Genomic DNA, 222502 nt, shown 5'->3' with positions numbered 1-222502 from the left:
GGCAACAGGCCGCGCAACTGGCTGCGGTATTGCCCAGCCCGATCAAGTGGAGCGCCAGCCGGCCCAGCGCCTATGTGGCCAGTCGGGCCGGGTGGATTCGGCGGCAGATGAGCCAGTTGGGTGGGCCTAGCTACCTGATGCAGCTGGATGCTTCGCGCAGGCTTTGAATCATCGACGGGCTTTACGGGCCCTTTCGCAGCACAAGGCTGCGCCTACAGGTCCGGCGCTATACCTGTAGGAGCAGCCTTGTGCTGCGAAAGGGCCCGTAAAGCCAACACAAACAAAAAAGCCGCCAACCCTCTTCAGGCCAGCGGCTTTTTGATACAGCCAAGCGTGAATCACACCGTGATCAACGCCTTGACCTTGTTCATCGCATTCTTTTCCAGCTGACGAATACGCTCAGCCGACACGCTGTACTTGTCCGCCAACTCATGCAACGTCGCCTTCTCTTCCGCCAACCAGCGTTGGTAGAGAATGTCACGGCTGCGCTCGTCCAGGCCTTGCAGTGCCTCATGCAGGTTGCTGGTGGAGTTGTCGCTCCAGTCGGCATCCTCAAGCTGTACGGCCGGGTCGTAGCGGTGGTCTTCCAGGTAATGCGCAGGCGACTGGAACGCGCTGTCATCATCGGCTTCCGCCGCTGGGTCAAAGGCCATGTCCTGACCACTCAGGCGGCTTTCCATCTCGCGCACTTCACGCGGTTCGACGCCCAGGCTCTCTGCCACACGATGAACTTCATCGTTGTTCAGCCAGGCCAGACGCTTCTTCTGGCTGCGCAGATTGAAGAACAGTTTGCGCTGGGCCTTGGTGGTCGCCACCTTGACGATGCGCCAGTTGCGCAGGATGAATTCGTGGATTTCGGCCTTGATCCAGTGCACGGCAAAGGACACCAGGCGCACGCCCATCTCTGGGTTGAAGCGTTTGACGGCCTTCATCAGGCCGACGTTGCCTTCCTGGATCAGGTCAGCCTGAGCCAGGCCGTAGCCTGCATAGCTACGGGCGATATGTACGACGAAACGCAGGTGGGCCATCACCATTTGCCGAGCGGCCTCGAGATCCTGCTCGTAATAGAGACGCTCGGCCAGATCACGCTCCTGCTCGACCGTCAGCAGCGGGATGCTGTTGACCGTGTGCACATAGGCTTCCAGGTTTGCACCGGGCACCAGGGCATAGGCAGGTTGCAACGATGTGGTCATTCAAGAACCTCCGACTTACTAGACTCGCGCCTTGTGGGCACTGCCAACATTGACCGGAAACCGGTAAACAAGTTCCCAAAACGGTAATAAAGTCAATGCTGGCACGGGAAAAACTATCGTGGCGCCAGCTCGTTCAAATGGCGAGCGACCGCGATCCATGCACCGATATACCCCAACAGTACTGCTCCGATCAAGAGCGACAGACCATCGGACGCCGGCACCCCACCCAGGGCGAAGTCACTGCCATACAGCCCGGAGAGCCCGACGACCGCCTGGTTCAGCCAGTTCAGGCCGAATGCCAGGATGCCCCAGGCCAACAGCCCCGCGCCCAGGCCATACAAGGCGCCCATGTACAGGAACGGCCGGCGTACATAGCTATCGGTGCCACCGACCAGCTTGATCACTTCGATCTCGGTACGGCGGTTTTCAATATGTAGACGAATTGTGTTACCGATTACTAACAGCAGCGCAGAAATCAGCATGACAGCCAGGCCGAAGACAAAGCGATCGCCCAGCTTCAGGATTGCCGCCAGGCGCTCGACCCAGACCAGGTCCAGCTGTGCCACTTCGACCTTTGGCAGCTCCGACAGCCGCTGACGCAAGGCTTCAAGTGCTGGCTTGTCGACCTCGGTCGGGGTCACCACCACCACGCCAGGCAGCGGGTTCTCGGGGAGCTCGCGCAACGCCTCACCCAGGCCGGACTGCTGCTGGAACTCTTCCAGCGCTTGATCGCGGCTGACATACAGCGCGTCGGCCACCCCAGGCATGTGCTTGATCTCATCGCGCAGCGCTTCACCTTCCTTGCTGCCAGCGTCGAGCTTGAGGTACAGCGAAATCTGCGCGGCGCGCTGCCAGGAGCCGCCGAGCTTTTCGACGTTCTTCAGCAGCAACGACAGGCCCATGGGCATGCTCAACGCCACTGCCATTACCAGGCAGGTGAAGAAGCTGCCGATCGGCTGCTTGCCGAGGCGACGCAAGCTGTCGGCCATGCTCGCGCGATGGCTTTCCAGCCAGGCGTGCAGCAGTGTGCGGAAATCTGGGCCGTCATCGTCGTCGCGCTTTTTCTTCGCCGGTTGCGGGTCGGCGGGTTTCGGCGCAACCCGTTCGGAAACCTTCGGCGTACGTGTAGTGCTCATTGCCCGGCCTCCCCATCGCCGATCAGACGGCCGCGCTGCAGGGTCAGCATGCGATGCCGCATGCGCGCGATCAGTGCCAGGTCATGGCTGGCGATCAATACCGTGGTGCCCAGGCGGTTGATGTCTTCGAACACGCCCATGATCTCTGCGGCCAGGCGCGGGTCAAGGTTGCCGGTGGGTTCGTCGGCCAGCAACAGGGCCGGCTGATGGACGATGGCACGTGCGATACCGACCCGTTGTTGCTGCCCCGTGGACAAATCGGCCGGGAACAGTTCGCCTTTGTCGGCCAGCGAGACACGCTCCAAGGCCGAGTCGACGCGTTTGGTGATCTCGGCCTTGGACAGGCCGAGGATCTGCAGCGGTAAGGCGATGTTGTTGAACACCGTGCGGTCGAACAGCAACTGGTGGTTCTGGAACACCACACCGATCTGCCGGCGCAGGAACGGGATCTGCGCATTGCTGATCTGGCCCAGGTCCTGCCCTGCCAGCAGCAGCTTGCCGCTGGTCGGGCGCTCCATGGCCAGCAGCAGGCGCAGCAAGGTGCTCTTACCGGCACCCGAGTGCCCGGTGACGAACAGGAATTCGCCCCGGCGCGCCCGGAAACTCAGCTCATGCAAGCCTACATGGCCATTGGGATAGCGCTTGGCAACCTGTTCGAATCGGATCATGGATGCTCTCGCTCGGCGAACAGCGCTTTGACGAACGGCTCGGCTTCGAAGGTGCGCAGGTCGTCGATACCTTCACCCACACCGATGAAACGGATCGGAATGCTGAACTGCTTGGCCAGGGCGAAGATAACGCCGCCTTTGGCGGTGCCGTCCAGCTTGGTCAGGGCCAGGCCGGTCAGCTCGACGCTCTGGTTGAAGTACTTGGCCTGGCTGATGGCGTTTTGGCCGGTGCCGGCGTCGAGCACCAGCAGCACCTCGTGCGGCGCCTCGGCGTCGAGCTTGCCGATCACTCGGCGCACCTTCTTCAGCTCTTCCATCAGGTTGTCTTTGGTGTGCAGACGGCCGGCGGTATCAGCGATCAGCACGTCGACGCCACGGGCCTTGGCGGCCTGCACGGCGTCGAAGATCACCGAGGCCGAGTCGGCACCGGTGTGCTGGGCGATTACCGGGATCTGGTTACGCTCACCCCAAACCTGCAACTGCTCGACCGCCGCGGCGCGGAAGGTGTCGCCCGCAGCCAGCATGACCTTCTTGCCTTCCAGCTGCAGCTTCTTGGCCAGCTTGCCAATGGTAGTGGTCTTGCCGGCGCCGTTCACGCCGACCACCAGGATCACGTAGGGCTTGTTTTGCGCCTGGATCTTCAACGGCTGCTCGACCGGGCGCAGCAGCGCGGCCAGTTCTTCCTGCAGCGACTTGTACAGCGCATCGGCATCGGCCAACTGCTTGCGGGCGACCTTCTGGGTCAGGTTCTGGACGATGGCCGAAGTCGCTTCCACGCCAACGTCGGCGGTCAGCAGGCGGGTCTCGATCTCGTCGAGCAGGTCGTCATCGATGACTTTTTTGCCCAGGAACAGGCTGGCCATGCCTTCGCCGATACTGGCGCTGGTCTTGGACAGGCCCTGCTTGAGGCGGGCGAAGAAGCCGGGTTTGGACTGTTCAGTGGCGACCGGCGCGGCAACGGGCTCGGGTTCGACCGGGGTCGGGGCTGGAGCTTCTGCAGCTGGAGCTGGAGCTGGAGCAGGCGCCACGACCGGGGCGGGCTCGGCAACCACCGGCGCTGGCTGGGGTGCGGCTGCCACCGGCGCGGCGGCCTCGACCGCTGGTCGCTCAGGAATTGCAGGCGGGGCCGTGGGCTCAAGGTCCGGCACCAGGGCCACAGGCTCTTCGGCAACTGGCAATACCAGATTGCTGACAGGCGGCTCGACGGCACGAATTACCGGGGCTTCGGGGGCGGTTACCACCGGCGCTTGGGGTTCGACCTGCGGCGCGCTGGCTTGCGCGTTCGCGGGCATGCTCGCCGCCACAGGGGGCTGGGCAGGCTGAGAAGGCTCAGGGTCAGCCGGGGCCGGCACTGGTTGAGGCGGCTCGGGCGCAACAGGGGCTTGTGCGGCCACCGGCTCGGCCGGCGCCACAGCAGGCTGCTCGACGGCAGGCTGCGCTGCTACCGGCTCTTCAGCCTGTGGCTCGGGCGTTTGCGGCTGTTCGGCGACAGGTTGCTGCGGCTTCTTGCGAAACCAGCTGAACAGGCCTTTCTTTTCGCCAGACTCGGCCGGCGCTTTTTTGTCGTCGTTGGAACCAAACATGGAGGACGGCTATCTCAGGGTAGCGATGCGCCAGCAATGACGCATCGGGAATTCTCTATACGCAGAACAGACTATCTTGAAGCCGGCTGGTTCATGCGCAACGTTTTGTCTTAGTGTCCTGTGGGCCAGAACGGCGACAGGCATGGTCGCCAGGCAACCGGATCAGTATCCTAGCACCTCCTGGCCCGCCGACGCTAAACCCTGCGGGCCGCCGAACAGGTTAAACACCGTATGAATGCTCTAGCCCGCCGCGCCGCTGGCCTGTTGCTCGGCACGCTCTGCCTGCCGCTCGCGGCCTTCGCCGCCGATGTGCAACCGACCCACGAATTCATCCTCGACAACGGCCTCAAGGTGGTCGTGCGCGAAGACCACCGCGCGCCGGTGGTGGTCTCGCAGATCTGGTACAAGGTGGGCTCCAGCTACGAGACCCCGGGCCAGACCGGCCTGTCCCACGCCCTTGAACACATGATGTTCAAGGGTAGCGCCAAAGTCGGCCCCGGCGAGGCCTCGCGCATCCTGCGCGACCTGGGTGCGGAAGAGAACGCCTTCACCAGCGACGACTACACGGCCTATTACCAGGTGCTGGCCCGCGACCGCCTGCCGGTGGCCCTTGAGCTGGAGGCCGATCGCCTGGCCAGCCTGCGCCTGCCCGCCGACGAGTTCAGCCGCGAAATAGAAGTGATCAAAGAGGAGCGCCGCCTGCGCACCGACGATCAGCCCAATGCCAAGGCGTTCGAGCTGTTCCGCGCGATGGCCTACCCGGCCAGTGGCTATCACACCCCGACCATTGGCTGGATGGCCGACCTCGACCGCATGAAGGTCGAAGAGCTGCGCCATTGGTACGAATCCTGGTATGCGCCCAACAATGCCACCCTGGTGGTGGTCGGCGATGTCACCGTCGATGAGGTCAAGGGCCTGGCGCAAAAGTACTTCGCCGGCATTCCCAAGCGTGCGGTGCCGCCCGCCAAGCTGCCGCTTGAGCTGGCCGAGCCCGGCCAACGCCAGTTGACCTTGCACGTGCGCACCCAGTTGCCGAGCCTGATCTACGGCTTCAACGTACCTGGCCTGCCGACCGCCAAGGACCCGCGCACGGTGCATGCCCTGCGCCTGATCTCGGCCCTGCTCGATGGCGGCTACAGCGCACGGATGCCAGCCCGCCTGGAGCGCGGCCAGGAACTGGTGGCCGGTGCGTCGTCCAGCTACAACGCCTTCACCCGTGGCGACAGCCTGTTCCTGATCTCGGCCACGCCGAACGTGCAAAAGCAAAAAACCATGGAAGACGTGGAAAAGGGCATCTGGCAGTTGCTGGAAGAACTCAAGACCACCCCACCCAGCGCCGAAGAACTCGAACGCGTGCGCGCCCAGGTGATCGCCGGCCTGGTCTACGACCGCGACTCCATCAGCAGCCAGGCCACCACCATCGGCCAGCTGGAGACCGTGGGCCTGTCCTGGAAGCTGATCGACAGCGAGCTGGACGAGCTCAAGCGCGTGACCCCGCAAGACATCCAGAACGCTGCGCGCACCTATTTCACCCGCGAACGCCTGAGCGTTGCCCATGTATTGCCCGAGGAGTCCGCTCATGAGTGATCGCAGCGCACCACGCCACACCCTGCTGGCCACGGGCATCCGCGCCCTGGCGCTGGCGGCGGTATTGACGGCCCCGGCCCTGGCCGACAACGCGGCCAAGGCTGACAGCACCGCGGCCCGCCCAGCCAATACCCTCCAGTCGCTGGCCGAGCTGGACGGCAAGGCCCCCAGCCGACGTCAGCTGAACATCCAGCACTGGAACACCGCCGAAGGCGCCCGAGTACTGTTCGTCGAAGCCCGCGAACTGCCGATGTTCGACCTGCGCGTCACCTTCGCCGCCGGTAGCAGCCAGGACGGCGGCACGCCAGGCCTGGCCGCCTTGACCAACGCCATGCTCAACGAGGGCGTGGCCGGCAAGGACGTGACCGCTATTGCCGAAGGCTTCGAGGGCCTGGGCGCAGACTTCGGCAACGGCTCGTACCGCGACATGGCCGTGGCATCGCTGCGCAGCCTGAGCACCAAGGACAAGCGCGAACCGGCGCTCAAGCTGTTCGCTGAAGTGGCAGGCAAGCCGACCTTCCCCGAGGACGCCCTCAAGCGCATCAAGAACCAGATGCTGGCCGGCTTCGAATACGACAAGCAGAACCCCGGCAAGCTCGCGGGCAAGGCCCTGTTCGGCAAGCTGTACGGCGACCACCCGTACGCCCACCCGAGCGACGGCAGCGCCGAGAGCATCAACGGCATCACCCTGGCACAGCTGCGCGCCTTCCACGCCAAGGCTTACTCGGCCGGCAACGCGGTCATCGCCCTGGTCGGCGACCTCAGCCGCGCCGAAGCCGAAGCCATTGCCGCCCAGGTATCCGCCGGCCTGCCGAAAGGCCCGGCGCTGGCTGCACCGGCCCAACCGACCGACCCCAAGGCGGGCCTGACCCACATCGACTTCCCGTCCAAGCAGACCCACCTGATGCTGGCCGAGCTGGGTATCGACCGCCAGGACCCGGACTGGCCGGCCCTGTCGCTGGGCAACCAGATCCTCGGCGGTGGCGCGTTCGGCACCCGCCTGATGAGCGAAGTGCGTGAAAAACGCGGGCTCACTTACGGCGTCTACTCGGTGTTCAGCCCGATGCAGGTACGTGGCCCGTTCATGATCAACCTGCAAACCCGCGCCGAACTCAGCGAAGGCACCCTCAAGCTGGTCCAGGACATCCTGGCCGATTACCTCAAGAGCGGCCCGACCCAGCAAGAGCTGGACGATGCCAAGCGCGAGCTGGCCGGCAGCTTCCCGCTGTCCAATGCCAGCAACGCCAGTATCGTTGGCCAACTGGGGGCCATTGGCTTCTACAACCTGCCGCTGACCTGGCTGGAGGACTTCATGCAGCAGTCCCAGGCGCTCACCGTCGAGCAGGTCAAGGCCGCCATGAACAAACACCTGTCAGCCGATAAACTGGTGATCGTCACCGCGGGCCCCAAGGTGCCGCAAAAACCGCTGCCAGCCCCCACTGACAAGCCTTCCGAGCAACCGCTCGGCGTACCGGAGCACTAATGCCAAGATCCACCCCTCCCGCCCGCCCTCAACCGGGCCACAGCAAGGGCCAGGGCCACCTGCGCATCATCGCCGGCGAGTGGCGCAGCCGCCGCCTGGCGGTGCCTGAAGGCGACGGCCTGCGGCCAACGCCTGATCGCGTACGCGAAACCGTGTTCAACTGGCTCGCGCCCTACATCGAAGGCGCCCGCGTGCTGGACGCGTTCACCGGCAGCGGCGCGCTGGTGCTGGAAGCCTTGTCGCGCGGTGCCGAAGACGCCGTGGCACTGGACAGCAACCCCGCCGCCATCAGCAACCTCAAGGACAACCTCGAGCTGCTGCGCTGCCCTCGCGGGCAAATTCTGCAAACCGACGCGCTGCGCTACCTGCAGAACCCGGCCAAGCAGCAGTTCGACGTGGTGTTCCTCGACCCACCGTTCCACCAGGACCTGCTGGCCAACACCTGCAACCTGCTGGAACAGAACCAGTGGCTGCGGGAACAGGCGTGGATCTACACCGAGAGCGAGACCGCACCCTCGGCCTTGCAACTGCCGGGCAACTGGCGCCTGCACCGGGAGAAAAAGACCGGTCAGGTGCATTACGCGCTCTGGCAGCGGGGCTGATCACCTGACATCAGGCCGGCGTACATTGTCCGCGTAAAGCGTTGGCGTATTTAGCTACCGCACAGCAACCGGTCCCCTGGCTGAAGCTGCTCCTTCGTTTCTTGCTGGAGCACTTCAACCATGACCGAACCGCCAAAGCCGACACCGTCGGTACAGTCCTTTGCCCTCGCCAATGGCCTGCGCGTCTACCTGCGCGAAGACCGTCGCGCCCCGCTGGTCAGCGTGCAGCTGTGGTACCACGTAGGCTCCATCGACGAGCCTGACGGCCACAGCGGCCTGTCCCATGCCCTGGAGCATCTGCTGTTCGAGGGCAGCAGCAAGCTGGCCAGCGGGCAATATTCGACGCTGATGACCCGCCTCGGCGGTGACCCGAATGCGTTCACGCTAGAAGACGCCACATATTTTCCACTGACCTTGCCCGTCAGCCGGCTGGAGATTGCACTGGAAGCCATGGCCGACACCATGGCCACTGCCACGCTCAGCGATGCACCCTTTGCCCGCGAACTGGCGGTGGTCATGGCCGAGCGGCGCGTCGATATCGACAACAACCCCTTGGCCCTCGCCATGGAGCAGCACCAGTTGCTAGCCCACGGCAACAGCCGCTACGCAACGCCGGTGATCGGCCACCCCGCCGATCTCCACGCCATGACGCCCGCAGCGGCGCGCACCTGGTACCAGACCTGGTATCACCCAAACAACGCGACCTTGTCAGTCGTCGGCGATATCGGGCTGCAGCCACTGCAGGCACTGGTGGCGCGGCACTTTGCCGTGATCCCCGCCCATCGCCTGCCACCCCGTCAAACGCCCGTCGAGGATGCCGAGCTGACGCGCCGCGCTCAAACAGTGCACCTGCAAGGCCTGAGGCCTGGCGTGATCCTCAGTTTCAACCTGCCCAGCCAACGCACCGCCACGTCCAACGCGCAAGCCCATGCGTTGCGGCTGCTGCCCGATCTCCTCAGCGAAGGCCACGCCGCCACCCTCCGCCGCCTGCTGGTGATAGACGAACAGGTGCTGCAAGGCCTGAAGGCAACTTACGAGCCGTATCGGCGCGGCGACAGCCTGCTGACGCTCTACGCCTTCTGTAGCGCGCACGTCACGCCCGAGGCTGCGGCCGACAGGCTGTTGGCTGAAATCGAACGCTTTCGTCAGCAGCCGCCCAGCATCGAGGCGCTTCAGCGGGCCAAGGCACGCCTCCTCGCCAGGCAACTGTTTGCCCGGGACGCCATCGCTGAGCAAGCACATGCCATCGGCAGGCAGGCGGCCTGCGGGCTGGACCCCATCGCGCTGGATGATGAACGAGCCACCCTCGAAGCCGTGACGGCCGAACAGGTGCACCAGGCCGCCGTCGCCTACCTGACAGCGCCTCGCACAGCGATCACCTACATGCATAACAAGGAGCGCGCCCATGAATGACAGGATATCGCCCCCTCCGGCGGCACATGGCATCTACGGCGGCCTACTCTCCGCCCAAGGGCTGGACCTGCAACAGCGCGAGGCCATCCGCACCGAGGTACACACCTGGAGAACCGACGCCGGAACAGGCGTCACGTTCGTCGAAGCCCGCGGCTTGCCTATCGTCGATGTGGTGCTGCGCTTTAACGCCGGTACTGCTTCGGTTGACCCACCCAGCCTGGCGGCCTTGACGCTGTACATGCTCGACGAGGGCAGCCTGCGCTTCAATGCCGCCGAACATGCGCAGCGTATCGAGCGGCTCGGTGCGGTGGTTGAAAAGCAGATACGCCACGATCACGCCACCCTGAGCCTGCGCACTGTCAGTACCCGGGCACTGCTTGACCCTGCCATCGAGCTGTTCACCAGCCTCGTCGCACAACCGGCCTTTCCCGCCCCAGCCCTGGAGAAGGTCAAACGCCAGCTGGTGCTGCATGACGCTGCCCGCGCCAGGCAACCAGTGCTCAGAGCACGCAGCGAAGCCTATCGCCACCTCTTCAGCGGCCACCCCTACGGCCAGCCACAGGAAAGCACCACGCAAGTGCTCGATACAGTCACGCCCGCTGACCTGAGAGCATTTCACCGACGCGCCTACTCCGCCACCAACCTGGAAATGGTCGTGGTCGGGGATCTGCCCCGCATCGAGGCGCAGGCCATGGCACAGCGTATCAGCCAGGCACTGCCCCAAGGCTGGGCTGCGGTTGAGCTGCCAGCTGCACCGCTGACATCGGGCGCCACAATCAACATTGAGCAAGCCGGGGCAGGCAACGCGGTTCTTCTTGCGCTGCCCGTCGACGTACCGGCCAACGACCCTGAGTACCTTGCCCTGAAGTTGGCCTGCGAGGTGCTGAGTGTGGGGTCCGACTCCCGCTTGATGAAAGCGCTGCGCAAACACCAAGGCTTGACCTACGACATCTACAGCCAGCTGGTGCCCAAGCGCGTTGGAGGGCTCTTCGCGATCGAGTGGGAGATTGCCCCACCCTACGTGAAAAGCTCGCAAGCCCTGGTAGAGGCTTTGCTACGCGACTTGGTGATGCATGGGCCGACCGAGGCCGAGTTGCAACTGGCCTGCCAACAGCTGGCAGGCCAGTTGTTGCGTACGGTTGCGCAGAACAAGCGCCTGGCTGAGCTGCTGACCGAAACCACCCAGCAACGCCAACCTGCCGATCACCTGAACACGTATAACGAGCGCTTGGCCACGCTGACCCCGGAGGCGGTCCGCGAAGTCATGCAACGCAGGTTAGACCTGACGCGCAGGCTGCTGGTCAGTGTCGGCCCGGTTGTCGATCAGCAACCGCTACCGGCCTCCGACCAATAGCGCAGGTACAGCGGCAGCGTTTCATGGCACTCTAGGCAGGCACATCACGAGTTGCCCAGCATGCCCAGTTTCACTGCCACGTTCCGCCCGGCCGTCGGCCTGTCCAACCCCCATCTGCAAACCCTGTGGGGGCCGTTCTGGCGCAAGCTGCCCGAACTGCAACGCGACCGCGAGCGGCTGTGGCTGGCCGATGGCGATTTCATCGACCTCGACTGGCACGGCCCGCACCAACCGGATGCACCGTTGGTGCTGGTGCTGCATGGCCTCACCGGTTCCTCCCACTCGCCCTATGTCAAAGGCTTGCAGCAAGCCCTGCAGGGCCGCGGCTGGGCCAGTGTGGCGGTGAACTGGCGCGGTTGCTCGGGCGAACCGAACCTGCTGCCGCGCAGCTACCACTCCGGCGCCAGCGAAGACCTGGCAGAAATCGTCGCCCACCTGCGCGCCCAGCGCCCATTGGCACCGCTTTACGCGGTGGGTTATTCGTTGGGTGGCAATGTGTTGCTCAAGTACCTGGGCGAAAGCGGACCGGCCAGCCAGCTGGAAGCGGCGGTCGCGGTGTCGGTGCCGTTTCGTCTGGACCAGTGTGCCGACCGCATCGGCCAAGGCTTTTCCAAGGTCTACCAGGCGCACTTCATGCGCGAGATGCTGGCCTATGTGCAACTGAAGCAGCGGCATTTTCATGAGAAGGGCCAGCATGAGCGGCTGGCGGCGCTGCAACGGCTTGGGCCGCTGACCAACCTGCGTACCTTCTGGGACTTCGACGGCAAGGTCACCGCGCCGCTGAACGGGTTCAACGATGCACACGACTACTACCGGCGCTCATCGAGCCGCTTCTTCCTGGGTGAGAATCGCACCCCAACCCTGATCATCCACGCCAGCGACGACCCGTTCGTCTCCAGCCACAGCTTGCCCCTGGCCAACGAACTGGCGCCGCAGACGCACTTTGAACTGCACAACCGCGGCGGCCATGTGGGCTTTGTCGATGGCAGCCTGCGCAACCCGGGGTATTACCTGGAGCGGCGGATTCCGCAGTGGCTGGTAGAAGGCGCTTAGCGGCGGCCCGGGTCAATCCCCGGTAGCCACCCCGTGCGCCGGGTTGTTGATCCATTCGCTCCACGACCCCGCATACAGCCGCCCCAGCGGATAGCCCGCCAGTGCCAAGGCAAACAGGTTGTGGCAAGCGGTCACGCCCGACCCGCAGTAGGCCACCAGGTGCTCCGGCGAGCGCCCGGCCAGTTTTTCTGCGAACCGTTGCTTGAGCGCTTCGGCCGGCAGGAAACGCCCGTCGGCCCCCAGGTTGTCGGTGAACGCCGCGCACTGCGCGCCAGGGATGTGCCCGGCGACCGGGTCAATCGGCTCGACTTCACCCCGGAAGCGCGGCAGCGCGCGGGCGTCGATCAGCGTCAGCTCGGCATCGCCCAGGTGTTTGGCCAAGTGCGCGGCATCGATCAGCAGCTTGCTGTCCGGTTCGCCCTTGAAGGTCCCTTCGCGCTTGAGCGGTGGGTCCAGGCTCAGTGGCAGGTGCGCCGCATGCCATGCCTTGAGCCCGCCATCGAGAATCGACACGCCGCTGCGCTTGCCCAACCAGGCCAGCAACCACCAGGCACGAGCAGCAAACGCACCCGGGCCGTCGTCGTACAGCACCACCTCGCTGTCATTGTCCACGCCCCACTCACGCAGACGCTCGACCAGCCGCGCCGCATCGGGCAACGGGTGGCGCCCCGTACGCCCCTTGCTTATCGGGCCGCTGAGGTCGCGCTCCAGGTCAGCGAAGTGGGCCCCGGCAATATGCCCCTCGGCATAGCTGCGTTGGCCATAATCCACATCCTCGAGGGCAAAGCGGCAGTCGAGGATCACCAAATCGGGCGAGCCCAGACGCTCGGCCAACTTTTCCGGGGTGATCAATTGCGCAAGGGGCATGACAATCTCCTGATCGATAGCACTCGGGCCCTGGTTTACAGTTCCAAGGCCTGGTTGAAGGGTACGTGGAATTCCTGGCACAGCGCGTCCACGGCGCTGCGGGCATCTGCGGTGACAAAGCCGAGCTCCAGTACCAATACCTGATAGACGCCCCGCTTGAAGGCTTCTTCACCCAGGTGCGCGGAATGCTCGCGCGTGGTGCTGAGAAAGCGCACCCACGAGGTCAGGACGATCCAGGCGTTGATGGTCAGCGACTCGATCTGCGCCGGCGCCATGGCCAGGATCCCGGCGTCGACGAAGCCACGGTAAATCGCTTGGCCCTGACGCAGGCAGCGCTCGGAAAACCGCCGGTAACGGGCGGCCAGCTCGGGGTCGCTGTCCAGCAAGTGCTCCAGGTCGCGGTGCAGGAAGCGGTAGCTCCACATCGCCGCGAGCAGGGCCTTGAGGTAGAAACGTTTGTCTTCCACGGTGGCGCAACGCCCTTGAGGCGGGCGCAAAAAGCTGTCCACCAGCTCTTCGTACTGGCTGAACAACAGGGCGATGATCGCCTGCTTGTTGGGGAAGTGGTAATACAGGTTGCCGGGCGAAATTTCCATGTGCGCGGCAATGTGGTTGGTACTGACGCTACGTTCGCCCTGCTGGTTGAACAGCTCTAGGCTGTTCTGCACGATGCGCTCTCGGGTCTTCATGCGCGGGGCCATGCTCAGCTCCCAGTCTGCGGGCCTTGATCAAAGGGCCATCTTAAGGCGTATCCGGTGTGGAATACACCGCTCGACGCCAACGAAAAATTCGCACGATCGTTCGGATTAGAGTATAGGCTCTAGGGATTTCCTGCCCGGATTCGAGCCGATATGACCTCGCCCGTTGACGTGCCTCCTGTGCATTCCGACCTCGACCTGACGGCGAGGTTCGCCGCCCAACGCCTGGCCTTTGCGGGTAACCCCGCACCCCCGGCAGCCCAGCGCCGGCAATGGCTGAGGAGCCTGCGCGAGGCACTGCTGGCCGAGCAAACGCAGCTGATCGAAGCCATCGATCAAGACTTTGACGGGCGCAGCGCCGATGAAACCTTGTTGGCTGAATTGCTGCCCTCGGTCCAGGGCCTGCGCCACGCCGAAAAGCACCTGCGACGCTGGATGCGCGCCAGCAGGCGCCGCGTCGGCCTGGCCTTCCAGCCCGCCAGCGCGCAGGTGCGCTATCAACCGCTGGGCGTGGTCGGCATCATCGTGCCGTGGAACTACCCGCTGTTTCTCGCCATTGGCCCGCTGACCTGTGCCCTGGCCGCAGGCAACCGGGTCATGCTCAAGCTCAGCGAAGCAACGCCCGCCAGCGCCCTGGCCCTCCAGCAGTTGCTGGCGCGCGTGTTCCCCGAAGACCTGGTCAGCGTGGTGTTGGGTGAGGTCGAGGTTGCCCAGGCCTTTGCCCGCCTGCCGTTCGATCACCTGCTGTTCACTGGTGCAACCAGCGTCGGCCGCCAGGTGATGCTGGCCGCGGCGCACAACCTGACCCCGGTCACCCTGGAGCTGGGCGGCAAATCCCCGGCCATCGTTTCGGCCAGCGTGCCCCTGGACAGCGCGGCCGAGCGCATCGCCTTCGGCAAAACCCTGAACGCCGGCCAAACCTGTGTGGCCCCCGATTACGTGCTGGTACCGCGCGAGCGGCTAGGGGCCTTCAGTGACGCTTACCAGTCGGCCGTCCACCGCCTGTTCCCGCGTATCGCCGACAACCCCGACTACACCGCCATCATCAACCCGCGGCAGTTGCAGCGCCTGCAGCACCTGCTGGACGACGCCCGTGACCAAGGCGCCCAGGTGCTCGACCTCTACCCAGGCGAGCCGCGCCAGGGACGACGCCTGCCCCCTCACTTGCTGCTGGACGTGAACGACGAGATGCAGGTGATGCAGGACGAAATCTTCGGCCCGCTGCTGCCGCTGGTGCCCTACGACAGCCTCGACCAGGCATTGGCCTACATCAACCAGCGCCCTCGCCCACTGGCCCTTTACTACTTCGGCTACGACCGCAGCGAGCAGGAACACGTGCTGCGTCACAGCCACTCCGGCGGCGTGTGCCTGAACGACACCCTGCTGCATGTGGCTCAGGACGACCTGCCCTTTGGCGGCATCGGGCCTTCCGGCATGGGCCACTACCACGGCCACGAGGGTTTTCTGACCTTCAGCAAGGCCAAGGCCGTGCTGGCCAAACAGCGCCTGAACGCTGCACGTCTTATTTACCCACCGTATGGCAAGGCCTTGCAGCGCCTGGTCTACAAGCTGTTCATTCGCTGAGCCCAAGCCCATGCAGCGTCGCGACTTGCTCCGTTTCAGCCTGGGCGCCAGCGCCTTCCTCGCCACCACCAGCCTGGTCGGCTGCACAGCACAGTCGGCCGCGCCCGGTTACAACGTGCTGCGTGATGACGACCTGCCCCTGTTGAGCGCGCTGATCCCGGTGGTACTGGCCGGCACCCAGGCCGTCGAGGCGCTGGTGCTGCACAGCCTCGATCACAAACTGTCGGCGCTGTCGCCAGAAATGCTCAAGCTCACCCGGCAACTGTTCGACGTGCTCAGCCTGCCACTGACCCGTGGCCCGCTGACTGGCGTGTGGGGCGCCTGGCAGCAGGCCAGCAGCGAGCAGATCAACGCGTTTCTGCAACGCTGGCAGGACAGTTCGCTGAACCTGCTGCGCATGGGCCACGCCTCGCTGCTGCAATTGTTGCAGATGGCCTGGTATGAACGGCCGGAAGCCTGGGCCGCCTGCGGCTACCCAGGGCCACCGAAGATCTGACGACCACAAGAGCCTTGCCAATGCCTGTAATCGACCCGTTTCGCCAAGGCCTCGAACGCGGCTGGATCACCCACGACGGCTCGCGCCTGGCGCATGACCTGGCCCTGCAGGCCGATATCGCCGTAATCGGCAGCGGCGCTGGCGGCGCCACCAGCGCGCAGTTGCTCAGCGCCGCGGGGTTCAAGGTGCTGCTAATCGAGGAAGGCCCCCTGAAGACCAGCAGCGACTTCCACCTGCTGGAGAGCGAGGCCTACGCCAGCCTCTACCAGGAAGGCCTCGGCCGCATGAGCAAGGACGGCGCCATCACCATTCTGCAGGGCCGCGCCGTGGGCGGCACCACGCTGGTGAATTGGACCTCGAGCTTTCGCACGCCGCCACAGACCCTGGCCCATTGGGCCCGGGAGCATCAGGTCAATGGCTTGGACAACGAGGCGCTAGGCCCCTGGTTCGAGCGCATCGAACAGCAGTTGGGCATCAGCCCTTGGGCCTTGCCACCCAACGCCAACAACGAGGTCCTGCGCTGTGGCTGCGAACAACTCGGCTATCGCTGGGCGGTAATCCCGCGCAACGTGCGGGGTTGCTGGAACCTTGGCTATTGCGGCATGGGCTGCCCGGTCAACGCCAAGCAATCGATGCTGGTGACGACTATTCCAGCCACCCTCGACCAGGGCGGCGAGCTGCTCTATCTTGCGCGTGCCGAGCGCTTCGAGCACAACGGCGAGCGCATTACCCAGTTGCAGTGCACAGCCCTGGATGCCCAAGGGATAAACCCCACCGGCCGGCAGATCAGCGTGCGCGCCCGCCACTACATCCTCGCCGGGGGCGGTATCAACAGCCCTGCCCTGCTGCTGCGCTCCAACGCCCCCGACCCACACGCCCGCCTGGGCAAACGCACCTTCCTGCACCTGGTCAACTTCAGCGCGGCACGGTTCAAGGCGCGCATCGACCCCTATTACGGTGCCCCGCAGTCCATCTACAGCGATCACTTCCAATGGCTGGGCGGCAGCGGCGGCCCGGTCGGCTACAAACTGGAAGTGCCCCCGCTACACCCGGCCCTGGCCAGCACCCTGCTGGGCGGACATGGCAGCGAAAATGCCCAGCGCATGGCCGAGCTGCCGCATACCCACGTGATGCTGGCGTTGCTGCGCGATGGCTTTCACCCAGAAAGCCAGGGTGGCACGGTCGAGCTGCGTGGCGATGGCTCGCCCGTGCTGGATTACCCGGTCAATGACTACCTGCGCGACGGTTTGCGCCGCGCCTACCGCAGCATGGCGCAGATCCAGTTCGCCGCCGGGGCCGAGCAGGTGATGCCGGTGCACAGTGATGCCCGCTACACCAACAACCTTGGCGAAGCCCTGGCGATGATCGACGGCCTGCCACTGGCGCCGTTCCGCACACGCCTGGGCAGCGCCCACGTGATGGGCGGCTGTGCCCTGGGTGAAGACCCTCGACACGCGGTGTGCAACAGCCTGGGCCAGCACCATCAGCTGGAAAACCTGTCGATTCACGACGGCTCACTGTTCCCCACCAGCATCGGCGCCAACCCGCAATTGTCGGTGTACGCCATCAGCGCCAAGCTCACCGAGGCCCTGATCGCCCGCCTGGCACACAACGCATGACAACGAATGCACCCACTGTCTATAGTGCCATCAGCCGGCCGCATGACTTGGCCGGGCGCTATCGCTGCGCTACCATCCGACTCCCCAACGCACTCCAGCCAGGATGACGCGATGAACCGAGTGTTGTACCCGGGTACTTTCGACCCCATTACCAAAGGCCATGGCGACTTGGTCGAGCGCGCCTCGCGGCTCTTCGACCACGTGATTATCGCAGTGGCGGCCAGCCCGAAGAAAAACCCCCTGTTCCCGCTGGAACAACGGGTTGCGCTGGCCCGTGAGGTCACCAAGCACCTGCCCAATGTCGAAGTCATCGGCTTCTCTTCCCTGTTGGCGCATTTTGCCAAGGAACAGGGCGCCAACGTCTTCCTGCGTGGCCTGCGCGCGGTCTCCGACTTCGAGTACGAGTTCCAGCTGGCGAACATGAACCGGCAACTGGCACCCGATGTCGAGAGCCTGTTCCTGACGCCGTCGGAGCGTTATTCGTTCATTTCCTCGACATTGGTCCGGGAAATTGCCGCATTGGGGGGTGATATCAGCAAATTCGTCCACCCCATAGTGGCTGAGGCGCTGACCGAACGGTTCAAGAAGTAAGCCTGCACGCCTGATCATCGCGCCCGCGTGCACTGCGGGCGCGAATGCGGCACAATTGTGCCCACAGCGTTGAACATGCCCGGGCTGAGAGCCCCGGCCGGAGTCCCCATGTCCCTGATCATCACCGACGATTGCATCAACTGCGACGTCTGCGAACCCGAGTGCCCGAACGAGGCCATCTCCCAAGGCGAAGAGATCTACGTGATCGACCCTAACCTGTGCACCCAGTGCGTGGGTCATTACGACGAGCCCCAGTGCCAGCAGGTCTGCCCGGTCGACTGCATCCCCCTGGATGAAGCGCACCCAGAGACCGAAGAGCAGCTGATGGCCAAGTACCGCCTGATTACGGGCAAGGCCTAAGCCCACCTGCACTTACGCGCCCCTCTGTAGGAGCGGCCTTGTGTCGCGAAAGGGCCGCAAAGCGGCCCCGGCAATTTATGCTGCGACGCTGAAAACCTGGGGCCGCTTCGCGCCCCATCGCGACGCAAGGCCGCTCCTACAAGGTACAGCGAAACACTTCAGCGCTGGCAGCGTGGGCAGAACACGCTTGCCCGCTGGCCTAGCTTCACCTCGCGCAAGGTCGTGCCACACAGTTTGCACGGCATCCCGCCCCGCCCGTAGACGAACAGTTCCTGCTGGAAGTAGCCCGGCTGCCCATCCCCGCCGATGAAATCACGCAAGGTCGTGCCGCCCTGCTCGATGGCCGCTGCCAGCACGCGTTTGATCTCGATGGCCAGCTTCAGGTACCGCGCCCGCGAAATACCGCCCGCCTCGCGGCGTGGGTCGATGCCCGCAGCAAACAACGCTTCGGTGGCGTAGATGTTGCCCACCCCCACGACGATGGCGTTATCCATGATGAACGGCTTGACCGCCATCGAGCGCCCACGGGACAGCTGGAACAAACGCTCGCCATCGAACAGGTCGGTCAACGGCTCTGGCCCCAGACGCAGCAGCAGTTCGTGGTTGAGCGGGTCGAGGCTCCAGAGCATGGCGCCGAAACGGCGCGGGTCGGTGTAGCGCAACATCAGCCCCGACTCCAGCTCGATATCCACGTGCTCATGCTTGGCCGCCGGCAGGCCAAGCTCGACCAGGCGCAAATTGCCCGACATGCCCAAATGGCTGATCAAGGTACCGACCTCGGCATTGATCAACAGGTACTTGGCCCGCCGCTCGACGCTGACGATACGCTGCCCCGACAAGCGCACATCCAGGTCTTCGGGGATCGGCCAGCGCAGGCGCCGGTCACGCACCACCACCCGGCTGACCCGCTGGCCTTCCAGATGAGGCGCAATGCCGCGCCGGGTGGTTTCTACTTCGGGTAGTTCCGGCATGTGTCAGTGCCCGCCCAGCTCTCGAATATTCTGTTTGAGGTTCTCGAAGTCGTAGTCCGACAAGCCAATGTAGTCGAGCACCAGTGGCCCGACCACTTCCCATTCGTGGTCGACGCTCTGGCTGCCCAGCACCCGGTAGGACGCGCAGATGTGCTCGGCCATCTTCAGCACCGCCAGCAGGTTCTTCAGCTGGCTCTGGGTATTGCGCGAAGACTCATCGCGGAACACGGCCAAGGCGTTGTGGTGGTTGGCGATGGCCGCCGTGAGGTGCTCGGGCAGGCGCCAGGACTTGGCGGTGAAGTACCCCACCACCGAGTGGTTGGTGTTGAACGCGCGGTTTTCCGTATCGACCACCCGCGTTTCGCCGCTGGCCTTGGCATAGGCCTCTTCCAGCACGTCCATGTAGTTGGGGAAGCGCTTGAGCATCAGCGGCACACCGCAATCATGGAACAGCCCGAGGGTGTAGGCCTCGTCAGCCGTCTGCATGCCGGTGCGCTTGGCCAAGGTCAGGCAGGTCATGGCCACATCCTGCGCGGTGTCCCAGAAGCGGTTCAGGGTGACGATGGTCTCGTCGCTCATTTCGCCTTTGATCGACTGGGCGTTGATCAGGTTGATGATCGAACGGCTGCCCAGCAGGTTCACCGCCCGCTGGATCGAGCCGATCTTGTTGGAGAGGCCGAAATGCGGGGAGTTGACCAACTTGAGCAACGCGCCGGACAAGCCCGGGTCTTGGGAAATCAGCTTGGCGATGGTTTCCAGGTCTGGGTCGGGCATGTACTGCTCGAACTGCAGGTCGACCATGATCTGCGGTTGCGGCGGGATGGTGATGCCTTGCAAGGCTTGCTGGATCTGTTCGGCGCTGAGTTCTTGGGACATGCGTACACACTCGTTGAGGACGGCGAATTCTAACACCGGATCGGCTGGCTTTAGCCCTGGCCAGCACTTTGTCGCGCCTGACCCCGAAGCGAAGGCCAACACGGTATACTCCCGCTCTTTTTTCCCGGAGCGACGTCATGTCCCTGCCCAGCCTACGCCTCAAAGCCAATGCCGACCGCCGCCTGCGCGCCGGCCACCTGTGGGTCTACAGCAATGAAGTCGACGTCGCCGCGACCCCGCTGCAAGGTTTCCAGGCCGGCCAGCAAGCGATCCTCGAGGCTGCCAACGGCAAGCCGCTGGGCATCGTGGCGCTGAGCCCGAACAACCTGATCTGCGCGCGCCTGCTGTCGCGCGACATCAAGCTGCCGCTGGACAAGTCGCTGCTGGTACACCGCCTCAATGTCGCCCTGTCGCTGCGTGAGCGCCTGTTCGACAAGCCGTGCTACCGCCTGGTCTACGGCGACTCCGACCTGCTGCCAGGCCTGGTGGTCGACCGTTTCTTCGACATCCTCGTGGTCCAGCTGGCGTCGGCCACCATGGAACTGCACAAGGACGACGTGATCGCCGCCCTGGTGCAAGTGCTCAAGCCAAGCGGCATCTTGTTCAAGAACGATTCCGCCGCGCGTGATGCCGAAGGCCTGCAGCGCTACGTCGAAACCGTGTACGGCGAAGTGCCGGACTGGGTCCCGCTGGAAGAAAACGGCGTCAAGTTCGAAGCACCGGTACGTGAAGGCCAGAAGACCGGCTGGTTCTACGACCACCGCATGAACCGCGCACGCCTGGCGCCCTACGTCAAAGGCAAGCGCGTGCTCGACCTGTTCAGCTACATCGGTGGCTGGGGTGTGCAAGCCGGCGCGTTTGGCGCCAGCGAAGTGTTCTGTGTCGATGCGTCGGCTTTTGCCCTGGACGGCGTCGAGCGCAATGCCGCGCTCAACGGCATCAGCGAGAAGCTGACCTGCATCGAAGGTGACGTATTTGAAGCGCTGCGCGAGCTGAAGGCCGCCGAAGAACGCTTCGACGTGATCATTGCCGACCCACCCGCCTTCATCAAGCGCAAGAAAGACCTGAAAAACGGCGAAGCGGCCTACCGTCGCCTCAACGAACAGGCCATGCGCATGCTCAACAAGGACGGCATTCTGGTCAGCGCCTCGTGCTCGATGCACCTGCCCGAAGATGACCTGAACAACATCCTGCTGACCAGCGCCCGCCACCTGGACCGCAACATGCAACTGCTCGAGCGCGGCGGCCAAGGCCCGGACCACCCGGTGCACCCGGCCATTGCCGAAACCCGCTACATCAAGAGCATTACCTGCCGGTTGCTGCCTAACAGCTGATTGGGCAATCACTGAAGCGTGCATTACCTCCACCCCCTGTGGGAGCGGGTTTACCCGCGAAAGCGTCGGTGCATTCACCCTCGCATTCGCGGGTAAACCCGCTCCCACAGGGGTCGAGCTTGGACTCTAAGGGATGCGCTCTGTCAGATATCCAGCACGTACGACGCGATCCCAAAGTACACCAGCACCCCCGCCGCATCGGCAATCGAGGTCACCAGCGGGCCACTGGCCGTCGCCGGGTCGAGCTTCAGCTTGGTGAACATGAACGGCAGGCTCATGCCGATCAGGCTGCCCAGCAACACGATCACCAGCATGCTGCTGGCAACGATCAGGGCAATGTCCATCCCACCGCGCAGCGCGCCCAGCGATGCCACCGCCACGGCCATGGTCGCCCCCAGCGCCAGCGCAACCCCGCACTCGCGCCCGAGCATGCGCAGCCAATCACGCATGTACACTTCGCCCGTCGCCAGGCCCCGCACCATCAAGGTCGCCGACTGCGCGCCGGCATTGCCCCCGCTGTCCACCAGCAGCGGCAGGAAGAACACCAGCACGATGTGCGCGGCAATGGTTTCCTCGAACGCCGCAATCCCCGCCCCCGAGAACAGGTTGCCAAAGACCAGCAACACCAGCCACAGCACCCGTTTGCGGTACAGCAGGCTGACGGTGGCGTCGCGCAGGTTGCCCACGTGGTTGGTGATGGAGGCGCCTTTGTGGAAGTCCTCGGTGGCCTCATCGACCACCACATCAAGTGCATCGTCGCAGGTCACCAGGCCCACCAGCCGCCCGGCCTCGTCCAGCACCGGCACAGCCAGCAGGTCGTGCTCGCGGATCAAGCGGGCCACGTCTTCCTGACGGGTCGTGGTACAGACGCAAATGACCTTGTGCACCATGATGTGATCAATCAGCGCTTCAGGCGCCGCGAGGATCAACTCGCGCAGGGACAAGGTCCCGAGCAGGTTGCGCTGCCCGTCGAGCACATAGGACTGGTAGATGGTTTCGGCATCGGCGGCCTCGCGGCGCAGCATGTCGATGGCCTGGCTGGCGCTGAGGCCGGCATCCAGGCACGAGTACTCACTGGTCATCAGGTAACCGGCCGTGCCTTCGGGGTAGCCTTGCGGGTGAAGCAGGTCGTCACGACGGGCCTGGGCGGCCTGGCGCAGGTCGAGGGGTGAAGCGAGCGTATCGGAGGTGTGCTGCATGAGGTTCTCCAGGCGCCGACGCAGGCACCCGCACACCTCAGCCACAGGGGCTCAAGCCTTCGGAAGCCCTGGCGACGACGCGCTCAGTGCCAATTTGCGAGTTCGGTATGAACTGAAACTGGGAAGGTCCATTGAGGGTGTATCTCGTGAAGCCGCACATGCGGCGGGCGGATCATAGTCAGCTTGGGCGGGCAGGTCAGCCCCTGAACCGGCGTTTCAGAAGCGTCCTACAAGCGACCGGTCATGAGGCGAAAGCCACCGCCCAGACACATCGCCATTCCCTCACAGCGCCAGCGGTGTAGAATCGGCCTATTCATCGCCAGTCATCCCCGGCGGGTTTATGAGCTCTGGTCGAGCACGCGGCGATCCCGTGGTGTCTTCGGCCCCATCCGTGCCAGTGGCAACCGGCCTAAGGCGCATAGGACAAGAGAAGCTCACTCCCCTTTTTGTGACCTGATTAAGCCGCCAGGAGTGCTTCATGCCTGATTATCGTTCCAAGACTTCCACCCAAGGCCGCAACATGGCTGGCGCCCGAGCCCTGTGGCGCGCCACCGGGATGAAGGACGAAGATTTCAAGAAACCGATCATCGCCATCGCCAACTCGTTCACCCAGTTCGTCCCGGGCCACGTGCACCTGAAGGACCTGGGCCAGCTGGTTGCCCGTGAGATCGAGCGCGCCGGTGGCGTGGCCAAGGAATTCAACACCATCGCGGTCGACGACGGCATCGCCATGGGCCACGACGGCATGCTGTATTCGCTGCCAAGCCGCGAGATCATCGCCGACGCCGTGGAGTACATGGTCAACGCCCACTGTGCCGATGCCATTGTCTGCATCTCGAACTGCGACAAGATCACCCCCGGCATGCTGATGGCCGCCCTGCGCCTGAACATCCCGGTGATCTTCGTCTCCGGCGGCCCGATGGAAGCCGGCAAGACCAAGCTGGCCAGCCACGGCCTGGACCTGGTCGACGCGATGGTCATCGCGGCTGACTCCACGGCCTCCGACGAGAAGGTTGCCGAATACGAGCGCAGCGCCTGCCCGACCTGCGGTTCGTGCTCTGGCATGTTCACCGCCAACTCGATGAACTGCCTGACCGAAGCCCTGGGCCTGGCCCTGCCGGGCAACGGCTCGACCCTGGCCACCCACTCCGACCGCGAGCAGCTGTTCCTCACTGCCGGCCGCACCATCGTCGAGCTGTGCAAGCGCTACTACGGCGAGAACGACGAGTCGGTCCTGCCGCGCAGCATCGCCAACTTCAAGGCGTTCGAAAACGCCATGATGCTGGACATCGCCATGGGCGGTTCGACCAACACCATCCTGCACCTGCTGGCCGCGGCCCAGGAAGGCGAGGTGGCGTTCGACCTGCGGGACATCGACCGCTTGTCGCGCACAGTGCCGCAGCTGTGCAAGGTGGCGCCGAACATCCAGAAGTACCACATGGAAGACGTGCACCGCGCCGGCGGCATCTTCAGTATCCTCGGCTCGCTCGCCCGTGGCGGCCTGCTGCACACCGACCTGCCGACCGTGCACAGCCGCAGCATGGAAGAAGCCATCGCCAAGTGGGACATCACCCAGACCGACGACGAAGCGGTGCACACCTTCTTCAAAGCCGGCCCGGCGGGCATCCCGACCCAAACCGCGTTCAGCCAGTCGACCCGTTGGGAAACCCTCGACGACGACCGTGAAAACGGCTGCATCCGCAGCTTCGAACACGCCTACTCGCAAGAGGGTGGCCTGGCGGTGCTGTACGGCAACATCGCCCTCGACGGTTGTGTGGTGAAGACCGCCGGTGTCGACGAGTCGATCCATGTGTTCGAAGGCAGCGCGAAGATCTTCGAAAGCCAGGACAGCGCCGTGCGCGGCATCCTCGCCGACGAAGTGAAGGCCGGTGACATCGTCATCATCCGTTACGAAGGCCCGAAGGGCGGCCCGGGCATGCAAGAGATGCTCTACCCGACCTCGTACTTGAAATCCAAAGGCCTGGGCAAGGCCTGCGCCCTGCTCACCGACGGCCGCTTCTCGGGCGGTACCTCGGGCCTGTCGATCGGCCACGCCTCGCCGGAAGCCGCTGCAGGCGGCGCCATTGGCCTGGTGCGCGACGGCGACAAGGTGTTGATCGACATCCCCAACCGTTCGATCAACCTGCTGGTCAGCGACGAAGAGCTGGCCGAGCGCCGTGTCGAGCAGGACAAGAAAGGCTGGAAGCCAGCCGAAGTGCGTCCGCGCAAAGTGACCACCGCGCTCAAGGCCTACGCCCTGCTGGCGACCAGTGCCGACAAAGGTGCGGTGCGTAACAAAGCGATGCTCGACGGGCTGTAAGGCTCTGATGAGTGTATTGGGGCTGCTTTGCAGCCCATCGCCGGCAAGCCGGCTCCCACAGGTTGGATGCATGCCTTGAGGCTTTACTAAACCTGTGGGAGCCGGCTTGCCGGCGATGGGCCGCCGAGCGGCCCCAGCGCTTTCAACTATCTTCCCCACGCGAAGCGCAGTGGCGCAATTGCGCCAGCAGCAGGGCAGCCGAGCGCTTTGGCTTCGCCGTCGAGGTCAGCATGAACTGCGCGTGAGGCAGTGCGGGCAGTGTCGTCACTTCCTGCAGGCCTGCGGCCAGTGCGCATGAGCGGGTGACCGGGGTTACCCCAAGCCCGCCGCTTACGGCAGTCATCAGCCCCCCGGCACTGGGGCTCTGGCAAACGATCCGCCATTGTCGCCCTGCACGCGCCAACGCTTCGATGGCCGCCGCACGGTAGGGGCATTGATCGGAAAACACCGCCAAAGGTACAGGTGAGGTCGCATCATCGGTGGCCAGCGCCAGCGGCCCTCTCGCCCAGACCAACGGCTCGGACCAGAGCACCTCGCCACGCTCATCACCGCCGCAGCGGCTCCCCAGCACGATATCCAGCCCACCCGCGTGCATGAGCGCGAGCAACTCGCCGGTCAAGCCGACCTGCAGGGCAACCTCGGCATCGGGGTGCGCCACGGAAAACCGACGCAGGCAATCGATGATCGGAGCCTTGACCATCTCCTCGCTCAACCCCACGGACACCGTGCCGCAAACCCGCCTGCCGACGCCAAGGCTCGCGCGGGCATCGTCATGCAGTGCCAGGATGGTGCGGGCATAGCCTGCCAGCCGCGTGCCTGCTGGGGTCAGGCTGACCGAGCGCGTGGTGCGTTCCAGCAGCTTGTGCCCGGCTTCAGCCTCGAGCCGCCGAATGTGTGCGCTGATTGCCGATTGCGTGAGGTGCAGGCGCTCTGCCGCACGCGTGAAACCCCCGCTGTCGGCTACGGCCAGCAAGCTACGCAGAAGGACGCTATCGAACACGGATTGATCACCTATCGGACTGAATGAGGCGAGCATACGTGATTTCTATAATGGATCGTCCTCAATCAGACTTTGCGCTCCCCCTGTGCCGTATATCGCCAGGGAAATGCCATCGACGCTGACAGGAGTAGCCCCGTGGTTGAACGTGTTCTTTATGTGTGTGCATCGCCGAGAGGCGAACGCTCGGTTTCCGCTCAAATTGCCGAAGTGTTCCTGGCCGCGTTGGCCGAGCGCAAGAGCGTGGAGGTTGACCGCCTGGACCCTTGGGAATGCGAGCTGCCCGAAGTGGATGGCGACCTGCTGGCGGCCAAGTACGCCGGGCTTGCCGATGCGCCGCTTTCCCCCGCGCAAAATGCCGCCTGGGCACAGATCAAAACCCTCGCCAAACGCTTCCACCGGGCAGATACAGTGGTGTTCAGCGTCCCGCTGTGGAATTTCGGCATCCCCTACAAACTCAAGCACTTGATCGACGCCATTTCGCACAAGGGCGTGTTGTTCACCTTCGATGAACAGGGGTTGAACGGCATGCTGGGTGGGCGCCGGGCGGTGGCCATCTACACCCGCGGGCTGGGTTATGGCCCCGACTCCCAGACGCCTGACCAGGCGTTCGGCCTGGAAAAACCCTTCCTCGATGCGTGGTTCCGCTTCGTCGGGATCAACCAGGTGCACAGCATCGTGGCCGAACAGACGCTTGGCGCCGAGGGCGCCAGCGTGCGCTCAAGCGCCATGGAAGCCGTTGCCATGCTGGCGCAGAACTTCGACCAACAACAAGCCAGAACGCTCATTGTCGGCCGAAGCGGCTGACCTGCACCGGGTTACTGGATCTGCTCAGGCGTGACGATCACCCAGTTCTTGTCCGCCGTCACCGGCAGCCCTTCCTTGGCCTGCGCGGCCGCGTGCTTGGCGATCATGCCGTTGAGCTGGTCCATGTACTTGGCCTTGCGGTTTATCCACAGGTGGATGCCCCCTTTGCCCACGTCCACCCCGTGGAACTGCATGTAGCCATCGCTGGTTGGCGTATCACCGCCCACCAGCACCGGCCGCTTCCACTCGTCGATGTAGGTGAGGATCGCCGCCTGCTTGCCCGCCATCCAAGTCGCCGGGGTCCACAAGTAAGGCGTCAGTTCCAGGCCTTCGTTGGCCTTGGGGTCATAGCTGCCGGCGCTGATCTGCTTGCGCGCCGTGGTCAGCTGGCCGTTGCTGCGGTCCTTCAGTAGCAGGCTGACGCCAATCACGTTCTGCGGTTTGACGTTGTAGCCGTACTTGGGGTCGGACGCGACCATGCGCACCAGTTCTTCGGACGCGGCAGAAATGACATACACCTCGATGCCGTTTTCCATCAGTTTGTTGAACAGCTCGGCCTGGCCGGCAAAGACCTTGGGCGGCTGCACCTCGATGGCCTTGACCTGGTCACCCTCGAAATACGTGCTGGGAACAGGCTTGCCGGAAGCCATCAAGGCGTCGACCTGGGCCTTCAGTTCCTTCAGGGTGAAGCCCGAGAACACCTGCGCCACCCAGGGGTAGCAGACCATGTCGTCGATTTCGCACAGGCGGTAGTAGTAACTGAACAGGCTTTCCTTGTGCTCGGCCGTGTCTTTGAAGGGGATCAGCTTCAACGAAGGGTCGAGCTTGTCGCGGCTCAGCAGCCCCTGGTTCTCCATGAACGGCAGCAGCGCCTCTTCAAGGTCGTAGCGGTAGCTGGTGTTGTCCATGTCGAACACCGCGTAGTTACCTTTGTTGGCATTGGCGGCGATCATGCTGTCGAGCTGTTTGGCGGCCTCGGCAGGCCAATGCTTGAGTTCGGTGGCCCAGGTTTGGGCCCCGAACAGCAGGGACAGAACCAGGGCGAGGGCTTTCGGAGCGAACTTCATGTGCGAATCTCCTGAAATGACCGGGAAACGCTAGTCCAACCTACCGGCCCAGCAAGCCCTGACAACGACGTTGAAGCAGCTTGAAACGCCCTGTTCATTGCTATCTGCGACATTCCGTTATTCCATAAACGACTATGCACATTCCATTTGGGTATAAATTCGTTTGTTTTCAGGCTGTTAGCATTTCCGTTCGCAATCGCTCACAGAGGCGATGCCTCTTCTGTTTTTTGTTGGAGCTTCAATGAACCTGCCGCTGTCTCTCAACCTGCTGGCGTTCCTGGCCTTGCTGCTGGGCCTGGCACAAACCCGCCGCACCGACTGGAGCCTGGCCAAGAAGGTCTTGCTGGGCCTGGTGCTGGGCGTGGTGTTCGGCCTGGTCCTGCACACGATCTATGGCGCTGGCCACCCGGTATTGAAAGCCACCATCGCCTGGCTCGACCTGGTCGGCAACGGCTATGTCGGCTTGCTGCAGATGATCGTCATGCCGCTGATCTTCGCCTCGATCCTCAGCGCCGTGGCACGCTTGCACAATGCTTCCTCGCTTGGCCGCATCAGCGTGCTAAGCATTGGCACCCTGCTGCTGACCACTGCCATCGCCGCATTGATCGGCATCGTCTTGACCAACCTGTTCGGCCTGACCGCCGACGGCCTGGTGGCTGGCGTGCAGGAAAGCGCGCGGCTGCAAGCGATCCACAGCGACTACGCGGGCAAGGTCGCCGACCTCAACATCCCGCAACTGCTGCTGTCGTTCATCCCCAGCAACCCGGTAGGCGACCTGGCGCGGGCCAAGCCAACCTCGATCATCAGCGTGGTGATCTTCGCCGTGTTCGTCGGCCTGGCCGCCCTGCAGCTGATCAAGGACGACGCCGAGAAAGGCGCGCGCGCCCTGTCGGCCATCGACACCCTGCAAGCCTGGGTCATGCGCCTGGTGCGCGTGGTGATGAAGCTCACCCCTTATGGTGTGCTGGCCCTGATGACCAAGGTGGTCGCCAGCTCCAATCTGGACGACATCCTCAAGCTGGGCAGCTTCGTCGTCGTTTCGTACATCGGCCTGGGGCTGATGTTCGTGGTGCATGCCGTCATCCTGGCGGCGACCGGCGTCAGCCCGCTGCGCTTCTTCCGCAAGGTGTGGCCAGTGCTGACCTTCGCCTTCACCAGCCGCTCCAGCGCCGCGAGCATCCCGCTGAACATCGAAGCGCAAACCCGTCGCCTGGGTGTGCCGCAGTCCATCGCCAGCTTCAGCGCCTCGTTCGGCACGACAATTGGTCAGAACGGTTGCGCCGGCCTGTACCCGGCCATGCTGGCCGTGATGGTTGCCCCGGCAGTGGGCATCAACACCTTCGACCCGCTGTGGATCGCGACCCTGGTCGCCATCGTCACCCTGAGCTCGGCTGGGGTAGCCGGGGTGGGCGGTGGTGCGACCTTCGCCGCGTTGATCGTGCTGCCGGCCATGGGCTTGCCGGTTGAACTGGTAGCACTGCTGATTTCGGTTGAGCCGTTAATCGACATGGGCCGCACGGCACTGAACGTGAATGGCTCGATGACGGCCGGGGTGGTGACCAGCCAGCTGTTGAAAGAGACTGACCAGGACGTGTTAGCAGATGACCAGCATGCAACGCTGAGTCATAGCTGATACGGCAAGGCCGCCCCTACAGAGAAGACGTGGTCTTTTTGTAGGGGCGGCCTTGCGTTTCGATAGGGGCGCAAAGCGCCCCAACAATCTTAAACCTTGTCCCAGACATCGAAGTGATACGCCGGCCCAGCCCCTTCAGGCGCTTGCGGCTCACTGCTCACCCGGCGCCACTGCGCCTCGTCGAACGCCGGGAACCACGCATCGCCCTCAGGCGACAGCTCGACCCGGGTCAGGTACATGCGGCTCACCAGCCCCTTCTCCAGCGCCTGCCCATACAGCTGCGCCCCGCCAATCAGCATCAGCTCATTGACGCCCTGCTCACGCGCCCACTGTTCGGCGCGCACCAGCGCAGCTTCCAGCGAGGCGAACACCTCGGCACCGGCCAGCGCCAGCCCAGGCTGGCGGCTGACCACGATATTCAGCCGCCCCGGCAAAGGCCGGCCCAGCGAGTCCCAGGTCTTTGCGCCCCATGATGATCGGCTTGCCCAGGGTCGTGGCCTTGAAGTACTTGAAATCCCCCGGCAGGTGCCAGGGCATGGAATTGTCGATACCGATCACGCGGTTCTCGGCGAGGGCCGCGATCAGGCTGAGGGGGAGTGTGCTAGTCATGCCAGCGAGGATAGCAAACCCGCCGTGGGTTATGCTTCTGCCCTGACCTGTGCAATGGAAGACCTTGTGACTGGACCGACGCCACTGGACAAACGCTGGCTCACCGAAGCAGTACGCCTGCGCGAGGAACATGCCGGCCCCCTGGAAGACCAGGAAGCCAACCGCCACGCCCGCCAGGCCGGCGGCGACCTGGCGACCCGTATCGAAACGCGCGCGCTGTTCCTGGCCGAACGCGACGGCATGACAGCCGCCCTGCGCCACTGGAAGCAGGGCGCGCGCCTGGCACTGCTGGCCCTGTTGATCATGGCCGCCTTCAGCGGCGCGGGCCTGGCCTTCGCGGCGCTGGGCGATGGCCAACGCCCGGTGAATGTGTTCTGGGCACTGGGCAGCCTGCTGGGGTTGAACCTGGTGATGCTGCTGAGCTGGGCGATCGGCTTCAGCCTGAGCGGCGAACACGGCGCTGGGCTGGGCCGGCTTTGGTTGTGGCTGAGCGAACGCTTTGCCCGCGATGCCAAGGCCGCGCACCTTGCGCCCGCGTTGCTGGTGCTGCTGCAGCGCCAGCGCCTGAATCGCTGGCTGCTTGGCGTGCTGGTGCACGGCCTGTGGCTGCTGGCGATGATGACCGCGTTGGCGATGCTCTTGGCGTTGCTGGCCACACGGCGCTATGGCTTTGTCTGGGAAACCACCCTGCTTGCCGCCGAGCCGTTCATCCACATGACCCAGGCGCTCGGCGCCCTGCCTTCGCTGCTGGGCTTTGCCGTGCCGGACGAAGCCATGATCCGCGCCAGCGGCGACACGCTGCCGGCCCTGGACCTGGCCCGCCAGGCCTGGGCCAGCTGGTTGCTCGGTGTGATGCTGGTCTATGGCCTGCTACCACGCCTGCTTTTGGCCGCACTGTGCCTGTGGCGCTGGCGCCAGGGCCAAACACACCTGGGGCTGGACCTCAGCCTGCCAGGCTACGCGGCATTGCGCGAAAGCCTTATGCCGCGCAGCGAGCGCATCGGTGTGCAGGACGCCGCGCCCGACACCTTGCCCCACTTCGCTGCCGGGCAACTGGAAAGCGGCAGCAGCGGTGCCTTGCTGGTTGGCCTGGAGCTGGATGACCAGCGCCCCTGGCCGCCCGCCCTGCCCAAAAGCGTGACCGATGCCGGTGTGCTCGATAGCCGTGAATCACGCAACCGGCTGCTCGAACAACTCAGCCGCTTCCCCCCGGCGCGCCTGGCTATCGCCTGCGACCCACGCCGTTCGCCCGATCGCGGCAGCCTGGCGTTGCTGGCCGAGCTGGCACGCAACGCCGGCGCCACCCGTATCTGGCTGCTGCAGGCGGCCCCAGGCCAGGCCCTGGACGCCGAGCGCCTGGGCGATTGGCACGAAGCGCTTGACCGCCTCGGCCTGCCCCACGCCGACACCTCGCCCTTGACCTGGTTGGAGCATGGCCATGACTGAGCCGCTTAAACTGGCCGTGGTCGGCCACACCAATGTCGGCAAGACTTCGCTGCTGCGCACCTTGACCCGCGACGTGAGCTTTGGCGAGGTGTCCCATCGCCCCAGCACCACCCGCCATGTGGAGGGCGCACGCCTGTCGGTGGACGGCGAGCCCCTGCTGGAGCTGTATGACACCCCAGGCCTGGAAGACGCCATTGCCCTGCTCGACTACCTCGAGCGGCTGGAGCGCCCGGGTGAGCGCCTGGACGGCCCAGCCCGGCTGGCACGCTTCCTCCAGGGCAGTGAGGCACGCCAACGCTTCGAGCAGGAGGCCAAGGTGCTGCGCCAGTTGCAGGCCAGCAATGCCGGCCTGTACGTGATCGACGCCCGTGAGCCGGTGCTGGCCAAGTACCGCGACGAACTGGAGGTGCTGGCCAGTTGCGGCAAGCCGCTGCTACCCGTGCTCAACTTCGTCGCCAGCAGCCAGCACCGCGAGCCCGAATGGCGTGAAGCCCTTGCCCGGCTTGGCCTTCACGCCTTGGTACGGTTCGACAGCGTGGCCCCGCCGGAAGACGGCGAGCGCCGCCTGTACGAAAGCCTGGCCTTGCTGCTGGAAAACGCCCGCCCTGCCCTGCAACGGCTGATCGACGACCAACAGGCGCAACGCCAAGCCCGCCATCAAAGCGGTAAACGCCTGATCGCCGAGCTGCTGCTCGACTGCGCCGCCTGCCGGCGCAGCGTGGTGGCCGAACCGGCCGCCGAAGCCAAGGCCATCGAAGCGTTGCGCCAGGATGTGCGGCAACGCGAACAGCGCTGTGTCGAAGCGCTGCTCAAGCTGTATGCCTTCCGCCGCGAAGACGCCCATGCCAGTGATTTGCCGTTGCTGGACGGTCGTTGGGGCGATGACCTGTTCAACCCCGAGACCTTGAAGCTGCTGGGCGTACGCCTGGGCAGTGGCGTGGCGGCGGGCGCTGCGGCCGGGGCCGGGGTCGATCTGTTGGTCGGAGGCCTGACCCTGGGCGCGGCGGCCTTGGCGGGTGCGATCGCAGGCGGCGCACTGCAGACGGCACGCAATTACGGGTCGCGGTTGATGGGCAAGCTCAAAGGGCAGCGTGAGCTGACGGTGGACGATACGGTGTTGCGGCTGTTGGCGTTGCGCCAGCAGCAGTTGATGGTGGCCCTGGATAACCGCGGGCATGCCGCGCAAGACAGCATTCGCTTGGGCGAGCTGGACGAGAAGACCTGGCGCGAGGGCAAGTTGCCTGAGGCGTTGGTCAAGGCGCGGGCGCATCCGCAGTGGTCGACGCTCAACCCTGGGGCGCGGGTGAATCAGGCGGAACGGCAGGAGCAGTTGGAGGCCTTGGTGTTGCAGATTTGAGTTTGTGTGGGGGCTGGTAGGTGTTCGCCTTTAGGGGGGCGGCGCCTGGGAGACCGAGCGCCGCCCGCGCGGCGCTTCGCAGCACAAGGCTGCTCCTACATTTTTCGGGCCAATTATTCCTGAGGCGGTCGCGCGCCAATATCACAGGCCTCACTGGCCCGAAACAGATGTAGGAGCAGCCTTGTGCTGCGAAGCGCCGCGCGGGCGGCGCTCGATCTCCCAGGCGCCACACCCCTCAAGGCATGCACCTCTCAACCCCAAACCCAACCCCAACCCCGCCCCCCTTCACTGCTGCGCCACCTTCTCCGACTTACCGTCATACCGCTTGCGCCACTCGGCCAGAATCTCGTCACGGTGCTTCGAGGCCCAGGCAAAGTCGTTCTTGATCAACCGCTGCTCATAATCAGCCGGCAACTCGGTCTGCGGCTTGGCGATACCCGGCGCGGCAAGCACCGCGAAGTTCTCCTTGTACAACGCCATCGCCGCAGGGCTGGCCGAAAAGTCTGCCAAGCGCTTGGCCGCATCGGCCTTTGGCGTGCCTTTGATCACCGCCGTCGCCTCGATCTCCCAGCCCAGGCCCTCCTTGGGCAGCACGATGTCCAGCGGCGCGCCTTGGCGCTTGAGCTGCACAGCGGGGTATTCGAACGAGATACCGATCGGGAACTCGCCCGCCGCCGCCAGCTTGCACGGCTTGGAGCCGGAGTGAACGTACTGGCCGATGTTCTGGTGCAAGGCGTCCATGTAGGCCCAGCCCTGAGGCTCGCCAAAGGTCTGCAGCCAGGCGCTGACATCCAGGAAGCCCGTGCCGGACGAGGCCGGGTTGGGCATGACGATCTTGCCCTTGTACTCGGGCTTGGTCAGGTCTTGCCAGCTCACCGGCTTGCTCAGGCCCTGCTTCTCGGCCTCGATGGTGTTGAAGCAAATGGTCGCAGCCCAGACGTCCATGCCCACCCAAGCCGGTGGGTTGGCTGCGTCGCGGTAGTTCGCCGAGATTTTGCCAAGGTCCTTGGGCGCATAGGCTTCGAGCATGCCGTGTTGGTCAAGCACGGCCAGGCTGGAGGCCGCCAACCCCCACACCGCATCGGCTTGCGGGCGGTCTTTTTCAGCCAGCAACTTGGCGGTGATGATGCCCGTGGAATCGCGCACCCACTTGATCTCGATGTCTGGGTTGACCTTTTCGAAGGCCTGCTTGTAGGTCTTGAGCTGCTCGGCCTCCAGCGCGGTATAGACCGTCAGCTGAGTGCCGGCGGCCGAGGCCTGCAGGCTGAACACGGCAGAAACGGCAGCAGCAAGTGCAAGGTGCTTGAACATGGTGGGGTTCCTTACAGGTCAGGCAGCCGCGGCGCGTTGGCGCCAGGCTTGGGAGCGGCGCAACAGGCCGCGTGAGGCTGCAGCCAGCAGCAATGAGGCGCTGGCGCTGGTCAGCAGAATCAAAGTCGACATGGCGGCGGCACCGCCAACGTTGCCCGCGTCGTCCATGTTCAACACGGCAACGGCGGCGAGGATGGTGTCGGGGCTGTAGAGGAAGATCGCCGCCGACACGGTGGTCATCGCCGAGACGAACAGGTAGCGGATGATGTCCAGCAGGGCCGGTAGGCAGATCGGTACGGTTACCCGTAGGAAGTGCCGATACAGCGGCGCCTTGAGCGACAACGCGGCGGCCTCGAACTCGCCGTCGAGCTGGCGCAGTGCGGTGGTGGCGGTCATCTGCGCAGTCGTCAGGTAATGGGCAATGGTGCAGATGACCAACAAGCCCATGCTGCCGTACAGCACATGCAAGGGGTTGCCGTTGAGGTTGAAGAAGAACACGTAGCCCAGGCCCAGCACGAGGCCCGGCACCGCCATGGGGATGAAGCTGAGCAGGCGCAGCGACTGGTTGAGCAGGCGTTGGCCCTGGGTCTTTTCCATCAGGTAGGCACCGCAGAAAATCACCACGCTGCCGATCAGCGCCGTGCCGATCGCCATGGTCACGCTATTGCGGTACGCCAGCCAGCCTCCGCCGGCGGTGTCCTCGAACAGGTAGTGCTTGAGCGACAGCGACAGGTTGTAGGGCCAGAAGGTGACCAGTGACGAATACACGGCCATGCCGATCACCAGCAACAGCACCGCGCAGACCACCAACACGACCGCCAGGAAGCAGGCATCGCGACGGCGCGAGGGCTTGGGCTCGAACACCTGCGCCCGCCCACTCATGGCCTCGCCCTGGCGGCGACGCAACCAAGCATCGACAGCAAAGCTCAGCAGTGCCGGCACCAGCAAAACCATACCGATCAGGGCGCCGCGGCCAAATTGCTGCTGGCCAACGACAGCCTTGTAAGCCTCCAGGGCCAGCACCTGATAATCCCCCCCGACCACAACCGGGACGCCGAAGTCAGTGATGGTCAAGGTAAACACCAGGCAAAAGGCGGCGAATACTGCCTGGCGCGTTGCGGGCCAGGTAATGCTGGAAAACGCCCGCCAAGGCCCAGCGCCCATGCTGGAGGCGGCGTCGAACAGGCGCGCATCGGCCAGCGACAGGGCCGACAGTAGAATCATCAATGCATGCGGGAAGGTGTAAATGGCCTCGCCGAGCACGATCCCCCAAAAGCCGTAGATGTTGTCGCTCAGCAGCCCGCGCAGCAGGCCCTGGTTACCAAACAGGTAGACCAGCGCGATCGCCGGCAGCATCGACGGCGCCAGCAGGGGCAGCAACGAGATGCCCCGCCACAGGCCCTTGGCCGGGATCAGCGTGCGTTGCAACGCATAGGCGAACAGGTAAGCCAGTGGGATGACGATGGCCGCGACGGTGAACGCCACCGACAAGCTATTGCCCAGCAGCCAGTGGAAGTTCTCGCTGGCGAACAGCGCCCGGGCAGCCGCCAGGCCGCCGCCCTGGCCGGCGTCACCGCTGAAACCACGCCAGAAGATCGCCAGCAGCGGCATCAGCACAGCCAGTACCAGCAGCATCAACAGCAACCACTTCCCACCGACGACGAACAGCCGGTCACCCAAGGCAACGCCGTGGCGCGACGTGGCCTTGGCCGGGTTCAGCGGCAGGGACATTGGCGCGGCCATCTTAGGCGAACACCTGCAGGCTCTGCGGTGGCAGCGCCACCCAGATGTCCTGCGAGCCCAGCCGCGGCATGGCCTCGGGGGCCAGTTCGGCCAGCAAGGCATGGCCCGGCAAGGCTTTGAACTCGAAGCTCATGCGGCAGCGGTTGCCGAGGAACGTGATCTCGCGGACCTTGGCCGGAAACAGGTTTTCTTCATGCACCGACGGGTTGACCGTGATCGCCTCGGGGCGGCAGAACAAGCGGCCGCTGCTGGCCCGCGCCGAGCCAGGCGACAAACGCATGCTCATGCCGCCGACCTGGGCCTGGCTGTCACCGCTGCGCTGGAACGGCAGCCAGTTACCCTGGCCAACGAACTCGGCAACGAAGGGCGTGGCTGGCTGGTCGTAGATGGCCTGCGGCGTGGCGTACTGCTCGACCTGGCCGTTGTTCATCACGGCAATGCGGTCGGCCATCAGCATGGCCTCGTCCTGGTTGTGGGTAACCATCAAAGTGGTGATACCCAGCTGGCGTTGCAGCTGGCGCAGTTCGGTGCACAGGTGCTCGCGAACCCGCGCGTCCAGCGCCGACATCGGCTCGTCGAGCAGCAGCAGCGAAGGCGCCGGCGCCAGCGCGCGGGCCAGGGCCACACGCTGCTGCTGGCCGCCGGAAAGCTGCCCGGGGTACTTTTTTTCGCTACCGGACAAGCCGACCAGCTGGAGCATTTCGGCCACCCGCTGGCGGGCCTGTTCGCGGCCGCTACCGGTCAGGCCATAGGCGATGTTGGCTTCGACGGTCAGGTTGGGGAACAGCGCGTAAGACTGGAACAGAATGCCGTAGTCGCGGGCCTGGGGTGGCAGCCCCGAGACGTCGCGCTCGCCGATGTACAGCTCACCGCGGTCCTGGCGTTCGAGGCCGGCGATGCAGCGCAACAGCGTGGTCTTGCCGCACCCGGACGGGCCGAGCAAGCACACCAGCTCGCCCGCGGCGATGTCCAGGGAGACATCGTTGAGCGCTGTAAAGGCGCCGAAGCGTTTGTGGATGTTGCGCACTTTCATCTGTGCACCTGGGGTGGCGCTGTTCATGGCAAGGCCTCATCGAAGAGATGGGGCCATGCTAGGAAGGCTGTGCGACGGTTCTGTGGCTTTCAGGCAAAAGCGCGCGATAGTGGTATAGGCAGATTTTGTAGTACCCCACCTGCCACCACGGTTCTTGGTAGGAGCAGCCTTGTGCTGCGAAGAGGCCCTGATCGGCGATGCACATGTATGGGGTGCACCGGCCTCTTCGCAGCACAAGGCTGCTCCTACAAGCGATGATTCAGAACTGTGAACCGGCCACTTCCTGCGCAACCCCCAGAAACGCCGCTGGCAAACGCGCCTGGCGCCGCTCCTTCAGGCAATACAGGTACTCATGCATCACCGGTGCAGCCTCCAGCGCCAGCACCCGTAATTCGGGGTTGTGCGGCACTTCATGGCGGGCAATCACACTGATGCCAATGTTGCGCAGGACCGCTTCGCGAATCGACTCACGGCTACCAATCTCCAGCAACGTGCCGGCCTTCACACCGGCCTCCTGCAGCATCTGCTCGGTCAGCTTGCGTGTGGTCGACCCCGGCTCGCGCATCAACAGGCAATGCCCGGCCACCACGTCGATGGACACCACCTGACGATGCGCCAAGGGATGGTTGCGGTGCACGGCCACCACCAACGGGTCGGTGCCCAATACCCGGCGCACCAACCGGGCATCCTCCACCAATTGCGACGAAGCGGCGATATCGACCCGGTAGTCCTCGAGCATTTCCAGCACCTGCTGCGAGTTGCCGATCTCCACCGCAACGTCGACCTGGGGCAGGCGCTCGCGGAAGACCTTCACCAGATCGAGGATGTAATAAGGCGCGGTGGCCGCAATCCGCAGGCTGCCCTGGGCCTGGCCACTGTTGCGCAGTTCGAACTCGATGTCGGCCTCCTGCTGCAGCAGCGCCTTGACCCTCGGCAGCAGGCGCACGCCCTCCTCGCTCAACACCAGGCGCCGCCCGCCACGGTAGAACAGCTCTACTGCGTACTGGCTTTCCAGGTTGCGGATCTGCGTGGTCACGGTGGGCTGGCTGAGCCCGAGCTTCTTCGCCGCCAGGGTGATGCTGCCCAGGCGGGCCACCATGTAGAAGGCTTTGAGCTCGGAACTCAGCATGCACGTCCTCTATTTGCGCAAAAGGCGCAAGCCGTTGAACACCACCAGCAGGCTCACGCCCATGTCGGCGAACACCGCCATCCACATGGTCGCCATGCCGGCAAAGGTGATCGCCAGGAATATCGCCTTGATGCCCAGGGCCAGAATGATGTTCTGCCTGAGAATCGCCGCACTTTGGCGCGACAGCCTGACGAAGGCCGGGATTTTGCGCAAGTCGTCGTCCATCAACGCCACGTCGGCCGTCTCGATGGCCGTGTCGGTGCCCGCGGCCGCCATGGCAAAGCCGATCTCGGCACGGGCAAGGGCCGGTGCGTCGTTGATACCGTCGCCAACCATGCCCACCCGATGGCCTTGGGCATACAGGGCCTCGATGGTCTTCAGCTTGTCGGCCGGCAGCAGGTTGCCTTCGGCGCGATCGATGCCGACCTGGGCGGCGATGGCCTCGGCGGTATGGGGATTGTCGCCGGTAAGCATGACCGTCTTGATACCCAGTTCATGCAATTCGGCAATCGCCTGGCGGCTGCTCTGCTTGAGCGTGTCGGCCACGGCGAACAGGGCCAGCGGGCCACTGCGGTCGAGCAGCAGGACCACGGTTTTGCCTTGACGCTCCAGCGCATCCAGTTGCGCCTCCAACTCAGGCGAGCACAGGCCCAGTTCCTCGACCAGGCGGTGATTGCCCAGGTGGTAAAGCTCACCCTCGATCACCCCCCGCACACCGCGACCGGCCAATGCGGCGAAGTCGTCCACTGCGCTCAAGGCCAAACCTTGCGCCTTGCCGAACTGGGCGATGGCACGTGAGACCGGGTGGTCCGAGCGCTCGGCCAAGCTGGCAGCCAACGCCTGGGCCCGGCCTTCGAACAGGGGGTCCAAGGCCTTCGCATCGGTCTGCACTGGCTTGCCGTGGGTCAGGGTGCCGGTCTTGTCGAGGGCCAGGAAGTCCAGCTTGCGCCCGCCTTCCAGGTACACCCCACCCTTGATCAGGATGCCCTTGCGCGCGGCTGCAGCCAGGCCACTGACGATGGTCACCGGGGTTGAAATGACCAAGGCGCACGGGCAGGCCACCACCAACAGCACCAAGGCGCGGTAGACCCAGTCGAACCAGGCGCCTGCCATGAACAGCGGCGGGATGACCGCTACCGCCAAGGCCACGGCGAACACCACGGGTGTGTAGATGCGCGAGAATCGGTCGACAAAACGCTGGGTCGGCGCCCGGGCACCTTGGGCTTCTTCGACGGCCTTGATGATGCGCGCCAGCGTCGATTGCCCGGCGCCGGCAGTGACGCGAAACTCCAGCGCACCGGCCTGGTTGATGGTGCCGGCGAATAGTTTGTCGCCCACGGCTTTTTCCACTGGCAGACTTTCACCGGTGATTGGCGCCTGATCGACGCTGGATTGGCCACTGGTCACTTCGCCATCCAGGCCGATGCGCTCGCCCGGCCGTACCCGCACCAAGGCACTGATGGCCACCTCGCGCACTTCCACTTCGCGCCACTGGCCATCGGCTTGCAGCACTGTCGCCCTATCAGGGGTGAGCTGCATCAGGCCGCTGATGGCATTGCGAGCGCGGTCCAGGGAGCGCGCTTCGATCAGCTCGGCGACCGTGAACAACACCATCACCATGGCCGCTTCCGGCCACTGGCCGATCAGCACAGCGCCAGTCACGGCAATGCTCATCAGCGCGTTGATGTTGAGGTTGCGGTTTTTCAGGGCAATCCAGCCCTTCTTGTAGGTGCCCAAGCCGCAACCCAGGATCGCCGCCAAGGCCAGCGCCGCCACCAGCCATTCAGGTGCAAGCCCGGTGAAATGCACGATTTCGGCAGCGATGGCCGCGATACCGGATAACGCCAGCGGCCACCAGCGGGTCTTGCTGGGCGGGGCAGCGTTCGCGGCGGCGTCGTCCCCTTCGATGAGGGGCTCGGCCTTCATGCCCAGGCTGTCGATGGCCCGCTCGATCTCGGCGGTACCCGCCAGCGTGTGGCGCACGCCAAGCACGCGGTTGATCAGGTTGAACTCCAACTGCTCGATGCCCGCCAGCTTGCCCAGCTTGTCCTGGATCAGCGTTTGCTCGGTGGGGCAGTCCATGGCCTCGATACGGAAGCGGCTGAGCTGTGCGTCGCCGCTGGCTTTTTCGCTCAACTGCACCAACGCCGGAGCGGCCGCGCTGCCGCAGCAGCTGTGGGCGTGGTGGTCATGCTTGTGGTGGGGGCTGGCAGGCTGGTTCATTGGGTCATCCTTAAAGTGAGCCTGTTGCCAAGTGAACACCCTGTAGCCACTATAGGGTCAAGCCATCCGCTGGAGATTTCGCGATGAAGATTGGAGAACTGGCAAAAGCCACCGATTGCGCCGTGGAGACCATCCGCTATTACGAGCGCGAGCAACTGTTGCCGGAGCCGGCGCGCACCGACGGCAACTACCGGCTCTACACCCAGGCCCACGTCGAGCGGCTGACCTTCATCCGCAACTGCCGGACGCTGGACATGACCCTGGACGAAATCCGCAGCCTGCTACGCCTGCGCGACAGCCCCGAAGGGTCGTGCGGCAGCGTCAATGCGTTGATCGACGAGCATATCGTCCATGTACAGGCGCGAATCGATGGCTTGGTGGCGTTGCAGGAGCAGCTGGTGGAGCTGCGACAGAGGTGCAGCGCGCCGGGGAGCGAATGCGCGATCTTGCAGCAACTGGAGGTGAACGGGGCGGTATCTGTACCGGAAGGCGATCATTCGCATGTGGGGCGAAGCCACGGGCATTGAGATTGCTGGGGGGCTGCAAGGCAGCCCCGGCAACCTAGAAAATCACACCGCCATCGGCGCCGTCATCGGCGCATGATGCTCATACCCTTCCAGGCTGAAATCACTCGGCTCGATCTTCTCCAGCCACTCCGGCTCATACTTGCCGGTGTCGGCAAACGCCGGCACGCGATCGCTGATCACCAGCTTCGGCGCCTCGAGCGGTTCGCGCTTGAGCTGCTCGTTGAGCATGTCCAGGTGGTTTTCGTACACATGGGCATCGCCAATGAAATACGTGAACCAGCGCGGGGTGTAGCCGGTCAGGCGGCCGAACAGCGACAGCAAGGCCGCGCCCTCGGTGAGGTTGAACGGCGTGCCCAAGCCCAGGTCGTTGGAGCGAATGTACAGGGTCAGGGAAATTTCCCGAGTCTCGGCATTCGGGTGGAACTGGTACAGCAGGTGGCACGGCGGCAGGGCCATTTCATCCAACTGGGCGCAGTTCCAGCCATGGAACAGGATGCGCCGGCTGCCCGGGTCATTGGCGATGGTGTCCAGGCACTGGCGCACCTGGTCGATGGCCTTGTACAGGATGACAAAGGCCTGGCCGTCTTCCTGGTCCTGGGCAATCTTGCGGAAACCCTGTTTCTCGGCCATCTCAATGGCCGCCGGGTTGCTCAGCGGGATGCGTTTGTAGCCCGGCCATTGGCGCCACTGAACGCCGTAGATCTCGCCCAGGTCGTCATGCCCCTGGCGGAACGGGTTGGCCAGCCATTGGGCGTTTTCGTTGGCGTTCTGGTCCCAGACCTTGCAGCCCAGCTCACGGAATTCACCCGCGTTTTTCACGCCCCGCAGAAAACCGACCATCTCGCCGATGGCCGACTTGAAGGCCAGCTTGCGCGTGGTGATGGCCGGAAAGCCCTTCTGCAGGTCGAAACGCAGCATGGCGCCCGGCAGGCTGATGGTGCGGATGCCGGTACGGTTTTCCTGAAGGGTGCCGTTTTCGATGACGTCACGGACCAGGTCCAGATACTGTTTCATGGCTTACCTGTAGCAAGAACGGCAGAGGGATCACCCCTGCCGTTGGGAGTCAGATGGCGGGTTTCGCCGTAGGTTTGCGATTATAAGCCCACCAGATCAATCCGAGGCCGGCCAGAATCATCGGGATGCAGAGTATCTGACCCATGGTCAGCCAACCCCAAGCAATGTAGCCCAACTGGGCATCCGGCACGCGGACGAACTCGACGATGAAGCGGAAGATCCCGTAGAACAGCGCGAACATGCCGGATACCGCCATGGTCGGGCGTGGCTTGCGCGAATACAGCCACAGGATCAGGAACAGCGCCACGCCTTCCAGGGCGAACTGATACAGCTGCGAGGGGTGGCGCGGCAGCTGGGCGGGGTCGCTGAACGGTGGGAACACCATCGCCCACGGCACGTCGGTCGCCTTGCCCCACAGCTCGGCATTGATGAAGTTGCCGATACGCCCGGCACCCAGGCCGATCGGCACCATTGGCGCGACGAAGTCCATCAGCTCGAAGAACGACTTGTTGTTGCGCTTGCCGAACCATACCGCCGCCAGCATCACGCCGATGAAACCGCCATGGAACGACATGCCGCCCTTCCACACCTCAAAGATCAGCGTCGGGTTCGCCAGGTAGGCGTGCAGGTCGTAAAACAGCACGTAACCCAGGCGACCCCCGACGATCACCCCCATCGATAGCCAGAACACCAGGTCGGACAATTTTTCACGGGACCAGGTGGGGTCGAAGCGGTTCAGCCGACGCGAGGCAAGCAGCCAGGCGCCGCCGATGCCGACCAGGTACATCAGGCCGTACCAGTGGATTTTCAGCGGCCCGAGGGCCACGGCCACGGGGTCTATCTGCGGGTAAGGCAGCATGGATATTCCTCTAGTTTCAAATCAGCGAGCTAAATCAAAAAGCTGAGGCCGACGCAGAACAGCAGCGCGGCGAACAAACGCTTGAGCAGGCGTGGCGACAGTTTGTGCGCCAGGCGCGCGCCGAAGCGGGCGAAAAACATGCTGGTCACGGCAATGCCGACCAGCGCAGGCAGGTACACGTAGCCCAGGCTGTGGGCCGGCAAGTGTTCTTCGTGCCAGCCAAGCCACATGAAGCTCAGGGCACTGGCCACGGCAATCGGCAGGCCACAGGCCGAGGACGTTGCCACCGCCTGCTGCATGGGCAGGCTGCGCCAGGTCAGGAACGGCACGGTCAGCGAGCCGCCACCAATACCGAAAATCGCCGAAGCCCAGCCAATCACCCCACCTGCTGCGGTCAGCGCGGGCTTGCCAGGGATGCCGCGGCTGGCCTTGGGTTTGAAGTCCAGGGCCATTTGCGCAGCAATGATCAGGGCGAACACACCGATGATCTTCTGCAGCAGCGGGCCCTGGATCAACGAGGCGGTCTTGGCGCCGATACCAGCGCCAATCAGGATGCCCAGGGTCATCCAGGCGAAGATCGGCCACTGCACCGCACCCCGGCGATGGTGTTCGAGCACCGCGTTGATCGAGGTGAAGATGATGGTTGCCAACGACGTGCCGACAGCCAGGTGGGTCAATACCGAGGGGTCGAAGCCCTGCAAGGTGAAGCTGAACACCAGCACCGGCACGATGATGATGCCACCACCAACGCCGAACAGCCCGGCCAGCACACCGGCACATGCACCTAACAGCAGATAGAGTACGAACTCCATTCGTTGCCCCTGAGAAAATCAATCCGGCATGGTAACGGAAGCCGGCCCTGAGGCTCTAGTGAACTTCGTGACAGGATGGATCAGCACCGCCGCAGTGGGTAGAGTGGCAAAAAACACAGAGGCCCAACCGATGTGCCTGATCGTATTCGCCTGGCGGCCGGGGCATGCCCTGCCGCTGATCGTGGCGGCCAACCGCGACGAGTTCTATGCCCGGCCCACGCAGGCCCTAACCGCCTGGGAGGATGCCCCTGGCGTCTATGCCGGGCGTGACCTGGAGGCTGGCGGTACCTGGCTGGGCGTGGGGCCGCAGGGGCGCTTTGCCGCGCTGACCAACATTCGCGACCCTGGGCAAGCCTTGGGCGTGCGCTCGCGCGGGGAGCTGGTGGCGGGGTTTCTGCAGGGTGAGCTTGGCGTGGAAGCCTATCTTGACCAGGTGGCCAGCCGCAGCCGCCAGTATTCGGGGTTCAACTTGCTGGTGGGTGATGGGGCGCAGTTAGGCTTTCTGCACGCCCGAGACGCCGCGCCGCGCTTGCTGGAGCCTGGGGTCTATGGGTTATCCAATGCCGGGTTGGATACGCCGTGGCCGAAGCTGGTGAAGGCGCGCAGCGGGCTGGAGGGGTTGCTTGAGTCAGCAGACCCGCAGCGCTTGCTAGGGTTGCTGGCCGATGGTGAACCGGCAGCCGAGAGTGAGTTGCCGGAAACGGGCGTGGGGTTGGCGACCGAGAAGCTGCTGTCGAGTGTGTTTATTGCCAGCCAGAACTATGGGACGCGGGCGAGTACTGTGCTGATCGTGGATGATCAGGGAAGAAGACGGCTGGTTGAGCGCAGTTTCGGGCCGTTTGGGGGGCATTTGGGAGAAGTTGAGATTATGGCTTGAGGGCCAGGGGCTGCTTTGCAGCCCTTCGCAGCACAAGGCTGCTCCTACAAGGGATTGAACGGCGCGCCTGATGTTGAACACCCGTCCATAATCTGGGGCTCAGCTCAATCCCCTTGTAGGAGCAGCCTTGTGCTGCGAAGCGGCCGGTACAGGTATCAGAGGGTCTTGTTCGCCCCTGGCCCGATCATCCGCGCCAACCCTAGGTTCTTCAGCGCCAATTGCAGCGAGCTGTGGATAACCTGCGGGTTGTCATGGCTCATGGCTTCGGCCAGCAGCTCCTTGGCCTTGCTCATGTTGATCTGGCGCAGCATCCACTTCACCTTGGGCAAGTTGGTGGCGTTCATCGACAAACTGTCAAAGCCCATCGCCATCAACAGCACCGCTGCCGCCGGGTCACCGGCCATCTCGCCGCAAATGCTCACCGGCTTGCCCTCGCCATGGGCATCGCGCACCACCGTGTTCAAGGCTTGCAGCACGGCCGGGTGCAGGTAATCGTACAGGTCGGCGACCCGTGGGTTGTTGCGGTCGACCGCCAGCAGGTACTGGGTCAGGTCGTTGGAACCGACCGACAGGAAGTCCACCTGCCGCGCCAGCTCTTTGGTCTGGTACACCGCAGCAGGGATCTCGACCATCACGCCAACCGGCGGCATCGGCACATCGGTGCCTTCGTCACGCACCTCGCCCCACGCGCGGTGGATCAGGTGCAGTGCCTCTTCCAGCTCGTGAATGCCAGAAATCATCGGCAGCAGGATGCGCAGGTTGTTCAAACCTTCGCTGGCCTTGAGCATGGCGCGGGTCTGGACCAGGAAGATTTCCGGGTGGTCGAGGGTAACGCGAATGCCGCGCCAACCCAGGAAGGGGTTTTCTTCCTTGATCGGGAAGTACGACAGCGCCTTGTCCCCGCCAATATCCAGGGTACGCATGGTCACTGGCAGCGGGTGGAAGGCCGCCAGCTGTTCGCGGTAGATCGCCAGCTGCTCTTTCTCGCTGGGGAAGCGCTGGTTGATCATGAACGGCACTTCGGTGCGGTACAGGCCTACCCCTTCGGCGCCACGCTGCTGGGCACGGGCGACGTCGGCCAGCAGGCCGGTGTTGACCCACAGCGGCATGCGGTGGCCATCCGGGGTGACGCAGGGCAGCTCGCGCAGCGCATCCAGGCCTTGCGCCAGCTGGCGCTCCTCCTCGACCACTTCGCTGTACTGCTTGCGCAACACGTCGCTGGGGTTGGTGAACACCTCGCCCTTGTAGCCGTCGACGATCAGCTCGATGCCATCGACTTTGGAATACGGCAGGTCGACCAGGCCCATCACCGTCGGGATACCCATGGCGCGGGCCAGGATCGCGACGTGGGAGTTGCCCGAACCCAATACCGACACCAGGCCGACCAGCTTGCCCTCCGGCACTTCGCCCAGCATCGCTGGCGTCAGTTCTTCGCTGACCAGGATGGTATTGTCGGCGTACACCAGCGATTGCGAGCGAGCCTCCTGCAGGTAGGCGAGCAGCCGGCGGCCAAGGTCCTTGACGTCCGAAGCGCGCTCGCGCAGGTAGTCATCGTCCATCAGCTCGAAGCGGTTGACGTGCTCGCCGACCACTTGGCGCAAAGCGCCCTGGGCCCACTGGCCGGTCTTGATGACCTCGGTCACCTCGCCGCCCAAGGCGGCGTCTTCGAGCATCATCAGGTACACGTCGAACAACGCGCGCTCTTCGGGCCGCAGCTGGGTGGCCAGCTTGGCCGACAGCTTGCGCATGTCGGCGCGCACGCCTTCAAGGGCGTTCTGGAACAGTTTGAGTTCGGCGTCGATGTCTTCGACAGTCTTGTCCGGCACCACTTCGAGGTCGGCCGGCGGCAACATCACCACTGCGCGGCCAACGGCGGCGCCTGGCGAGCCCGGCACGCCGACGAAGCGAGCCTCCTGGATACCCTTGCCCTGGCGGCCCAGGCCACGGATCGAGCCGGTCGCCTCGGCATGCGCGATAACCCCGGCAAGCTGGGCACTCATGGTGACCAGGAAGGCTTCTTCGCCCTCATCGAACTGGCGACGTTCCTTCTGCTGGATGACCAGCACCCCGACCACCCGACGGTGGTGAATGATCGGTGCACCCAGGAAGGAGGCGAACTTTTCTTCACCGGTTTCGGCGAAGTAGCGATAACGCGGGTGATCGGCGGCGTTTTCCAGGTTCAGCGGCTCTTCCCGGGTACCGACCAGGCCGACCAGGCCCTCGTTGGGGGCCATGCTGACCTTGCCGATCGAACGCTTGTTCAGGCCCTCGGTGGCCATCAGCACGAAGCGGTTGGTTTCCGGGTCAAGCAGGTAGACGGAGCAGACCTGGCTGCCCATGGCCTCCTTGACGCGCAAGACAATGATCCCCAACGCCGTCTTGAGATCTTTGGCGGAGTTCACTTCCTGGACGATCTTGCGCAGCGTATTGAGCATGGCTCGGGGTCGAACTCCGTCGTCAGTCGCGCGTCAGAAGACGCGGTGCTAGCTCTTTCAGGGCGCGACGGTAGACCTCGCGCTTGAATGTCACAACCTGGCCCAGCGGGTACCAATAGCTGACCCAGCGCCAGCCGTCGAACTCCGGCTTGCCCGTCAGGTCCATCCGCACCCTTTGTTCGTTGCTTACCAGACGCAGCAGGAACCACTTCTGCTTCTGGCCAATGCACAGCGGCTGGCTGTGCGTACGCACCAGACGCTGGGGTAAACGATAACGCAACCAGCCACGCGTGCAGGCAAGAATTTCCACATCGTCGCGTTCAAGGCCAACTTCTTCGTTCAGCTCGCGGTACAGGGCATCTTCCGGCGTCTCGTCAGGGTTGATGCCACCCTGGGGAAATTGCCAGGCATCCTGGTTGATCCGTCGAGCCCATAGCACCTGCCCGGCATCATTCGTGAGAATGATCCCGACATTGGGGCGAAAACCATCCGGGTCGATCACGGCAGCAACCTCGCAAACGCATGTCACCGCATTGTTCCACAAAGCCTGCGAGCGCAGCAACGCGCCCGCCAAGCTTATGTGCAGCGAGGTGAAAACTCCGTATTCTGCGGGCCTACCTTGTAGCTGATGCGAGTGAACGCGATGCGCCTGGCTTTATTCGACCTGGACAATACCCTCCTCGGTGGCGACAGCGACCATGCCTGGGGTGACTATCTGTGCGAGCGCGGCATCCTCGACCCGGTCGCCTACAAACAACGCAACGATGCCTTCTACCAGCACTACCTGAACGGCACCCTGGACTTGCAGGCCTACCTGGCCTTTTCCATGGAGATTCTGGCGGCAACGCCTATGGCCCAGCTCGACGCGTGGCACCGCGATTTCATGCGGGACTGCATCGAACCGATCATCCTGCCCAAGGCCCTGGCGTTGCTGCAGCAGCACCGCGAGGCGGGCGACAAACTGGTGATCATCACCGCCACCAACCGTTTCGTGACCGCGCCAATCGCCCGCCGTTTGGGCGTGCGTACCCTGCTGGCGACCGAATGCGAGACCGAAGATGGCCGCTACACCGGGCGTAGTACCGATATAGCGTGTTTCCGTGAAGGGAAAGTGACGAGGTTGCAGCGCTGGATGCTGGAAAACGGCTACGACCTTGAAGACAGCTATTTCTACAGCGATTCGATGAATGACCTGCCGTTGCTGCAGCAGGTGACGCATGCGGTGGCGGTGGACCCGGATCCGAACCTGCGGGCGGAAGCCGAGCAGCGTGGGTGGCCGGTGATTTCGCTGAGGGATTGAGATTTTGGGGCCGCTTCGCGCCCCATCGCAGGCAAGCCAGCTCCTACAGGTGCCGCACAGGTTTCAGGCCTTGTGCACGACCTGCCATCAGACTGGCTTGGCACCCATCAGGCCGGCAATGGACAAGAAGCAAACCCCGCTGAACACCGCCAAGGCCAAGGTAAACCGCAGCCCTACCACCTGCGCCTTGCGCAGCCGGTTCAAGCGCACCAGCAGCCACCACACGGCAAACGCACCCAGCGTATAGATGACGCTGGATGCCAGCACCCAGGTCTGCCCCAGTGGCCAGCCGACCAGGTGCACCAGCCACCAGCCGGTGACCGGCATGCTCACCAGGCACACGCCCATGACCAACCAGACGAACACCAGCGGCCGGCGCAGCAATTTGCCGTAGGCCTCGGCATCGCCCAGCCGGCGGGCGCGAACTGTCCAGATCACCAAGCCCAGCGCGCCCAGAAGCAGCAGCGCAGTGGCGGTGATGTGCAAGGCCTTGAGCATCGTCAGGTGTTCCATGTCTTCATATCCATGCGCGATGAGCCAAGCTTAGTCGCTCAACCCAAAAACAACCGGTAAGCCGGGTTATCGGTCTCGTCCCAGTACGGGTAACCGATCTTGGCCAGCGCCGCTGGCACCAGGTGGCGTTCGTCTTCCGGTACCTGCAAGCCCGCCACCACGCGCCCGTCGGCGGCGCCGTGGTTGCGGTAGTGGAACATCGAGATATTCCAGCGCCCGCCCAGCTTGTTGAGGAAGTTGAACAACGCACCCGGCCGCTCAGGGAACTCGAAGCGCAGCACGATCTCATCACTGGCGCCGGCCGAATGGCCACCCACCATGTGACGAATGTGCAGCTTGGCCAGTTCGTTGTCGGTCAGGTCGGTAACCGGGAAGCCCTGCTCGGTCAGTTGCTGCACCAACACCGCACGCGGGTCGTTCTCTGGGTGGGTCTGCACGCCGACGAAGATGTGCGCCTCGTCGGAGGTGTGCTTGCGGTAGTTGAATTCGGTGATCTGGCGCTTGCCGATCGCCTCGCAGAACGCCTTGAAGCTGCCCGGGCGCTCGGGGATGGTGACGGCGATGATGGCTTCGCGTTTTTCACCCAGTTCGGCACGCTCGGCCACATGGCGCAGGCGATCGAAGTTGACGTTGGCACCCGAATCGATGGCAACCAGGGTCTGGCCGGTCACGCCATACAGCTCGACATACTTCTTGATGCCGGCAACCCCCAGCGCGCCAGCAGGTTCGGTGATCGAGCGGGTATCGTCGTAGATATCCTTGATGGCTGCACAGATCTCGTCGGTACTGACAGTGATCACTTCATCCACGTGCAGGCGACAGATGTCGAAGGTGTGCTGGCCAATCTGCGCCACCGCCACACCGTCGGCGAACAGCCCGACCTGCGGCAACACCACGCGCTCACCCGCGGCCATGGCGGCCTGCAGGCAGTTGGAGTCGTCCGGCTCGACGCCGATGACTTTGATTTCCGGGCGCAGGTATTTCACGTAGGCCGCGATGCCGGCGATCAGGCCGCCGCCGCCGACCGGCACGAAAATCGCGTCCAGCCGGCCCGGATGCTGACGCAGGATCTCCATGGCCACCGTGCCTTGCCCGGCGATGGTGTGCGGGTCGTCGTAGGGGTGGATGTAGACGAAGCCCTTCTCATCGACCAGCTTGAGCGAGTAGGCCAGCGCCTCGGGGAAGGTGTCGCCGTGCAATACCACCTTGCCGCCCCGCGAACGCACGCCTTCGATCTTGATCTCCGGGGTGGTCTTGGGCATCACGATGGTTGCCTTGATCCCCAGCTCACGCGCCGCCAGGGCCAGGCCCTGGGCATGGTTGCCGGCCGAGGCGGTGACCACGCCGCGGGCCAGCTCTTCTGGGGTCAGTTGCGCCAGCTTGTTGTACGCCCCGCGAATCTTGAACGAGAACACCGGCTGCAGGTCTTCGCGCTTGAGCAAGATCTGGTTGCCGAGGCGTTTGCTCAGCTGCCCGGCGCTCTGCAGCGGCGTTTCGACGGCGACGTCATAGACGCGCGAGGTGAGGATCTTCTTGACGTACTGTTCGAGCATCGGGAAAGCATCACTGGCCGCGGGACAAGGGCTGCGAGTCTACCCCAGCGCTACGTCGGGCGACCACAGCAAAGCCGCGCAAGCCGCTATACTAAGCCCCTTTGAAACCCAGCCCCTTTGAAAACCTCCCCGCCCCTCTCGGAGCCCGCATGACCCAGGACCAACTCAAACAGGCCGTCGCCCAGGCCGCTGTCGACTTCATTCTGCCCAAGCTGGATGAAAAGAGCGTCGTCGGCGTCGGTACCGGTTCGACCGCCAACTTCTTCATCGACGCCCTGGCTCAGCACAAGACCGCCTTCGATGGCGCAGTCGCCAGCTCCGAGGCTACCGCCCAGCGTCTGAAGGGTCATGGCATCCCGGTCTACGAGCTGAACAGCGTCAGCGAGCTGGAGTTCTATGTGGACGGTGCTGACGAGAGCGACGCGCACCTGAACCTGATCAAGGGCGGTGGCGCGGCCCTGACCCGCGAGAAGATCGTCGCGGCCGTGGCCAAGACCTTCATCTGCATCGCCGATGCCAGCAAGCTGGTACCGGTGCTGGGCGCCTTCCCGCTGCCCGTCGAAGTGATCCCGATGGCCCGCAGCCACGTGGCGCGCCAGCTGGTCAAGCTGGGCGGTGACCCGGTGTACCGCGAGGGTGTGCTGACCGACAACGGTAACGTGATCCTGGACGTGTACAACCTGCAGATCACCAACCCGGTCGAGCTCGAAGCGCAGATCAATGCGATCGTCGGCGTGGTGACCAACGGCCTGTTCGCGGCACGCCCGGCGGACTTGCTGCTGCTCGGTACCGCTGAAGGTGTGAAAACCCTCAAGGCCGAGTAACCCAGGCCTATAGGCGTTGTTCTAGCCCTGCGCGATCCAGGTAGGAGCAGCCTTGTGCTGCGAAGAGGCCGGTGACTACACAGTGAATCTGCGCTGCTGTTACCGACCTCTTCGCAGCACAAGGCTGCTCCTACCTGGATCGCGCAGGGCCGCATTTAATCTGCCGGCTGTTTGAACACGTAAAACAGGTTCGGCTCACTGACCAGGTAAATGGTCCCTGCCTCATCCATCGCAATCCCTTCCGCCTGCGGCACCGTCTTCTTCAACCCCTGGTACCCCTTGCGCAGCGACAAGGTACTGAGCGGCTTGCCCTTCACATCCAGTTCCAGCACCAGCCGCGATTCATCCGACAGCGCCAACAAATGGCCGCTGCGCTCGTCGAACTGCAAACTCGACAGGTCCCGCACAAACAAACGCGAGTCACGCTTGCGGTCCTGCACCACATGCACGGCATAAGGCTGCTCGGGGTTGTCATGCGGGAAGCCATGCACCTCGTAGATCAGCATCGGGTCGCGCTCCTTGGCCACGAACAGGCGCTTGCCGGCCGAGTCGTACGCCAGCCCCTCGAACCCCTTGTTGCCGTTCAGGCCAATGCCCAGGGTCAACTGCTCGGCATCGCCGGCATCGAGGAACAGCGTGTCATCGTCCAGGCGCACGCGAATCAGCCGTTGCTGGCGCTCGTCGGTGATCACGTAGCTGTTGGGGCCCACGTATTCCACCGCCTCCGGGTCGCCAAAGCCGGTCAGTGGCACGCGCCGCAGGATGCGCCCGTCCAGCGACAGCTCGATCAGCTCCGAACGTGCATTGGTCACGGTGAACAGGGTCTTGCGGTCTGGGTCGTAGGTCAGCGCCGAAATGTCATCGTCCAGCCCCTCGACAGGCTGCGCCTCGACCACCACCCGATAACGGTCCAGGCCGATGCCCTGCTCGGCTGGCTGCCACCAGGTCTTGAGGTTGAACCAGCCGCGCTCGAACAGGCGAAACTCCTGCCCGGCCCAGCCGAGCAAGAGCAGGCCAATAAAGGCCGGAATCAGTGACAGACGAAGATAGCGACGCATTTGGGGACAGACTCGACGTAAGGGTGGCGAATCTAACCATGAACAACTGAATCAAAGCTTAATGCCAGCATCCGAAAAATCTGATGTTGCTGTCAGTTTTTCTTGAACCGATAGAACAGCGCCGGTTCGCTGACCATGTACAGGTTGCCCTGGTCATCCATGGCCACGCCTTCAGCACGCGGGATGGTGTGCTCAAGGCCGTTGAAACCGCCCAGCAAGGTCATGAAGCTGACTTGCTGGCCCTGCTCATCCAGCTCCAGCAGCATGTTGGAGTCCGCCGACAGCACCAGGAGGTGCCCCGTGCGCGGGTCGACGCCGAGGGCCGACAGGTTGCGCAGGTCGAGTTCATCACTGGGCAGCAGCTGCTTGTCGCCCTTCAGCGGGCTACGGCCATCGGTGCTCCAGGTGTACAGCTTGGGCGGGCGCTCTTCGCCGATCACTAGGCGTTGACGCATCGGGTCCCAGGCCACGGCCTCGAAGCCCTTGTTGCTCTTCACCGACTTGCCCAGGTCGTAGCTCGGGAAGTCGCCATGGTTAAGCGACGTGGTGTGCGCATCCACCTTGACCACAGTCAGGTCGTGCAGCCGTTCGTCGACGATTGCCAGGTGCCCGTCCTCCATCACGGCCAGCCCTTCCGGGTTGTTCCAGCCATTCAATGGAATCTGGCGCAGCACGTTGCCGTCCAGGCTGAGCTCGACCAGGAACGGGTTCTTGCCCATGACGGCGAACAAGGTGCGGGTTTGCGGGTTGAAGGCCACGTCCGAGGCTTCGTCATCGTCCATGCCGGGCAGCGGTTTGGCGTCGATATCGGCCTGATAGGCCGGCAGCCAGACGCTCTCGCTTTGCTCGGCGGTGCTTTCAAAGCTTTCCTTCACCCACAGTGCCCCGCGGTCATCCCAGTGCATGGCCACGGATACGCCATAGCCGATCACCGCTGCAACTGCCAGGCCGAACGGCCAGCGCAAGTAGAAGCGACGCTTGGGAGTTGCCGGGGCGCTGGAGCGAGATGGCATACGTGGATCCTGGGAAAATGGGCGTAGGTCCGCGCATTATCCAAATAAGGTGTGAAAAATCGGTAAACAGTGCCGGCCTCTTCGCGGGCAAGCCCGCTCCCACAGGCATTTCACAAGCTTCAAGTCTTATGCAGTCCCTGTGGGAACGGGCTTGCCAGCTCCCACAGGTATTTCACAATGTCAGGTCTTGTGCAGCCCCTGTGGGAGCGGGCTTGCCCGCGAAGAAGGCAACGCGGTTCCGGTTCAGAGCACCCGGCTTTCGAAGCGGCTCACACCCGGCAATTCAATCACCAGCTCATCACCGACATTGAACGGCCCTACGCCCGCCGGCGTACCGGTCAAGATCACATCGCCCGCCTGCAACGAGAAATGCGCCGCCATGTACTGGATCATCGGCACGATCGGGTTGAGCATCAACGCGCTGTTGCCGTCCTGCACCACTTGGCCGTTGAGGGTAAGGCGCACCGGGATGTCGGTCACATTCTCGAAACTGGCCGCCGAAACGAACGGCGGCAGCACGCAGGCGCCGTCAAAGCTCTTGCACAGCTCCCAGGGCAGGCCCTTTTCCTTGAGCTTGGCCTGCACGTCGCGCAGGGTCAGGTCGAGCGCCGGGGCGTAACCGGAGATGGCGTCCAGCACCTCTTCTTCGGTTGGCTTGGTAGACAACGGCTTGCCCAGCAGCACAGCAATCTCGGCCTCGTAATGCACAACGCCACGGTCGGTCGGGATCTTGAAACCACCTTCCAGCGGTACCACGCAACTGCCCGGCTTGATGAACAGCAACGGCTCGCTGGGGATCGGGTTGTCCAGTTCCTTGGCATGCTCGGCATAGTTACGGCCGATGCACACCACCTTGCCCAACGGGAAGTGGATGCGCGTGCCGTCTACGTACTGGTGCTGGTAACTCATGGCCGACTCCTCTGCATACTGCTTATTATTCAGGAGCGAAGATCTTACCCGGATTCATGATGCCGTTAGGGTCGAAGACGGCCTTTATTGCCTTCATGCAGGCGATTTCTTCGGCCGAGCGGCTGTAGCCGAGGTAGTCACGCTTGGTCATGCCCACGCCATGCTCGGCCGAGATCGAGCCGTTGTAGCGCTGGACGATTTCGAACACCCACTTGTTGACCTTGGCGCAGGAGGCAAAGAAGTCATCTTTGCTCATGGCGTCGGGCTTGAGGATGTTCAGGTGCAGGTTGCCATCGCCGATATGGCCGTACCAGACCACCTCGTAGTCCGGGTAATGCTCGCTGACGATGGCATCGATGTCGCGCAAAAACGCCGGCACCTTGGAGACGGTGACAGAAATGTCGTTTTTGTACGGGGTCCAGTGGGAGATGGTTTCGGACAGGTACTCACGCAGCTTCCACAGGTTTTTCAGCTGGGTTTCGCTCTGGCTCATCACCCCGTCCAGCACCCAGCCCTGCTCGACACAGTGCTCGAAGGTGGCCAAGGCTTCGTTGGCGACCTCTTCGGTGCTGGCTTCGAACTCCAGCAGGGCATAGAACGGGCAATCGGTCTCGAAAGGCGCCGGCACATCGCCACGGCCCATGATCTTGGCCAGGCCCTTGTCGGAAAAGAACTCGAAGGCCGTCAGGTCGAGCTTGGCCTGGAAGGCATGCAGCACCGGCATGATCGAGTCGAAATCCGGCGTGCCCAGCACCATCGCGGTGAGGTTGCGCGGGGCGCGGTCCAGGCGCATGGTCGCTTCGACCACAAAGCCCAGCGTGCCCTCGGCACCAATGAACAGCTGGCGCAGATCGTAGCCGGTGGCGTTCTTGATCAGGTCTTTGTTCAGCTCCAGCAACTCGCCCTTGCCGGTGACCACTTTCAGCCCGGCCACCCAGTTGCGGGTCATGCCGTAGCGAATCACCTTGATGCCGCCGGCGTTGGTGCCAATGTTGCCACCAATCTGGCTGGAGCCGCTGGAGGCGAAGTCCACCGGGTAATACAGGCCTTGCTCCTCGGCGTAGGCCTGCAATTGCCGGGTAATCACCCCCGGCTGGCACACCACCGTACGGTCGAACGCATTGAAATCGAGAATCTGGTTCATGTAGTCGAACGCGACCACGACCTCGCCATTGGCCGCCACGGCACCGCCCGACAGCCCGGTACGCCCACCGGACGGCACCAGCGCGACCTGATGGCGGTTGGCCCAGGCAACGATGGCCTGCACCTGCGCGATGCTCTTGGGGAACACGATGGCCGTGGGCGCTGGCGGGTAATGCTTGGTCCAGTCCTTGCCGTAGGCTTCGAGGGAAACGGCGTCAGTCAGGACCTTGCCAGGGTCGACAAGGGTCATCAGTTCATCAATAACAGCGGGGTGGGTCATCGCTGGAACTCTCGACTTATTCATAGTCACCCTGAGCACTCTTCACCTGTCGGGATAAGCTCAGATTGTGTCGCGTATGCTAGCATAGCCCTCCCGCTGTTCATGCTAAGGCCGACGCCGCGCCTAGCATCACCCCTCGCCATTTTTTCTCCGGGATACAGGTTTACGCAGATGAGCAAGACTTCTCTCGACAAGAGCAAGATCAGGTTCCTTCTTCTTGAAGGTGTGCACCAGAACGCGGTCGATACCCTCAAGGCTGCCGGCTACACCAACATCGAATACCTCACTGGTTCGTTGCCGGAAGCCGAGCTGAAGGAAAAGATCGCCGATGCCCACTTCATCGGCATCCGCTCGCGCACGCAACTGACTGAAGAGATCTTCGACTGCGCGAAGAAGCTGGTTGCGGTCGGCTGCTTCTGCATCGGTACCAACCAGGTCGACCTGGAAGCGGCCCGCGAGCGCGGTATCGCCGTGTTCAACGCCCCGTACTCGAACACCCGTTCGGTCGCCGAACTGGTGCTGGCCGAGGCCATCCTGCTGCTGCGCGGCATCCCCGAGAAGAACGCTTCGTGCCACCGTGGTGGCTGGATCAAGAGCGCGGCCAACTCCTTCGAGATCCGTGGCAAGAAGCTGGGCATCGTCGGCTACGGCTCGATCGGCACCCAACTGTCGGTCCTGGCTGAAAACCTAGGCATGCAGGTGTACTTCTTCGACCCGCTGACCAAGCTGCCGCTGGGCAACGCCGTCCAGGTCGCCAGCCTGCACGAGCTGCTGGGCCTGGCCGACATCGTCTCGCTGCATGTGCCTGAGCTGCCATCCACCCAGTGGATGATCGGCGAGAAGGAAATCCGTGCGATGAAGAAGGGCTCGATCCTGATCAACGCCGCCCGCGGTACCGTGGTCGAACTGGATCACCTGGCTGCCGCGATCAAGGACAAGCACCTGATCGGCGCCGCCATCGACGTGTTCCCGGTCGAGCCGCGCTCCAACGACGAAGAGTTCGAAAGCCCGCTGCGCGGCCTGGACAACGTCATCCTGACCCCGCACATCGGTGGTTCCACCGCCGAGGCCCAGGCCAACATCGGCCTGGAAGTTGCCGAGAAGTTGGTCAAGTACAGCGACAACGGTACCTCGGTGTCTTCGGTCAACTTCCCGGAAGTTGCCCTGCCGGCGCACCCAGGCAAACACCGCCTGCTGCACATCCACGAAAACATCCCTGGCGTGCTCAGCGAGATCAACAAGGTCTTCGCCGAGAACGGCATCAACATCTCCGGTCAGTTCCTGCAGACCAACGAGAAAGTGGGTTACGTGGTGATCGACGTTGACGCCGAGTACTCGGACCTGGCGCAAGAGAAACTGCAGCACGTGAAGGGCACTATCCGCTCCCGCGTTCTGTTCTAAGTTTCAGGGCGGCATGAAAAAGGGAGGCCCTGGTGGCCTCCCTTTTTCGTGGGTGATTACTTCACCTCGACGGTGATCTTCTTCGATTCGACGCTCGGCTTGAACGGCACGTGGTACTTGTCGCCCAATACCAACTGCAAGGTGTGCTTGCCTGGGGTCAGGGTAATGGTCGCCTCGGTTTGTGCCTTGCCGAAGTGCAGCACTTGCGGGCCGGCCGGCAGCGGCACGTTGTTCTCAGGCATCAGGCTGGTTGGCAGGGGCATGTCGGCCACCGGCTCTTTGTCGACGTCCACCAGCAGGTGGTGATGCCCGGTATTCGGGGTCTGATCACCCGCAGGCTTGAGCGCCATGCCCTCGATGCCGAACGTGACGGTGAAGGTCTTGTCGACCGTTGCACCATCGGCGGGGGAAACGATGACGACCTTGGCATCCTTGGGCGGCTCCTGGCTCTTCAGGGCATCCTCGGCACTGGCGAACACCGAGGCCCCCATCAGCAGACCGGCTACGGCAGCACGCGAAAATAGGCTGTTCATTCACTTCTCCTGTGATTCACTTAAAGACCACTGCCGTTAAAACGTGCGACAGCGGTAGATCACCATAGCCCACAAAGAGAAATATTTCAGTTAGGGTTAAACCTCGCCAAGGCTTCAAGGTCATAGGCTGCGCTCGACCACGACGAGGAAGAAAGCCGTGGCGAATGAAATTCATCTGCCGAATAAAAAAGGGGCATTCATGCGTTCGACCCTAGGCGTACTGCTTGCAGTACTGATCAGTCCATTGGCCCAAGCCGAGCTGATAGACGACATCAACGACCGCGGCGAACTGCGCATTGCCGTGCAGTCCGATACACCGCCCTATGTATTCAGGGAAAACGACCACCTCACGGGTTTCGAGATCGAGTTCGGGCAAATCCTGGCCAAGGAATTGGACCTGCGTGCCGAATTCATCGAAACGCCGGCTGAAGAAGTTCTGCCGGGCGTGGAGAGTGGCAAGTACGACATCACCTTGAATAAACAGAACACCAGTAAACAGTTGGACGTGAGCCAGCCTTATGGTGAGAAGAAACAGGTCATTCCGTTCCAGAAAGACAACCCGGCGTTCGAGAGCGCGGTGAACAACGCCCTGCAACGGATCAAGGACGATGGGCGCCTGGCAGAGCTGGAGCAGAAGTGGTTCAAGGGTACCCAGGAGACAGCTGCAGGCCAGTGAATGACCGGCTCTTTGTAGGAGCAGCCTTGCGCTGCGAAAGGGCCGGCAAGGCAGGAACGGGTGTTGCAGGTGCGGCCTCTTCGCAGCACAAGGCTGCTCCTACAGGTTCGCCAACGCTTGTTGTGCTTCATCCAGCTCAAGCTCGCTGAACACCAGCACCCCTTCCCGACGCAGCAGCGCCGTGGTCACGCCCTCCCCCGGCACCTTCACCCCGCTGAAGGTGCCATCGTAGGTCAGGCGATTACCACACGAAGGGCTGCCAGACTTGAGCACCGCGACGCGAATCCCGTGCCGGCGCACCAGCGCCAACGCCCGCTGAGCACCGGCCAGAAACGCGTCGCTGACGTCCTCACCCGTCACCGTCAGCACCTGTGCCTGGCCATCGAGCACCGCGCTGCCCTGCCCGCCTGGGATCTCCGCAGGCGGTCGCGGTGTGGGCAAGCCACCGGCCACTTCCGGGCACAAGGGCACTACCCGCCCTGCCGCCTGCCAGGCTTGCAACACCCCCGGATGGCCACTGGCGCGGCCGTCATAGCGCACCGGCTGCCCCAGCAGGCATGCGCTGACCAGCACCTTGGGCAACTCAGAACAGGTCATTGCCACGGCGCCGGAACCAGCCAGTCAACGACAGGCGCTCACGCCCGGCCGGCAATACCTCATGAGGCACATCGCCCGACAGGAACACCACCAGGCATCCGGCCACGGGCTGCACATCGTGCTCGACACCCTTGGCCAGGAACATGCGCAGCTGGCCGCCATCCTGCGGCTGCCAGTCTTCGTTCAAATAGAGCACTGCCGAAACCATGCGCCGGTCATCGTCACGAAAGCGGTCCAGATGGCGGCGATAGAACGCGCCCGGCGGGTACAGGGCAAAATGGCATTCGAACTCTTCAAGGCCCAGGAACAGCCCCTGGTTGATGGCCAGGCGCAGCTGGTCCATGGCCGCCAGGTACTGGTCGCAGGCAGCGGCCTGGCCGGGGTCGATCCACTGGATCTGATCACCGCGGATCGCCTCGCGGATCTCCTGTGAAGCCCCGCGGCCAACCCCTGCCGGGTTGAGTTCGCCTTCGGCGTCACGGCGCCGGCACTCGGCCGCCAGCGCGCGCACCAGGTCGCCAGGCAAAAAGAGCGCCTGCTGGGACCAGCCATGGGTGGCCAGATCGTCAACGACGGCCGCAAGCATCGGGTGTTCAGGGGAGATGTGCATGGCGCGCATCATATCCATTAGCCTTGCACTCGCACAGCGCCACTTGGCCGAGAAGCGCGCTGATATCTCGACAAACCGACGCTGGGCCAAGGACAATGGCAGCCTGCCGACAGGAGTCCTGAATGCGCCGTCTGTTTTCCCTGATTCTGCTGATGATCTGCACCATGCCTGTCTGGGCAGACAGCCTGGATCAACTGTACAAGGCCGCCGGCTGGCCCGACCAGCGCGCCCACTTCAACGATGCCCTGAGCGCCGCCCAGGAACGCTATCGCAACAGCCTGCCGCCTGCCGTCTACCAAGCGCTGGTCAACAACAGCAATCAGCGCTTCCAGGCCCAGGCCGTGGACCGTCGTGCCCAGGCGAAACTGCGCGCAACCCTGAGCAACCCTGCGCCAGCGCTGGCCTTCTTCCAGTCGCCGCTGGGCCGCAAGGTGGTGGCTGCCGAACTGCAGGCCACGCGCAAGGACCAGTTGGCCAAAAACGCCAAAGGCCTGCCGAAGGTCCAGGCCAGTGACGACCGCCTGTTGCTTATCGGCCACTTGGCCCAGGCGTTGCCCGCCCGCGAGGCCGGTGCAGAGGTCAGCCTGGCGATTGCCGGCGTCGCCGCCGACAGCCTCAGTTCGATGATCCCCGGCCTGTTTGGCGGCGGCCAGGCCCAGAGCCTGCTCGATGGCCAGCGCCAACGCCTGATGGGCCAGATCGGCGAGGACCTCAACAATACGCTGCTGTACGTGTACCGCGACTTGTCCGACGCCGAGCTGGAACAATTCGCCAACTTCGCCGAATCACCTGAGGGCAAGGCGTATTACCAGGCGGCACTGGCTGCCGTGCGCGCCGGCCTGGCGGTCGGCCAGAGTGCTGCCGACCTCAAGTGATCAGCCCAGGCGCTGGTCGATGAAGGTGAAGTAGCGCTGGCGAATGCCGGGCAGTTCATTGGCCAGGTGGTGCCGCGCCTCGGGCAGCATGAGTATTTGCGGCTCAGTGAACTTGGCCTTGAGCACCTCGAGGTTGTAGGGCCAGTCCACCGTGCCGTCCGCCTCACCCTGCACGATCAAGGGCCGCCGTGTGCTGCGTGGCGCGGCTTCTATGCGCTTGACCCAGGCGATCAGTGCGCCGACCCAGGCCGTGGGTAAACGACGCGGTTGCAGGGGGTCGGCCTCCAGAAACGCTAGGAAGGCCGGGTCGTTGGTGTTTTCGCTGAAGCGCCGTTCGATGCCGTTGACGAAATGGCGCAGCACGCAATAGCTGAGCTTCGACCAACGCCACGAGCTGGGCCGCACCAGCGGTGCGAGCAGGATCACCTGCCCATCGGCTGGGCTTTGCTCGCCCCGGTGCAACAGGTGGTCGACCACGATGGCGCCGCCCGTGCTTTGCCCGCACAAATGCCAAGGCCGCGGCAGGTCCAGCCTGCGCGCTTGCTCGAAGAGTGCATCGAGCACCTGCTGATACAGCGAAAAGTCGCTGATGCTGGCCCGCTCACCGCTGGAAAGGCCATGGCCGGGCAGGTCACAGCTGATCACTGCATAACCCTGGCCCAGTGCCCACTCGATCACATGCCGGTAAAGGCCCATGTGGTCGTAATAGCCATGCAGCAGGAACACCGTGGCCACCGGCTGCGGCGGCAGCCAGACTTGCCCGACCAACTCGAACCCGGCCGCTTGAAAACCACCCAGCCAACTGTGCACGGGCAGGTCCAGGCCATAAAAATGCTGGTAATCGCGCCCCTGCGCCGACAACGGCTGGCGATCGGTCAAGGGCGCGAGGCTGGCACGCAGAAGGTCGGGGAGCAAAGCGGCGGGCATCGGGTACATCCAGAGCGAAGCGAGTATTGATCTGTGATATTCAGCTCTAGCTGGCGTCGTGGCAAGCTTGCTCACCCTCGAACAACCAACACCTATCAAATTGTGGGAGCGGCCTTGTGTCGCGAAAGGGCCAATGACTCCTCATGAATAGCCGAATCATCAAAACATCGTGCACGGCAATCGCCCTACTGGTTGGCGTTGGCATTCTCTGGCAGGCCTACACCACCTTCCAGTCCCGCTACCTGCGCCCGTTCGACAACCAGGCCACCCTGTTCGACGGCAGCCAACTGCGCCTGCCCGCAGAACTGGCCGGCCCCGGGCCGATCCGTGTGGTGCACTTCTGGGACCCGGCCTGCCCGTGCAATGTCGGCAACCAGCAGCACCTGGCCGACCTGGTCAGCCACTTCGCAGGCGACGGCGTCAGCTTCCATGTGCTGCAAAAACCCGGCAGCCACGGCCAGTTGCCCGCGAACCTCAGCGCCCTCAAGCCCCTCGCCAGCCTGCCCGGCAGCGAACACCTACCCGCCTCTCCGGCCGTGGCCATCTGGGACCGACAAGGCCACCTCGCCTACTTCGGGCCTTACAGTGAGGGGGCGGTGTGCAACGCCAGCAACAGTTTCATCGAACCGATCCTCAAGGCGTTGATCGACAACCGCCAGGTGACGGCCTCCAACACCTTGGCGGTGGGTTGCTACTGCCCTTGGGCCGGCTGACGCACGCGCGCCGGGTTACCGACCACCACCGCACCCGCCGGCACATCGCGGGTGACCACACTGCCCGCGCCGACCACCGCGTTGTCGCCAAGGGTCACCCCCGGCAGGATGATCGCCCCGCCACCAATCCACACATTGTTGCCAATACTCACCGGCCTGCCGCTTTCCAGCCCGGTGCGCCGCAGCTCAGGGTCGAGTGGGTGGTCGGCGGTGTAGATCTGCACCGCCGGGCCAATCTGGCAATCGTCGCCGATGCGCACCGGCAGCACGTCGAGGATCACGCAGTTGAAGTTGATGAAGGTGTTGCGGCCAATGCTGATGTTGTAGCCATAGTCGCAATAGAACGGCGGGCGGATCACCGTGCCGTCGCCGGCCTGGCCGAAGTGCTCGGCGAGCAGGCCGTGACGTGCATCGTTGAGCAGCTCGAAACTGCTGTTGTAGCGCTGCATCCAGTGCTTGTTGGCAATTTGCTCGGCCTGCAGCTCGGGGCAGCCGGCATGGTAGAGCTGGCCTGCGAGCATTTTCTGTTTTTCGCTGAGGGACATGGAAACTCCTTTCGAGGGCTATGCTCTGTGCGCGAATCCGTCGATGATCGGACCACAGTTTCCGTTCGAATGCACAAGGAGTCTCGATGAAGCGCAGCCTGACCCTGTTGGCCGTGGTAATCGCCGTGGCCGCTGGCGCCGGATACGGGTACGTGCACGGCAAGCTGCCGCAACGCGAGGGCGAAGTGGCGATCGCCGGCCTGCAGGCGCCGGTCAGCGTGCGCTATGACAGCCGCGGCGTTCCGCACCTGCAGGCACAGAACGAACAGGACCTGTACCGCGCCCTCGGCTATGTGCACGCCCAGGACCGGTTGTTCCAGATGGAGATCATGCGCCGCCTGGCGCGCGGTGAGTTGGCCGAAGTGCTGGGCGAAAAACTCGTGCCCACCGACACCCTGTTCCGCAGCTTGCGTATTCGCGACCAAGCGGCGCTGATGGTGCAGCGGCTGGACCGCCAATCACCCGCCTGGCAGGCCCTGCAAGCCTACCTGGAGGGCATCAACAGCTGGCAGGCCAGCCACCCCAAGCCGATCGAGTTCGACCTGCTGGGCATCACCCCCCGCCCGTTCACCGCTGAAGACACCCTGAGCATCGCCGGTTACCTGGCCTACAGCTTCGCCGCCGCGTTCCGCACCGAGCCCGCGCTCACCTATATTCGCGACCAGCTCGGCCCGCAGTACCTGAACATCTTCGACCTTGGCTGGCAACCCGAAGGCGCCCTGGCCGCGCCGTTGGCGGCCGCCGACTGGCGCAGCCTGGAGGCACTTGCCCGGCTTAGCCACGACGCGTTGGGCGACGCGGGTATCCCGCAATTCGAAGGCAGCAACGCCTGGGCCGTCGCCGGCAGCCGCACCCGCAGCGGCAAGCCACTGCTGGCCGGTGACCCACACATCAGCTTCGCGGTACCGGCGGTGTGGTACGAGGCCGAATTGTCGGCCCCTGGGTTCAACTTGTATGGCTACTTCCAGGCGCTGAACCCCTTCGCGCTGCTCGGCCACAACCGCGACTTCGGCTGGAGCCTGACGATGTTCCAGAACGATGACGTCGACCTGATCGCCGAACGGACCAACCCCGAAAATACCGACCAAGTAATGATCGACGGTACCTGGCAAACCTTGGAAAAGACCGAGCAAACCCTCGCCGTCAAAGGCGAGGCGCCCGTCACCCTCAGCCTGCGCCGCTCGCCCCACGGCCCGATCGTCAACGAGGTATTGGGCGCTACCGCCGGGACCACGCCGGTGGCCATGTGGTGGGCGTTTCTGGAAACCGAAAACCCGATCCTCGACGGGTTCTACCAGCTCAACCGCGCCGACACCCTGGGCAAGATGCGCGAGGCGGCCGCCAAGGTTCAGGCGCCTGGGCTGAACTTCGTCTGGGCCAATGCCCGTGGCGATATCGGCTGGTGGGCTGCGGCACAACTGCCGATCCGCCCGGCGGGGGTCAACCCGACATTCATCCTCGATGGCGCCAGCCCACAGGCAGACAAGCTCGGTTTTTACCCCTTCAGCGCCAACCCGCAGCAAGAAAACCCCGCACGCGGCTACATCGTGTCGGCCAACTACCAGCCGCCCTCGGCCGTGCCGGTGCCGGGTTACTACAACCTGCCGGACCGTGGCCGCCAGCTCGACCGCCACCTGGCCAACCCTGACGTGAAATGGGATACCCAGAACAGCCAGGCCCTGCAGCTGGACACCGCCAGCGACCATGGCCCACGCACCCTTGCACCGCTGCTGGCGACGCTGCGCTCAGTGGCCGAAGGGGACGAGGAAAAGGAGCTGGTCGAGCAACTGGCAGCCTGGAGCGGTGACTACCCCCTGGACTCGATCAGCGCCACGTTGTTCAACCAGTTCCTCTATGAACTGGCGTTCGCGGCGCTGCATGACGAACTGGGCGACACCTGGTTCCCGGTGCTGATCAGCACCCGCGCCATCGATGCCGCGTTGCCTCGTTTGGCCGCCGATGCCGAGTCGCCATGGTGGAGCACGCGGGGAGCAAACGAACGCACCGACCGCACTGCGATCGTGCGCATCGCCTGGCAAAAAAGCGTGAAGCACCTGCGAGACACCCTGGGCAGCGACCCGGCCAGTTGGCAATGGGGCAAAGCCCATACCCTGACCCATAACCATCCGCTTGGCGTGAAGAAGCCGCTGAACCTGCTGTTCAACGTCGGCCCGTTCGCGGCGCCTGGCACGCATGAGGTGCCCAACAACCTGTCGGCGAAAATCGGGCCGGCACCTTGGCCGGTGACGTATGGCCCTTCCACACGCAGGCTGATCGACTTTGCCGATGCCGGGCAGGCCTTGACCAGTAACCCGGTCGGGCAAAGCGGGGTGCCGTTTGATAAGCACTATTCGGATCAGGCTGCGGGGTACATCGAGGGGCAGTACCAACGGGCGCAGATGGGGGTGATTCCGGCGCAGCGTACGCTCAGGCTGATTCCTGGAAAGTAGGAGCAGCCTTGCGCTGCGAAGAGGCCGGTGAAAACACTGTAAATTTCGGTGCAGTCACGGGCCTCTTCGCAGCACAAGGCTGCTCCTACAAAGGATTGCATCACGCGCACCAACAAAAACGCCGACGCAATGGCGTCGGCGTTTTCAGGCGCGGGGCTACGAACGGATCAGAACGCCGGCAGCACGGCACCGCTGTATTTCTTGGCGATGAACGCTTTCACTTCCGGGCTGGTCAGGGCTTTGGCCAGTTTCTGGATGGCGTCGCTGTCCTTGTTGTCCGGGCGGGCAACCAGGAAGTTGACGTACGGCGAGTCGGCGCCTTCGATCACCAGCGCGTCCTTGGCCGGGTTCAAGCCAGCTTCCAGGGCGTAGTTGGTGTTGATCATGTCCAGGTCAACCTGATCCAGCACACGCGGCAGCATGGCCGATTCCAGCTCGCGGAACTTCAGTTTCTTCGGGTTCTCGGCGATGTCTTTCGGGGTGGCCAGGGCGTTTTTCGGGTCTTTCAGGGTAATCAGGCCAGCCTTCTGCAACAGCAGCAGGGCGCGGCCGCTGTTGCTGCCTTCGTTAGGGATGGCAACGGTGGCGCCTTCTTTGAGCTCGCTCAGGTTCTTGACCTTCTTCGAGTAGCCACCGAACGGTTCGACGTGTACACCGACCACGGTTTCCAGGTGGGTGCCCTTGCCTTCGTTGAAGTTTTGCAGGTACGGCAGGGTCTGGAAGTAGTTGGCGTCCAGGCGTTTCTGGTCAACCTGCACGTTCGGCTGCACGTAGTCGGTGAAGACCTTGATCTGCAGGTCCACACCTTCTTTGGCGAGGGTCGGCTTGATCAGCTCGAGGATCTCGGCATGCGGCACCGGGGTGGCGGCAACCACCAGTTTCTCGGCGGCGTTGGCCAGGCCGGCGAACGACAGGGCAGCGGCCAGGGCAGTGGTCAGCAGGGTCTTCTTCATGGTGGTCCTTATTCTGAATCTGGGCCATCGGCGATGGCGAAGTCGTGTGCCCTGCCCCGTGTCGGGTGAGCGTGAAGCGGACAATACCGAGATTTCTTATGCCGCAACAATATCTTTTAATTCGCTGCTTATTCCAAAAACAAACTGCCATCACCGCCTTTGCTTATGAGCGCTGTCTAGCGCGCAGGGTTGGCCAGGTCGAGGTCCTCCGGCTGGATCTCTTCGCTGTCATTCACCAGCAAGGCGAAGTGGATGACGTTCTCCAGTTCGCGGGTGTTGCCGGGCCAGGCATGGGCTTCCAGCACCTGCTGGGCGGCGTCGCTGATCAGCGGCACCGAGCGCTGCAGGCGGGCGGTGTAGATACCCACGAAGTACTCGGCCAGCGGCAGGATATCGCCACGTCGCTCGCGCAACGGTGGCAGCTCCAACGCGCCCTCACGCAGGTACTGGTACAAGCGCTCATTGAACCTGCCGGCCTTCACCACCCGCGCCAGGTCGATGCTGGTCGCCGCCACCAGGCGCACATCCACAGGCTGAGGCTGCTGCGCGCCGACGCGCGTCACTTCACGGTTTTCCAGCGCGGCCAGCAGCTTGCCCTGAATTTCCAGCGGCAAGTCGGCAATCTCGTCCAGGTACAGCGTGCCGCCGTTGGCCGAGCCGAACCAGCCGGCGCGGCTGCTGGCGGTGCCGCCGTGGGTACCGGCGCTGTAGCCGAACAACTCGGCGTCGGCGTAGGTCGGGCTGATGGCCGCGCAGTTGACCGAGACGAACAGCCCGGCGCGGTCACTGGCGCGGTGAATCTGCCGTGCCAGCAACTCCTTGCCGGTGCCGGTCTCGCCACGAATCAACACCGGCAAGGGCTGCGGCGCCAGGCGTTCGAGGTCTTCGCGCAGCTGTTGCGAGCGCGGGTCGATGAACACCAAGGCCTTGGCACGAATGCTCAGTGGGCTCTTGTCCAGCTCGGGGAAGGTCAGCAGCGGCTGGCCAAACGGGTTTTGAAAAGTCATGAAAAACTCCCGCCCCAGGCCTTCGGTGGCCGGGCGTCAGGCAAACGGTAATCAGTAGGCGATCAGGCGCGGCGCAGTGCGCGTTGCTCCACCCGGCTCTGCAAGCGGTACAGATAGGCGAAGCCTTGTTCCCAACGCTCGTGGCCGGACTTGACGTTGATGTGCCCGGCGTTGGTCAGCAAGCCCGCTTCGGCCCCCCAGGCCTGGGCCAGGTGCAGCGCGCGCGGCACGCTTACCGCCGGGTCGTTGTCGGAGCTGACCACCTGGCTTGGGAACGGCAACGCCTGCATCGGAATCGGCGCGAAGTTGCGCAGTGCTGGCGCGCAGGTCGGCCGCTCGACATCCGCTGGCGCCACCAGCAATGCGCCACGTACCTGGCGCAGCAACGCCGGGCTGGCCTCGGCGGCCCAGTGGGCGACCGTGACGCAGCCCAGGCTGTGTGCGATGAGAATCACCGGCGAGCGTTCGGCGGCAATCGCCTGCTCCAGGGCCTGCACCCAATCGCGCCGCTGCGGGGTCAGCCAGTCGTGCTGCTCGACCCGGGCGCTATTGGGCAGGGTGCGTTGCCAGTGACTCTGCCAATGGTTGTCTGGCGATCCCTGCCAGCCCGGCACAATCAGGTAACGAATCGACTCATTGCGCATGGGGACGCCTCCAGTAAGTTTGCGTGCTTGGAGACCAGTATAGGGAGGGAGTTATATTCGTAAAGGAATAAGAAGCTATTTGTTAATAACCTAAAGGAATTTTGTTGGGGGGGGGCGAAGCGTTTGTTGCGAGGATGGGGGATGGCCACGGGGGGGCCTGGCTTGGGGGGTGTGGTGGGGCATATATCGAGCGCCGCCCGCGCGGCGCTTCGCGGGGCAAGCCCGCTCCCACATCTGTTTCGGGCCAATTATTCCTGAGGCATGGGCGCGCGGCCCTTCGGCGGCTGACACGATATCGAGTCGGACCAACAAGGCGGTCGCGCGCAAATGGCACAGGCATCACTGGCCCGAAACAGATGTGGGAGCGGGCTTGCCCCGCGAAGCGCCGCGCGGGCGGCGCTCGATCTAACAGGCGCTATACATTCACCGGCGATCACCTTTTAGCCAAAATACATATCCAACACGCAAAAAAAAGGGCCAACCCCTGCCAAGAGATGTGGCCCATAAGCTCTCAAAGAGAGTCACTTGCCTGAAGAGGATTGCCGAATCAGCGCGCGGTGATCACCGCCAGTTTGCTGATCCCCGCACGTTCAATCGCCGCCATGGCCCGCGCCACTTCGCCGTAGTTCACGCCATCATCGGCCTGCAACTGCACACGAACTTCCGCGTCCTTGGCCTTGGCCGCCTTGAGGTTGGTCTCCAGCAGGTCCGGCTGGATCTCGTCCTTGTTGATGAACAACTTGCCAGCCCCGTCGATGCTCACCACCAGCGGGTCTTTCTGCTCCACCGGTGCCACCGCCTCGGTCTTGGGCAGGTTGATGGGGATGGCGTTGGTCAGCAGCGGCGCAGTGACGATGAACACCACCAGCAGCACCAACATGACGTCCACCAACGGCGTGACGTTGATTTCACTGAGGACTTCGTCGCTGTCCTGGGTCGAAAAGGCCATATCAGGACGCCTCCTTCACCGGCTGGGTGAAACCGGCCTGGGCTTTGTGCACGGCAGGGTGCACCAGTACCCGGAAGGCACTCTTCTGCGCCAGGCTGTAGAAGTCATGGGCGAAGTCGTCCAGGTCTGCTGCGGTCAGCTTGAGGCGGCGCAGGAAGTAGTTGTAAACCAGCACCGCTGGCACCGCGACGGCGATACCCACCCCCGTGGCCACCAGTGCCGCGCCGATCGGCCCGGCCACGGTCTCGAGGCTGGCGGAACCTGCCGCACTGATGCCCTTGAGCGCTTCCATGATGCCCCACACGGTGCCAAACAAGCCGATGAAGGGCGAGGTACTGCCGATACTGGCGACCACCGCCAGGCCGGTTTCCAGCGAACGGCGCTCGCGGACGATCTGCTGGCGCAGGGCGCGTTCGAGGCGGTCCTGGTGGTTGATGGCGTGGCTCAGGTCGTTGGCCTGGGTGGTATCGCCGACGGCAATAGCGGCATAACCGGACTGCGCAACGCGGGCGGCCGGGCCAGGCAGCTCATGGCTGATTTCGGCGGCCGAGTCCAGGCTGGAGGCTGCCCAGAATTGCTGGTGGAAGCGTTTGTCCTGGTTCTTCAGCCGCACAAACTGCACGACCTTGACCAGGGCCAGGCCCCAGGTGACGACAGAGAAACCAACCAGCAGCCAGATGACTGCGCTTTCAACGGATTCGAGGGGGGATGCCAACAGGCTCATGATGATGTCTTCCTATGTTCTGCTGATTCTGTGAAATGCGTTAGCGAAGCTTGAAGTCGATTGGCACGCTGACCCAGCCGGTCTGGGCCACGTCGCCTTGCTTGGCGGGGACGAAGCTCCAGCGCTTGACGGCGGCCAGCGCAGCGGCGTCCAAGGCATCGCGGCCACTGCTCTTCTGCACCTGGATCTGCCCCGGCTTGCCACTGGGCAACACCTCGACGCGCAACAGCACGGTGCCTTCCCAGCCGCGGCGCTGGGCCATCTGCGGGTACTCCGGCGCCGGGTTCTTGAGGTACGCGGCGTTGGCTGAAGCCGGTGTCACCGGCGCCGGCGCGGGTGGCGCAGGGGCTGGCGGTGCCGGGGCTGCAACAGGTGCCGGTGGCGGTGCCTCGACCGGTTTCGGCTGCGGCTTGGGCGCCTGCTTGACCACAGGTTTAGGGATCGGTTTTGGCTTCGGTTTGGGCTTGGCGGCCAGCTCGTCGACTACCGGTGGCGGCGGCGGTGGCTCGACCACCGGCGGCGCGGGTGCCGGGGGTGGCGGCTCGACCACCGGCGGCGCAGGGGCGGCGAACTCGATGGTCATGGGTGGCACCTGCGGCGGCACCACGGGCAGCTCAGGCGTTGGTGCCTGGCTGACCCAGTAGGCGGCGGCGCCGTGCAGCGCCAGTACCAGCAGCGCCAACGCCAGCTTGTCGCGGCGCTTGAGGCCGCTGGCAGGCGTGCGTTGCAGGCGCTGCTGGCCAAGCGGAAGACGAAGCGTGCGTCCAAGCTCGACCAGGTCGCCCGGTGCCGGGCGCCATGGCTGGTCGTAGGCTCTGACGGCCGTCTGGACATTACCCATTGATCAAACTCCTGGGGTCTCGATTCAGGTGTGTGGCTGAATCATCGGGGCCAGAGGCTTATCTCTTAAAGTAATGTTTAAAATTATAGTTAGAACTTAATTGAATATTGTTTTTGAGCGATCGTGTGAAGGCCACGGATTTTGCGGGCTGTGGGCAGGAGGGCGATTCGCGATGCTTTGTGGGCATGCAAAATATTCGCGCAAGGCATGAGATTGCTGCGAGGGCTGCGCCCTCGATTCGCAGCACAAGGCTGCTCCTACAGGGAATCGCGCTGCAGCATTGTGCGGCGAAGGGGTGGGAAGCAGCCTCAGCAATCCACCCGGCAATAAAAACCCGGGACAGAGCCCGGGTTCCATACGCTGGGGTAGCTTAGATATCCGCCACCTTCTGCCACACCTTCGGCCTGAAGAACAGCGTCTCGCCGCGCGCCAGGCCGGTCAGGCTGTCGTGGTCCTTGACCACTTCGGCCTCGATCAGCTCGCTCTGCCCTTCCACCTTCAAGGTCACCCGGGTGGTCGCGCCCAGCGGGCGGATATCGCGCACCTCGGCGGCATGGTGGCCTTCGGTTTCATGGCGCGACAGTGACACTTCATGCGGGCGGAACAGCACGTGGTGGCCTTCGCTCAAGGCCAGGCGGTTGGAGTCGCCGAGGAAGTGGTAGACGAAGTCGTTGGCCGGCTGCTCGTACACTTCACCCGGCGAGCCGATCTGCTCGATCACACCCTTGTTCATCACCACGATGCGGTCTGCGACTTCCATGGCCTCTTCCTGGTCATGGGTGACGAACACCGACGTCAGGTTGATGTCTTCGTGCAGACGCGCCAGCCAGCGGCGCAGCTCTTTACGCACCTTGGCATCCAGGGCACCGAACGGCTCGTCGAGCAACAGCACCTTAGGCTCTACCGCCAAGGCGCGGGCCAGGGCGATACGCTGGCGCTGGCCACCGGAAAGCTGCTCGGGGTAGCGGTCGGAGAGCCAGTCGAGCTGGACCATGTTCAGCAGCTCATGCACCTTTTCGGCAATCTTGCTTTCGCTCGGGCGCTCGCCCTTGGGCTTCATGCGCAGGCCGAAGGCGACGTTGTCGAACACGCTCATGTGGCGGAACAACGCGTAGTGCTGGAACACGAAGCCGACGTTGCGATCACGCACGTCGTGGCCAGACACATCCTCGCCATGGAACACGATGCTGCCGTCATCCGGTGTTTCCAGGCCGGCAATGATGCGCAGCAGGGTGGTCTTGCCGCAGCCGGAAGGGCCGAGCAAGGCCACCAGCTCACCGCTGTGGATATCCAGGTTGATGTTGTCCAGGGCCTGGAAGCTGTTGAAGCGCTTGCTGACGTTACGAACTTCGATCGACATGAATTATTCCTCCGCAGCGCTATGGCGCAGGCGGTTAATACGGTTCTCGCTCCACTGCTTGAGCAGCAGGATGAAGAGCGCCAGGATCAGCAACAGGCTGGCCACGCTGAAGGCCGCGACGTGGTTGTACTCGTTGTAGAGGATCTCCACGTGCAGCGGCAAGGTGTTGGTAACGCCGCGGATATGGCCGGACACCACCGACACCGCGCCGAACTCACCCATCGCCCGCGCCGTACACAGCACCACGCCGTAGATCAGGCCCCATTTGATGTTGGGCAGGGTCACATGCCAGAACATCTGCCAGCCATTGGCGCCCAGTAGGCGCGCGGCCTCTTCTTCCTGGGTGCCCTGCTCTTGCATCAGTGGGATCAGTTCACGGGCAACGAATGGCACAGTGACGAAGATCGTCGCCAGGACGATGCCCGGCAGCGCGAACACAATTTGGATGTCATGGTCCTGCAGCCAGGGGCCGAACAGGCCTTGCGCGCCGAACATCAGCACGTAGACCAGGCCCGCGATCACCGGCGAGACCGAGAACGGCAGGTCGATCAGGGTCACCAGCACGCTCTTGCCACGGAAGGTGTACTTGCTCACGCACCACGCCGCGCTGACGCCAAACACCAGGTTCAGCGGCACCGAGATGGCCACGGCAAACAGGGTGAGTTTGAGCGCCGACAAGGCGTCGGGCTCGAAGATCGCCTCGAAGAAAGTGCCGAAACCGTTTTTCAGCGCCTGCGATACCACGATCACCAGCGGCAGCAGCAAGAACAGCGCGAACACCAGCCAGCCAAGGCCGATCAGGATGCGCCGCGAGGTGGCGCTGCCGCGGCGGGCGGCATTGGCGGCGGCGGTAGCGCTCAGGGATGAACTAGACATAGCCGGCCTCCTTCAAGGGGTTTCGATGCGGCGCTGCAGCAGGTTGATCAGCAGCAGCAGGATGAAGGAAACCACCAGCATCAGCACGCCGATGGCAGTCGCGCCGGTGTAGTCGTATTGGTCGAGCTTGACCATGATCAGCAGCGGCAGGATCTCGGTCTTCATCGGCATGTTGCCAGCAATGAAGATCACCGAACCATACTCACCCACCCCACGGGCGAAGGCCAGGGCAAAGCCGGTCAGCCAGGCAGGCAGCAGTGCCGGGGCCAGGATGTGGCGGAACACCTGCAGCGGCTTTGCGCCCAGGCAGGCGGCGGCTTCTTCGACTTCACGCGGGATGTCGGCCAACACCGGCTGCACAGTGCGCACCACGAACGGCAGGGTCACGAAGGTCAGCGCCAAGGTGATGCCAAGCGGTGTGTAGGCGATCTTGAAGCCCAGGTCGGTGGCGAACTGGCCAACCCAGCCCGCCGGGGCGTACAGGGCCGTCAGGGCGATACCGGCCACGGCGGTAGGCAGGGCGAACGGCAGGTCGATCATCGCGTCGATGATCTTGCGCCCGGGGAAGGTGTAGCGCACCAGTACCCAGGCCAGCAGCGTACCGATCACACCGTTGATGATGGCGGCGAACAGGGCGGTGCCGAAACTCAGCTTGAGCGCGGCGATGACCCGCGGCGCGCTGATGATGTTCCAGAACTGCTCCCAGGTCAGCTGCGAGGCATGGATGAACATGGCCGCCAGCGGAATCAGCACAATCAGGCTGAGGTACACCAAGGTGTAACCCAGCGTCAGCCCGAAGCCGGGTATGACGGGGGAAATACGACGTGACATAAGTATCCCTGGTTGAACGCACGAAGCCCGGAATTAATCCCGGGCCAGTGCAGGCTTCTGAATCTTGGGGCTGCTGTGCAGCCCATTCGCGGCACAAGGCCGCTCCCACAGGGGAGCGCGGTTCCTTGTGGGAGCGGCCTTGTGCCGCGAATGGGCCGCACAGCGGCCCCGTTTTTCCATAACCGCTTACTGTGCCTGATAGATCTGGTCGAACACACCGCCATCATTGAAGAATTTGGGTTGTGCAGTCTTCCAGCCACCGAAGTCCTTGTCGATGGTGACCAGGTCCAATTTCGGGAATTGCTTGCCAAATTCAGCAGCGACCTTCTCGTCACGTGGGCGGTAGAAGTTCTCGGCGGCGATCTTCTGGCCAGCCGGGCTGTACAGGTGCTTGAGGTATTCGGTGGCAATCGCGGTATTGCCCTTCTTCTCGGCGTTCTTGTCGACCACGGCCACCGGTGGCTCGGCCAGGATCGACAGCGACGGCACGACGATTTCGAACTTGTCTGCGCCACCGTCTTCCTTCAGCGCCAGGAAGGCTTCGTTTTCCCAGGCCAGCAGGACGTCGCCCTGGCCGTTGTTGACGAAGGTGATGGTCGAGCCACGGGCGCCGGTATCGAGCACCGGCACGTGCTTGAACAGCTCCTGCACGTAAGCCTTGGCCTTGTCTTCGCTACCACCGGTCTTCAGGCCATAGGCCCAGGCGGCGAGGAAGTTCCAGCGGGCGCCGCCGGAGGTTTTCGGGTTCGGAGTGATGACCGAGACATCTTTCTTGATCAGGTCGCCCCAGTCCTTGATGCCTTTCGGGTTGCCCTTGCGCACCAGGAACACGATGGTCGAGGTGTACGGGGTGCTGGCGTCCGGCAGGCGGGTCTGCCAATTGTCCGGCAGGGTCTTGCCGAGCTTGGCGATTTCGTCGATGTCGCCGGCCAGGGCCAGGGTCACCACGTCGGCGCGCAGGCCATCGATCACGGCGCGGCCCTGTTTGCCCGAGCCACCGTGGGATTGCTGGATCTTCACCTTGTCGTCCGGGTGGGACTGCTGCCAGTGCTTGATGAATTCGGCGTTGTACTGTTGGTACAACTCACGGGTCGGGTCATAGGACACGTTCAGCAGTTCGTAGTCCTTGGCGATTGCGGAACCGGCAAAAACAGCACTGGCCAGGGCGGCGAGCGCATAACGGCGGATGGACATGGTGAAGCTCCCGATTGGCATTTTTCTAGTTTTAGAGGTGTGGCGCGATCAGCCGGTCTTGTTGCCGGGCTGTTGCAGGCGGAACTTCTCCTTGCGCTCGATCTGGACGACCTGAGCGTTGTGCACGGTAATCTCCACCGCACCGAAACGCAGATCGCGCAGGGCGCTCTGGATCTCACGCAGAATGGTGGCTTCGTCCTGACCGTCGATGCTACGCAGAGATGCACTCATGCTCGTTCTCCTTGGAGTGAGGGTGCCGGGCAGAGGTTTGAAGGGGATTTGCGCCTGGCTTGAGGGCAATAGTAGTGAGGCGGGGATATTCTTAAAAATACTGTTTAAGAATGTTTATATAACCATTTTGCAAAGCCATCACGCCGACCCTGTGGGAGCGGGTTTACCCGCGAATGCGGCGGTGAATCCACCATCGCATTCGCGGGTAAACCCGCTCCCACAGGGGTCAGTGTGTGCTTGTAGTTTTGTGTTCAGGCTCGCGGATTTTGTACCAGGCCACATACAGCGCCGGCAAAAACAGCAGCGTCAGCAAGGTGGCCACGATGATCCCGCCAATCATGGCGTAGGCCATCGGCCCCCAGAACACCTCGCGGGCAATCGGGATCATGCCCAAGCTGGCCGCGGCCGCCGTCAGCAAGATCGGCCGCCGCCGGTGGTTGGTGGCCTCCACCACCGCATCCCACGGTGACAGCCCCTGCGCCTCGAACTCATCGATCTGGGTCACCAGGATCACCGAGTTACGAATGATGATACCGGCCAGGGCCAGAATCCCGAGAATGGCCACAAAGCCCATCGGCGTACCCGTAGGCACCAACGCCAGCACCACCCCGATCAAGCCCAACGGCGCCACGCTGACCACCAGGAACAGCTTCTGCACGCTGTGCAGCTGGATCATCAGGAAGGTCGCCATGAGGAACAGCATCAACGGAATAACCTTGCGGATCGGCCCTTGCGCCTTGGCGCTCTCCTCCACCGTACCGCCGGTCGCCACCTCGAAGCCGACCGGCAGTTTGCTGGCGAACTCGTCGATCTTGGGCTTGAGCTGAGCCACCAGGTCGGTGGGCTGGATGTCGCCATTGACCGACGCCTTGATGGTGATGGTCGGCTTGCGATCACGCCGCCAGACCAACGGCTGTTCCAGCTCGTAACGCACCGTGGCGAAGGCCAGCAGCGGAATCGAGGTGCCATTGGGGGTCAGGATCTGCAGGTTCTGCAAGGTATCGGGCGAGCCACGCTCGCTGTCTTCGGCGCGGGCAACCACGTTGACCAGGTAGATGTTGTCGTTGACCTGGGTAATCGGCACGCCGGTGACGATGCTGTTCATCACGTTGGCCACGTCTTCGGACGACAGCCCCAGCTGACGCGCTTTGTCTTGGGCAATCTCGATGCGCAGCACTTTGCCCGGCTCGTTCCAGTCGTAGATCATCTCGCCGATGTGCTCGTTGGCATCAAGCAAGGTGGCGAGCTCGATGGCGTGCTTGCGCACCTGGTCGATGTCCTGGCCGCTGACCCGGTACTGGATCGGCCGGCCCACCGGCGGGCCCATCTCCAGCGATTGCACGTTGGTGCCGATGCCGACGAACTCTTCGCGCAGCAGTTTCTGCAGGCGATCCATCATGCCCTGGCGCTCTTCGAAGCCTTTGCTGACGATCACCAATTGCGCGTAGTAGGGGTTCTGCAATTGTTGGTCGAGGGGCAGGTAGAAGCGAATCGCGCCCTGGCCAATGTAGGTGCTCCAGCGCACCAGGTCCGGGTCGTCCTTGATCCTGGCCTCCAGCCGGTCGACGACTTTACGGGTCTCTTCGATCGAGGCGTTTTGCGGCAGGTTGAGGTCGACCAGGATTTCGGGGCGGTCGGATGATGGGAAGAACTGGTTCTGCACGAAGCGCTCGCAGAATATCGCCAGCGCGAACAGCAGCACGGTGCCAATGATGGTCAGCCAGCGGTTGCGCATGCACCACAGCAGGCCGCCCTCGAATGCCCGGCCCACGCGCCCAGGTTCGGCCTCGTGGGCTTTGACCTTGCTGCTGAGGATATGCACGCCCAGCACCGGGGCGAAGAACACCGCCACCACCCACGACACGATCAGCGCCACGGCGATCACCGCGAACAGTGTGTAGGTGTACTCACCTGCCGAACTGGCGTTGAGCCCGATCGGCACGAAGCCGGCCACCGTCACCAGGGTACCGGTCAGCATCGGGAACGCCGTCGAGGTGTAGGCAAAGGTCGCGGCCTGCTCTTTGCTCTCGCCCATTTCCAGGCGTGTGACCATCACCTCCACGGTGATCATCGCATCGTCCACCAGCAGGCCCAGGGCGATGATCAACGCGCCCAGCGAAATCCGTTGCATGGTGATGCCGCTGTACTCCATGAACACGAAGACCATGGCCAGCACCAGCGGGATCGAGCAGGCCACCACCAGCCCGGCGCGCACGCCGAGGCTGACGAAGCTCACCGCCAGCACGATCACCACGGCCTCGAAGAGTGCGCTGGTAAAGCCACCCACCGCCTGCTTGACCACCACGGCCTGGTCGGACACGGTGTGCACACCCACCCCCACCGGCAAGTCGGCGATCACGCTGTCCATTTTCTTCTTCAGGGCGGCGCCGAACACCTGGATGTTACCGCCCGCCTTCATGCCGATGGCCAGGCCAATGGCGGTCTGGCCGTTGTAGCGGAACATCGGTGACGGCGGGTCGACGTAGCCGCGCTCGATATCGGCAATGTCGGCTAGGCGGAAGAAGCGGTCATTGATCCTCAGGTTGACCGTTTCCAGGTCCTTTTCAGAGGCGAACTGGCCGGTGGTGCGCACCGAAATACGTTCGGGGCCCGCCTCGATCACCCCTGCCGGGGTCACCGCGTTCTGCGATTGCAGCGCCTGCATGACCTGGCGCTGGTCGATACCCAAGGCCGCCAGTTTGCGGGTGGAGAAGTTCAGGTACAGCACTTCGTCCTGGGTGCCGACCAGCTCGATCTTGCCGATGTTGGGCACTTCGCGCACTTCGGCGCGGGCCTGCTCCACGTAGTCCCGCAGTTGCCGCAAGGTCAGGCCATCGGAGGTGAAGGCGTAGATCGAACCGAACACATCACCGAATTCGTCGTTGAACGCCGGGCCCTGGATGCCCTCGGGGAACTGGCCGCGGATGTCCTGGATCTTCTTGCGCACCTGGTACCAGATGTCCGGGATGTCCTTGGCCTTGGTGGTGTCGCGCAGGTACACGTAGACCGTTGACTCGCCCGGGCGGGTGTAGCTTTTGGTGTAGTCGAGCGAGTCCAGTTCTTCGAGCTTCTTCTCGATGCGGTCGGTGACCTGGTACAGGGTTTCGTCCTGGGTCGCACCGGGCCAGCGGGTCTGGATGACCATGGTCTTGATGGTGAACGACGGGTCTTCCTCACGGCCCAGGTTGAAGTAGGAAAAAATCCCCATCAGCAAGCCGACGAACATCAGGTACCAGACGAACGATTGATGCTTGAGCGCCCATTCGGACAGGTTGAAGCTTCCTTTCATTGCGCATCCTCGTCGAAGGTGACCTTCTGGCCAGGCTTGAGGCTGTTGACGCCGGCAGTCACCACGCGCTCGCCTGGCTGTACGCCGGAGGCGATGACGATGTGTTCGCGGGTGCGGTCGATCAAGGCGACATCCCGGGTCGCCACGGTTTTCTGCTGCGTGTCGATCACCCACACCTGGGTCTTGCCGTCACGCTCGAGCAAGGCGCTCAGGGGCAGTTCACTGCGCGGCGTGACCGCAGAGCTCAGGCTCACGCTGATCGCGGTGCCAAGGTGGAAGGCGGCCGGTGTGCTGGCCAGGGTCAGGCGTGCACGCCGGGTGCGCGTGGTGGCGTCGGCTTGCGGCTCCAGCTCGCGCAACGAGGCCGTGGTGTTGATGCTGGGGTCGAGCTGCGAGGCCACGGTGAAGGTGAGGCCCTTGTCGAGTTGCTCGCCCAGGCCGATCGGCAGGTCGATCACGGCTTCCTTGACGTCTGGCCGGGCCAGGGTCACCACAGCCTGGCCCGCCGTTACCGTTTGCCCAGCTTCGGCCTGCCAGGCAGTGATCACCGCCGCGTGGTCGGTGCGCAGGGTGCTGTAGTCAAGCTGGTCTCGCGCTTGGCTGACCGCCGAGCGTGCCTGTTCAAGCGCCGCACCGGTGGTTTTCAGGTTGGTCTGGGCAATGTCCAGCTGGGCCTGGGCACCGACACCGCGGTCGTACAGCTGCTGCTGACGGCGCGCGTCGGCCTGGGCGTTTATCCACTGCGCCTGGACCTTGGCCAAGTCGCCTTCGGCGGCGCGCAACTGGTTCTGCTGGTCGGTGGGGTCGAGGGTAGCCAGTGTGTCTCCAGGCTTCACCTGCGCCCCCACATCAAGCCAACGCCGGGCAATACGCCCGGACACGCGAAAGCCCAAGGTGCTCTCGAAGCGCGCCTGAATGCTGCCGGCAAAGCGCCCAAGTTGCGCTTGCACCTGCGGTTCGACCTTCACCGAAAGCACCGGCCGAACGGGCTCGACCGCTTCTTCCTCAGAGCTGCAAGCAACCAGCAACAGCCCGACCGGGAGCAATAACAGCAAGCGCTTCATGGCGCATCCCCCGCAGCCTTTTCATCGATTTTTTCCACCTGCATGCCGGGGTGCAGCAACTGCCCGCCATTGACCACCACGGTCTCGCCGCCTTTGAGGCCGTTGGCGACCACGACCTTGCCGGTGAGGTAGCGCGCCACTTCAACCTTGCGCAGTTCGACCTTGTCGCCCTCGCCCACCACCCAGACGGCAGGCTCATGCAAGGCCTTGGTCAAGGCCGACCAGGGCAGCTCGATGCTGGAACGCCCCTGGGTATTGGCAGTGGCCGTCACCGGTGAGCCCAGCTGCATGCCGGGCGGCACGTTGCGCAGGCCGACCTTGACCTGCACCGTGCCACTTTGGGCTGAAACGGTTGGCGTCACTTCACGAACGAAGCCTTGCGCCTGGACGTTGGGGTCATCGAGCAGCTTCACGATCACCCCCTCATCGCTTGGCGGTGCCACCAGCAACGATTCATACACGTTGAACACTGCATCACGGTCGCCATCGCGGGCGAAGCCGAAGATCGGCATGGTGGCCTGCACCACTTGGCCGACCTCGGCCTGGCGCTCGGTGATCACGCCGGCGGCTTCGGACACCAGCGCGGTGTAGCTCAGCTGTTCATTGGCATTGGCCAGCTGCGCCTGGGCGGCCTTGAGCGCGCTCTGGTTGCTGCGCAGCGCGGCTTCGGCGGAGTCGTACTCGCTCTGGCTGGTATAGCCTTTGGGCAGCAGCTTTTGCTGACGCACGAAAGCCGCGGCCGTCTGCGTCACGCGCGCTTGGGCGGCGAACACCTCGGCCTTGGCCGAGTCGACGTTGTTCTGCAGGTCTTTCGGGTCTAGCCGTGCCAGTACCTGGTTGGCCTTGACGTGATCGCCCACATCGACGCTGCGCGAAATGATCTTGCCGCCCACGCGGAACGACAAGTCGGTTTGCACCCGCGCTTGTACGTCGCCGGTCAGGGTCACTCTGGCAGCGAAATCGGTAGGCTGGACCTGTTGCACACCGACCCGAGGCAGCGTCTCGGGGGTTTCTTCCTTGCTACAGCCGGTGAGCATGTACAGCACACTCAGGCCTGCCAGCACCAGTGGACGCGTCACCCTCATGCAGGCTCCTAGCTTGCGCACAAATGATTTGTGAGATGCGACTGTCAGCGTAGTTCAGGGTTCAGCAAACATCACTGATGGAGATCACTCGAGTATTTCCGGCGCTGGTGCGGGCCTCTTCGCGGGTGAACCCGCTCCCACCGGGACTGTGCAAATGCTGAATCCTGCATAGCACCTGTGGGAGCGGGTTCACCCGCGAAAAGGCCGGTACAGACAACCACAAGCCCCCTGCCATATCCCGAAACCATCCAACGCACTTTTGCGGTTTCACATCCACTACCTTGGAGAGGTCACTCTTCAAGGAAGAAACCAATGCCTCGGGCTCAATCACACCTGCTTCGACGTGGTCGTTATTCAGAACTCGGCAGGCTGTACCTGCTTACTACTGTTACCCATCAACGCAAGCCGCTGTTCAATGACTTCCAACATGCCCGATTAGTTATTCATCAACTGCGACAATCCGATCACGACCACGCCTGCCGGTCATTGGCCTGGGTACTGATGCCGGACCATCTGCATTGGCTGATCGAGTTGAAAGGCACGACGCTGGGTACATTGATGCGCAGATTCAAATCCAGATCCAGTCTGGTTTTGCATCAGGCGGGGGTTGAGCATGATCCGGTGTGGCAGCCTGGGTATCAGGACCGGGCATTGAGAAGGGAGGAAAGCATGGTGCATGTAGCCCGGTACATTGTTGCCAATCCGTTGAGGGCTGGATTGGTCAGAAGTGTCCGGGACTATCCACACTGGGATGCGGTATGGCTTTGAATCGGTGCTGGGGTTTTCGCGGGTAAACCCGCTCCCACAGGATTTGTGCAGTTTCTAGAACTGCACTTGCCTGTAGAAGCGGGCTTGCCCGCGAAGCGGTGGGTCAGACCGGCGCAGCTGCTGCCGTCGGGCGCTTGACCTGTGGCTGCGACACGTTCGCCGCAGCCCCTTCTTCGATAGCCTGCTGAATCGCCTTGCGACGGTGCTCTTCAGCCCGGCGGCTGAAGTACCAGACCATGAAGGTCACCAGCGACACCGACAACAGGATCAGGCTGGCCACGGCGTTGATCTCAGGCTTCACGCCCAGGCGCACCGCCGAGAACACTTCCATCGGCAAGGTGGTCGAGCCCGGCCCGGACACGAAGCTGGCCAGCACCAGGTCATCCAGCGACAGGGCAAACGACATCATGCCGCCCGCCGCGAGCGATGGCGCGATCATCGGGATGGTGATCAGGAAGAACACCTTCCACGGCTTGGCACCCAGGTCCATCGCCGCTTCCTCGATCGACAGGTCCAGCTCACGCAAGCGCGCCGACACCACCACCGCCACGTACGCCGCACAGAACGTGGTGTGGGCGATCCAGATGGTGACGATGCCACGCTCTTGCGGCCAGCCGATCATCTGCGCCATGGCCACGAACAGCAGCAACAGCGACAGACCGGTGATCACTTCGGGCATCACCAGCGGCGCGGTGACCAGGCCGCCGAACAGCGTGCGGCCTTTGAAGCGGGTGACCCGGGTCAGCACGAAGGCCGCCAGGGTACCCAGCGCCACCGCTGCCACCGCCGTGTAGCAGGCGATTTCCAGCGAGCGCATCACCGACCCCATCAGCTGGGTGTTGTCGAGCAGGCCGACGTACCACTTGACCGACCAGCCACCCCACACCGTCACCAGCTTCGAGGCGTTGAACGAGTAGATCACCAGGATCAGCATCGGCAGGTAGATGAACAGCAAGCCGAGCACCAGCATCAGCTTGGAGAAACTGAAGCGCTTCATGCCCTGCCCTCCATTTCTTTGGCCTGGCTGCGGTTGAACAGCAGGATCGGCACGATCAGGATCGCCAGCATCACTACCGCCAGCGCGGACGCTACCGGCCAGTCACGGTTGTTGAAGAACTCTTGCCACAGCACCTTACCGATCATCAGGGTTTCCGGGCCGCCCAGCAGTTCTGGGATCACGAACTCGCCCACCACCGGGATGAACACCAGCATGCAGCCCGCGATGATGCCGTTTTTCGACAGCGGCACGGTGATCTTCCAGAAGCTGTTGAAGGTGCTCGAACCCAGGTCCGATGCGGCTTCCAACAGGCTCGGGTCGTGCTTCACCAAGTTCGCGTACAGCGGCAGGATCATGAACGGCAGGTACGAATAGACCACGCCGATGTACACCGCCAGGTTGGTGTTGAGAATCTGCAGTGGCTGGTCGATCAGCCCCAGCCACAGCAGGAAGCTGTTAAGCAGCCCGTTGTTGCTGAGGATGCCCATCCAGGCGTAGACGCGGATCAGGATCGCCGTCCAGGTCGGCATCATGATCAGCAACAGCAGCACGGTCTGCGACTCTTTGCGGGCGTTGGCGATGGCATAGGCCATCGGGTAGCCGATCAGCAGGCACAGCAAGGTGCTGAAGAAGGCCATCTTCAACGAGCCCAGGTAGGCCGAGATGTACAGCTCGTCTTCGGTCAACAGGCCATAGTTGGCCAGGTTGAGCACCAACTGGATCTTGTCTTCGACGTAGCTGTAGATCTCGGTATACGGCGGGATCGCCACGTCGGCTTCGGCAAAGCTGATCTTCAACACGATGAAGAACGGCAGCATGAAGAACAGGAACAGCCAGATGAACGGCACGCCGATCACCAGGTGCCGCCCCTCCGGGGTCAAGCGCTGGAAGGCTCGCTTGAGCTTGCGCAGTTTCATGACCGCAGTACCACGCCGCTGTCGTCTTCCCACCACACGTACACTTCATCGCCCCAGGTCGGACGTGTGCCCTGGCGCTCGGCGTTGGCCACGAACGACTGGACGATCTTGCCGCTCGGCAGCTCGACGTAGAACACCGAGTGGCCGCCCAGGTAGGCGATGTCGTGCACCTTGCCGCGCGACCAGTTGTGCTCGCAGGTCGGTTGCTGGGTAGTGACCAGCATCTTCTCCGGGCGCAGCGCGTAGGTGATGTGCTTGTCTTCGACCGACGTGGTGATGCCGTGGCCAACGTAGATCTTGCGCTCCAGTTCAGGGCTGGCAATGATCGCGTGGCCTTCGGCGTCATCGACCACTTCACCTTCGAACAGGTTGACGTTGCCGATGAACTCGCACACCAGGCGGCTGGTCGGGGTCTCGTAGATATCCACAGGCGAGCCGATCTGGGCGATCCAGCCCAAGTGCATGATGGCGATGCGCTGGGCCATGGTCATGGCCTCTTCCTGGTCGTGGGTCACCATCACGCAGGTCACGCCCACGCGCTCGATGATTTCCACCAGCTCAAGTTGCATCTGCGAACGCAGCTTCTTGTCCAGGGCGCCCATCGGCTCATCGAGCAACAGCAGTTTCGGGCGCTTGGCCAGCGAACGCGCCAGGGCCACACGCTGGCGCTGGCCACCCGACAGCTGGTGCGGCTTGCGCTTGGCGTACTGGGTCATGTGCACCAGCTTGAGCATCTCGGCCACACGGGCGTCGATGTCCGCCTTGGGCAGCTTGTCCTGCTGCAGGCCGAAGGCGATGTTCTGCGCCACGGTCATGTGCGGGAACAGCGCGTAGGACTGGAACATCATGTTGATCGGCCGCTCGTAGGGCGGCATCTCGGTGATGTCGACGCCATCGAGCAAGATCCGCCCTTCGGTGGGGCGCTCGAAGCCAGCCAGCATACGCAGCAAGGTCGATTTGCCGGAACCGGAGCCACCCAGCAGGGCAAAAATCTCACCCTTGCGGATTTCCAGGGACACATCGTCCACCGCTACCGTTTCGTCGAACTTTTTCGTGACCCGGTCGATCTTGACCAGCACCTGCTTGGGTTGCTGGCCACCCTCGAGGGCTTTCTTATAGGCTCCGGAGGCAACTGCCATGAGTGAAACTCCCAACAAGATTTTTGTGCCCGCGCGGCCTGTTCTGCAGGGGCCGCGGCGGGTCTGGATTGTTACTTGCCCGACTTGACCTTGGTCCAGCTACGGGTCATCAAGCGTTGCACCTTGGGCGGCAACTCACTGTTGACGAACATCTTGTCCAGCACTTCCTGCGGTGGGTAAACCGCGGCGTCAGTCCTCACGGCCTGGTCCATCAGGTCGCCAGCCTTGGGGTTCGGGTTGGCGTAACCGACGTAATCACTGACCTGGGCGATAACCTCAGGTTTCAGCAAATAGTTGATGAAGGCATGGGCCTCTTTGACGTTCTTGGCGTCCTTGGGGATCGCCAGCACGTCGAACCAGAGGTTGCCGCCTTCTTTGGGAATCGCATACGCCAGGTTCACGCCCTTCTTGGCTTCTTCGGCGCGGGCCTTGGCCTGGAAGATGTCGCCAGAGAAGCCCGCCGCGACGCAGATGTCGCCGTTGGCAAGGTCGGTGATGTACTTGGACGAGTGGAAGTAGGTGACGTAAGGGCGCACCGCCAGCAGCTTCTGCTCGGCAGCCTGGTAGTCCTTGGGGTTGCTGCTGTTGGGGTCCAGCCCCATGTAGTTGAGCACCGCCGGGAGCATTTCGTCCGCCGAGTCGAGGAAGGCCACACCACACTTGGAGAGCTTCTTCATGTTCTCGGGTTCGAACAGCACAGCCCAGGAATCGATGGTGTCGACGCCCAGCGCAGCCTTGACCTTTTCAACGTTGTAACCAATGCCGTTGGTGCCCCACAGGTAAGGCACGGCGTACTGGTTGCCCGGATCGTTCTTTTCCAGGCGTTTCATCAGCGCCGGATCCAGGTTGGCATAATTGGGCAGCAGGCTTTTGTCGAGCTTCTGGAACGCGCCCGCCTTGATCTGCTTGCCGAGGAAATGGTTGGACGGCACTACCACGTCATAGCCGGTGTTGCCGGCCAGCAGCTTGCCTTCCAGGGTTTCGTTGGAATCGAACACGTCCTGCACGGGCTTGATACCCGTTGCCTTCTCGAAGTCCGCGAGTGTGGTCGGGCCGATATAGTCGGACCAGTTGTAGAAATGCACCGTAGGCGCCGCTTGGACGCTGCATGCCAGCGTCAGGCCCGCTCCAGCCATCAAGGCCTTGCGTAATACAGAAATAGACAAGTGGGTGGTCCTCACAATCAGTGCCTGGGTAGCGGCAATGTGGCCGCACACGCAAAACCGGCGCGCAACTTACCTTCGCAGCTTCGATGCCGCAATCATCAATTGCCTTTCATGGCCTCTGGGCCGGGCAACCCCGGCCCAGAGCGCCTCGCATCGGGCTTACTTGCCCGACTTGATCTTGGTCCAGCTGCGGGTGATCACACGCTGCACAGAAGCGTCAGGCGCAGCGATCGCGTACAGCTGCTTCTTCACTTCGGCAGGCGGGTAGATGCTCGGGTCGCTGGTGATGTCTTTGTCCACGAACGCGGTGGCGGCAGCGTTGCCGTTCGGGAAGCGCACGGCGTTGGTGATCTCAGCCATGATTTCCGGCTGCATCAGGAAGTCCATGAACTGGTAGGCAGCGTCTTTATGCTCGGCATCTTTCGGGATGGCGACCATGTCGTAGAAGGTACCGGCACCTTCTTTCGGAATGACGTAGTCCACTTTGACCTTGTCGCCAGCTTCGTGGGCGCGGGCCTTGGACTGCTCCAGGTCACCCGAATAACCGACGGCTACGCAGATGTTGCCGTTGGCCATGTCGCCGATGTACTTGGAGGAGTGGAAGTAGGTGATCGAAGGACGGATCTTGAGGAACAGGTCCTCGGCGGCCTTCAGGTCTTCCTTCTTGGTGCTGTTGCTTGGCAGGCCCAGGTAGTGCAGCGCGGCCGGGATCATCTCGGTCGGCGCATCCAGGAAGCTCACGCCGCAGCTCTTGAGCTTGGCGATGTTCTCAGGCTTGAACACCACGTCCCACGAATCGATCTTGTCCACGCCCAGCGCGGCCTTGACCTTCTCCGGGTTGTAGCCAATGCCGATAGAGCCCCACATGTACGGGAAGGCGTGCTTGTTGTCCTTGTCGCTGGCATCGCCAACGGCCTTGAGCAGGTCGGTGTCGAGGTTCTTCCAGTTCGGCAGTTTGGAACGGTCCAGTTCCTCGTACACGCCAGCCTTGATCTGCTTGGCCAGGAAGTTGTTCGAAGGCACGACGATGTCGTAGCCCGACTTGCCTGCCAGCAGCTTGGCTTCCAGGGTTTCGTTGCTGTCGAAGACGTCGTACTTGACCTTGATGCCGGTCTGCTTCTCGAACTTGGCGATGGTGTCCGGAGCGATGTAGTCCGACCAGTTGTAGACGTTCAATACCTTGTCTTCAGCCTGAACAGCGGTCGCCATGGCACCCATCAGGGCGGCGGCCAGCAACGTCTTGCCCATTTTCTTCATGCGTCATGCTCCAGATTTTTTTGATTAGCCATCCGTTCAGCTGCCAGGTCCCGCAGTACACGCGTCGGGCGACTGAAACAGTCGCTAGTCTGGCAAGTTACAAGGCGCTGTTTCAAGGAAAGCAGCCCCTTGTAACCAACTAATGTCACAACGCTAGCCTAGCAGGTGCTCATCTGATCGCTTCGAGGGTCAGGTCGAGGCACTTGCGCGCCTTTTCCACCAGCTCGTCGATCTCTGCATGGCTGATTACCAGCGGTGGCGCGATGATCATGGTGTCACCTACTGCACGCATGATCAGGCCGTTCTCGAAGCAAAAGTTGCGGCAGATCATGCCCACGCCCTTGCCTTCGTAACGGCTGCGGGTGGCCTTGTCCTTGACCAACTCGATCGCGCCGAGCAGGCCCAGGCCGCGTACCTCGCCCACCAGCGGGTGGTCTTGCAGCTCACGCAAACGCTTTTGCAAATACGGTGCCGCTTCTGTGCGCGCTTGTTCGACGATTTTTTCGTCGCGCAGAATGCGCAGGTTTTCCAGGCCTACCGCAGCCGCGACCGGGTGCCCTGAATAGGTGAAGCCGTGGTTGAAGTCGCCGCCTTCGCTGATCACCTTGGCCACGGTGTCACGCACGATCACACCGCCCATGGGGATGTAACCGGAGGTCAGGCCTTTGGCGATGGTCATCAGGTCTGGCTTGAGGTCGTAGTAGTCGGAGCCGAACCACTCGCCGGTACGGCCGAAACCGCAGATCACTTCGTCGGCCACGAACAGGATGTCGTACTTGGCGAGGATCTCCTTGACCTTCGGCCAGTAGGTTTCTGGCGGAATGATCACCCCACCGGCACCCTGGATCGGCTCGGCGATGAAGGCGGCGACGTTGTCTTCGCCGACCTCGAGGATTTTCTTCTCCAGTTGCTCGGCAGCCCACACACCGAATTCGTCCGGGCTCATGTCGCCGCCCTCACCGAACCAGTACGGCTGCGGAATGTGCACGATGCCCGGAATCGGCAGGCCGCCCTGCTCGTGCATGCCGCTCATGCCGCCCAGGCACGCACCGGCGAAGGTGGAGCCGTGGTAGCCGTTGATGCGGCCGATGATGGTCTGCTTGTGCGGTTTGCCCTTGAGCGCCCAATAGTGACGGACCATGCGCAGCACGGTGTCGTTGCCTTCGGAGCCGGAGCCGGTGAAGAACACATGGGTCATGCCTTCCGGCGCCACGTCGGTGATGGCTTTGGCCAGTTCCAGCGCAGGCGGGTGGGCGGTCTGGAAGAACAGGTTGTAGTACGGCAGCTCGCGCATCTGCTTTTCGGCAGCCTGCACCAGCTCTTCACGGCCGTAACCTACCGCCACGCACCACAGGCCGGCCATGCCGTCGAGGATCTTGTTGCCCTCGCTGTCCCACAAATGCACACCCTGGGCCTTGGTGATGATGCGCGGCCCCTTTTCCTTCAGCTGTTTGTAGTCGCTGAAGGGCGCGAGGTGGTGCTCGCCGCTCAGGTTTTGCCATTCACGGGTTTGCGGGTTTTTGACGCTCATGTGCTTCTCCGTTATCCGACAGCCGCGCTCCTGCGGCACCAGGGTTGATCAGACAGCAAACAGCAGGAACTCACGCTCCCAGGAACTGATGACGCGTTTGAAGTTTTCGTGCTCGGCGCGTTTGGTGGCGACGTAGCCGGTGATGAACTTCTTGCCCAGGTATTGGACCAGCGCACGGCTGATTTCCATGCGTTCCAGGGCGTCTTCGATGGTCAGCGGCAGGCGCAGGTTGCGGCGTTCGTAACCGCGGCCCTGCACCGGTGCACTGGCTTCGATGCCTTCGACCATGCCGATGTAGCCGCACAGCAAGCTGGCGGCGATGGCCAGGTAAGGGTTGGCATCGGCGCCCGGCAGGCGGTTCTCGACCCGGCGGTTTTGCGGGCCGGCATCCGGTACGCGCAGGCCAACGGTACGGTTTTCTTCGCCCCACTCGACGTTCACTGGCGCCGAGGTGTCGGGCAGGAAGCGGCGGAACGAGTTGACGTTGGGGGCGAACAGCGGCAGCGCTTCGGGGATGAACTTCTGCAGGCCACCGATGTGGTGCAGGAACAGCTCGCTCATGCTGCCGTCTTCGTTGCTGAAAATATTTTTGCCGGTGACCACATCAACCACGCTCTGGTGCAGGTGCATGGCACTGCCCGGCTCGCCGGTCATGGGCTTGGCCATGAACGTTGCGGCCACGTTGTGCTTGAGCGCGGCCTCGCGCATGGTGCGTTTGAACACCAGGATCTGGTCGGCCAGGTGCAGGGCGTTGCCGTGACGGAAGTTGATTTCCATCTGCGCCGTGCCGTCTTCGTGGATCAGCGTGTCGAGGTCCAGCTGCTGCAGTTCGCACCAGTCATAGACGTCCTCGAACAGCGGGTCGAATTCGTTGGCGGCCTCGATCGAGAACGACTGGCGGCCAGTTTCCGGGCGGCCCGAACGGCCTACCGGAGGCTGCAGCGGGAAGTCCGGGTCTTCGCTGCGCTTGGTCAGGTAGAACTCCATCTCGGGCGCGACGATTGGCTGCCAACCTTTGTCAGCGTAGAGCTTGAGCACTTTTTTCAAGACGTTGCGCGGCGACAGTTCGACCGGGTTGCCCTTCTTGTCGTAGGTGTCGTGGATCACCTGCGCCGTCGGCTCAATGGCCCAGGGCACCAGAAACACGGCGTCTTCGTCGGGGCGGCAGATCATGTCGATGTCGGCCGGGTCGAGCAGCTCGTAATAGATGTCGTCGTCGACGTAGTCACCCGTCACGGTCTGCAGCAGCACGCTCTCGGGCAGGCGCATGCCTTTTTCGGCGATGAACTTGTTGGTCGGCGAGATCTTGCCGCGCGTGATGCCGGTCAGGTCGCTGATCATGCATTCGACTTCAGTGATCTTGTGCTCTTTCAACCAATCGGTGAGCTGGTCGAGGTTGTTACTCATAAATACCTCAGGAGGTAAGGTGGTCCGCGCCTTGATTCTGGATGGAGAAGATTGCTAAAGCAAAAACCCCCACGCAGGAGCACAGTGGATACACTGAAAACAAGCGTGTCCGTAATGAGTTTGAAGGGCAGGAAGGCGAATCGAAGCGTGTGAAGCCGCTACGGGGAATGGTCCGGGTGCGCCAAGCGTCAATTATTGCGGCCAGGGCGGCCACACCGTTGACGGTGCGTGCATGAACGACAGGGGTACCCGATGGCACTGCGCAGGCAGTGCTTTCAGGTCGCGACAAGCGGACCATGTGACCCTCGTATTATTGTGTTCTGGGTTGAATCCGAGCTTAGCCTTGTTCATTTTTTTACACAACACCTCCGTAAAAAATAAAACACGGCACGCTTGAGATAGCCCTTCAGGCGGGAAATAGCGGATAATGGTTCGCCCCGATATGCAGCAAATCTGCCGTAGATGTGCCATTTCAGGGCATCATGGGGTTGGCTTGACATCAGTAGGGCTTTTCGATTGACTGGTCTTGCAAGCCCCCCTTGATTGATATTTTTAACAACAAAGGTGTTGCATCATGTCGGTACCCCCGCGTGCCGTTCAGCTTAACGAAGCGAACGCGTTCCTTAAGGAACATCCTGAGGTTCTCTACGTTGACCTTCTGATTGCAGATATGAATGGTGTGGTGCGCGGCAAGCGCATAGAGCGCACCAGCCTCCACAAGGTTTACGAGAAAGGCATCAACCTGCCGGCCTCCCTCTTCGCCCTGGATATCAACGGTTCCACCGTCGAAAGTACCGGCCTTGGCCTGGACATCGGCGACGCCGACCGCATCTGCTATCCCATCCCCGATACGCTGTGCAACGAGCCGTGGCAGAAACGCCCCACCGCACAGCTGCTCATGACCATGCACGAGATCGAAGGCGAGCCGTTCTTCGCCGACCCTCGTGAAGTGTTGCGTCAGGTTGTCAGCAAGTTCGACGACATGGGCCTGACCATCTGCGCCGCGTTCGAGCTGGAGTTCTACCTGATCGACCAGGAGAACGTGAACGGCCGCCCGCAACCGCCGCGCTCGCCGATCTCGGGCAAGCGCCCACAGTCGACCCAGGTGTACCTGATCGACGACCTCGACGAATACGCCGACTGCCTGCAGGACATCCTCGAAGGTGCCAAAGAGCAGGGTATTCCGGCCGACGCCATCGTCAAGGAAAGCGCCCCGGCGCAGTTCGAAGTCAACCTGCACCACGTCCCAGACCCGCTCAAGGCCTGTGACTACGCGGTGCTGCTCAAGCGTTTGATCAAGAACATCGCCTACGACCATGAAATGGACACCACGTTCATGGCCAAGCCCTACCCGGGCCAGGCAGGCAACGGCCTGCACGTTCACATCTCCGTGCTGGACAAAGATGGCAACAACATCTTCACCAGCGAGGATCCCGAGCAGAACGCCGCGCTACGTCACGCTGTCGGCGGTGTGCTCGAGACCCTGCCCGCGTCCATGGCGTTCCTCTGCCCGAACGTCAACTCGTACCGTCGTTTTGGCGCACAGTTCTATGTGCCGAATGCACCGAGCTGGGGCCTGGACAACCGCACCGTCGCGCTGCGCGTGCCGACCGGTTCTGCAGACGCCGTGCGCATCGAGCACCGGGTAGCCGGCGCCGATGCCAACCCGTACCTGATGATGGCGGCCGTGCTGGCCGGCGTGCACCACGGCCTGACCAACAAGATCGAGCCGGGTACGCCGATCGAAGGCAACTCGTACGAGCAGCTGGAGCAGAGCCTGCCGAACAACCTGCGCGATGCCCTGCGCGAGTTGGACGACAGCGAGATCCTCAACAAGTACATCGATCCGAAGTACATCGACATCTTTGTCGCGTGCAAGGAAAGCGAGCTGGAGGAGTTCGAGCACTCGATCTCCGACCTCGAGTACAACTGGTATCTGCATACCGTGTAACTGAAAACGCCGCCCACAAGGGCGGCGTTTTTCTGAGACCGGTGTCGCCTGCTTCGCGGGGCAAGCCCGCTCCCACAAGTCCTCCGCATGGCTCAGGCCTAGTGAGATTCCTGTGGGAGCGGGCTTGCCCCGCGAAGAGGCCGGTACAGGCTTACAAGGACTTCTCGAAAATCTTGGAGTTGCGCTGGTAGTTGTACAGCGATGCCCGCGCCGCCGGCAGCCGCTCCACGCCACTGGGCGCAAAGCCCCGCTCGCGGAACCAGTGCGCAGTCCGCGTAGTCAGCACGAACAACGTATTCAGCCCCATCTGCCGCGCACGGCTCTCGATGCGCTCCAGCAACTCATCGCCCCGCCCGCCATGCCGGTACTCCGGGTTCACCGCCAGGCACGCCAGCTCCCCCGCCTCGGAATCGGCAATCGGGTACAGCGCTGCACACGCGATGATCATGCCCTCGCGCTCGACCACACTGAACTGTTCGATTTCCCGCTCCAGCACCTCGCGCGAACGGCGCACCAGGATGCCCTGCTCTTCCAGCGGGCTGATCAGCTCCAACAGGCCGCCCACATCCTCGATGGTCGCCTCACGCACGACTTCGAACTGCTCCTGCGACACCAGCGTGCCGCCACCACCGCGGGTGAACAGCTCGGTCAGCAGCGCGCCGTCTTCGGCATAACTGACGATATGGCTACGCGCCACGCCGCCCTTGCAGGCCTCGGCGGCCGCATCCAGCAATTCGCCCTGGTAGTCGCTGCCCAGGCGCAGCAAATGCGGCGCCACCTGCTGTGGGCGCAGCTCACGCACCAGCTTGCCCTGCTCATCCAGCAGGCCCGGTTCGGCGCCGAACAGCAGCAGCTTGTCGGCACCCAGCTCGATGGCCGCGCGGGTGGCCACGTCTTCGCAAGCCAGGTTGAAAATTTCGCCTGTGGGCGAATAACCCAACGGCGACAGCAATACGATGGAACGCTCGTCGAGCAGGCGGCTGATGCCTTTGCGGTCGACCCGGCGCACTTCGCCGGTGTGGTGGTAGTCCACACCCTCGAGCACACCGATCGGCCGCGCCGTGACCAGGTTGCCGGACGCCACGCGCAGGCGCGAGCCCTGCATCGGCGAGGCGGCGATGTCCATCGACAGGCGTGCTTCGATGGCCAGGCGCAGGGCACCCACGGCATCGATCACGCAATCCAGAGTCGCCGCATCGGTGATGCGCATGCCACGGTGGTAGTGCGGGGTCAGGCCACGGTCGGCCAGGCGGCTCTCGATCTGTGGGCGCGAGCCATGCACCAGCACCAGCCGCACGCCCAGGCTGTGCAGCAGCACCAGGTCGTGGACGATGTTGCCGAAATTAGGGTGGTCCACCCCATCGCCAGGGAGCATGACTACAAACGTGCAGTCGCGATGGGCATTGATGTACGGGGAAGCATGACGCAGCCAGTTGACGTAATCGGGCATGACAGGGCCTGTGGATAAGTGGACGGAGAACGGCGATACAGGGGGCGTTCAAGATCATCGTCGGAACAGGCTTGCGGTCACGCGCGGTCTCCTCTAGGCAGGAACGAATAAGCTCAATGGACGTTTAGTGCAGGCAATAGTGCCGAATCAAGTCACGCAATAGACGCACGGTAGGCTCGATTCGTGACATTTCCAGGTACTCGCCGGGCTGATGGGCACAGGCGATGTCGCCAGGGCCCAGCACGATGGTCTGGCAGCCCAGCTGCTGAAGATAAGGTGCTTCGGTGCCAAACGCTACCGCTTCGGCGCGGTGACCGGTCAGGCGTTCGGCCACCTGTACCAGCTCGGCGTCCGCCGCCTGCTCGAAGGCGGGCACTTCCGGGAACAGCGGGGCATAGTCGATGCGCACCTCGAACCGCTCCGCCACCGGCGCCAGCTTCTGGCGAATCGCTGCCCGCAGTTGCTCGACATCCATCCCCGGCAACGGCCGCAGGTCGAATTCCAGCGCGCATTGGCCGCAGATCCGGTTGGGGTTGTCGCCGCCATGGATGCAGCCGAAGTTCATCGTCGGTGTAGGCACCGTGAACTGCGGGTTACGGTAGGTTTGCTGCCATTCGCCGCGCAACTGCATCAGTTCGCCCATTGCGGCGTGCATGGCTTCCAGGGCGCTGCGGCCGAGGGACGGGTCCGACGAATGGCCGCTGCGCCCGAGGATGTCGATGCGGTCCATGAGGATGCCCTTGTGCATGCGGATCGGCCGCAGGCCCGTGGGCTCGCCGATCACTGCGGCGCGGCCCAGCGGTTGGCCGGCCTCGGCCAAGGCACGCGCGCCGGACATGGAGCTTTCTTCGTCGCAGGTGGCGAGAATCAGCAGCGGCTGCTTGAAGTCATGCTCCAGCAACGGCACCACCGCCTCGATGACCAAGGCGAAAAAGCCCTTCATGTCGCAGCTGCCCAGGCCAACCCAACGGCCATCGACCTCGGTCAGCTTCAGCGGGTCGCTCGACCACAGCTGCTCGTCGTAGGGCACGGTGTCGCTGTGCCCAGCCAGCACCAGGCCACCCGGGCCGGTGCCACGGCTGGCCAGCAGGTTGAACTTGCCGGGGCTGACCTGCTGGATGTCGCACGTGAAACCCAGGTCACCCAACCAGCCGGCCAGCAGGTCGATGACCTGACGGTTGGACTGGTCCAGCGCAGGCTGGGTACAACTGACCGAAGGTGCGGCGATCAAAGCGGCGAACTGGTCTTTCAGCGTCGGCAACGGCATGCCTGTACTCCTCGGAAGCTTTGCCCATCATAGGACCATCTGCCGTCTGGAATAAACCGTTGACGGCCGACTCCTGTAGACTCTCTGCCAACGAGCCCCTCCTTCGAGCCTGCGATGCACAAAGAAACCGAACTCAAGCTCCGCGCCAGCCGCGAGACCCTTGCCGCCCTGCGTGAGCACCCCCTGCTGAAAAAGCGCAACAAGTCCGGTTGGCAGACCCGTGAACTGCTCAACCAGTACTTCGACACCCCGGAGCGCGAGCTTTCCGCCGCCCGTGTCGCCCTGCGCCTGCGCCGCGATGGTGATGCAATCATCCAGACTTTGAAGTGCCGCGGGCAAAGCGTGGCCGGGCTGTCCGAGCGCAACGAGTACGAGTGGCACCTGGACAAGGTCAAGCTCGACCTGAAAAAACTCGACGGCACCTGCTGGCCCGAGCAGTTGGCTGCGCTCGACAAGAAAACCATCAAGCCGCTGTTCACCACCGACTTCAGCCGTGAATACGCCGAAATCGCTTGGGGCCGCGGCAAGAGCAAGGTCGTGATCGAGGCCGCGCTGGACCAGGGCTTCGTGATCGCCGGCAAGCGCAAGGAAGAAATCTGCGAGTTGGAGCTCGAACTGCGCGAAGGCGCACCTGAAGCCCTGCTGGAACTGGCCGCCGAGCTCGCCGCCAGCCTGCCGCTGATGCCTTGCGACATCAGCAAGGCCGAGCGTGGCTACCGCCTGCTGGAGCCCGAAAGCTACGAGCTGGGCCTGCCCCAGACCGAGCTGGACGCCGAAATGGCCCTGGACGATGCCTTCGCCGCCCTCGCCTGGCAGTTGCTCGGCAGCAGCCAGCGCCTGGCCGAGCAATACCGCCACAATGGCCACTGGCGCCTGCTGCAGGACTGGGTGCAGTCCCTGGCCGAACTGCGCGCACTCGTCGCCAGCCTGGGCCAGGCCGCACCGCGCGCCACCACCCGCGAACTGCGCGCCAGCCTCGACGCGCTGCTGGAAGACTGGCGCCCACTGGTGCAGGCCGGCAACGATGACGAAGACATCCGCCGCGCTGCGCCTGAGCAATTTGCCGAAGAACTCGAAGACGTGCGTTGGGGCCAGTTCTCGCTGGAAACCTCGCGCTGGCTGCTGGCCCGTGGCTGGACCGTCGAGCGCAAAGGCCGTGGCGAACGCCAGGGCAAGGCGCAGCTGGCCAGCTGGATGGCGCACCTGCTGGGTGAAGAAGGCCGTTCGCTGAAACTGCCGCTGTACACCCAGCGCCCGGAAGACCTGGCCGAACAGCTGCCGCGCATCGAACAGCTGCTCGCCTGGCTGCACCATGCGCGCCAGGTGCTCGAAGCGCCGCAGATGGACCGCCTGTACGGCGACCTGAAAAAGCTGCACGAGCTGGCTGAACTGCCGCTGTCCGAAACGCCCGACGAGCTGCTTGAAGCCCGTATCGAGCAGGCCCGTGCGGTTGATCAGAGCCGTGGCTGGAAGTACCTGCTCAAGGCCTGATCGGCGTCGCTAGCCCTGTAGGAGCAGCCTTGTGCTGCGAAGAGGCCCGTTTTGCCACAGATTTTTTCTGGTCAAACCGGCCCCTTCGCAGCACAAGGCTGCTCCTACAGATCGTGTGCTATCTCGACAGTGGCAGGCTGGTGGTGGATTTGATCTCCGAAAGCGCCACGATCGAATTGACCTCCTGAATCCCCGGCACATTCGACAGTTTTTCGAAGAAAAACCGTTCATACGCCTCAATGTCCGAGGTAACGATACGCAGCAGGAAGTCCACCGAGCCCATCAGCACGTAGCACTCCAGCACCTCCGGAAAACCTCGGATCGCCTCGGTGAACTCGGTGAAATTGGAGCGCCCGTGCGCGTTGAGCTTCACCTCTGCAAAAATCTGCGTGTTCAGGCCGATCTTCTTGCGGTCGAGCAACGTCACCTGCCCACGTATCACCCCCTCCTCCTTCAGCCGCTGGATGCGCCGCCAGCAAGGCGACTGCGAAAGCCCCACACGCTCGGCGATCTGTGCGCTGGACAGCGAAGCGTCCTCCTGCAGCAATTCGAGGATGCGCCGATCATAGGCGTCCAGTTCGCTTTGCATTAATAAGTCTCCAAGTCACGATAATCCGAATAAAACAATCCGCCATACCGGCCAATTAGTCGAATCATAGCGAAAAAATACCCGCCTCAACGTGCAAGAATTTCTCCCACATTTGCGGAGACCAGCATGAACGCACTGCCACGTACCGACGCCTGGGCCGCCAGCAACGCCCACAGCACCGTGCACTACCGCCTGCAGGCCGAGGCCGAGCCCGACAGCTTGTGCCGGGTGCTCAACCTGTTTGCCTTGCAGTTTCTGACCCCGCACCACGTGCAGGTCAGCCAACAGGATGACTGGCTCGCCATCGAGATCGGCATTGGCGGGCTGAGCTGGCATCGGGCCGAGGTGATTGCGCAAAAATTGCGCAACTTGGTGTGCGTGGGCGACGTAAGCCTGATAAACCTGGCGCGCGTGGAGCTGGCGGTGGTCTGACACCGCAAGATCCAGAAACCCTTTGCCCGCCGTAAGCGCACCACACCCGGCTAGCCTTCAACAGGACTCCCCACCTGGCAAGGACGCCGCCATGCATACCCCCGACAACCAAGCCCTCGACCTCAAGCGCCTGCTCCAGGCCTTGCTCACCGACCGGCACCTGGACGCCAGCGACACCCTGCTGGTACTGCAGCAGGCCGCGTCACGGCCGACCTGCCACCCTCTGGAGCTCATCGCCGCCCAAGGCCTTGAAGACCGCAAGCACCCCGGACAGCCCTTGGACCTGGACCGCCTCTGCCAATGGCTGGCTGACAAGATCGGCCAGCCGTTCCTGCGCATCGACCCCATGCAACTCGACATGGCCCAGGTCAGCGGGCTGATCTCCCCCGCTTTCGCCCAGCGCCATGGCATTCTCGTCGTCGCCGCCGACCCTTCCGGCGTCACCGTGGCCAGCGCACAGCCCTATCAGGATGACTGGCAAGCGGACTTGGCCAGGAGCCTGGGCAGGCCCATCCGCCGCGTGCTGGCCAGCCCGCTGCAGATACGCCAGCTGGGGCAGTCGTTCTTCCGCCTGGCCCAATCGGTACAGGGCGCGCAGCACCAGCAGTCAGCCAGCCTGGGCGAGCTCGAACACCTGCTGGAGCTGGGCAAACGCCAGGCCGAAGCCAGCGCCGACGATGCTCACATCGTGCACATCGTCGACTGGCTGCTGCAGTACGCCATCGAGCAACGCGCCAGCGATATCCACTTGGAGCCCCGCCGCGAAAAAGGGCAGCTGCGCTACCGCATCGACGGCCTGCTGCACACCGTCTACGCCTTCCCCGCGGGCGTCACCCTGGCGCTGGTCAGCCGCCTCAAACACCTCGGGCGCATGGATGTGGCAGAGAAACGCCGGCCACAGGACGGCCGGTTGCAAAGCCGCCTTGCCGGCGGCGGCGAAGTGGAATTGCGCCTGTCGACCTTGCCGACGCCCTTTGGCGAAAAACTGGTACTGCGCCTGTTCGACCCGCAACAGCTGCATGAAGGCTTCGACCGCCTGGGCCTGGAAGGGCAGCAACTGGAGCAATGGCGCGCGCTGCTGGGCCAACGCCAGGGCATCATCCTGGTGACAGGCCCCACGGGTTCAGGCAAGACCAGCACGCTCTACGCCAGCCTCAAGCTGCTGGCCACCCCGCAAGTCAACCTGTGCACCATCGAAGACCCCATCGAGCGGCTAGAGCCGGCCTTCAACCAACTGCAAGTCCAGCCCGCACTGGGCCTGTGCTTCGCCGACGGCGTGCGGGCGATGCTGCGCCAGGACCCAGACATCATCATGATCGGCGAGATCCGCGACCGGGAAACCGCCCTGGTGGCCGTGCAGGCAGCCCTCACCGGGCACCTGGTGCTGTCGACCCTGCACACCAACGATGCCTGCGGCGCGATCACCCGGCTGCAGGAACTGGGCGTGGCTGATTACCTGATCAAGGCAACGCTGATCGGGGTCATGGCGCAGCGCCTGATTCGCACCTTGTGCGGCGATTGCCAGGGTTGTGCCTCGGCAGCCAGCGGTCAGCCCTGCCGCACCTGTCGCGGTACCGGTTTTCAGGGCCGTACTGGCCTGTTCGAACTGTTGATACCCAGCGAAAGCCTGCGCGCGCAGATAGGCCCACACACCGACCTGGCGCAGTTGCGACGCCAAGCGCTGACCGAAGGCTTGGTAGACCTGCGCCGCTGCGGGGAGGCGAAAGTGGCCCGGGGCCTGACCGCTACAGAGGAAGTGCTAAGGGCCTGTTCCTGAGCAAAAAACCCTTGTATTCAAGGAACTTGCACCCCCTCGGCAGGATCAAACCGCGCATCTTCAACCCTCACCCTTCGAGGTGTTTCAACATGCGTCTCAAAACCGCCATCGCGACCGCTGCCTTGCTTTCGCTGCCAATGGGCTCCGCCATGGCCGATACCTTCTGGCGTAACGTGATTTCTTCCGGTGCAACCACGGCGTCGACCTACCTGACGTCGAAGGATCACAAACTGGTAATGGCCGCGCAGGACGACGCCGGCAGCTTCGTGGCCAGTGAAGGCGCAATCCGCGGGCCGTTCCTGGAATCGGCGATGCGCCAGGTGCGCGCTGAAAACCCAGGGATGCAGGCCAGCGACATGGAACTGGCCAATGCCATTCTGGCCAAGAACGCAGTGTCAGAATAGGTATCTGCTGCCGTCAGTTCTAGTCTCGGCCAGACTAGAACTGATCAAAGCTCTTCATCCCAGATACTCTCTATCGCCTATCTGCCTAGGAGGCGTAATACTTGCAGATAGTTGTTCATATGCTCTTGTTCGGGCGTTTACATTAGCCGCAATAAATGCCCCATACGTATTCCTGTCATTGAAAATGCCGGAAAAAAGACCGGCCCCAACGACGACTTTATAGCGCCCGGAAAGCTCACCGATTACCGCGCCCGAATAAATTCCTCTTATAGCGTCACTGGCCTGCTGCTCCGCCAGCTGTCGAGCCTCATCCCCGGCAGGCAAATCCTTAAGTTTGAAAAACTCATTATGACGGTGCTGGGCATTAACTATTTGAGTTTTGAGGTTCGATGGAGCTTCTTGATAGGCGCGCTTGTAATCAGCTATCTCCTCCTTCTGTCGCGAAACGTCTCTGTTGGTCACACCCGCTCCTCGAGCGCCTGTAGATCCACCACGCCGATTATTTGTCAAAGAGGCAGTAGGATCATACCTGTTGCTACTAGCACCGCGCGCTGTACGTGATGGACCTTGCGGTGGTGAAGGTGCACGCGGCCGGTTCTGCTGACCGCGTCCACTCATATGCCCCGATGGATCCGTAAAATTGATGGGATCTCCCTCGCAATAGGCGTAGCTGTTGAGTCCACCTAACGAAAATGGACTTAGGCTATCAGGGGAGCAGAATCTCATGATTCTGGGACTATAGACACGAAATCCATTACCCAATATATAACAGCCCAGAATAGAGTCTAGCACGGCCCCCGTGAAGCCTGGACTGGGGAACAAGGAATATACTATGCAACTGTAACCGTACCCGGTGTACGTATACCTATACGAGACACCACCCTGTACTGCCTCAACAACAGAACCAACAGTATCAGTCGATGCCAGATTTGCAACGCGTAGATCGCCTCCTCCCGACCGCTCGCTTAGAAACCGCCCCTCTGCAAATAGCAATGTCTGGCTGGCGTTCTGACCCTTAACTTGAGTCACCAACTGCTGCCCCTGATAAAACAACCTTCGTACGTCAGGCTGCTTTTCCATTGAAACCTCCATTTGCTGGTTCAGATGCTTCAGACATGGATGCTGCAGGAAACTTTGCCAACGCGAAACTAGCAGAATTGTCAGTCCGCCTCTGCGTAGCACCTATTCTGAAACGCCCGTTTCGTCCCTACCGATAAGCCTCCACCGGCACACACGCGCAGAACAAGTTCCTGTCCCCATACACATTGTCGACCCGGTTCACCGCTGGCCAATACTTGTGCTGGCGTACGTGTGCGCTGGGGGCGATGCCTTGCTCCAGGCTGTACGGCCTGTTCCACGGTGCCAACACGTCAGCCAAGGTATGCGGCGCATGCTTGAGCGGGTTGTCTTCAGCCGGCCAGTTGCCTTCCTGTACCTGAGCGATTTCTGCACGGATCGCCAGCATCGCTTCGACGAAACGGTCCAGCTCGGCTTTCGACTCACTCTCGGTCGGCTCGACCATCAGCGTGCCCGGTACCGGGAATGACATGGTAGGGGCATGGAAGCCGTAGTCCATCAAGCGCTTGGCCACGTCTTCCTCGCTGATGCCGGTCTGCGCCTTGAGCGGCCGCAGATCGAGAATGCACTCGTGGGCCACGCGCTGGTTACGCCCGCGGTAAAGCACCGGGAAAGCCCCGCCAAGTTGGCTGGCCAGGTAATTGGCCGAGAGGATCGCCACCTCACTGGCATCGGCCAGTTGCGGGCCCATCATGGCGATATACATCCAGCTGATCGGCAAAATGCTCGCGCTGCCCCAAGGCGCAGCACTGACCGCACTGTTGTTCGGGTCCAAACCCGGCACCGGCACCACCGGGTGGCTGGCGACAAAGGGCTTGAGGTGGGCGCGGATACCGATCGGGCCCATGCCGGGGCCGCCGCCCCCGTGGGGGATGCAGAAGGTCTTGTGCAGGTTCATGTGCGACACATCGGCGCCGATGTCGGCTGGGCGCGTCAGGCCGACCTGGGCATTGAGGTTGGCGCCGTCCATGTACACCTGGCCACCGTGCTGGTGCACCACGTCGCAGATTTCGCGAATACCCTCTTCATACACCCCGTGGGTCGAGGGGTAGGTGACCATCAGGCACGACAACCGATCCCCGGCCGCTTGCGCTTTGGCCTTGAGGTCCGTGAGGTCGACGTTGCCGTCGTCGTCGCAATCGACGATCACCACCTCCATACCGGCCATCTGCGCCGAGGCCGGGTTGGTGCCGTGGGCCGAGGACGGAATCAGGCACAGGGTGCGCTGGGGCTGGTGGCGGCTGCGGTGGTAGCGGGTGATGGCCATGAGGCCGGCGTATTCGCCCTGCGCGCCGGAGTTGGGCTGCATGCAGATGGCGTCGAAGCCGGTGATGGCGCATAACCAGCTTTCCAGCTCGTCGATCATCGCCTTGTAGCCCACTGCCTGGGCAGCCGGGGCGAACGGGTGCAGCTGGGCGAAGGCTGGCCAGGTGATGGGGATCATCTCGCTGGTGGCGTTGAGTTTCATGGTGCAGGAGCCCAGCGGGATCATTGACTGGTTCAGCGCCAGGTCCTTGTTTTCCAGCTGCTTGAGGTAGCGCAGCATCTCGGTTTCGCTGTGGTGCAGGTTGAAGACCGGGTGCGCAAGGATCGGCGTGCGCCGCACCAGCCCCGCCGGGATGCCTTCTGGCAGCGCCAACTGGTCGAGCGCGGCAATGTCCAGGCCGTGATCGACGCCGAGGAAAATATCCAACAGGCGCAACACGGTCTGCTCGTTGCAGGTTTCGTCCAGGCTCACGCCCAGGTGCCCGCGCCCGAGGATGCGCAGGTTGATACGCGCGTGCTCGGCACTTTCGATGATCGCCGCCTGCGCGCCGCCCACCTCCAGCGTCAAGGTGTCGAAGAAATGCTGGTTGAGCCGCTTGATGCCCTTGGCCTCCAGGCCGGCCGCCAGAATGAAGGTCAGCCGGTGCACCCGCTGGGCGATGCGCTGCAAGCCTTCTGGGCCATGGTAGACGGCGTAGAAGCCGGCGATGTTGGCCAGCAGCACCTGGGCCGTGCAGATGTTGGAGTTGGCCTTCTCGCGGCGGATGTGCTGCTCGCGGGTCTGCAGGGCCATGCGCAGCGCGGTGTTGCCCCGGGCATCGCGCGACACACCGATGATGCGCCCCGGCATGGCCCGCTTGAATTCGTCGCGGCAGGCGAAATAGGCGGCATGAGGGCCGCCATAGCCCATCGGGACGCCAAAGCGCTGGGTCGAGCCCAACACCACATCGGCGCCCAGCTCACCGGGTGGCGCCAGCACCACCAGGCTGAGCAGGTCGGCGGCGACGCAGGCCAAGGCATGCTGGCTGTGCAGATGATCGATCAGCGGGCGCAGGTCGCGTACCTCGCCGTGGGTGTCCGGGTACTGCAGCAAGGCGCCGAATACCGAATGCTTGGCCAGGTTATCCACAGAATCGACGATCAGTTCGAAGCCAAACCCTTCGGCGCGGGTTTTCAGCACCGAGAGGGTTTGCGGGTGGCAGTGCTCGTCGGCGAAAAACGCGTTGCTCTTGTTGCGTGCCACGCGCTTGGCCAGAGCCATGGCCTCGGCAGCGGCGGTGGCCTCGTCGAGTAGCGAGGCGTTGGCCAGGGTGAGGCCGGTGAGGTCGATGACCATCTGCTGGAAATTCAACAACGCTTCCAGCCGGCCTTGGGCGATTTCGGGTTGGTAAGGCGTGTAGGCGGTGTACCAGCCAGGGTTTTCCAGCACGTTACGCAGGATGACGGTCGGCGTGACGGTGCCGTGGTAGCCCATGCCGATGAGGCTGGTCCAGACCTGGTTCTGCTCGGCATAACCGGCGAGCTTGGCCAATGCGGCCTGTTCGTCCAGCGCCGGCGGCAGGTCGAGGGGGCGATTGAGGCGGATCCCCGGCGGGACCGTCTGCTCGATCAGCTCGCTGCGGCTGGCAACACCCAACGCGCTGAGCATGGCCTGCTGCTCCGAGGCATCGGGGCCCAGGTGGCGACGCAGGAACGGGTTGAGCTCTTGCAGTTGATGCAGGGACGGCGACTGGGACATGACGACGCTCTCTTCCTAGACCAGGCCTCATGGAGACTTATAAGTCTAGGAAGGATTGCCGATTGTGCGGGGAAACTTGCTTGCAGGCCCGGCCTCATCGCGGGCAAACCCGCTCCTACAGGGGTATCAGCTGCCGTGCAGTACCTGTGGGAGCGGCTTTAGCCGCGAAGAAAGCGACGCGGTATTACTCGCCGATAGCAGCCTGATAACCCGCAGCATCCAGCAGCTTGTCCAGCTCAGCCTTGTCGCTTGGCTTCAGCTTGAAGATCCAGGCACCGTAAGGCTCTTCGTTGAGCAGCTCTGGGCTGTCGGCCAGTGCTTCGTTGACCGCGATCACTTCGCCACCGATCGGGGCGTAGATGTCGGAAGCAGCCTTGACCGACTCGACCACGCCAGCCGCGTCGCCTTGGGCGAACACCTTGCCGACTTCCGCCAGTTCGACGAACACGACGTCACCCAGGGCTTCCTGTGCGTGGTCGCTGATGCCAACGGTCACTGTGCCGTCGCTTTCCAGGCGTGCCCACTCGTGGCTTTCGGCAAAACGCAGTTCGGCGGGGATATTGCTCATGTCTTGAATTCCTCGATTGGCTCAGCGGTCGGCCCGCCGGTTAAAAATTATTCAAATCAGGATTTTGCCGTGGCGCACGAAGGTCGGTTTGACCACCCGCACCGGGTACCACTTGCCGCGAATCTCGACCTCGGCGCGGTCGCCGGTGGCCATGGGTAAACGCGCCAGGGCAATAGACTTGCTCAGCGTAGGAGAGAAACTACCACTGGTGATCTCCCCTTCGCCAATGCCGGCAACGCGAACCACCTGATGGGCACGCAAAACGCCGCGTTCTTCCAGCACCAGGCCAACCAGTTTTTCCTTCACACCTTGCTCGATTTCCGCCAGCAGGCCCGCGCGGCCGATGAACTCGCGCTCAGCCGGCTCCCAGGCGATGCTCCAGCCCAGGTTGGAGGTGAGTGGGGTATGGGTTTCGTCGATGTCCTGGCCATAAAGGTTCATGCCGGCTTCCAGGCGCAGGGTGTCACGGGCGCCCAGGCCACTGGGGGCGATGCCGGCGCCGACCAGGTCGTTGTAGAAGGTAACGGCCTCGTGGCCTGGCAGGATGATCTCAAGGCCGTCTTCACCGGTATAACCGGTGCGGGCAATGAACCAGTCGCCGTCGGCAATGCCTTCGAACGGGCGCAGCGCGCGAATCAGCGCGGCGCGCGAGGCGCTGAGCAAGGCGGCGACCTTGTCACGGGCCTGCGGGCCTTGGATGGCAAGAATGGCCAGGTCCGGGCGCACCTCGAAATCGACCGAGAACTCGCTCTGCTGGGCCTTGAGCCAAGCCAGCACCTTGGCGCGGGTAGCGGCGTTGGTGACCAGGCGGTAGCCGGCTTCGGTGCGATAGGCGATGAGGTCATCGATGACCCCGCCCTCTTCGTTGAGCAGTGGGCTGTACAGCGCCTTGCCGACACTGTCGAGGCGGGCAACATCGTTGGCCAGCAAATGCTGCAACCAAGCGGTAGCATCACGGCCACTGATGTCGATCACGGTCATATGGGAAACATCGAAGACCCCGCAGTCACTGCGCACCTGATGGTGCTCCTCGACTTGCGAGCCATAGTGCAGGGGCATGTCCCAACCGCCAAAATCGACCGTCTTGGCGCCGAGCGCCAGGTGCAGGTCATACAAAAGCGTGCGCTGTCCCATGGGTTTCTCCTTCCGGGCGTGGCGAAGCGGCGGCGGTCGATGACGTTTGGTCGTCAGCTCTTCTTGTAGGACCCGCCGCGCGAATGCCGCGCATTGTAGCCGCATGGGCGCAGGCTGGCATCCTTACTGTCAGTGACCGGGGCGCCGAGCTGAGCGGCGAATCAGCCCGATGACCGGCAGCAAGCCCACCAGCACCAGGGTCAAGGCAGGCAGCGAGGCACGCGCCCACTCGCCCTCGCTGGTCATCTCGAACACCCGTACCGCCAAGGTGTCCCAGCCGAACGGGCGCATCAGCAAGGTGGCCGGCATCTCCTTCAACACATCGACGAATACCAGTAGGGCAGCACTCAGTGCACCGGGCACCAGCAACGGCAGATACACCTTGAAAAACAATGCCACGCCGCCGACGCCCAAGCTGCGCGAGGCCTCCGGCAATGAGGGCCGGATACGCTCCAGGCTGCTTTCCAGCGGCCCGTAGGCCACGGCGATGAAGCGCACCAGGTAGGCCAGCAGCAAGGCCGCAAGGCTGCCCAGCAGCAAGGGTTTGCCAGCGCCGCCCAGCCACGTCGAAATCGGCACCACCAGCCGGTTATCGAGGTAACTGAAGGCCAGCATGATCGACACGGCCAGCACCGAGCCTGGCAAGGCATAACCAAGGTTGGCCAGGCCGACCCCGGCGCGGATGCCGCCGGTCGGCGCCTGGCGCCGGGCGAAGGCCAGCAGCAGCGCCACGCTCACCGTGATCAATGCGGCCATGCCCCCCAGGTACAAGGTGTGCAGCACTAGGCCGACATAACGCTCGTCCAGGTCATGCCGCCCGCGCTGCCAGCACCACACCAGCAGTTGCAGCAGCGGTATGACGAAGGCACAGGCGAACACCAGCAGGCACCAGCCGCTGGCCAGCAGCGCCTTGGCCCCACGCAGGTGATAGAGCGCCTTGCCGCGCGCGCGCTCATTACCCGTGCGGCTCGCGCCGCGGGCACGGCGCTCGCCGTACAGCACCAGCATCACCGCCAACAGCAGCAGGCTGGCCAACTGGGCCGCGCTGGACAGGCTGAAGAAGCCGTACCAGGTCTTGTAGATGGCGGTGGTGAAGGTGTCGAAATTGAACACGGCCACCGCACCGAAGTCGGCAAGGGTTTCCATCAATGCCAGGGCGATACCGGCACCGATCGCCGGCCGCGCCATGGGCAGTGCGACGCGCCAGAACGCCTGCAGCGGTGACAGCCCCAGTACCCGGGCCGCCTCCATCAGCCCCCTGCCCTGCGCCAGGAAGGCTGTGCGCGCCAGCAGGTAGACATAGGGGTAGAACACCAGCACGAGCACGATGATCACCCCGCCCGTGGAGCGTACGCGCGGCAGGCGCATCGGCCCGAACACTTCGCGCAGGGCGCTTTGCACCGGGCCGGCAAAATCCAGCAGGCCGACGAAAACGAACGCCAGCACGTAGGCGGGGATGGCGAACGGCAGCATCAGCGCCCAGTCCAGCCAGCGCCGGCCAGGGAATTCGCAGAGGCTGGTGAGCCAGGCCAGGCTGACCCCCAATACGGTCACGCCGATGCCTACGCCTACTACCAGGGTCAGGGTGTTGCCGAGCAGGCGGCTCATCTGGGTGTCGAGCAGGTGTGACCAGATCTGCAGGTCGATCGACTGCCATGACAGCAGCAGGACGCTCAGGGGCAACAGCACCAGGGCGGCGACCAGGGCGACCGGGAGGTACCAGCGACGTTGGGGGGTGTGGGGCAAGTTCAGAACTCTCGGTTGCGATTGCGACCGCTGCGCGGTCGTTCGCGGGCAAGCCGGCCCCCACAGGGTTTACACACGCTTCAGGGCAGTGAAAAACCTGTGGGAGCGGGCTTGCCCGCGAAAGGGCCCTTGCAGGCCCCGGAAGGATAACTTAGTTCCAGCCAGCCCGATCCATCAAGCGAATCGCTTCGGCCTGGCGCTTGCCAGCGATTTCGACCGGAATGCTGTCAGCCTTGAAGCTGCCCCAGGCGGCTACCTCGTCCGATGGCTTGACCTTCGGGTTGGCCGGGAACTCCTGGTTGATGTCGGCGAACAGCTTCTGCGCGTCCTCGCCGGTCATCCATTCCACCAGCTTTTTCGCAGCCTCAGGGTGCGGTGCATGCTTGGTCAGGCCGATACCCGACAGGTTGACGTGCACACCGCGGTCACCTTGGTTGGGCCAGAAGATCTTGACTGGCAACGTGGGGTTTTGTTTATGCAGGCGCCCGTAGTAGTAAGTGTTGACCACGCCCACGTCGCACTGGCCAGCTTCGATGGCCTGGATCACGGCGTTGTCATCGGAGAACACGTCGGTGGACAAGTTATTCACCCAACCTTTGACGATGGCTTCGGTTTTCGCCTCGCCGTGGTTCTCGATCAAGGTGGCGGTCAGCGACTGGTTGTAGACCTTCTTCGCAGTGCGCAGGCACAGACGCCCTTCCCACTGCTTGTCGGCCAGGGCTTCGTAGGTGCTCAGCTGCTCCGGTTTGACCCGGTCGGTGGAGTAGATGATGGTGCGCGCGCGCAGGCTCAGGCCGGTCCAGTCATGGGACGAGGCCCGGTATTGCGGCGGGATGTTCCGGTCGATGATGTCCGATTTGATCGGTTGCAGGATGCCCATCTGCTCGGCCTGCCAGAGGTTGCCGGCATCGACAGTCAGCAGCAGGTCGGCCACACCGTTCTCGCCCTCTGCCTTGATGCGTTGCATCAGCGGGGCTTCCTTGTCGGTGATGAACTTGACCTTGACCCCGGTCTTGGCGGTGTAGGCGTCGAACACCGGCTTGATCAGCTCGTCGATGCGCGAGGAGTACACCACCACTTCTTCCGCTGCCTGGGCAGTGCCGCCGAACAACGTCAGGGCCAGGGCGGCCAGTAGGGGCTTGCGTGGCAACATGAAATGCACTCCTCGGATCGTATGAGAGGCGCAAATGGTAGTGAATCCCATTTTGTCCCTCACCCTCGGAGCCGTTACCGGATGTTGCAGCCCCTGCCCGGGCCTCCTGTAGGAGCAGCCTTGTGCTGCGAAGAAGCCACAACGGTGCTCGTCATACCGGCCCTTTCGCAGCGCAAGGCTGCTCCTACAGAGGCCGTGCTAACGTCAGGGTTTGGCCAACTCCGGTAGGTCCCCAGTCAGCCCCAACGCTTGGCGCACGAACAATGCCTTGGCCTCCGGCATCTGCTCCACCAGCTTCAAGCCACTGTTACGCAACCAGCGCAACGGCAGCGGATTGGCCTGGAACAGCCGCTCGAACCCTTCCATGGCGGCCATCAGCCCCAAGTTGTGCGGCATGCGCCGGCGCTCATAGCGGCTCAGCACCTTTACATCCGCCAGCCGTTCGCCGCGCTCGCTGGCATTCACCAGCACCTCGGCCAGCACGGCGGCATCAAGGAACCCCAGGTTGACGCCCTGCCCGGCCAACGGGTGAATGGTGTGCGCGGCATCGCCGATCAACGCCAGGCCCTCAGCCACATAGCGCTTGGCATGGCGCTGACGCAGCGGCACGCACACGCGTGGGTCGGCCTGCAGCACCTCACCCAGGCGCCCCTCGAAGGCCCGCTCCAGGGCCTTGAGGAAGGCCGGCTCGTCCAGCGCCATCAGTTGCTCGGCATGCTCTGGCGTGGTCGACCAGACGATCGAGCACCAGTCCTGCTGGCCCTCACGTGTCAGCGGCAGAAACGCCAGCGGGCCCTCGTCGGTAAAGCGCTGCCAGGCCGTAGCCTGGTGCCCCGCACTGCAACGTACGCTGGTGACGATGGCGTGGTGCAGGTAATCCCACTCACGGGTTTCGCAGCCGGTCAGGCGGCGTACCGCCGAGTTGGCGCCATCCGCCGCCACTACCAACGGTGCCCGCAGTTGGCGGCCGTCGGCCAGGGTCAGCAGCCACTCGTCACCGGAACGGCGCAGTTGCTCGAGCCGCGCGTTGGGCAACAGGCCGATGTCGCTGTCATGCAGACGCTCCAGCAAGCCATCCTGCACCACCCGGTTTTCGACGATGTGGCCGAGCACCTGGGCATGCACGCTGGCCGCCGAGAAGTGGATCTGGCCCGTACCGCTGCCATCCCAGACGTGCATGTCGGTATACGGCGTGGCCCGTCGCCGGGCGATGCCATCCCAGGCGCCTAGGCGCTCCAGAATGCGCTGGCTGGCCGCCGACAGGGCACTGACGCGCGGCTCGAACGGCGCTTCGGTATCGAAGGGTTTTACCGACAGCGGGCTGCCGTCGAGCAGGAGAATGTCCAAGCCACTGTGGCGCAATGCCAGGGCCAGGGCGCTGCCGACCATACCGGCACCGACAATCAACAGATCTGCGCGCATTTCCATGCTTTACGCCTGCCTCGCTTGCGGCTTGAGCCGCACGTATAGGGTTTTATCGACCCGCGCTACCAGTTCGCCGGCGCCGTCGCGGATGTCCACCTGCAGCCGCGGCAGGCACTTCTTGCCGGTGGCGGTCTGCTGGCGAATGTCGTCGAGCAGGGCGTCATCGAGGTGGAACTCGGCGTACACGGGGCCTTTGCCCGGCGAGATGAAATCGATGCTCGCCGCCTTGTCCCAGACGATGTACTCGCGCCCCAACTGCTCGATCAGCAGCAGCATGTAGAACGGGTCGACCATCGAATAGAGGCTGCCGCCGAACTGGGTACCGACGTAGTTGCGGTTCCAGCGGGTGAGCTTCATGCGGACCTTGACGCTGCGCATGTCCGGGCTGATGTGCTGCACGCGGATACCGGCGCCCAGGTACGGCGGGTAAAGGTTCAGTAACCAGCGCAACATGCGGGCCCGGCGCGCCAGTCTGCGCGGATTGCTCATGCCTGGCCCCGCGGATCGGGGCGCGTACCCAAGCCCATGGCCTGGCGGGCAAACCAGCTTTTTGCCGGCGGCAGCAGGTCGAGCCCGAGCAGGCCAATGTTGCGCCCGGCAGCCAGCAACGGCTGGTTGCTGCCGAACAGGCGGGTGACCTGGTCGGAGAAGCCGATGGTCAGCGCCTGGTCTAGGCGCTGACGCTGATGATAGGCCCGCAAGGTGCCAAGGTCACCGGGGTGCTGCGGGCCCGCCAGCAGCGCGTGTGCAAGCACCTGGACGTCACGCAGCGACAGGTTGAAGCCCTGGCCGGCAATGGGGTGCAGGCTGTGCGCAGCGTTGCCCAGCACCACCAGGTGCGGGCGTATCTGCTCTTCGGCCTCGACCAGTGCCAGCGGGTACAGATGCCTTGCACCCACTTGGCGCAAAGCCCCAAGACGATAGCCGAAGGCGTCCTGCAGCTCGCGCAGGAAGCTGCGTTCGTCGATTTCGGCCAGGCGCTGAGCGTCCATGCCCTGACGGGTCCAGACCAGCGCGCAGCGGTTTTCCGGCAGTGGCAGCAGGGCCATCGGGCCGGTTTCGGTGAACCGCTCGAACGCCTGGCCGCGGTGGGCTTCGCCAGGCGTGATGTTGGCGATCAGGGCGCTTTGCTCATAGGGCGTGCGGCGCACATGAATACCCAGCTGCTCACGCAGGCCAGAGCGGCCGCCATCGGCCAGCACTGCCAAGTCGCATTCCAGGCTGGTGTCGTCATCCAGCTGCAGGCGATAACCGCCTTCGATGGCGTGCATCGCCCTCACTTCGGCGGGGCAACGCCAGCTCACCACCTCAGGGTCCAACCCCTGCCACAGGCACTGCCCGAGCCAGGCGTTTTCCACCACGAAACCCAGCGCTGGCACGCCTTCTTCGTGGGCATCGAGGCGCGTGGCACCGAACCGGCCACGGTCCGATACCTGAATTTGCAGGATAGGCTCGGCGCGCTGGCTGATGGCCTGCCACAGACCCAACTGCTGGTAGATCTGTTGCGTGCCATACGACAACGCCGACGAGCGTGCATCGTAGCTGGGCTGGAAACTGTGGCCGGGTGCGAACGGCTCGATCAGCAGGATCTTCCAACCCCGCGCCTTGGCCCCGGCCTGCAGGGCCAACGCCAGGCTCGCGCCGACCAGGCCGCCCCCGATGATCGCCAAGTGGACCCGGTTCATGCCGCGTCCTTGCGCGCAGCCTGCATCAGCGCCTCGATCTCGGCGACTGTGCGGGGTACACCCGACGTCAGAATTTCACAGCCCTGCCTGGTCACTACCACGTCGTCCTCGATCCTTACGCCGATGCCGCGCCACTTCTTGGCCACCGCCTGGTTGTCGGCGGCGATGTAGATGCCCGGTTCGACGGTCAGCGCCATGCCGGGCTCCAGCACGCGCCACTGGCCGCCCACTTTGTATTCGCCCACATCGTGCACATCCATGCCCAGCCAGTGCCCGGCGCGGTGCATGTAGAACGCGCGGTAGGCTTCGCTTTCGATCAGCCCCTGCACATCGCCCTTGAGCAACCCCAGTTCCACCAGGCCCTCGGTGATGACCTGCACGGTCGCCTCGTGGGCGTGGTTCCAGTGCTTGCCGGGGGCGATTTCGGCGAAGGCTGCGGCCTGGGCCTTCAGCACCAGCTCGTAGATGGCCTTCTGCTCGGGCGAAAAACGCCCGCTGACCGGGAACGTACGGGTGATGTCGCTGGCATAGCAGTCGATTTCGCAGCCCGCGTCGATCAACACCAGGTCGCCGTCCTTGAGCGGGGCGTCATTCTGCTGATAGTGCAGGATGCAGCCATTGCGCCCGGCCGCGACGATCGAGCCATAGGCCGGCATTTTCGCGCCGCCTTTGCGGAACTCGTAATCCAGCTCGGCTTCCAGGCTGTACTCGTGCAGCCCGGCCCGGCAGGCCTGCATGGCACGCACGTGGGCACGGGCGGAAATGTCTGCGGCAACGCGCATCACCTTCACTTCTGCCGCCGATTTATACAGGCGCATGTCGTGCAGCAGATGATCCAGCGCAACGAACTCGTTCGGCGGCTGGGCACCCAGGCGCGCCTTGGAGCGGATCACGTTGATCCAGTCCATCAGCCGGCGATCGAATTCCGGGTTGCTGCCCATGGCGCTGTACACCCGCTCCCGGCCCTCGATCAGGCCCGGCAGGATCTCGTCGATGTCGGTGATCGGGAAGGCATCGTCGGCGCCAAAATCACGCACCGCACCTTCCTGGCCCGCGCGCAGCCCTTCCCACTGCTCGCGCTCAGGGTTGCGCTCGCGGCAGAACAGCACGTACTCGCCATGTTCACGGCCCGGGATCAGCGCAATCACCGCCTCGGGCTCGGGAAAGCCGCTGAGGTACTGGAAATCGCTGTCCTGGCGGTACACGTGCTCGACGTCGCGGTTGCGAATGGCAACGGCGGCGGCGGGCAGGATGGCGATGCTGTTGGGGACCATCTGCGCCATCAGCGCCTTGCGCCGACGGGCATACTCGGCCTTGGGAATGTGGCTCATGGGCAGACTACCCCCGGTTGATCAGTGCAACGATGGCTTGGACGCAGGCGCGGCCGGCTTGGCCAGCTCGGAGAACAGCAGCAGCGGCGCGACGCGCAGGTATTCCATGACTTCCATGTAGTCGCTCTCGCCGTCTTCGGACTCTTCGAGGGCTTCTTGTACTTGGGAGATTGCCACCAGGTCCTGCAGCACGTCTTTGGCTTCGGTGGACAGGTCCTTGCCACCGGCGTTCAGGCCAAAGCCCGTGATGAAGCCTTGGCACCACTGGCCCAGCGCCGCAGCACGGTCAGCCAGCGCGGCATCATCGGTCGGCAGCAGCAGGACGATGGCCATGTCATCGCTGGTGAGCTCGCCCTTGACCATCTCTTGCAAGCCGATCAAGGCGTTGCGGACGGTGTCACCGGGTTCGTTTTCCAGCAGTTGGGCGGCGTCGGCCAGCCAGGCGTCGGCATCGAAGCCGGCACCGGCGCAGCTGCGCCCGACCAGCAAGCCGTGCAGCTCGGCAGGAGTGACAGGGTGGCCGTTGCTGGCAAGCAGCATGGCGAAGGCAATGTAGGGCGATTGGGTATTGGGCATGGGCAACTAGGCGCCAGACGGCGCAATGACTAGAATGGAGACCTTGTATCCTAGCACCGGCAGGCGCGCCAAGACCATCGGCACTGGCCGTCGCGGCCCGGGGAGAGGCATCATCGCCAGGTGACTCAACGACGGAGCGATTCGAGTGCAACCCACGCAAGAGAACGACCTGCAAGCGCTGATGAGCCGATTCGAGTTGCTGATCGAACGTGTCGAGCAACTAAAACGGCAAAATGCACTCCTAGTAGCTCAGGAAAAATCCTGGCGCGAAGAGCGCGCCCACCTCATCGAAAAGAACGAGATCGCAAGGCGCAAGGTCGAGTCGATGATTTTACGCCTCAAGGCTCTGGAGCAAGACTCATGAGTTCAAGCAATAGCGTCACCGTGCAGATCCTCGACAAGGAATACTCGATCATCTGCCCGCCGGAAGAGCGCAACAACCTGGTCAGCGCCGCGCGCTACCTGGACGGCAAGATGCGCGAGATCCGCAGCAGCGGCAAGGTGATCGGCGCCGACCGCATCGCGGTCATGGCTGCGTTGAACATTACCCACGAGATGCTGCACCGCCAGGAAGACCGTAGCGCTGCCCCGGTCGCTGGCACCAACCGCGAACAGGTGCGCGACCTGCTGGATCGGGTCGATAAGGCTTTGTCCGACGACACGGATACCAAAATCGGCTGAGATTGGTATACTGGCGCCACTCCCTGGGGGATGCGCCAGTCGGTTATGTCCCTGAGCCGATACGCACAACCACGGGGGTTGCACGCTGGGGCCGGTGTGCATGTCCGCTCGACGGAAAGCCTTAACGCCCCCTGCAATCTCCACCTTGAACTTTCGGGTTCAAGGGCTACACCGATAGCGGTCTTATCGGGGAGCCTTATTTTTTTGTCCGCCCTTGCTGCGGGCATACCCTACCAGTCGCGACAACTGGGAACGCCTGTGCCATGACCGACACCGCGCCGCTCACCCGCCCCCAGCTTCGTCGACTGCTCCGCAATGCCCGCCGCGCACTGACGCCTGCCCAGCAGCGCCAAGCCGCCCTTGGCCTATACCGCCAGCTGGCGCAAGACCCGCTGTTCCGCCGCGCCCGGCACATTGCCCTGTACTTGCCCAACGACGGCGAAATCGACCCCTACCTGCTATTGCGCGAAGCCCAGCGACGCGGCAAACGCACTTACCTGCCGGTGCTACACGCCTGGCCGCGCACACGCATGGTGTTTCAGCGGTTCGAACAGGGTGAAAAACTCAAGCGCAACCGCTTCCGTATTCCAGAGCCACTGACCGACCGCAAACGCCAACGCCCGATCTGGGCCTTGGACCTGATCCTGCTGCCGCTGGTGGGTTTCGATGCAGTGGGTGGCCGCTTGGGCATGGGCGGTGGTTTCTATGACCGCAGCCTGGCCTACCAGGCGCGCCGCAAGACCTGGAAGAAACCTTTGCTATTGGGGCTGGCGCATGAATGCCAGAAGGTCGAGCGGCTGGCACAGGCCAGTTGGGATGTACCATTGCAAGGCACGGTCTCGGACCGCGACTGGTACCTGGCGCCGAACTGAGCGGCGCCAGCGGAGGGCATCAACGTTGCGGCTGGCTGGCGTCGACCGGCATTTGATAGGCGGTGTCCAGCTTGCGCTCCAAGAACCCTTGCGCATAACCAGTAGTGACCACACCCAAGCCAAAAATGAACACCAGGATCCACAGCAGATCCGGCTTTTTGCGTTGATTCATCGAAGATTGCCCCCCAGGCAAACTGTTTCGGCTTGGCGATTTTCTGGGTATCGCCAGAGCATCTCGCTTTAAACGGGGCGCATTTTCCGACAACCTGCGCCGACACGCAAACATTGGCGCCAACCGGCTGTCGGTTTCGTGCAACAGGTTATTTCAAACCTTTTCAGGAGCAGCATGCATGGCCTATTGGCTGATGAAATCCGAGCCCGACGAGCTCTCGATCGAAGCCCTCGGCCGGCTGGGCGAAGCGCGCTGGGACGGCGTGCGTAACTACCAGGCGCGCAACTTTTTGCGGGCCATGAGCGTGGGCGACGAGTTCTTCTTCTACCATTCCAGCTGCCCGCAACCGGGCATTGCTGGCATCGCCCGCATCACTGCGGCGGCCTACCCGGACCCGACCGCACTGGACCCAGAAAGCCACTATTACGACCCCAAGGCCACCGCCGAGAAGAACCCGTGGAGTGCGGTGGACGTGGCCCATGTGAAAACCCTGCCCAAAGTGCTCGACCTTGGCCGGCTTAAACAACAGGCCGCGCTTGCCGAATTGCCGCTGGTGCAAAAAGGCAGCCGCCTGTCGGTGATGCCGGTTACCCCCGAACAATGGGCGGCCATTGTCGCGCTGAAGTGAAGGTGGGCTAGGATCTAGGGGTTTGACCGATATCAACACGCCATGGATAGCCGCACGCCACGATAGGCTGTGCACTGAGCAGGGATGCTGACTGATGAATCGATATGCCCCCAGGATCTTCGCCACCGCGCTGATCGTCTTACTGGCGACCGCTGCCGGGCTGGGTTACTGGAAGTCGCTGCATGACCAGCTGCCGGAAGGCCTGAGCATGGGCAACGGCCGCCTCGAGGCGACCGAAGTGCAAATTGCCACCAAGGTCCCCGGGCGTTTGGCTGAAGTGCGGGTCGACGAAGGCGACAAGGTGACCCGTGGTCAGCTGCTGGCGCGTATCGACACCCGCACAATGGAAGCCCAGCGCAACCAGGCCGAGGCCGAAGTGCTGCGCGCCCAGGAAAACTACGCGGCGGCCCAGGCCAGCGTGCAACTGCGCCAGAGTGAGCTGCTGCTCGCCGGCCAGGAACTCAAGCGCGTGCGCGAGATTTTCAAGCGCAACTATGCCAGCCAACAACTGCTCGACCAGCAGCAGGCCCGCTTCGACACCGCGAACGCGGGGGTGTTTGCCGCGCGCGCCCAGCTGGCAGCCGTCAAAGCCGCCATCGGCGCGGCCCAGGCCCAAGTCGCCCAGCTGACCAGCGAGATCGACGACAGCAGCCTGCGCGCGCCCATCGACGGCATCATCCAGCTGCGCCTGGCCGAGCCGGGTGAGGTGTTGGGCGCTGGCGGTCGCGTGTTGATGCTGATCGACCCGAGCGACCAGTACATGAACCTCTACCTCCCAGCCTCCACCAGCGGCCGGCTGACCGTTGGCGATCAGGCACGCATCGTCCTCGATGCGCTGCCCGATCAGGCGTTGCCGGCGAAGGTAACGTTTGTCGCAGCCAAGGCGCAGTTCACCCCGAAACAGGTCGAAACCCGCGATGAGCGGCAGAAACTGGTGTTTCGCGTAAAACTGCGCCTGAGCGAACCAAGCGCCGTGCCGCAAGCCAAGCCGGGCATGCCGGGTGCTGGCTATGTGCGCACGGCTGACGTGGACTGGCCGGCCAACCTGCAATGAACGCGCCGGCACTGCTGGCCGAGGGCATCAGCCACCGTTATGGCGACCTGATCGCCTTGCAGACGCTGGGTTTCAGCCTGCCCAGCGGCACCCGCTGTGCACTGATCGGGCCTGACGGAGCCGGCAAATCGACCCTGCTCGGGCTGATCGCCGGTGTAAAACGCCTGCAGCAGGGCGAGTTGCAGGTGCTGGGCGGCTCGATCCGCCAACGACGCCACCGCGCTGCGCTGTACCCCAAGGTCGCGTTCATGCCCCAAGGGCTGGGCAACAACCTGTACCCCGAGCTGTCGATCAGCGAGAACATTCGTTTTTTCGCCACGCTGTTTGGCCTGGGCCGGCACGAATGCGAACAGCGCATGGCCAACCTGCTGCAGGCCACCGACCTGCATCGCTTCGCCGAGCGCCCGGCCGGCAAGCTGTCGGGCGGCATGAAGCAGAAACTGGGCCTGTGCTGCGCGTTGATCCACGAACCTGACCTGCTGATCCTCGACGAACCCACGACCGGGGTCGACCCCCTGTCGCGGCGACGCTTCTGGGAACTGGTCGAGCAGGTACGCGAACAACGCCCGCAATTGACGCTGCTGGTGGCCACTGCTTATATGGAGGAAGCCGAGCAGTTCGAGCATTGCCTGATGCTCGATGGCGGCCGGCTGATTGCCGCGGGCCCCAGCCACACATTGGCGGGCGTCACGCCCAGCGGCAAACTGGACGATGCCTTCACCCATTTCCAAGGGGCAGGCAGTACGCAACCTGCGCCGTTGACTATCCCGCCACGCTCGGCAAATGACGGCGTGGTCGCCATCGAAGCGCATGACCTGACCCTGCGCTTTGGTGACTTCACCGCGGTCAACAAGGTCAGCTTCGCCATTGGCCGTGGGGAAATTTTCGGTTTTCTCGGCTCCAACGGCTGCGGCAAGACCAGCACCATGAAAGTGCTTACGGGCCTGGTACCCGCCAGCGAGGGCAGTGCCAGCCTGCTGGGCCGCCCGGTGGACGCCAGCGACCTGGCCACGCGCAAGCGGGTTGGTTTCATGTCGCAGAGTTTCTCGCTGTATGGCGAGCTCAGCACCCGCCAGAACCTCACGCTGCATGCGCGCCTGTTCGACCTGCCCAAGGCCGACAGCGCGCAGCGCATCAACGAACTGATCGAGCGCTTCGGCCTGCGCGACATCGCCGACCAACCGTCAGGCGCCCTGCCCCTCGGCCTGCGCCAGCGCCTGTCACTGGCCGTCGCGGTGCTGCACCGCCCTGAAGTGCTGATCCTCGACGAGCCGACTTCCGGCGTCGACCCTGCCGCCCGCGATGACTTCTGGCGACTGCTGGTGGAGTTGTCGCGCGAGCAAGGCGTGACCATTTTCCTCTCTACTCACTTCATGAACGAAGCCCAGCGCTGCGACCGCATTTCGTTCATGCACGCCGGGCGCGTGCTGGCCTGTGACACGCCTGATGCCCTGCAACACCAGTACGCCGGCGAAACCCTGGAAGACGCCTTCGTGCGCTGCCTGGAGCAAGCCCAGGGGGCCGTACCCCAGGCCCCGCAAAACACTGTGCTGGAACAGCCGGCAGCGGCCACACCACCGTTGCGCCAAGGTTTCAGCCTGCGCCGCCTGCTGGCGGTGGCCAGCCGGGAGGGCAAGGAGCTACTGCGCGACAAAGTGCGCCTGGCCTTCGCCCTGCTCGGCGCCGTGTTCATGATGGTGATCTTTGGCTATGGCATCTCGCTGGATGTAGAGAACCTCGCCTTCGCCGTTCATGACCAAGACCAAAGCCCGCAAAGCCGGGCCTACCTCGAAGCGTTTCGCGGATCACGCTATTTCGCCGAGCAGGCGCCGATTCGCGATACCCGTGAAATGCACCAACGCCTGCAACGTTCCGAAATCAAACTGGCGCTGGAAATCCCACCCGGCTTTGGCCGTGACCTTTACGCCGGTCGCCAACCGGTGGTGGCCGCCTGGCTCGACGGCGGCATGCCGTTTCGTGCGGAGACCAGCCGCAACTACGTCGAAGCAGTGCACCAGGCGAACCTCGAACAATTTGCCGCGGCCAGCCAGCAACCGGTGCAGCGCCAAGACCCGGTTCGCCTGGAAACACGCTTCCGCTACAACCAGGACGTGGTCAGCGTGAATGCCATCGGGCCCGGCGTCATGGCGCTGATCCTGGCGTTCATCCCGGCCATGCTCACCGCCCTGGGCATCGTCCGGGAAAAAGAACTTGGCTCCATCACCAACTTCTACGCCACGCCCCTCACCCGGCTGGAGTTTCTGCTCGGCAAACAGCTGCCCTACCTGGCCGTAAGCCTGGTCAACCTGGCGTTGCTGGTGGCGATGAACCGCTGGTTGTTTGCCGTACCGCTCAAGGGCAGCGTGCTGGCCCTGGCCTGCGGCGGCGTCGCCTACCTGCTGGCGACCACCAGCCTGGGCTTGCTGATCTCGGCCTTCACCCGCACCCAAATCGCGGCCATCCTGGGCACCATGATCATCACCAGCCTGCCGACCATCCAGTTCTCCGGTTTGATCGTGCCACGCTCGTCGCTCGATGGCGCCGCGGCAGTGATGGGCCAGCTGTTCCCGGCGGGTTACTTCCTGGACATCGCGGTCGGCACCTTCACCAAAGCGCTGGGCCTGCGCGAGCTGTGGCCGCAGTGCCTGATCCTGCTGAGCTTCTTCGCCGTGTTCACCGGCCTGAGCCTGGCCATGCTGAAGAAGCAGGAGGCCTGACATGTCGCGCCTGAACCACACCCTGCGCCTGGGCCTGAAAGAGCTGACCAGCCTGCGCCACGACAGCGTGCTGCTGCTGTTTTTGCTGTATGCCTTCAGCGTGGCGATCTACATGCCGGCGGCGGGCTCGGTGATCGGCGTGCACAACGCCAGCGTTGCCGTGGTGGACGAAGACCATAGCCAGCTCTCGCGCAAGCTCACCGAGTCACTGCAACCACCCGAGTTTCAACCTGCCGTGCCCCTGCCCCCGGACCGCCTGGACCAGGCCATGGACAGCGGCCAGTACACCTTCGTGATCAATGTACCGGTGAACTTCCAGAGCGACCTGCTGGCCGGGCGCTCACCCGAGCTGCAGATCAACGTCGACGCCACGGCCATGAGCCAGGCGTTCATGGGCGCCGGCTACATCGGCCGGATCTTCGAGCGTGAGCTGCTCGACTATGCCCAGCGCACCACAACCCAGAGCCCCGTGCTGATCAACCCCAAGGCACTGTTCAACCCCAACCTGGAGGGTGGCTGGTTTCTGGCCGTGATCCAGATCATCAACAACATCACCATCCTGGCGATCATCCTCACCGGCACGGCGCTGTTGCGCGAGCGTGAACACGGCACCCTCGACCACTTGCTGGTGCTGCCGTTGACCGCTTTGGAAATCATGCTGGCGAAAATCGCCAGCAACGCGCTGGTGGTGGTGCTGTGTACCTGGGTGTCGCTCATCGTGGTGGTCAAAGGCGCCCTGGGCGTGCCGCTGTCTGGCTCCATCGGACTGTTCCTGGCCGTGACCGCGCTGTACCTGTTCGCCAGTACCGCCTTGGGCATCTTCCTCGCCACCCTGGCGCGCTCGACGCCTCAATTCGGCCTGCTGGCGATCCCGGTCATCATCCCGATGCTGTTGCTGTCTGGCGGCAGTACCCCGCTGGACAGCATGCCGCAGTGGCTGCAGTGGGTCATGCAGGGCTCGCCGTCGACGCATTTCGTCAGCCTCGGCACCGCGATCCTGTTCCGCGACGCCGGCGTGGTCGTGGTATGGCCAGACATCCTGGCCCTGGCCGTGATCGGCCTGGTGTTCTTCAGCGTGGCGCTGGCGCGCTTTCGGCGGACGCTGGCGTCCTGATCACTGCACAATCAAGTTGTTGAACAGCAGGTCTTCGACAATCGGCTTGCCCTCTTCCGCTTCCATCACCTGCTGCACCTGCTTCAAGGCTTCCTGGCGCAGTTGCTCCTTGGCGTCGACGTTGCTCATCTTGTCCACCGTCTGCTGGGTGAACAGCGCCACCAGCTGGTTACGGATCAGCGGCTCGTGGTGTTTCACGGCCTTGGCGGCTTCATCACCGGTCACGCGCAGGGCTACGTCGGCCTTGTAGACACGCAGCTTGGGGCTGCCGTCGAGGGCATAGTTACCGACAAAGGGTGGGCTCAGGGTGATGTAGGCGACCTTGGGCGCCCCTTCCTTGGCTTCTTCGGCCACGGCCGCAACTGGCAGCATCAGGGCCAGCACCATCAAGATCCACGCTTTCACGAATTCGCTCCTCAATACAATTGGCGCCAGCTTACCCAGCACACCGCTCAAACCCAAGCCCTGGCTTATGCCGGCCCATCAGGGTAGGCCATGCTCGTTGACCCGGCAGGTGGCCCTCCTACACTTATCGGCCACTACCCGCAAAGGAATAGCCCCGATGAAAGCTGTGTTGTGCAAAACCTTGGGCCCGGCGCGCGACCTGGTACTGGAAGACGTCGCCAGCCCCGTGCCGAAAAAGAACGAGATCCTGCTGGATGTGCAGGCTGCGGGCGTCAACTTCCCCGATACCTTGATCATCGAAGGTAAATACCAGTTCCAGCCACCGCTGCCGTTTTCCCCAGGTGGCGAAGCGGCCGGTGTGGTGGTTGCGGTCGGCGAGAAGGCCGGTGCGTTCAAGGTGGGCGATCGGGTCATGGCCCTCACGGGGTGGGGTGCGTTCGCCGAACAGGTGGCGGTGCCCTTCTACAACGTGATGCCGATCCCCGAGCACATGGACTTCACCACCGCCGCCGCCTTCGGCATGACCTATGGCACCTCGATGCATGCACTCAAGCAGCGCGGTCACCTGCAGCCGGGTGAAACCCTGCTGGTGCTGGGGGCCTCAGGGGGTGTGGGCCTGGCGGCCGTGGAAATAGGCAAGGCCATGGGCGCCCGGGTGATCGCTGCAGCCAGCAGCGCCGAAAAACTGGCCGTGGCTAAGGCTGCCGGCGCCGATGAGCTGATCGACTACAGCCAGGCCAGCCTCAAGGACGAGATCAAGCGCCTGACCGGCGGCCAGGGCGTGGACGTGATCTACGACCCGGTGGGTGGCGAGCTGTTCGACCAGGCGGTAAGGGGCCTGGCCTGGAATGGCCGGCTGCTGGTGGTGGGGTTTGCCAGCGGGGCGATCCCACAGCTGGCGGCGAACCTGGTGCTGCTCAAGGGCGCAGCGGTCGTGGGGGTGTTTTGGGGGGCGTTTGCCCAGCGTCAGCCGGAGCAGAATGCAGCTAACTTCCGTCAGCTGTTTGCCTGGCAGGGTGAAGGCAAGCTGAAGCCGCTGGTGTCGGAGACTTATCCACTGGCTGAGGCTGGGGCTGCCATTGAGAAGCTGGGGCAGCGGCAGGCTGTGGGTAAGTTGGTGGTGCTGACTAGCTAGCGTCTGGCTGCTTGGTTGCCTGCTCGGGCCTCTTCGCGGGGCAAGCCCGCTCCCACAGATTATCCACTGCCCTTAAGTCGGCTCGGGTGCCTGTGGGAGCGGGCTTGCCCCGCGAAGAGGCCGGTACTGCCAGTCAATAAATCAGACTTCCCGCAGGTTATGGCAGCGCCTGAACCGCGCCTCCAGGTTGCGATCTGGCATCTGGTGGCTGCGCAACGCATTCAAGGTCTGCTCCACATACTCGCGCGTGGTGCCATATCGCCCCTTGGCACTGGCAAGGATCTGGCTGAGCAGTGTGTCGGGCAAATTCCCCGCATAGCACGGCAAATGGCGCTCCAGCACAAAACCCAAGGCCTGCACCTTGCTGCCATCACCCAACCGGCAGCTGAGCCAATGCGGGCGGTAGGCCGGGTACGGCATTTCGCGTTGCCACAGGGCCATCAGCGAATCATCCAGGTTGCTTTCATCCAGCCGATAGGCAAAACCACTGCATGACCCACCACGGTCCAGGCCGAACACCAGGCCGGGCGTTTCCGGTGTGCCACGGTGCTCGTGCGACCACAGGTACAGCCCACGGTGATAACCGTGCACCCGTGCGCGCTGCCGCTCTACCGAACTGCACTCCGGTCGCCAGATCAATGAACCATAGGCGAACAACCACACAGGCCCGCCTTCATGGCGTGACATGGTCAGTTGCATGGAGTTGATCAATTGCTCGCGGGTCAGTTGCTGGCCGAAGTCGAGCGCCGGAGGGTAAGCACTTTTCCAGGACAAACTTTCAATTGCCGACATACGCTGCCGCCATTATTCCCTGTGAACTACAGATAAAGCGAGAATCGCTGTGTGCCGGGGTTTGCGCCCCGCACCTAAGGTGTCTGCATTAACCTTAGGATAGAAACGCGCCAACACTCAAGCCCGAAAGCTAAAGTTTCACGCGAACTTCCGACGATTGGAGAGCAATGTTTCGAGCGGAGTGAAAGTTATTAGCCAAGGCGGTAACAATTACCGCCTTATACCCACTCGTTTGAACTTGAGTTATTAGCCGCGCGGCGCGTAGGCAAATACATCGGCGCGCATGCGGTGCGCATCCATACCGGCCTCGACCAGGGCATCGAGGGTGGCATAGACCATGTTTGGCGAGCCGCTGGCGTAGACGTGCACGCCGTTGAGGTCGTGGATGTCTTCGCAAACGGCCTCGTGCAGCATGCCGCAACGGCCTTCCCACCCACACAGGTCACTGACGACCTTGTGCAGGAACAGGTTGGGCAGGCGCAACCATTCGTCCCAATGCTCGATCTGGTAAAAGTCCTCAGGACGGCGCACACCCCAGTAAAGGTGTACCGGATGCTTGAAGCCCTGGGCACGGCAATGCTCGACCAGGCTGTGCATCTGGCCCATTCCCGTACCGGCGGCGATCAGCACCAACGGCCCGTCTGGCAACTCGGCCAGGTGCGCATCACCGAAAGGCATTTCGATGCGCGCCAGGCGATCACGCTGCAGTTGCTCGATCAGCTGCAGCGCGCTGGGCTCACGCGCCAGCACGTGCAGTTCCAGCTCACGCCCACCATGCGGCGCAGAAGCCAGGGAGAACGCCGCCTGCTTGCCGCCTTCGCGCTCGATCATCAGGTACTGACCGGCGTGATAACGCAGCGGTTTGCCGGCAGGCGCACGCAGGCGCACGCGCCAGACGTCGCCACCGACCTCGACGCATTCGCTCACGCTACACGCCAGCTTGCGCACTGGCAGCTCGCCCAGGGCGAGCACACCATCCCAGAGCAACACGCAATCCTCCAGCGGTTCGGCAATACAGGTGAACAGCTCGCCATGGTCGCGTACTTCGCCGTTCTGGCGGACGCTCCCTTCCACCAGCAAGGCGGCGCAAACATGGCAATTGCCATTGCGGCAGCTGTTCGGGCAGTCATAGCCGAGCCGCCGCGCTCCATCCAGGATCCGTTCCCCGGGTTCAAGCGCCAGCACTGCCCCGGACGGCTGCAACGTTACCTGCATCAATCTATTCCCAACTGATCCCACAGCTCATCGATACGGCGGGTGACGGCCTCGTCCTTGACGATGACCCGTCCCCATTCGCGTGTAGTCTCGCCCGGCCACTTGTGGGTGGCGTCCAGGCCCATCTTCGACCCCAACCCGGACACCGGCGACGCGAAGTCCAGGTAGTCGATCGGGGTGTTGTCGATCATCACCGTATCACGCTTGGGGTCCATGCGCGTGGTGATGGCCCAGATCACATCGTTCCAGTCGCGGGCGTTGATGTCATCGTCGGTGACGATAACAAACTTGGTGTACATGAACTGTCGCAGGAACGACCACACACCCAGCATCACGCGCTTGGCATGGCCTGGGTATTGTTTTTTCATGGTCACCACCGCCATGCGGTACGAGCAACCTTCCGGTGGCAGGTAGAAGTCGACGATCTCCGGGAACTGCTTTTGCAGGATCGGCACGAACACTTCGTTCAGCGCCACGCCGAGAATCGCCGGCTCATCCGGCGGACGGCCCGTGTAGGTGCTGTGGTAGATCGGTTTTTGCCGGTGAGTGATGCGCTCGACCGTGAACACCGGGAAGCTGTCCACTTCGTTGTAATAGCCGGTGTGGTCGCCGTAGGGGCCTTCCGGCGCCATTTCGCCCGGGTGAATCACGCCTTCGAGAATGATCTCGGCGGTGGCCGGCACCTGCAGGTTGCTGCCACGGCACTTGACCAGCTCGGTGCGGTTGCCACGCAGCAGGCCCGCGAAGGCATATTCGGACAGGGTATCCGGCACCGGCGTCACGGCGCCCAGGATGGTTGCAGGGTCCGCGCCCAGCGCCACGGCCACTGGGAACGGCTGGCCGGGGTGCTTCTCGCACCATTCGCGGTAATCCAGCGCGCCGCCACGGTGGCTCAGCCAGCGCATGATGACTTTGTTGCGGCCGATGACCTGCTGGCGGTAGATGCCCAGGTTCTGGCGGTCCTTGTTCGGGCCGCGGGTAACGGTCAGGCCCCAAGTGATCAGCGGGGCCACATCGCCTGGCCAGCAGTGCTGGATCGGCAACTGGCCAAGGTCGACGTCGTCACCTTCGACAACGACTTCCTGGCACACCGCATCCTTGACCACCTTCGGCGCCATCGACACGACCTTCTTGAAGATCGGCAGCTTCGACCAGGCATCCTTCAGGCCTTTCGGCGGCTCTGGTTCTTTGAGGAAGGCCAGCAGCTTGCCGATTTCGCGCAGTTCTTCGACCGACTCGGCGCCCATGCCCATGGCCACCCGCTCGGGCGTGCCGAACAGGTTGCCCAATACTGGGATGTCGTACCCCGTGGGCTTCTCGAACAGTAACGCCGGGCCTTTGGCACGCAGGGTGCGGTCGCAGACCTCGGTCATTTCCAGGACGGGAGAAATCGGAACCTGGATGCGCTTGAGTTCACCGCGCTGTTCCAGGCCACGGATGAAGTCGCGCAAGTCGCGATACTGCATGCAGGAGCCTCGTGTTGGCCGTATCGGTCGGGGTGCAGAGTGTAGCGCCGTTCGGCGCCTAATGGCCAAAAATGACTTGGGGCCGCTTCGCGCCCCATCGCGACACAAGGCCGCTCCTACAGGTAATGCATAATCCTGTAGGAGCGGCCTTGTGTCGCGATGGGGCGCGAAGCGGCCCCAATCGATTCCAGCCTGAAACGCTTACTTACGCTTCATCGACAAGAAGAACTCGTCGTTGGTCTTGGTCTGCTTGAGCTTGTCGACCAGGAACTCGATGGCGGCGATTTCGTCCATCGGGTGCAGCAGCTTGCGCAGGATCCACATGCGCTGCAGTTCGTCGTCGGCGGTCAGCAGCTCTTCGCGGCGGGTGCCGGAGCGGTTGATGTTGATGGCCGGGAACACACGCTTCTCGGCGATACGACGGTCCAGGGGCAGCTCCATGTTGCCGGTACCCTTGAACTCTTCGTAGATCACTTCGTCCATCTTCGAGCCGGTTTCGACCAGCGCGGTGGCGATGATGGTCAACGAACCGCCTTCTTCGATGTTACGCGCGGCACCGAAGAAACGCTTCGGCTTCTCCAGGGCGTGGGCGTCGACACCACCGGTGAGGACCTTGCCGGAGCTCGGGATCACGGTGTTGTAGGCACGTGCCAGACGGGTGATGGAGTCGAGCAGGATGACCACGTCTTTCTTGTGCTCGACCAGGCGCTTGGCCTTCTCGATGACCATCTCGGCAACCTGCACGTGGCGGGTTGGCGGCTCGTCGAAGGTCGAGGCGACCACTTCGCCGCGCACGGTGCGCTGCATTTCGGTCACTTCTTCCGGGCGCTCGTCGATCAGCAGGACGATCAGGTGGCACTCGGGGTTGTTACGGGTGATGTTCGCCGCGATGTTCTGCAGCATGATCGTTTTACCCGCTTTCGGCGGGGCGACGATCAGGCCACGCTGGCCTTTGCCGATCGGGGCGCACAGGTCGATGACGCGGCCGGTCAAGTCTTCGGTGGAACCGTTACCGGCTTCCATCTTCAGGCGCTTGTTGGGGAACAGCGGCGTCAGGTTTTCGAACAGGATCTTGTTCTTCGCGTTTTCAGGGCGATCGAAGTTGATCGTGTCGACCTTCAGCAGGGCGAAGTAACGCTCCCCTTCCTTCGGCGGGCGGATCTTGCCGACGATGGTATCGCCGGTACGCAGGTTGAAACGGCGGATCTGGCTAGGCGAGACGTAGATGTCGTCGGGGCCGGCCAGGTAGGACGCATCAGCCGAACGCAGGAAACCGAAACCATCCTGGAGAATCTCCAGCACGCCGTCACCCGAGATCTCTTCGCCGCTTTTCGCGTGCTTCTTCAGCAGGGCGAAAATCACGTCCTGTTTGCGCGAACGGGCCATGTTTTCGATGCCCATCTGTTCGGCCATTTCCAGCAGATCGGTAATCGGCTTTTGCTTGAGTTCAGTCAGGTTCATAAGGGGAGTGACGTAATCATGTATGAAGGGAGGATTAAGCTTCTGGCTTAATGAAGCCGCGCCGCTAGAAGGCGATAGGATCGCGCACAGATTCTAATTAGGAGTGCGTCGGCGACGGCGTGCAGGGGGCACTGGAGAAGCAGTGCGAGGCCGAATGTAACACTTGCTTTTTTCGACGTCTAGTGGGTTGGAAAAGAAAAGCCCCGGTATTTCCGGGGCCTTTTCACATCACAGGTGGGCGTCGAGGAACGCGGCCAGCTGCGATTTGGACAGTGCGCCGACCTTGGTGGCCTCGACGTTGCCGTTCTTGAACAGCATCAGCGTCGGGATGCCACGCACGCCATGCTTGGCCGGGGTTTCCTGGTTGTCGTCGATGTTCAGCTTGGCGACAGTCAGTTTGCCTTCGTAGGTAGAAGCGATGTCGTCCAGAACCGGAGCGATCATCTTGCATGGACCGCACCATTCAGCCCAGTAGTCGACCAGCACCGGGCCTTGGGCTTGCAGGACTTCGGCCTCGAAGGTGGCGTCGGTGACGTGTTTGATCAGATCGCTGCTCATGGATATCTCCGGGGTCGTAAGCATAAAAACGTGGCCCATCATAGCCGCAGAGGCTGACTACAGGAAGTCACAGACGATTGAGTGTAACTATAGTTGTGCAAGACGCCGCGAATCGAAACTGTCATATGCGTGTCATAACATCGAATGGCACATTGCCCTGCATCAAGCCTTGGCGTGCCACGCGTTGGCGACAGCCCCGTATCGTGGCACGATTGCCAGGTTAACGACCGAGAACATCCAGATCATGCCGCATACCAACGCGAAGAACCTGTCTCTGATCGCCGCCATCGACCTTGGCTCCAACAGTTTTCACATGGTCGTGGCCAAGGCCCACCACACCGAGATCCGCATTCTCGAACGGCTGGGGGAAAAGGTTCAGCTGGCCGCCGGCATCGACGAAGAGCGCAAGCTCAGCGAAGAAGCCATGGAACGGGGCCTCGACTGCCTCAAGCGCTTCGCCCAACTGATCAACGGGCTGCCCGCGGGTGCGGTGCGCATCGTTGGCACCAACGCCCTGCGCGAGGCGCGCAACCGCAACGAATTCATCCAGCGCGCCGAGGCCATTCTCGGGCACCCGGTGGAAGTGATTTCCGGCCGTGAGGAAGCCCGCCTGATCTACCTCGGCGTCTCCCACACCCTGGCCGACAACCCCGGTAAGCGCCTGGTCGCCGACATCGGCGGTGGCAGTACCGAGTTCATCATCGGCCAGCGGTTCGAACCACTGCTGCGCGAGAGCCTGCAAATGGGCTGCGTCAGCTTCACCCAGCGCTACTTCCGCGACGGCAAGATCACCCCGGCGCGTTATGCCCAGGCCTACACCGCCGCGCGGCTGGAGCTGATGAGCATCGAAAACGCCCTGCACCGCCTGACCTGGGACGAAGCCATCGGTTCGTCCGGCACCATCCGCGCCATCGGCGCAGCCATCAAGGCCAGCGGCCTGGGCAATGGCGAGGTCAACGCCGAAGGGCTGGCGTGGGTCAAACGCAAACTGTTCAAGCTGGGCGAGGTCGACAAGATCGACTTCGAAGGGGTCAAGCCAGACCGCCGCACCATCTTCCCGGCAGGCCTTGCGATTCTCGAGGCCATCTTCGACGCCCTCGAACTGCAACGCATGGACCACTGCGACGGCGCCCTGCGCGAAGGCGTGCTGTTCGACCTGCTCGGCCGCCATCACCACGAAGACGTGCGCGAGCGCACCCTCAATTCATTGATGGAGCGTTACCACGTCGACCAAGGCCAGGCCGCGCGCGTCGAGCGCAAGGCGCTGCACGCGTTCGACCAGGTAGCAAAAGCCTGGAAGCTGGAAGAGGGAAATTGGCGCGATCTTCTGGGATGGGCCGCAAAAGTGCACGAAGTTGGACTGGATATCGCCCACTATCACTACCACAAGCACGGCGCCTACCTGATCGAGCACTCCGACCTGTCGGGCTTCTCCCGTGAGGATCAGCAGATGATGGCCCTGCTGGTACGCGGCCATCGCCGCAATATCCCCAAGGACAAGTTCGCCGAGTTCGGCGATGAAAGCGTGCAGCTGATTCGCCTGTGCGTGCTGCTGCGCTTCGCCATCCTGTTCCACCACATTCGTGGCACGCAGCAAATGCCGAAGGTACAGCTGCAAGCAGGCGACAACAGCCTCGATGTGGTCTTCCCAGAAGGCTGGCTGGAGCAGAACCAGCTGACCCAGGCCGACTTCGCCAACGAGGCGGAGTGGCTGGCCCGGGTCGGCTTCGTCCTCAGCGTACGTTGAGGACCGGGTTGCTCAGGCGCTCCAGCAGGGTCGCCTGGGCACTGCGCGGGTTCTGGTTGCCGGTCGGGGTGCTGCGCACGTAGCGCCCATCCGACTGCAGCGTCCAGGCATGGGTGTTGTCGGTCAGGTAGCTTTCCAGCTCTTTCTTCACCCGCAGCAACAGCTTCTTGCCTTCGACCGGGAAGCAAGTCTCGACGCGCTTGTCGAGGTTGCGCTCCATCCAGTCGGCACTGGACAGGTAGATCTGCTCCTCGCCGCCATTGAGGAAGTAGAACACCCGGGTGTGCTCCAGGAAGCGGCCGATGATCGAGCGCACGTGAATGTTGTGCGAAACCCCCGGAATACCTGGCCGCAGGCAGCACATACCGCGCACCACCAGGTCGATGCGCACACCGGACTGGCTGGCCTTGTACAGCGCCTTGATGACCTTGGCATCGGTCAGCGAGTTGAACTTGGCGATGATGTGCGCGGGTTTGCCTTCGAGCGCGAACTGGGTCTCGCGGGCAATCATGTCGAGCATGCCCTTCTTCAGCGTGAAGGGTGCGTGCAGCAGCTTTTTCATGCGCAGGGTCTTGCCCATGCCGATCAGCTGGCTGAACAGCTTGCCGACGTCTTCGGTGAGGGCGTCGTCAGAGGTCAGCAGGCTGTAGTCGGTGTACAGGCGGGCGTTGCCGGCGTGGTAGTTGCCGGTACCCAGGTGCGCATAGCGGACGATTTCGCCCTGCTCACGCCGCAGGATCAGCATCATCTTGGCGTGGGTCTTGAACCCGACCACCCCGTAAATCACCACCGCACCTGCCGCTTGCAGGCGGCTGGCCATCTGCAGGTTGGACTCTTCGTCGAAACGCGCGCGCAATTCGATCACCGCAGTGACTTCCTTGCCGTTACGGGCAGCGTCCACCAACGCGTCGACGATCTCCGAGTTGGCACCGGAGCGGTACAGGGTCTGGCGCACGGCCAGCACATGCGGGTCCTTGGCGGCCTGGCGCAGCAGGTCGACCACCGGCGTGAACGACTCGAACGGGTGCATCAGCAGCACGTCCTGTTTACTGATCACGCTGAAGATGTTGTCGGCGTTCTGCAGCAGCTTGGGGATCGCCGGGGTGAACGGCATGTATTGCAGCTGCGGGTGGCTGTCGAGGCCGGTGATGCTGAACAGGCGGGTCAGGTTGACCGGGCCATTGACCTGGTACAGCTCGCTCTCGCTCAGGCTGAACTGCTTGAGCAGGTAGTCCGACAGGTGTTTTGGGCAGGTATCAGCCACCTCAAGCCGTACGGCATCACCGTAACGGCGCGAGAACAGCTCGCCGCGCAGGGCGCGGGCCAAGTCGTCGACTTCTTCGGAGTCCAGCGCCAGGTCGGCGTTTCGGGTCAGGCGGAACTGGTAGCAGCCCTTGACCTTCATGCCCTGGAACAGGTCGTCGGCGTGCGCGTGGATCATCGACGACAGGAACACGTAGTTGGCGCCCGGGCCACCGACTTCTTCAGGCACGCGGATGACCCGCGGCAACAGGCGCGGCGCCGGGATGATCGCCAGGCCCGAGTCGCGGCCGAAGGCATCGACGCCTTCGAGTTCAACGATGAAGTTGAGGCTCTTGTTCACCAGCAAGGGGAACGGGTGCGTCGGGTCGAGGCCGATCGGGGTGATGATCGGCGCGATCTCGTCACGGAAGAAGCGCCGCACCCAGGTCTTGAGCTTGGGCGTCCAGTGACGGCGACGAATGAAGCGGATGTGGTGTTTTTCAAGCTCTGGCAGCAGCACGTCGTTGAGGATCGCGTACTGGCGATCCACCTCGGTGTGCACCAGCTCGCTGATGCGCGCCAGCGCCTGGTGCGGCTGCAAGCCGTCGGCCCCGGCCTGTTCGCGGGCGAAATTGATCTGCTTCTTCAGGCCGGCGACGCGGATCTCGAAGAATTCGTCGAGGTTGCTGGAGAAGATCAGCAGGAATTTCAGACGTTCGAGCAGCGGGTAGCTCTCGTCCAGTGCCTGCTCCAGCACCCGAATGTTGAACTGCAGCTGCGACAGCTCGCGATGAATGTACAGGCTGCTGTCGTCAAGGCCCGGGACGGTGATCGCCGGTGCCGGCGCGGGGGCCGGTGCCGCGGCCTCGACCACAGGCTCGGGCTCTGGCGCCGGCGGCAGGTCTGGCGGGGTTTGCACCATCTCTTCGGGGACTGCCTGGGCGTCCTTGATCGCGACAGGGGTGAGCACTTCATTATTCATCTGGACGTTCCTGGAGGACGTTAACGCCCTATCATCAATTGAGCGGGACGATAAGCGGCCATTATGACGCCTGTGTTACACCCACTGGCAAGCCTGCGACTTGTGGCCGAAGGCATTGTCCTTGTAGGAATTGTTCACGTCGAGACACATTTGGACACTTTCATCCACGCGCGCGAAGGGGTAGGCTGCGCGTTCATTTCGCCAGCACCTCAGAAAATGCTTCAACAATTCCTGCAGGATTTCGGCTACTTCGCCCTTTTTCTAGGCACCTTCTTTGAAGGCGAGACCATCCTGGTGCTTGCGGGTTTCCTCGCGTTCCGCGGTTACATGGACATCAAGCTGGTGTGCTTGGTGGCCTTCTTCGGCAGCTATGCCGGCGATCAGCTGTGGTACTTCATGGGCCGTCGCCATGGGCGCAAGATCCTGGCACGCAAACCGCGCTGGCAGGCCATGGGTGATCGGGCGCTGGACCACATCCGCCGCCACCCCGACATCTGGGTGCTGAGCTTCCGCTTCGTCTATGGGCTGCGCACGGTCATGCCGGTGGCCATTGGCCTGTCAGGCTATCCGCCGCGCCGCTACCTGCTGCTCAACGGTCTCGGTGCCGCCATCTGGGCGCTGGCCCTGGGCGCAGCGGCCTACCACTTCGGCGCCATCCTCGAAGGTTTGTTGGGCAATGTGAAGAAGTACGAGCTATGGGTGCTCGGCGGCCTGTTGTTGCTCGGCGTCCTGCTCTGGCTGCGCCGGCGCTTCCGCACCCTGCGCGCGGAGCGCAAGGCGGCGGCACTGGCTCAGGCCCCAGACGCTGAGCAGGCTGTAAGCCAGGAGCAAGACCCACCCAAGCGGCGTGATCACCGCTAAGCCCAGAGCGCCAGCCAGGTACAGCGCTGGCGCATTCGACAGCAACCGCGCCCGCTCCAGGCGCACGGCCCAGGGCCGGTTCTCCAGCAGCGCGCCGAGCACGAACAGGCCCAAGGCCATGATCGACCAGCCCAGTATCAGGGCGGCGGCAGGCACGCGCTCCGCGACCTCCATCAAATAGCTGCCCAAGGCCACATAGACGACGAACTGCGCCGCTACATAGGCCTGCTGCGCCCGCCCCAGGGCAACCTCGAACTTGCGAAACAGCGCCAGGTCCGGCTTGGCCTGCGGGTAACGCGCCGCGACATCGGCCGGGCGCCAGCCCGTGGGCATGAACCAGATCCGCCACTTGTCCCACATGCTGCGCGTGCGCCGGGCATCACGCCACAGTTGGGCGTAGAACTGCAGGTTGGCCCACAGCGGGTTCCAGCTGGCCAGTGGGGTGGTCACGCCGAATACCACGGGCTCGGCCGGGTCCTCTTCCTTGAACGTTCCGAACAGGCGGTCCCAGAGAATGAACACGCCGCCGTAATTGCGATCCAAGTAAACAGGATTTTGCGCATGGTGGACGCGATGGTTGGATGGCGTGATGAAGATCCACTCAAGCCAACCGAGTTTGGCAATGTGCCGGGTATGCACCCAGAACTGGTACAGCAGGTTCAGCGACGCCACGGTGATGAACACCAGGGGCGGCACGCCGATCAGCGCCAATGGCAGGTAGAAGATCCACGAAAAGATGAAGCCGCTGCTGGTCTGGCGCAGCGCCGTGGTGAGGTTGTACTCCTCGCTCTGGTGGTGCACCGAATGGGCCGCCCACAGCACGTTGCGTTCGTGCCCCAGGCGGTGCAGCCAGTAGTAGCAGAGGTCGTACAGGACGAACGCCAGCACCCACACCCACCACGCTTGCAGGGGCAAGCGCAGCAGCGCCAGATGCTCCCAGGCCAAGGCATAGGTCAGCAGCCCGACACCTTTGGTCAACAGGCCAGTGCTGGTCGACAAGGCGCCTGTACTCAGGCTGTTGATCGCGTCGGCCAGGGTGTAATTACGCTGGCCACGCACGCGGTCAGCCACCAGCTCAACGGCGATCAATACGAAGAAGAACGGCACGGCCAGCAGTATCAGGTCCATGGTGACGACCTCAGGCGTTATCCACAAAGATTAGGCCGCGACCGCGGGAATCCCTATGGCTACATCTGCCAAACTAGAGGACATTTAGCGCCTCGACACTGGAGTAATGAGCATGACGAAAAAAGTAGCGGTGATACTTTCCGGCTGTGGCGTCTATGACGGCGCCGAAATCCACGAAAGCGTGATCACCCTGCTGCGCCTCGACCAGCGCGGGGCGCAGGTGCAGTGCTTTGCGCCGAACATCGCGCAGATGCATGTGATCAATCACCTGACCGGCGAAGAGATGCCCGAGTCGCGCAACGTGCTGGTGGAGTCGGCGCGTATTGCCCGTGGCGAGGTCAAGGACATCCGCGAAGCCAATGCCGAAGACTTCGATGCACTGATTGTGCCCGGTGGTTTCGGGGCGGCGAAAAACCTCTCGAACTTTGCCGTCGAAGGCACCAACTGCAGCGTCAACCCAGACGTATTGGCCCTGGCCGAAGCCTTTGCCGATGCCTGCAAGCCGGTTGGGCTGATCTGCATCTCGCCAGCACTGGCGGCGAAGATTTACGGCCCAGGCGTGGTCTGCACCATCGGCAACGATGCCGGCACGGCTGCTGCGGTAGAGAAGATGGGTGGCAAGCATGAAGAGTGCGATGTGCACGACATCGTTGAAGACACCCAGCGCAAGCTGGTGACGACCCCGGCCTACATGGTTGCGAAGTCGATCAGCGAAGCGGCCGGTGGGATCTACAAGCTGGTAGACCGGGTGCTGGAGCTGACCCACGAGGGCGACCAATAACCCACAGCCTGCGCTGCCTTTGTAGGAGCGGCCTTGCGTCGCGAAAGGGCTGCGCAGCGGCCCCGGCAATCTATGCCTGATGCGCAGATCGTGGGGCCGCTGCGCGGCCCTTTCGCGACGCAAGGCCGCTCCTACAAAAGCCATGCACGTCAGGTGGGTTTAGACAAGCGCGTACAAAAGCCGTGGACGTCAGGTGGGCTTGGACAAGCGCGCGATAATCCGGTCCAGCGCATTGGCGAATGCCTGTTTCTCGCGCTCGCCATACGGCGCCTGCCCTCCCCCAACCTGCCCTTGCTCGCGCAAATCGGTGAACAGGTTGCGCGTCGCCAGCCGGTCGCCCATGTTGCGCTCGTCAAACTCGCGCCCGCGCGGGTCCAGCGCCGCCACGCCTTTCTTGACCAGCCGATCGGCCAACGGCACGTCGCTGCAGATCACCAGCTCACCAGGCTCGGCGTTGTCGACCAAATAGTCGTCGGCCGCATCCATACCGCTGGGTACCACGATCAGCCGCACACAGGCAAAGGCCGGCTTGCTTTGCGCTTGGCCTGCCACCATCACCACCTCGAGTTTGCGCTTGAGGGCGAACTTGACGATCAAATCCTTTGCCGCCTTGGGGCAAGCGTCGGCATCGATCCATACACGCATCCGTAAACACCTCTAAATCAGCGAGACTACGCTCATGCAGCCCATCATGCCCGAAGCGGGCTGAAAGCTGGAGTCGGCGGGTTTCACCCACACGCAAGGACGCTGGAAAAATGACGCCAACAAATCGATTTAGCGCTTATCCGACTGGTTCACTCAGGCTAAACTCGCCGCAGCCCTACTGGCCTGCCACGAGCGCGCAATGAACCACCCCCAAGAAATCCGCCCAGACCTGGACGAAGGCATCGACCGCAAAGTTCTGGCGACCTTGCGTGCGCGCTTTCTGACGCTCAACCAAGGTCGCCTGCAACGTGCGATGGAGGGGCTGTCGACCCGCCAGCAACAGGTACTGACGCTGTTGCCGCTGCTGTTCCACGTCAACCACCCACTGCTGCCCGGCTATGTCTCCAGCAGCACGCCCGCCGGGGTGGCCGGTTTCGAGCCTGCCGACGACCTGGTCGCCGAAGCGCAACGGCTGGCACGCTCGTTTGCCTACAAGGCCCGCCAGGGGCAGGCAGCGCGCCCAATCCATGGCGTGTTCCTGATGGGCAGCCTGGGCTCGCTGGCCCAGGCCGAACAAAGCGACATGGACTTGTGGGTCTGCCATGCGCCAGGCCTGGGTGATGACCTGCTGAACGAACTGCGCCGCAAATGCCAACTGCTGGAAACCTGGGCCGCCAGCCTGGGCGCCGAGGCACACTTCTTCCTCATCGACCCGCAAGGCTTTGCACAAGGCGAGCGGGACGGCCAGCTTGGCTCCGACGACTGCGGCACCACCCAGCATTACCTGCTGCTCGACGAGTTCTACCGCACCGCCATCTGGCTGGCCGGGCGCACGCCGCTGTGGTGGCTGGTACCGGTCTACGAAGAGCACAACTACAGTGCCTATACCCAGACCTTGCTCAGCAAGCGCTTCATCCGCAGCCAGGACGTGCTCGACCTCGGCAACCTGGCGCATATCCCCCCCGGCGAGTTCGTGGGTGCAGGGCTGTGGCAACTGTTCAAAGGCATCGACTCGCCCTACAAATCGCTGCTCAAACTGCTGCTGACCGAAGCCTACGCCAGCGAGCACCCTGCCGTGCGCTGCTTGAGCCTGGACTACAAGCATGCGGTGTTCGCCAACCAGCTCGACCTCGACGAGCTGGACCCTTACGTGATGGTCTATCGGCGCATCGAGCACTATCTGCGGCAACGCGGCGAAACGGCGCGCCTCGAGCTGGTCAGGCGCAGCCTGTACCTGAAGGTCAACAAGAAACTCAGCGGCCAAGTGCGCGCCAACGGTTGGCAGCGCCAATTGCTGCAGCGCCTGGCGGACGAATGGGGTTGGGACGAGCGCCAGCTGGCCCTGCTCGACAGCCGCAGCCAATGGAAGGTTGGCCAGGTCGCGGTCGAACGCCGCGAGCTGGTGGCTGAGCTGAACCACAGCTACCGCTTCCTCAGCCAGTTCGCCCAGACCCGCAACGCCAGCAGCCGCGCCGACCAGCGTGACCTCAATGTGCTGGGCCGGCGCCTGTACGCCGCCTTCGAGCGCCGTGCCGGCAAGACCGAGGTGATCAACCCTGGGATCGCCCCGGACCTGGCAGAGGGCACCCTCACCCTGGTCCAGGCCCCCAACCGCAAAGAGCCGGGTAGCCACCACTGGGAGCTTTACACCGGTAACCTGAGCACGCACGAGGTCACGCATTTCAGCCCTATCAAACGCTGCCGCGAGCTGCTCGAACTGCTGACCTGGGCCCATCGCAATGGCGTCATCGACAGCAGTACACGCTTCGCCGTGCACCCTGGCGCCAGTGACCTGCGCGAGCTCGAGCTGTTCAACCTGCTGGGCAGCTTGCAGCAGACCCTCGACCTGCCGCTGCCGACCGTCAGCGAAGTCCGTCTGCTGCAACCCAGTGTGGCCGACGAAATCCTGTTGCTGATCAACGTCGGCATCGACCCGCTGCGCCAGCACCGCGACCTGAACATCCTGATGACCACCGAGCGCACCGACTCGCTGAGCTACGCCGGCGTGCGCGAAAACCTGGTGCTGACGCTGGACCAGGTCACCCTCAACAGCTGGAACGAAGTGCTGGTACAGCGCTACGACGGCGAGCACGCGTTGCTGCGCTGCCTGCGCGATTACCTCAACAGCCTCGGCCAGCGCGGCCACCGCCCCCGGCTACGGGTACGCTGCTTCTGCCACAACCGCGCCCAGGCCATCGAGCAGCGGGTCGAGGAGGTGTTCGCCACGGTGCAACAGTTGCTCGACCAGGGGGCGAACTACCGCTACCTGCTGCAGGTAGCCCAGCACACCCATGTGCTGGAGCTGCTGCCCGGCCAGGTAAGCCTGGCGACCCTGGCCAACCACGAGGCGCTGCTGGACTACCTGAGCGAAGAACGCAGCCGCTACAGCCCGCTGCACCTGGACGCCAATGCCCTGCAGGACCACGACCTGGCACTGGTGCTGGAGCAGGGGCGGCCCGCGTGCATCCAAGTGTTCTATCGCCTGCAAGGCGCCTGGGCCGATCTGTATGTGCTGGATGAGTACAACGCGCTTTGGCAACAGCGCCTGCCATTGCAGGATGAAGCCCATCTGCTGCTGCCGCTGCAACGCTTCCTGCGTTCGGTGCTGATGCGCCGCGATACCCAACTGCCGTTCGACGCCCTGCGCCCCGCTTCGCTGGATATCCACTATGGGCAGTTACTGCCGTCAGGCCCTGGCAAGGCGCGCAGCATCGAGCCACGGCTGGTGCCTGTCGAGGGCAGCGGCCAGCCGTACTATGAGGTTCAGGCGATTATCCAGGGCGGTGCTGCGGGTGCCGTGACGGTGACGTTGTACTGTGACCAGCAGGAGTTCTCCGAGCTGGACCATGGCGACCAGCTGTACGCCGTGGTCGCCCGGCAGATCATCGGGCAACGCCGCAGCGCCGGTCATTACCGCTGCTACATTACCGACCTGGATTTGTCCGAGCTGCTGGGTGATGAGCTGGGCGCGACCGTTTTGTACCTGCGTTACAAGCGGGAGCTGGAACAGGCGCTGAATGAGGGGCTAGAGCAGTTGCAGGCAGCGATCGGGGGATGAACCAGCGGGGCCGTATGGGAGCGGGCTTGCCCGCTGCCACAGGAGACTTGGCGCAGCGGCCCTCAAGGCTCACAGGTCGAAATCACCCGCCGCTTCTGGCTGGTACTCGACTTCCAGCAGCTTCAGCTTGAGGGTCTTGCCGCCCGGCGCCGGCCAGTCGATCTGCTCACCGACCGAAAGGCCCAGCAAGGCACAACCAATCGGCGCCAGGATCGATACCTTGCCTTCCGGCCCAGCATCCTTCGGGTACACCAAGGTCAAGTGGTAGTCCTTGCCGCTGGCCTCTTCACGGCAGTGCACGCGCGAGTTCATGGTCACCACCCCGGCCGGGACGTCCTCGTGACCGACCACCTGTTCGGCGCGGTCAAGCTCGTCCTGCAGGGCGAGCACACCCGGCGTACTTTCGTCGAGGCTGTCGATCAGACGCTCGAGACGTTGTACGTCCAATCGGGTGAGGATGAGGGAAGGCTTGGTGCTCATGATCCAGTCAGACTCCTTTGAACAGGCAATTTTCGTCGGGCAAATAAAGCAAAACCCCGCCCAAGGGCGGGGTTTATGATGACTTTGGCGTCACCGACGCAGAACCTGACACTACCACAGCCGGGCAAATACTCAAGCCCGTGCGCGCAAGGCCTCGGCTTCGCGGCAGATCTGCCGGCGCCGCTCGTCGTCTGCGGACCGCCATTCGCGGATGTGCTCCACAGGGCGGTGGCAGCCGGTGCAGACACGCTGCTCATCCAGGCGGCAGACGCTGATGCACGGCGATTTCACGGCCGTGCTGACATTGCTGTAGAGCGGCTTGGGCGGCCGCGGCTGCTCACTCATCTCAGATCTCGTCGAAGTCCAGCTTCTCGCCGGCCCGCTCCCAGACGATGCGCTCCAGCATCTCGCCGAGCAGCTCTTCGCTCTTCTCGCAGGTCCACTTCTTGCTCTCTTCGTCGTAGTAGAAGTGGAAGCCACCCGACTTGTCCGCCAGCCACAACTGACGCAGGGGCTCCTGGCGGCTGAAGATCAACTGGCTGCCGTTTTCAAACTTGATGGTCAGGACACCGGCGGAGTTCTCCATGTCCAGGTCCATGCCGCTCTCGTCGAACAGGTCTTCCAGGGCCTGTTGGGTCGCGTCGACCAGATCATGGAAACGCGCTTCGCTCAAACTCATTGCAGGAACCTCGAAATTGGCTGCGTTACAGGCAAGCCGGGCAAGATACGGGCGCTTGCCGCCGAATGCAAAGATTAGCCATTGCAGGCGGCAAGAATAGCCCGCCCGGCGGACCGGCTCTTGCATAGGCAATCCGCCGGTCGCTCGGTATACTCGGGCGCAATACTGCATATTTCAAAGGATTTCACCCATGAAGCGCCTGATTTCCTCGCTCGCGGCGCTGGTCGCGGTTGCCTGCCTCGTTTCGGCCTGCGGTCAGAAGGGCCCCCTGTACCTGCCGGAAGACGGCAAGGACGGCAAGGGCAGCCAGAAGTCGCATCAGCACAAGCACGCTCCGGCGGTACAGCCGCAAGAAGAGCAGCCTATCCAGCCCGAGCAAACGCCAGAGCAGTAAGGAAATCAGATGAACGCTTTCAATTACCGCGACGGTGATCTGTTCGCGGAAGGTGTAGCCCTGTCGGCCATCGCCGAACGTTTCGGCACCCCGACCTACGTGTACTCGCGTGCCCACATCGAAGCCCAGTACCGCAGCTACACCGACGCGCTGCAAGGCGTCGAACACCTGGTGTGCTTCGCAGTCAAAGCCAACTCCAACCTCGGTGTGCTGAACGTGCTGGCCCGTATGGGCGCAGGCTTCGACATCGTTTCCGGCGGTGAGCTGGAGCGCGTACTGGCCGCTGGCGGCCGTGCTGATCGTGTGGTGTTCTCCGGTGTCGGCAAGACCCGCGCAGACATGCGCCGCGCGCTGGAAGTTGGCGTGCACTGCTTCAACGTCGAATCCACCGACGAGCTTGAGCGCCTGCAAGTGGTGGCCGCCGAGATGGGCAAGGTTGCCCCGGTCTCGCTGCGGGTCAACCCGGACGTCGACGCCGGCACCCACCCATACATCTCCACCGGCCTCAAAGAAAACAAATTCGGCATCGCCATCGCCGACGCCGAAGCCATCTACGTGCGTGCCGCCCAACTGCCGAACCTGGACGTGGTCGGTGTCGACTGCCACATCGGTTCGCAGCTGACCACCGTCGAGCCGTTCCTCGATGCCCTCGACCGCCTGCTGGACCTGGTCGACCGCCTGGCCGACTGCGGCATCCACCTGCGCCACCTCGACCTGGGTGGCGGCGTTGGCGTGCGCTACCGCGATGAAGAGCCGCCTTTGGTGGCCGACTACATCAAGGCCATCCGCGCGCGCGTCGGCGACCGCGACCTGGCCCTGGTCTTCGAGCCGGGCCGCTACATCGTGGCCAACGCCGGTGTTCTGCTGACCCGCGTCGAGTACCTCAAGCACACCGAACACAAAGACTTCGCCATCATCGATGCGGCGATGAACGACCTGATCCGCCCGGCCCTGTACCAGGCCTGGATGGGCGTCAGCGCGGTCACCCCACGCGAAGGCCAAGGCCGCGCCTACGACCTGGTCGGGCCGATCTGCGAAACCGGCGACTTCATTGCCAAGGAGCGCGAGCTGAACCTGGCCGAAGGCGATCTGCTGGCTGTGCAGTCTGCCGGCGCCTATGGTTTTGTCATGAGCTCGAACTACAACACCCGTGGCCGTTGCGCCGAAATCCTGGTCGACGGTGACCAGGCGTTCGAAGTACGCCGCCGCGAAACCGTCGCCGAACTGTATGCTGGCGAAAGCCTGCTGCCGGAGTGAGCCCATGCTGCTGCGTTTCACCAAGATGCATGGGCTGGGCAATGACTTCATGGTCCTCGACCTGGTCAGCCAGCACGCACATATCCAGCCTAAGCATGCCAAGCAATGGGGCGACCGCCACACCGGCATCGGCTTCGACCAGCTGCTGATCGTCGAGGCACCGAACAATCCAGAAGTGGACTTCCGCTACCGGATCTTCAATGCCGACGGCTCCGAAGTCGAACAGTGCGGCAACGGTGCGCGCTGCTTTGCCCGCTTCGTGCTGGACAAGCGCCTGACCGCGAAAAAGCGCATCCGCGTCGAAACCAAGAGCGGCATCATCGAGCTGGACGTGCAGAACGACGGCCAGGTGAGTGTCGACATGGGCCCGCCGCGCCTGGTGCCGGCCGAAATCCCCTTTGTCGCCGACGAGCAGGCACTGAGTTACCCACTGGAAGTCGACGGCGAGGTTCACGCCATTGCCGCTGTGTCCATGGGCAACCCACATGCCGTGTTGCGCGTCGATGACGTGCATACCGCGCCTGTGCATGCCCTGGGCCCGAAGATCGAAAACCATCCGCGCTTCCCGCAGCGGGTCAACGCTGGCTTCATCCAGGTCATCGACCGTCACCGTGCCAACCTGCGGGTCTGGGAACGCGGTGCCGGCGAGACCCAGGCCTGCGGCACCGGCGCTTGCGCTGCGGCCGTGGCGGCTATCAGCCAAGGCTGGATGGACTCACCGGTGACCCTCGACCTGCCGGGTGGCCGCCTGCACATCGAATGGGCCGGCCCCGGCAAGCCCGTGTTGATGACCGGCCCGGCCGTACGCGTCTACGAAGGACAGGTTCGTCTCTAAGCGAGTAACCGCCATGACCGATCAGCCCAAGGTTGTACCCCAGCAGTCCACCGAGCTCGATGCCGAGGCGGTGGTCGCGTACCTGCGCGCCCACCCGACCTTCTTCGCCGAGCACGACGAACTGCTGGTCGAGCAGCGCATTCCCCACCAGCGTGGCGACAGCGTGTCGCTGGTGGAGCGCCAGCTCAAGCTGCTGCGCGACCGCAACATCGAGATGCGCCATCGCCTGTCGCAACTGATGGACGTGGCGCGAGACAACGACCGGCTGTTCGACAAGACCCGCCGGCTGATCCTCGACCTGCTCGATGCTGGCAGCCTGGAAGAAGTGGTGATGGCGGTCGAAGACAGCCTGCGCCAGGAGTTTCAGGTGCCCTTCGTCAGCCTGATCCTGTTCGGCGATAACGTCGCGCCAGTGGGCCGCTGGGTCAGCAACGCCGAGGCGCACCAAGCCATCGGCGGCCTGCTGGGGGGCGGTAAAACGGTCAGCGGCAACCTGCGCGACCATGAGCTGGCGTTCCTGTTCGGTGAAGATCAGCGCCTCGAAGTCGGCTCCAGCGCCGTTGCCGCCCTCGAATACCAAGGGCTGCACGGCGTGCTGGCGATTGGCAGCCGCGACCCGCAACACTACAAGAGCAGCGTCGGCACCCTGTTCCTCGGCTACATTGCCGAAGTGCTGGGCCGTGTCGTGCCGCGCGTTACCCAGACCCTGCGTCCGGTGCGCTGATGAAACGCCAGCTGGAGGCTTATTGCGCACACCTGCGCAATGAGCGCCAGGTGTCCGAGCACACCCTGCTGGCCTACCGCCGTGACCTCGACAAGGTCATTGCCTACTGCAACGATCAGGGCATCGCCGGCTGGCAAGCGCTGCAAATCCAGCAGCTACGCCAGTTGATTGCCCGCCAGCACCACCAAGGCCAATCCTCGCGCAGCCTGGCGCGCCTGCTGTCGGCCGTGCGCGGCTTGTACCGATACCTGAACCGTGAAGGGCTGTGCCAGCACGACCCGGCCAGCGGCCTGTCTGCGCCCAAGGGCGAGCGCCGCCTGCCCAAGACGCTGGATACCGACCGCGCCCTGCAACTGCTCGATGGCGGCGTCGACGACGACTTCATTGCCCGACGTGACCAGGCCATTCTCGAACTGTTCTATTCGTCAGGCCTGCGCCTGTCCGAACTGGCTGGCCTCGACCTCGAATACCTCGACATTGCCGGCGGGCTGGTGCAGGTGCTGGGCAAGGGTGGCAAGGCGCGCGTACTGCCTGTCGGCCGTAAAGCCCGCGAGGCCCTGCAGGCGTGGTTGCGCCTGCGCGGCATCGGCGGCCCACGCGACAGCGCCGTGTTCATCACGCGCCAGGGCAATCGCCTGAGCCCACGGGCCATCCAGATGCGGGTCAAAGTCGCCGGCGAGCGCGAGCTGGGCCAGCACCTGCACCCGCACATGCTTCGCCATTCTTTCGCCAGCCATCTGCTGGAATCGTCCCAGGACCTGCGTGCGGTGCAGGAGATGCTCGGCCACGCCGACATCAGCACCACGCAAATCTACACCCACCTGGACTTCCAGCACCTGGCCGCGGTGTACGACAGCGCCCACCCTCGGGCCAAACGCAGCAAAGGCACAGACTCATGAGCATCAAGCTGATCACCTTCGACCTCGATGACACCCTGTGGGACACCGCGCCGGTGATTGCCAGCGCTGAAGTGGTCCTGCGCGACTGGCTCGAAGCCAACGCGCCGATCCTCGGCGGCGTACCGGTCGAACACCTGTTCGCCATTCGCGAGCGCCTGGTGCAGGCCGAGCCCGGCCTCAAGCACCGTATCAGCGCCCTGCGCCGGCGGGTGCTGTTCCATGCCCTGGAAGAAGTCGGCTACAGCGAAAAGCACGCGCAGGCGCTGGCCAACGAAGGCTTTGAAGTGTTCCTGCATGCACGCCACCAGGTGGAAATTTTCCCTGAGGTGCAGCCGGTGCTGGAAATCCTGCGCCACCAGTACACCCTGGGGGTGGTCACCAACGGCAACGCCGATGTCAGCCGCCTGGGCTTGGCGGACTACTTCCGCTTTGCCCTGTGCGCCGAGGACCTGGGCATCGGCAAACCGGACCCGGCGCCGTTTCTGGAGGCGCTGAAACGTGGCGAGGTCGAGGCCAGCGCGGCGGTGCATGTGGGTGACCACCCCGGCGATGACATCGCCGGCGCCCAACGGGCCGGGCTGCGGGCCGTGTGGTTCAACCCACAAGGCAAGGCCTGGGCCGGTGAGCGGGCACCCGATGCCGAGATCCAGCGGCTTTCGCAACTGCCTGAGGTAATGGCGCGCTGGCGCTGACAGGGGCCGCTTGCCGGCGATAGGGCTCCTAAACCCAACAGGCACAAAAAAGCCCGCAGCGACGGCGGGCTTTTTTGTGGGCGACCACTCAGATAGGGCGGCTGCCGTATTTGTTGTCTGGCTTCTTGGGCGGATCGGCGACCACGTTGGCCTCCACTTCCTGCACCTTGCCACCGCGCGAAAGGAACTCTTCCATCGCTTTGGCCAGGGCATCGCGCTCCTTCTGCTTGGCTTCCATGCTCGGCATCTCGTCTACCGAGACAGCGGCCTTGGACTTGCCTTTGGCAGTGGGCGCAGGGCTATCGTCTTCGCCAGCGTCTTCCGCAACGTCGTCAGCCGCTGCTTCGAGACCCTCATCAGCCTCATCATCGTCGCCTACTTCGAGGTCGTCGTTTTCCAGATCATCGTCGCTCATGTTCTACCTCATGACTTGCGAAAAGCAGGTTGGTTATAGACCAGTGCAGCCGTAGACCGGCAGCCACCGGTGAAAATTCAACTGGCCGTGGGTTGGCCACTGCCTTGGGCATCCACCTCCTGATGGGAGGGTCGTACCCTGCAGGCCCTGCTCCTGGCAGGACCTGACGAAATCCTTGAGCCACCTGCTGGCCACGCGCTAATGGCAAGCCTAGCAAAGGCTGGGGAAGCGTGCGGACTGCATGTCAAACACCCTTCGGCGCGCATTCTAGCGCGCCCGTGGAAAAAGCAAAGCTCCATAAACGCTCGGCATCTTGTAAGTTTTCTGCCTACGTCGCGAACGTGACGGATAAACCGTTTGCCGTGCGGGAAATGGCAAAAATCAGGCGAAAAAATGCCCGGCGAACCGGGCAAGTTTTTACCGCGTCGCAGTTACAGGTTGTAGCCGCGTTCGTTGTGCTGAGCCAGGTCGAGGCCGACCGACTCTTCTTCTTCGTTGACCCGCAGGCCCATCACCAGGTCCAGGACCTTGAGGATCACGTAGGTGACGATGGCGGTGTAGACCACGGTGAAAATCACGCCTTTGGCCTGGATCCAGACCTGCATGCCGATATCGGTGACCGTGCCGAAGCCGCCTAGGGCCGGTGCGGCGAACACACCGGTAAGGATGGCGCCGACGATACCGCCGATACCGTGTACGCCGAAGGCATCCAGCGAATCGTCATAGCCCAGCTTGCGCTTCAGGCTAGTGGCGCAGAAGTAGCAGATCACACCCGAAGCCAGGCCGATCACCAGGGCGCCCATCGGGCCCACGGTGCCTGCGGCAGGCGTGATTGCGACCAGGCCGGCGACCACACCCGAGGCGATGCCCAGGGCGCTCGGCTTGCCGTGGCCAAGCCACTCGGCAAACATCCAGCCCAAGGCTGCGGCGGCGGTGGCGATCTGGGTCACCAGCATGGCCATGCCGGCCGTGCCGTTGGCGGCGGCGGCAGAACCTGCGTTGAAACCGAACCAGCCGATCCACAGCATCGCTGCGCCCATCAGGGTGTAGCCCAGGTTGTGCGGGGCCATCGGCGTGGTCGGGTAGCCTTTGCGCTTGCCCAGCACCAGGCAGCACACCAGGCCAGCGATACCTGCGTTGATGTGCACCACGGTACCGCCGGCGAAGTCCAGCACGCCCCAGTCCCACATCAGTGCGCCATCACCGCTCCACACCATGTGCGCGATCGGTGCGTACACCAGGGTGAACCAGATGCCCATGAACACCAGCATCGCGGAGAACTTCATGCGCTCGGCGAAGGCACCGACGATCAGCGCCGGGGTGATGATGGCGAAGGTCATCTGGAAGGTGATGAACACCGCCTCAGGGAACAATGCGGTGGCCGAAGTCAGGCTGTCGGGCGTGACGCCGCTGAGAAACGCCTTGGAGAAGCCACCGACGAAGGAATTGAAGTTGAGCACGCCCTTTTCCATACCGCTGGTATCGAAGGCCATGCTGTAGCCGTAGACGACCCAGAGAATGCTCATCAGACCGGTGATCGCGAAGCACTGCATCATCACCGAAAGTACGTTCTTGGAACGCACCATGCCGCCATAGAACAGGGCCAGGCCCGGGATGGTCATGAACAGCACCAGCGCCGTAGCGGTCAACATCCAGGCGGTGTCGCCGGAGTTCAGCGCTGGGGCAGCTTCCTCTGCCAGGGCGAGCCCGGGCATTACGAGGGACAATAGGGCTCCTAGCCCTGCGATCTTACGCAGAGTCATGTTGTTTTCTCCTGGGGCGTTGGGTTTGGTGAGGCTTTTTTGTTACTTAGATCGCGTCGGTATCGGTTTCGCCGGTACGGATGCGGATCGCCTGCTCCAGATTCACCACGAAGATCTTGCCGTCACCGATCTTGCCGGTGTTGGCTGCCTTGGTGATGGCTTCGATTACCCGATCAAGGTCCTTGTCGTCGATGGCGACGTCGATCTTCACCTTGGGCAGGAAGTCGACCACGTATTCAGCACCGCGATACAACTCGGTGTGGCCCTTCTGCCGACCGAAGCCTTTGACTTCAGTGACGGTGATGCCCTGCACGCCGATTTCCGACAGTGACTCGCGCACGTCGTCCAGCTTGAACGGCTTGATGATGGCTGTGACTAGCTTCATGAAACTCTCTCCCGATTTGGTGGACTTGCCCCAGGAAAACAAACCCGTCTCAAGTCTAAGCGCAGCGGTTGGCTTTGTAACGCGTCGTCGGCATCCGGCTCCGCGTGCGCACTGCCTGGTCACAAGGAACTGCATCAGTGCATGGCTCGTACAGGTCATTGCAGAAACCTTGCCAGTTCCACTAAAACGCCAGAAAACAGCGAGTTGCACGAAATAGTCGGGATTGGCCAGTCGCCAGCATTGAAAAGATGCACGATTTCGGTGCGTGCCGGCTTGGCCCACTGCGCGAAAAATGTGCAGTGCACACTGCTTGCTCACTGGCCAAACCGCGTTTTGCTGCGTGTTACACTGCGGGTCATTTTTCAGTTTCAGTGGACAGCCGAACATGCTCGCGCCCAAAGCCCTTCTTGATGCCCTGAGCGACCAGGCCTCACGCCTGTTCAGCAGCGATACCGCCCAGCCCCGCGCCGAACTGGAAAGCCAGTTCAAGGTGCTGATGCAGGGTGCCTTCAGCAAGCTGGACCTGGTCAGCCGCGACGAATTCGACAGCCAGATGGTCGTGCTGGCCCGTACCCGCGCCCGCCTGGAGGCCCTGGAGAAGCAGGTCGCCGAGCTGGAAGCGCGGATGGCGCCGACCACGCAGGAATAACCCTCGACACACGGAGTTCGTCAGCATGAAAGTCAGTGCCCGCAATGTCTTCGAAGGTACCGTCAGCAGCGTTCAGCCCGGTGCAGTCAATGCCGAGGTCGAACTGACCCTGGCAGGCGGCGAAAAACTGGTGGCTGTGGTGACCATGACCAGCTTGCACAACCTCGGCATCAACGTCGGCAAACAGGCCGTGGCGTTGGTGAAGGCGCCGTGGGTCGTGCTGATGACCGATGCCGATGGCTATCGGCTCTCGGCGCGCAATGCCCTGGAAGGTGAGGTGGTGCGGGTCGGCGACGGCGCGGTCAACGCGGAAGTCGTGCTGAAGCTGGCGGGCGGCACCGAGGTGTTTGCCATCGTCACCCGCGAAGCCGTTCAGGAGCTTGGCCTTGCACCCGGTGTGAAAGCCACCGCATTGATCAAGGCCTCGCACATCATCCTTGGCGCCAGGCCCTGAGCCTTTGACCGCCTCAGGCCTGGGTTCATGCGCAGGCCTGGGGGCTGTCCCGCGCCGCGCTCGCCCGCTTCGGCGGTAGCTCGCTGGCGTGCAGCGTGCCGCGGAACAGCGTCGCGCCGCACAAGGTGAACAGCGTCTTCACCCGGTTGTGCGAGTTGAGTATCTCGGCCTGGATATGCTCGATGTCGTTATCCGCCGGCTGCAATGCGACCGCACGGTTGATCCACTCGATGGCGGCGAAGCGGCTTTGCTTGCGCGTGCCCTGCCCTTGCATCCAGGCCAGCCCTAGTTCAGCACTGGCACGAGCGGCAACTGAGGCGTCCGGGTGTTCGACCAGGCCCAGCAAGTAGTCGACAGCCTCCGCCTGCTCCTGCGGCTCGCCGAACTGACGCAGCAGAATACCCAGCTGCAGACGCGCACTGGCAGCGGTCTGCAAATCGCCCAACGCATCGTTCAACAATCGCCTGACGGCCAGCATGGCACTGCGCTCATTCAAGGCTTCTGCGCTTTGCATGCGACGGCAGGCCAAGGTGTATTTGGCCTGCTTGCAACCGGCCTCTACCGCGCGCAGCAACCAATAGTCGGCAGCGCTCGCGTCCAGGTACTGCGCGGGGGTGTTGGGCAGCGCGCCTCGGTGCAGGTCATGAAGGCTAAGGGCAGCCTCTGGCAGATTCAGCTCGGCACAGCGTTCATAAAGGTAGAACGCCGCCTCGTGCTGGTTGGCAGCCCAGAGCAGGCGTGGCACTTCAAGCACGTCCAAACCCGGCCCTTGGCGGCCACATTGGCGCTTTACCGCAGCCAGTGACCACACACGTGCCTGCTCGTTCGAGCACTGAAAACCCCACAGCCCAAACGCATGCCCAACCGATCGCAACGCACAGGCGGCGGGGTGCGAGCGGCTCGCGCAGAGCTGCTCGATAGCGATACGAAAGGCCTGCTGATCGTCCTTCACTGCGTGGAACAGCATGACGCAGACAAAACTACGGAAGGGCTGGCCGATGCCTGGGACGAACCCAAGGTCAGGGTAAAGATTCACACTGGCGCCAAAATCGCGCAGGGCGCCGGCGTAATCCTGCTGAGCACAACCACGCAAAGCACCACGCCAGGCCAGCAAGGTGGCATGCTCCCTGGGCCTGAGTGCTCGCAGCGACCACGCCTTGAAGACCTGCACCCACACAGCGATCGACTGCGACTGGCCGGCATGCGGCAGTTCGAGCTGGTCCTCGATAGCCAGCCAGCGCAGTGCATTGCGTTGTTCCTCGCGCCAACGCTCACACAGCGGCCCACTGGCCAGGGCGTCGATCGCGGCGTCACTGCCTCCCCAGCAGGGCAACAAGTAGGTTGCATAAGCCTGAATCGCTTCGAAACAGCCGGGAAATGCGCCAAGTGCTTGATGCAGCCAATAGTGCTGGGCGTTTTCTCGCCCCTGCTCGGCCCGTTCGCCCAGGCACGCCGGTAAAGCCTGTGGCAATTCGGCCAGGGGTAGCAGGCCGTATTTCACCAGCAGCGGCGCTGCAGCCTCTTGCACCTCCACGTCGGCCTCAGTGCAGGGGCTGAAGCGCACCGGCTGGCCGTCGAACAGGCCCAGCAACCAGCCTGGCTCAGCGAAATGCGCGCTGATCTTCAGCATGCCGATCGCCGCTGCCACGGGCTGGCTCGAGCGCCCCATGGCACGCAGCAAGTGCGCCGCGCCAATCTCGCAAACCTGCTCCGCCGCCAGCCGACGCTCGGCGCTGATGGGCTGGGTGTTGGCAGACTCGCGGATATGGCAGGCGCGGCTGAAACAATGAAAACCCATCACCACCTGAGGGTGATAGGCCTTGGGGCAGGCATCGATCCAGGCCTTGAGGATCTGCGTCAGGGCCTTGTCGCCCTGGCTGTCCCAATCGACCAGCATGTGCCCTTCGACGGCCTCCAGATAGGCCGGAAACTCGCCGGGCGGCGACTGCCGCCAGCGTACTTCGAGGATGTCGAAGAAGCGGTTGAGTTCAACGAATGCACTGGCCTGCACCAGTTCACGGATTGCCTGGCGAGTGCGAGTGAGCGTTTGCACGGGGCAATACCTCAAGTCCATTTGTAGGAAGTTGTGTTGCCATCCCATGGCAATCACAGTAGCCCTTCAACACTAAGCCATACCCTGGATCTGCGCAAAATAATTGGATCCATTTGTGTCGGATTCTAAGAAAACCCAGGGGAAATACCTGACCTGAAAAACCAGGACGCACACTTATTGCGCTGATCCTGGCTGCCGCCGCTAAGCTTGCCCAAGCCGCAGGAAGCGGCCCCATTCCGCGACAATGGAGCGTCCATGTCACTTGCTCTCGTCCACAGCCGCGCCCAGGTCGGCGTGCAGGCACCGGCGGTCAGCGTCGAAACCCCCCTGGCCAACGGCCTTCCCCACCTGACCCTGGTCGGCCTGCCCGAAACCACGGTCAAGGAAAGCAAAGACCGGGTCCGCAGTGCCATCGTCAATTCCAGCCTGGATTACCCAGCCAGGCGCATCACGCAAAACCTGGCGCCTGCCGACCTGCCCAAGGATGGCGGGCGTTATGACCTGGCCATTGCCTTGGGCATCCTCGCCGCGAGTGGGCAGGTGCCGGTGGCCACCCTCTGCGACATCGAATGCCTTGGCGAACTGGCGCTGTCCGGCCAATTGCGCCCCGTGCAGGGCGTGCTACCGGCGGCGCTGGCGGCACGGGAAGCGGGCCGGGCGCTGGTAGTCCCGCGGGAGAACGCCGAGGAAGCAAGCCTGGCAGGCGGGCTGGTGGTGTATGCCGTCGGGCACCTGCTGGAGCTGGTCGCCCACCTGAACGGCCAAGTGCCCTTGCCGCCGTATGCCGCCAATGGCCTGGTCTTGAACAGCCGGCCCTACCCCGACCTCAGCGAGGTACAAGGCCAAATCGCGGCCAAGCGCGCCTTGCTGCTGGCGGCTGCCGGGGCCCATAACCTGCTGTTTACCGGCCCGCCTGGCACCGGCAAGACCTTGCTTGCCAGCCGCCTGCCAGGGCTGTTGCCGCCACTGGACGAGCGCGAAGCACTGGAGGTGGCAGCCATTCAGTCAGTCAGCGGCCATGCGCCGTTGAACAGCTGGCCGCAACGCCCGTTCCGCCACCCACACCACTCAGCCTCGGGCCCTGCGCTGGTAGGCGGTAGCAGTCGGCCGCAACCCGGCGAGATCACCTTGGCTCACCATGGTGTGCTGTTTCTCGATGAACTGCCCGAATTTGAGCGGCGTGTGCTGGAGGTATTGCGCGAGCCGCTCGAGTCCGGCGAGATCGTGATTGCAAGGGCTCGGGACAAGGTACGCTTCCCTGCGCGGTTCCAGTTGGTGGCCGCGATGAACCCCTGCCCTTGCGGCTATCTGGGCGACCCTACCGGCCGCTGCCGCTGCAGCACCGAGCAGATCCAGCGCTATCGCAACAAACTGTCGGGCCCACTGCTGGACCGCATCGACCTGCACCTGACCGTGGCGCGTGAAACCACCACCCTCAACAACCAACCCAGCGGCGAGACCAGCGCCGCTGTCGCCGAACGGGTTGCAGAAGCACGCGAGCTGCAGCAACGCCGGCAAGGGTGCGCAAATGCCTTTCTCGACCTCAACGGCTTGCGCCGCCATTGCCCGCTGGAGGCGGCGGACCAAGCCTGGCTGGAGACAGCCTGCGAACGGTTGACCCTGTCGTTGCGCGCGGCACATCGGCTGCTGAAAGTGGCACGCACGCTGGCGGATCTGGAAGGTGTGGCGTCGATTACCAGGGCGCACCTGGCCGAGGCGCTGCAGTATCGGCCTGGGAGTTGATTTGGACCCGCGATTATGGGGCCGCTTTGCGGCCCATCGCGACGCAAGGCCGCTCCTACAAGTACAGCGCCCGCCTCCGCCCGGGGGAGACTGTGCGGCGTTATCGGTCGGCCAACGCCGCCTCTACCGCCGCCAGCAACGCCTCTTCAGAAAACGGCTTGCCCAGGCACGCCACCGCCCCATGGCGCTGCGCAGCATTAAGTGCCATGTCATCCCAATGCGCCGACATGCAGACGACCGGCAGCCGCCAGCCCCTGCACGCCAGCTCACGCAGTACGTCTAGCCCGGAAAGCCCAGGCATCTTCAAGTCCAGCAACGCACACCCGGCCTCGCGCGCCAGCGTCGAGGCCAAGAACTCTTCGCCCGAACCAAACAGCAACGCGCCGAAGCCTGTCGCTCGCAGCAGGTTGGCCAGGCTTTTGCGCACAGACGCATCATCGTCGACGATGCACACCCACGCCCTGTCGCGTTCAACCTCGGGTTTCATGCGGCGCCCTGGCCCTCGGCACGGGCCTCGAGTACGTTGTGCATGGCGACCAGTTCGACCAGCGAGCGGGACTGCATCTTGTTCATGATGTTCTTCTTGTGCACCTTGGTCGTCACCTCGCTGGTGCCAATCTCTTTGGCAATCTGTTTGTGCGACAACCCACCGACCACCAGCGCGAACACCTGCCGCTCACGTTGGGTCAGCCGCGCGTACTTTTCCCTGACTTGCCGTGTATGCCGCCACGCACGCCCAGCCGTCAGCGCCCGGGCACGCAGAGCCGTCAGCAGGGTCAGCAATTGCGCCTCATCAAAGGGCTTGGTCAGGAACTCCACAGCACCCGCACGCATCGCCTGAACGGTCATGGGAATAGTGCCGTGGCCGGTCATGAACACGATCGGCCAGGGCAGGTCGAGCCGACGCACCATCGCCTGCAGCTCCAAACCGCTGGCCTCAGGCAGGTTCATGTCCAGCAACAGGCAGGCATAAGGCGTGTCGGCATGCGCTTCAAGCAGCGCCTCAGCCGAGGCGTACAGGCGATGCACAATGTCGTGCGAGCGAAAGAGTCGCCCCAAGGCTTTGAGCACCGATGGGTCGTCATCCACCACCAGCACGGGCACCGCTGCGCAATCAGCCGCGGGCTCAGCCGTATCGAGGTCGAAGGCTAGCGAAGCGTTGCTCGTGGGTCTCGCCGGCAGGTCGAGGGCCACTTCAGCCGCCAGCCGATAGCCGCGGCGTGGCACGGTCTGGATCAGGCCGCGGTCACCGAAGGCCTTGCGCAACAAGGAGATCTGCACCTGCAGGTTGTTGTCTTCGACCACCGTGCCGGCCCACACCTGGCTGAACAGCTCGTCCTTGCCAACCACGCGGCCTTTGGCGCGAATCAGTGTTGCCAGCACCTCAAAAGCGCGCCCGCCCAACACGATCGGCTTGCCGTCGAGAAACGCTTCTCGTCGCTCCAGCGACACCTGGGCATTGCCAAATCGGATCATGGTCTTCTCGAGTCTCACGGGTCCGGGCGGTTGCGCAGCCCCGTGCAATCTAGGCCAGCGCCCGCATTCATACAATTATCCCGAGGGATAGGTTGGCCTTGGGACTATACAAGCGCCCGCCACGGCCAAGGGGACGATAACGGTCAAGATGGTTCCCGTTCCTGCCAAGCCGTCTGGCCCGCGCATGCGCGGGGGGATCGCTGCGTATACTCGCGCCCTTGGATGTGGTTAGCAGGGGGTGCTTGATGCTCGATGAACGCCTCGCTTACAGGCCCATCGATTATGACCAGTCGATCGACGAGGACTGGTTGAATCGGTGCGACATCACTCGCCTGGGGCAGGAAGGCGAGCTGACCTACTTCCGCCTGTGTGACCCCGGCACGGGGCAGGCCTGGATCGCTGTGCGCGCCCCAATCGAATCCCCTGCTGCCTGCCAGCGCCTGGAGCACGATTATCGCCTGCGCCTCGACCCGAAGTGGGCCGTGATGCCCTCGGCCTATGTGCGTTCGGCCGAAGGGCCGCTGCTGGTGTATCCGGGCGGCCGCTCGGTCGCCGACCTCATCGCCCAAGGCCCGGCAGCGCTCCCCGGCTTCCTCGACATCGCCGTCAACGCCGCATCAGCATTGGCGCTGGCACACGCTGCCAACGTACTGCACGGCGCCTTGCAACCCGCGCATATCTGCGTGCAGCACGCGCAGCGGGTGAGGCTTGGCGGGTTTCGCGCAGACGCGCACTCACTCATCAGCGAGCAAGGCGCCCCCATCGGCAATTGGTCCTACCTGGCGCCGGAACAGATCTGCCCCCTCGGCTCCAGCAGCGACCAACGCAGCGATATCTATGCGCTGGGTGCCATCCTGTACCAGCTTTTGCTGGGCGAGTTGCCGCTCGCCGGGCGCGACACACTGCACTGGCGCCAGCTGCATGCCGGCGTGCAGCCACGGGCGGCCATCGAGGTCGACAACCGCGTGCCGCAGCCACTCAGCCGCATCCTCGCCAAGGCCCTGGCCAAAGAGCCCGATGCCCGCTACCAGACCGCTCGTGCGCTGGCGGTGGACTTTGCTCACTGCCAGCGGCAGTGGCTGGCGGCCCAGGCCATCGAAGATTTCGAGCCTGGCAGCGCTGACCCCCTTTCGCCCAACCACGAACGCCTCTATGGCCGCACAGCCGAGCAGAAGGTCATCACCCTGCTGCTCAAGGCATTGCGCCGCGACAGCGCGCCCCAGGCCCTGTTCATCAAGGGCGCTACCGGCATGGGCAAGTCCAGCCTGGTACAGGCAGCGCTCAAGGGCGGCGCCGAGGGTTATTGGGCCAGCGGCAAGTGCAACAGCCTGGAACGGGCGGTGCCCTATGGGCCCTGGATCGAGATTCTCGGTTCGCTGACCACCCAGTTGCTGGCCAAGAACCGCGATGACCTTGACGCGCTGCGCCGTGAAATTCTGCGGCGCATCAAAGGGCGCGGCCGTTTGCTGGGCAAGCTGGCCCCAGACTTGAAGCTGGTGATCGGGCCCATGGCCGAGTTCCCGGAAAAGCCCACACGGCTCGCCTTGCAGAAAGAGCTGCGAGCGATCGTCGAATTCCTGCAGGTGTTCAGCCGCCCCGGGCGACCATTGGCGCTGTTTCTCGATGACATGCAGTGGGCTGACGACGCCACGCTGCACTTGCTTGATGAGCTGCTGGAGCAAGCACCCAGCAACCTGCTGTTGATCTTCGCCCGGCGCAGCGATGCACCACCCGGCAGCAAGCCCCTGGTTACCCCCGCGTCCATCCGTAGCACCACCCTAGACCTACGCCCCCTCACCGTAGGCGCCGTGATGGAGATGATCAGCGAGCGCTACCACGCCGCGCCTGACGCTGCCTTGCAGCTCGCCGAGCTGGTGCATGCGAAGACCGCTGGCAACCCGTTCTTCATCCACCAGATCCTCGGGGCGATGGTCGAGGACCAGTTGTTCACCTTCGACACCCAGACCATGCGCTGGTCGTGGTCGCTGCCAGCAGTAGCGCAACACCGCTATGCCGACAACGTCGCCGACCTGATGGTCCATCGCCTGACACGCCTGCCTGAAGCCCAGCGCACTGTGCTGCGCTTTGCCAGCGCCGCGGGTGGCCGATGCGACGAACGCCTGCTGTGCAGCATGCTTCCACTGCCCGCCGAGCAACTGGCCGAACAGCTCAAGGCCTTGATTGGCGCGGGCTTCCTGCTACCTGGGCACAAGCCGCTGGTGTTCTCGCACGATCGCGTACTGGACGCCGCCTACGCACTCACCCCATCGCGCGAGCGGCCGGCGCTGCACGCGCATATTGCCCAAACCATGCGGGCGGCCTGGCAAACAGCTCAGCACGACGCGGTGTTCGAAATCGCCAACCAGGTGCAGTTGGCCAGCCCGCATGCATTTGCTGCCAGCGACTGCGAAGGGTTTCTGGTGCTGCTGCAGGAGGCCGCGTTGCGGGCGCGCGACAATGCCGCCTATGAGCAGGCCGCCGGCTACCTGCAGGCGGCCGACGAACTGCTGCGCCTCGGCACCACGCCCGGCAGCCAGGCAAACCATGCCTTTGCCATCGCCTGCCTGGCCGCTGAGTGCGACATGCAACTGTCACGCATGCCACAGGCCAACGTTCGCATCCTCGAATGCCACCAGCGTGCGCTATCGGCGCTCGACAAGGCCCGGGTATGCAAGCTTGAAGCACGCCTGCATACCTTGCGTTCGGACTACCCAGCCGCCATCGCCTGCGCCATCGGCGGCCTTGAGCTGTTGGGCATCACGCTCGCCCAGGGCATCCACCCCGAGCAAGTCGAGGCAGCCTATGGCCGTGTCCACGCCTTGATCGAGAACAAGGGCCGTCATTGCCTGGAATCGTTGCCCAGGGCCGACTCGGAAGACGCGGCGGTGGCAATCGCGCTGCTGGCGACCCTGTCATCATCGTTCTTCGTCAAGGACGACCTCTGCTTCCTGCACCTGGCCAAGATCATGGAGCTGTCATTGCTCCATGGCGTCGCCCCCGGCAGTACCTATGGCCTGGCCTGGTTCGGCGTGATGGCGGCCGAGCGCTTTGCCGCCTACCACGACGGCCATGCTTACTGCCTGGCAGCGCTCAAGCTGATCGAGCGGCACGGTTTCGAGGCCGACTTGACCAGCGCCCTGCTCGCCCTCGACCAGGTCAGCGCCTGGACCGCGCCGATGGAGTTTGCCCGGCGCACGGCACTGGAAGCAGTCGAATCGCCGCGCCTGAGCGGCGACCTGGCGATGGCCTGCTATGCCCGCAATCACCTGGTTTCCGACTCACTGTTCATGGGCCAACCCTTGCAGGAAGTCAGCGGCGAAGTGGAGCAAGGGTTGGTCACCGTTCGCGGCTACGGCTACAGCGATGTCGAACACATCCTCTTGGCCCAGCAGGCGTTCGTCGCTGTCATGACCGGCAGCAGCGGCAGGGTCGGCCTTGCGTCGCGCTTGGGGTGCCAAGCGCCTGCCGAAGCCCGCGTGCACACCATAAAGTCCTGCACCACGCTGTTCTTCAAGCACCTCTACGCCGGCATGTCGGCCTTTTACCTGGGCGATATCAAACAGGCCGTACGCCAACTCGCCAGCGCCGGCAGCCATGCCTGGGCCGCCCCTGCACACATCAACCTGGCCGACTACCACCTGTTCCGCGGCCTGACCCTGGGCAGCCCGGAAGCCCCGGGCAGCGCGATGGGCAAATTGGCTGCGCTGCACGAATTGCGCGAGCGCTTTGCTGCGTGGGCGAGCTTCAACCCGGTCACCTTCCGCAACAAGCTCCTGCTGATCGAAGGTGTGATCGCCAAGCTCAGCGGCGATGGCCTGGCCGCCATCCGCTGCTTCGACCAGGCCCAGATCGCCGCCACGGCCGCCGGTTTCATCCACGAGCAGGCCCTGGCCCACGAGCAACTGGCTGAAGTGTGCATCCCCAGTGGCTTGATCTCTGGCGCCAACCTGCACCTGCGCATTGCCCGTGACTGCTTCCACATCTGGGGTGCCACGGGCAAGGTGCGCCAGCTCGAAACCCTGCACCCGTTCCTGCGCACCCAGCCCGTACAGGAAACCTACCGCTCTGCCAGCCAGGCCAGGCTCGACCTGGAAGTCGGCCTGGAAGCCGCGCGCGCGCTGTCCGAAGAGGTGCTGCTAGAGGGCCTGATCGAAACCTTGATGGGCCACCTGACCCAGCACTCCGGCGCCGACCACGGTGCCCTGCTGATCGTCAGCGGCGCCGAGTTCCAGATGGCCGCGCTGGCCTACATCGACGATGCCGGTCTGCACGTGCGCATGGACAACTGCCAGAAGTTCCTGACCCAGGCGCCGCTGTCGATCATCAATGCCACCCTGCGCACCAAGAAACCCATGGTGCTGAACGACGCCCTCAGCGACTGCCCAGAAGCGTTTCGCCAGGAGCTGCACGCACGCAACGCCCGCTCGGTGCTGTGCCTGCCGCTGCTGCTGCAGGGTGTGCTGATCGGCCTGGTCTACCTGGAAAACCGCCTGGTGCCGAACCTGTTCGGCAGCCAGCGCCTGGCCATGCTGGAGATTCTCGCTTCGCAGGCTGCGGTATCGCTGCAAACGGCCAAGTTCTATACGCGCCTGGCCGAGGACAACCAGAGCCGCGCGCAGATGGAGGCCGAGCTGCGCCGCTCACGTGCAGAGCTTGCCCGCAGCGCGCACCTGCAGGTGATGAACGAGTTGTCCGCCTCCATCGCCCACGAGATCAGCCAGCCCCTGCTCGGCATCGCCGCCAATGCGGCCGCCAGCCTGCGCTGGCTCAAGCGCGGCCAGCCCGACCTGGAAGAAGCCATCGCCGGCCTGGAAGATATCCGCAACGACAGTGAACGGGCAGCCAACATCGTCCGCGCACTGCGGTCGCTGGCCAAACAGTCGCCGATGCAACTCAAGCCGGTGAAGCTCGATGCGCTGATTCTGGAGGTGGTGCGCCTGACATCCTCGGATGCCTTGAAAGGCGGCGTGAAGGTGCAAACCCGGTTGCAGGCCGCAACGAGCCTCATGGCCGACCCGGTGCAGCTGCAGCAGCTGATCTACAACCTGATCACCAATGCCCTGGAAGCGCTGGCGGGGTTCCGCGGCGATGGCCTGTTGCGCATCACGTCTGCCGTGGTCGAGGCGGGGGTGGAGATTTGCGTGGACGACAATGGGCCAGGGATTGCGCCAGAGGAGCTGGAGCGGGTGTTTGGTGCGTTCTACACCACCAAGAGTGGCGGACTGGGGATGGGGCTGGCGATCTGCAGCTCGGTGATTCAGGCCCATGGTGGGCAGTTGCAGGCTCAGGTTTCGGAGCTGGGCGGGTGCCGGATCAGGTTGACGGTGCCGGTTCGGGCGGATGATTGACCTGTTTTAGCCTATCCGCGAATGGCTGCGCAGCAGCTCCAACCCAACATCGAAATATTTTGGGAAACATCCCACGTAGATAGCGGACGGCATCACCGCGCAAATTCAGGTCCCTGAGAACAGACTGGGCGTCCGGAAATTCTTCAGGAGTACTTGGATGCGCCATTCTATAGTTGACTTGAAAAGTGTAAGGTGTGGCCTTACGATCAGTTCTTTATGATCAAGAGTTTCAGGCACAAGGGCCTGCGGCTGCTTCATCAACGACGAGACTCATCGGGAGTTCGCGCAGATCATGTTGCCCGGTTGCGGCGGTTACTCGCGTCGCTCGAGGTTGCGCAAACGCCTTCAAATATGGATCGACCGGGAAATCGCCTGCATATGCTGCGTGGCAAGCTGGATGGCTACTGGGCGGTGAACGTTTCAGGCAACTGGCGTCTTGTGTTCCGCTTCGTTGGTACCGACGTGGAACTTGTCGATTATCTGGACTACCACTAGGAAGCTGAAACCCATGCCTATGTACGATCCACCCCATCCCGGTGAGTCTCTGCGCGAAGACGTTTTGCCTGCTATAGGCATGAGTGTCTCGGGGCTTGCACGCCATCTCGGCTATTCGCGGGGGCAACTGTCCACCGTACTCAATGGGCGTGCCGCCCTATCTGCGGACCTGGCTTATCGTCTTGAACTGGCGGGCCTCGGCGATGCGCGGCAGTACCTTGCCGAACAGGCGGCTTATGATCTCTGGCAAGCCGCGAACCGTGAGCACCCTCAGATTACGCGGCTGGTGTTTGCCTGAAACTCAATCCGCATCCGAATCAAACAACCGCTCCAACTCCACCCGCGCTTCCTTCGCCGTCTGCATCACCTTGGCCCGGTCATCGCGCACTTGCCCCTGCGCCTCCAGCACTTCTTCGTCATGCTGGGTGAACCGCGCAATACGGTCCGCCGCTTGTTCGTCACTCAACCCTAACCCCACCAGCGCACGGCGGGTCAGCTCCAGGCTTGAGTAGAACGTCTCGCGAATGGGCTCGGCACCCACGTCCACCAGCTTGTGAACATGCTGGCGGTTACGTGCCCGGGCCAGCACTTTCAGGTGCGGGTACAGGCGCTTGACCCGCTCCGCCGTGCGGGTGGTGACTTCCGGGTCGTCGGTAGTGATCACGAAATACTCCGCCTCGCCCACCTTGGCCGCATGCAGCACTTCGGGGCGCAGGGGGTCGCCGTAGAACACCGGGGCCTGCTCGAACATGCGGGTCATCTCGATGGCGTCCACCGAGGTTTCCAGGGCGATGAAGGGGATCTTCTGGGCACGCAGGATGCGCGAGACGATCTGCCCCATGCGGCCCATGCCTACGATCACCACGCGCGGTGCATCGGTCTGGATCTGCTTGTACTGTTCGGGCACTTCACGCTGCGGTTGCGGGCGCTTGAGGGCACGGGCGCAGCCGAGCATCAACAGGGGCGTGATGGCCATCGACAAGGTGATGGTCATCATCAGCAGGTCGTAGGTCTGCGTGTCGAACAAGCCTTGGTCCTTGCCCAGCTTGAACACCACGAAGGCGAACTCGCCACCCGCCGCCAGCACCATGCCCAGGCGCAGGGCGCTGGCGCTGTTGAGGCCGCCGGCCAGCCGGCCGACCACTATCAGCAAGGTCAGCTTGACCGCGATCAGCAGCAGGGTCAGGCCCAGCAGCACCAGTGGCATTTCCAGCAGCAGGCTGAGGTTGGCGCCCATGCCAACACTGATGAAGAACAGCCCCAGCAACAGCCCTTTGAACGGCTCGATCTGCGATTCCAGCTCGTGCCGGTACTCCGAGTCGGCCAGCAACAGGCCGGCCAGGAATGCACCCAAGGCCATGGAAATACCGGCCTCTTCCATCAGCCAGGCGGTGCCGATCACCACCAGCAGTGCGGTGGCGGTTGAAACCTCTGGCAGGCCGGTGCGCGCGACGATGCGGAACACCGGGCGCAGTAAGTAGCGGCCGCCCACGATGACCACGGCGATGCTGGCGAACACCTTCAGTGCATGTTCAAGGCTGTCACCGTGGCCGGTATCCGGGCCGCTGGCGGCCAGCAGCGGGACCAGGGCAATCAGCGGAATGGCAGCGATGTCCTGGAACAGCAGGATGGCAAACGCCAGGCGACCGTGCGGCGCGTTGAGTTGTTTGCTTTCGGCCAGGCTCTGCAGGCCCAGGGCGGTGGATGACAGCGCCAGGCCCAGGCCCAGCACCAAAGCGGCGGCCAGCGACTGGGCGAAGCCGAACAGGGCGATGGCGCCAATCACCGCGCCGGTCAGCAGTACCTGCGCAGCGCCCACGCCGAATACCGACTTGCGCATCAGCCACAAACGCTTGGGCGACAGTTCCAGGCCGATGATGAACAACAGCAGCACCACGCCGAGTTCCGAGATGTGCGCGACGCTTTCGGTATCGCGGATCAGCCCCAGTGCCTGCGGGCCGATGGCCACGCCGGCCAGCAGGTAGCCGATCACGGCGCCCAGTTGCAGGCGCTTGGCCAGGGGAACAGCAAGGACCGCAGCGAGCAGGAAGATCACCGCGGTTTGCAGAAGGCTGCCTTCGTGTGGCATTGGCTCGTACTCCATGAGCTGCCGGGGCAGCGTTGAACAATGTGGCCGGCAATTCTGGGCATTGTGCGGGTTTCAGACAATCCGGCTTGCAGGAGAAACATTGTCCCGCTTAACAAGACAATCAGCTGATCGCACGCGCATCGGCTCAGCTTTCGCCAAACTGCGCCCGGTACTGTGCTGGCGTCATGCCGATGCGCTCGCAAAACACCTTGCGCATATGCCGATCACTGCCAAACCCACAGCGTGCCGCCACCACCTTCAACGCCAGGTCGCTGCCTTCGAGCAGTTTGCGCGCCTGGTCAATGCGCGCATTTTGCAGGTACTGCAACGGCGTGATACCGACCTCGCGCTGGAATGTACGGGCAAAGTTGCGGCTGCTCATGGCCACCAGGTCGGCCATTTTCTGCACGGTAAAGGCCTGGTCGATATGGTCGACGATATAGGCCTGCACCCGCGCGGTTGGCGAATCATCACGCGGCACGGCCGCCAGCAACGGCCCATACGGGGTTTGCCCGCCCTGACGATGGCGAGCGACCAGCAGCACCTTGGCCACTTCCAGGGCCAGGGCCTTGCCGTGGTCTTCGGCGACCACGGCCAGCGCCAGGTCGATGCCGGCGGTGATGCCGCCCGAGGTGATCAGGCAGCGGTCGATCACATAGATCTGTTCGGTCTCGACGTTCGCCTCAGGGAAGGCCCGCGCCAGCCGTTCGACGTAGTTCCAGTGGGTGGTGCAGCGATAGCCGCCGAGCAGGCCGGCCCGGCCCAGCAAGAACACGCCGGTGCAGATGGCACCAAACCGCTTGGCCCCGCGCACGGCCTGTGGCAGCCAGTGCTCAAGGCCCGGCAGGGCGACGTCATAGGCCCCTGGGCCGCCGGGTACCAGCAACAGGTCGACGGCTTCGGGCAGCTCGTCCAGGCGCAGGTCGGCCATCACCCTCAGCCCGCATGAGCCGCGCACCGTACCCTGGCCTTCGGCCAAGGTGATCAGCCGGTACTGCCGCTCAGCGGGCAAAAACCGGTTGGCGATGGCAAAGGCGTCCATGGGGCCGGTGACATCCAGCAACAGCACATCATTGAACAGCACCATCGCCACGGTGCGGTGGGCGGGATTTTCCTGCATGCCTCTTTCGCCTTGAATGCGGGCCGCCGGTAGCGGCCTGAAACTGAACACGCGCGCATCTTAAGGTATTGGTATAGCGGCCAGGGCCAGCACTGCACAATTAAGAACTCTTCAGGTTTGCCTCAGGACTTTGTCATGTCGCGGGGGCGAGACTTTCCTCATTGAACAGGAGAGTCGCCATGAGCCCTCTGACGATCCGCAGCACCTCACCGTCCCCTGGCGCGCTGACCCCTGCGCGGCTGCGCCAGGCCAAGGAACTGATGCTGCACAGCCCTTTGTCGATCATCGAGATCGCCGGTGTGTGCAACCTGACCCGCAGCCATTTTTCGCGCGCGTTCAAGGTCAACACCGGTTTGTCGCCCCAGGCCTGGCGCCTGCTGGCGCGCATGGAGAAGGCCAAGCGCCTGCTGGCCACCGAGGCGCCGATCACCCATGTCAGCCTCGAATGCGGTTTCTGCGACCAGTCCCATTTCACCCGGGCATTCAGCCGCCTGGTCGGCCAGCCGCCCAAAGCGTGGCGGTTGACCACGCAAGGTGCCGCGTCCGGCCCGCATTCTTAAGCGCCTTTTATCCATTGGTATACCACCTTCGGGTAGTACGCCTGAGTTTCACACCCTAAGCCCAATGCAAGGAGTTACCCTCATGAGCCAACCGGATTACAAGCGCCTGAACAAAGACGACGCCGTGGTGCTGCTGGTCGACCACCAGACCGGCCTGATCTCCCTGGTGCAGGACTTCTCGCCCAACGAGTTCAAGAACAACGTACTGGCCCTGGGCGACCTGGCCAAGTTCTTCGGCCTGCCGACCATCCTCACCACCAGCTTCGAACAAGGCCCCAACGGCCCGCTGGTGCCCGAGCTGAAAGAGATGTTCCCAGACGCGCCGTACATTGCCCGCCCTGGCCAGATCAACGCCTGGGACAACGAAGACTTCGTCAAGGCGATCAAGGCGACAGGCCGCAAGCAGCTGATCATCGCCGGCGTGGTCACTGACGTGTGCGTGGCCTTCCCGACCTTGTCGGCGCTGGCTGAAGGCTTCGAGGTGTTCGTGGTGACCGACGCTTCCGGTACCTTCAACGAAACCGTGCAGCAGGCCGCGTGGGTACGCATGACCCAAGCAGGCGCACACATGATGAACTGGTTCTCGGTGGCCTGTGAGCTGCACCGCGACTGGCGCAACGACATCGAAGGGCTGGGCAATCTGCTGTCGCAGCGGATTCCCAACTACCGCAACCTGATGAACAGCTATGCGGCGTTGAGCGCTCGCTGATCCAAGCCTGCACAGCGACAAAAAAGCCGGCGCCCTCACAGGGCGCCGGCCTTTTCGTTTGCCACTAGCGGGTGATTACTTACCCGCCGTCAGCGCGTTGTAGCTGGTCATCAAACTCCGATAGTCCGGAATGTGGTTGGAGCACAGTGCTGCCAACCCTTCGACGTCATTGCGCCAGTCGCGGTGCAACTCACAGGCCACGCCGAACCAGGTCATCAGCTGCGCACCGGCACGGCTCATGCGGTCATGGGCGGCATCGCGGGTCATTGCATTGAAGGTGCCGGAAGCGTCGGTCACCACGAACACCTCGAACTCTTCTTCCAAGGCTGCCAGCGCCGGGAATGCCACACAGACTTCGGTCACTACACCGGCGATGATCAGCTGCTTCTTGCCAGTGGCCTTCACTGCCTTGACGAAATCTTCGTTGTCCCAGGCGTTGATCTGGCCTGGGCGGGCAATGTACGGGGCCTCTGGGAACAGCGCTTTCAGCTCGGGGACCAGCGGGCCGTTCGGGCCTTGCTCGAAGCTGGTGGTAAGGATGGTTGGCAGGTTGAAGAACTTGGCCAGGTCCGCCAGGGCCAGTACGTTGTTCTTGAATTTGTCCGGCTCGATGTCACGGACCAGGGACAACAGGCCAGCCTGGTGGTCGACCAGCAGCACAGCGGCGTCATCTTTGTTCAGGCGGTTGTAGGTGAATTTGCTCATGGTCCGTGCTCCTAAAAGGCTTCGATGTTTTCAGTAAGTGGGGTGTTTCGCGTTGATGGGCACAGATTAAATTCATCACCTTTGCTGCGGTAGACTGCGAAAATTGCCTTTAGCGTTCCATTTGGAGAACGATCATTGGAAGACCTCAACTCCCTCTACTACTTCACCCAAGTCGTCGAGCACGGCGGCTTCGCCCCGGCCGGGCGGGCGCTGGACATGCCCAAGTCAAAACTCAGCCGGCGCATTGCCGACCTTGAGGACCGCCTGGGCGTGCGCCTGCTGCACCGCACCAGCCGGCACTGCTCGTTGACCGAAATTGGCCAGGCCTACTACAACCGCTGCCTGGCCATGCGCGTGGAAGCCGAGGGCGCGGCGGAGATCATCGAGCGCAACCGCAGCGAGCCTCGCGGCCTGGTGCGTATCAGCTGCCCGACCACCCTGCTCAATTCCTGGGTCGGGCCAATGCTGACCCGCTACATGCTCAAGTACCCGCAGGTGGAGCTGTTCATCGAAAGCACCAACCGCCGCGTCGACCTGCTGCACGAAGGCTTCGATGTCGCGCTGCGCGTGCGCTTTCCGCCACTGGAAAACACCGACATGGTGATGAAGGTGCTGAGCAACAGCACCCAGTGCCTGGTGGGGCATCCGCAGTACCTGGCGCAACTGCCCGAAGGCTTCGACCCGCAGCTGCTTGGCACGCTGCCCAGCGTGCATTGGGGCAGCGCCCAGCGTGAGTACCAATGGGAGCTGTTCCAGGGCGAGGACATGAGCCGCAGCATCGTGATCCCGCACACGCCGCGCATGGTCACCGACGACCTGTTCGCGCTGCGGCATTTTGTAGTGGCCGGGGTTGGCATCGCGCACTTGCCACGGGTCGCCGTGCGCGAAGACTTGGCCGAGGGCCGGCTGGTGGAGTTGCTGCCGGAGTGGCACCCGCGGTGCGGCATCGTGCATGCGATCTTCCCGTCACGGCGCGGGTTGTTGCCGTCGGTGCGGTCGCTGATCGATCACCTGGCCGAGGAGTTCGCGATCAGCGACATGGCCTGAGTCAGTTGCTGTCAGTACCGGCCTCTTCGCGGGGCACCAGCGCCCTGGAGACCACGCGATCCCTGTGGGAGCGGGCTTGCCCCGCGAAGAGGCCAGCACACCCTTACAAGACCTTGGCCTACGCTTGCCTCACAGTCTCGGATCATCCACCCCGGAGCCCTCATGATCCGCGCCAATCACGGACCAGGCCGCGCCCTGCTCGCCTCCCTCGCCCTCTGCCCCGCACTTAGCCAGGCAGATGAACCCGGCTGGTCGCTGCTCAGCCGCAACTACTTCCTGCACAGCGACTTCCGCTCGCCTTCCGGCAGCGGCCAAAACTACCGCCAGGAATGGGCCCAAGGCTTCATCGGTGAAATCCGTTCGGGGTTCACCGAAGGCACGGTGGGTGTTGGCATCGACGCGCATGGTTTTCTCGGCCTCAAGCTCGACGGTGGCCGCGGCCATGCCGGTACCGGCTTGCTGCCGCGTGACAGCGATGGCCGTGCCGAGTCCGACTATTCCAGCGCCGGTGCAGCCCTCAAGCTACGCCTGGGCAATACCCTGCTGCGCTACGGCGAGATGACTGTCGAGACACCGGTGTTCGACACCGGCGACAAACGCCTGCACCCCGAATACGCCACGGGTTGGTTGCTGGAGAACACCGACCTGCCCGACTGGCGCCTGCAGGCGGGCCGCTTCACTGCGTTCAACAACCAGGACAACAGTTCGACCCACGACGATTTCGCCGGCTACGGCGCCACCACCCATGGCCGCGCTATCAGCCTGGCCGGCGCCACGTTCGCCCCCGATGGCCCGTTCGGCGGTGCGCTGTACACCAGCCAGCTGCAAGACACCTGGCGCCAGGCCTACCTCAATCTCAACCTGGCCGAGGGCAATTGGCGCCTGGACGGCAACCTCTACAAAACCCGCGATACCGGCAACGCCAGCGCTGGCGCCATCGACACCACCGCCTACAGCCTGGCGGGCAAGTACCGCTTCGGTGCCCAGGCGCTGACCCTGGCCTACCAGAAGGTCGAGGGCGACACCCCCTTCGACTTCGTCGGCGGCGACTCCATCTACCTGGCCAACTCGATCAAGTACGCCGACTTCAACGGCCCCGGCGAGCGTTCGTGGCAACTGCGTTACGACCTCGACTTCGCCACCCTCGGCATGCCCGGCCTGAGCCTGATGGGCCGCTACGTCAGCGGCCGCGGTGTCGATGGCACGCATGCCCCGGCAGGTGGCGCCTACACGGCGCAACAGGGCCAGGGCGGGCGCCACTGGGAGCGCGATGTCGACCTCAAGTACGTGGTGCAGTCCGGCGCCGCCAAAGACCTCAGCCTGGCGCTGTCCCACGTCAGCCACCGCGCCAACCAAGCCCAGGCGGGCGATGATATTGACCGCCTCTACCTGATCATCGAATACCCACTCAAAGGCGGCTTTTGAACAAAGAAGGGGGCTTTACGGGTAATGCCAGTCAGTTAGGGCCAAGGGGCCGCTGCGCGGCCCATCGCAGCGGTTCGGCGCCCCGACAAGCCAGCTCCTACAGGGGGAGCATATTTCTTGTGAATCTCGCTCACCTGTAGGAGCTGGCTTGTCGGGGCGCCGAACCGCTGCGATGGGCTGCACAGCAGCCCCAATTACACCCGATGACGCCTAATTGACTGGCATTACCCTGATGGGCCCCTTCTTCACATCAGCTTAGAACGCAAAGCACGAACACCCCAACGCCCCCCAGAACCCTTGGAAGTCGTTCACCGGCACGCTGGAATGCCGCGCCTTCTCGTGGCTGTGAGCATGCACCCCACACGGCCCGCTGCACTGGTGCACCGCCGCTGCCAGCGATGGCGTACCCACACGCCAGTGCCCTGGCACCTTGGCCACCGGCGACCATTCCGGCAGTACCGGTACCTGCGGTGGGCCGAGCCTGTCGAACTCGCCGGCAGCGTACACGACCTTGCCGTCAACGATGGTCAGCACCGACTCGATGCCCTTGATCGCTTCTTCCTCGACACTGAAGAAGTCCAGCGACAACGCCGCCAGGTCCGCCAACTGGCCAACCTTGATCTGGCCCTTCTTGCCCTGCTCGCTGGAGAACCAGGCGCTGCCCTGCGTGAATAATTGCAGCGCGGTGTCACGGCTCAGGCCCTCGGGGTACAGCTCCATGCCGCCGACGGTCTTGCCGCTGACCAGCCAGTACAGCGAAGTCCACGGGTTGTAGCTGGAGACGCGGGTCGCGTCGGTACCGGCCCCAACCGGCACGCCCATGTCGAGCATGCGCTTGATCGGCGGGGTCTGCTCGGCAGCCTTGGCGCCGTAGCGGTCGACGAAGTACTCACCCTGGAAGGCCATGCGGTCCTGGATGGCGATACCGCCGCCCAAGGCGCGCACGCGCTCGATGTTCTGCGGGGTGATGGTCTCGGCGTGGTCGAAGAACCACGGCAGGCCATTGAACGGGATGTCGCGGTTGACCTTCTCGAATACATCCAGCATGCGCGTGATGGATTCGTTGTAGGTGGCGTGCAGGCGGAACGGCCAGCGCTGCTCGACCAGGTGGCGTACCACCGGTTCTAGCTCTTCTTCCATGGTTTGCGGCAGGTCCGGGCGCGGCTCGAGGAAGTCCTCGAAGTCGGCCGCGGAGAACACCAGCATCTCACCCGCGCCGTTATGGCGCAGGAAGTCGGTGCCGCTGTGCAGCTTGACGCTGGAGGTCCACTTCTTGAAGTCGTCGAGTTCTTCCTTGGGCTTCTGGGTGAACAGGTTGTAGGCGATGCGCACGGTCAGCTGGTTGTTGTCTGCCAGCTCCTGGATCACCGAGTAATCGTCGGGGAAGTTCTGGTAGCCGCCCCCGGCGTCGATGGCGCTGGTCAGGCCCAGGCGGTTGAGCTCACGCATGAACTGGCGGGTCGAGTTGACCTGGTACTCCAGCGGCAGCTTCGGCCCTTTGGCCAGGGTGGCGTAGAGGATCATCGCGTTAGGGCGAGCGATGAGCATGCCGGTCGGCTCGCCGAACTTGTTGCGCTGGATCTCGCCACCCGGCGGGTTCGGCGTGTCCTTGGTGTAACCCACAGCTTTGAGCGCGGCGCGGTTGAGCAGCGCGCGGTCGTACAGGTGCAGCAGGAACACTGGGGTATCGGGCGCGGCCTGGTTGATTTCTTCCAGGGTCGGCATGCGTTTTTCAGCGAACTGGAACTCGTTCCAGCCACCGACCACACGCACCCACTGCGGGGTCGGGGTACGGGCGGCCTGGTCCTTGAGCATGCGCAGGGCATCGGCTACCGAAGGCACGCCTTCCCAGCGCAGCTCCAGGTTGTAGTTCAGGCCACCGCGGATCAGGTGCAGGTGGGAGTCGTTCAGGCCCGGGATGACCGTGCGCTGCTTGAGGTCGATGATCTGCGTGGTGGCGCTTTTGTGGGCCATGGCTTCGGCGTCGCTGCCGACGGCGATGAAGCGGCCGTCCTTGATGGCGACGGCGGTGGCGGTGGGCTTCTCACGGTCGACAGTGTGCAGTTTGCCATTGAACAGAATGAGGTCGGCGGTCATGGAGCCTCCTTGAGTGGATGCATGGGCGGAACCGGCGGAGCCGGCGAAGGGCAATGCGGACCAGAGCGCGCCGGCGGCACCGAGCACGGTGCTGGTGGCGAGGAACTGGCGACGGCTCTTGTCGTTAGGGTCCTGGGACATGGTCTTCTCCGTCTGGGTGCGGCAGCGGCAAGCGCAACTGCGGAGCATGCCGGTTCAAGCCTGGTCAGGGATTGCATGGATGTGCGGTGGGTTGAAGAAGGTTAGCCCTGTTCAAATTTTGTGCTGCCAGGGCCGGCCTCTTCGCGGCGGTCCGGCGCCCCGGTGAACCCGCTCCCACAGGGGCATCACATGCCCCAAAAGCTGTGTTGAACCTGTGGGAGCGGGTTTACCGGGGCGCCGGACCGCCGCGAATGCCTCACACCGTCATCGCTGGAGGAACGCCAACAAGTCTTCATTCAGCTGCTGCGCATGCGTCACGGCAAACCCATGCGGCGCACCTTCATACACCTTCAGCTCGGCCCCACGAATCAACTCGGCGGCTTTCTTGCCCGTGGTCTCGAACGGCACGATCTGGTCCGCATCACCGTGAATCACCAAGGTCGGCACCTCTATCTTGGCCATGTCCGGGCGGAAGTCGGTCTTGGAGAACGCGGTGACGCAATCCAGCGTGCCCTTGATCGAGGCCAGCAGCGCGATGTTCAGGGTCTGCGTCAGCACCCCCTGGGACACCTGCTGCCCTTGGTTCAAGCCATAAAACGGCGTGGCAAAATCGGCGATGAACTGCGCCCGGTCGGCACGCAAGCCCGCCTGAATACCCTCGAACACCGCAGCCTCGACCCCCTCAGGGTTGTCATCCCGCTGGCCAAACACCGGCGTCACCGCCCCCAGCAGCACAAGCCCGGCCACCCGCTCGTTACCATGGCGCGCGATGTAGCGGCTGACATCGCCACCGCCCATGGAGAAGCCCACCAAGGTCACTTCACGCAGGTCGAGGTGTTCGATCAGTTGGGCGATGTCATCGGCAAACGTGTCGTAGTCATAGCCATTCCACGGCTGGCTCGACCGGCCGAAACCACGGCGGTCGAAGGCGATGGCGCGGTAGCCACGGCTGGCCAGGAATTCCATCTGCGAATCCCACATGTCGGCGTCCAACGGCCAACCGTGGCTGAACAGCACGGGCTTGCCGCTGCCCCAGTCCTTGAAATAGAGCGAAGTGCCATCGCGGGTTACGAGTGTGCTCATATCGGTATCTCCTTGAAAGTCTATGGGGAAGGGGCTGAATCAGCCACGCAGCCAGTTGGCGCAGCGGCGGGTTACCCACGGCATGATGTAGAACACCACGGGCAGGATGACAAACAGGTTGACGATCAGGTTGCCGGTGATCGCGCCGCCCAAGTGCGGAAAGCGCGCGAACAACGGCGCCAGCAGTTGCGGAATGACCATGGTCATCGGGCAGATCACCAGGTAGGTCAGCAACGCCTGCTTCCAGCGCGGCGGTTGTGCCGCCGTGGTGCTCGGTGGGGTGAACCAGAACTCTGGGTCTTCGTGAACCTGGGTGTTGTCGCCCTCCTCCAGCAGCGGCAGCACCTGGCTGACCAGCGTCTGGCGCTCGGTGGAGTTGACCCAGGCCTGCAGCAGGCTGGCATCGCTGAAGCGCACCACGGTGGTGAAGTGGCGGCCGCCGTCTTCGGGGCGGATCACGTTGACGTCGAGGTGGCCGGGTTGGCGGCGCGCGGCATTGACCGTGTGCTTGAGCCAGTCCTCGTAGCCGGCCAGCGCCTCGGCGCGAACCTTGTGCTGGATGACCAGGGTGACCACGTTGCGGTTGTCTTGGAGTGCGGTGTTCATCGACATTCCTTGGGATGAGCTGGCCCGCACTCACTGTGCAACAGCGAACGGGCGGAGGATTGAATGGGTGTGCTGCCCTTGCCGGGCACCGACGGTCGGTGCCCGGTGCGCGGCGGCTTACTTGCCGGCGTTGAAGGCGTTGTAGCTGGTCATCAGGTTGCGGTAGTCCGGGATGTGGTTGGAGCACAGCGCCGCCAGGCCTTCGACGTCATTGCGCCAGTCGCGGTGCAGCTCACAGGCCACGCCGAACCAGGTCATCAGCTGCGCACCGGCCTGGCTCATGCGGTCATGGGCGGCATCGCGGGTCATCGCGTTGAAGGTGCCGGACGCATCGGTTACCACGAACACCTCGAACTCTTCTTCCAAGGCTGCCAGGGCCGGGAAGGCGACGCAGACCTCGGTCACTACACCGGCGATGATCAGCTGCTTCTTGCCGGTCGCCTTTACCGCTTTGACGAAGTCTTCGTTGTCCCAGGCGTTGATCTGGCCTGGGCGGGCAATGTAAGGGGCGTCTGGGAACAGCGCTTTCAATTCAGGCACCAGCGGGCCGTTGGGGCCTTGCTCGAAGCTGGTGGTGAGGATGGTTGGCAGGTTGAAGAATTTGGCCAGGTCGGCCAGGGCCAGCACGTTGTTCTTGAATGCGTCTGGCTCGATGTCGCGGACCAGGGACAGCAGGCCAGCCTGGTGGTCGACCAGCAGCACAGCGGCGTCGTCTTTGTTCAGGCGGTTGTATTTGAATTGGGCCATGGTCGTTGCTCCTAAGGGTTTTGATGTTCAGTAAGTTGGGTGTTTCGCGTTGATGGGAGAAGATTAAAACCATCACCTTTGGAGCGGTAGATAGTGGTTTTTGGCTTTAGCGTTCTGTTTTGTGAACGATAGATTGGCAATCGATTTGCTAGCCCCATTGCCTGCCCGATCAACCTGCTCTATTACTAGCCGAAGCCCTCCCCTCACCCCTGAGACCACCATGCTGGCTTTCATCCAGTCGTCCCCGTTGTTGCTCGGCACTTCACTGATCCTGCTCGACCTGATTCTCTGGCAACTGATCCCCCTCCAGCGCCGGGCCTGGCGTATCGGCTCGCGGCTGGTGATTTTCCTGCTGTTCAGCTGGGTGCTGCTGGCCGCGGGCATGAGCCCTTTGCAGCCGCCGCCATGGCCTGACGATGTGTCGCGCAACCTGATGGCGACAGTGCTGACGATCGGCTGGTGGCTGTTCGGTGCGCGCACGGTGACCGTGGTGTTCGGGCTGTTGCTGGTGGCGCGTGGTAGCCATGGCGGGCGGTTGCTGCAGGATGTGCTGGGGGCGCTGATCTTTTTGGCGGCGGTGGTGGCTGCGGCGGGCTATGTGATGCAACTGCCGGTGAAGGGGCTGCTGGCCACCTCCGGGGTGATGGCCATCGTCATCGGCCTGGCGCTGCAAAGCACCTTGGCCGACGTGTTCAGCGGCATCGTGCTGAACACGACGCGGCCGTATCAGATCGGCGATGCCATCTCCATCGACGGCACCGAAGGCAAGGTGCTGGACATCGACTGGCGTGCCACGCGGCTGCTGACCAGTGCCGGCAGCCTGGCGGTGATCCCCAATTCGGTGGCGGCCAAAGCCAAACTGCTCAACCACAGCCGCCCGCCTGACGTGCATGGGGTGTCGATCAGTGTGGTGGTGCCGGCAAAGGTGCGCCCCAAGCGGGTGTTCGATGCGCTGGAAAAGGCCCTGCAGGGCACGCGCGCGATACTCGCCACGCCCAAGCCCAAGGTCACGGTGAAGGCTTCTACCCTGGAGTCGGTGGAGTACGAAGCCAGTGGCTTCATTGCCGACATGGGCGGCAAGACCGACGCGCGCAATCAGCTGTTCGACCTGGCCCATCGGCACCTGGAGGCCAGTGGCGTGATGTGGAACGTCGACCTGGCCCTGCCGCCGCGCAGCCGCCAACGCGAGGTGCTGGATGAAGTGCGGGTGTTCCGCTCGCTGAGCGATGAAGAGCGCGATGCGCTGAGCCAGCGCATGACGGCCGTGGAATACCTGGCGGACCAAGTGATCCTGGGTGTGGGCGAGCGCTCGGATCACCTGTTGGTGATTGGCAGCGGTGTGGTTTCAGCGTCGATTCGCGATGGCGACAAGCTGCTGGAGGCCGGGCGCATGGGGCCGGGGGAAGTGCTGGGGATCGAGGGCATCATCGACGAAGACGACGGCTTTGCCGAGTTCCGCACACTGACCAGTTGCGTGCTTTACCGCATCGACAAGGAACAGGTGAAGAGCTGCCTGGTGCAGCGGGGCGAGGTGCAGACGGCGTTGAGCAAGTTGCAGCGGTTCAGGCGGCAGAGCCGGGAGTCGTTGTTGCTGCAGAAGCCGACCCTGATCAAGAAAGGTGGCTTTCTCAGTTGGTTGCACAAGTAATATTTTTCACTGTGCTGGCCTCTTCGCGGGGCAAGCCCGCTCCCACAGATACATCGCAAAGGTTGAATTCACCGGTGTACTTGTGGGAGCGGGCTTGCCCCGCGAAGAGGCCAGTGGCTACAACACCACCCTCAAGCACTGCCCCGCGTGGTACAGCGAAAACCCGGACTCGTAGAATGCCGTGCGCAGCGACGGCGCGCTCACCCCGGTCATCGGCGAGAACGGAATCGGCAGGCTGTCCGCTTCGTCCTTGAGCAAGAACTCGGCAAACGCTCGCCCGATCACGGTCCCGGTGGTGTTGCCGCGGCCGTTGTAACCGGTCACCGCCACCAGCCCCGGCGCCGGCTCGAACAGGCGCATCAGGTGGTCGGGGGTAAAGTCGATGCAGCCGGTCCAGTGCATCTCCCACTCGACCTTGCCCAGCTCAGGGTAGTAATGGCTCTGGATACGGTCAGCCCAGCTGCGCACGAACCAGGCCGGCTTGTTGTCGACCCGGCCCAGGCTGCCAAGCAGCAGGCGGCCCTGGTCGTCGCGGCGGATGCTGCTGAGTACGGTGCGGGTGTCCCAGGAGCCCTGGCCATGCGGCAGTACCTTGTCAGCGGCAGCGCCGTGCAGCGGCTTGGACGCGACCTGGTAGTAGTAACCGCGGAAGAACTGCTTCTGCAGGTTGCTCCAGTCGCCTTCGGTGTAGGCACCGGTGGAAATCACCACCTTGTCGGCGCGCACCGAGCCATGTGCCGTTTTCACGCGCCAGCCATCGCCTTCGCGCTCCAGGCCCTCGACCGAGGACTGCTGGAACACCTTGCCACCCAGGCGCGAAACCGCAGCGGCCAGGCCTTGGGTGTAACCCATGGGGTTGATGGTGCCGGCGCGGCGGTCGAGCAGCGCGGCGGAAATCTTGTCGGTACCGCAGTATTCCTGGCACTGGGCGCCGGTCAGCAGCTCGACGTCAGCGCCGCGGCGGCTCCATTGTTCATGGCGGGCTTCGAGGTCGGCGATGCCGGTGGCGTTGTGCGCCATGTGCAGCGTGCCTTTGTGATGGGCTTGGCAGTCGATGCCCAGGCGCTCGATCATGGCGAATACCTCGCCCGGTGCTTCGCCAAGCACCTTGTTCAAGCGGCTGCCCTGCTTCTGGCCGAGGGTCGCCTCGACGTCGTCGGGACGGATCCAGGTGCCGGCATTGACCAGGCCGACGTTACGTCCGGAGCCACCGTGGCCGATCTTCCAGGCTTCCAGCAAGATCACCGACTTGCCCTGTTCGAGCAGGTGGATCGCTGCGGACAGGCCGGTGATGCCGCCACCGATGACACAGACATCGGCCTTGTGCTCACCGGCCAAGGCCTGGGCGGCGACGGTCGGTTTGCTGACGAATTCCCACAAGCATTGTTGACGCAGTTCGGACATGGCCGGCTCCAGCAGTGTTGTTCTTATTGCGGGTGCATCTGATTTGTTGGGGCCGCTTTGCGGCCCATTCGCGGGACAAGCCCGCTCCCACAGGGACCACACAGGCCTGAAAGGCAGCGGGGATCCTGTGGGAGCGGGCTTGCCCCGCGAACCGGGGGCTAAGCCCCCGGCCCTGCAGCATCAGTCGAACACGATACCCTGCGCCAGCGGCAGCTCGCGCGAGTAGTTGACGGTGTTGGTCTGACGACGCATGTAGCCTTTCCAGGCATCCGAACCGGATTCACGACCACCGCCGGTTTCTTTCTCGCCACCAAACGCACCGCCGATCTCGGCGCCGCTGGTGCCGATGTTGACGTTGGCGATGCCGCAGTCGCTGCCCGAGGCACTCTGGAAGCGCTCGGCTTCACGGATGTCGGTGGTGAAGATGCACGAGGACAGGCCTTGTGGCACTTCGTTATTCAGGCGCAGGGCCTCTTCGAAATCATCGTAGGCCAGCACGTAGAGGATCGGCGCGAAGGTCTCGTGGCGAACCACGTCGCTCTGGGCCGGCATCTCGGCGATGGCTGGGGACACGTAGTAGGCGTTCGGGTACTGGTCAGCCAGCTGACGCTCGCCGCCAAACACCTGGCCACCTTCGTCGCGGGCCTTGGCCAGCGCGCCCTGCATGGCGTCGAACGACAGTTTGTCGATCAGCGGGCCCACCAGGTTGTCTTTGCGTGGGTCACCGATACGTACTTTGCCGTAGGCGGCTTTGACGCGGGCAACCACTTCGTCCTTGATCGAGCGGTGCACGATCAGGCGGCGCAGGGTGGTGCAGCGCTGGCCCGCAGTACCCACGGCGGAGAACAGGATGCCGCGCACAGCCAGGTCCAGGTCCGCACTCGGGGCCAGGATCATGGCGTTGTTGCCGCCCAGTTCGAGGATGCTGCGGCCGAAGCGAGCGGCAACACGTGGGCCGACTTCACGGCCCATGCGGGTGCTGCCCGTGGCGCTGACCAGCGGCACACGTGGGTCATCGACCATCGCTTCGCCCGCTTCACGGCCACCGATGACCAGTTGCGCCAGGCCAGCCGGTGCATCGCCAAAGGCTTTCAGGGCTTTTTCAAACAGCGCCTGGCAGGCCAGGGCGGTCAGTGGGGTCTTTTCCGACGGTTTCCACACCACCGAGTTACCGGCCACCAGGGCCAGCGCGGTGTTCCAGGCCCAGACGGCAACCGGGAAGTTGAAGGCGCTGATCACGCCAACCACGCCCAGCGGGTGCCAAGTTTCACGCATGTGGTGGCCAGGGCGCTCGGAGGCGATGGTCAGGCCGTACAGCTGACGCGACAGGCCGACGGCGAAGTCGCAGATGTCGATCATTTCCTGGACTTCTCCCAGGCCTTCCTGGGTGATCTTGCCGGCTTCGATCGATACCAGTTCGCCGAGGTCAGCCTTGTGTTCACGCAGCACTTCACCGAACAGGCGGACCAGCTCGCCACGGCGTGGGGCCGGCACGGTGCGCCAGGCGTCGAAGGCGCTTTGGGCCTGATCGATGCGGGCGATGGTCTCGGCCTTGCCGAGCAGTTTCACCGAGGCGATCTGGCTGCCGTCGATCGGCGTGTGAACAGGGTAGTCGCCCTGGGTGTAAGCCTCGGCGGCAACGCCAAGGCGCTCGAGCAATCCAGCAACCATTTGTGCATCTCCTACATCGGTGATGGGGTGGAAAAATGATGTGGATCAGTATTAATCCGATCACACCAGTGCAACAAACGACCTTTATTCCGCATATCATTCCGTCAGGTAATGATTTGAGCCGCAGAGACCGCTATGTCCAAACGCCTGGTGCCCTCCATGACCGCCCTGCAGTGCTTTGAAGCTGCAGCCCGTCATTTAAGTTTCACCCGTGCCGCCGAAGAGCTGCACCTGACCCAGAGCGCGGTCAGCAAGCAAGTGGCGCAACTCGAAGACATGCTGCGCCACCACCTGTTCCTGCGCATTCGCCGCCGCCTGCAACTGACGCCAGCGGGCAGCCTGTACCTGGCCGAGGTCAACAAGATCCTCACCCAGGTGGACATGTCCAGCCGCTACGTACTGACCTATGGCGAGCAGACCGAGATATTGAAGGTAGCCACTCAACCGAGTTTTGGCGTGCGCTGGCTGATCCCCCACCTCAAAGGCTTTGGCAAGCGCCACACCAATATCCACCTGGACATCCGTAACGAGATGGAGCCATTCGCTTTGCTGCAAGGCTCGGCGGATGTGGTGTTCTTCTATGGGCAAGGCACCTGGCCGGGGGCGACCTGCGTGGAGCTGTTCCGCGAAGAGGTGGTGCCAGTGTGCGCGCCGGAGCTGTTGGCCGGGCGGGCGCTGGCCGATGCCGGTGAGTTGGCCGAGCTGGTGCTGCTGCAGAGTACGTCGCGGCCAGAGGCGTGGCATGAGTGGTTTCTGGAGCTGGGGCTGCAGAGTGTGAGTGCCTACCATGGGCCGCGGTTCGATACGTTCTATATGGCCTTGAGCGCGGCGCAGGCGGGCTGTGGGGTGGCGCTGGTGCCGCGGTACCTGGTGGCCAAGGAGCTGAATGAAGGCAGCCTGGTCATTGCCTGGAATCATGCGATGAAGAGTACCGGGGCGCATTACCTGGCGTATGCCGAGCATGCGGCCGAGGTGCCGAAGGTGCGGGCGTTGGTGGAGTGGATTCGCGAGCAGTTGTAGGCTCTAGGGCCTCTTCGCGGGTAAACCCGCTCCTACAGGTACTGCACAGCGTTCAAACATTGCACCACCCCTGTGGGAGCGGGTTCACCCGCGAAGGGGCCCTAAGGTCGATCAAAAAAGGAATGACACTCGCACTTTTTTTCGCTTGTGAGCCATGTGCATTCCCAGCTTTCATGTAAGCGTCCGAACCCAACCAGGAAGCTAGCGATGCCCGCCCACGATTTCGTCAGCCCAGACAGCATCCGCGCGCAGTTCTCTGCCGCCATGTCGCTCATGTACAAACAGGAAGTGCCGCTGTATGGCACGCTGCTGGAGCTGGTGAGCGAAATCAACCAGCAGGTGATGACCCAGCAACCAACGGTGGCCGAAGCGCTGCGCTGGACCGGCGAAATCGAGCGCCTGGACCAGGAACGCCACGGCGCCATCCGCGTCGGCACCGCCGAAGAACTGGCGACCATCGCCAAACTGTTCGCGGTGATGGGCATGGAGCCCGTCGGCTACTACGACCTCAGCTCTGCAGGCGTACCCGTGCACTCCACCGCCTTCCGCGCCGTGCACGAGCAGTCCCTGCATGTCAGCCCGTTCCGGGTGTTCACCTCGCTGCTGCGCCTGGAATTGATCGACAACCCGCAACTGCGCGAACTGGCACAGGGCATCCTGGCCAAACGCAAGATTTTCACCCCGCGCGTACTCGAGCTGATTGCCCAGTGCGAGCGTGACGGCGGCCTCAGCGCAGCCGACGCCGAGGCGTTCGTGCAGGAAGCGCTGCACACCTTCCGCTGGCACCATGACGCCACGGTAACCGCCGAGCAGTACCAGCAACTGCACGACCAGCACCGTCTGATTGCCGATGTGGTGGCCTTCAAGGGCCCGCACATCAACCACCTGACCCCGCGCACCCTGGACATCGACGCGATCCAGGTCGGCATGCCGGCCAAGGGCATTCCGCCAAAGGCCGTGGTCGAAGGCCCGCCCACCCGCCGCCACCCAATCCTGCTGCGCCAGACCAGCTTCAAGGCGCTGCAGGAAAAAGTCGCCTTCAGCGGCCAGCAAGGCAGCGAGGGCAGCCACACCGCGCGTTTCGGCGAAATCGAACAACGCGGTGCAGCACTGACGCCGAAGGGTCGCCAGCTGTACGACAAACTGCTTGATGCTACCCGCGCCGCCTTGGGCGGTGTGCCAGCCGAAGCCAATGCCGAGCGTTACAGGACGCTGTTGAGCCAGACCTTCGCCGAGTTCCCCGACGACCTGGCGCAGATGCGTGAACAGGGCCTGGCCTACTTCCGTTACTTCGCCACCGAAAAAGGCCTGGCCGCTCGCGATTACAGCGACCGCCCGACCACCCTGCAAGGGCTGATCGATGCGGGGCATGTGCACTTCGAGGCGCTGGTGTACGAAGACTTCCTGCCGGTGAGTGCAGCGGGGATCTTCCAGTCCAACCTGGGCGATGATGCGCAGGCAGAATACGGCAGCAACGCTAACCGTGAGGCGTTCGAAGCTGCATTGGGGCTGAAGGTGCAGGATGAGCTGGCGTTGTATGCGCAGAGCGAGCGACGCTCGTTGCAGGCGTGTGCACAGGCGCTGAACCTGGGGTCGATGTAAGCCTTAGGGCCGCATTGGGTCGCGCTGCGGCCCAAGCGTCGGCAGGACCTGCACATCTGGCAGGTCCATCGCCGCCACCTCCGCGTGCAAGAATTCGCTCAAGCGCCGCAACCGCTCGCCACCCGGCCGGGTGCGCGGCCACACCAGGTAGTAATCCATGCCGCTGGGCACCGCCGTTGGCCAGGGCAAGCTCAAACGCCCCTGCGCCACATCCTCGGCCACCATCAGCAAATCCCCCATCGATATGCCATAGCCACGCGCCGCTGCGATCATGCCCAACTCCAGGGTATCGAACACCTGGCCGCCCTTGAGCGACACCTTGTCGCTAAGCCCCATGCGCTCCAACCATTCGCGCCAGTCACGCTTGTCCACGGTCGGGTGCAGCAGTTCGATGCAGGCCAGCCGACGCTCGTCCCACGGCCCATCATCGAGCAGGTCCGGCGCACCCACCGGGATCAGCAGTTCGGGAAACAACCGGCGCACTTCCCAATGCGCCGGGAACACGCCATCGCTGAGCAACACCGCGCAATCGAAAGGCTCCTGGTTGAAATCGACATGGTCGACGTCCATCCAGGCGCTGGTCAGTTGCACTTCGTTACCGGGCTGCAGGTGACGAAAACGGCTTAGGCGGGCCAACAACCAGCGCATGGTCAGGGTGGAGGGCGCTTTCATGCGCAAGATGTCATCTTCGCCGCGCAAGGTGTCGCAAGCCCGCTCCAGCGCGGCGAAGCCTTCGCGCACGCCGGGCAGCAACACCCTGGCCGCTTCGGTCAATTGCAAGCTGCGGCCGCTGCGCACGAACAGGCGGCAAGCGAAGTGTTGTTCAAGGGTGCGGATATGGCGGCTGACCGCACTCTGGGTAATCGAAAGTTCTTCGCCGGCACGGGTGAAGGAGCTCAGTCGCGCAGCGGCTTCGAATGCGCGCAAGGCATACAACGGTGGGAGCTGACGAGACATTAGGCACCTGCCATGCGGGCTGGGGAACGGATCGCTGACAGCATAAACACATGAGTCAAACTCATGCCAATGATCGTTTTTATCCTTTTGTGCAAAGCTGACCAAAGCCTCAGAATCGCCCTTCGCTCACGGTATCAGGAAAAGGACCACACGCATGCATGTAGCGCCTACCACCGAACTCAAGGCTTTGCTGCGCCTGGCTGGGCCGCTGATCGCCTCGCAGTTGGCGCACATGCTGATGGTGCTGACCGACACCCTGATGATGGCTCGCATCAGCCCGCAAGCCTTGGCGGGCGGCGGCTTGGGCGCTGCGAGCTACTCGTTCGTGTCGATTTTTTGCCTGGGCGTGATCGCCGCGGTCGGCACGCTGGTGGCCATCCGCAAGGGTGCCAACGACATCGAGGGCGTCACACGCCTGGCACAAAGCGGCCTGTGGCTGGCCTGGGGCCTGGCGCTGGTCGCGGCGCTGGCGCTGTGGAACCTGGAGCCGGTGTTGCTGATGTTTGGCCAACAGCCGGAGAACGTCGCCTCGGCCGCCGAATTCCTCACCCTGCTGCCGCTGGCCCTGCCCAGCTACCTGACCTTCATGGCCCTGCGCGGCTTCACCAGCGCGCTTGGCCGCTCGACGCCGGTGATGGTCATCAGCGTGATAGGCACGGTGCTCAACTACCTGCTCAACGTTGCGCTGATCGAAGGCATGTTCGGCCTGCCCAAGCTGGGCCTGATGGGCATCGGCCTGGTCACTGCCGTGGTGTCGCTGGGCATGGCGATTGCCTTGGCCCTGTACATCCGCTGGCATTCGGCCTATGCCGCCTACCCGCTGCGCCAGGGCCTGTCACGCCCTTCCCTGCCAGCCCTGCGCGAGCTGTGGCGGCTGGGCCTGCCGATTGGCGGCACGTACATGGTGGAGGTCGGCCTGTTCGCCTTTGCCGCGCTGTGCATGGGCGTGCTCGGCAGCACGGAGCTGGCGGCGCATCAGATCGCGCTGCAGATCGTTTCCACGGCGTTCATGGTGCCCACCGGGCTGTCTTATGCCGTGACCATGCGCGTGGGCTTGTACTACGGCGGCGGCAACCTGCTCGCGGCCCGCAGCGCAGGCCGGGTGGGGATCGGTTTTGGCGGGATGATCATGTTCGCCTTCGCCGCGCTGTTCTGGCTGCTGCCGGATGTCCTGGTGGGGTTGTTCATCGACCGCAACGACCCCGCGTTCGCGGCCATCTACCAACTGGCCGTGCAGCTGGTGATGGTCGCGGCCTGGTTCGAGCTGTTCGACGGCATGCAGACCATCGCCATGGGCTCGATCCGTGGGCTGAAGGATGCCAAGACCACCTTCCTGATCGGCCTGTGCTGCTATTGGCTGGTGGGTGCTCCCAGCGCTTGGCTGTTCGCCTTCAACCTGGGAGGCGGCGCGGTCGGGATCTGGTGGGGGCTGGCGTTGGGGCTGGCCTGTGCGGCAGTGGCGCTGACCCTTGGCTTTGAATGGCGGATGAAACGGCTGTTGAGAAAGGCGGGTTTGCCTGACAGGTCTGCACTGCCTGTGTGATTGCCGGGGCTGCTTTGCAGCCCTAGCCGCATTACAGGCTAACCAGATGCGGCGTTCCACAGTCCTGCAGAAACGCCATCAACTCCGCCACCGGCAGCGGCTTGCTGACCAAAAACCCCTGCACCTGGTCACAGCCGAACTCACGCAACAACGCCATCTGCGCTTCGCTTTCCACACCCTCGGCAACCACTTCGAGGTTGAGGTTATGCGCCAGGTTGATCATGGCGTGCACCAGCTTGCGGTTCTCCTCGCGCATTTCCATCTCGGCGACAAAGCTGCGGTCAACCTTGAGCAAGGCGATCGGCAGGCTGTTCAAGTGCACGAACGATGAGAAGCCGGTGCCGAAGTCGTCCAGGGAAAAACGCACGCCCAAGCGCCCAAGAGCATCCATGGTCTGGCGCACGCGTTCGTTGCGGCGCATGACCGCCGTCTCGGTCAGCTCGAACTCCAGCCAGCGGGCATCGACACCGTGCTCGATGATCAACCGGCTCAGGGTGGTCAGCAGCTGGCTGTCCTGAAACTGCCTGAAGCTCAGGTTCACCGCCATGTGCAGCGGCGGCAGGCCATGCTCGCACAGCGCCTGCATGTCACGCAGCGCGCGCGATATCACCCAGTAGCCAAGCGGCACGATCAGCCCGCTCTGCTCGGCCAGCGGCACGAACTCGCTGGGCGGCAACAAGCCGCGCTCTGCATGGCGCCAGCGCACCAGCGCCTCAAGACCAACGATGCGCCCATCGGCCAGGTTCAGCCGTGGCTGGTAATGCAGCTCCAGCTCGTCACGGCGCAGGGCCCGGCGCAGCTCGCTTTCCAGGTCGGCGAGGCTGCGGGCGTTGCGGTTGATGCGTTCGTTGAAGACATGAAAAGTACAGCCCTGGCTACCCTTGGCCTGGCGCATGGCGATGTGCGCATGCCACATCAGCGGGTCGGCGCCGCCCTGCGCCCGGGCGTGAGCCAGGCCCAGGCTGCAGCCGAGCAGCAGGCTTTCGCCGTCGATCCAGTAGGGCTCGGCCAAGGCTTCGATGATGCGTTCGGCCATCCACTCGGCGCGGTTCGGGTCGCGGCGGGTATCGATCAGCAGGGCGAATTCGTCACTGCCCAGCCGGGCCAGCTGGTCGCCGGCCTCCAGTTGCAGCTTGAGCCGTGCCACCACCTGCAGGATCAGCCGATCGCCGCTTTGATGGCCAAGCGCGTCGTTGACGTGGCGGAAGTTGTCCAGGTCGAGGTGGCCGAGGGCCAGGCCACGGCCATCCCCCTCTGCCAGGCGCGTGGTCAGCAAGGCCTGGAAACCCTGGCGGTTGGCAATACCGGTCAGCGGGTCCTGCTCGGCCAGGCGTTGCAAAGTGGCAACCAGCACGCCGCGCTCGCGAACGTGGCGCAACGAGCGGCGCAAGGCATCGGCATTGAGGTGGTCACGCACCAGCCAGTCGCTGACCCCGGTGGGCGCCACTTCAGGCTCGTGATCGAGCAGCACGACCGTGGGCAGCTCGCAGCGGCCGGGGGCTGGCTGCAAGGCCGGGGTGGCCAGGATCACGGCTTGGCGGTCGTGGCTGAACAGGCTGTCGACCGACTCCCAGTCAGGTGCGGTCAACAACACCGCGCTGCCGCTCAGTGCTTGCACGCACTCGCGCAACAGCACGGCCCATTCCGGCTCATCAGCCAACAGCAGCAAACGCAACGGTTCGACAGGCGTGGACAAGCGGGCTCCTTAGGGCATGTGCGGGTGCAACGGCAGAGGCCAAGTATGCCACTGCATGAATGAAAATGATTTACGCTTTTATATATGTAGGCGACGACACATTTCGTCGTGCATCGTGCGCGAAACCAGGCCAACCGGCAAATACGATTTTTTCGGTGAATAGCATGAGCCTGACTAATACTTATGCGCTGATAAAAGTCTGACTCAGACGTCAGACGGTCGCGCCATTACCGGCCCATGCCTGTTAGAATGCGCGGCTATTTTCTGGCGACCCCCGGTTTCTAGCATGTCCCGACTCAATCCCCGGCAACAGGAAGCCCGAGACTACGTCGGCGGCCCTCTTTTGGTGCTCGCCGGTGCAGGTTCCGGCAAGACCAGCGTCATCACGCGCAAGATTGCCCACCTCATCCAGAACTGCGGCATCCGTGCCCAGTACATCGTGGCGATGACCTTCACCAACAAGGCCGCGCGCGAGATGAAGGAGCGGGTCGCCACCTTGCTGCGCCCGGGGGAAGGCCGCGGCCTGACGGTGTGCACCTTCCACAACCTGGGTTTGAACATCATCCGCAAGGAGCACGACAAGCTGGGCTATAAGCCAGGCTTTTCGATCTTCGACGAGTCCGACATCAAGGCGTTGCTCTCGGACATCATGCAGAAAGAGTATTCCGGCGACGACGGCATCGACGAGATCAAGAACATGATCGGTGCCTGGAAGAACGACCTGATCCTCCCGCCCGAGGCCCTGGAAAAGGCCCGCAACCCGCGCGAGCAGACCGCCGCCATCGTCTACACCCACTACCAGCGCACGCTCAAGGCGTTCAACGCGGTGGACTTCGACGACCTGATCCTGCAGCCGGTCAAGCTGTTCCAGGAACACCCCGAAGTGCTGGAGCGCTGGCAGAACCGCGTGCGCTACCTGCTGGTGGACGAATACCAGGACACCAACGCCAGCCAGTACCTGCTGGTGAAAATGCTGATCGGCATGCGCAACCAGTTCACCGTGGTCGGCGACGATGACCAGTCGATCTACGCCTGGCGTGGCGCGCGGCCCGAGAACCTGATGCTGCTCAAGGAGGACTACCCCTCCCTGAAGATCGTCATGCTCGAACAGAACTACCGCTCCACCAGCCGCATCCTGCGCTGCGCCAACGTGCTGATCGCCAACAACCCACACGCGTTCGAGAAGCAGCTGTGGAGCGAGATGGGCGTGGGCGACGAGATCCGCGTGATCCGCTGCAAGAACGAGGAAGCCGAGGCCGAACGCGTGGCCATGGAAATCCTCACCCTGCACCTGCGCACCAACCGCCCGTACAGCGACTTCGCCATCCTTTACCGCGGCAACTACCAGGCCAAGCTGATCGAACTGAAGCTGCAGCACCACCAGGTGCCGTACCGCCTTTCGGGTGGCAACAGCTTCTTCGGCCGCCAGGAGGTCAAGGACCTCATGGCCTACCTGCGCCTGCTGGTGAACCCGGACGACGACAACGCCTACCTGCGCGTGATCAACGTGCCGCGCCGGGAAATCGGCTCCACGACCCTGGAAAAGCTCGGCAACTACTCGACCGAACGCGGTATCTCGATGTACGCCGCCAGCGAAGAGCTGGGCCTGGGCGAGCACCTGGACGCCCGTTACACCGAGCGTCTGCAGCGCTTCAAGCACTGGCTGGACGGGGTACGCCACAAGGTGGCGCTGGATGACCCGATCGCCGCGCTGCACGAGATGATCCGCGACATCGACTACGAGAACTGGATCCGCCAGCAAACCGCCAGCGACAAAGCGGCGGAGTTCCGCATCAGCAACGTCTGGTTCCTGGTCGAAGCGCTGAAAAACACCCTTGAGAAGGACGAAGAGGGTGACATGACCATCGAGGACGCCATCGGCAAGCTGGTGCTGCGCGACATGCTCGAGCGCCAGCAGGAAGAGGAAGAAAACGCCGAAGGTGTGCAGATGATGACCCTGCATGCCTCTAAGGGCCTGGAATTCCCTTACGTATTCATCATGGGCATGGAAGAAGAGATCCTTCCGCACCGCTCCAGCATCGAAGCCGACACCATCGAAGAAGAACGCCGCCTGGCCTACGTGGGCATTACCCGCGCGCGCCAGACCCTGGCCTTCACCTTTGCGGCCAAGCGCAAGCAGTACGGCGAGATCATCGACTGCACCCCGAGCCGGTTCCTCGACGAACTGCCGCCGGACGATTTGGCCTGGGAAGGCCTGGACGATGCGCCCGTCGAAGTGAAAGCCGCGCGTGGCAACAACGCACTGGCCGATATTCGGGCAATGCTCAAACGCTGATCAACCCTTACTCTTTAACCGTTGCCGCTGTTGCGGCCACCTTTGCTACATCGAGGAAAACCACAGTGGAAGCACTGCATCAGAAGATTCGCGAAGAAGGCATCGTGCTTTCCGATCAGGTTCTTAAAGTCGACGCGTTTCTCAACCACCAGATCGACCCTGCGCTGATGCAGTTGATCGGTGACGAGTTCGCCCGCCTGTTCGCCGACGCCGGCGTGACCAAGATCGTCACCATCGAAGCCTCGGGCATCGCCCCGGCGGTGATGACTGGCCTGAAGCTGGGCGTGCCGGTGATCTTTGCGCGCAAGCACCAGTCGCTGACCCTGACCGAGAACCTGCTGACTGCCTCGGTGTACTCCTTCACCAAGCAGACCGAGAACACCGTGGCCATCTCGCCGCGCCACCTCAACAGCAGCGACCGCGTGCTGGTGATCGACGACTTCCTGGCCAACGGCAAGGCGTCGCAGGCACTGATCTCGATCATCAAGCAGGCCGGCGCCACCGTGGCCGGCCTGGGTATCGTCATCGAGAAGTCGTTCCAGGGCGGCCGTGCCGAGCTGGACAGCCAGGGCTACCGCGTTGAATCGCTGGCCCGGGTGAAGTCGCTGGAAGGCGGTGTGGTCAGCTTCATCGAGTGATGGCTATTGGGGCCGCTTTGCGGCCCTTCGCGGCGCAAGGCCGCTCCCACATGGGTTAATGCAGCACCCTGTGGGAGCGGCCTTGCGCCGCGAAAGGGCTGCGCAGCAGCCCCCGCTATCACCCGGTAGCCGCCAACCCCGCCAGCAACAACCGCTGATAAATCTCGTCCTTTAGCCCCTGGGGATCATCCAACCCCATTCGCACCAGCTGCCCCCCATACCCCTCAGGCCCCGGCGCATCCAGCGCGGCCTTGCCCAGCTCCAGCGCTTCGCTCAGCCTGAACTTGCTCTTCAACCAGTTCAGCGCCCGCAGCAAGTCCCGCTCCTCAGCCGTGAAATCTGTCCCCAGCGGATACTCCGGAAACAACCCTGCATGCCGTGCCCGGATGGCCTCGAGCCGCTCCGGCGTATTGTCAGTGAAGCGGGCTTCCAGCTCGAAATCCTTGGCCAGCTTGCCGGCCTTCTTGGCCTGCGCCATCAGCTCGCCCTGGAAGCGTGAGTCACTGACCGCCAGCAGCCGCGCAATCACCTCACTGTCAGTCTGCCCACGCAAATCGGCGATGCCGTACTCGGTTACCACGATGTCACGCAAATGCCGGGGAATGGTGCAGTGGCCGTACTGCCAGAGCAGGTTGGACGTCACCTGCCCGCCCGCCTCGCGCCAACTGCGCAGCAGCAAAATCGAGCGCCCACCCTCCAGCGCGTGGCCTTGGGCGACGAAGTTGTACTGCCCGCCCACGCCGCTGAGCACACGGCCATCCTCCAGCTGGTCGGCAACCCCCGCGCCGAGCAAGGTCATGGTGAACACGGTGTTGATGAAGCGGGCATCCCGACGTTGGCGGCGTTTCAGTTCCTCTTGGCCATACAGCTCGTTGATGTAGCTGATCCGCGTCATGGCAAAGCGTGCGCGCTGCTCCAGCGGCATTTCGCGCAAGCGTTGGTAGAACGCCCGCGGGCCAAGGAAAAACCCGCCATGCACCAGCACGCCCTGCTCGTCCGCCGGGCGCCGCACCACGCCTGCCTCGGCCAGCGCCAGCAGGCCGTTGACGAACATCTCGCTGCAACCGTAGAGGCCTTGGGCGAAGGCATCCAGCCCCCCTTCGCGCTCGATCAGGGCCTGCCACGGGCCGACATCCAGTTCATCCATCAAGGCCCGGTAGCCGGCGTTGTCGCCCTGCCTGGCCAGCAACGCGGCGGCTACGGCATCGCCCATGGCGCCAATGCCGATCTGCAAGGTGCCGCCATCGCGCACCAGGGTGCTGGCGTGCAGGCCAATGCAGTGGTCCTGGGTGTTGACCGGCATGTTTGGCGTAGAGAACAGCCGACGTTGCTCCACCTCGTCAATCAGCAGGTCGAAGGCGTCGATGCTCAGCTCCGCATCACCCGGCATGTAGGGAAGCTCGGCATGAACTTGCCCGAGCATGAGAATGGTCTCGCCGGCCGCGCGGCGCTTGGCGATCATCGGCAGCAGGTCGAGGGTGATGTCGGGGTTGCAGGCCAGGCTCAGGTGCACGGGCTTTTCTGGCGTGGCAGCCACCAGCTGGGCAATCAGGTTCAGGCCCTTGGCATTGATGTCGCGAGCGGCGTGGCTGTAGTTGCTGCTGATGTAGTCCTGCTGGGCAGTCTCGCTGTGCAGCAGGCTGCCGGGCTGCATGAAGAACTGCTCGACGCGGATGTTCGGTGGCAGGCAGTCGTTGCGCAGGTCGGCGAGGTAAGTGAGCTCTTCGTAGTCGGCAAAGACACGCTCGACGAAGGGCTCGAGAAAACGCCGCTGCAGGCCATCACCCAAGGGTGGTCTGCCAAGGGACAGAGCGGTGTAGATCGTCAGCTGGCGCTCAGGCAGTTCGCGCACTCGGGCGTACAGGGCGTTGACGAAGGCGTTGGGTTTGCCAAGGCCCAGTGGCAGGCCCATGTGGATATGGGCCGGCAGGCGTGACAAGACCTGCTCGACAGCCTGATCGATGGCGCAGAGGTGCATCTTGGCCTCCTGAGTCTTCCATGGGTTCAGGGGTTGGACATGGACATGCCTTGTTTGTTGCCTGTGCGGGCCCTTTCGCGGGTAAACCCGCTCCTACAGGTCCGTGTGGGAGCGGGTTTACCCGCGAAAGGGCCGGCACAGGCAGCACAAAAACAAAGCCCGCCATCAACGGCGGGCCTCGTGCAATTCAGCTGTTACTCACAACCCCGACATCTTCTTGATCGCCCCTTTCAGGTCATCATCCGAGCAATCCGCGCACGTGCCTTTAGGCGGCATGGCGTTGATGCCGGTAATGGCCTTGGCCAGGATGCCATCCAGGCCGCCCTGGTGGTCGGCGCGTTCTTTCCACGCCGCGGTATCGCCGATTTTCGGCGCGCCGAGCAAGCCGGTGCCATGGCAGGCATTGCAATGCTTGGCGATGATGTCGTCTGGCGTCTTGGCACCGCCGCCGCCTGCCGCCGCGGCCACTTCCATGCCCTTGCACTCCTGGCCTTGGACGCACACCTGGCCAACCGGCTCTAGGCGCTTGGCGATGTCGTCGTTGGTCGCAGCGGTTGCGCTCATTGCCCAGAGGGCGAATACGGCTGCTGGTACGGCCAGCATCTTCTTGATTTGGTTCACGCGTACACCCTCATGGTGGCTAATCACGCTCGCGGCCACGGGTCGGCGAGCGTTGAAAAGTATAGCGGGAACCCAGAGACCGTGAAACGACCCTACACAGGAAAGGGGTATTGCCGAATCAATGCACTGCGCTGGATCAAAAGTTTGAAGGCGTCGCCGCGCTGATCAGCCGGGCCGGCTCGGCGAAGGGGTTGCGAAAGCGGTGCGGGCGGGTGCTTTCGAAGTAATAGCTGTCGCCTTCTTCGAGGATGAACACTTCGTTGCCGACCACCAGTTCAAGCCGGCCTTCGAGCAGGATGCCGGTCTCTTCGCCGTCGTGGGTGAGCATTTCGGCGCCGGTGTCGGCACCCGGTGGGTAGACCTCGGTGAGAAATGCGATGGCCCGGTTGGGGTGCGACTTGCCCACCAGTTTCATGGTCACCGCGCCGTCCGAGATATCGATCAGCTCATCGGCCTTGTAGACGATCTGCGTCGGGCTCTCGACAGCCAGTTCGACCGAAAAGAATTCGACCATCGACATCGGAATGCCGCTCAACACCTTGCGCAGCGAACTGATCGAAGGGCTGACGCTGTTTTTCTCGATCATCGAGATGGTGCTGTTGGTTACGCCCGCGCGCTTGGCGAGTTCACGTTGTGACAGGCCCTTGAGCTTGCGGATGGCTTGCAGTCGTTCGCCGACGTCCAAAGCTGGAGCCTCCTGAAACGGGTAGAAATAGGGGTGGATGTGAACGATATCATGGCAATGCCGTTCAGTATTTACAACACACCACCCCTCAAGCTGTCCGCTTCAGCGTCTCATTCGTCGCACTTACTCACCGCAGTAGTCTTTCGGCACCCGCTTCAGGTTGCAGAAGATCTGGTAGGGGATGGTGCCGGCCTGCGCAGCCACTTCGCTGGCCAGCACCTGCTTGCCCCACAGCTCTACCGGGCTGCCGACGTTAGCTTCTGGCACATCGGTCAGGTCGATGCAGAGCATGTCCATCGAGACCCGGCCGATCAGCTGGGCGCGCTTGCCGGCGACCATCACCGGGGTGCCATTGGGGGCTTGGCGCGGGTAGCCATCGGCGTAGCCCATGGCAACCACGCCGACACGGGTCGGCCGCGGGCTGGTGAACTTGGCGCCGTAGCCAACCGGCTCACCGGCGGGCAGTTCGCGCACGCTGATGACGCGCGATTGCAAGGTCATCACCGGTTGCAGGCGTTGCGCCTCGGCCTGGGCGACTTCGAAGGGGGTGGCGCCATACAGCATGAGGCCTGGGCGTACCCAGTCGCCGCCAGCCTGTGGCCACGCCAACACGCCGGGCGAGTTGCGCAGGCTGCACTCGGCGGCCAGGCCCTGACGCGCAGCCTCGAACACCGCGATCTGCTCGGCGGTGGCGTCGGCGTCCAGTTCGTCGGCACGGGCGAAATGGCTCATCAGTACGATGCGCGCCACCTTGCCGCTGGCCAGCAGGCGCTGATACGCCTCGTGGTAATCCTTGGGGTGCAGGCCGACGCGGTGCATGCCGCTGTCGAGCTTCAGCCAGATCGTCAGTGGCTTGTGCACCTGGGTCTTTTCGATCGCTTCGAGTTGCCACAGCGAATGCACCACGCACCACAGGTCGTGCTCGGCGATCAACGCCAGCTCGCTGGCCTCGAAAAAACCTTCGAGCAGCAAAACGGGGGCTTTGATGCCCGCGGCGCGCAGCTCCAGGGCTTCTTCGATGCAGGCCACGGCAAAGCCGTCGGCTTCGGCTTCCAGCGCCAGGGCGCAACGCACCGCGCCATGGCCGTAGGCATCGGCCTTGATCACGGCAAGGGCTTTGGCGCCGGTCAGTTCACGGGCGAGGCGGTAGTTGTGGCGCAGGGCCTGGAGGTCGATCAGGGCGCGGGCGGGACGCATGGCGGCATGCCTTATGGTGGTTCAGTTTAAAAACAGTGTTCGATTCTTCGCGGGTAAACCCGCTCCCACAGGGACCGCACAAACTGCACGTTCATGCGATCCCTGTGGGAGCGGCTTTAGCCGCGAAGAGGCCGGAACAGGCACTCACATCACTGGTGAACGGGCGCGGTCTGCCCGTGCTTGGCCACTTCCCGGCTGTTGCCATACCGAGAAATATCCAGCCCTTCGGCACTGATCTGCGGCTTTTTACGTGCAATCAGGTCCGCCAGCAGGCGACCGGAGCCGCACGCCATGGTCCAGCCCAAGGTGCCGTGGCCTGTGTTGAGGAACAGGTTACGGAACGCTGTGGCACCCACGATCGGCGTACCGTCCGGGGTGGCCGGGCGCAGGCCAGTCCAGAAACTGGCTTGGCTCAGGTCACCGCCGCGAGGATAAAGGTCGTTGACGATCATCTCCAGCGTTTCGCGCCGACGCGGGTTGAGCGACAGGTCAAAACCGGCGATCTCAGCCATGCCGCCAACGCGGATGCGGTTGTCGAAACGGGTGATGGCAACCTTGTAGGTCTCGTCGAGAATGGTCGACGTCGGCGCCATCTCGGCGTTGGTGATCGGCACGGTCAGCGAGTAACCCTTGAGCGGGTAGACCGGCGCCTTGATGCCCAGTGGCTTGAGCATCTGCGGCGAGTAGCTGCCCAGGGCCAACACGTAGCGGTCGGCGGTTTCCAGCTTGCCGTCGATCCATACACCGTTGATGCGGTCACCGGCAAAGTCCAGGCGCTGAATGTCCTGGCCGAAGCGGAACTCCACACCCAGCTTCTGCGCCATGTCGGCGAGCTTGGTGGTGAACAGCTGGCAATCGCCGGTCTGGTCGTTGGGCAGGCGCAGTGCACCGGCGAGGATGTCTTTAACCCCGGCCAGGGCCGGTTCGACGCGGGCAATGCCATCGCGGTCGAGCAGTTCATACGGCACGCCGGACTGTTCGAGCACGGCGATGTCCTTGGCTGCGGCATCGACCTGAGCCTGGGTGCGGAACAACTGGGTAGTGCCCAAGGTGCGGCTTTCGTAGGCGATGCCGGTTTCGGCGCGCAGCTCGTCGAGGCAGTCGCGGCTGTACTCGGACAGGCGCACCATGCGCTCCTTGTTCACCGCATAGCGGCTGGCGGTGCAGTTGCGCAGCATCTGTGCCATCCACAGGTACTGGTCAACGTCGCCGGTGAGCTTGATGGCCAGTGGTGCATGGCGTTCGAGCAGCCACTTGATGGCTTTGAGCGGCACACCCGGGGCAGCCCAGGGTGAGGCATAGCCGGGCGAGATCTGGCCTGCGTTGGCGAAGCTGGTTTCCATGGCCGCCGCTGGCTGGCGGTCGACCACCGTCACTTCAAAACCTTGCCGGGCCAGATAATAGGCACTGGCGGTTCCGATGACACCGCTACCAAGTACCAGAACTCGCATTGTTGATCCCTCGCACGCGGCGCACCGCAGTCTTTTGTTGAAATGGCATGGATGCGCGCAGTATAAAAATTACAGACCAGTGCAATTCACTATATAAAAGCCTATATTTGGCGAGAATTCTCGGCAATATTGCCTTTCACGGAGGGGCATCCCCTATGAGAACCCAGCACCAGAGCAAGCGTGAACTGGACAAGATCGACCGCAACATACTGCGGATCCTGCAGAATGACGGCCGTATTTCCTTCACCGAACTGGGCGAGAAAGTTGGGCTTTCCACCACCCCGTGCACCGAGCGCGTCCGCCGCCTGGAGCGCGAGGGCATCATCATGGGCTACAACGCCCGGCTCAACCCGCAGCACCTGAAGGGCAGCTTGCTGGTGTTCGTCGAAATCAGCCTGGACTACAAGTCTGGCGACACCTTCGAGGAGTTTCGCCGCGCCGTGCTCAAACTGCCCCATGTGCTGGAGTGCCACCTGGTCTCAGGCGACTTCGACTACCTGGTGAAAGCGCGCATCTCGGAAATGGCCTCGTACCGCAAGCTGCTGGGCGACATCCTGCTGAAGCTGCCGCACGTGCGCGAGTCGAAGAGCTACATCGTGATGGAGGAAGTGAAAGAGAGCCTCTGCCTGCCGATTCCGGACTGAGGCTAGACCAGCACTTGGCGGGTGGTGGCGATGAATTGGTGAACGAGCTGCTCGGCCTCGGGCTCGATCATCTGTTCCGGGCCGCGACCGCGTGGGCAGGCCATGCGCGGGGTGGTGCCGAACAGGCGGCAGATCATCGGCCGCTCTTCATACACCGTGCAACCCTTGGGGCCCAGGTGCACGCAGTCCAGGTGCTCCAGCGCAGCGGCCTGCTCCGCCTCGGTCTTGCGCGGCAGGCGGGCCATTTCTTCGGTGGACGTGGTGACCGGGCCGCAGCAATCGTGGCAACCGGGCTCGCACTCGAATGAGGGGATGAGCTCGCGCAGGAAGTGGATCTTGTGGCGGTTGCAGGACATGGCGGGTACACAATGAGGGTCGAGGTCGAATTATAGGGCCAATCGCCGGCAAGCCGGCTCCCACCAGTACACCGCTTATCTCAGGGGCAGTGCAGCCCCGGTGGGAGCCGGCTTGCCGGCGATTGGGCCAGTTGCCCCACCACAAAACCCCAGCTTATCCTCCCCCCTTCTGTTTTCCTGCCCAGGACCTGCCCCATGATCCATAGCGCGCAGCACGCCGCCTCCTATTACGCCGCCAGCAGCGCGCCCCACCCCGACCACGCTTTCCTGCAAGGCGAGCACAGCGCCGACGTGTGCATCGTCGGCGGCGGCTATTCAGGCCTGAACACCGCCATCGAACTGGCCGAACGTGGCCTCTCGGTGATCCTGCTGGAAGCCCGCAAGCTCGGCTGGGGCGCCAGCGGGCGCAACGGCGGGCAACTCATCCGCGGGGTTGGCCATGGCCTGGATCAGTTCCTCCCGGTGATCGGCGAAGAAGGCGTGCGCAGCATGAAGCTGATGGGCCTGGAAGCCGTGGAGATCGTTCGCGAGCGGGTCGAGCGCCACGCCATCGCCTGCGACCTGACCTGGGGCTACTGTGACCTGGCCAATAAACCTGCTGAGCTGCTGGGCTTTGCCGAAGAGGCTGAAGCACTGCGCAGCTTGGGCTACGAGCATGAGCTGCGCCTGGTCGGCAAAGACGATATCCACAGCGTGGTCGGCGCCGAGTGCTATGTCGGCGGCCTGATCGACATGGGCTCGGGCCACCTGCACCCGCTCAACCTGGCCCTTGGCGAGGCGGCCGTAGCCAGCCGCCTGGGCGTGCGCCTGTATGAGCAGTCGGAAGTCACCCGCATCGAGTATGGCCCTGAGGTCAAGGTGCACACGGCCCAAGGCCGGGTCCGCGCCAAGACGCTGGTGCTGTGCTGCAATGCCTACCACAACGACCTCAACCGCGAGCTAGGCGGCAAGGTGCTGCCCGCCGGCAGCTACATCATCGCCACCGAGCCACTGGGCGAGGAACGGGCGCGCGCACTGCTGCCACAGAACATGGCCGTGTGCGACCAGCGTGTAGCGCTGGACTACTATCGCCTGTCTGCGGACCACCGGTTGCTGTTCGGCGGTGCCTGCCACTATTCCGGCCGCGACCCGCAAGACATCGCCGCCTACATGCGGCCGAAAATGCTCAAGGTTTTCCCGCACCTGGCCGATGTGCGCATCGAGTTCCAATGGGGCGGCATGATCGGCATCGGCGCCAACCGCCTGCCGCAGATCGGCCGTTTGGCCAGCCAGCCGAATGTCTATTACGCCCAGGCGTACTCTGGCCATGGGCTCAACGCTACCCACCTGGCCGCACGCCTGCTGGGCGAGGCCATCAGCGGCCAGCAAAGCGGGCGCTTCGACCTGTTCGCCAAGGTGCCGCACATCACCTTCCCAGGCGGCAAGCACCTGCGCTCGCCGCTGTTGGCACTGGGGATGCTCTGGCACCGGCTGAAAGAGCTGGTCTGAATGCTGCCGTGCCTACAAATTGGGCCGTTTATGCCTTCCAGAAGGGTTTGCACCCTTCTGTACGGGCCTGCTCCCAGCTCAGCCCGACATCGCGCAACTCATCGTCTGTCAGCTGCAGCAGCGCCCTGCGGGTATGCCAGCGATGCACCATCAGCCCCCAACGGCTCAGGCCCGCTGGCGCATTGAAGACCTTGGCCCGCTGCCCGGCTTCCAGGTCCTTGGCCATCAGTTGCAAGCGCACATCGCTCATGCCACCCATCACTGCGTTCTCCCGTTCAGTTGATACCGTGGAGCAAGCATGCGCGTTGGCAATGGTGACAATACAGATCCACTCTCGGCTTATTATTCCCATACAGAATTGGCGAATCGACGCGTGAATGCTGTATTTTCAGCGCAACTGTACTGGTCGCTGTATGCAGGCGACGCTGGAGTATGCCGTGACGCTCTACCTCAACCTCGCCGAGCTGCTCGGCGCCCGTATCGAGCAAGGCCTGTATCGCCCCGGCCAGCGCCTGCCTTCGGTGCGCGCCCTCAGCATGGAACACGGCGTCAGCCTGAGCACCGTGCAGCAGGCCTACCGCATGCTCGAAGACAGCGGCATGGTCTCGCCGCGGCCCAAGTCGGGCTACTTTGTCAGCGAACACCGCCACCTCCCTGCCCTGCCCGCCGTCAGCCGCCCGGCCCAGCGCCCTGTGGACATTTCCCAGTGGGAACAGGTGCTGGAGCTGGTCCGCAGTACCCCGCGCCAGGACGTGATGCAACTGGGCCGCGGCATGCCCGACGTCAACAGCCCGACCCTCAAGCCGCTGTTGCGCAGCCTCGCCCAACTGAGCCGGCGCCAGGACATGCCTGGCCTGTATTACGACAACATCCATGGCAACCTGGCCCTGCGCGAGCAGATCGCCCGCTTGATGCTGGACTCCGGCTGCCGCCTGGGCCCGGCCGACCTGGTGGTGACCACCGGCTGCCATGAGGCGCTGTCGTGCAGCATTCGCGCGGTGTGCGAGCCGGGCGATATCGTCGCGGTCGACTCGCCCAGCTTCCATGGCGCCATGCAAACCCTCAAGGGCTTGGGCATGAAGGCACTGGAGATCCCCACCGACCCGGTCACCGGCATCAGCCTCGAAGCGCTGGAGCTGGCCCTGGAGCAGTGGCCGATCAAGCTCATCCAGATCACCCCGAGCTGCAACAACCCGCTGGGCTACATCATGCCCGAGGCGCGCAAGAAGGCGTTGCTGAGCCTGGCCCAGCGCTATGACGTGGCCATTCTGGAAGACGATGTGTACGGTGACCTGGCCTACACCTACCCGCGCCCGCGCACCCTCAAGTCGTTCGACGACGATGGCCGCGTGTTGCTGTGCAGCTCGTTCTCCAAAACCTTGGCCCCCGGCCTGCGCATCGGCTGGGTCGCGCCGGGGCGTTACCTGGAGCGGGTGCTGCACATGAAGTACATCAGCACCGGCAGCACCGCCAGCCAACCGCAACTGGCCATTGCCGACTTCATCAAGGCCGGCCATTACCAGCCCCACGTGCGCCGCATGCGCAGCCAATACCAACGCAGCCGCGACGTGATGAGCGACTGGGTCACCCGTTACTTCCCACCGGGCACCCGTGTCAGCCGGCCCCAAGGGGGCTTCATGCTGTGGGTCGAACTGCCCGAACATTTCGACACGCTGCGGCTGAACCGCGCTTTACTGGAGCAGGGGGTGCAGGTTGCCGTGGGCAGCATTTTCTCGGCCTCGGGCAAGTTCCGTCACTGCCTGCGCATGAATTTCGCCGCCCAACCTACGCCGGCAATCGAGACCGCCGTGCGCAACGTGGGTGAAACCGCCCTTCGTCTACTGGATCAGGACGACGCCTGCGCGTAACTTTGCGCCGCCCTCCACGGTCCAACCCCTTAAGCTTTTGCTGTACAGGACGCGCTTACCTTGAGATTGCAGCAAGCTCTGCCGCTTCTGCTGACGCTACTGCTCGGCCTTGCAGGCTGTGCCAGCGTCGGCGCCCCTCGCGAAGTCAGCCAGGCGCTGCCGGCCAACGATTCCGCCTTCGGCCGCTCGGTGCTGCGCCAGGCGGCACCTTATGAGGGGCGCTCGGGCTTTCGCCTGTTGCCCAACAGCAACGAGGCGTTTCGCGCGCGCGCCGAGCTGATCCGCAACGCCCAGGCCAGCATCGACCTGCAGTACTACATCGTCCACGACGGCCTCAGCACCCGCGCGCTGGTGCATGAGCTGCTGCGTGCCGCCGACCGTGGCGTGCGCGTGCGCATTCTGCTGGACGACACCACCAGCGATGGCCTGGACACCATCATGGGCACCCTCGATGCCCACCCGAATATCCAGATCCGCGTCTTCAACCCGCTGCACCTGGGGCGCAGCACCGGCGCCACGCGGGCCGTAGGCCGCCTGTTCAACCTGTCGCGCCAGCACCGGCGCATGCACAACAAGCTGTTCCTGGTGGACAACAGCATGGCCATCGTCGGCGGGCGCAACCTGGGTGACGAGTACTTCGATGCCGAGCCCAACCTCAACTTCACCGACATCGACTTGCTGGGCGTAGGCCCGGTGGCCGAACAACTTGGCCACAGTTTCGACCAGTACTGGAACAGCGCCCTGAGCCGGCCGATCGGCGATTTTCTCTGGCGCCTGCCGGATGCCGACGACCTGCGCGCCAGCCGCCATCGCCTGGAGGTTTCCCTGGCCGAGGCGCGGACGCAGCGCAAGGCCTTGTATGACCGGTTGATGGCGTACCAGTCGCAGCCGCGCCTGGATATCTGGCGCAACGAGCTGATCTGGGCCCATAGCCAAGTGCTGTGGGATGCGCCGAGCAAGGTGCTAGCCGATGACGAGCCCGACCCGCACCTGCTGCTGAGCCAGCAGTTGGCGCCGGACCTGGCCAACGTGCACAAGGAGCTGATCCTGGTATCGGCGTACTTCGTGCCGGGCGAGCCGGGGTTGCTGTACCTGACCGGCCGTGCCGATGCCGGGGCGTCGGTCCGGCTGCTGACCAATTCGCTGGAAGCCACCGATGTGCCAGCGGTGCATGGCGGCTATGCGCCCTACCGCCGTGCGCTGCTCGAACATGGCGTGCAACTGTTCGAGCTGCGCCGCCAGCCGGGCGACCCCAGCGCCGGGCGCCTGAGCTTCCGTGGCAGCTCCGATTCGAGCCTGCACAGCAAGGCGATCGTCTTCGACCGGCGCAAGACGTTCATCGGCTCGTTCAATTTCGACCCGCGTTCGGTGCTGTGGAATACCGAGGTCGGGGTGCTGGTGGACAGCCCGGAGCTGGCCGAATACACCCGCGAGCTGGCCGTGCAAGGCATGGCGCCCGCGCTGAGTTATCAGGTGAGGCTGGCCAATGACAAGCTGGTCTGGGTGACCGAGGACAATGGCCAGCTGCACACGCTGACAGCAGAGCCCGGCGGGCTCTGGCGGCGCTTCAATGCCTGGATCAGCAAGGCGGTTGGCCTGGAGAAGATGCTGTAGTTCCGATTGCGGGGGGGCGCTTTGCGCCCCATTCGCAGCACAAGGCTGCTCCTACAGAGCACCGCGTATCCCTGGAGCAGCCTTGTGCTGCGAAAGGGCCGCAAAGCTTCCAAAGAACATCAGGCAGGCGCAGGTTCGAAGGCACCGCGCCGACGGGTCAACACCACCAGCCCTGCTGCCCCAATAGCCATCAACAACGGCAACGCATGCCCGCTGATCCATTGGCTACCCGCCCCGGCCAACAGCGGCCCGAGCAGGCAACCGATGCCCCACAGCTGCGCCACATGGGCATTGGCACGTACCAGCGCATCATCCCGATAACGCTCGCCGATCAGCACCAGCGACAGGGTGAACAACCCCCCAGCACTGGCCCCGAACAGCACCCACAGCGGCCAGATTACCGGCGTGTGCAGCAGCAACGGAATCGCCAGGCTGGAGCACATCAAGGTCACCGCACAACCGGTGAACAGGGTGCGCCGCGACATGTGGTCAGCCAGCGCGCCGATCGGCAACTGCAGCACTGCATCGCCTACCACCACCGTGCTCACCATGAACAAGGCAACCTCGGTGGTGAACCCTTGCTGCAGGCTGTAGACCGGCAACAAGGTCAGGATCATCGCCTCGAACGAGGCAAACAGGGCGATAGCCCAAGCGATCACCGGCAGGCGGCGGCAGAAAGCGACCAGGTCGCGGAAGGTGACGCTGTAGGCTTCAGTGGTCGGCGCCCCGCCGCGGCCCAACAGCACCAGCGGTGCCAGCAACAGCAAGCCGGTCGCGGCCCAGAACCCAAAGTCGTCGTCCGAACCGAGAAAGCCCAGCACCAGCGGCCCGGCCAGTTGGCTCAACGCATAGCTGCTGCCATACAGCGCCACCAGGCGGCCACGCCATTGCTCGACCACCAATTGGTTGATCCAGCTTTCGCCGAGGATGAACACCACGGTCAGGGACATGCCGATCAGCAGGCGCAGGGCCAGCCACAGCGGGTAGTTGGGCAGCACCGCGACCAGGCCGATCGACAGCGCGCCGCCCCAGAGGCACAGGCGCATGGCGGTAGGCACGCCGACCCAACCGGCGAGGCGGCTGGCCAGGCTGGCACCCAGCAGTACGCCCAAGGCGGGCATCGCTGCCATTACGCCGATGGCGAAACTGCCGTAGCCCCAGGCCTCCAGGCGCAGGGAAACCAGCGGCATGCTCACGCCGAGCGCAAGGCCGACACTGAGTACGGATGCCAGTACGGCGAAGTAGGTGCCCCAGCGCATGTGCTCCCCCTGTTGGATTTTCTTGGGCCCATTCGCGGGACAAGCCCGCTCCCACAGGTACTCCGCGATTCTGAAATCAGCGGTGAACGTGTGGGAGCGGGCTTGTCCCGCGAATGGGCCGCATCGCGGCCCCAGCGATTTACAGCTTGATCCAGGTCGCTTTCAGCTCGGTGTATTTCTCCAGCGCATGCAGCGACTTGTCACGGCCGTTGCCCGACTGCTTGAAGCCACCGAACGGCGCGGTCATGTCGCCGCCGTCGTACTGGTTGACCCAGACGCTGCCAGCGCGCACGGCACGGGCGGTCTTGTGGGCCTTGGAAATGTCCGAAGTCCAGATGCCAGCCGCCAGGCCGTACGGCGTGTCGTTGGCAATGGCGATGGCTTCTTCGGCCGTGTCGAAGGTGATCACCGACAACACGGGGCCAAAGATTTCCTCCTGGGCGATCTTCATGGCATTGGTCACGCCGTCGAAGATGGTCGGCTCGACATAAGTGCCGCCGGTCTCTTCGAGGATGCGCTTGCCACCGGCCAGCAGTTTGGCGCCATCCTTGTGGCCAGCGTCGATGTACGACAGCACGGTGTTCATCTGCTGGGTATCGACCAGCGCGCCAACGGTGGTCTGCGGGTCCAGTGGGTTGCCCGGTTTCCAGCCTTTGAGGGCCTCGACCACCAGGGGCAGGAACGTGTCCTTGATCGAGCGCTCGACCAGCAGGCGCGAACCCGCGGTGCAGACTTCGCCCTGGTTGAAGGCGATGGCGCTGGCAGCGGCTTCGGCAGCGGCTTGCAGGTCCGGTGCGTCAGCGAAGACGATGTTCGGGCTCTTGCCGCCGGCTTCCAGCCAGATACGCTTCATGTTCGATTCGCCAGCGTAGATCATCAGCTGCTTGGCGATCTTGGTGGAGCCGGTGAACACCAGGGTGTCGACGTCCATGTGCAGGGCCAGGGCCTTGCCGACAGTGTGGCCGTAGCCTGGCAACACGTTCAGCACACCGGCCGGGATGCCGGCTTCGATGGCCAGCTGGGCGATGCGGATGGCGGTCAGTGGCGATTTTTCGGACGGCTTGAGCACCACCGAGTTACCGGTGGCCAGGGCCGGGCCGAGTTTCCAGCAGGCCATCAGCAGCGGGAAGTTCCACGGCACGATGGCGCCGACGACGCCCACCGGCTCACGGGTTACCAGGCCGAGTTGGTCATGCGGGGTCGGTGCGACTTCGTCGTAGACCTTGTCGATGGCTTCGGCATTCCAGTGCAGGGCTTGTGCTGCGCCTGGGACGTCAATGGTCGAGGAGTCGCCGATCGGCTTGCCCATGTCCAGGGTTTCGAGCAGTGCCAGCTCTTCGACGTTCTTGCGCAGCAAGTCGGCGAAGCGGATCAGCTTGGCCTTGCGCTTGGCCGGAGCCAGGCGCGACCAGACGCCGGAATCGAAGGTGGCGCGGGCGTTCTCGACGGCACGGTTGGCGTCAGCCAGGTCGCAGCTGGCGACCTTGGCCAGGAAGCGTCCGTCGACCGGGCTCAGGCACTCGAAGGTCTCACCGGATGCGGCGTCGGTGTATTCGCCGTTGATGAAGGCACGGCCTTCGATCTTCAGTTGCTGGGCACGTTGTTCCCAGTCCGCACGAGTCAGGGTGGTCATACGAAACTCCTCCTCTTGTTTAGGTGCAACGCCGCACTGAGGACTCACTGGCGTTGTCAGAATTCTGGCCGGGCGACGCGCGCGCACGGGCAAACGACACCCTAAACCAGCCTGTGTAAACTATCAATATATTTGACACGAATGGCCTAAAAGCCTACTGATGTTCATTTTATTAAACAACAACAGGAGCCGCACCATGAGCATCGCCAGCATCATCGACTTCGCCCAGGTTCTAACCGAGGCTGAACGCTACCGCCCGGCTGCAGAGAAAATCCTCAAGGGCGAGCCCGACCAGGCCGTCTATAACCACTACTCCAGCCCGTGCGGCCAGTTTGCGGCGGGTGTCTGGGAAGGTGAAGTCGGGCAGTGGACCGTGAACTATACCGAGCACGAATATTGCGAGATCGTGCAGGGCGTTTCGGTGCTGCGCGACCAGGATGGCGGCGCCAAGACCCTGCGCGCCGGTGATCGGTTCGTCATCCCGGCCGGCTTCAAAGGCACCTGGGAGGTGCTGGAGCCTTGCCGCAAGATCTACGTGATGTTCGAGCAGAAGTAAGGGGCCCTGGCAGGCAAAAAAAAACCCGCGTCCTTTCGGATGCGGGTTTTTTTTAAGGTTGCCGATCAATTACTTGATCTTGGCTTCCTTGTACACCACGTGCTTGCGAACAACCGGATCATATTTCTTGATCTCGATTTTGTCCGGAGTGGTGCGCTTGTTCTTGTCGGTGGTGTAGAAGTGGCCGGTACCGGCACTCGAAACCAGACGGATCAATTCACGCATGATGTTCTCCCTTAAACCTTGGCGCCAGCTTTACGGATGTCAACCAGAACGGCGTCGATGCCGCGCTTGTCGATGATACGCATGCCCTTGGCGGAAACGCGCAGACGCACGAAACGCTTCTCGGACTCAACCCAGAAACGGTGGTGCTGCAGGTTCGGCAGGAAACGACGACGGGTTTTGTTGTTTGCGTGGGAAATGTTGTTCCCGGTTACTGGACCCTTACCAGTAACTTGACAGACTCTCGACATGACTCAGCCCTCTAAAACCACATGCCCAACCCGGCATGGGTTGGCCGCTTAATCTCTCAGTCTTTGGCGCCAGGCGCCGTGATTCTGGAGGTCTTATCGACCGGATCCGCTGATGCGACAGGCCGAGCCCCTAGAAAAGAGCGCTGCTTTATACCAGAAAGACTGCATTGCAACAACAGATGATGAGCATCTAGCTGAGGCAAATCGTGCGCGAGCAGCATAGCGACTAGCGCGGCGCACTGTCGACCACTCGTCGCCAGCCGACAGAAAAAGAGGGTGGTCATTTGCTGATGCGCACACTAGGGTAGGACGTTTCCAGACTGCACTGGCAGATGGGCCACTGACAGCCAAGGAGTCACGATGCGTGCCGCCGCCTTTTCCTTATTGTTTACCTCCCTGTTTGCCGCTGGCATCGCCCAGGCAGCCCCGCTGAGTGTCTGCAGCGAAGCCAGCCCCGAAGGCTTCGACGTGGTCCAGTACAACTCGCTGACCACCACCAATGCCTCGGCCGACGTGCTGATGAACCGGTTGGTGGAGTTCGACGCCGGCCAAGGCAAGGTTGTCCCTAGCCTGGCGGCGAGCTGGACGGTGTCGGCAGACGGCCTGATCTACGACTTCAAGCTGCGCGATGACGTGAAGTTCCACACCACCGCCTACTTCAAACCGACCCGCGAGCTGAACGCCGACGACGTGCTGTTCAGCTTCCAGCGCATGCTCTACCCAGCCCACGCCTGGCACAAGACTGCGCCGGGCGGTTACCCGCATGCGCAATCGCTGCAACTGGGCAGCCTGATCAAGTCGATCGATGCCCCCGAGCCGCACACTGTGCGCTTCACCCTGACCCACCCGGATGCCACGTTCCTGGCCACCTTGAGCATGGGCTTTGCCTCGATCTATTCCGCCGAGTATGCCGACAAACTGCTCAAGGCGGGCACGCCGGACAAGCTCAACAGCCAGCCGATCGGCACCGGGCCGTTCGTCTTCCAGCGTTTCCAGAAGGACGCCGTGGTGCGCTACCGCGCCAACCCCGACTACTTCGCCGGCAAGCCTGCGGTCGACCCGCTGATCTTCGCCATCACCACCGATGCCAACGTGCGCCTGCAAAAACTCAAGCGCAACGAGTGCCAGGTGGCCCTGTCGCCCAAGCCGCTGGACATCGCTGAAGCCGGCAAGGATAGCAACCTCACGGTAGCCAGCACGCCGGCCTTCATGACCGCCTTCGTCGCCATCAACAGCGAACACCCGCCCCTGGACAAGCCAGAGGTGCGCCAGGCCATCAACCTGGCCTTCGACAAACAGGCTTACCTCAAGGCGGTGTTCGAAGGCACCGCGACGGCCGCCAACGGCCCCTACCCGCCCAACACCTGGAGCTACGCCAAGGACCTGCCCGGCTACCCTTTGGACCTGAAAAAGGCCAAGGCCTTGCTGACCAAGGCTGGCCTGCCTGACGGCTTCAGCACCACGATCTGGACCCGCCCTTCGGGCAGCCTGCTCAACCCCAACCCCAGCCTTGGCGCGCAGATGCTGCAGGCCGACCTGGGCAAGATCGGCATCAAGGCCGAAATCCGCGTGATCGAGTGGGGCGAGCTGATCCGCCGCGCCAAGGCCGGCGAGCATGACTTGCTGTTCATGGGCTGGGCGGGTGACAACGGCGACCCGGACAACTTCCTCAGCCCGCAGTTTTCCTGTGCGGCGGTGAAGTCGGGGACCAACTTTGCACGGTTCTGCGACAGCCGCCTCGACCAGCTGATCAACGCCGGGCGCACCACCAATGACCAGAGCGTACGCAGCCGGCTGTACCAGCAGGCGCAGACGCTGATCCAGCAGCAGGCGCTGTGGGTGCCGCTGGCGCATCCGACCGCGGCCACCCTGCTACGCCAGGGGGTCGAGGGGTACCAGGTGAGCCCGTTTGGGCGATTGGATTTCAGCAAGGTTTCGGTGACCAAGTAAGCCTGTGCCGGCCTCTTCGCGGGGCAAGCTCGCTCCCACAAGGACCTCACAGCCTTTGAATGCTGTGCGGTACCTGTGGGAGCGGGCTTGCCCCGCGAAGAGGCCGGCACAAGTACACCGCTAAGCAACGATCCACCCCTCCTCCACCATCGACAATGGCTCGCCATCGCCCACGATGATGTGGTCCAGCACCCGCACATCGATCAGCCCTAACGCGCGCTTTAGCGCCAACGTCATGTGCACATCATCCTGGCTGGGCTCGCTGTTGCCCGACGGGTGGTTATGGCACAGGATCAACGCCGCTGCGTTGTGCAGCAACGCTCGGCGCACCACTTCCCGCGGGTAGATACTGGCCCGGTCGATCGTCCCCCTGAACAGGATCTCGAACGCCAGCGGCCGGTGCTTGGTATCCAGAAACAGGCAGCCAAACACTTCACTGGCCTCATGGCGCAGCATGGCCTTGAGGTAGCGTCGCACCGCCTCCGGGCTCTCCAGCGCCGGCGTGCGCTCGATCGTCTCATCCAGGTAGCGCCGGCCAATCTCCAGAAGTGCCTGCAACTGGGCGTACTTCACGGGCCCAAGACCTGGCTCGCGCAAAATGGCTTGGCGATCAGCCTCCAGAAATGGCCTCAGGCCCCCAAAGCGAACCAGTAACCCCCGCGCCAGCTCCAGCACGTTACGCCCGGCAACGCCCGAGCCCAGCAGCACCGCTACCAGCTCGGCGTCCGACAGCACCGCAGCCCCCCGCAACAACAACTTCTCCCTCGGCCGTTCTTCAGCCGGCCATTCCCTGATACTCATCCCCGCTCCTTGGTCCTGCTGCGGCACGTTTGGGCCCTGTGTTAATCTATTTCGCCTCGTACATGCGACGTTCTGCCGCAGGCAGTTCTTGTCGCCGCCCGCTTTCACTGGAAAAAGGCAAAAGCCTATGCAGCGGCTGTATCACAAGCGCATCGTCCTCGGCGTCGGTGGCGGCATTGCCGCCTACAAAAGCGCCGAACTGATCCGCCGACTCCTGGAGCACGGCGCGCAGGTGCGCGTCGTCATGACCCGTGGCGGTGCAGAGTTCATCACCCCGCTGACCCTGCAGGCGCTGTCCGGCCACCCGGTGCACATGGACCTGCTCGACCCCGCCGCCGAAGCGGCCATGGGCCATATCGAGCTGGCCAAGTGGGCCGACCTGGTCCTCATCGCCCCCGCCACGGCCGACCTCATGGCGCGCATGGCCCAAGGCATGGCCGACGACCTGCTGACCACCCTGATCCTGGCCACCGACGCCACCGTTGCCGTCGCCCCGGCCATGAACCAGGCGATGTGGCGTGACCCGGCCACCCAGGCCAACCTCGACCTGCTCAAAAGCCGTGGCATCCAGGTGTTCGGCCCAGCTTCCGGCAGCCAAGCCTGTGGCGACGTAGGCCTTGGCCGTATGCTCGAGGCCACCGACCTGGCCTGGTGCGCCGCCGAAAGCTTCAAGCGCCAGACGCTGACCGGCAAACACGTGCTGATCACTGCCGGCCCAACCCAGGAAAACATCGACCCGGTCCGCTACATCACCAATCATAGCTCCGGGAAGATGGGCTTCGCCCTGGCCGAAGCGGCTGCCGAAGCCGGTGCTCGGGTGACCCTCGTCACCGGCCCGGTGCACCTGCCAACCCCCGACCGGGTCAACCGCATCGACGTGGTCAGCGCGCGGGACATGCTCGCGGCCTGTGAAGCGGCCATGCCCTGCGACCTGTTCATTGCCTCGGCAGCGGTCGCGGACTACCGCCCAGAGGTAGTTGCCACGCAAAAACTCAAGAAAGATCCTACGACCGGCGACGGCATGCTGCTGCAGATGGTGCGTAATCCCGATATCCTTGCGACCATCGCTGGCCGTGGCGACCGCCCGTTCAGCGTCGGCTTCGCCGCCGAAACCGAACACCTGCTCGATTACGCCACACGCAAGCTCAAGGACAAGAACCTCGACCTGATCGTCGCCAATGATGTGGCCAACCCCAGCATCGGCTTCAACAGCGAAGAGAACGCCTTGACCGTGATCGACCGCCAGCAGCACCAGACCCTCTTTGCGCAGACCAGCAAGGGCAAGATCGCCCGGCAGCTGGTCGCCTTCATCGCCGAACGGCTCAACCAGGTTCAATAAGTTACATGCACGCTCTTCAAGCCAAGATCCTCGACCCACGCCTGGGCACCGAATTTCCCCTGCCGCAGTACGCCACCCCAGGCTCTGCCGGCCTGGACCTGCGCGCCCTGCTCAAGGAGGACACTGTCCTCGAGCCCGGCCAGACCCTGCTGATCCCCACCGGCCTGTCGATCTACATCGGCGACCCGGGCCTGGCAGCCATGATCCTGCCACGCTCGGGCCTGGGCCATAAGCACGGCATCGTGTTGGGCAACCTGGTCGGCCTGATCGACTCGGACTACCAGGGCGAGCTGATGGTGTCGTGCTGGAACCGCGGCAACACCCCGTTCACCATCGCCATTGGCGAGCGTATCGCCCAGTTGGTGTTGGTGCCGGTGGTGCAGGCGCACTTCGACATCGTCGAAGCCTTCGACGAAAGCCAGCGTGGCACTGGCGGCTTCGGCCACTCCGGCAGCCACTGAGCCGACAGCTGACCGTTCAGGCCAAGGATGGCGAACTCTCTGGCGAAACCACCGTCCAAGCGTTCAGTTTGCGCCTGCCCAGACAGCCTTTGACTAATGGAGCTTCCAGAGATGAACGAAATGGCCCACCTGGTCCCCGCACTGCCGGACAGCATTTTCCGCGCTTATGACATTCGCGGCGTGGTCGGCAAGACCCTCCATGCCGAAACCGCCTACTGGATCGGCCGCGCCATCGGCGCGCAGACCCTCGCCCAAGGCGAGCCCAAGATTTCCGTTGGCCGCGATGGCCGCTTGTCCGGCCCAATGCTGGTGGAACAGCTGATCAAAGGCCTGGCCGACGCTGGCTGCCAGGTCAGCGATGTCGGCCTGGTGCCGACCCCCGCGCTGTACTACGCCGCCAACGTGCTGGCCGGCACATCGGGCGTGATGCTCACCGGCAGCCACAACCCGTCGGACTACAACGGCTTCAAGATTGTCATCGCAGGCGACACCCTGGCCAACGAACAGATCCAGGCCCTGCAGACCCGCCTGAAAACCAACGACCTGAGCCGTGGCGAAGGCAGCGTGGAAAAGGTCGAAATCCTCGAGCGCTATTACCAGCAAATCGTCGGCGACGTGAAGCTGGCGAAAAAGCTCAAGGTGGTGGTGGACTGCGGCAACGGCGCTGCCGGCGTCATCGCCCCGCAGCTGATCGAAGCCCTGGGCTGCGACGTTATCCCGCTGTTCTGCGAGGTGGACGGTAACTTCCCTAACCACCACCCAGACCCAGGCAAGCCGGAAAACCTTGCGGACCTGATCGCCAAGGTCAAGGAAACCGGGGCCGACATCGGCCTGGCGTTCGACGGTGACGGCGACCGCGTAGGCGTGGTGACCAACACCGGCACCATCGTCTACCCCGACCGCCTGCTGATGCTGTTTGCCCAGGACGTGCTGTCGCGCAACCCGGGCGCCGAGATCATCTTCGACGTCAAATGCACCCGTCGCCTGACCCCGCTGATCGAACAGCATGGCGGCCGCGCGCTGATGTGGAAGACCGGCCACTCGCTGATCAAGAAGAAGATGAAACAGACCGGTTCGTTGCTGGCCGGCGAGATGAGCGGGCACATCTTCATCAAGGAACGCTGGTACGGTTTCGACGATGGCATCTACAGTGCCGCACGCCTGCTGGAGATCCTCAGCAAGGCCGGGCAAGACGCCGAAAGCCTGTTCGCAGCGTTCCCGAACGATATTTCCACGCCGGAAATCAATATTGATGTGACCGACGAGGGTAAATTCAGCATCATTGATGCACTGCAACGCGACGCCGACTGGGGCGCGGCCAACCTGACCACCATCGACGGTGTGCGGGTCGACTACGCCCACGGCTGGGGCCTGGTACGCGCCTCCAACACCACGCCGGTGCTGGTGCTGCGCTTCGAGGCCGACAACGACGCCGAATTGCAACGTATCAAGGATGTTTTCCGCGCCCAGTTGCTGCGGGTTGCCCCTGAGCTGCAACTGCCGTTCTGACCGACTATCTGTTCCTTACAGGAGCCCTGCATGACCCTCGATCGCGATGCCGCTTCCCATGTAGCCGAAGTTTTGTCCGAAGCACTGCCTTACATCCGCCGCTTTGTCGGCAAGACACTGGTGATCAAGTACGGCGGCAACGCGATGGAGAGCGAGGAGCTCAAAACCGGCTTCGCCCGTGACATCGTGCTGATGAAGGCTGTGGGCATCAACCCGGTGGTGGTCCACGGTGGTGGCCCACAGATCGGTGACCTGCTCAAGCGCCTGTCGATCGAAAGCCACTTCATCGACGGCATGCGCGTGACCGACTCGGCCACCATGGACGTGGTCGAGATGGTGTTGGGCGGCCAGGTCAACAAGGACATCGTCAACCTGATCAACCGCCACGGCGGCAGCGCCATCGGCCTGACCGGCAAGGACGCGGAGCTGATCCGCGCCAAGAAGCTGACCGTCAGCCGCCAGACGCCAGAGATGACCACCCCGGAAATCATCGACATCGGCCACGTCGGCGAAGTCGTGAGCGTGAACACCGACCTGCTGAACATGCTGGTCAAGGGTGACTTCATCCCGGTGATCGCGCCGATCGGCGTGGGCGCCAACGGTGAGTCGTACAACATCAACGCCGACCTGGTGGCGGGCAAGGTTGCCGAGGCACTGAAAGCCGAGAAGCTGATGCTACTGACCAACATCGCCGGCCTGATGGACAAGCAGGGCCAGGTGCTGACCGGCCTGACCACTGAGCAGGTCAACGAACTGATCGCCGACGGCACCATCTACGGCGGCATGCTGCCGAAGATCAAGTGCGCACTGGATGCGGTGCAGGGCGGCGTGAACAGCTCGCACATCATCGACGGCCGCGTGCCGAACGCGGTACTGCTGGAGATCTTCACCGACAGCGGCGTGGGTACCCTGATCACCAACCGCAAGCCGCGCTGAGTGATTGCTTAGTCTGTCCCGGCCTCTTCGCGGGTGAACCCGCTCCCACAGGTACATCGCCAGACTTGAAGTTGGCGCAGAGCCTGTGGGAGCGGGTTTACCCGCGAAGAGGCCAGGACAGGCGACACAAAAAAAGGCGACCTTCATCCAAAGGTCGCCTTTTTTATTACCGAGCCGGAATCAGATCCCGTACTGCGCCCGATACGCCTCAACAGCAGGCAGATGCTGCTTGAGCTGCGGATCATCGGCCAGGAACTCCAGCACCTGGGTCAGCGAAACGATGCTGACCACCGGAATACCGAAGTCACGCTCCACTTCCTGGATCGCCGACAGCTCGCCATTGCCGCGCTCTTCGCGGTTAAGCGCGATCAGCACGCCAGCGGCCTTGGCCTGCTGGGCATTGATGATCTGCATGACTTCACGGATGGCCGTGCCGGCCGTGATCACGTCGTCGATGATCAATACGTCACCCGCCAAAGGCGCGCCAACCAGGCTGCCGCCTTCGCCGTGATCCTTGGCTTCTTTACGGTTGAAGCACCATGGCACGTCGAGCTGATGCTGATCGGCCAGGGCCACGGCGGTGGTCGCCGCCAGGGGGATACCCTTGTAGGCTGGGCCAAACAGCACGTCGAACGGGATCTTGCTGTCGACGATGGCCGCCGCGTAGCAACGGCCCAACTGCGCCAGTGCAGAACCTGTGTTGAACAGGCCGGCATTGAAGAAGTACGGGCTGGTACGCCCCGATTTCAGGGTGAATTCGCCGAAGCGCAGAACGCCGCGGTCGATGGCAAAACGAATGAAGTCGCGCTGATACGGCTGCATGGAAAGTCCCGGACACCACGGATTTAGCTAAATGAGTTGAGCTCGGGTATCATACACGCACGAGATTTTTGGGGCCATTTATGCGGATCATCAGTGTGAACGTAAATGGCATTCAGGCTGCGGCCGAGCGTGGTTTGCTCAGCTGGCTGCAAGCCCAGAATGCCGACGTCATCTGCCTTCAGGATACCCGCGCCTCGGCCTTTGAACTCGACGACCCAGCTTTCCAGCTCGATGGCTATTTCCTTTATGCCTGCGACGCGGAGGTGCCCGCCCAAGGTGGCGTAGCCCTTTACTCGCGCATGCAGCCCAAGGCAGTCATCACCGGCCTGGGCTTCGAGACAGCCGACCGTTACGGGCGTTACCTGCAAGCAGATTTCGACAAAGTCAGTATTGCCAGCCTGCTGCTGCCTTCGGGCATGAACGGCGACGAAGACTTGAACCAGAAATTCAAGTTGATGGACGACTTCGCCAAGTACCTGGACAAACAGCGGCGCAAGCGTCGCGAGTACATCTATTGCGGCTCGTTCTACGTGGCGCAGCAGAAGCTCGACATCAAAAACTGGCGCGACAGCCAGCAATCGCCTGGCTTCCTGGCACCGGAGCGTGCCTGGATGGACGCGATCACGGGCGAGATGGGCTACGTGGATGCCCTGCGTGAAGTCAGCCGTGAAGGCGACCAGTACAGCTGGTGGCCGGACAACGAACAGGCCGAGATGCTCAACCTGGGCTACCGGTTCGACTACCAGATCCTCACCCCAGGCCTGCGCCGCTTCGTGCGTAACGCCCGCCTGCCGCGTCAGCCGCGCTTCTCGCAGCATGCGCCGCTGATTGTGGACTATGACTGGACGTTGACCATCTGAGTTGTATTCAGATACGAAAAAGCCGACATCAATGTCGGCTTTTTCGTATCTACAGAAACAGTCAGTCGGCCAGGGCGGCCTGCTGCAGTTCGAAGATCTCGTTCATGCCCTTCTGCGCCACGGCGAGCATGGCGTTCAGGTCTTCAGGCTGGAACGGCGCGCCCTCGGCGGTGCCCTGTACCTCGATGAAACCACCGGCGCTGGTCATGACCACGTTCAGGTCGGTCTCGGCGGCGGAGTCTTCCAGGTAGTCCAGGTCCAGCACGGCCTCGCCTTGGTACATGCCCACGGAAACCGCGGCGATCATGTGCTTGAGCGGGTTGCCGGCCTTGAGGCCGCCACGCTTCTTGATCACGGCCAGGGCATCGCACAGGGCGACCATGGCACCGGTGATCGACGCGGTGCGGGTGCCACCGTCGGCCTGAATCACATCGCAGTCGATGTACAGGGTGATGTCACCGAGCTTGCTCATGTCCAGCGCGGCGCGCAGCGAGCGGCCGATCAGGCGCTGGATTTCGAGGGTGCGGCCGCCCTGCTTGCCACGGCTGGCTTCGCGCTGGTTACGCTCGCCGGTGGAGCGCGGCAGCATGCCGTATTCGGCTGTCAGCCAGCCTTGGCCCTGGCCTTTGAGGAAGCGGGGCACACCATTCTCCACGCTGACCGTGCAGATGACCTTGGTGTCACCGAACTCGACCAGTACCGACCCTTCGGCGTGCTTGGTGTAGTTGCGGGTGATGCGGATCGAGCGGAGCTGATCGGCGGCGCGACCACTTGGACGTTTCATCTGGGATACCTGTACTGGGACTTGAATCTGCCGAGCATTATAGAGCTCGCAGCTGCGGGAGGACACGCCTATTGTCGCGCCCCTGACAGCCTGTCGCCTTTTCCCACTGCGCATTTCGCCCTCTGTAACATGGCTGGATTGGGCGCCGAGGCCCCACTGCGCTACAATCCTGCGCCTTGCAGCCGAGAGGCTTCCCTGTTCATTCATCTACGCGAGGTACTCCCCATGGTGCACAGCATGACCGCTTTTGCTCGTGTCGAGCGCGCCGGCAGCCAAGGCACCCTGGTCTGGGAGCTGCGCTCGGTCAACCACCGCTACCTCGAGCCGCACCTGCGCCTGCCCGAGGCCCTGCGCGACCTCGAAGGCGCGGTACGCGAAGGCCTGCGCCAGGGGCTGTCGCGCGGCAAGGTGGAATGCACCTTGCGCCTCAACGAAGACAGCACCGGCAAGCCACTGAAAGTGGACCGTGAGCGCGCCGCACAGCTGGTCGCCGCCGCCGAAGAGGTGGCTGGCCTGATCAAGCAGCCGGCCCCGCTGAACCCCCTGGAAGTGCTGTCGTGGCCGGGCGTGCTGGTTGCCGACGCCAGCGACCCGCAGGCGCTGAACGCCGAGGCCGTGGCGCTGTTCGACGACGCGCTGGCCGAGCTCAAGGCCGGGCGCCTGCGTGAAGGCCAGGAGCTGGCTCGGCTGATCAACGAACGCCTGGACAACATGACCACCGAGGTCACCACCCTGCGCGCCCTGGTGCCGCAGATGCTGGCGGCCCAGCGGCAGAAAATTCTCGACCGCTTCGGCGACATGCAGGCTGAGCTCGACCCACAACGCCTGGAGCAGGAGATGGTGCTGCTGGCGCAAAAGAGCGACGTCGCCGAAGAGCTCGACCGCCTCGCCACCCACGTCACCGAAGTGCGCCGCGTGCTCAAGTCGGGCGGCGCGGCCGGCCGGCGCCTGGACTTCCTGATGCAGGAACTCAACCGCGAAGCCAATACCCTCGGCTCCAAGGCATTCGACCCGCGTAGCACGCAAGCGGCGGTCAACCTGAAGGTATTGATCGAACAGATGCGTGAACAAGTACAGAACATCGAGTAAGGCCACCCCGACCATGAATCACAGCAGCGGCACCCTCTACATCGTTTCGGCCCCTTCGGGTGCCGGCAAGACCAGCCTGGTAACGGCCCTGACCCAGGACGACAAGCAAATCCGCGTCTCGGTCTCGCACACCACCCGCGCCATGCGCCCGGGTGAGCAGCACGGGGTGAACTACCACTTCGTCGTGCACGAAGAATTCAAGGCACTGATCGAGCAAGGCGACTTCCTCGAGCATGCCGAAGTATTCGGCAACTTCTACGGCACCTCGCGCAGCGCGCTGCAGCAGACCCTCGACCAGGGCTTCGACCTGATCCTGGAAATCGACTGGCAAGGTGCCCAGCAGGTGCGCAAGCTGATGCCCGAGGCACTCTCGGTGTTCATCCTGCCACCCAGCCAGGAAGCGCTGCGTCAGCGCCTGGATGGGCGTGGGCAGGACAGTGAGGAGATCATCGCCGGGCGCATGAAAGAAGCGGTCAGCGAGATGGTGCATTACGACGAGTACGACTACCTGATCATCAATGATGACTTCGGCGTCGCGCTGGAAGACTTGAAGGCGGTGTTCCGCTCGAATCGCCTGCAGTTGAAGAAGCAACAGCAGCGCCACGGTGGGCTGCTGAAAGAACTGCTGTCCTGAGAGACCGGGCGGGGCTGCTTTGCAGCCCATTCGCAGCGCAAGGCTGCTCCTACAAAGGCAAGGATGTAGGAGCAGCCTTGTGCTGCGAATGGGGCGCAAAGCGCCCCTCTGCATTATTCCGCCAGCGGCAGGGTCGCCTGCTGACGCAGGGTCGCCCCCAGGAAGTACGCCGGCGCCCGCATCCGCGACAGCAGCATCAGCCCGATGCCAAGCACCGAAATGATCGCGGCAATCACGAACACCAGCCCCAGCCCACCCACATGCGAGCCGCTGCCGAAGTCTGGCGAAGCGCTGTCGATCGCGGTACGCGCGAAGATCACCGACAAGATGACCCCACCGACAAGCGGGCACAGGCCGCGCATGACGAAGTGGCGCACGCTGTCGAACAGGCTGTCGCGGAAGTACCAGACACAGGCAAACGCAGTCAGCGAATAGTAGAAGCAGATCATCATGCCCAGCGCGGTGATGGTGTCGGCCAGCACGTTCTCGCTCAGGGTACGCATGGTCACGTAGAACAGGCCGGCGGCCAGCCCGGCGCAGATGGTGGCATAGCGCGGGGTTTGCGAACGCGGGCAAACGCTGGCGAACTTAGGCGGTACCGCACCGTAGTAACCCATGGCCAACAGGGTGCGCGCCGGTGCCACGAAGGTCGACTGCAGCGACGCTGCGGTGCTGGCCAGCACGGCGATGGACATCAGGATCGCCAGCGGCCCCATGACCGGGCCGGCCAGGTGGGCAAAGACGTTCTCCTGGATGCGCGGGTTGTTCAGGCCCAGGCCCGTTTCGCTGATACCGGCAAACTGCAGGGTGGCGATGGCGGTGAACAAGTACAGGCCGAGGATCAACATCACGGTCCAGGTGGCGGCCTTGCCCGGCACCTCTTCGCTGCCCACCGATTCTTCGCTGACGGTCAGGCAGGTGTCCCAGCCCCAGAAGATGAAGATCGACAGTGAAAGCCCCGCGGCGAAGGCCGAGAACGACTCGACACCGAACGGGTTGAACCAGGCGAAATCGAACTCCAGCGGTGGCGGCGCAGTAGTGCCACCGAAGGCGGCGAAGGCAAAGCCGATCAGCACCAGTAACTGCAGGGCCACCAGGCCATACTGCACCGTCATGGTGGTGGCTATGCCGCGACAGCAGATCCACACCGCCAGGGCGATGAACACGCAACAGGTGCTGATGTTGATCAGCAGGTTGTCCGCCAAGGCCGCCAGGCCATGGTTGCCGGTGATCTGCCCCAGGAACAGGTAGAAGAAGTCGACCGCCACGCCTGCCAGGTTCGACAGCACGATGGTGGTGGCGACCACCAACCCCCAGCCCCCGATCCAGCCGATCATCGGGCCAAAGGCCCGCGCCGACCAGGTGAATGAGGTGCCGCTGTCCGGCTCTGCCGAGTTCAACTCGCGATAGCCAAGGGCGACCAGCAGCATCGGCAGGAAGCCGACGATGAATACCGCAGGCAGGTGGGCACCGACCTCTCGCACGGTTGGGCCAAGCGCGCCGGTCAGGGTATAGACCGGGGCGATGGTGGAAATGCCCAGCACCACGCTGGCCAACAAGCCCAGGCGGCCTTTGGCCAAGCCCTTGCTGCGCTGGGTGTTGCCCGCGTCAGCCGCCACATCGGGTGGGCGGCCGGCTTCTGTGTAATCGCTCATGAGTATGTGCCGTAAATTTTGGAATTGTTTTCGCGGGCCTTGCGTACAAGGTCCGCTTTCACTCATTGAAAGCTTGCAACAGGGGGTGCGTCATCCGAGACCTTCGGGTGACGTCAGAATGCCTTCTGGCGCGTACCCTCCCGTGCAGCATGGGCAATACAGGCCTCGCGAAACGCCTGGAAAAGGCGCCGGGAGACCGGGTTTTCGGCAAAACGCCATTCGGGGTGCCACTGCACGCCAAGCACGAAGCCCGGCGCATCTGGCATCGACACCGCTTCGATCAGGCCATCCGGGGCCCGCGCCTCGACGCGCAGCCCAGGGGCCAAGCGGTCGATGCCCTGGCTGTGCAACGAGTTGACCTCGAATTGCGCAGCCAGGCCCAGGCGCTCGAACAACCCGCCAGGCGCGATGCCAACGGGGTGACGAGGGCCGTATTGCACCTCCAGGGGTGCGTCCTCAGGTTCGCGGTGGTCAAGGTAGCCAGGCAGCTCCTGCACACGCTGGTGCAAGGTGCCGCCAAGGGCCACATTCAATTCCTGGAACCCACGGCAAATGCAAAACACCGGCACACCGGCGGCAATCGCCGCCTGCAGCAGCGGCAGGGTCAGGCGATCGCGCGCGCGATCATGCCGGGTACCCTCCGTGCTGGGGGCGCCATTGTAATGATGCGGTTCGATATTTGAAGGCGAGCCGGTAAAAAGAATGCCGTCGAGTTGGGCCAGCAGCGCGGGGGTATCACTGCCCCCGTCGCGCGCCGGCAAAATCAGCGGCAGCCCGGCAAAGCCGGCCGCCTCGACATACTTGTCGCCCACCGTGTGCGACGAGTTCTTCCCCACCTGCTGGCGGCAGGCGCTGATACCGATCAAGGGGACCGCATTTGCGCTCATGGGCTTACACCGTGTGCAGGTACCAGTTGTACTCGAGGTCGGAGATCGACACTTCAAACTCGGCCAGCTCGCTTTCCTTGCAGGCGACGAAGATATCGATGTAATCCGGGCTGATGTATTGATTGAGCACTTCGCTGTCATCCAGCGCGCGCAGGGCATCGCGCAGGTTGTTCGGCAGGCTCTGTTCCAGTTGTTCGTACGAGTTGCCTTCAATCGGCTCACCCGGCTCGACCTTGCTGGTCAGGCCGTGGTGAATACCGGCGAGAATGGCCGCGAGCATCAGGTAAGGGTTGGCGTCAGCGCCGGCCACACGGTGCTCGATGCGCACGTTCTCGCTGCTGTCGGTCGGCACGCGAACCGCGACGGTGCGGTTGTCCAGGCCCCAGCTCGGCGCGTTGGGCACATAGAACTGCGCGCCGAAACGGCGGTACGAGTTGATGTTCGGGCAGAGGAAGGCCATCGACGCCGGCATGGTCTCCAACACGCCACCGATGGCGTGGCGCAGCGCGTCGCTTTCCAGCGGGTCGCTGCTGGCGAAGATGTTCTTGCCGGTTTTCTTGTCCAGCAGCGAGATGTGCACGTGCAGCCCGTTGCCCGCCTGGCCCGGGTAGGGCTTGGCCATGAAGGTGGTGTCCATCTCATGGTCGTAGGCCACGTTCTTGATCAGGCGCTTGAGCAGGATCGCGTAGTCGCAGGCCTTCAGCGGGTCGGCAACGTGGTGCAGGTTGACCTCGAACTGCGCCGGGGCGCTTTCCTTGACGATGGCATCGGCCGGCAGGCCTTGCTCCTTGGCCGCTTCGAGCATGTCTTGCAGGCAGTCGGCGTATTCATCGAGGTCGTCGATCAGGTACACCTGGGTCGACTGTGGGCGCTTGCCCGAAATAGGCGAGCGCGGCGGTTGCGGGCGGCCGTTGAGGTTGTCCTGGTCGATCAGGTAGAACTCAAGCTCGAACGCGGCGCAGATATCCAGGCCCAGGTCGTCGAACTTGCTCACCACCTGGCGCAGCACTTCGCGCGGGTCGGCGAAGAAAGGCTGGCCTTCGATCTCGTGCATGGTCATCAGCAGCTGAGCGGTCGGGCGTTTCTGCCACGGCTCGTTGCACAGCGTGCCGGGGATCGGGTAGCAGATGCGGTCGGCATCGCCAATGTCCAGGCCCAGGCCGGTGCTTTCAACGGTCGAACCGTTGATGTCGAGGGCAAACAGTGACGCCGGCAGGTTGATGCCTTTTTCGTACACCTTGTGCAGGCTGGCCCGCTCGATGCGCTTGCCGCGTACCACGCCATTCATGTCGGAGATCAGCAGATCGACATACTGCGTATCCGGATGGGCCTGGAGGAAGTCTTTCATCTCGCTGGAAGAACTGGCGCACGGGGTGACCGACGTCATGGTGTACATCCTTTGATTTGCTGCGGCGATGTGGGGATACGGCTGGCGCCTCACGGGCGACGATGGTTGCAGCTGTTGTTTTTTTCACTTTCCCATCGTGGGGATTGGTTGCCCGACCGGGCGCATTGATTCCCAGGGGCGGTTCCACTATAAAATGGCCTCAACGCAACAGACATTGGCATTTCGGCAAGCAGAGCGTGCATCAATGCAATATCAGATTACCCACGCCGACCTCTCCCTGGTCCTGGCCCTGGAACGCGGCCGCTCGTTGGCCAAGGCTGCCGAACTGCTCAAGGTGGACGTCTCGACGGTGTTCCGCTCGATCCGTCGCCTCGAGTCGGCACTGGGCACCGCGCTGTTCGTCAAAAGCCGTAAAGGCTACCTGCCCACCGACACCGCCCAGGCCCTGGCCGAGCAGGCCGAGCGCGCCGAACAGGCCCTGGAAGCCGCGCGCATCGCCATGACCAGCGGCGAACAGGTGGTCAGCGGCACGGTGCGGCTGACGTGCACCGAGGCGGTAATGCACAGCCTGCTGCTGCCGGCATTGGCCGACTTCATGCCCAATTACCCGGCGTTGTCGCTGGAAATGGGCACCTCCAACACCTTCGCCAACCTCAGCCGGCGCGATGCCGACATCGCCCTGCGCCTGACCAATACGCCGCCCGAACACCTGGTAGGCCGCTGCCTGGGTTCGACCTCCTACGTGATCTGCGGCCAGCCGCAGTGGCGCGAACGGCTGACCGAGTCGGCCAGCAGCGTGCCGTGGATTGCCCCGGACGACTCGATGCAGGACCACCCGACCGTGGTCTGGCGCAACCAGCAATACCCTGGGTTGAGCCCACGCTACCAATGCAGCGGCATGTCGACCATTGCGCAACTGGTCAGCACCGGGCTGGGCGTGGCGGCGCTGCCCGACTACATGGTGCATGCCTTGCCTGGCGTCGATGCGCTGAGCGGCCCGCTGCCCGGTTGCGACACCCAACTGTGGCTGCTGACCCGGCCCGATTGCCGGGCGTTACGCTCGGTGCAGACATTGTTCGAGGAATTGACCCCGCGGTTGCGCGACGCGATGTTGTGAGATACAAGAGGAGGGTGTCTGTTGCGGCCCTTTCGCGGCTAAACCCGCCCCCACAGGGGCTGGCCTGATCCGCGCGTGGCAAAACAGCGCTTCCCTATTGGCTGGTGAATTTTTATACTATCGAGTCCGCCTGCCCATATTGGGCTGCACGCCCACCGCAATTGCTACTGAGGAAGACCATGGCCCGCGTAACTGTTGAAGACTGCCTGGAACACGTGGATAACCGCTTTGAGCTGGTCATGCTCTCGACCAAGCGCGCCCGTCAGCTGGCGACCGGCGGCAAAGAGCCACGCGTCGCGTGGGAAAACGACAAGCCGACCGTTGTTGCCCTGCGTGAAATCGCCGAAGGCATCGTCACCAACGAGTTCATCGCTGCTGAAGAGATCGTCACCGAGGATCCGGTCTTCGCCGCGTTCGAGGACGAGTCCAACGAGGCTGTCTGATTGATGCCAGGTCGACGTCGCGCGGCACAAGGCCCTCTTCCTCTGCAAGAGGTGAACCCATGCCGGGTATAGAAGCCTTAGCCGAACGGCTGTCGACCTACCTGGGCCCCGAACAGGTCAACCTGGTTCGGCGCGCCTATTTCTACGCCGAGCAGGCCCACGACGGGCAGCGCCGCCGCAGCGGCGAGCCCTACGTGACCCACCCGCTGGCCGTGGCCAGCATCCTCGCCGACATGCACATGGACCATCAGAGCCTGATGGCCGCCATGCTGCACGATGTGATCGAAGACACCGGCATCGCCAAGGAAGCCCTCTGCCAGCAATTTGGCGAGACGGTTGCCGAACTGGTCGATGGGGTCAGCAAGCTGACCCAGATGAACTTCGAGACCAAGGCCGAGGCGCAGGCCGAGAACTTCCAGAAAATGGCCATGGCCATGGCGCGCGATATCCGCGTGATCCTGGTCAAGCTGGCCGACCGCCTGCACAACATGCGCACGCTGGAAGTGCTGTCCGGTGAAAAACGCCGGCGCATTGCCAAGGAAACCCTCGAAATCTACGCCCCCATCGCCAACCGGCTGGGCATGCACACCGTGCGCGTCGAATTCGAAGACCTTGGCTTCAAGGCCATGCACCCAATGCGTTCGTCGCTGATTCACCGGGCGGTCAAGAGCGCCCGCGGCAACCGCAAAGAGATCGTCGCTAAAATCGAACAATCGCTGGCCAACTGCCTGGCTGCCGACGGCATCCAGGGCGAGGTCAGCGGCCGGCAGAAACACCTCTATGGCATCTACAAGAAGATGCGCGGCAAGCGCCGCGCCTTCAACGAGATCATGGACGTGTATGCCTTCCGCATCATCGTCGACAAGGTCGACACCTGCTACCGCGTGCTCGGCGCCGTGCACAACCTGTACAAGCCGCTGCCCGGTCGCTTCAAGGACTACATCGCGATCCCCAAGGCCAACGGCTACCAGTCGTTGCACACTACGCTGTTCGGCATGCACGGCGTGCCCATCGAAATCCAGATCCGCACCCGCGAGATGGAAGAGATGGCCAACAACGGCATCGCCGCCCACTGGCTGTACAAGTCCAACGACGACGAGCAGCCAAAAGGCAGCCACGCGCGGGCCCGCCAGTGGGTCAAGGGCATCCTCGAACTGCAGCAGCGCGCGGGCAACTCGCTGGAATTCATCGAGAGCGTGAAGATCGACCTGTTCCCGGACGAGGTCTATGTCTTTACGCCCAAGGGCCGGATCATGGAGCTGCCGAAAGGCTCCACGGCCGTCGACTTCGCCTATGCGGTGCACACCGACGTGGGCAACAGTTGCATCGCCTGCCGCATCAACCGCCGCCTGGCGCCCCTGTCGGAGCCCCTGCAAAGCGGTTCGACGGTAGAGATCGTCAGCGCGCCGGGCGCCCGGCCGAACCCGGCCTGGCTCAACTTCGTGGTCACCGGCAAGGCACGCACGCACATTCGCCACGCCCTCAAGCAACAGCGCCGCTCCGAGTCCATCAGCCTCGGCGAACGCCTGCTGAACAAGGTGCTGACCGGCTTCGACAGCAGCCTCGAAAAGATCCCGCAGGAGCGCATTCAGGCGATTCTCGCCGAGTACCGCCTGGAGCTTATCGAAGACCTGCTCGAAGACATCGGCCTGGGCAACCGCATGGCCTATGTGGTCGCGCGGCGCCTGCTGTCGGCCGAAGGCGAACAGCTGCCGACGCCGGAAGGCCCGCTGGCCATTCGCGGTACCGAAGGCCTGGTGCTCAGCTACGCCAAATGCTGCACGCCGATCCCCGGTGACCCGATCGTCGGCCACCTGTCGGCGGGCAAAGGCATGGTCGTGCACCTGGAGAACTGCCGCAACATCAGTGAAATTCGCCACAACCCAGAGAAGTGCGTGCAGCTCTCCTGGGCCAAGGACATCGCTGGCGAATTCAATGTCGAGCTGCGTGTCGAGCTGGAGCACCAGCGCGGCCTGATTGCGCTGCTGGCCAGCAGCGTGAATGCCGCCGACGGCAACATCGAGAAGATCAGCATGGACGAACGCGACGGCCGTATCAGCGTGGTCCAACTGGTGGTCAGCGTGCACGACCGCGTGCACCTGGCACGAGTGATCAAGAAGCTGCGTACCTTGACCGGTGTGGTCCGCATCACCCGCATGCGTACGTAGTCCGCCAACCGCAAGGAGTCATCATGAGCAAGTCCGTCATCAACAGCGACAAGGCCCCTGCCGCCATCGGTACCTACTCCCAGGCAATCAAGGCTGGCAACACCGTGTACATGTCGGGCCAGATCCCACTGGACCCCAAGACCATGGAACTGGTCGAAGGCTTCGAGGCCCAGACCGTGCAGGTCTTCGAGAACCTCAAGGCTGTGGCTGAAGCCGCGGGTGGCTCGTTCAAAGACATCGTCAAGCTGAACATCTTCCTCACCGACCTGAGCCACTTCGCCAAGGTCAACGAAGTGATGGGCCGTTACTTCGAACAGCCTTACCCAGCCCGCGCCGCCATTGGCGTTGCCGCGCTGCCAAAAGGCTCCCAGGTCGAGATGGACGCGATCCTGGTCATCGAGTGATGCCCCTGGTGACGGGCGCCCTGCCCGTCACCTTCTCTCCCCAAGGTTACCCACCATGCGTCAAGCACTGCCCCTCGCGCTGGCAGCCCTGCTTCTGAGCGGTTGCGCCAGCCATAAACCCGAAGACTTCAACGGCACCTGGATCAACCAGGACGCCATCAAAGCCGCCGTCAAAAGTGGCAGCCTGCGTCAGGCACTGAACGAACACGGCCCTGTGTTCGAGTGGAAACTCGACGTGGATCACCAACAGGCCAGCTTCAGCAATGGCTTCGAGGCGGCCGACGGCCAGTTGAGCGCCAACGAGAAGCAATGGCTGGCCAGCTTCCAGGACGGCCAGACCGAGCAGCTGGCGCTGGATGGCGACGAGCTGAAAACCACCGCGCAGTCCGGTACCGAACAAACCTTCGTGCGCGTCAAGCAACCCGGCAATGCACCGCTGGGTGGCAGCTTCGAGAAGGCGCTGTACCAGGCCTACCTGGGCGGTGAATGGAAAATCATCGACGGCCAGGGCAAAGGCACCGCCGTTCGCTTCAGCGACACCGGCAACGTCAGTGGCCTGCCTGGCCCGGACCGTTTTGCCCTGTGCCTGGCCGGCGATTGCGCGACCATGGGCGGTAGCAACGACAGCCTGTGGCTGGAGCGCAAACAGCGCGGCGCGCCGTTTATCATCAAGCGTGATGGCGACACGCTGGAGATTTTCCAGGCCGTTAACCGCGCGAAGCCGGATGAAATGCCGGTATTGGCGGCCGGTGCTCGGCAATGGGTGCTGGAGAAGGACTGAGGCCTGCCAGGATCTCTACCCGTCACGCCGGCCCTTTCGCGGGTAACCCCGCTCCCACAGCTACCCCGCTGACATCCGAATCAGCGCTCACCCTGTGGGAGCGGGTTTACCCGCGAAGAGGCCGGTAGACTCACCCCTTACCCTGCAGAATCGCCGCATACCCTTCTTTGTAACTGGGGTACTCTGGCACCCAGCCCAACGCCCGCACACGGGCATTGCTGCAGCGCTTGCTGCCCGTACGGCGCACCCGCTGCTCATCCGACCACTCGGTAACGCCCAGGTACCCACGCAACCAGCCCACCACATCGGCCAGCGGCGCCGGGTCGTCATCGACACCTATATAGCAGTCATCCAGCGCCACGCCGTCGGCATCGGCCTGCAGCAGATAAGCCAGCAAGCTTGCGGCGTCTTCGGCATGAATACGGTTGCCATACAGCGGCGGCTCTTCAGCCACACGGTAGCCCTGACGCACCTGGCTCAGTAGCCATTCACGGCCCGGCCCGTAGATGCCGGTCAAGCGCACCACGCTTGCCGGGATACCACTGGCCAGCGCCAAGCGCTCGGCGTCGAGCATGATCCGGCCAGAATACCCTTCCGGCTCGGTGGCAGCCGTCTCGTCGACCCACTCGCCGTCTTTTTGCGCAAACACGCTGCTGCTGGACACAAACAGCAAGCGACGCGGGTGCTGACCACGTTCGGCAAGCCAGGCCAGCACATGGCGCAACCCGTCGACATAGGCCGACTGATACCCCGCCTCGTCGTGCTGGCTGGCCGCCACGCAGTACACCAGGTAGTCCGGCGCTCGCTGTGGCCACGCTGGCGGGATGGTGAGTTCGGCCAGGTCGGCAGCCACCGGCACAACACCCGCTGGCAGGTGCTCGACCGCGCGGCGCAGGCCACTCACCTGCCAACCACGGCCCAGCAATTGCTGGGCCAGACGGCCGCCCACATCACCACAACCTACGACCATTGCTGAAAGGTCTGACATCTCAAAACTCCCTAGACCAGTTGATCAAACCCGCCACGCTACACGATGAGTGGCTAGACCTTAGGTGAAAAAAGCAACAAGATTACTTTTGTTAACAAGAATTACTTGCAATAATGGCGCCCCTATCTGTTCTCGGCCTATCTCGAGGCCTTGGAGAACGTTCACTCTTTTTCTTCATCAGGTCCGGCCAGCATGACACGTACTCAACCCTCCGCTTCGCCAACCCCGTCGCGCGCCTGGCGTGCCATTGCCGCGCTGATGTTCAGCCTGGTGCTGGCCCCAGTGGCCATGGCCGATGAGCCAACAGCCAACGCCAGCACCCCGGCTGCCGCTACTGCCCCAGCTAACACCGCTGCTGCCCCAGCTGCAGACGGCTCGGCACCTGTCGCCAACGCCCCGGCCGATGCGCCAGCCGCTGTAGACCCAAGCGTCGAAGCACTGGTCGAAGATACGTCCCTGGGCATGGCGCACGACCTGTCCCCATGGGGCATGTACAAAAACGCCGACATCGTGGTGAAGATCGTCATGATCGGCCTGGCCATCGCCTCGATCATCACGTGGACCATCTGGATTGCCAAGGGCTTCGAGCTGATGGGCGCCAAGCGTCGTCTGCGCGGCGAGATCGCCCAGCTGAAGAAATCCGCCAGCCTCAAGGAAGCCAGCGACGTCTCGAACAAGGAAGGCACCTTGGCTCACACCTTGGTCCACGATGCGCTCGAAGAGATGCGCCTGTCGACCAATGCACGTGAAAAAGAGGGCATCAAGGAGCGCGTCGCCTTCCGCCTCGAGCGCCTGGTAGCCGCCAGCGGCCGCAACATGAGCAGCGGCACCGGCGTGCTCGCCACCATTGGTTCGACCGCACCTTTCGTCGGCCTGTTCGGCACCGTGTGGGGCATCATGAACAGCTTCATCGGCATCGCCAAGACCCAAACCACCAACCTGGCAGTGGTTGCCCCAGGCATCGCCGAAGCCCTGCTGGCAACCGCCTTGGGCCTGGTTGCAGCAATCCCGGCAGTGGTCATCTACAACGTCTTCGCCCGCTCCATTGCCGGCTACAAGGCTCAGGTGTCTGACGCTTCTGCCCAGGTGCTGCTGCTGGTCAGCCGTGACCTGGACCACCAAGGCAGCGAGCGCGCCGCCCCGCACATGGTGAAAGTGGGGTAAGCCATGGGCCTGCATCTCAACGAAGGTGGCGACGACCTCGCCGAAAACCACGAAATCAACGTTACGCCGTTTATCGACGTGATGCTGGTACTGCTGATCATCTTCATGGTGGCGGCGCCCCTGGCCACGGTCGACATCAAAGTCGACCTGCCGGCCTCGACCGCTAAACCAGCGCCGAGGCCCGAGAAGCCGGTGTTCGTCAGC

General features: G+C 63.4%; 201 protein-coding genes, 1 other RNA gene and 4 pseudogenes (2 of these 206 running past the window's edge). 89 read left to right on the top strand and 117 right to left on the bottom strand.

All coding sequences use genetic code 11. The annotated features are described in order from the left end of the window. A protein-coding gene (gene mtgA, locus AB7M33_RS10430) for a monofunctional biosynthetic peptidoglycan transglycosylase (protein ID WP_027592330.1) crosses the window boundary here: on the top strand, positions 1-167 show its 3' end. Its footprint begins 544 nt before the window's first position; the window shows 167 of its 711 coding nt (coding positions 545-711); its start codon lies beyond the left edge, outside the window; the stop codon is at positions 165-167. Between the two features lie 171 nt (positions 168-338). Here mtgA and rpoH read toward each other — a convergent pair whose 3' ends face one another. The 4 genes from rpoH to ftsY form a co-directional block, all read right to left on the bottom strand. Next, the gene (rpoH, locus tag AB7M33_RS10425; protein WP_023378197.1) at positions 339-1193 is read right to left on the bottom strand and encodes an RNA polymerase sigma factor RpoH; all 855 of its coding nucleotides are present in this window, start codon (positions 1191-1193) and stop codon (positions 339-341) included. Positions 1194-1306: 113 nt separating this feature from the next. Further along, the gene (gene ftsX, locus AB7M33_RS10420; protein ID WP_085272240.1) at positions 1307-2329 is read right to left on the bottom strand and encodes a permease-like cell division protein FtsX; all 1023 of its coding nucleotides are present in this window, start codon (positions 2327-2329) and stop codon (positions 1307-1309) included. Continuing rightward, entirely contained in the window at positions 2326-2997 is a 672-nt protein-coding gene (gene ftsE / locus AB7M33_RS10415) for a cell division ATP-binding protein FtsE (RefSeq protein ID WP_027592328.1), read from the bottom strand. Before ftsE ends, ftsX begins: the two co-directional genes overlap by 4 nt. Then, positions 2994-4289: a signal recognition particle-docking protein FtsY gene (gene ftsY / locus AB7M33_RS10410; RefSeq protein ID WP_454244213.1), complete on the bottom strand. Its 1296-nt coding sequence runs from the start codon at positions 4287-4289 to the stop codon at positions 2994-2996. Before ftsY ends, ftsE begins: the two co-directional genes overlap by 4 nt. A 522-nt stretch (positions 4290-4811) precedes the next feature. Here ftsY and AB7M33_RS10405 point away from each other — a divergent pair. The 6 genes from AB7M33_RS10405 (at position 4812) to AB7M33_RS10380 (ending at position 12072) form a co-directional block, all read left to right on the top strand. Further along, on the top strand, positions 4812-6167 hold the full coding sequence (locus AB7M33_RS10405; RefSeq protein ID WP_186683357.1) for a M16 family metallopeptidase: 1356 nt from the start codon (positions 4812-4814) through the stop codon (positions 6165-6167). Next, positions 6160-7650, top strand: coding sequence for a M16 family metallopeptidase (locus AB7M33_RS10400; RefSeq protein ID WP_265969231.1), 1491 nt, complete (start codon positions 6160-6162; stop codon positions 7648-7650). The genes AB7M33_RS10405 and AB7M33_RS10400 overlap by 8 nt, the downstream gene beginning before the upstream one ends. Next, on the top strand, positions 7650-8252 hold the full coding sequence (gene rsmD, locus AB7M33_RS10395; RefSeq protein ID WP_027592324.1) for a 16S rRNA (guanine(966)-N(2))-methyltransferase RsmD: 603 nt from the start codon (positions 7650-7652) through the stop codon (positions 8250-8252). The genes AB7M33_RS10400 and rsmD overlap by 1 nt, the downstream gene beginning before the upstream one ends. Positions 8253-8372: 120 nt before the next feature. Continuing rightward, entirely contained in the window at positions 8373-9665 is a 1293-nt protein-coding gene (locus AB7M33_RS10390) for a M16 family metallopeptidase (RefSeq protein ID WP_454242813.1), read from the top strand. Then, positions 9658-11019 (top strand): M16 family metallopeptidase, encoded by a 1362-nt coding sequence (locus AB7M33_RS10385; protein ID WP_454242812.1) that lies wholly within the window; start codon positions 9658-9660, stop codon positions 11017-11019. Before AB7M33_RS10390 ends, AB7M33_RS10385 begins: the two co-directional genes overlap by 8 nt. A 60-nt stretch (positions 11020-11079) precedes the next feature. Then, positions 11080-12072 carry a hydrolase gene (locus AB7M33_RS10380; RefSeq protein WP_454242811.1) on the top strand — a complete coding sequence of 331 codons (993 nt, stop codon included), beginning with the start codon at positions 11080-11082 and terminating at the stop codon, positions 12070-12072. 12 nt (positions 12073-12084) lie between these two features. Here the strand turns inward: AB7M33_RS10380 and AB7M33_RS10375 are convergent, their stop codons facing one another. Together AB7M33_RS10375 and AB7M33_RS10370 are read right to left on the bottom strand one after the other, a co-directional pair. Further along, the gene (locus AB7M33_RS10375) at positions 12085-12939 is read right to left on the bottom strand and encodes a sulfurtransferase (RefSeq protein ID WP_274882701.1); all 855 of its coding nucleotides are present in this window, start codon (positions 12937-12939) and stop codon (positions 12085-12087) included. Positions 12940-12974: 35 nt separating this feature from the next. Continuing rightward, on the bottom strand, positions 12975-13640 hold the full coding sequence (locus tag AB7M33_RS10370) for a TetR/AcrR family transcriptional regulator (protein ID WP_454242810.1): 666 nt from the start codon (positions 13638-13640) through the stop codon (positions 12975-12977). Between the two features lie 150 nt (positions 13641-13790). Here AB7M33_RS10370 and AB7M33_RS10365 point away from each other — a divergent pair, with 150 nt between their 5' ends. The 5 genes from AB7M33_RS10365 to AB7M33_RS10345 all read left to right on the top strand — a co-directional run bounded on the left by AB7M33_RS10365 (position 13791) and on the right by AB7M33_RS10345 (position 18287). Then, on the top strand, positions 13791-15221 hold the full coding sequence (locus AB7M33_RS10365; protein WP_454242809.1) for a coniferyl aldehyde dehydrogenase: 1431 nt from the start codon (positions 13791-13793) through the stop codon (positions 15219-15221). Between the two features lie 10 nt (positions 15222-15231). Next, the gene (locus AB7M33_RS10360) at positions 15232-15717 is read left to right on the top strand and encodes a twin-arginine translocation pathway signal protein (RefSeq protein WP_275748126.1); all 486 of its coding nucleotides are present in this window, start codon (positions 15232-15234) and stop codon (positions 15715-15717) included. A 20-nt stretch (positions 15718-15737) separates the two neighbouring features. Further along, positions 15738-17336: a GMC family oxidoreductase N-terminal domain-containing protein gene (locus AB7M33_RS10355; RefSeq protein ID WP_454242808.1), complete on the top strand. Its 1599-nt coding sequence runs from the start codon at positions 15738-15740 to the stop codon at positions 17334-17336. A 111-nt stretch (positions 17337-17447) separates the two neighbouring features. Continuing rightward, on the top strand, positions 17448-17927 hold the full coding sequence (gene coaD / locus AB7M33_RS10350; RefSeq protein ID WP_016393341.1) for a pantetheine-phosphate adenylyltransferase: 480 nt from the start codon (positions 17448-17450) through the stop codon (positions 17925-17927). A gap of 108 nt (positions 17928-18035) precedes the next feature. Next, positions 18036-18287: a YfhL family 4Fe-4S dicluster ferredoxin gene (locus AB7M33_RS10345; RefSeq protein ID WP_027592315.1), complete on the top strand. Its 252-nt coding sequence runs from the start codon at positions 18036-18038 to the stop codon at positions 18285-18287. 158 nt (positions 18288-18445) lie between these two features. On the opposite strand, the gene mutM is transcribed toward AB7M33_RS10345, so the two are convergent. Beyond that, a complete protein-coding gene (gene mutM, locus AB7M33_RS10340; RefSeq protein WP_027592314.1) occupies positions 18446-19258 on the bottom strand; it encodes a bifunctional DNA-formamidopyrimidine glycosylase/DNA-(apurinic or apyrimidinic site) lyase in 813 nt (270 codons plus the stop codon). Positions 19259-19261: 3 nt separating this feature from the next. Beyond that, a complete protein-coding gene (locus tag AB7M33_RS10335; protein WP_172960437.1) occupies positions 19262-20080 on the bottom strand; it encodes an HDOD domain-containing protein in 819 nt (272 codons plus the stop codon). A gap of 191 nt (positions 20081-20271) precedes the next feature. On the opposite strand from AB7M33_RS10335, the gene AB7M33_RS10330 reads away from it, so the two are divergent. Next, positions 20272-21468, top strand: a complete 1197-nt coding sequence (locus AB7M33_RS10330; RefSeq protein WP_027592312.1) for a class I SAM-dependent rRNA methyltransferase — start codon at positions 20272-20274, stop codon at positions 21466-21468. Between the two features lie 143 nt (positions 21469-21611). On the opposite strand, the gene mgtE is transcribed toward AB7M33_RS10330, so the two are convergent. Then, on the bottom strand, positions 21612-22667 hold the full coding sequence (mgtE, locus tag AB7M33_RS10325; RefSeq protein WP_454242807.1) for a magnesium transporter: 1056 nt from the start codon (positions 22665-22667) through the stop codon (positions 21612-21614). Between the two features lie 478 nt (positions 22668-23145). Here mgtE and ilvD point away from each other — a divergent pair, with 478 nt between their 5' ends. Then, positions 23146-24987 carry a dihydroxy-acid dehydratase gene (ilvD, locus tag AB7M33_RS10320; RefSeq protein ID WP_238217633.1) on the top strand — a complete coding sequence of 614 codons (1842 nt, stop codon included), beginning with the start codon at positions 23146-23148 and terminating at the stop codon, positions 24985-24987. 142 nt (positions 24988-25129) lie between these two features. Here ilvD and AB7M33_RS10315 read toward each other — a convergent pair whose 3' ends face one another. Continuing rightward, the gene (locus tag AB7M33_RS10315) at positions 25130-25987 is read right to left on the bottom strand and encodes a LysR family transcriptional regulator (RefSeq protein WP_454242806.1); all 858 of its coding nucleotides are present in this window, start codon (positions 25985-25987) and stop codon (positions 25130-25132) included. Between the two features lie 135 nt (positions 25988-26122). On the opposite strand from AB7M33_RS10315, the gene AB7M33_RS10310 reads away from it, so the two are divergent. Further along, positions 26123-26791: an FMN-dependent NADH-azoreductase gene (locus AB7M33_RS10310; protein ID WP_454242805.1), complete on the top strand. Its 669-nt coding sequence runs from the start codon at positions 26123-26125 to the stop codon at positions 26789-26791. An 11-nt stretch (positions 26792-26802) separates the two neighbouring features. Here the strand turns inward: AB7M33_RS10310 and AB7M33_RS10305 are convergent, their stop codons facing one another. Further along, positions 26803-27858, bottom strand: a complete 1056-nt coding sequence (locus AB7M33_RS10305; protein ID WP_454242804.1) for a haloacid dehalogenase-like hydrolase — start codon at positions 27856-27858, stop codon at positions 26803-26805. Positions 27859-28099: 241 nt separating this feature from the next. Here AB7M33_RS10305 and AB7M33_RS10300 point away from each other — a divergent pair, with 241 nt between their 5' ends. Continuing rightward, positions 28100-29491: an L-cystine transporter gene (locus tag AB7M33_RS10300; RefSeq protein WP_454242803.1), complete on the top strand. Its 1392-nt coding sequence runs from the start codon at positions 28100-28102 to the stop codon at positions 29489-29491. 89 nt (positions 29492-29580) lie between these two features. Here AB7M33_RS10300 and AB7M33_RS10295 read toward each other — a convergent pair. Beyond that, positions 29581-30100 (bottom strand): annotated as a pseudogene (locus AB7M33_RS10295) (dihydrofolate reductase). Between the two features lie 54 nt (positions 30101-30154). Here AB7M33_RS10295 and AB7M33_RS10290 point away from each other — a divergent pair. Next, entirely contained in the window at positions 30155-31546 is a 1392-nt protein-coding gene (locus tag AB7M33_RS10290; RefSeq protein ID WP_454242802.1) for a DUF2868 domain-containing protein, read from the top strand. After that, on the top strand, positions 31539-32903 hold the full coding sequence (locus AB7M33_RS10285) for a GTPase/DUF3482 domain-containing protein (RefSeq protein WP_454242801.1): 1365 nt from the start codon (positions 31539-31541) through the stop codon (positions 32901-32903). Before AB7M33_RS10290 ends, AB7M33_RS10285 begins: the two co-directional genes overlap by 8 nt. Positions 32904-33188: 285 nt before the next feature. Here AB7M33_RS10285 and AB7M33_RS10280 read toward each other — a convergent pair whose 3' ends face one another. The 5 genes from AB7M33_RS10280 to AB7M33_RS10260 all read right to left on the bottom strand — a co-directional run bounded on the left by AB7M33_RS10280 (position 33189) and on the right by AB7M33_RS10260 (position 40342). Continuing rightward, the gene (locus AB7M33_RS10280) at positions 33189-34214 is read right to left on the bottom strand and encodes a putative 2-aminoethylphosphonate ABC transporter substrate-binding protein (RefSeq protein ID WP_428628554.1); all 1026 of its coding nucleotides are present in this window, start codon (positions 34212-34214) and stop codon (positions 33189-33191) included. An 18-nt stretch (positions 34215-34232) separates the two neighbouring features. Further along, a complete protein-coding gene (locus tag AB7M33_RS10275) occupies positions 34233-35957 on the bottom strand; it encodes a putative 2-aminoethylphosphonate ABC transporter permease subunit (protein WP_454242800.1) in 1725 nt (574 codons plus the stop codon). Between the two features lies 1 nt (position 35958). Next, on the bottom strand, positions 35959-37017 hold the full coding sequence (locus AB7M33_RS10270; RefSeq protein ID WP_454242799.1) for a putative 2-aminoethylphosphonate ABC transporter ATP-binding protein: 1059 nt from the start codon (positions 37015-37017) through the stop codon (positions 35959-35961). Between the two features lie 232 nt (positions 37018-37249). Continuing rightward, positions 37250-38119: a LysR family transcriptional regulator gene (locus AB7M33_RS10265; RefSeq protein ID WP_454242798.1), complete on the bottom strand. Its 870-nt coding sequence runs from the start codon at positions 38117-38119 to the stop codon at positions 37250-37252. Between the two features lie 9 nt (positions 38120-38128). Beyond that, positions 38129-40342 (bottom strand): heavy metal translocating P-type ATPase, encoded by a 2214-nt coding sequence (locus tag AB7M33_RS10260; RefSeq protein ID WP_454242797.1) that lies wholly within the window; start codon positions 40340-40342, stop codon positions 38129-38131. An 83-nt stretch (positions 40343-40425) separates the two neighbouring features. On the opposite strand from AB7M33_RS10260, the gene cadR reads away from it, so the two are divergent. Next, positions 40426-40869, top strand: coding sequence for a cadmium resistance transcriptional regulator CadR (gene cadR, locus AB7M33_RS10255; RefSeq protein WP_099430714.1), 444 nt, complete (start codon positions 40426-40428; stop codon positions 40867-40869). 42 nt (positions 40870-40911) lie between these two features. On the opposite strand, the gene AB7M33_RS10250 is transcribed toward cadR, so the two are convergent. The 3 genes from AB7M33_RS10250 to AB7M33_RS10240 are packed head-to-tail and all read right to left on the bottom strand — an operon-like array spanning position 40912 to position 43554. Further along, positions 40912-41883 carry a thymidylate synthase gene (locus AB7M33_RS10250; RefSeq protein WP_454242796.1) on the bottom strand — a complete coding sequence of 324 codons (972 nt, stop codon included), beginning with the start codon at positions 41881-41883 and terminating at the stop codon, positions 40912-40914. Between the two features lie 49 nt (positions 41884-41932). Next, positions 41933-42742 (bottom strand): prolipoprotein diacylglyceryl transferase, encoded by an 810-nt coding sequence (lgt, locus tag AB7M33_RS10245; RefSeq protein WP_027592296.1) that lies wholly within the window; start codon positions 42740-42742, stop codon positions 41933-41935. Between the two features lie 29 nt (positions 42743-42771). After that, complete coding sequence (locus tag AB7M33_RS10240) at positions 42772-43554, bottom strand: sulfite exporter TauE/SafE family protein (RefSeq protein ID WP_099430715.1); 783 nt, start codon at positions 43552-43554, stop codon at positions 42772-42774. Positions 43555-43684: 130 nt separating this feature from the next. Between AB7M33_RS10240 and AB7M33_RS10235 the strand changes: the two genes are divergently transcribed. Beyond that, positions 43685-44431 carry an NRDE family protein gene (locus tag AB7M33_RS10235; RefSeq protein ID WP_085272218.1) on the top strand — a complete coding sequence of 249 codons (747 nt, stop codon included), beginning with the start codon at positions 43685-43687 and terminating at the stop codon, positions 44429-44431. Between the two features lie 155 nt (positions 44432-44586). Here the strand turns inward: AB7M33_RS10235 and ptsP are convergent, their stop codons facing one another. Beyond that, positions 44587-46866 carry a phosphoenolpyruvate--protein phosphotransferase gene (ptsP, locus tag AB7M33_RS10230; protein WP_099455649.1) on the bottom strand — a complete coding sequence of 760 codons (2280 nt, stop codon included), beginning with the start codon at positions 46864-46866 and terminating at the stop codon, positions 44587-44589. A gap of 22 nt (positions 46867-46888) precedes the next feature. Beyond that, entirely contained in the window at positions 46889-47368 is a 480-nt protein-coding gene (locus tag AB7M33_RS10225) for an RNA pyrophosphohydrolase (RefSeq protein WP_003249017.1), read from the bottom strand. A gap of 141 nt (positions 47369-47509) precedes the next feature. On the opposite strand from AB7M33_RS10225, the gene AB7M33_RS10220 reads away from it, so the two are divergent. Continuing rightward, the gene (locus AB7M33_RS10220; RefSeq protein ID WP_027592292.1) at positions 47510-48166 is read left to right on the top strand and encodes a histidinol-phosphatase; all 657 of its coding nucleotides are present in this window, start codon (positions 47510-47512) and stop codon (positions 48164-48166) included. A gap of 87 nt (positions 48167-48253) precedes the next feature. Here AB7M33_RS10220 and AB7M33_RS10215 read toward each other — a convergent pair whose 3' ends face one another. Both AB7M33_RS10215 and ilvA read right to left on the bottom strand, forming a co-directional pair. Next, a complete protein-coding gene (locus AB7M33_RS10215) occupies positions 48254-48679 on the bottom strand; it encodes a DUF2269 family protein (RefSeq protein ID WP_099430717.1) in 426 nt (141 codons plus the stop codon). A 38-nt stretch (positions 48680-48717) separates the two neighbouring features. Continuing rightward, a complete protein-coding gene (ilvA, locus tag AB7M33_RS10210) occupies positions 48718-50232 on the bottom strand; it encodes a threonine ammonia-lyase, biosynthetic (RefSeq protein WP_027592290.1) in 1515 nt (504 codons plus the stop codon). Positions 50233-50381: 149 nt separating this feature from the next. On the opposite strand from ilvA, the gene rpiA reads away from it, so the two are divergent. Further along, complete coding sequence (gene rpiA / locus AB7M33_RS10205) at positions 50382-51056, top strand: ribose-5-phosphate isomerase RpiA (protein WP_027592289.1); 675 nt, start codon at positions 50382-50384, stop codon at positions 51054-51056. Between the two features lie 155 nt (positions 51057-51211). Here rpiA and AB7M33_RS10200 read toward each other — a convergent pair whose 3' ends face one another. The 4 genes from AB7M33_RS10200 to AB7M33_RS10185 all read right to left on the bottom strand — a co-directional run bounded on the left by AB7M33_RS10200 (position 51212) and on the right by AB7M33_RS10185 (position 55459). Beyond that, positions 51212-52114: an SdiA-regulated domain-containing protein gene (locus AB7M33_RS10200; RefSeq protein ID WP_027592288.1), complete on the bottom strand. Its 903-nt coding sequence runs from the start codon at positions 52112-52114 to the stop codon at positions 51212-51214. A gap of 92 nt (positions 52115-52206) precedes the next feature. Continuing rightward, on the bottom strand, positions 52207-53127 hold the full coding sequence (locus tag AB7M33_RS10195) for an SdiA-regulated domain-containing protein (protein ID WP_099430719.1): 921 nt from the start codon (positions 53125-53127) through the stop codon (positions 52207-52209). 243 nt (positions 53128-53370) lie between these two features. Then, on the bottom strand, positions 53371-54036 hold the full coding sequence (locus AB7M33_RS10190) for a fumarylacetoacetate hydrolase family protein (protein WP_454242795.1): 666 nt from the start codon (positions 54034-54036) through the stop codon (positions 53371-53373). A 25-nt stretch (positions 54037-54061) separates the two neighbouring features. Then, a complete protein-coding gene (locus tag AB7M33_RS10185) occupies positions 54062-55459 on the bottom strand; it encodes an FAD-binding oxidoreductase (RefSeq protein ID WP_454242794.1) in 1398 nt (465 codons plus the stop codon). A gap of 171 nt (positions 55460-55630) precedes the next feature. On the opposite strand from AB7M33_RS10185, the gene serA reads away from it, so the two are divergent. Next, positions 55631-56860, top strand: coding sequence for a phosphoglycerate dehydrogenase (gene serA / locus AB7M33_RS10180; protein WP_027592284.1), 1230 nt, complete (start codon positions 55631-55633; stop codon positions 56858-56860). Between the two features lie 56 nt (positions 56861-56916). On the opposite strand, the gene AB7M33_RS10175 is transcribed toward serA, so the two are convergent. Further along, positions 56917-57393, bottom strand: coding sequence for a DUF4399 domain-containing protein (locus AB7M33_RS10175; protein WP_454242793.1), 477 nt, complete (start codon positions 57391-57393; stop codon positions 56917-56919). Between the two features lie 199 nt (positions 57394-57592). Between AB7M33_RS10175 and AB7M33_RS10170 the strand changes: the two genes are divergently transcribed. Beyond that, positions 57593-58069, top strand: coding sequence for a transporter substrate-binding domain-containing protein (locus AB7M33_RS10170; protein ID WP_454242792.1), 477 nt, complete (start codon positions 57593-57595; stop codon positions 58067-58069). 99 nt (positions 58070-58168) lie between these two features. On the opposite strand, the gene AB7M33_RS10165 is transcribed toward AB7M33_RS10170, so the two are convergent. Both AB7M33_RS10165 and AB7M33_RS10160 read right to left on the bottom strand, forming a co-directional pair. Beyond that, entirely contained in the window at positions 58169-58666 is a 498-nt protein-coding gene (locus AB7M33_RS10165) for a DUF523 domain-containing protein (RefSeq protein WP_454242791.1), read from the bottom strand. Further along, positions 58653-59285, bottom strand: a complete 633-nt coding sequence (locus AB7M33_RS10160) for a 2OG-Fe(II) oxygenase (protein ID WP_454244212.1) — start codon at positions 59283-59285, stop codon at positions 58653-58655. The genes AB7M33_RS10165 and AB7M33_RS10160 overlap by 14 nt, the downstream gene beginning before the upstream one ends. Positions 59286-59398: 113 nt before the next feature. Between AB7M33_RS10160 and AB7M33_RS10155 the strand changes: the two genes are divergently transcribed. Beyond that, positions 59399-60151 (top strand): DUF2059 domain-containing protein, encoded by a 753-nt coding sequence (locus AB7M33_RS10155; protein WP_027592279.1) that lies wholly within the window; start codon positions 59399-59401, stop codon positions 60149-60151. On the opposite strand, the gene AB7M33_RS10150 is transcribed toward AB7M33_RS10155, so the two are convergent. Then, positions 60152-61078: an alpha/beta hydrolase gene (locus tag AB7M33_RS10150; RefSeq protein WP_099430725.1), complete on the bottom strand. Its 927-nt coding sequence runs from the start codon at positions 61076-61078 to the stop codon at positions 60152-60154. It abuts the gene before it with no gap. A 143-nt stretch (positions 61079-61221) separates the two neighbouring features. Between AB7M33_RS10150 and AB7M33_RS10145 the strand changes: the two genes are divergently transcribed. Then, the gene (locus AB7M33_RS10145) at positions 61222-61791 is read left to right on the top strand and encodes a DUF6436 domain-containing protein (protein WP_238217598.1); all 570 of its coding nucleotides are present in this window, start codon (positions 61222-61224) and stop codon (positions 61789-61791) included. On the opposite strand, the gene AB7M33_RS10140 is transcribed toward AB7M33_RS10145, so the two are convergent. After that, positions 61770-62336: a sugar O-acetyltransferase gene (locus tag AB7M33_RS10140; protein ID WP_238217596.1), complete on the bottom strand. Its 567-nt coding sequence runs from the start codon at positions 62334-62336 to the stop codon at positions 61770-61772. The two genes, AB7M33_RS10145 and AB7M33_RS10140, sit on opposite strands and share 22 nt — an antisense overlap. A gap of 86 nt (positions 62337-62422) precedes the next feature. Here AB7M33_RS10140 and AB7M33_RS10135 point away from each other — a divergent pair, with 86 nt between their 5' ends. After that, positions 62423-64786, top strand: coding sequence for a penicillin acylase family protein (locus tag AB7M33_RS10135; RefSeq protein WP_454242790.1), 2364 nt, complete (start codon positions 62423-62425; stop codon positions 64784-64786). A 167-nt stretch (positions 64787-64953) separates the two neighbouring features. On the opposite strand, the gene AB7M33_RS10130 is transcribed toward AB7M33_RS10135, so the two are convergent. The 14 genes from AB7M33_RS10130 to AB7M33_RS10065 all read right to left on the bottom strand — a co-directional run bounded on the left by AB7M33_RS10130 (position 64954) and on the right by AB7M33_RS10065 (position 79834). Next, positions 64954-65739 carry a MetQ/NlpA family ABC transporter substrate-binding protein gene (locus tag AB7M33_RS10130; protein ID WP_099430729.1) on the bottom strand — a complete coding sequence of 262 codons (786 nt, stop codon included), beginning with the start codon at positions 65737-65739 and terminating at the stop codon, positions 64954-64956. 176 nt (positions 65740-65915) lie between these two features. Then, positions 65916-66746, bottom strand: a complete 831-nt coding sequence (locus tag AB7M33_RS10125) for a sigma 54-interacting transcriptional regulator (protein WP_085272209.1) — start codon at positions 66744-66746, stop codon at positions 65916-65918. A 62-nt stretch (positions 66747-66808) separates the two neighbouring features. Next, positions 66809-67390: an alpha/beta hydrolase gene (locus AB7M33_RS10120; protein WP_027592268.1), complete on the bottom strand. Its 582-nt coding sequence runs from the start codon at positions 67388-67390 to the stop codon at positions 66809-66811. Positions 67391-67937: 547 nt separating this feature from the next. Continuing rightward, positions 67938-68339, bottom strand: coding sequence for an ExbD/TolR family protein (locus tag AB7M33_RS10115; protein WP_027592267.1), 402 nt, complete (start codon positions 68337-68339; stop codon positions 67938-67940). A 1-nt stretch (position 68340) separates the two neighbouring features. After that, positions 68341-69063 (bottom strand): MotA/TolQ/ExbB proton channel family protein, encoded by a 723-nt coding sequence (locus AB7M33_RS10110; protein ID WP_099430730.1) that lies wholly within the window; start codon positions 69061-69063, stop codon positions 68341-68343. Positions 69064-69103: 40 nt separating this feature from the next. Next, positions 69104-69904: an energy transducer TonB gene (locus AB7M33_RS10105; RefSeq protein WP_099430731.1), complete on the bottom strand. Its 801-nt coding sequence runs from the start codon at positions 69902-69904 to the stop codon at positions 69104-69106. A 370-nt stretch (positions 69905-70274) separates the two neighbouring features. Beyond that, positions 70275-71264 carry a sulfate/molybdate ABC transporter ATP-binding protein gene (locus AB7M33_RS10100; protein WP_027592264.1) on the bottom strand — a complete coding sequence of 330 codons (990 nt, stop codon included), beginning with the start codon at positions 71262-71264 and terminating at the stop codon, positions 70275-70277. 3 nt (positions 71265-71267) lie between these two features. Beyond that, on the bottom strand, positions 71268-72140 hold the full coding sequence (gene cysW / locus AB7M33_RS10095; protein WP_027592263.1) for a sulfate ABC transporter permease subunit CysW: 873 nt from the start codon (positions 72138-72140) through the stop codon (positions 71268-71270). Positions 72141-72152: 12 nt separating this feature from the next. After that, a complete protein-coding gene (gene cysT, locus AB7M33_RS10090) occupies positions 72153-72971 on the bottom strand; it encodes a sulfate ABC transporter permease subunit CysT (RefSeq protein WP_012274724.1) in 819 nt (272 codons plus the stop codon). Positions 72972-73157: 186 nt separating this feature from the next. Beyond that, positions 73158-74165, bottom strand: a complete 1008-nt coding sequence (locus tag AB7M33_RS10085; RefSeq protein ID WP_033702118.1) for a sulfate ABC transporter substrate-binding protein — start codon at positions 74163-74165, stop codon at positions 73158-73160. A gap of 48 nt (positions 74166-74213) precedes the next feature. Continuing rightward, positions 74214-74396: a sulfur starvation response protein OscA gene (gene oscA, locus AB7M33_RS10080; protein ID WP_003258557.1), complete on the bottom strand. Its 183-nt coding sequence runs from the start codon at positions 74394-74396 to the stop codon at positions 74214-74216. Between the two features lie 226 nt (positions 74397-74622). After that, a complete protein-coding gene (locus AB7M33_RS10075; protein ID WP_099455664.1) occupies positions 74623-77685 on the bottom strand; it encodes an efflux RND transporter permease subunit in 3063 nt (1020 codons plus the stop codon). Continuing rightward, positions 77682-78749 carry an efflux RND transporter periplasmic adaptor subunit gene (locus AB7M33_RS10070; RefSeq protein WP_099430733.1) on the bottom strand — a complete coding sequence of 356 codons (1068 nt, stop codon included), beginning with the start codon at positions 78747-78749 and terminating at the stop codon, positions 77682-77684. Before AB7M33_RS10070 ends, AB7M33_RS10075 begins: the two co-directional genes overlap by 4 nt. Next, positions 78746-79834 (bottom strand): efflux RND transporter periplasmic adaptor subunit, encoded by a 1089-nt coding sequence (locus tag AB7M33_RS10065; protein WP_027592259.1) that lies wholly within the window; start codon positions 79832-79834, stop codon positions 78746-78748. Before AB7M33_RS10065 ends, AB7M33_RS10070 begins: the two co-directional genes overlap by 4 nt. 312 nt (positions 79835-80146) lie before the next feature. On the opposite strand from AB7M33_RS10065, the gene AB7M33_RS10060 reads away from it, so the two are divergent. Continuing rightward, a complete protein-coding gene (locus tag AB7M33_RS10060) occupies positions 80147-80602 on the top strand; it encodes an REP-associated tyrosine transposase (protein WP_085272204.1) in 456 nt (151 codons plus the stop codon). A 103-nt stretch (positions 80603-80705) separates the two neighbouring features. On the opposite strand, the gene AB7M33_RS10055 is transcribed toward AB7M33_RS10060, so the two are convergent. From AB7M33_RS10055 to AB7M33_RS10025, 7 genes are all read right to left on the bottom strand, one after another. After that, on the bottom strand, positions 80706-81599 hold the full coding sequence (locus tag AB7M33_RS10055; protein ID WP_099430734.1) for an ABC transporter permease subunit: 894 nt from the start codon (positions 81597-81599) through the stop codon (positions 80706-80708). After that, the gene (locus tag AB7M33_RS10050) at positions 81596-82516 is read right to left on the bottom strand and encodes an ABC transporter permease subunit (protein ID WP_027592257.1); all 921 of its coding nucleotides are present in this window, start codon (positions 82514-82516) and stop codon (positions 81596-81598) included. The genes AB7M33_RS10055 and AB7M33_RS10050 overlap by 4 nt, the downstream gene beginning before the upstream one ends. Then, positions 82513-83655, bottom strand: a complete 1143-nt coding sequence (gene potA, locus AB7M33_RS10045) for a polyamine ABC transporter ATP-binding protein (protein ID WP_027592256.1) — start codon at positions 83653-83655, stop codon at positions 82513-82515. Before potA ends, AB7M33_RS10050 begins: the two co-directional genes overlap by 4 nt. Before the next feature lie 71 nt (positions 83656-83726). Beyond that, positions 83727-84821 (bottom strand): polyamine ABC transporter substrate-binding protein, encoded by a 1095-nt coding sequence (locus AB7M33_RS10040; protein WP_099455669.1) that lies wholly within the window; start codon positions 84819-84821, stop codon positions 83727-83729. A 159-nt stretch (positions 84822-84980) separates the two neighbouring features. Further along, positions 84981-86078, bottom strand: coding sequence for a polyamine ABC transporter substrate-binding protein (locus AB7M33_RS10035; protein ID WP_099430738.1), 1098 nt, complete (start codon positions 86076-86078; stop codon positions 84981-84983). A 169-nt stretch (positions 86079-86247) separates the two neighbouring features. After that, complete coding sequence (locus tag AB7M33_RS10030; protein ID WP_099430739.1) at positions 86248-87609, bottom strand: aspartate aminotransferase family protein; 1362 nt, start codon at positions 87607-87609, stop codon at positions 86248-86250. A gap of 48 nt (positions 87610-87657) precedes the next feature. Beyond that, positions 87658-89016, bottom strand: a complete 1359-nt coding sequence (locus AB7M33_RS10025; RefSeq protein ID WP_027592252.1) for a glutamine synthetase family protein — start codon at positions 89014-89016, stop codon at positions 87658-87660. 41 nt (positions 89017-89057) lie between these two features. Here AB7M33_RS10025 and AB7M33_RS10020 point away from each other — a divergent pair, with 41 nt between their 5' ends. Beyond that, positions 89058-89252 (top strand): hypothetical protein, encoded by a 195-nt coding sequence (locus tag AB7M33_RS10020; RefSeq protein ID WP_225876673.1) that lies wholly within the window; start codon positions 89058-89060, stop codon positions 89250-89252. A gap of 338 nt (positions 89253-89590) precedes the next feature. Continuing rightward, positions 89591-90967: a glutamine synthetase family protein gene (locus tag AB7M33_RS10015; protein WP_027592251.1), complete on the top strand. Its 1377-nt coding sequence runs from the start codon at positions 89591-89593 to the stop codon at positions 90965-90967. A 151-nt stretch (positions 90968-91118) separates the two neighbouring features. Here AB7M33_RS10015 and argA read toward each other — a convergent pair whose 3' ends face one another. Then, complete coding sequence (gene argA, locus AB7M33_RS10010; RefSeq protein ID WP_027592250.1) at positions 91119-92417, bottom strand: amino-acid N-acetyltransferase; 1299 nt, start codon at positions 92415-92417, stop codon at positions 91119-91121. A 124-nt stretch (positions 92418-92541) separates the two neighbouring features. After that, on the bottom strand, positions 92542-93684 hold the full coding sequence (argE, locus tag AB7M33_RS10005; protein WP_238210240.1) for an acetylornithine deacetylase: 1143 nt from the start codon (positions 93682-93684) through the stop codon (positions 92542-92544). A gap of 114 nt (positions 93685-93798) precedes the next feature. Here argE and AB7M33_RS10000 point away from each other — a divergent pair, with 114 nt between their 5' ends. Beyond that, positions 93799-95175, top strand: a complete 1377-nt coding sequence (locus AB7M33_RS10000; protein ID WP_027592248.1) for a CYTH domain-containing protein — start codon at positions 93799-93801, stop codon at positions 95173-95175. Between the two features lie 118 nt (positions 95176-95293). On the opposite strand, the gene AB7M33_RS09995 is transcribed toward AB7M33_RS10000, so the two are convergent. Beyond that, complete coding sequence (locus tag AB7M33_RS09995; protein WP_085272198.1) at positions 95294-95764, bottom strand: Lrp/AsnC family transcriptional regulator; 471 nt, start codon at positions 95762-95764, stop codon at positions 95294-95296. Between the two features lie 126 nt (positions 95765-95890). Here AB7M33_RS09995 and AB7M33_RS09990 point away from each other — a divergent pair, with 126 nt between their 5' ends. The 3 genes from AB7M33_RS09990 to AB7M33_RS09980 all read left to right on the top strand — a co-directional run bounded on the left by AB7M33_RS09990 (position 95891) and on the right by AB7M33_RS09980 (position 98377). Further along, positions 95891-96196 carry a hypothetical protein gene (locus AB7M33_RS09990; protein ID WP_454242789.1) on the top strand — a complete coding sequence of 102 codons (306 nt, stop codon included), beginning with the start codon at positions 95891-95893 and terminating at the stop codon, positions 96194-96196. Between the two features lie 91 nt (positions 96197-96287). Next, positions 96288-97973, top strand: a complete 1686-nt coding sequence (locus AB7M33_RS09985; protein WP_454242788.1) for a GspE/PulE family protein — start codon at positions 96288-96290, stop codon at positions 97971-97973. A gap of 89 nt (positions 97974-98062) precedes the next feature. Beyond that, positions 98063-98377 carry a DUF2388 domain-containing protein gene (locus AB7M33_RS09980; protein WP_099430742.1) on the top strand — a complete coding sequence of 105 codons (315 nt, stop codon included), beginning with the start codon at positions 98063-98065 and terminating at the stop codon, positions 98375-98377. A 54-nt stretch (positions 98378-98431) separates the two neighbouring features. Here AB7M33_RS09980 and AB7M33_RS09975 read toward each other — a convergent pair whose 3' ends face one another. From AB7M33_RS09975 to AB7M33_RS09920, 12 genes and pseudogenes are all read right to left on the bottom strand, one after another. Further along, on the bottom strand, positions 98432-98839 hold the full coding sequence (locus tag AB7M33_RS09975) for a hypothetical protein (RefSeq protein ID WP_454244268.1): 408 nt from the start codon (positions 98837-98839) through the stop codon (positions 98432-98434). Positions 98840-99007: 168 nt separating this feature from the next. Continuing rightward, positions 99008-99457, bottom strand: a pseudogene (locus AB7M33_RS09970) (RHS repeat-associated core domain-containing protein); the annotation flags it as partial. Positions 99458-99584: 127 nt separating this feature from the next. Next, positions 99585-102458, bottom strand: a complete 2874-nt coding sequence (gene gcvP, locus AB7M33_RS09965) for an aminomethyl-transferring glycine dehydrogenase (RefSeq protein ID WP_454242787.1) — start codon at positions 102456-102458, stop codon at positions 99585-99587. Positions 102459-102642: 184 nt separating this feature from the next. Then, the gene (gene gcvH, locus AB7M33_RS09960) at positions 102643-103026 is read right to left on the bottom strand and encodes a glycine cleavage system protein GcvH (protein ID WP_027592242.1); all 384 of its coding nucleotides are present in this window, start codon (positions 103024-103026) and stop codon (positions 102643-102645) included. 51 nt (positions 103027-103077) lie between these two features. Further along, positions 103078-104160 (bottom strand): glycine cleavage system aminomethyltransferase GcvT, encoded by a 1083-nt coding sequence (gcvT, locus tag AB7M33_RS09955; RefSeq protein WP_265968698.1) that lies wholly within the window; start codon positions 104158-104160, stop codon positions 103078-103080. Positions 104161-104289: 129 nt separating this feature from the next. After that, positions 104290-105906: an ABC transporter permease gene (locus AB7M33_RS09950; protein ID WP_274888520.1), complete on the bottom strand. Its 1617-nt coding sequence runs from the start codon at positions 105904-105906 to the stop codon at positions 104290-104292. A gap of 151 nt (positions 105907-106057) precedes the next feature. Further along, positions 106058-107059 (bottom strand): extracellular solute-binding protein, encoded by a 1002-nt coding sequence (locus AB7M33_RS09945; protein WP_454242786.1) that lies wholly within the window; start codon positions 107057-107059, stop codon positions 106058-106060. Between the two features lie 204 nt (positions 107060-107263). Continuing rightward, positions 107264-108481, bottom strand: coding sequence for a 2-octaprenyl-3-methyl-6-methoxy-1,4-benzoquinol hydroxylase (locus AB7M33_RS09940; RefSeq protein ID WP_274888534.1), 1218 nt, complete (start codon positions 108479-108481; stop codon positions 107264-107266). Positions 108482-108490: 9 nt separating this feature from the next. Then, positions 108491-108973, bottom strand: a complete 483-nt coding sequence (locus tag AB7M33_RS09935; RefSeq protein WP_027592237.1) for a DUF4442 domain-containing protein — start codon at positions 108971-108973, stop codon at positions 108491-108493. Further along, a complete protein-coding gene (gene ubiH, locus AB7M33_RS09930) occupies positions 108970-110169 on the bottom strand; it encodes a 2-octaprenyl-6-methoxyphenyl hydroxylase (RefSeq protein WP_454242785.1) in 1200 nt (399 codons plus the stop codon). The genes AB7M33_RS09935 and ubiH overlap by 4 nt, the downstream gene beginning before the upstream one ends. Next, entirely contained in the window at positions 110166-111500 is a 1335-nt protein-coding gene (pepP, locus tag AB7M33_RS09925) for a Xaa-Pro aminopeptidase (RefSeq protein WP_027592235.1), read from the bottom strand. Before pepP ends, ubiH begins: the two co-directional genes overlap by 4 nt. A 21-nt stretch (positions 111501-111521) precedes the next feature. Further along, entirely contained in the window at positions 111522-112076 is a 555-nt protein-coding gene (locus tag AB7M33_RS09920; RefSeq protein ID WP_099430753.1) for a YecA/YgfB family protein, read from the bottom strand. Between the two features lie 181 nt (positions 112077-112257). On the opposite strand from AB7M33_RS09920, the gene AB7M33_RS09915 reads away from it, so the two are divergent. The 4 genes from AB7M33_RS09915 (at position 112258) to AB7M33_RS09900 (ending at position 113629) form a co-directional block, all read left to right on the top strand. Continuing rightward, positions 112258-112440 carry a TIGR02449 family protein gene (locus tag AB7M33_RS09915; protein ID WP_033693939.1) on the top strand — a complete coding sequence of 61 codons (183 nt, stop codon included), beginning with the start codon at positions 112258-112260 and terminating at the stop codon, positions 112438-112440. Continuing rightward, positions 112437-112757, top strand: coding sequence for a cell division protein ZapA (locus tag AB7M33_RS09910; protein ID WP_027592233.1), 321 nt, complete (start codon positions 112437-112439; stop codon positions 112755-112757). The genes AB7M33_RS09915 and AB7M33_RS09910 overlap by 4 nt, the downstream gene beginning before the upstream one ends. 17 nt (positions 112758-112774) lie before the next feature. Then, positions 112775-112954: non-coding RNA, 6S RNA (ssrS, locus tag AB7M33_RS09905), on the top strand. 66 nt (positions 112955-113020) lie between these two features. Then, positions 113021-113629, top strand: coding sequence for a 5-formyltetrahydrofolate cyclo-ligase (locus AB7M33_RS09900; RefSeq protein WP_454242784.1), 609 nt, complete (start codon positions 113021-113023; stop codon positions 113627-113629). Positions 113630-113648: 19 nt separating this feature from the next. Here AB7M33_RS09900 and AB7M33_RS09895 read toward each other — a convergent pair whose 3' ends face one another. Further along, positions 113649-113801 carry a hypothetical protein gene (locus AB7M33_RS09895; RefSeq protein WP_172960392.1) on the bottom strand — a complete coding sequence of 51 codons (153 nt, stop codon included), beginning with the start codon at positions 113799-113801 and terminating at the stop codon, positions 113649-113651. A 178-nt stretch (positions 113802-113979) separates the two neighbouring features. Here AB7M33_RS09895 and AB7M33_RS09890 point away from each other — a divergent pair, with 178 nt between their 5' ends. From AB7M33_RS09890 to AB7M33_RS09875, 4 genes are all read left to right on the top strand, one after another. Then, positions 113980-114429 (top strand): EVE domain-containing protein, encoded by a 450-nt coding sequence (locus AB7M33_RS09890; protein WP_099430754.1) that lies wholly within the window; start codon positions 113980-113982, stop codon positions 114427-114429. 94 nt (positions 114430-114523) lie between these two features. Further along, positions 114524-115483, top strand: a complete 960-nt coding sequence (locus AB7M33_RS09885; protein WP_454242783.1) for an HlyD family secretion protein — start codon at positions 114524-114526, stop codon at positions 115481-115483. Continuing rightward, positions 115480-118200 (top strand): ribosome-associated ATPase/putative transporter RbbA, encoded by a 2721-nt coding sequence (rbbA, locus tag AB7M33_RS09880; RefSeq protein ID WP_454242782.1) that lies wholly within the window; start codon positions 115480-115482, stop codon positions 118198-118200. The genes AB7M33_RS09885 and rbbA overlap by 4 nt, the downstream gene beginning before the upstream one ends. 1 nt (position 118201) lies before the next feature. Further along, positions 118202-119314, top strand: coding sequence for an ABC transporter permease (locus tag AB7M33_RS09875; protein WP_454242781.1), 1113 nt, complete (start codon positions 118202-118204; stop codon positions 119312-119314). Here AB7M33_RS09875 and AB7M33_RS09870 read toward each other — a convergent pair whose 3' ends face one another. Then, positions 119315-119719 (bottom strand): flagellar basal body-associated protein FliL, encoded by a 405-nt coding sequence (locus AB7M33_RS09870; protein WP_027592226.1) that lies wholly within the window; start codon positions 119717-119719, stop codon positions 119315-119317. It abuts the gene before it with no gap. Between the two features lie 157 nt (positions 119720-119876). Between AB7M33_RS09870 and AB7M33_RS09865 the strand changes: the two genes are divergently transcribed. Beyond that, on the top strand, positions 119877-120854 hold the full coding sequence (locus tag AB7M33_RS09865; RefSeq protein ID WP_186681430.1) for an NADPH:quinone oxidoreductase family protein: 978 nt from the start codon (positions 119877-119879) through the stop codon (positions 120852-120854). Positions 120855-120995: 141 nt separating this feature from the next. Here the strand turns inward: AB7M33_RS09865 and AB7M33_RS09860 are convergent, their stop codons facing one another. From AB7M33_RS09860 to trxA, 5 genes are all read right to left on the bottom strand, one after another. Next, positions 120996-121646 (bottom strand): gamma-glutamylcyclotransferase, encoded by a 651-nt coding sequence (locus AB7M33_RS09860; protein ID WP_099455685.1) that lies wholly within the window; start codon positions 121644-121646, stop codon positions 120996-120998. A gap of 246 nt (positions 121647-121892) precedes the next feature. After that, entirely contained in the window at positions 121893-122861 is a 969-nt protein-coding gene (locus tag AB7M33_RS09855; protein WP_099430760.1) for a CDP-6-deoxy-delta-3,4-glucoseen reductase, read from the bottom strand. Beyond that, positions 122861-124327, bottom strand: a complete 1467-nt coding sequence (ubiD, locus tag AB7M33_RS09850) for a 4-hydroxy-3-polyprenylbenzoate decarboxylase (protein ID WP_033702193.1) — start codon at positions 124325-124327, stop codon at positions 122861-122863. The genes AB7M33_RS09855 and ubiD overlap by 1 nt, the downstream gene beginning before the upstream one ends. Before the next feature lie 201 nt (positions 124328-124528). Continuing rightward, positions 124529-125788 (bottom strand): transcription termination factor Rho, encoded by a 1260-nt coding sequence (rho, locus tag AB7M33_RS09845; RefSeq protein ID WP_003253661.1) that lies wholly within the window; start codon positions 125786-125788, stop codon positions 124529-124531. 228 nt (positions 125789-126016) lie between these two features. Beyond that, complete coding sequence (trxA, locus tag AB7M33_RS09840) at positions 126017-126346, bottom strand: thioredoxin TrxA (RefSeq protein ID WP_009684153.1); 330 nt, start codon at positions 126344-126346, stop codon at positions 126017-126019. Between the two features lie 244 nt (positions 126347-126590). Between trxA and ppx the strand changes: the two genes are divergently transcribed. Then, positions 126591-128093 (top strand): exopolyphosphatase, encoded by a 1503-nt coding sequence (ppx, locus tag AB7M33_RS09835; protein ID WP_099430761.1) that lies wholly within the window; start codon positions 126591-126593, stop codon positions 128091-128093. On the opposite strand, the gene ppk1 is transcribed toward ppx, so the two are convergent. Beyond that, positions 128080-130317 carry a polyphosphate kinase 1 gene (gene ppk1 / locus AB7M33_RS09830; protein ID WP_099430762.1) on the bottom strand — a complete coding sequence of 746 codons (2238 nt, stop codon included), beginning with the start codon at positions 130315-130317 and terminating at the stop codon, positions 128080-128082. The genes ppx and ppk1 overlap by 14 nt on opposite strands. 216 nt (positions 130318-130533) lie before the next feature. Between ppk1 and AB7M33_RS09825 the strand changes: the two genes are divergently transcribed. Further along, positions 130534-131178, top strand: coding sequence for a DedA family protein (locus AB7M33_RS09825; RefSeq protein ID WP_177323866.1), 645 nt, complete (start codon positions 130534-130536; stop codon positions 131176-131178). Between the two features lie 501 nt (positions 131179-131679). Here AB7M33_RS09825 and AB7M33_RS09820 read toward each other — a convergent pair. Further along, a pseudogene (locus AB7M33_RS09820) lies at positions 131680-132306 on the bottom strand (sterol desaturase family protein); the annotation flags it as partial. Positions 132307-132418: 112 nt separating this feature from the next. On the opposite strand from AB7M33_RS09820, the gene elbB reads away from it, so the two are divergent. Further along, positions 132419-133087 (top strand): isoprenoid biosynthesis glyoxalase ElbB, encoded by a 669-nt coding sequence (elbB, locus tag AB7M33_RS09815; protein WP_027592215.1) that lies wholly within the window; start codon positions 132419-132421, stop codon positions 133085-133087. 189 nt (positions 133088-133276) lie between these two features. Here elbB and AB7M33_RS09810 read toward each other — a convergent pair whose 3' ends face one another. After that, entirely contained in the window at positions 133277-133732 is a 456-nt protein-coding gene (locus AB7M33_RS09810; RefSeq protein WP_027592214.1) for a YaiI/YqxD family protein, read from the bottom strand. 199 nt (positions 133733-133931) lie between these two features. Here AB7M33_RS09810 and AB7M33_RS09805 point away from each other — a divergent pair, with 199 nt between their 5' ends. After that, a complete protein-coding gene (locus AB7M33_RS09805) occupies positions 133932-136790 on the top strand; it encodes a class I adenylate cyclase (RefSeq protein ID WP_454242780.1) in 2859 nt (952 codons plus the stop codon). A 69-nt stretch (positions 136791-136859) separates the two neighbouring features. On the opposite strand, the gene rnk is transcribed toward AB7M33_RS09805, so the two are convergent. The 3 genes from rnk to cyaY all read right to left on the bottom strand — a co-directional run bounded on the left by rnk (position 136860) and on the right by cyaY (position 137949). Continuing rightward, positions 136860-137270: a nucleoside diphosphate kinase regulator gene (rnk, locus tag AB7M33_RS09800; RefSeq protein WP_027592212.1), complete on the bottom strand. Its 411-nt coding sequence runs from the start codon at positions 137268-137270 to the stop codon at positions 136860-136862. Between the two features lie 132 nt (positions 137271-137402). Continuing rightward, positions 137403-137615 carry a DUF1289 domain-containing protein gene (locus AB7M33_RS09795; protein WP_027592211.1) on the bottom strand — a complete coding sequence of 71 codons (213 nt, stop codon included), beginning with the start codon at positions 137613-137615 and terminating at the stop codon, positions 137403-137405. 1 nt (position 137616) lies between these two features. Next, positions 137617-137949, bottom strand: a complete 333-nt coding sequence (gene cyaY, locus AB7M33_RS09790) for an iron donor protein CyaY (RefSeq protein WP_454242779.1) — start codon at positions 137947-137949, stop codon at positions 137617-137619. A 190-nt stretch (positions 137950-138139) separates the two neighbouring features. Between cyaY and lptM the strand changes: the two genes are divergently transcribed. From lptM to AB7M33_RS09760, 6 genes are read left to right on the top strand one after another with little or no spacing between them, the layout of a single operon-like run. After that, the gene (gene lptM / locus AB7M33_RS09785; RefSeq protein ID WP_033693895.1) at positions 138140-138343 is read left to right on the top strand and encodes an LPS translocon maturation chaperone LptM; all 204 of its coding nucleotides are present in this window, start codon (positions 138140-138142) and stop codon (positions 138341-138343) included. Positions 138344-138352: 9 nt separating this feature from the next. Further along, positions 138353-139600 carry a diaminopimelate decarboxylase gene (gene lysA, locus AB7M33_RS09780; protein WP_454242778.1) on the top strand — a complete coding sequence of 416 codons (1248 nt, stop codon included), beginning with the start codon at positions 138353-138355 and terminating at the stop codon, positions 139598-139600. 4 nt (positions 139601-139604) lie between these two features. Continuing rightward, entirely contained in the window at positions 139605-140435 is an 831-nt protein-coding gene (dapF, locus tag AB7M33_RS09775; RefSeq protein WP_027592208.1) for a diaminopimelate epimerase, read from the top strand. Between the two features lie 13 nt (positions 140436-140448). Next, the gene (locus AB7M33_RS09770; RefSeq protein WP_099430767.1) at positions 140449-141159 is read left to right on the top strand and encodes a DUF484 family protein; all 711 of its coding nucleotides are present in this window, start codon (positions 140449-140451) and stop codon (positions 141157-141159) included. Continuing rightward, complete coding sequence (gene xerC / locus AB7M33_RS09765) at positions 141159-142058, top strand: tyrosine recombinase XerC (protein ID WP_454242777.1); 900 nt, start codon at positions 141159-141161, stop codon at positions 142056-142058. The genes AB7M33_RS09770 and xerC overlap by 1 nt, the downstream gene beginning before the upstream one ends. Continuing rightward, the gene (locus AB7M33_RS09760) at positions 142055-142750 is read left to right on the top strand and encodes an HAD family hydrolase (protein WP_085272188.1); all 696 of its coding nucleotides are present in this window, start codon (positions 142055-142057) and stop codon (positions 142748-142750) included. Before xerC ends, AB7M33_RS09760 begins: the two co-directional genes overlap by 4 nt. Before the next feature lie 88 nt (positions 142751-142838). Here the strand turns inward: AB7M33_RS09760 and sutA are convergent, their stop codons facing one another. From sutA to glnK, 3 genes are all read right to left on the bottom strand, one after another. After that, a complete protein-coding gene (gene sutA, locus AB7M33_RS09755; protein WP_027592204.1) occupies positions 142839-143165 on the bottom strand; it encodes a transcriptional regulator SutA in 327 nt (108 codons plus the stop codon). 431 nt (positions 143166-143596) lie between these two features. Then, positions 143597-144928, bottom strand: a complete 1332-nt coding sequence (locus AB7M33_RS09750) for an ammonium transporter (RefSeq protein ID WP_027592203.1) — start codon at positions 144926-144928, stop codon at positions 143597-143599. 46 nt (positions 144929-144974) lie between these two features. Continuing rightward, positions 144975-145313, bottom strand: a complete 339-nt coding sequence (gene glnK / locus AB7M33_RS09745; protein ID WP_002555808.1) for a P-II family nitrogen regulator — start codon at positions 145311-145313, stop codon at positions 144975-144977. A 385-nt stretch (positions 145314-145698) separates the two neighbouring features. On the opposite strand from glnK, the gene AB7M33_RS09740 reads away from it, so the two are divergent. Both AB7M33_RS09740 and AB7M33_RS09735 read left to right on the top strand, forming a co-directional pair. Continuing rightward, a complete protein-coding gene (locus tag AB7M33_RS09740; protein ID WP_265968669.1) occupies positions 145699-145962 on the top strand; it encodes an accessory factor UbiK family protein in 264 nt (87 codons plus the stop codon). A gap of 25 nt (positions 145963-145987) precedes the next feature. After that, entirely contained in the window at positions 145988-146416 is a 429-nt protein-coding gene (locus tag AB7M33_RS09735) for a TOBE domain-containing protein (protein WP_265968668.1), read from the top strand. 25 nt (positions 146417-146441) lie between these two features. Here the strand turns inward: AB7M33_RS09735 and AB7M33_RS09730 are convergent, their stop codons facing one another. Next, positions 146442-148469 carry a DUF4034 domain-containing protein gene (locus AB7M33_RS09730; RefSeq protein WP_454242776.1) on the bottom strand — a complete coding sequence of 676 codons (2028 nt, stop codon included), beginning with the start codon at positions 148467-148469 and terminating at the stop codon, positions 146442-146444. A gap of 255 nt (positions 148470-148724) precedes the next feature. Between AB7M33_RS09730 and AB7M33_RS09725 the strand changes: the two genes are divergently transcribed. Further along, entirely contained in the window at positions 148725-150212 is a 1488-nt protein-coding gene (locus AB7M33_RS09725) for a YifB family Mg chelatase-like AAA ATPase (RefSeq protein ID WP_454242775.1), read from the top strand. A 100-nt stretch (positions 150213-150312) separates the two neighbouring features. Here AB7M33_RS09725 and AB7M33_RS09720 read toward each other — a convergent pair whose 3' ends face one another. Beyond that, positions 150313-150666, bottom strand: a complete 354-nt coding sequence (locus AB7M33_RS09720) for a response regulator transcription factor (RefSeq protein WP_454244211.1) — start codon at positions 150664-150666, stop codon at positions 150313-150315. 29 nt (positions 150667-150695) lie between these two features. Then, positions 150696-151688, bottom strand: a complete 993-nt coding sequence (locus tag AB7M33_RS09715; protein WP_099430777.1) for a response regulator — start codon at positions 151686-151688, stop codon at positions 150696-150698. A gap of 245 nt (positions 151689-151933) precedes the next feature. Between AB7M33_RS09715 and AB7M33_RS09710 the strand changes: the two genes are divergently transcribed. The 3 genes from AB7M33_RS09710 (at position 151934) to AB7M33_RS09700 (ending at position 157829) form a co-directional block, all read left to right on the top strand. Further along, a complete protein-coding gene (locus AB7M33_RS09710; protein WP_454242774.1) occupies positions 151934-157036 on the top strand; it encodes a trifunctional serine/threonine-protein kinase/ATP-binding protein/sensor histidine kinase in 5103 nt (1700 codons plus the stop codon). 216 nt (positions 157037-157252) lie between these two features. Further along, positions 157253-157531: a type II toxin-antitoxin system RelE/ParE family toxin gene (locus AB7M33_RS09705; protein WP_099430779.1), complete on the top strand. Its 279-nt coding sequence runs from the start codon at positions 157253-157255 to the stop codon at positions 157529-157531. Positions 157532-157544: 13 nt separating this feature from the next. Further along, entirely contained in the window at positions 157545-157829 is a 285-nt protein-coding gene (locus tag AB7M33_RS09700; protein ID WP_099430780.1) for a HigA family addiction module antitoxin, read from the top strand. Positions 157830-157832: 3 nt separating this feature from the next. Here AB7M33_RS09700 and AB7M33_RS09695 read toward each other — a convergent pair whose 3' ends face one another. Both AB7M33_RS09695 and AB7M33_RS09690 read right to left on the bottom strand, forming a co-directional pair. Then, positions 157833-159620: a monovalent cation:proton antiporter-2 (CPA2) family protein gene (locus AB7M33_RS09695; protein WP_252826214.1), complete on the bottom strand. Its 1788-nt coding sequence runs from the start codon at positions 159618-159620 to the stop codon at positions 157833-157835. A 145-nt stretch (positions 159621-159765) separates the two neighbouring features. Continuing rightward, positions 159766-160740: a GlxA family transcriptional regulator gene (locus tag AB7M33_RS09690; RefSeq protein WP_454242773.1), complete on the bottom strand. Its 975-nt coding sequence runs from the start codon at positions 160738-160740 to the stop codon at positions 159766-159768. Positions 160741-160919: 179 nt separating this feature from the next. Between AB7M33_RS09690 and AB7M33_RS09685 the strand changes: the two genes are divergently transcribed. Both AB7M33_RS09685 and ycaC (AB7M33_RS09680) read left to right on the top strand, forming a co-directional pair. Further along, a complete protein-coding gene (locus tag AB7M33_RS09685) occupies positions 160920-161300 on the top strand; it encodes a helix-turn-helix domain-containing protein (protein WP_454242772.1) in 381 nt (126 codons plus the stop codon). 82 nt (positions 161301-161382) lie between these two features. Then, positions 161383-162009, top strand: coding sequence for an isochorismate family cysteine hydrolase YcaC (gene ycaC, locus AB7M33_RS09680; RefSeq protein ID WP_027592192.1), 627 nt, complete (start codon positions 161383-161385; stop codon positions 162007-162009). Positions 162010-162084: 75 nt separating this feature from the next. Here ycaC (AB7M33_RS09680) and ycaC (AB7M33_RS09675) read toward each other — a convergent pair whose 3' ends face one another. Further along, positions 162085-162714: an isochorismate family cysteine hydrolase YcaC gene (ycaC, locus tag AB7M33_RS09675; protein WP_027592191.1), complete on the bottom strand. Its 630-nt coding sequence runs from the start codon at positions 162712-162714 to the stop codon at positions 162085-162087. A 135-nt stretch (positions 162715-162849) separates the two neighbouring features. Here ycaC (AB7M33_RS09675) and AB7M33_RS09670 point away from each other — a divergent pair, with 135 nt between their 5' ends. Next, positions 162850-163761 carry a LysR substrate-binding domain-containing protein gene (locus AB7M33_RS09670; protein ID WP_027592190.1) on the top strand — a complete coding sequence of 304 codons (912 nt, stop codon included), beginning with the start codon at positions 162850-162852 and terminating at the stop codon, positions 163759-163761. Positions 163762-163923: 162 nt separating this feature from the next. Continuing rightward, positions 163924-165186 carry an OprD family porin gene (locus AB7M33_RS09665; protein ID WP_265968658.1) on the top strand — a complete coding sequence of 421 codons (1263 nt, stop codon included), beginning with the start codon at positions 163924-163926 and terminating at the stop codon, positions 165184-165186. A gap of 255 nt (positions 165187-165441) precedes the next feature. Here the strand turns inward: AB7M33_RS09665 and AB7M33_RS09660 are convergent, their stop codons facing one another. From AB7M33_RS09660 to ycaC (AB7M33_RS09645), 4 genes are all read right to left on the bottom strand, one after another. Continuing rightward, a complete protein-coding gene (locus AB7M33_RS09660) occupies positions 165442-167283 on the bottom strand; it encodes an amidohydrolase (protein ID WP_027592188.1) in 1842 nt (613 codons plus the stop codon). Positions 167284-167688: 405 nt separating this feature from the next. Continuing rightward, positions 167689-168507, bottom strand: coding sequence for an alpha/beta fold hydrolase (locus tag AB7M33_RS09655; protein WP_085272179.1), 819 nt, complete (start codon positions 168505-168507; stop codon positions 167689-167691). Positions 168508-168546: 39 nt separating this feature from the next. Next, positions 168547-169113 (bottom strand): antibiotic biosynthesis monooxygenase, encoded by a 567-nt coding sequence (locus AB7M33_RS09650; protein ID WP_454242771.1) that lies wholly within the window; start codon positions 169111-169113, stop codon positions 168547-168549. Positions 169114-169230: 117 nt separating this feature from the next. Continuing rightward, positions 169231-169860 carry an isochorismate family cysteine hydrolase YcaC gene (gene ycaC, locus AB7M33_RS09645; protein ID WP_027592185.1) on the bottom strand — a complete coding sequence of 210 codons (630 nt, stop codon included), beginning with the start codon at positions 169858-169860 and terminating at the stop codon, positions 169231-169233. A gap of 220 nt (positions 169861-170080) precedes the next feature. Here ycaC (AB7M33_RS09645) and AB7M33_RS09640 point away from each other — a divergent pair, with 220 nt between their 5' ends. After that, positions 170081-171508, top strand: coding sequence for a mechanosensitive ion channel family protein (locus tag AB7M33_RS09640; protein WP_099430783.1), 1428 nt, complete (start codon positions 170081-170083; stop codon positions 171506-171508). Positions 171509-171625: 117 nt separating this feature from the next. Here AB7M33_RS09640 and amaA read toward each other — a convergent pair whose 3' ends face one another. Then, positions 171626-172912 carry an L-pipecolate oxidase gene (amaA, locus tag AB7M33_RS09635; protein ID WP_454242770.1) on the bottom strand — a complete coding sequence of 429 codons (1287 nt, stop codon included), beginning with the start codon at positions 172910-172912 and terminating at the stop codon, positions 171626-171628. Positions 172913-173092: 180 nt separating this feature from the next. Continuing rightward, on the bottom strand, positions 173093-174583 hold the full coding sequence (gene amaB / locus AB7M33_RS09630; protein ID WP_012274799.1) for an L-piperidine-6-carboxylate dehydrogenase: 1491 nt from the start codon (positions 174581-174583) through the stop codon (positions 173093-173095). A gap of 135 nt (positions 174584-174718) precedes the next feature. Here amaB and AB7M33_RS09625 point away from each other — a divergent pair, with 135 nt between their 5' ends. Both AB7M33_RS09625 and hglS read left to right on the top strand, forming a co-directional pair. After that, complete coding sequence (locus tag AB7M33_RS09625; protein WP_027592182.1) at positions 174719-175603, top strand: LysR family transcriptional regulator; 885 nt, start codon at positions 174719-174721, stop codon at positions 175601-175603. 207 nt (positions 175604-175810) lie between these two features. Then, the gene (gene hglS / locus AB7M33_RS09620; protein ID WP_454242769.1) at positions 175811-177205 is read left to right on the top strand and encodes a 2-oxoadipate dioxygenase/decarboxylase HglS; all 1395 of its coding nucleotides are present in this window, start codon (positions 175811-175813) and stop codon (positions 177203-177205) included. A 3-nt stretch (positions 177206-177208) separates the two neighbouring features. Here the strand turns inward: hglS and AB7M33_RS09615 are convergent, their stop codons facing one another. Beyond that, entirely contained in the window at positions 177209-178162 is a 954-nt protein-coding gene (locus tag AB7M33_RS09615; protein WP_027592180.1) for a LysR substrate-binding domain-containing protein, read from the bottom strand. Positions 178163-178316: 154 nt separating this feature from the next. Here AB7M33_RS09615 and AB7M33_RS09610 point away from each other — a divergent pair, with 154 nt between their 5' ends. Continuing rightward, positions 178317-179705, top strand: a complete 1389-nt coding sequence (locus tag AB7M33_RS09610; RefSeq protein WP_454242768.1) for a NorM family multidrug efflux MATE transporter — start codon at positions 178317-178319, stop codon at positions 179703-179705. A 31-nt stretch (positions 179706-179736) separates the two neighbouring features. Here the strand turns inward: AB7M33_RS09610 and AB7M33_RS09605 are convergent, their stop codons facing one another. Further along, complete coding sequence (locus tag AB7M33_RS09605; RefSeq protein ID WP_454242767.1) at positions 179737-181401, bottom strand: putative bifunctional diguanylate cyclase/phosphodiesterase; 1665 nt, start codon at positions 181399-181401, stop codon at positions 179737-179739. 286 nt (positions 181402-181687) lie between these two features. Between AB7M33_RS09605 and rep the strand changes: the two genes are divergently transcribed. Next, positions 181688-183697, top strand: coding sequence for a DNA helicase Rep (gene rep / locus AB7M33_RS09600; protein ID WP_099430788.1), 2010 nt, complete (start codon positions 181688-181690; stop codon positions 183695-183697). 65 nt (positions 183698-183762) lie between these two features. Next, a complete protein-coding gene (locus AB7M33_RS09595; RefSeq protein ID WP_003253535.1) occupies positions 183763-184335 on the top strand; it encodes a xanthine phosphoribosyltransferase in 573 nt (190 codons plus the stop codon). 118 nt (positions 184336-184453) lie between these two features. Here the strand turns inward: AB7M33_RS09595 and AB7M33_RS09590 are convergent, their stop codons facing one another. The 5 genes from AB7M33_RS09590 to dadA all read right to left on the bottom strand — a co-directional run bounded on the left by AB7M33_RS09590 (position 184454) and on the right by dadA (position 190267). Then, on the bottom strand, positions 184454-186313 hold the full coding sequence (locus AB7M33_RS09590) for an acetyl-CoA hydrolase/transferase C-terminal domain-containing protein (protein WP_454242766.1): 1860 nt from the start codon (positions 186311-186313) through the stop codon (positions 184454-184456). Positions 186314-186511: 198 nt separating this feature from the next. Beyond that, positions 186512-186916, bottom strand: a complete 405-nt coding sequence (locus AB7M33_RS09585; RefSeq protein WP_033693936.1) for a c-type cytochrome — start codon at positions 186914-186916, stop codon at positions 186512-186514. A 154-nt stretch (positions 186917-187070) separates the two neighbouring features. Continuing rightward, on the bottom strand, positions 187071-187619 hold the full coding sequence (locus AB7M33_RS09580) for a cupin domain-containing protein (RefSeq protein WP_099430791.1): 549 nt from the start codon (positions 187617-187619) through the stop codon (positions 187071-187073). A gap of 123 nt (positions 187620-187742) precedes the next feature. Further along, positions 187743-188816: an alanine racemase gene (gene alr / locus AB7M33_RS09575; RefSeq protein WP_454242765.1), complete on the bottom strand. Its 1074-nt coding sequence runs from the start codon at positions 188814-188816 to the stop codon at positions 187743-187745. A 149-nt stretch (positions 188817-188965) separates the two neighbouring features. Beyond that, positions 188966-190267 (bottom strand): D-amino acid dehydrogenase, encoded by a 1302-nt coding sequence (dadA, locus tag AB7M33_RS09570; protein ID WP_027592172.1) that lies wholly within the window; start codon positions 190265-190267, stop codon positions 188966-188968. A gap of 155 nt (positions 190268-190422) precedes the next feature. Here dadA and dadR point away from each other — a divergent pair, with 155 nt between their 5' ends. Next, positions 190423-190911, top strand: coding sequence for a transcriptional regulator DadR (gene dadR, locus AB7M33_RS09565; RefSeq protein WP_003258963.1), 489 nt, complete (start codon positions 190423-190425; stop codon positions 190909-190911). Between the two features lie 2 nt (positions 190912-190913). Here the strand turns inward: dadR and AB7M33_RS09560 are convergent, their stop codons facing one another. Continuing rightward, positions 190914-191267 carry a YkgJ family cysteine cluster protein gene (locus AB7M33_RS09560; RefSeq protein WP_454242764.1) on the bottom strand — a complete coding sequence of 118 codons (354 nt, stop codon included), beginning with the start codon at positions 191265-191267 and terminating at the stop codon, positions 190914-190916. 195 nt (positions 191268-191462) lie between these two features. Between AB7M33_RS09560 and AB7M33_RS09555 the strand changes: the two genes are divergently transcribed. Beyond that, positions 191463-192755, top strand: a complete 1293-nt coding sequence (locus AB7M33_RS09555) for an NAD(P)/FAD-dependent oxidoreductase (protein ID WP_454242763.1) — start codon at positions 191463-191465, stop codon at positions 192753-192755. 28 nt (positions 192756-192783) lie between these two features. On the opposite strand, the gene AB7M33_RS09550 is transcribed toward AB7M33_RS09555, so the two are convergent. Continuing rightward, the gene (locus AB7M33_RS09550; RefSeq protein ID WP_454242762.1) at positions 192784-193014 is read right to left on the bottom strand and encodes a DUF1127 domain-containing protein; all 231 of its coding nucleotides are present in this window, start codon (positions 193012-193014) and stop codon (positions 192784-192786) included. Positions 193015-193192: 178 nt separating this feature from the next. Between AB7M33_RS09550 and AB7M33_RS09545 the strand changes: the two genes are divergently transcribed. Continuing rightward, entirely contained in the window at positions 193193-194623 is a 1431-nt protein-coding gene (locus AB7M33_RS09545) for an aminotransferase-like domain-containing protein (protein WP_454244210.1), read from the top strand. Between the two features lie 60 nt (positions 194624-194683). Beyond that, positions 194684-196237, top strand: coding sequence for a phospholipase D family protein (locus AB7M33_RS09540; RefSeq protein ID WP_238210128.1), 1554 nt, complete (start codon positions 194684-194686; stop codon positions 196235-196237). A gap of 119 nt (positions 196238-196356) precedes the next feature. Here the strand turns inward: AB7M33_RS09540 and AB7M33_RS09535 are convergent, their stop codons facing one another. Next, positions 196357-197496, bottom strand: a complete 1140-nt coding sequence (locus tag AB7M33_RS09535; protein ID WP_454242761.1) for an MFS transporter — start codon at positions 197494-197496, stop codon at positions 196357-196359. Positions 197497-197635: 139 nt separating this feature from the next. Then, positions 197636-199129 carry an aldehyde dehydrogenase gene (locus tag AB7M33_RS09530; protein ID WP_027592165.1) on the bottom strand — a complete coding sequence of 498 codons (1494 nt, stop codon included), beginning with the start codon at positions 199127-199129 and terminating at the stop codon, positions 197636-197638. A gap of 196 nt (positions 199130-199325) precedes the next feature. Between AB7M33_RS09530 and AB7M33_RS09525 the strand changes: the two genes are divergently transcribed. Next, the gene (locus tag AB7M33_RS09525; RefSeq protein WP_027592164.1) at positions 199326-199685 is read left to right on the top strand and encodes a cupin domain-containing protein; all 360 of its coding nucleotides are present in this window, start codon (positions 199326-199328) and stop codon (positions 199683-199685) included. Positions 199686-199754: 69 nt separating this feature from the next. Here AB7M33_RS09525 and rpmG read toward each other — a convergent pair whose 3' ends face one another. Both rpmG and rpmB read right to left on the bottom strand, forming a co-directional pair. Next, on the bottom strand, positions 199755-199910 hold the full coding sequence (gene rpmG, locus AB7M33_RS09520; RefSeq protein ID WP_003253507.1) for a 50S ribosomal protein L33: 156 nt from the start codon (positions 199908-199910) through the stop codon (positions 199755-199757). A gap of 11 nt (positions 199911-199921) precedes the next feature. Beyond that, positions 199922-200158, bottom strand: a complete 237-nt coding sequence (gene rpmB / locus AB7M33_RS09515) for a 50S ribosomal protein L28 (RefSeq protein ID WP_003253504.1) — start codon at positions 200156-200158, stop codon at positions 199922-199924. A 360-nt stretch (positions 200159-200518) separates the two neighbouring features. Here rpmB and AB7M33_RS09510 point away from each other — a divergent pair, with 360 nt between their 5' ends. Then, complete coding sequence (locus AB7M33_RS09510; RefSeq protein ID WP_454242760.1) at positions 200519-202108, top strand: ABC transporter substrate-binding protein; 1590 nt, start codon at positions 200519-200521, stop codon at positions 202106-202108. 120 nt (positions 202109-202228) lie between these two features. On the opposite strand, the gene radC is transcribed toward AB7M33_RS09510, so the two are convergent. Continuing rightward, positions 202229-202909, bottom strand: a complete 681-nt coding sequence (radC, locus tag AB7M33_RS09505; RefSeq protein ID WP_186681492.1) for a RadC family protein — start codon at positions 202907-202909, stop codon at positions 202229-202231. A gap of 127 nt (positions 202910-203036) precedes the next feature. Here radC and coaBC point away from each other — a divergent pair, with 127 nt between their 5' ends. The 4 genes and pseudogenes from coaBC to argB all read left to right on the top strand — a co-directional run bounded on the left by coaBC (position 203037) and on the right by argB (position 207154). Further along, on the top strand, positions 203037-204248 hold the full coding sequence (gene coaBC / locus AB7M33_RS09500) for a bifunctional phosphopantothenoylcysteine decarboxylase/phosphopantothenate--cysteine ligase CoaBC (protein ID WP_027592161.1): 1212 nt from the start codon (positions 203037-203039) through the stop codon (positions 204246-204248). Between the two features lie 5 nt (positions 204249-204253). Further along, positions 204254-204709 carry a dUTP diphosphatase gene (gene dut / locus AB7M33_RS09495; protein WP_027592160.1) on the top strand — a complete coding sequence of 152 codons (456 nt, stop codon included), beginning with the start codon at positions 204254-204256 and terminating at the stop codon, positions 204707-204709. A gap of 135 nt (positions 204710-204844) precedes the next feature. After that, positions 204845-206218, top strand: a pseudogene (locus tag AB7M33_RS09490) (phosphomannomutase/phosphoglucomutase); the annotation flags it as partial. Positions 206219-206248: 30 nt separating this feature from the next. Next, positions 206249-207154, top strand: coding sequence for an acetylglutamate kinase (gene argB, locus AB7M33_RS09485; protein WP_027592158.1), 906 nt, complete (start codon positions 206249-206251; stop codon positions 207152-207154). A 180-nt stretch (positions 207155-207334) separates the two neighbouring features. Here the strand turns inward: argB and pyrE are convergent, their stop codons facing one another. Continuing rightward, the gene (gene pyrE / locus AB7M33_RS09480; protein ID WP_008091580.1) at positions 207335-207976 is read right to left on the bottom strand and encodes an orotate phosphoribosyltransferase; all 642 of its coding nucleotides are present in this window, start codon (positions 207974-207976) and stop codon (positions 207335-207337) included. Between the two features lie 80 nt (positions 207977-208056). On the opposite strand from pyrE, the gene AB7M33_RS09475 reads away from it, so the two are divergent. Then, entirely contained in the window at positions 208057-208836 is a 780-nt protein-coding gene (locus AB7M33_RS09475) for an exodeoxyribonuclease III (protein ID WP_003253401.1), read from the top strand. A gap of 61 nt (positions 208837-208897) precedes the next feature. Here AB7M33_RS09475 and rph read toward each other — a convergent pair whose 3' ends face one another. Beyond that, on the bottom strand, positions 208898-209620 hold the full coding sequence (rph, locus tag AB7M33_RS09470) for a ribonuclease PH (RefSeq protein WP_027592157.1): 723 nt from the start codon (positions 209618-209620) through the stop codon (positions 208898-208900). Between the two features lie 225 nt (positions 209621-209845). On the opposite strand from rph, the gene AB7M33_RS09465 reads away from it, so the two are divergent. After that, complete coding sequence (locus tag AB7M33_RS09465; protein WP_085272162.1) at positions 209846-210709, top strand: YicC/YloC family endoribonuclease; 864 nt, start codon at positions 209846-209848, stop codon at positions 210707-210709. A 13-nt stretch (positions 210710-210722) separates the two neighbouring features. Then, on the top strand, positions 210723-211343 hold the full coding sequence (gmk, locus tag AB7M33_RS09460) for a guanylate kinase (protein ID WP_454242759.1): 621 nt from the start codon (positions 210723-210725) through the stop codon (positions 211341-211343). Positions 211344-211456: 113 nt separating this feature from the next. Here gmk and AB7M33_RS09455 read toward each other — a convergent pair whose 3' ends face one another. The 3 genes from AB7M33_RS09455 to AB7M33_RS09445 form a co-directional block, all read right to left on the bottom strand. Beyond that, a complete protein-coding gene (locus tag AB7M33_RS09455; protein ID WP_027592154.1) occupies positions 211457-212998 on the bottom strand; it encodes an APC family permease in 1542 nt (513 codons plus the stop codon). Between the two features lie 113 nt (positions 212999-213111). Continuing rightward, the gene (locus AB7M33_RS09450) at positions 213112-213885 is read right to left on the bottom strand and encodes a gamma-glutamyl-gamma-aminobutyrate hydrolase family protein (RefSeq protein WP_099430802.1); all 774 of its coding nucleotides are present in this window, start codon (positions 213883-213885) and stop codon (positions 213112-213114) included. A 4-nt stretch (positions 213886-213889) separates the two neighbouring features. Then, on the bottom strand, positions 213890-215233 hold the full coding sequence (locus AB7M33_RS09445; protein ID WP_371097094.1) for a glutamine synthetase family protein: 1344 nt from the start codon (positions 215231-215233) through the stop codon (positions 213890-213892). 244 nt (positions 215234-215477) lie between these two features. On the opposite strand from AB7M33_RS09445, the gene AB7M33_RS09440 reads away from it, so the two are divergent. The 5 genes from AB7M33_RS09440 to AB7M33_RS09420 all read left to right on the top strand — a co-directional run bounded on the left by AB7M33_RS09440 (position 215478) and on the right by AB7M33_RS09420 (position 220146). Next, positions 215478-216350 (top strand): LysR family transcriptional regulator, encoded by an 873-nt coding sequence (locus AB7M33_RS09440; protein ID WP_027592151.1) that lies wholly within the window; start codon positions 215478-215480, stop codon positions 216348-216350. 179 nt (positions 216351-216529) lie between these two features. Next, positions 216530-216793, top strand: a complete 264-nt coding sequence (gene rpoZ / locus AB7M33_RS09435) for a DNA-directed RNA polymerase subunit omega (protein WP_012312123.1) — start codon at positions 216530-216532, stop codon at positions 216791-216793. Between the two features lie 59 nt (positions 216794-216852). Continuing rightward, positions 216853-218961 carry a bifunctional GTP diphosphokinase/guanosine-3',5'-bis pyrophosphate 3'-pyrophosphohydrolase gene (spoT, locus tag AB7M33_RS09430; RefSeq protein ID WP_027592150.1) on the top strand — a complete coding sequence of 703 codons (2109 nt, stop codon included), beginning with the start codon at positions 216853-216855 and terminating at the stop codon, positions 218959-218961. A 23-nt stretch (positions 218962-218984) separates the two neighbouring features. Continuing rightward, positions 218985-219365 (top strand): RidA family protein, encoded by a 381-nt coding sequence (locus AB7M33_RS09425; protein WP_027592149.1) that lies wholly within the window; start codon positions 218985-218987, stop codon positions 219363-219365. 55 nt (positions 219366-219420) lie between these two features. Next, positions 219421-220146, top strand: a complete 726-nt coding sequence (locus AB7M33_RS09420) for a hypothetical protein (protein WP_454242758.1) — start codon at positions 219421-219423, stop codon at positions 220144-220146. 130 nt (positions 220147-220276) lie between these two features. Here AB7M33_RS09420 and AB7M33_RS09415 read toward each other — a convergent pair whose 3' ends face one another. Further along, positions 220277-221134, bottom strand: a complete 858-nt coding sequence (locus AB7M33_RS09415) for an NAD-dependent epimerase/dehydratase family protein (RefSeq protein ID WP_454242757.1) — start codon at positions 221132-221134, stop codon at positions 220277-220279. 192 nt (positions 221135-221326) lie between these two features. Here AB7M33_RS09415 and exbB point away from each other — a divergent pair, with 192 nt between their 5' ends. Next, positions 221327-222298: a tonB-system energizer ExbB gene (gene exbB, locus AB7M33_RS09410; RefSeq protein WP_099430805.1), complete on the top strand. Its 972-nt coding sequence runs from the start codon at positions 221327-221329 to the stop codon at positions 222296-222298. 3 nt (positions 222299-222301) lie between these two features. Next, positions 222302-222502, top strand: partial view of a TonB system transport protein ExbD gene (exbD, locus tag AB7M33_RS09405; protein WP_027592145.1) — the beginning only. Its footprint extends 228 nt past the window's final position; only the first 201 of its 429 coding nucleotides appear in the window; the start codon lies at positions 222302-222304; its stop codon lies off the right edge, out of view.

It is taken from the genome of Pseudomonas sp. Y3 TE3536, assembly GCF_053629175.1.
This window is presented reverse-complemented; position numbering and strand designations above follow the sequence as displayed.

What these genes read in the sequence shown, in the direction of transcription:
- rbbA (WP_454242782.1), top strand. Translation starts at nt 115,480, where the DNA reads ATGAACGCGCCGGCACTGCTGGCCGAGGGCATCAGCCACCGTTATGGC.
- AB7M33_RS10345 (WP_027592315.1), top strand. Translation starts at nt 18,036, where the DNA reads ATGTCCCTGATCATCACCGACGATTGCATCAACTGCGACGTCTGCGAA.
- AB7M33_RS10065 (WP_027592259.1), bottom strand. Translation starts at nt 79,834, where the DNA reads ATGAGGGTGACGCGTCCACTGGTGCTGGCAGGCCTGAGTGTGCTGTAC.
- AB7M33_RS09440 (WP_027592151.1), top strand. Translation starts at nt 215,478, where the DNA reads ATGCAATATCAGATTACCCACGCCGACCTCTCCCTGGTCCTGGCCCTG.
- argB (WP_027592158.1), top strand. Translation starts at nt 206,249, where the DNA reads ATGACCCTCGATCGCGATGCCGCTTCCCATGTAGCCGAAGTTTTGTCC.
- AB7M33_RS10165 (WP_454242791.1), bottom strand. Translation starts at nt 58,666, where the DNA reads ATGACCTGTTCTGAGTTGCCCAAGGTGCTGGTCAGCGCATGCCTGCTG.
- AB7M33_RS10360 (WP_275748126.1), top strand. Translation starts at nt 15,232, where the DNA reads ATGCAGCGTCGCGACTTGCTCCGTTTCAGCCTGGGCGCCAGCGCCTTC.
- AB7M33_RS10290 (WP_454242802.1), top strand. Translation starts at nt 30,155, where the DNA reads ATGGAAGACCTTGTGACTGGACCGACGCCACTGGACAAACGCTGGCTC.
- AB7M33_RS09450 (WP_099430802.1), bottom strand. Translation starts at nt 213,885, where the DNA reads ATGAGCGCAAATGCGGTCCCCTTGATCGGTATCAGCGCCTGCCGCCAG.
- AB7M33_RS09725 (WP_454242775.1), top strand. Translation starts at nt 148,725, where the DNA reads ATGTCACTTGCTCTCGTCCACAGCCGCGCCCAGGTCGGCGTGCAGGCA.
- potA (WP_027592256.1), bottom strand. Translation starts at nt 83,655, where the DNA reads ATGGCAGTTGCCTCCGGAGCCTATAAGAAAGCCCTCGAGGGTGGCCAG.
- AB7M33_RS10385 (WP_454242812.1), top strand. Translation starts at nt 9,658, where the DNA reads ATGAATGACAGGATATCGCCCCCTCCGGCGGCACATGGCATCTACGGC.
- pyrE (WP_008091580.1), bottom strand. Translation starts at nt 207,976, where the DNA reads ATGCAGCCGTATCAGCGCGACTTCATTCGTTTTGCCATCGACCGCGGC.
- AB7M33_RS10020 (WP_225876673.1), top strand. Translation starts at nt 89,058, where the DNA reads ATGGAGAAGATTGCTAAAGCAAAAACCCCCACGCAGGAGCACAGTGGA.
- AB7M33_RS10170 (WP_454242792.1), top strand. Translation starts at nt 57,593, where the DNA reads ATGCGTTCGACCCTAGGCGTACTGCTTGCAGTACTGATCAGTCCATTG.
- AB7M33_RS10115 (WP_027592267.1), bottom strand. Translation starts at nt 68,339, where the DNA reads ATGGCCTTTTCGACCCAGGACAGCGACGAAGTCCTCAGTGAAATCAAC.
- dut (WP_027592160.1), top strand. Translation starts at nt 204,254, where the DNA reads ATGCACGCTCTTCAAGCCAAGATCCTCGACCCACGCCTGGGCACCGAA.
- exbB (WP_099430805.1), top strand. Translation starts at nt 221,327, where the DNA reads ATGACACGTACTCAACCCTCCGCTTCGCCAACCCCGTCGCGCGCCTGG.
- AB7M33_RS10100 (WP_027592264.1), bottom strand. Translation starts at nt 71,264, where the DNA reads ATGTCGATCGAAGTTCGTAACGTCAGCAAGCGCTTCAACAGCTTCCAG.
- AB7M33_RS10390 (WP_454242813.1), top strand. Translation starts at nt 8,373, where the DNA reads ATGACCGAACCGCCAAAGCCGACACCGTCGGTACAGTCCTTTGCCCTC.
- ftsX (WP_085272240.1), bottom strand. Translation starts at nt 2,329, where the DNA reads ATGAGCACTACACGTACGCCGAAGGTTTCCGAACGGGTTGCGCCGAAA.
- AB7M33_RS09590 (WP_454242766.1), bottom strand. Translation starts at nt 186,313, where the DNA reads ATGCACCTCTGCGCCATCGATCAGGCTGTCGAGCAGGTCTTGTCACGC.
- AB7M33_RS10105 (WP_099430731.1), bottom strand. Translation starts at nt 69,904, where the DNA reads ATGGGTAATGTCCAGACGGCCGTCAGAGCCTACGACCAGCCATGGCGC.
- trxA (WP_009684153.1), bottom strand. Translation starts at nt 126,346, where the DNA reads ATGAGCAGCGATCTGATCAAACACGTCACCGACGCCACCTTCGAGGCC.
- AB7M33_RS10000 (WP_027592248.1), top strand. Translation starts at nt 93,799, where the DNA reads ATGCACAAAGAAACCGAACTCAAGCTCCGCGCCAGCCGCGAGACCCTT.
- AB7M33_RS09525 (WP_027592164.1), top strand. Translation starts at nt 199,326, where the DNA reads ATGAGCATCGCCAGCATCATCGACTTCGCCCAGGTTCTAACCGAGGCT.
- elbB (WP_027592215.1), top strand. Translation starts at nt 132,419, where the DNA reads ATGACGAAAAAAGTAGCGGTGATACTTTCCGGCTGTGGCGTCTATGAC.
- dadR (WP_003258963.1), top strand. Translation starts at nt 190,423, where the DNA reads ATGAGAACCCAGCACCAGAGCAAGCGTGAACTGGACAAGATCGACCGC.
- AB7M33_RS09585 (WP_033693936.1), bottom strand. Translation starts at nt 186,916, where the DNA reads ATGCTGGCCGTACCAGCAGCCGTATTCGCCCTCTGGGCAATGAGCGCA.
- AB7M33_RS09770 (WP_099430767.1), top strand. Translation starts at nt 140,449, where the DNA reads ATGACCGATCAGCCCAAGGTTGTACCCCAGCAGTCCACCGAGCTCGAT.
- AB7M33_RS09530 (WP_027592165.1), bottom strand. Translation starts at nt 199,129, where the DNA reads ATGACCACCCTGACTCGTGCGGACTGGGAACAACGTGCCCAGCAACTG.
- AB7M33_RS09665 (WP_265968658.1), top strand. Translation starts at nt 163,924, where the DNA reads ATGATCCGCGCCAATCACGGACCAGGCCGCGCCCTGCTCGCCTCCCTC.
- AB7M33_RS09940 (WP_274888534.1), bottom strand. Translation starts at nt 108,481, where the DNA reads ATGCGCGCAGATCTGTTGATTGTCGGTGCCGGTATGGTCGGCAGCGCC.
- AB7M33_RS10260 (WP_454242797.1), bottom strand. Translation starts at nt 40,342, where the DNA reads ATGAACCAGCCTGCCAGCCCCCACCACAAGCATGACCACCACGCCCAC.
- AB7M33_RS09750 (WP_027592203.1), bottom strand. Translation starts at nt 144,928, where the DNA reads ATGACTCTGCGTAAGATCGCAGGGCTAGGAGCCCTATTGTCCCTCGTA.
- rsmD (WP_027592324.1), top strand. Translation starts at nt 7,650, where the DNA reads ATGCCAAGATCCACCCCTCCCGCCCGCCCTCAACCGGGCCACAGCAAG.
- AB7M33_RS10030 (WP_099430739.1), bottom strand. Translation starts at nt 87,609, where the DNA reads ATGAGCGTCAAAAACCCGCAAACCCGTGAATGGCAAAACCTGAGCGGC.
- AB7M33_RS09535 (WP_454242761.1), bottom strand. Translation starts at nt 197,496, where the DNA reads ATGCGCTGGGGCACCTACTTCGCCGTACTGGCATCCGTACTCAGTGTC.
- AB7M33_RS09990 (WP_454242789.1), top strand. Translation starts at nt 95,891, where the DNA reads ATGAACGCACTGCCACGTACCGACGCCTGGGCCGCCAGCAACGCCCAC.
- AB7M33_RS09810 (WP_027592214.1), bottom strand. Translation starts at nt 133,732, where the DNA reads ATGCGTGTATGGATCGATGCCGACGCTTGCCCCAAGGCGGCAAAGGAT.
- AB7M33_RS10160 (WP_454244212.1), bottom strand. Translation starts at nt 59,285, where the DNA reads ATGCGCGCCATGCACATCTCCCCTGAACACCCGATGCTTGCGGCCGTC.
- rpmB (WP_003253504.1), bottom strand. Translation starts at nt 200,158, where the DNA reads ATGTCGAGAGTCTGTCAAGTTACTGGTAAGGGTCCAGTAACCGGGAAC.
- AB7M33_RS09475 (WP_003253401.1), top strand. Translation starts at nt 208,057, where the DNA reads ATGCGGATCATCAGTGTGAACGTAAATGGCATTCAGGCTGCGGCCGAG.
- argA (WP_027592250.1), bottom strand. Translation starts at nt 92,417, where the DNA reads ATGCCCGATTACGTCAACTGGCTGCGTCATGCTTCCCCGTACATCAAT.
- AB7M33_RS09865 (WP_186681430.1), top strand. Translation starts at nt 119,877, where the DNA reads ATGAAAGCTGTGTTGTGCAAAACCTTGGGCCCGGCGCGCGACCTGGTA.
- AB7M33_RS10285 (WP_454242801.1), top strand. Translation starts at nt 31,539, where the DNA reads ATGACTGAGCCGCTTAAACTGGCCGTGGTCGGCCACACCAATGTCGGC.
- AB7M33_RS10130 (WP_099430729.1), bottom strand. Translation starts at nt 65,739, where the DNA reads ATGAAGAAGACCCTGCTGACCACTGCCCTGGCCGCTGCCCTGTCGTTC.
- AB7M33_RS10025 (WP_027592252.1), bottom strand. Translation starts at nt 89,016, where the DNA reads ATGAGTAACAACCTCGACCAGCTCACCGATTGGTTGAAAGAGCACAAG.
- AB7M33_RS09700 (WP_099430780.1), top strand. Translation starts at nt 157,545, where the DNA reads ATGCCTATGTACGATCCACCCCATCCCGGTGAGTCTCTGCGCGAAGAC.
- AB7M33_RS10050 (WP_027592257.1), bottom strand. Translation starts at nt 82,516, where the DNA reads ATGAAACTGCGCAAGCTCAAGCGAGCCTTCCAGCGCTTGACCCCGGAG.
- AB7M33_RS10215 (WP_099430717.1), bottom strand. Translation starts at nt 48,679, where the DNA reads ATGGAACACCTGACGATGCTCAAGGCCTTGCACATCACCGCCACTGCG.
- AB7M33_RS10370 (WP_454242810.1), bottom strand. Translation starts at nt 13,640, where the DNA reads ATGGCCCCGCGCATGAAGACCCGAGAGCGCATCGTGCAGAACAGCCTA.
- AB7M33_RS09420 (WP_454242758.1), top strand. Translation starts at nt 219,421, where the DNA reads ATGCGTCAAGCACTGCCCCTCGCGCTGGCAGCCCTGCTTCTGAGCGGT.
- AB7M33_RS09855 (WP_099430760.1), bottom strand. Translation starts at nt 122,861, where the DNA reads ATGCAGGTAACGTTGCAGCCGTCCGGGGCAGTGCTGGCGCTTGAACCC.
- gmk (WP_454242759.1), top strand. Translation starts at nt 210,723, where the DNA reads ATGAATCACAGCAGCGGCACCCTCTACATCGTTTCGGCCCCTTCGGGT.
- AB7M33_RS09705 (WP_099430779.1), top strand. Translation starts at nt 157,253, where the DNA reads ATGATCAAGAGTTTCAGGCACAAGGGCCTGCGGCTGCTTCATCAACGA.
- amaB (WP_012274799.1), bottom strand. Translation starts at nt 174,583, where the DNA reads ATGGTTGCTGGATTGCTCGAGCGCCTTGGCGTTGCCGCCGAGGCTTAC.
- ptsP (WP_099455649.1), bottom strand. Translation starts at nt 46,866, where the DNA reads ATGCTCAATACGCTGCGCAAGATCGTCCAGGAAGTGAACTCCGCCAAA.
- AB7M33_RS09985 (WP_454242788.1), top strand. Translation starts at nt 96,288, where the DNA reads ATGCATACCCCCGACAACCAAGCCCTCGACCTCAAGCGCCTGCTCCAG.
- AB7M33_RS09445 (WP_371097094.1), bottom strand. Translation starts at nt 215,233, where the DNA reads ATGAAAGACTTCCTCCAGGCCCATCCGGATACGCAGTATGTCGATCTG.
- AB7M33_RS09685 (WP_454242772.1), top strand. Translation starts at nt 160,920, where the DNA reads ATGAGCCCTCTGACGATCCGCAGCACCTCACCGTCCCCTGGCGCGCTG.
- AB7M33_RS10275 (WP_454242800.1), bottom strand. Translation starts at nt 35,957, where the DNA reads ATGGCCGCGCCAATGTCCCTGCCGCTGAACCCGGCCAAGGCCACGTCG.
- AB7M33_RS10235 (WP_085272218.1), top strand. Translation starts at nt 43,685, where the DNA reads ATGTGCCTGATCGTATTCGCCTGGCGGCCGGGGCATGCCCTGCCGCTG.
- AB7M33_RS09625 (WP_027592182.1), top strand. Translation starts at nt 174,719, where the DNA reads ATGTCCAAACGCCTGGTGCCCTCCATGACCGCCCTGCAGTGCTTTGAA.
- rho (WP_003253661.1), bottom strand. Translation starts at nt 125,788, where the DNA reads ATGAACCTGACTGAACTCAAGCAAAAGCCGATTACCGATCTGCTGGAA.
- AB7M33_RS09915 (WP_033693939.1), top strand. Translation starts at nt 112,258, where the DNA reads ATGAGCCGATTCGAGTTGCTGATCGAACGTGTCGAGCAACTAAAACGG.
- AB7M33_RS09995 (WP_085272198.1), bottom strand. Translation starts at nt 95,764, where the DNA reads ATGCAAAGCGAACTGGACGCCTATGATCGGCGCATCCTCGAATTGCTG.
- rpoH (WP_023378197.1), bottom strand. Translation starts at nt 1,193, where the DNA reads ATGACCACATCGTTGCAACCTGCCTATGCCCTGGTGCCCGGTGCAAAC.
- AB7M33_RS09510 (WP_454242760.1), top strand. Translation starts at nt 200,519, where the DNA reads ATGCGTGCCGCCGCCTTTTCCTTATTGTTTACCTCCCTGTTTGCCGCT.
- AB7M33_RS09825 (WP_177323866.1), top strand. Translation starts at nt 130,534, where the DNA reads ATGCTTCAACAATTCCTGCAGGATTTCGGCTACTTCGCCCTTTTTCTA.
- coaD (WP_016393341.1), top strand. Translation starts at nt 17,448, where the DNA reads ATGAACCGAGTGTTGTACCCGGGTACTTTCGACCCCATTACCAAAGGC.
- AB7M33_RS10135 (WP_454242790.1), top strand. Translation starts at nt 62,423, where the DNA reads ATGAAGCGCAGCCTGACCCTGTTGGCCGTGGTAATCGCCGTGGCCGCT.
- AB7M33_RS10330 (WP_027592312.1), top strand. Translation starts at nt 20,272, where the DNA reads ATGTCCCTGCCCAGCCTACGCCTCAAAGCCAATGCCGACCGCCGCCTG.
- AB7M33_RS09860 (WP_099455685.1), bottom strand. Translation starts at nt 121,646, where the DNA reads ATGTCGGCAATTGAAAGTTTGTCCTGGAAAAGTGCTTACCCTCCGGCG.
- AB7M33_RS10155 (WP_027592279.1), top strand. Translation starts at nt 59,399, where the DNA reads ATGCGCCGTCTGTTTTCCCTGATTCTGCTGATGATCTGCACCATGCCT.
- AB7M33_RS09740 (WP_265968669.1), top strand. Translation starts at nt 145,699, where the DNA reads ATGCTCGCGCCCAAAGCCCTTCTTGATGCCCTGAGCGACCAGGCCTCA.
- AB7M33_RS10280 (WP_428628554.1), bottom strand. Translation starts at nt 34,214, where the DNA reads ATGTTCAAGCACCTTGCACTTGCTGCTGCCGTTTCTGCCGTGTTCAGC.
- AB7M33_RS10380 (WP_454242811.1), top strand. Translation starts at nt 11,080, where the DNA reads ATGCCCAGTTTCACTGCCACGTTCCGCCCGGCCGTCGGCCTGTCCAAC.
- AB7M33_RS10140 (WP_238217596.1), bottom strand. Translation starts at nt 62,336, where the DNA reads ATGTCCCTCAGCGAAAAACAGAAAATGCTCGCAGGCCAGCTCTACCAT.
- AB7M33_RS10265 (WP_454242798.1), bottom strand. Translation starts at nt 38,119, where the DNA reads ATGCTGAGTTCCGAGCTCAAAGCCTTCTACATGGTGGCCCGCCTGGGC.
- ubiD (WP_033702193.1), bottom strand. Translation starts at nt 124,327, where the DNA reads ATGCAGTATCGCGACTTGCGCGACTTCATCCGTGGCCTGGAACAGCGC.
- AB7M33_RS10145 (WP_238217598.1), top strand. Translation starts at nt 61,222, where the DNA reads ATGAATAGCCGAATCATCAAAACATCGTGCACGGCAATCGCCCTACTG.
- AB7M33_RS10075 (WP_099455664.1), bottom strand. Translation starts at nt 77,685, where the DNA reads ATGAAAGGAAGCTTCAACCTGTCCGAATGGGCGCTCAAGCATCAATCG.
- AB7M33_RS09805 (WP_454242780.1), top strand. Translation starts at nt 133,932, where the DNA reads ATGAACCACCCCCAAGAAATCCGCCCAGACCTGGACGAAGGCATCGAC.
- rnk (WP_027592212.1), bottom strand. Translation starts at nt 137,270, where the DNA reads ATGAGCACCAAGCCTTCCCTCATCCTCACCCGATTGGACGTACAACGT.
- pepP (WP_027592235.1), bottom strand. Translation starts at nt 111,500, where the DNA reads ATGAGCCACATTCCCAAGGCCGAGTATGCCCGTCGGCGCAAGGCGCTG.
- rpoZ (WP_012312123.1), top strand. Translation starts at nt 216,530, where the DNA reads ATGGCCCGCGTAACTGTTGAAGACTGCCTGGAACACGTGGATAACCGC.
- AB7M33_RS10270 (WP_454242799.1), bottom strand. Translation starts at nt 37,017, where the DNA reads ATGAACAGCGCCACCCCAGGTGCACAGATGAAAGTGCGCAACATCCAC.
- AB7M33_RS10195 (WP_099430719.1), bottom strand. Translation starts at nt 53,127, where the DNA reads ATGCCATCTCGCTCCAGCGCCCCGGCAACTCCCAAGCGTCGCTTCTAC.
- AB7M33_RS09795 (WP_027592211.1), bottom strand. Translation starts at nt 137,615, where the DNA reads ATGAGTGAGCAGCCGCGGCCGCCCAAGCCGCTCTACAGCAATGTCAGC.
- xerC (WP_454242777.1), top strand. Translation starts at nt 141,159, where the DNA reads ATGAAACGCCAGCTGGAGGCTTATTGCGCACACCTGCGCAATGAGCGC.
- AB7M33_RS09610 (WP_454242768.1), top strand. Translation starts at nt 178,317, where the DNA reads ATGCATGTAGCGCCTACCACCGAACTCAAGGCTTTGCTGCGCCTGGCT.
- AB7M33_RS09640 (WP_099430783.1), top strand. Translation starts at nt 170,081, where the DNA reads ATGCTGGCTTTCATCCAGTCGTCCCCGTTGTTGCTCGGCACTTCACTG.
- AB7M33_RS10300 (WP_454242803.1), top strand. Translation starts at nt 28,100, where the DNA reads ATGAACCTGCCGCTGTCTCTCAACCTGCTGGCGTTCCTGGCCTTGCTG.
- AB7M33_RS09875 (WP_454242781.1), top strand. Translation starts at nt 118,202, where the DNA reads ATGTCGCGCCTGAACCACACCCTGCGCCTGGGCCTGAAAGAGCTGACC.
- ycaC (WP_027592185.1), bottom strand. Translation starts at nt 169,860, where the DNA reads ATGGCCCAATTCAAATACAACCGCCTGAACAAAGACGACGCCGCTGTG.
- glnK (WP_002555808.1), bottom strand. Translation starts at nt 145,313, where the DNA reads ATGAAGCTAGTCACAGCCATCATCAAGCCGTTCAAGCTGGACGACGTG.
- AB7M33_RS10015 (WP_027592251.1), top strand. Translation starts at nt 89,591, where the DNA reads ATGTCGGTACCCCCGCGTGCCGTTCAGCTTAACGAAGCGAACGCGTTC.
- AB7M33_RS10085 (WP_033702118.1), bottom strand. Translation starts at nt 74,165, where the DNA reads ATGTCCATCCGCCGTTATGCGCTCGCCGCCCTGGCCAGTGCTGTTTTT.
- AB7M33_RS10060 (WP_085272204.1), top strand. Translation starts at nt 80,147, where the DNA reads ATGCCTCGGGCTCAATCACACCTGCTTCGACGTGGTCGTTATTCAGAA.
- ftsY (WP_454244213.1), bottom strand. Translation starts at nt 4,289, where the DNA reads ATGCCCGCGAACGCGCAAGCCAGCGCGCCGCAGGTCGAACCCCAAGCG.
- rep (WP_099430788.1), top strand. Translation starts at nt 181,688, where the DNA reads ATGTCCCGACTCAATCCCCGGCAACAGGAAGCCCGAGACTACGTCGGC.
- gcvP (WP_454242787.1), bottom strand. Translation starts at nt 102,458, where the DNA reads ATGTCCCAGTCGCCGTCCCTGCATCAACTGCAAGAGCTCAACCCGTTC.
- cyaY (WP_454242779.1), bottom strand. Translation starts at nt 137,949, where the DNA reads ATGAGTTTGAGCGAAGCGCGTTTCCATGATCTGGTCGACGCGACCCAA.
- ilvA (WP_027592290.1), bottom strand. Translation starts at nt 50,232, where the DNA reads ATGCTCGAACAGTACGTCAAGAAGATCCTCACCTCGCGCGTCTATGAC.
- AB7M33_RS10305 (WP_454242804.1), bottom strand. Translation starts at nt 27,858, where the DNA reads ATGAAGTTCGCTCCGAAAGCCCTCGCCCTGGTTCTGTCCCTGCTGTTC.
- AB7M33_RS09465 (WP_085272162.1), top strand. Translation starts at nt 209,846, where the DNA reads ATGGTGCACAGCATGACCGCTTTTGCTCGTGTCGAGCGCGCCGGCAGC.
- AB7M33_RS10240 (WP_099430715.1), bottom strand. Translation starts at nt 43,554, where the DNA reads ATGGAGTTCGTACTCTATCTGCTGTTAGGTGCATGTGCCGGTGTGCTG.
- lptM (WP_033693895.1), top strand. Translation starts at nt 138,140, where the DNA reads ATGAAGCGCCTGATTTCCTCGCTCGCGGCGCTGGTCGCGGTTGCCTGC.
- gcvT (WP_265968698.1), bottom strand. Translation starts at nt 104,160, where the DNA reads ATGGGACAGCGCACGCTTTTGTATGACCTGCACCTGGCGCTCGGCGCC.
- AB7M33_RS10070 (WP_099430733.1), bottom strand. Translation starts at nt 78,749, where the DNA reads ATGAAGCGCTTGCTGTTATTGCTCCCGGTCGGGCTGTTGCTGGTTGCT.
- oscA (WP_003258557.1), bottom strand. Translation starts at nt 74,396, where the DNA reads ATGAGTGCATCTCTGCGTAGCATCGACGGTCAGGACGAAGCCACCATT.
- rpmG (WP_003253507.1), bottom strand. Translation starts at nt 199,910, where the DNA reads ATGCGTGAATTGATCCGTCTGGTTTCGAGTGCCGGTACCGGCCACTTC.
- AB7M33_RS10200 (WP_027592288.1), bottom strand. Translation starts at nt 52,114, where the DNA reads ATGCGTCGCTATCTTCGTCTGTCACTGATTCCGGCCTTTATTGGCCTG.
- AB7M33_RS09885 (WP_454242783.1), top strand. Translation starts at nt 114,524, where the DNA reads ATGAATCGATATGCCCCCAGGATCTTCGCCACCGCGCTGATCGTCTTA.
- sutA (WP_027592204.1), bottom strand. Translation starts at nt 143,165, where the DNA reads ATGAGCGACGATGATCTGGAAAACGACGACCTCGAAGTAGGCGACGAT.
- ycaC (WP_027592192.1), top strand. Translation starts at nt 161,383, where the DNA reads ATGAGCCAACCGGATTACAAGCGCCTGAACAAAGACGACGCCGTGGTG.
- amaA (WP_454242770.1), bottom strand. Translation starts at nt 172,912, where the DNA reads ATGTCCGAACTGCGTCAACAATGCTTGTGGGAATTCGTCAGCAAACCG.
- AB7M33_RS09980 (WP_099430742.1), top strand. Translation starts at nt 98,063, where the DNA reads ATGCGTCTCAAAACCGCCATCGCGACCGCTGCCTTGCTTTCGCTGCCA.
- argE (WP_238210240.1), bottom strand. Translation starts at nt 93,684, where the DNA reads ATGCCGTTGCCGACGCTGAAAGACCAGTTCGCCGCTTTGATCGCCGCA.
- AB7M33_RS09455 (WP_027592154.1), bottom strand. Translation starts at nt 212,998, where the DNA reads ATGAGCGATTACACAGAAGCCGGCCGCCCACCCGATGTGGCGGCTGAC.
- AB7M33_RS10175 (WP_454242793.1), bottom strand. Translation starts at nt 57,393, where the DNA reads ATGAACAGCCTATTTTCGCGTGCTGCCGTAGCCGGTCTGCTGATGGGG.
- AB7M33_RS10055 (WP_099430734.1), bottom strand. Translation starts at nt 81,599, where the DNA reads ATGAAGCGCTTCAGTTTCTCCAAGCTGATGCTGGTGCTCGGCTTGCTG.
- alr (WP_454242765.1), bottom strand. Translation starts at nt 188,816, where the DNA reads ATGCGTCCCGCCCGCGCCCTGATCGACCTCCAGGCCCTGCGCCACAAC.
- AB7M33_RS09890 (WP_099430754.1), top strand. Translation starts at nt 113,980, where the DNA reads ATGGCCTATTGGCTGATGAAATCCGAGCCCGACGAGCTCTCGATCGAA.
- AB7M33_RS09710 (WP_454242774.1), top strand. Translation starts at nt 151,934, where the DNA reads ATGCTCGATGAACGCCTCGCTTACAGGCCCATCGATTATGACCAGTCG.
- AB7M33_RS09690 (WP_454242773.1), bottom strand. Translation starts at nt 160,740, where the DNA reads ATGCAGGAAAATCCCGCCCACCGCACCGTGGCGATGGTGCTGTTCAAT.
- cadR (WP_099430714.1), top strand. Translation starts at nt 40,426, where the DNA reads ATGAAGATTGGAGAACTGGCAAAAGCCACCGATTGCGCCGTGGAGACC.
- AB7M33_RS10185 (WP_454242794.1), bottom strand. Translation starts at nt 55,459, where the DNA reads ATGACCCACCCCGCTGTTATTGATGAACTGATGACCCTTGTCGACCCT.
- AB7M33_RS09935 (WP_027592237.1), bottom strand. Translation starts at nt 108,973, where the DNA reads ATGAGCAATCCGCGCAGACTGGCGCGCCGGGCCCGCATGTTGCGCTGG.
- AB7M33_RS10365 (WP_454242809.1), top strand. Translation starts at nt 13,791, where the DNA reads ATGACCTCGCCCGTTGACGTGCCTCCTGTGCATTCCGACCTCGACCTG.
- ubiH (WP_454242785.1), bottom strand. Translation starts at nt 110,169, where the DNA reads ATGAACCGGGTCCACTTGGCGATCATCGGGGGCGGCCTGGTCGGCGCG.
- AB7M33_RS09655 (WP_085272179.1), bottom strand. Translation starts at nt 168,507, where the DNA reads ATGAGCACACTCGTAACCCGCGATGGCACTTCGCTCTATTTCAAGGAC.
- hglS (WP_454242769.1), top strand. Translation starts at nt 175,811, where the DNA reads ATGCCCGCCCACGATTTCGTCAGCCCAGACAGCATCCGCGCGCAGTTC.
- AB7M33_RS09900 (WP_454242784.1), top strand. Translation starts at nt 113,021, where the DNA reads ATGACCGACACCGCGCCGCTCACCCGCCCCCAGCTTCGTCGACTGCTC.
- AB7M33_RS09560 (WP_454242764.1), bottom strand. Translation starts at nt 191,267, where the DNA reads ATGTCCTGCAACCGCCACAAGATCCACTTCCTGCGCGAGCTCATCCCC.
- cysT (WP_012274724.1), bottom strand. Translation starts at nt 72,971, where the DNA reads ATGTCACGTCGTATTTCCCCCGTCATACCCGGCTTCGGGCTGACGCTG.
- AB7M33_RS09615 (WP_027592180.1), bottom strand. Translation starts at nt 178,162, where the DNA reads ATGTCTCGTCAGCTCCCACCGTTGTATGCCTTGCGCGCATTCGAAGCC.
- AB7M33_RS10405 (WP_186683357.1), top strand. Translation starts at nt 4,812, where the DNA reads ATGAATGCTCTAGCCCGCCGCGCCGCTGGCCTGTTGCTCGGCACGCTC.
- AB7M33_RS09650 (WP_454242771.1), bottom strand. Translation starts at nt 169,113, where the DNA reads ATGAACACCGCACTCCAAGACAACCGCAACGTGGTCACCCTGGTCATC.
- AB7M33_RS10400 (WP_265969231.1), top strand. Translation starts at nt 6,160, where the DNA reads ATGAGTGATCGCAGCGCACCACGCCACACCCTGCTGGCCACGGGCATC.
- AB7M33_RS10125 (WP_085272209.1), bottom strand. Translation starts at nt 66,746, where the DNA reads ATGACTTTTCAAAACCCGTTTGGCCAGCCGCTGCTGACCTTCCCCGAG.
- spoT (WP_027592150.1), top strand. Translation starts at nt 216,853, where the DNA reads ATGCCGGGTATAGAAGCCTTAGCCGAACGGCTGTCGACCTACCTGGGC.
- AB7M33_RS10035 (WP_099430738.1), bottom strand. Translation starts at nt 86,078, where the DNA reads ATGAAGAAAATGGGCAAGACGTTGCTGGCCGCCGCCCTGATGGGTGCC.
- AB7M33_RS09920 (WP_099430753.1), bottom strand. Translation starts at nt 112,076, where the DNA reads ATGCCCAATACCCAATCGCCCTACATTGCCTTCGCCATGCTGCTTGCC.
- AB7M33_RS09760 (WP_085272188.1), top strand. Translation starts at nt 142,055, where the DNA reads ATGAGCATCAAGCTGATCACCTTCGACCTCGATGACACCCTGTGGGAC.
- AB7M33_RS10375 (WP_274882701.1), bottom strand. Translation starts at nt 12,939, where the DNA reads ATGCCCCTTGCGCAATTGATCACCCCGGAAAAGTTGGCCGAGCGTCTG.
- AB7M33_RS10220 (WP_027592292.1), top strand. Translation starts at nt 47,510, where the DNA reads ATGCGCCTGGCTTTATTCGACCTGGACAATACCCTCCTCGGTGGCGAC.
- ycaC (WP_027592191.1), bottom strand. Translation starts at nt 162,714, where the DNA reads ATGAGCAAATTCACCTACAACCGCCTGAACAAAGATGACGCCGCTGTG.
- AB7M33_RS09555 (WP_454242763.1), top strand. Translation starts at nt 191,463, where the DNA reads ATGATCCATAGCGCGCAGCACGCCGCCTCCTATTACGCCGCCAGCAGC.
- AB7M33_RS10150 (WP_099430725.1), bottom strand. Translation starts at nt 61,078, where the DNA reads ATGCCCGCCGCTTTGCTCCCCGACCTTCTGCGTGCCAGCCTCGCGCCC.
- AB7M33_RS09735 (WP_265968668.1), top strand. Translation starts at nt 145,988, where the DNA reads ATGAAAGTCAGTGCCCGCAATGTCTTCGAAGGTACCGTCAGCAGCGTT.
- mgtE (WP_454242807.1), bottom strand. Translation starts at nt 22,667, where the DNA reads ATGCAGCACACCTCCGATACGCTCGCTTCACCCCTCGACCTGCGCCAG.
- ilvD (WP_238217633.1), top strand. Translation starts at nt 23,146, where the DNA reads ATGCCTGATTATCGTTCCAAGACTTCCACCCAAGGCCGCAACATGGCT.
- ppk1 (WP_099430762.1), bottom strand. Translation starts at nt 130,317, where the DNA reads ATGAATAATGAAGTGCTCACCCCTGTCGCGATCAAGGACGCCCAGGCA.
- AB7M33_RS09660 (WP_027592188.1), bottom strand. Translation starts at nt 167,283, where the DNA reads ATGACCGCCGACCTCATTCTGTTCAATGGCAAACTGCACACTGTCGAC.
- rpiA (WP_027592289.1), top strand. Translation starts at nt 50,382, where the DNA reads ATGACCCAGGACCAACTCAAACAGGCCGTCGCCCAGGCCGCTGTCGAC.
- AB7M33_RS09550 (WP_454242762.1), bottom strand. Translation starts at nt 193,014, where the DNA reads ATGGGTGGCATGAGCGATGTGCGCTTGCAACTGATGGCCAAGGACCTG.
- AB7M33_RS10110 (WP_099430730.1), bottom strand. Translation starts at nt 69,063, where the DNA reads ATGAGCCTGTTGGCATCCCCCCTCGAATCCGTTGAAAGCGCAGTCATC.
- AB7M33_RS10190 (WP_454242795.1), bottom strand. Translation starts at nt 54,036, where the DNA reads ATGAGTTACCAGCACCAGTACGTAGACGGCACGCGCATCCACTTCCCG.
- radC (WP_186681492.1), bottom strand. Translation starts at nt 202,909, where the DNA reads ATGAGTATCAGGGAATGGCCGGCTGAAGAACGGCCGAGGGAGAAGTTG.
- coaBC (WP_027592161.1), top strand. Translation starts at nt 203,037, where the DNA reads ATGCAGCGGCTGTATCACAAGCGCATCGTCCTCGGCGTCGGTGGCGGC.
- ppx (WP_099430761.1), top strand. Translation starts at nt 126,591, where the DNA reads ATGCCGCATACCAACGCGAAGAACCTGTCTCTGATCGCCGCCATCGAC.
- AB7M33_RS10355 (WP_454242808.1), top strand. Translation starts at nt 15,738, where the DNA reads ATGCCTGTAATCGACCCGTTTCGCCAAGGCCTCGAACGCGGCTGGATC.
- lgt (WP_027592296.1), bottom strand. Translation starts at nt 42,742, where the DNA reads ATGCTGCCTTACCCGCAGATAGACCCCGTGGCCGTGGCCCTCGGGCCG.
- AB7M33_RS09425 (WP_027592149.1), top strand. Translation starts at nt 218,985, where the DNA reads ATGAGCAAGTCCGTCATCAACAGCGACAAGGCCCCTGCCGCCATCGGT.
- AB7M33_RS09415 (WP_454242757.1), bottom strand. Translation starts at nt 221,134, where the DNA reads ATGTCAGACCTTTCAGCAATGGTCGTAGGTTGTGGTGATGTGGGCGGC.
- rph (WP_027592157.1), bottom strand. Translation starts at nt 209,620, where the DNA reads ATGAAACGTCCAAGTGGTCGCGCCGCCGATCAGCTCCGCTCGATCCGC.
- AB7M33_RS09945 (WP_454242786.1), bottom strand. Translation starts at nt 107,059, where the DNA reads ATGTTGCCACGCAAGCCCCTACTGGCCGCCCTGGCCCTGACGTTGTTC.
- mutM (WP_027592314.1), bottom strand. Translation starts at nt 19,258, where the DNA reads ATGCCGGAACTACCCGAAGTAGAAACCACCCGGCGCGGCATTGCGCCT.
- AB7M33_RS09715 (WP_099430777.1), bottom strand. Translation starts at nt 151,688, where the DNA reads ATGATCCGATTTGGCAATGCCCAGGTGTCGCTGGAGCGACGAGAAGCG.
- lysA (WP_454242778.1), top strand. Translation starts at nt 138,353, where the DNA reads ATGAACGCTTTCAATTACCGCGACGGTGATCTGTTCGCGGAAGGTGTA.
- AB7M33_RS09910 (WP_027592233.1), top strand. Translation starts at nt 112,437, where the DNA reads ATGAGTTCAAGCAATAGCGTCACCGTGCAGATCCTCGACAAGGAATAC.
- AB7M33_RS09695 (WP_252826214.1), bottom strand. Translation starts at nt 159,620, where the DNA reads ATGCCACACGAAGGCAGCCTTCTGCAAACCGCGGTGATCTTCCTGCTC.
- cysW (WP_027592263.1), bottom strand. Translation starts at nt 72,140, where the DNA reads ATGTCTAGTTCATCCCTGAGCGCTACCGCCGCCGCCAATGCCGCCCGC.
- dadA (WP_027592172.1), bottom strand. Translation starts at nt 190,267, where the DNA reads ATGCGAGTTCTGGTACTTGGTAGCGGTGTCATCGGAACCGCCAGTGCC.
- AB7M33_RS10120 (WP_027592268.1), bottom strand. Translation starts at nt 67,390, where the DNA reads ATGCGCAATGAGTCGATTCGTTACCTGATTGTGCCGGGCTGGCAGGGA.
- ftsE (WP_027592328.1), bottom strand. Translation starts at nt 2,997, where the DNA reads ATGATCCGATTCGAACAGGTTGCCAAGCGCTATCCCAATGGCCATGTA.
- AB7M33_RS10250 (WP_454242796.1), bottom strand. Translation starts at nt 41,883, where the DNA reads ATGAAACAGTATCTGGACCTGGTCCGTGACGTCATCGAAAACGGCACC.
- dapF (WP_027592208.1), top strand. Translation starts at nt 139,605, where the DNA reads ATGCTGCTGCGTTTCACCAAGATGCATGGGCTGGGCAATGACTTCATG.
- serA (WP_027592284.1), top strand. Translation starts at nt 55,631, where the DNA reads ATGAGCAAGACTTCTCTCGACAAGAGCAAGATCAGGTTCCTTCTTCTT.
- AB7M33_RS09895 (WP_172960392.1), bottom strand. Translation starts at nt 113,801, where the DNA reads ATGAATCAACGCAAAAAGCCGGATCTGCTGTGGATCCTGGTGTTCATT.
- gcvH (WP_027592242.1), bottom strand. Translation starts at nt 103,026, where the DNA reads ATGAGCAATATCCCCGCCGAACTGCGTTTTGCCGAAAGCCACGAGTGG.